Raw genomic sequence first — 228429 nt, 5'->3', positions numbered from 1 at the left:
CGACGGCAGCCAGCCAAAGACGATGTAGGCCAGGGACGATTGCAGCCCCATGTACAACGTCACTTGCCAGGCCAGGGGATCACGCAGCAAGCCGCGGACCCGATAAGCCACTTGGTGGGCTCCGTGTTTCTCGCCCACTTGCGGTAACCAGAACACCGCGGCCAGCAGCGCCGGGACCACCCAGAAGCCCAGGCCCAAGGCCCAGCTGTGGCCAAGCTGCTCGCTCAGCGGCACGGTCGCCCCGGCCGCCATCGCCGCGCCCAGGCACAAAGCCATGGTGTAGACACCGGTCATGGTGCCGGCCTGTTTGGCGAAGTCGCGCTTGACGATGCCCGGCAGCAGCACGCCGATCACACCGATACTCGCGCCGGCCAGGATGCTGCCGACAAACAGCCCGACCTGACCGAAGGCGCTGCGCAAGACAATCCCGCCCGCCAGCGTCAACAAGATCCCCAGCACCACGCGCTCGGCACCGAAGCGCCGCGCCAGCACCGGCGCCAGCGGCGCGAACAGGCCCAGGCAAAGCACAGGCAATGTGGTCAGCAAACCGGCCTGGGCAGCCGACAGGCCGAGGCTTCTTGACACTTCGCTGAGCAACGGCGCCATGCTCGACAACGCCGGACGCAAGTTCAGCGCCACCAGGATCAACCCGAGCAGCAACAGCCAGGGGCGGCGCACCAACGGAGGGTGCTGCTGGGCCTGCTCATCGTCGGCCTCGGCGTCGATCAACAGTTCTTCGAGTTCGGCGGCGCGTTTGGGCACCGTCGAAGTGGCAGGGTCAAGCAGATCGCGGGACATGGAAAACTCGGGTTCGGGGCTCAGGGTTTCAAGCACTCAGGGTTCATTGATCAATTGGCGGCACAGGGACTTGGCCCGTTGCGGATCCTGTTGCTCGACGGCTTCAAGGATTTCGACATGCAGGTCGAACACATGTTGATGGCGCGGGGTGATGTTGAGGCTCTGGCGCAGCTGTGCGCCGATGACGCTGGAGAAGTAGCGATAGAGTTCACTGAGCGCAGGGTTGTGCGCGGCATCCACCAGGAGGCGGTGGAACACCAGGTCGCAGGCGATGTAGTGCTCCAGGTCGCCGTGATAGTGCTCGCCGCTGTCTTGCAGTGCCCGGCGCAAGGCAAGCAGATCCTCATCGGTGCGCCGCAGCGCCGCCAGGCCAATGGCCTCTACCTCCAGGATATGCCGGGTTTCCCGGGCCTGTTCCAACGAACAGCGGGACAGCACCTTGAGCGTATCCAGCGGATCAACCACTGCCCGCACGTAACTGCCGTCGCCCTGGCGGATCTCGATCAGCCCGGAAAACGCCAGCACGCGCATGGCTTCGCGCACGGTGTTGCGGCTGATACCCAGTTCCGCCACCAACTCCGGCTCGGTGGGCAAGCGCTGGCCGACGGCCCACACACCATCGCTGATACGTCGGCGCAATTGCTCCAAGGCCTGATCGACTAGGGAGCGCTTTATTAATGGAGAAATATCTGACATGGAGTCCGCCCTTTCATCCAATCATAGGATGAATTTTCTGACATGTTAGTCAGCTTCATCCCAGAGAACAAGCGCCTAGGGTTTAAGGGCAGATAAAGAGCGAGATTTTCGATTGGTCAAAATTACCCTTTGAGGGTAATTTTAGAGACAAGGTAAATGACTTCTTATGGAAAAGAGCACGCCCCATTACGAGCTGGCAGAGGTCAAGGCCGAGGTTCGCAGGTTGGGAAGCAAGGCGTTCACGATGAGCGCGCGGGAAGGCGGACGGAGGATGACGTTAAGTCTTGCCCAGATGCTGCGGATCGTTCACCTGCTGGAGTACAGGATGCTGCACAAATCGATGACCACCTATGCCGATCACCGAATCTGGCAAGACGTCTATCACACAACATTTCAGGATCGGGAGATCTACATCAAAGTGACTTACCGCCCCGGCGGTGGGCATCCGGTGATCTCCTTCAAAGAGAAAAACCAATGAAAACACAGCAATGTGTCAGCTGTGGCACAGACAAGGCGATGCATCACTTCAAGAATCGCAGCTTCTCAGTCGACTACAAGCGGGTAGCCCGACCGGTGCACGACATCGCCGGGTGGGAGTGCCAGGTCTGTGGCGAAATAGAATTCGATCACGATACCGACAGCGCCGAGCGCTATTCCAAGGCAAGCGACCAGTTGCTCGAAGACTGTCTTCAAGCCATGGGCGCAGAGATCAAGCGCATCCGTCGCAAACTGCATCTCACCCAGAAAGAAGCCGTGAAGTTACTGTCCGGCGGTGGGCACAATGCCTTTTCCCGCTATGAGCGAGGCGAGATCCCCCCACCTCAACCGCTGTTCATGCTGATGCGCCTGCTGGATCGTCATCCGCACCTGATGGCCGAGATCCAGATCCTGGACGAAGGCACCGACCTGCGGCAGTTGTTGCTTGACCGCCACCCCGAGCGCGAAACCGTGCTCAGCTCCTGAGGCGAAGAAAACGCAGGCAAAAATAAACCCGGACAAGTCCGGGCTTATTTCACTGCCTAAGGCCGGATCAATGCAGGATCTGGCTCAGGAACAGCTTGGTGCGGTCATTCTGCGGGTTGTCGAAGAAGTCGTTCGGCGCGGCCTGTTCGACGATTTCACCCTTGTCCATGAAGATCACGCGGTTGGCCACGGTGCGGGCGAAACCCATTTCGTGGGTCACGCAGAGCATGGTCATGCCGTCTTCGGCCAGGCCGATCATGGTGTCCAGCACTTCTTTCACCATTTCCGGGTCGAGGGCCGAGGTCGGCTCGTCGAACAGCATGATTTTCGGTTTCATGCACAGGGCACGAGCGATGGCCACGCGCTGTTGCTGACCGCCGGAGAGCTGGCCCGGGTACTTGTTCGCCTGCTCTGGAATGCGCACGCGCTCCAGGTAATGCATGGCGATTTCCTCGGCCTTGCGCTTGGGCATCTTGCGTACCCACATCGGCGCCAGGGTGCAGTTCTGCAGGATGGTCAGGTGCGGGAACAGGTTGAAGTGCTGGAACACCATGCCGACTTCACGGCGGATCGCTTCGATCTGCTTGAGGTCGTTGGTCAGCTCCACGCCGTCGACCACGATGCGGCCCTGCTGGTGCTCTTCCAGGCGGTTGAGGCAGCGGATGGTGGTGGACTTGCCGGAGCCCGACGGGCCGCACAGCACGATACGCTCGCCCTGCTTGACGTTCAGGTTGATGTCTTTCAACACGTGGAACTGGCCGTACCACTTGTTGACGCCCTGCATCTGAATAATGCCTTCAGGGCTCACAGGCTGTTTGATCGCTTCACTCATAAACTACGCTCCTAACGCTTGTGGCCAGTGTCCAGCTTGCGTTCCAAATGCATGGAATAGCGGGACATACCAAAACAGAAAATCCAGAACACCAGGGCGGCGAACACATAGCCTTCAGTGGCCATGCCCAGCCATTTCGGGTCGGCGGCAGCTTGTTTCACGCTGTTGAGCAGGTCGAACAGGCCGATGATGATCACCAGGCTCGTGTCCTTGAACAACGCAATAAAGGTGTTGACGATACCCGGGATCACCAGCTTCAGGGCTTGCGGCAGAATCACCAGGCCCATGCTGCGCCAGTAACCCAGGCCCATCGCCGCGGCCGCTTCGTACTGGCCCTTGGGAATGGCTTGCAGGCCACCACGCACCACTTCGGCAATGTAGGCCGACTGGAACAGGATCACCCCGATCAACGCCCGCAGCAGCTTGTCGAAGTTCATGCCTTCAGGCAGGAACAGCGGCAGCATCACCGAGGACATGAACAGCACCGTGATCAATGGCACGCCGCGCCAGAACTCGATGAAGGTCACGCAGACCACGCGAATCGCCGGCATGTTCGAACGACGGCCCAACGCCAGGACGATGCCTAGCGGCAGTGCACCGACGATACCGACGGTAGCGATCACCAGGGTCAGCATCAGGCCGCCCCATTGGCTGGTCGCCACGGCGTCCAGGCCGAACACGCCGCCGTGCAGCAGGCACCAGGCGATGATCGGATACAGCACCAGGAAACTCAGGCCGTAGATCGCCTTGCGCGGGAAGCGCGAGATGAACAACGGCGCCACACCGATCACTGCCAGCCATACGGTCAGGTCGACGCGCCAGCGCAGATCCGTCGGGTAATAGCCGTACATGAACTGACCGAAACGCTGCTGGATGAACACCCAGCAGGCGCCTTCCTTGGTGCAGTCGGCGCGGGTGGTACCGACCCAGTTGGCATCGAGGATCGCCCAGTGCAACAGCGGTGGAACGATCAGGTAGATCAGGTAGAACGCAAACAGGGTCAGCAGCGTGTTGATCCAGCTGGAGAACATGTTGGCGCGCATCCACGCCACCACGCCGATGCTGCTGCCCGGCGGGGGCATGTCTGGTTTGAAAGTATGAGTCGTCATGCGCGTTTCCTCACCGCTCGATCAGCGCAATGCGCTTGTTGTACCAGTTCATCAGCAACGAAATGCTGATACTGATCGCCAGGTACACACTCATGGTGATCGCAATCACCTCGATGGCCTGGCCCGTCTGGTTCAACACTGTGCCGGCAAACAGCGAAACCATTTCCGGGTAGCCGATACCGGCCGCCAGGGAGGAGTTTTTCGCCAGGTTCAGGTATTGGCTGGTCAACGGTGGAATGATCACGCGCAGGGCCTGCGGGATGATCACTTTGCGCAGGGTCGGACCGTTGCGCAGCCCCAGGGAACGGGCGGCTTCGGTCTGACCGTGGCTGACCGACTTGATGCCCGAGCGTACGATCTCGGCGATGAAGGCCGCGGTGTACACGGTCAAGGCCAGGGTCAAGGCCAGCAGTTCCGGGATCAGCACCCAGCCACCGACGAAGTTGAAGCCCTTGAGCTCCGGCATTTCCCAATGCACCGGCGCACCAAAAAGCAGCGCGCTCAACGCCGGGATCACCAGGAACAGCGCCAGGCCGACCCAGAATTTATGAAACGGCTCGCCAGTCGCTTCGAAACGCTTGTTGGCCCAACGCGCCATCAGCACGATGGCGACGATCGCCAGCACAACACTGATCACGAACGGCCAGAACCCTTCGGCCATCAGCGCGGCAGGCATGTTCAGGCCCCGACTGCTGACAAAGAAGGTGTCGCCGAAGTTATGGGCGGCCCGCGGTCCTGGCATGCTCAGGAATACCGCGAAGTACCAGAACAGGATTTGCAGCAGTGGCGGGATATTACGGAAAACCTCGACATAAACGGTTGCCAGCTTGGAAATGATCCAATTCTGCGACAGCCGTGCCACACCGATGATGAACCCCAGGATAGTTGCCAGGATCACGCCAATGAACGTGACCAGCAGCGTGTTGAGCAACCCGATGACAAAGACCCGGGCATAGCTGTCCGCTTCGGTGTAGTCGATCAGGTGTTGGGCGATGCCGAAACCGGCACTGCGTTCCAGGAAGCCGAAACCGGAGGTGATGCCTCGGTGCTGAAGATTGGTTTGTGTGTTATCGAACAGAAACCAGCCCAGCGCGATAACCGCCACGACAGTGACGATTTGAAATACCCACGCACGCACTCGTGGATCGCTGAGGCTGAGCCTCTGCTTAGGTGCGCCGATTGAATTTTGCATGAAGTGCCCCGCAAAGAATGGAACAGAACATCACCCGGTGGTTGGCCCACCGGGTGATAGAACCATCAGCGCACTGGTGGTGCGTATTGAATGCCGCCGGCGTTCCACAGAGCGTTCAGGCCGCGGTCGATTTCCAGCGGAGTGCCCTTGCCGAGGTTGCGCTCGAACATTTCACCGTAGTTGCCGACCTGCTTGACGATCTGCACAACCCAGTCTTTCGGCAGTTTCAGGTCTTTGCCGTATTCACCATCAGCGCCCAGCATACGAGCGACATCAGGGTTCTTGGTGGACTTGGCTTCGGCCTCGACGTTCTTCGAGGTCACACCAGCTTCTTCAGCGTTGAGCAAGGCGTAGCCAGTCCAACGGACAATGGCCAGCCACTCGTCGTCGCCGTTACGCACGACTGGGCCCAGGGGCTCCTTGGAAATGGTTTCCGGCAGAACCACGTAGTCCTTTGGCGAAGCCAGCTTGCTGCGCTGGGCGAACAGCTGGGATTTGTCCGAGGTCAGCACGTCGCAACGACCGGATTCCAGCGACTTGGCGCTTTCATCGGAGGTGTCGAAAGTGATCGGGGTGTACTTCAGGCCGTTGGCGCGGAAGTAGTCGGAAACGTTCAGCTCGGTGGTGGTACCGGCCTGGATGCAGATGGTTGCACCGTCCAGTTCCTTGGCGCTTTTGACGCCCAGCTTGTTGTTGGCCAGGAAGCCGATGCCGTCGTAGTAGGTGATGAAGCCTGGGAATTTCAAGCCCATGCCCGCGTCACGGGAGCTGGTCATGGTGGAGTTGCGCGAGAGCATGTCGATTTCGCCCGATTGCAGCGCGGTGAAGCGCTCCTTGGCGTTCAACTGGCTGAACTTGACCTTGGTCGCATCGCCAAATACAGCAGCGGCCACGGCACGGCAGAAATCAGCGTCGATACCGACGATCTTGCCGGTCGAATCAGGCACCGAGAAACCCGGCAGGCCATCACTCACACCACATTGCACAAAACCTTTTTTCTGCACGGCATCCAGAGTTGCACCCGCCTGAGCGAACCCGCTGACACCAAGGACTGCTGCTGCAGTCATGACGGCCAGGGTGGATTTCAGTAACTTCATTCAAACCTCCAGTTTTGCTCTTGTTGTGTCGGAGCTCGAGTCCTGTCGCACCCTTTTGGGGCATTGCCGACCCTTGTTGGCTTTTTTTAGGGTCAACCGACGTCTGGACCTTCGCTATGAGTCTAATAATGAGGATGTCCGTAAACAGTGGTCATGCCCATCTCTCACCAATCGGCCGAACGGGCTGTAGCCCTTCACGTTCGCGAAGCCCGTAGCGGCTACTGGCGAACATTCATCACCGGATTTCTGATATCCCATGCGTCGCGGTGAACTGATAGTGTTACCGCACAGCGTAAGAATCATCACTCGGGTACACCCATAGCAAAGCCCGTACCAGACCGCTGCGCTTAGCCCTTGTAAAACACGTCAAGACAAAAACTTTCAACTTTGCGACATCTAATTAACTGAGACACCGGACACGCACTGTAATCACGCACTGATTGGGCGCGCCCGCACAGATTTGGAGCACAACCATGACCGACCCCCTGATTCTCGAGCCCAGCGGCACTGCCGACGCGTGCGTTATCTGGCTTCACGGCCTGGGCGCCGATCGTTTTGATTTCCTGCCAGTCGCTGAAATGTTGCAACAAAGTTTGCTCACCACACGTTTCGTTCTACCCCAGGCACCGACCCAACCAGTAACGATTAACGGCGGCTACGCCATGCCCAGTTGGTACGACATCCGGGCCTTGAGCCCGGCGCGGGCCATTGACGAACAGCAGCTCGAAGCCTCGGCACAACGGGTCATCGACCTGATCGAAACCCAGCGAGCCAGCGGAATAGACGCCTCGCGGATTTTCCTGGCGGGTTTCTCCCAGGGCGGCGCGGTGGTCTATCACACGGCATTCGTGAAATGGCAGGGCCCGCTGGGCGGCGTGGTCGCGCTGTCTACTTATGCACCGACTTTCAGCGATGAGTTGCAATTGTCGGCCAGCCAGCAACGTATTCCAGTCCTGGCGCTGCACGGGCAATACGACGAAGTGGTACTCAACCCCATGGGTCGGACCGCAAAAGAGTATTTGAAGCAGCATGGTGTCACCGTGACATGGCAAGAATACCCAATGGGCCACGAAGTGTTACCCGAGGAGATTCGCGACATCGGCACCTGGCTGGCCGAGCGGTTGCGCTAAGAGGCTGATCGCCACGCCGGTCCTTTGACGATCACACTACGCCGCGCCCGTTTCTTGCATTACACTGGCCGGCGTACATTCCTTAACCAATCGATGAGATGACCGTGCTCAAAGCACTCAAGAAGATGTTCGGTAAAAGCGAGGCCGAGCAACTCGCGCCTGGCTCCACTGCGCCGACCCACGGCCCGAGCCGTACCGATGCGCAACAACCGCGCCGGGCGGCACCTGTTGCACAGGCAACAAAAGAACCCGTCGCCCAGCCTGTTACGGCCCCCGAGCCCGAGAAACCACGCAACGAAACCCCCAGGCCACGGCGCGAACGCGCACCGAAACCGCCGGTCGTCGCCTGGAAGCTCGAGGACTTCGTCGTAGAACCCCAGGAAGGCAAGACCCGCTTCCACGATTTCAAGCTCGCCCCGGAACTGATGCATGCCATCCAGGACCTGGGTTTCCCGTATTGCACGCCGATCCAGGCGCAAGTGCTCGGTTACACCCTCGCCGGCAAAGACGCCATCGGTCGCGCCCAGACCGGCACCGGCAAGACCGCCGCATTCCTGATTTCCATCATCACCCAGCTGCTCCAGACCCCACCGCCCAAGGAACGCTACATGGGCGAACCGCGGGCGCTGATCATCGCGCCGACCCGCGAGCTGGTGGTGCAGATCGCCAAGGACGCCGCCGACCTGACCAAGTACACCGGCCTGAACGTCATGACGTTCGTGGGTGGCATGGATTTCGACAAGCAGCTCAAGCACCTCGAAGCCCGTCACTGCGACATCCTGGTCGCCACGCCGGGCCGCCTGCTGGACTTCAACCAGCGCGGCGACGTGCACCTGGACATGGTCGAAGTGATGGTGCTGGACGAAGCCGACCGCATGCTCGACATGGGCTTCATCCCGCAAGTGCGCCAGATCATTCGCCAGACTCCACCGAAAAGCGAACGCCAGACCCTGCTGTTCTCCGCCACCTTCACCGAGGACGTGATGAACCTGGCCAAGCAGTGGACCACCGACCCTGCCATCGTCGAGATCGAAGCCGAGAACGTCGCCAGCGAAAACGTCGAGCAACATATCTACGCAGTCGCCGGGGCCGACAAGTACAAGCTGCTCTACAACCTGGTCAACGACAACGGTTGGGAGCGGGTGATGGTGTTCGCCAACCGCAAGGACGAAGTGCGCCGCATCGAGGAACGCCTGGTGCGCGATGGCGTCAACGCGGCCCAGCTCTCGGGCGACGTGCCGCAACACAAGCGCATCAAGACCCTCGAAGGTTTCCGTGAAGGCAAGATTCGCGTGCTGGTGGCCACCGACGTGGCCGGTCGTGGTATCCACATCGACGGCATCAGCCACGTGATCAATTTCACCCTGCCGGAAGTGCCGGACGACTACGTGCATCGCATCGGCCGTACCGGTCGTGCCGGGGCCGCGGGGGTTTCGATCAGCTTCGCCGGTGAGGATGACTCCTACCAGTTGCCGTCGATTGAGGCGTTGCTGGGGAAAAAGATTAATTGCGAAACTCCGCCGACGCATCTGTTGCGACCGGTCGAGCGCAAGCGCCCTTAGCATCGAGACGGACGCAGAGCGTCCATGAGGCATTCCCACGCAGAGCGTGGGAATGATCAGCGCAGCCAAGACAGGCTGCGCTTTTTTTTGCCTGGGGATATTGCTCGATTGAACTAAAAGTCCATAATGGACAAATTAGTTTACGCAAGCATCCGGAGCCCCCATGTCCAGCACGCCCCATGTGATGACCCAAGCCCAGGCCCGAGAACTGCTCGGGCAAATCGACGTGCCGCACATCCTGCGCAAGCTGTTCCGTGATCTCGCCGCTGGACAAGCGGTGCAGCCACCCCAGCAACTGGTGGTGTTTCCACAGGGCGCCGGGGACTTCATCAACTATCTGGGTGTGCTGGCTGAAGACCAGGTCTACGGGGTCAAGACCTCGCCCTACATCGTTCGCGAGCAAGGTCCGCTGGTGACCGCCTGGACCTTGTTGATGTCGATGCAGACCGGCCAGCCGCTGCTACTGTGCGATGCCGCCGAGTTGACCACCGCTCGCACCGCTGCCACCACGGCTGTTGCCGTCGATGCCCTCGCCCCGCACACCGCCCGGCGCCTGGCGGTCATCGGTAGCGGTGCGGTGGCGCGGGCACACGTGCAATACGTCAAGGGCCTGCGGGACTGGCAAGCTATCAGCCTATATTCGCCAGGCCTGAAGACCAAGTCGGCACAAGAACTTGCCTCCATCACCGACCTGGACCCGCGCCTGCACATCGCCGACAGCCTTGAAGCGGCGCTGCACGACGCTGATGTGGTGATGCTCTGCACCTCGTCCGCCAAAGCGGTACTCGACCCGCAGGCCCTGGGCAAACCGGCGCTGATCACCTCCATCAGCACCAACGCCCCACGCGCCCATGAAGTCCCCCCTCAAAGCCTCAACGACATGGACGTGTTCTGCGACTATCGTCAGACCACCCCAGGCTCGGCCGGTGAAATGCTGATCGCCGGCGAAGAGCATGGCTGGGAGGCGTCGAGCATCGTCGGCGATTTGCCCGAATTACTCAGCGAACACGTGGCGCGTCCCGACTACCAACGCCACGTGTTCTTCCGCTCCATTGGTCTGGGCCTGGAAGATGTTGCGCTGGCGAATGCCCTGTATCGACTTCACAACTGACACCCCCCATTCCCTTGTGGGAGCGAGCTTGCTCGCGATGGCGGTGGGTCAGTCACCTTCAATATCGACTGTCAGGCCGCCTTCGCGAGCAAGCTCGCTCCCACAGGGGTCTTCGAGTTCCCGGGCACATTCTTCGCAGGAGAATTCATGAAACAAGCAGATTTCATCATCATCGGCGGCGGCATTGCCGGTGCATCCACCGGTTACTGGCTCGCCCCCCACGGCCGTGTGATTGTGCTCGAACGCGAATCCCATCCGGCCTACCACTCCACCGGACGCTCGGCGGCGCTGTATACCGCCGCCTACGGCACCCCTCAGGTGCGGGCGCTGACCCAGGCCAGCCGGGATTTTTTCGACGCCCCGCCGACCGGTTTCTGCGAACACCCCTTGCTGACCCCACGGGGCGAAATGACCGTGGACTTCACCGGTGACCCGGCCGAGTTGAACAACCAATACCTCAGCGCCAAGGCCACGGTGCCGCAGATGCAACTGCTCAGCGCCGACGAGGCCTGTGTGCGGCTGCCGATCCTGCGACGGGAGAAAGTCCACGGAGCGATCTACGACCCCACGGCCTGCGACATCGACACCGATGCACTGCACCAAGGCTACCTGCGCGGTATTCGTCGCAATGGCGGTGAAGTGCACACCGACAGCGAAGTCCAGCAATTGAGCCGCGATGATCAGGGGCTGTGGCAGGTGAAGACCGCCAACCAGACGTTCACCGCACCGATCCTGATCAATGCTGCCGGCGCATGGGCCGATCACATTGCCGAAATGGCCGGCGCCCGGAAGCTGGGGTTGCAGCCCAAGCGGCGCGCAGCGTTCATTTTTGCCGGGCCCGAGGGCGTGGACATCCATGACTGGCCGATGCTGGTGAGCCTGGACGAATCCTTCTATATGAAACCTGACGCCGGCATGTTCCTCGGCTCGCCAGCCAACGCCGACCCGGTGGAACCCCATGACGTGCAGCCGGAAGAGCTGGACATCGCCATGGGCATCTACCAGATCGAAGAAGCCACTACCCTGACCATCCGCCGCCCGACCCGCACCTGGGCCGGCTTGCGCAGTTTCGTGCCCGACGGTGACCTGCTGTCCGGTTTCGATCCGCAGCTGCCCGGGCTGTATTGGGTCGCAGCCCAGGGTGGCTACGGCATCCAGACCTCACCGGCCATGGGCCAGGCCAGCGCGGCGCTGGTGCGTGGCGAACCGCTGCCCGAGGCCCTGGCCCGTTTCGGCCTGAACAGCGCCATGCTGTCACCCGAACGCCTGGGCTGAGCCACCTTGAGGTGACGCATCGCCACGATTGCGGCACACTCCCCCGCGCCCCTGTTCCACGGGGCGCTGACGCTGCCTGGAGCCCTGTCATGACTGCCTCGCCACCCGATCCGGCGCTGGAAAACTTCCGCACCATCGCCGACGCCATCGCCACGCTGTTCTACCCCCACGCCGAAGTGGTGCTGCACGACCTGCGCACCCAGAAAGTCGATTACATCGCCAATAACCTGTCCAAGCGCGAAATTGGCGATGACTCGTCCCTGGAAGACATGCTCAGCGAGGACGTCAGCGAACGTAATATCGGGCCCTACGAAAAGCTGAACTGGGACGGACAGAAGATTCGCAGCCTCAGCAGCGTACTGCGCGACGCCGACGGTCATCCGCTGGCGGTGCTGTGCATCAACCTGAATATTTCGCTGTTCGAGAATGCCAAGGCCGCGCTGGATCTGTTCCTGTCGCCGAGCAAGTTGATCCCCCAGCCCGACTCACTGTTTCGCGATGACTGGCAGGAACGGATCAACACCTTCCTGCATGCCTGGATGCGCGAGCGTCAGTTGAGCCTGAACCTGCTGACCCGCGACCACAAACGCGAGCTGGTGCTGGCGCTGCATGCCGAAGGCGCATTCAAGGGCAAGAGCGCGTCCAACTACGTGGCCAATGTGCTGAATATGGGGCGGGCGACGGTGTACAAGCATTTGAAGGAGCTGAAGGGCTGAAATCTGCTTTGCCAGGTCTGCCGCCTTCGCGAGCAAGCTCGCTCCCACACTGGATCTTTGTACCCAGGTCCCCTGTGGGAGCGAGCTTGCTCGCGATGGCGGTCAATCAGTCGCCATAGATATCCGACTTGAAATACTTGCCCTGGATCTTCTGATACTCCCCATTGGCCCGAATCCCATCGATGGCCTTGTTCAAATCCGCCACCAGTTGGGTATTGCCCTTGCGCACCGCGATACCGGCGCCTTCGCCGACGTATTTGGGGTCCTTGAGCTCGGGGCCGACAAAGGCGTAGCCCTTGCCACGAGGCATCGACAGGAAGTCTTCCAGCGGGATGGTGTCGGCGAAAATCGCGTCGAGCCGACCGGACGCCAGGTCCATGTAGATTTCTTCGTTGTTGCTATAGCGCTTGACGATCACACCCTTGGGTTCGAGGACTTCAGTGGCGTAGCGGTCAGTGGTGGTGGCCCGCTGCACACCGACGGTCTTGCCCTTGAGGCTGGCGTACTGGTCATCGACCACCGCCCCTTCCTTCATGACCAGGCGCGATGAGGTGAAGTAGTACTTGTGGGTGAAATCCACCGATTTCTTGCGCTCTTCGGTAATGGTCATGGACGACAACGCCAGATCGATCTTCTTCACCTTGAGCGCCGGAATCAGCCCGTCGAACTCACCCTCGATCCACTCGCACTTGACCTGCATCTGCGCGCACAGGGCATTGCCGATGTCGTAGTCGAACCCCTCGATCTTCCCTTCCGAGGTCTTGGAAGCAAACGGCGGATATGCCGCCTCGATGCCGATGCGCAAGGTTTTCTCAGCGGCGAACAGGCTGCTGGAGGCCAACAGGCTCAAGGCCAGGCCGGTGATGAGGGGGAGTTTTTTCATGATCGATCTCTCGCGGGTTGTTGTTGGTTTGGCAGAGAAAGGTGGGGCGATGACTTTATATGTACTTATAAATCCATATTGGACTTTAATGTACATATCGTCAATTGGGGGAACAGGGGAAAGTGATGGGAGGCTGCTGGCCCCTTCGCGAGCAGGCTCGCTCCCACAAGGGACCTTGTGTACAACGAAGATCCACTGTGGGAGCGAGCTTGCTCGCGATGGCGACTTATGGCTTGCGAAAAAACAACAGGTTGCTTACTGTTTCCAGCGATCCGCCGCCGCATGGTCACTGTCCCGCCCTTCAACCCAGCGCGGGCCGTCGACAGTGTTTTCCTTTTTCCAGAACGGCGCTCGGGTCTTGAGGTAGTCCATGACAAAGGCGCAGGCGTCGAACGCCGCCTGGCGATGGGCACTGGCGGCACCGACGAAGACGATCGGCTCGCCCGGTTCCAGGGCACCGATCCGGTGCAGCACCTCCAGCTTGAGCAACGGCCAGCGCTGCTCGGCCTCGGTGGCGATCTTGCCCAAGGCTTTTTCTGTCATGCCTGGGTAATGCTCCAAGAACATCCCGGACACATCGAGGCCGTCATTGAAGTCACGCACGTAGCCGACAAAACTCACCACCGCCCCCACGCCGACATTGGCCGCGTGCATCGCGTTGACTTCGCCCCCTGCGTCGAACGGTTCGACCTGCACACGAATCGCCATGGTTCAGCCTCCGGTCACGGTGGGGAAAAACGCCACTTCGTCGCCGTCCGCCAGCGGTTCGTCGAGCTGGCACAGGTCTTCATTGCGCGCGCACATCAGGTTTTGTTCCTTCAGCACCTCGGCCCCGTCACGCAGGGCAAGCAGCACGCGCACATCGTCGACCGTGGCGAAATCGCCTTCCACCTTTACCGAATCCACGCCAAGCGCTTCACGGTAACGGGCAAAGAACTTCACGTTGATTTTCATGACGCATCCGCCTGGAAATGGCCGCTCTTGCCGCCGAGTTTTTCCAACACCCGCACGCCTTCGATGGTCATGCCACGGTCGACGGCCTTGCACATGTCGTAGATGGTCAGTGCGGCGACGCTGGCGGCGGTGAGCGCCTCCATTTCCACGCCGGTCTGCCCCGACAGTTTGCAACGGGCGACGATGCGCACCCGGTCCTCGCCTTCGGCATTGAGCTCGACCTTGACGCTGGTGAGCAGCAGCGGGTGGCAGAGCGGAATCAGGTCACTGGTTTTCTTGGCCGCCTGGATGCCAGCAATGCGTGCGACGGCGAACACATCGCCCTTGGGGTGACCGCCGCTGACGATCATCTGCAGCGTGTCGGGCAACATGCGCACAAAGGCCTCGGCCGTGGCTTCACGGAACGTCACGGCCTTGTCGGTCACGTCGACCATGTTGGCGCGACCTTGGGAATCGAGATGAGTCAGCACAGGGTTACTCCTGATCGGGAGTGTCGATTGTAAACCCGTGGGTCAAATTCCGGCAGGCTTGATTGTCGCACCTGCAATTTGCAAAACACCGGAGATCCCTTGTGGGAGCGAGCTTGCTCGCGATGAGGGTGTGTCAGGCACCTATTTTTATCTGACACACCCTCATCGCGAGCAAGCTCGCTCCCACAGGGGTTATATGTCAGGCAGAAAAAAAAACCGGGCGACCATAGGGTCGCCCGGTTTGGCTGGGGTTACAGGTGGGATTCGGCGTATTCGGCCAGGATCGAGCGCGGTACGCCCTGCAGGGTGATGTGGACCCCGTTGGGGAAGTCCTTGAAGCGTTCGGTCAGGTAGGTCAGCCCGGAGCTGGTCGCGGACAGGTAAGGGGTGTCGATCTGCGCCAGGTTACCCAGGCACACCACTTTGGAACCGGCACCGGCACGGGTGATGATGGTTTTCATCTGGTGCGGGGTCAGGTTCTGGCATTCGTCGATCAGGATCAGGCTCTGCTGGAAGCTGCGCCCCCTAATGTAGTTGAGGGATTTGAACTGCAACGGCACTTTGCTGAGGATGTAGTCGACGCTGCCATGGGTGCTTTCGTCATCCATGTGCAAGGCTTCGAGGTTGTCGGTTATCGCCCCCAGCCACGGCTCCATTTTCTCCGCTTCGGTACCGGGCAGGAAGCCGATTTCCTGGTCCAGGCCCTGCACGCTGCGGGTGGCGATGATGCGCCGGTAGCGCTTGCTGACCATGGTCTGCTCGATGGCAGCGGCCAGGGCCAGAATGGTCTTGCCGGAACCGGCGGCGCCGGACAGGTTGACCAGGTGGATATCCGGATCAAGCAAAGCGAACAGCGCCAGGCTCTGATAGATGTCACGGGGCTTGAGGCCCCAGGCCTCCTGATGCAGCAAAGGTTCCTGGTGCAGGTCGAGGATCAGCAGCTTGTCGACATGGATTTCCTTGATCCAGCCGACGAAGCCTTGTTCGTCGATGATGAACTCGTTGATGTGCACGGCCGGCAGGTTGTCGATCAACTGCACCTGGTGCCAGGTGCGGCCGTGGTCCTGGCGGGTCTCGACCTTGCTCACACGGTCCCAGAAGGAGCCGGTCATGTTGTGGTAGCCATTGGGCAACAGCGAGACGTCGTCGACCAGTTGGTCGGTGCTGTAGTCCTCCGCCGCGATCCCGCAGGCGCGGGCCTTGAGGCGCATGTTGATGTCTTTGGTCACCAGCACCACGGCCTGGTCCTTGGTGCGCGCGTGCAGGTCGATCAACTGGTTGATGATGATGTTGTCGTTCAGGTGTTCAGGCAGCACCAGGTTGGGTTCGGTGCGCTTGCTCATCAGGATCGAAAGCAGGCCCTTGGGGCCACTTTTGCCGCGCTGGATCGGCACGCCGAGCTCAACGTCCTCCGGAGAGGCGTCACCCAGGGTCTTGTCGATCAGGCGGATCGCCTGCCGGCATTCGGCCGCAACGCTGTGGTGTCCGCTCTTGAGCTTGTCCAGCTCCTCAAGCACGGTCATCGGGATGGCAACGTGGTGTTCTTCGAAGTTCAGCAGGGCGTTTGGATCGTGGATCAATACGTTGGTATCGAGTACATAGAGGATTGGCTGGTTGGAGGAAAGGCTGCGTCCGTGGTCATCCATACTCGGTCACCTATGTGGGGGCCATTCGACGCAATACCGTGACAGTGCTGCGCCTCGAGGTAGCCACCGAATTCACCCGCGACGATTCAGGTGAACTGCACACAATCTGGGTCTTGGAAGACGCCACCTGTGTTGCAGGTTTCGGCGGTCTGTCTTCTTGATACTCCAAAAACCATGACAGGAAAAAGCACTTTGACGCTTTTTTGAAGTTTATTTTTCAGAGTGACGAATAACCCTTGGCGTACCGCCATTGCGCCGTTAAAGTCGGAAGTCCGGTTGTCATGAATGTGCGCCGGTTTTTTCTCGTCCCCCAATGTTTCCGGGCCTTTTCAGGTTTCAGCGAAACGCTTCCTGGCAGTCCGCCCAACCGATCCCGCTTTGCGCCGTCTGCGTCATCAACCAGGGCATCGCCGTTTTCACCCCATCCTGCTTGGCATTGAAATTGATCACCCCGTGGCGCCACAGCAGCATCAGGGTCAGTACACGCTGGGCGCTTTGCTCAGGCTTGAGTCGATTGTTGCTGTCCTGGGGATCGATGTCCCACAGCGCCACTTGCAAGCCCTGCTGCTGGAAGAACGCTTGCGCATCGCCGCGACGCTGGCCTTGGGGCGGACGGAACAGCGGCACGAAATTTTCGGGCAGCTTGCCCTTGACCAGCTCGACACTGCGCCGGACCGAGTCTTGCCAGTCCTGCCAATAACTGTGGGAGCGGAACTCCCAGCCCTGCACGCCCACGCATTGTCTCGAATACAACGCCTGGAGATTGTTGACCGAGCCCTCTTGCAACCGCGCCTGGATATCCTTGCCCAGCACGAAGAAGGTGCCATTGATGTTCGCCTTGCGCAGGTATTCGGCCAACCACGGGGTGTTGTCCGGCACAACGTTGGCGGCGCTGTCGAAGGTCAGCAGGAACAGGCGGTCGTTCATGCCTTCGCCGTTGCGTTCGTAATCGCCGAAACGTTCGATTTCGCTGCTGGTTTGCGGAAAAAGCGCGGCTTTACGCAGCAGTTCGTCGCGGTATTGGGTATGAAAGATCTGGCTCGGCGCGGCCCACTTGATGTAGTAGGAATTGTCATCCAGATGGAATCTGCGTGCCTCTTCGCGCAGGGTCGCCATGTCCTCGACCAGGTAACAGAAGGAAGCGTCCTGATCGCAACTGCGTTGGGCAAAGTTGTAGTTGGCCAACAACCGCTGCCACAGCCGGGCGCGAAGCGCGTCGATAGCAACCATATTGACCGAACGCAGCCCCAGGTACTGCTTGAGCGCAATTTCGTCCATGGCATCGACGTCCAGCAGGACCCGGGCGAACATCAGGATCTCGGCCCGCGAGGCCACGTCGAACAGCGTCGGGCTGGTGAGTTGTTCCGGCCAGGTGCTGCGGTCCAGGGTCGCGACGTCGTTGAGCGCGGGCGCGGCAATTGCACCCAGGCTCAACAGCCAGGCCGATAACAGAAGAGCGATACGCAAAAGGGATGTCTCCATAACGAAACCCGCGCGGCATCATAGCCGATCCTGGCGCAATACCCTTGTGATCAGAGGACTTGGGGAGCAGACCTGTGGGAGCAAAGCTTGCTCGCGATGCAGGCGACAAGGTCCATCTGCAAGATTGCGTCATCGTTCATCGCGAGCAAGCTTTGCTCCCACAGACTTTGCTCCCACAGCTCCCTCACCACAAATGCCCGTCAATACTCGCCCATCCATCACCTATCACCCCAATAGCTGGAGTCCACCCGGACAACCCCCTAGAATCGCCGCACCCTCAAGGAGACGATTTCATGCTGATGGTGATTTCCCCCGCCAAGACCCTCGATTACGAAACACCGCCGGCCACCGCGCGTTTTACCCAGCCGCAGTACCTGGATCATTCCCAGGAACTGATCGAGCAACTGCGCGAACTCTCCCCGGCACAGATCAGCGAGCTGATGCATGTCTCCGACAAGATCGGCGGCCTCAATGCCGCGCGATTTGGCAGTTGGACACCGGCGTTCACCCCAACCAATGCCAAGCAGGCGCTGCTGGCCTTCAAGGGCGACGTGTACACGGGCCTCGATGCGCAGAGCTTTGGCGACGCCGACTTCGACTACGCCCAGCAACATCTGCGCATGCTTTCTGGCCTCTATGGCCTGCTGCGGCCACTGGACCTGATGCAACCCTATCGCCTGGAAATGGGCACTAAGCTGGCCAATGCCCGGGGCAAGGACCTTTATGCTTTCTGGGGCACGCGCATCAGCGAATGGTTGAACGAAGCCCTCGCCGACCAGGGCGACGACGTACTGCTGAACCTGGCTTCCAATGAATACTTCTCGGCGGTCAAGCGCAGCGCACTGAAAGCGCGCGTCATCGATACCGAATTCCGCGACCTAAAAAATGGCCAGTACAAAATCATCAGCTTCTACGCCAAGAAAGCCCGGGGCCTGATGAGTCGTTTCGTGATTCAGGAAAGGATCAACGACCCTGCGGCACTCAGCCAATTCGATGTACAGGGCTACCGCTTCAACGCCCAACAGTCGAGCCGGGACAAACTGGTTTTCCTGCGCGATCACGCCCCTGAATAAGGCATAACCTTATACCGCCCCCTGATCGGGGGCTTCGATCATCTGCCTACTTGTCATCTTAGTTCCTCGCCCACCTCGCCATTTTCATGGCGCCAATAAATCACCCCACCCCTGCGCTAACTTTTCTTTCACTCGACACTCGTCAGTTTTTTGCGTAGTGGCACCGATTTTTTTCATCGGTAGTGGCACAAAACTATCTACCCCTTCTAACTCCCCATTAATAAAGGGCGAAACGGTAAGTGCCATCATATTGAGGCCAGTGCCATCTTCGATAATATTTCGAAAAATTTCGAAAATCGCGATGAGCGGATCGGAACTATGTGAAATTGCATGGCTCATACCATCCGTAACGATTCTCGGCGAGCGTGTACGAGATAACTTACAAAGGACGACGAACGGATTAACCAAGTTGTCACGACAACTTAGTCAAACGGTCGTCTAATTGGATCCACCCTTAAAGGATGGGAGATAAAGCACCATTACTATCCCCTACAAGGCCAAGGCTGCGCCCCTATAACGTGCTCACCCGAGCACACAACCTTTTGATTTTGTGGGCTTTTTGCCAGGGATCGAAAGTGAAGGACCTTTGCACGAGCGTTCCCGATAACGAGGACTGGCTGCATAACAGGGCAGGTCATAACAACTAGGCCACATTGCGCACAACTTGAGTGCATTTATTTAGACACTCGGAACTTAGTATGCCTGCACACGGCATTGTGGCGCCTGCATTCCACACTTCCGAGTGCACTATGACCGCTGAACACTATTAACTCCGGCCATTTAATGGCGTGAAAAACAGAGGGAAATGCGATGCGCATTAGCATATTTGGTTTGGGTTACGTCGGTGCAGTATGTGCCGGTTGCCTGTCTGCACGGGGCCATGATGTAGTTGGCGTAGATGTCGCCAAAGACAAAATCGACATGATCAACGCTGGCAAATCGCCAATCGTTGAACCGGGTCTTGGCGAGCTATTGGCGCAAGGCATTCAAACAGGCCGACTGCGTGGTACCACCAACTTCGCCGAAGCCATTCGCGATACTGACCTGTCGATGATTTGTGTCGGTACACCGAGCAAAAAGAACGGCGACCTGGAACTGAACTACATCGAAGCCGTGTGCCGCGAGATCGGTTTTGTCCTGCGTGACAAGACCACCCGCCACACCATCGTGGTTCGTAGCACCGTATTGCCGGGCACTGTGGCAAACGTCGTTATCCCGATCCTGGAAGACTGCTCCGGCAAGAAAGCCGGCGTCGATTTCGGTGTCGCAGTCAACCCTGAATTCCTGCGCGAAAGCACCGCGATCAAAGACTACGACCAGCCGCCGATGACCGTTATCGGTGAGTTCGACAAAGCCTCTGGCGACGTTCTGCAATCGCTGTACGAAGAGCTCGACGCGCCGATCATCCGCAAGGACATCGCCGTTGCCGAGATGATCAAGTACACCTGCAACGTGTGGCACGCCACCAAGGTGACCTTCGCCAACGAGATCGGCAACATCGCCAAGGCTGTCGGCGTCGATGGTCGTGAAGTGATGGATGTGGTCTGCCAGGACAAGACCCTGAACCTGTCCCAGTACTACATGCGTCCAGGCTTCGCCTTCGGCGGCTCCTGCCTGCCCAAGGACGTTCGCGCCCTGACCTACCGCGCCGGTTCCCTGGACGTGGAAGCGCCGCTGCTCAACTCGCTGATGCGCAGCAACGAATCCCAGGTGCAGAACGCCTTCGACATCGTTTCCAGCCACGACAAGCGCAAAGTCGCCCTGCTGGGCCTGAGCTTCAAGGCCGGTACCGACGACCTGCGTGAAAGCCCACTGGTAGAACTGGCGGAGATGCTGATCGGCAAGGGTTTCGACCTGAAGATCTACGACAGCAACGTCGAATACGCCCGCGTCCACGGTGCGAACAAGGATTACATCGAGTCGAAGATCCCTCACGTCTCGTCCTTGCTCAACTCCGACTTCGACTCGGTGATCGACAGCTCCGACATCATCATCCTGGGTAACCGCGATGAGAAGTTCCGCGCGCTGACCGAGAACGTACCGGAAGGCAAGCAGGTCATCGACCTGGTCGGCTTCATGTCCAAGGCCACCAACCCGAGTGGCCGGACCGAAGGCATCTGCTGGTAAGTCTGTTTGCCGGCCGGGGCATGCCCCGGCCGGCCTTTCGCCTGCCTTAACCCATCGGGCCGCCCACAAGGCCCGCCCGAGATAGAGACGGATGCAGATTATGCACAGGCTAAAGCACGGCCTGCTTCAGGCCGCCGGTTGGCTGTTTTACTTGAGTTTATTGATGGGCATCGCCATGGCGCTGCCCACGTCCACGTTCGACTCCGAATCCAAGGACTTCATCTTCCTGATCGGCGCCGTGGGCATCTGGCGTTACTCCATGGGAGCAACGCATTTCGTGCGCGGCATGATCTTCCTGTACATCGTCTACCCGCACCTGCGCCGCAAGGTACGCAAGCTGGGCAAGGCGGCGGATCCGTCCCATGTGTACCTGATGGTCACCAGCTTCCGGATCGATGCGCTGACCACCGCCCAGGTGTATGGCTCGGTGATTCGCGAGGCCATCGAATGCGGGCTGCCCACCACCGTGGTCTGCTCCATCGTGGAAATGTCCGACGAACTGCTGGTCAAGAGCCTCTGGGCCCGCATGAACCCACCAGCGCGGGTCAAGCTGGACTTCGTGCGTATCCCTGGCACCGGCAAGCGCGACGGCCTGGCCTACGGTTTCCGCGCCATCTCCCGCCACTTGCCGGACGACCGCGCCGTAGTAGCGGTGATCGACGGCGACACCGTGCTCGCCGAAGGCGTCGTGCGCAAGACCGTGCCGTGGTTCCAACTGTTCGGCAACGTCGGCGGCCTGACCACCAACGAGTTCTGCGAAGTGCGCGGCGGCTACATCATGAGCGAATGGCACAAGCTGCGTTTCGCCCAGCGTCACATCAACATGTGCTCCATGGCCTTGTCCAAGCGCGTGCTGACCATGACCGGCCGCATGTCGGTGTTCCGCGCCACCGTGGTCACCAACCCGGACTTCATCGCCGACGTGGAAAGCGACTCGCTGCAACACTGGCGCCTGGGCCGCTTCAAGTTCCTGACCGGCGATGACAAGTCGAGCTGGTTCAGCCTGATGCGCCTGGGTTACGACACCTTCTACGTGCCCGATGCGGCGATCAACACCGTTGAACACCCGCCGGAGAAGAGCTTCATCAAGGCCAGCCGAAAACTGATGTTCCGCTGGTACGGCAACAACCTGCGGCAGAACTCCCGGGCACTGGGCCTGGGTCTGCGCCGTCTGGGCCTGTTCACCTCGGTGGTGCTGTTCGACCAGCGTGTGTCGATGTGGACCTCGCTGCTGGGCCTGACCGTGGCACTGATCGCCAGCTTCAAGTACGGCACCGCGTTCATCCTGGTGTACCTGCTGTGGATCGGCATCACGCGGTTGATCCTGACACTGTTGCTGTCGTGCTCCGGACACCGGATCGGCCCTGCCTACCCGGCGATTCTCTATTACAACCAGATCGTCGGTGCCCTGGTGAAGATCTACGTGTTCTTCCGCCTCGATCAACAGTCCTGGACCCGCCAGCCCACCCACCTGACCCGTGATCTCGCCAGCTTTCAACGTTGGTTCAACACTTGGTCGTCTCGGACCATGACCTTCTCCGCCGGCAGCATTTTTGTCGCCGTGCTGCTGACGATGGTCTGACCGGACTTGAATGAATTAACTAGGAAATCGCCCCTATGAACACCGCCGTGAATGTCAACGTAGTGCATGAATCCGAAGCCCAGCGCCAACACGCCAGGGTCAAAATCCCGGCCAAGCTGCGCTTCTTCGGTCCTGACCGTACGCCGATGGAAGTCAAGGTCCTGGACCTGTCCGCCGGCGGCCTGAGCTTCAACGCCGGCCAGATGCCTCTCAAGACCGGGGAGTCCTACAAAGGTCGCCTGCAGTTCGTCATCGACAACCTTGGCCTGGCCATGGACGTGGAATTGCAGATCCGTTCCTACGACCGCCAGACCGGCCGCACCGGTTGCCAGTTCCAGAACCTGGAGCCTCGGGACATCTCGACACTGCGTCACATCATTACCTCGCACCTGGCCGGCGACATCGTCGGTGTCGGCGATGTGCTGGCGACCCTGCAGCGCGATAACTTCACCAAGGCTCGCAAGCAGAAAGACGAAAACGGTGGCATGAGTGCCTTGGGTCGCCTGCGCGCCGTGACCTTCAGCCTGGGCGTCTTTGTCGTTGGCCTCGCGGCGTTCGGTTTCATCTTCAAGTCTGTGTACGGCATGTACTTCGTCAGCCATGCCCAGGCCGGTCTGGTGAATGTACCGGGCATGGCCATCACCATGCCGCGCGACGGCACCGTGCAGAGCCTGGTCAAGGCCGACGGCGCGGCCGCCAAGGGCGCCCCGCTGGCGACCTTCAGCACCAGCATGCTCGACGTGCTCAAGGGTCACCTGGACGACAACCAGTTGCAGCCGGCCAAGGTCGAGGAACTGTTCGGCAAGCAAATGACCGGCACCCTGACGTCGCCGTGCGACTGCATCGTGTCCCAGCAACTGGTCGCCAACGGCCAGTACGCAAGCAAGGGTGACGTGATCTTCCAACTGGTCCCACGGGGCACCGAGGCCAACGTCGAAGCGCGCTTCTCCTATCGCCAGTTCGGCGACGTGCGCCCAGGTACGCCAGTCAACTTCCAGGTCGCCGGCGAAGACACCACCCGTACCGGCAAGATCGTCAGCAGCACCAGCCTGAAAAGTGCCGACCTGTCCTCCGATATCCGTGTGCTGATCCAACCTGACGAACCCCTGGACAGCTCGCTGGCCGGCCGTCCGGTAGAAGTCACCAGCGACCGTGGCCCGAACCTGAACTGGCTGATCGACAAAGCCATGGCCGTCGGTATTTAAGTCGAGGATATGCCCGTGACCATTATAAAAATCCTGAACACCCCACAGACCCTGTGGGAGCGAGCTTGCTCGCGAAAGGATCAACGCGGTCAGGATGCTATGCCGCAAACTCGTTCCCACATGGGAACTCTGTGTGCCCTGGCACTGGCCGTCAGCCTGGCCGGTTGTGCCGGCCTGCCCGATCAACGCCTGGCCAATGAAGCCCTCAAGCGCGGCGACACGGCGCTGGCGCAGCAGAACTACCAGCAGCTGGCCGACCTGGGCTACAGCGAGGCCCAGGTGGGCCTGGCTGACATCCAGGTGGATAGCCACGACCCCGAGCAGATGAAAAAAGCCGAGGCGACTTACCGCGCCGCCGCCGATATCTCGCCACGGGCCCAGGCTCGCCTGGGTCGCCTGCTGGTGGCCAAGCCCGGTTCTACCGAAGCGGAAAAACACGAAGCCGAAGGCCTGTTGAAGAAAGCTTTCGCCAACGGAGAAGGCAACACCCTGATCCCGCTGGCGATGCTGTACCTGCAATATCCCCACAGCTTCCCGAACGTCAACGCCCAACAGCAGATCAGCCAATGGCGCAGCGCCGGTTATCCGGAAGCGGGCCTGGCGCAGATTCTGCTCTACCGCACCCAGGGCACCTACGACCAGCACCTGGACGAAGTCGAGAAGGTCTGCAAGGCCGCGCTGGCGACCACGGACATCTGCTACGTCGAACTGGCCACGGTCTATCAGAAACGCGGCCAGCCGGAACAGCAGGCCGCACTGCTCAAGCAGATGCAGGACGGTCACGCCCGTGGCGTCGTATCCGCCCAGCGCGTGGACAGCGTCGCCCGTGTCCTGGCCGACGCCAGCCTGGGCAAGACCGATGAAAAGACCGCCCAGTCGTTGCTCGAAGGCATCGCCCCTGGCTACCCCGCTGCCTGGGTCAGCCTGGCGCAACTGCTCTACGACTTCCCGGAACTGGGTGACGTCGACAAGATGATGCAGTACCTGGAAAACGGCCGCGCCGCCGACCAGCCGCGCGCCGAGCTGTTGCTGGGCAAGCTTTACTACGAAGGCAAGTGGGTCCCGGCCGATGCCAAGGTCGCCGAGGCACATTTCCAGAAAGCCGTGGGCCGCGAAGTGGCCGCCGACTACTACCTCGGCCAGATCTATCGCCGCGGTTACCTGGGCCAGGTGTACTCGCAAAAAGCCCTGGACCACCTGCTCAAGGCCGCCCGCAACGGCCAGAACAGCGCCGACTTTGCCATTGCCCAGCTGTTCTCCCAGGGCAAGGGCACCAAGCCCAACCCGGTCAACGCCTATGTGTTCAGCCAGTTGGCCAAGGTGCAGAACACCCCGCAAGCCACCGAGCTTGCCCAAACCCTCGAAGCACAATTACCGCCGGAACAACTTGCACAAGCCCAACGCCTGCTACAACAAGAGCAGGCCATTCGCGGCGCTATGAGCCCCGATACGCTTGAACTGCAAGCCCTAAAAGAAGATGACGGCGAGGAACCTCTATGAAGCTTTTGAAGCTCAACCCTTTTGTGCAGGCTGGTATTGGCCTGTCGTTTGCCCTGCTGTGGTCCTGTCCGACCCTGGCGGCACTGACCGATAGCAAGAATTTCGGCCTGGAAGTGAAGATCACCGGGCAGTCCGAAGATGACCGTGACCTCGGCACCCAGAGCGGTGGCGACGTCAACGGTGTCGGCCTGGACCTGCGTCCATGGGTCTACGGTGAAAGCGAAAGCGGCGCCTGGAGCGCCTACGCCATGGCCCAGGCCGTGACCTCCAGCGACATCATCGAGACCGACACCCTGCAACAGTCCGATGGCAGCACCCAGCAAACCGACAGCGGTGACCGCGAAGCCAAGAAAAGCTACCTGGCCATGCGCGAGTTCTGGATTGGCTACCGCGGCCTGACCCCCTACCCGGGCGAGCAGTTGAAGTTCGGTCGCCAGCGCCTGCGCAACGACGACGGCCAATGGCGCGACACCAACATCGAAGCCTTGAACTGGACCTTCGATACCACCTTGCTGCGGGCCAACCTCGGCGTGGCCGAACGGTTCAGCGAGTACCGTACCGACCTCAAGGAATTGTCCCCCAAGGACAAGGACCGCCTGCACGTCTATGGCGACGTGGGCTACCAGTGGATGCCAGGCCAGTGGGCCGGTATCCGCGCCCACCACTCCCATGACAATGGCAGCCTCGATTACCCGACCCCGGGCGAAGCCACCGACACCCTGGACAAGACCCAGAACGGCGACATCTCCTGGCTCGGCCTGGAAGCCAACAGCGACGCCTACAACTGGCGCAACACCAACACCGTCAACTACTGGGCCAGCCTCACCGGCATGAGCGGCGAGCGCGACACCGTCAACCCGCTCAACGCCGACGGCACGCGCCCGACAGAAGCCAAGCACAGCGATGACGTGGACGGCTGGGCCACTGACCTGGGTATCCGCCTGCGTCTGGACCCGCAATGGCAAGTCGGTGCGGCCTATGCCCGCGCCAGCGATGAGTACCAACAGAACGGCCTGCAAAGCAACCGCTCGAACTTCACCGGCACCCGCTCGCGCGTGCACCGTTTCGGCGAAGCGTTCCGTGGCGAAATGGCCAACACCCAGAGCGCCAGCCTGTTCGGTTCCTGGCAACTGCGTGACGAATACGACGCCAGCCTTGTGTATCACAAGTTCTGGCGCGTGGACGGCAACAAGCCAGTGGGCAGCAACGGCATCAACGCCGTGGAAAACAACACCGACGACGTGACCGGCGCGATTCTGTCCACCTCGTCCCTGCCGCTGAATGACGGCGAAAAGGACCTGGGCCAGGAAGTCGATCTGGTCGTCACCAAGTACTTCAAGCAAGGCCTGCTACCGGCCGCGCTGAGTCAATCCATTGATGAGCCCTCGGCGCTGGTGCGCTTTCGTGGCGGCGTGTTCAAGCCAGGCGACGCCTACGGCAAAGAGGTCGATTCGTACATGCATCGCGCCTTTGTCGACGTGATCTGGCGCTTCTGATGCGAATGGCCATGGGAGTGCCCGAAATGAACCGCTACCTCAGGAACAGCCAGGCGATGAAAGGTTCGATCAGCCTGTTGGTCGCAGCGATGCTGCTGGCCGGCTCGCCGGCGTTCGCCAACGTTGAACCGGTGGTCAAGCCGGGCAACGTGGTCAAAGGTCTGCAACAAGCCAAGACCTACACCGTCAGCAGCGCGCCGATCGCACCACTGGAGCTGGCCACGCCGACCCTGCCCGACCTCAAAGGCTATACGGCCGAAGCGGTCGCGGCCAAGATCGTGCGCAGCAAGCCCGGCAAGATCAGCGTGCGGCGGATGATGCAGGAAAACGCCTTGAAGGACTTCATCGGCGGTGACAACAAGATGGCCGAGTGGGTCGTGCGTCAGCACGGCATCCCACAGGCCATCTTCGTCGACGATGGCTACATGAACCTCAAGGACCTGGCCAAGAAGTTGCCCAAGTACATCATCGAAACTTCGCCAGGTGTCTACCTGGCGAAGATTCCGATCGTGGTCGGCCAGAAAGGCATCCTGGAAATCGACAAACAGACCCAGGAACTGCGCCTGTCCCAGGAAGGCGGCGCGTTCCTGGTCAACGATGGCCATATGTTCATCCGCGACACCAAGGTCACCGGCTGGCGTGAAAAGGAAAACGGCCCTGCGACCTTCCGTTCACCCAAGGAATTCCGTCCGTTCCTGCTGGCCTGGGGAGGCACCGAGACCTACATCGTCAACACCAAGATGGCCAGTTTCGGCTACTCCAACAGTAAGTCGTACGGGGTGAGTATTTCCCAGTACACGCCGAACATGGCCAAGGTCCTCAAGCGCCCGGAACCGACCGGCTGGATCATCGGTTCCGAGTTCTCGGACATGTGGTACGGCTTCTACTGCTATGAAACCCGCGACTTCGTGGTCAAGGGCAATACCTACAAAGACAACATTGTCTACGGCATCGACCCCCACGACCGTTCCCATCGGCTGATCATTGCCGACAACACCGTCTACGGGACCAAGAAGAAGCACGGGATCATTATTTCCCGTGAAGTCAACGACAGCTTCATTTTCAACAACCGCAGCTATGACAACAAACTCTCGGGCCTGGTGATCGACCGTAACAGCGTGAACAACCTGATCGCCTACAACGAGATCTACAAGAACCACACCGACGGCATCACGCTCTATGAGAGTGCTGACAACCTGCTGTGGGGCAACAAAGTGATCAGCAACCGCCGCCACGGCATCCGGATTCGTAACAGCGTGAACATCCGCCTCTACGAAAACGTGTCCATGGCCAACGGCCTGACCGGCCTCTACGGCCACATCAAAGACCTGTCCGACACCGACCGTGACATCAAGCTCGACCCGTTCGACGCCGAAGTCTCGCTGATCGTGGTCGGCGGCGAACTGGCTGCCAACGGCAGCGGCCCGCTGTCCATCGACTCGCCGTTGAGCGTCGAGCTGTACCGCGTGTCCATGCTCGCACCGACCAAATCCAGCGGCATCAGCTTCTCGGGAATCCTCGGCGAGCGCCAGGATGAAATTCTCGACCTGCTGGTGCGCCAGCAGAAAGCCGTGCTGATCGACCCCGTCGAACGCCAGACCGAAATGCGGGACTGAGGATGACCTTTATGAACCCAAAGATGATCAAACTCCTGGGCCTGTCCGCCCTGACTGCCGGCATTCTCGCCGCTGCAAGCGGCGCCCGCGCCGATGAAACCAAGGCCCCGAGCTTCACGGCCGAGCCATGCTGCAACCTGTGCCCTGAAGCCCACGACGCGAAGAACTACACCACGCGCTACCAGCAGAACTTCACCACGCTGGTGCAGGCCCAGGGCGACTGGTTGTTCCGGACCCAGGAAGACCTGCGGACCGAATTCAACACCACCCCGGCCGGCTACAAGCGCCTGCAGCAGTTGCACGATGCGTTCAAGGCAAAAGGCGTCGAACTGGTGCTCGTCTACCAGCCAACCCGGGGCCTGGTGAACCGCAACAAGCTCAACCCACAGGAAAAGGCCGCTTTCGACTACGAGAAAGCCCTGACCAACTACAAATCCATGCTCGGCCGTTTCGCCCAGATGGGTTACGTGGTGCCAGACCTGTCGCCGCTGACCAACGAAAGCCTGCCCGAAACCCTGCCGGCCCACGATTTCTATTTCCGTGGCGACCAGCACTGGACGCCATACGGCGCCCAGCGCACGGCCAAGATCGTCGCCGAGAAGGTCAAGCAGATCCCGGCCTTCGCCGACATTCCCAAGCGTGAGTTCGAGACCAAGAAGTCCGGTCGCATGGGCAAGACCGGTACCCTGCACAACATGGCCGGGCAGCTGTGCGGCACCAGCTATGCGATCCAGTACATGGACCAGTTCACCACCGAGCCTAAGGGCGAGGCTGGCGACGGCGACCTGTTCAGCGATTCCGGCAACCCGCAGATCACCCTCGTGGGCACCAGTCACAGTGGCAAGAACTACAACTTCGCCGGCTTCCTGGAAGAGGCCATCGGCGCCGACATCCTCAACGTAGCCTTCCCCGGCGGCGGTTTCGAGGGCGCGATGATCCAGTACCTGGGCAGCGAAGAGTTCCAGAAGAATCCGCCGAAAATCCTCATCTGGGAATTCTCGCCGCTGTATCGCCTGGACCAGGAAACCATCTATCGCCAGATGATGGCGCTGCTGGACAACAACGGTTGCGAAGGCAAGCCGGCATTGATGAGCAGCAAGACCGCGCTCAAGCCGGGCAAGAACGAATTGATGGTCAATAGCAAGAACATGGATCTGCGTAACGGCAGCCACCAGGTCGACATCCGCTTCGCCGACACCTCGGTGAAAACCTTGCAAGCCACCCTCTGGTACATGAATGGGCGCCACGAGGATATCAAGATCGAAAAACCGGATACCTCCGAAACCGACGGACGTTTCGCCTTCCAGCTGCGCACCGACGAGGACTGGGCTTCGCAAAACCTTCTGGCTGTCGAAGTCCAGGGCCCCGAAGCCGGTAAAGAGCCGCAGCAGATCGAAGCGAAAATCTGTAAACGCAACGCATCTCCGCAAGCCGAACAAACGGCTCAAATCGGACAATGAGGTCTCGTCTCATGACCAGTACCACGCGCACCCGAACGTTGAAAACGCTGCTGGCGCCCTCCCTGCTGACCCTGGCGATGTTCGCCGGGGCCACGCAGGCGGCGGCCCCGCTGCGCCCGCCACAGGGTTACTTCGCCCCGATCGAAAAGGTCAAGGCCGGCGAAGCGGCCCAAGGCTGCGACGCCACACCAACGCCCTACACCGGCTCCCTGCAATTTCGCAGCAAGTACGAGGGCTCCGACAAGGCCCGTGCGACCCTGAACGTGCAATCGGAAAAAGCCTTCCGCGACAGCACCGCCGACATCACCAAGATCGAGCGTGGCGTCAGCAAGCAAGTGATGCAATTCATGCGTGACGGCCGTCCCGAACAATTGGAATGCACCCTCAACTGGCTGACCGCGTGGGCCCAAGCCGATGCGCTGATGTCCAAGGACTTCAACCACACCGGTAAGTCCATGCGCAAATGGGCACTGGGTAGCATGGCTTCGGCCTATGTGCGCCTGAAGTTTTCCGAGTCCCGCCCACTGGCCAATCACCCGGAGCAGGCGCAACTGATCGAAGGCTGGTTCAGCCGAATGGCCGATCAGGTGGTCAGCGACTGGGACAACCTGCCGCTGGACAAGACCAACAACCACTCCTACTGGGCCGCCTGGTCGGTGATGGCCACCTCCGTGGCAACCAACCGCCGCGACCTGTTCGATTGGGCCGTCAAGGAATACAAGGTCGGCGTCAACCAGGTCGATGCCGACGGTTTCCTGCCCAACGAACTCAAGCGCAAGCAACGCGCCCTGTCCTACCACAACTATGCCCTGCCGCCACTGGCGATGATCGCCAGTTTCGCCCAGGTCAATGGTGTGGACCTGCGCCAGGAAAACAACGGCGCCCTCAAGCGCTTGGGTGACCGGGTGCTGGCCGGGGTCGAAGACCCGGACATCTTCGAAGAGAAGAACGGCGACAAGCAGGACATGAAGGACCTGAAGGTCGACTCGAAATTCGCCTGGCTCGAACCGTTCTGCAGCCTCTACACCTGCAGCGAGGATGTGCTGGAGCGCAAGCATGAGATGCAACCGTTCAAGACCTTCCGCCTCGGCGGTGACTTGACCCGGGTGTACGACCCTTCGCGGGAGAAAGGCGAAAAAGGAAGCTGATTCACCGCTGATCGTTCCCACGCTCTGCGTGGGAATGCAGCCCGGGACGCTCTGCGTCCCACAAAGCCGAACGCGGAGCGTCCGTAGAGGCATTCCCACGCAGAGCGTGGGAACGATCATCACCCCTCTTTTTCATTGGGGGGGTTTGGGGGGGCTCTGGCCCTTGACTGTTGATTCAACATGGAGAGATCGGGATGGTATTTTCATCCAATGTGTTCCTGTTTCTGTTCTTGCCGATCTTTCTCGGCTTGTACTACTTGAGCGGGCAACGCTATCGCAACCTGCTGCTGCTGATCGCCAGCTACGTGTTCTATGCCTGGTGGCGGGTGGACTTCCTGGCGCTGTTCGCCGGCGTCACCCTGTGGAACTACTGGATCGGCCTGAAAGTCGGCGCCGCCGGTGTGCGCACCAAACCGGCCCAGCGTTGGCTGTTGCTCGGCGTGGCGGTGGACTTGTGCATCCTGGGTTACTTCAAGTACGCCAACTTCGGCGTGGACAGCCTCAACGCGATCATGACCAGCTTCGGTCTCGAACCGTTCATCCTGACCCACGTGCTGTTGCCGATCGGGATCTCGTTCTACATCTTCGAGTCCATCAGCTACATCATCGACGTCTATCGCGGTGACACCCCGGCGACCCGCAACCTGATCGACTTCGCGGCGTTCGTGGCGATTTTCCCGCACCTGATCGCCGGCCCCGTGTTGCGTTTCCGCGACCTGGCCGACCAGTTCAACAACCGTACCCACACGCTGGACAAGTTCTCCGAAGGCTGCACGCGCTTCATGCAGGGCTTCATCAAGAAAGTGTTCATCGCCGACACCCTGGCGGTGGTGGCCGACCATTGCTTCGCCTTGCAGAACCCGACCACGGGCGATGCCTGGCTCGGCGCCCTGGCCTATACCGCGCAGCTGTACTTCGACTTCTCCGGCTACAGCGACATGGCCATCGGCCTGGGCCTGATGATGGGTTTCCGTTTCATGGAAAACTTCAAGCAGCCCTACATCAGCCAGTCGATCACCGAGTTCTGGCGTCGCTGGCACATCAGCCTGTCCACCTGGCTGCGCGACTACCTCTACATCACCCTGGGCGGTAACCGCAAAGGCACGCTGATGACCTATCGCAACCTGTTCCTGACCATGCTGCTCGGTGGTCTGTGGCACGGCGCGAACTTCACCTACATCATCTGGGGTGCCTGGCACGGCATGTGGCTGGCCATCGAAAAAGCCGTGGGCATCAACACCACACCACGCAGCATCAACCCGATCCGCTGGGCGCTGACCTTCCTGCTGGTGGTGATGGGCTGGGTGATTTTCCGCTCCGAGAACCTGCACGTGGCCGGTCGCATGTACAGCGCCATGTTCAGCTTCGGCGACTGGTCGCTGTCGGAACTGACCCGCGCCAACCTCACCGGCCTGCAGATCGCCACGCTGGTGGTGGCCTATATCACCCTCGCCTTCTTCGGCCTGCGGGACTTCTACACCAACCGTCCGCCGGTCAAGACCAAGCCTGAGGTCAATACCGAGGCCAACGGCCCGGCCACCGCACAACCGGGAATGATCAAGGCCGTACCGGGTGACAACCCATCGACGATCCATGAACCAGGCTACACCGTGGGTGTCGAAGCCCAAGTGCAACCGGCCTACTGGACCGTGGACTGGTCACGCTACGTGATGCGCGCCCTGGTGCTGCTGCTGTTCATCGCCTCGATTCTCAAACTCTCGGCGCAAAGCTTCTCGCCGTTCCTTTACTTCCAGTTCTGAGGGATCTGAACATGACCCGCTCATTACGCATCTTTTACATCGCACTGTTCATGCTGATCCTGACAGCATTGGGCCTGTGGTCGATGCGCAGTTTCTTCGGCTTCAGCACCAACCCGGACGCCACCGTGCTCAACGGGCGCTGGGCCAAGGCCGTGGAAACGCACTACGACGACGAGTTCCCGATCAAGCGCCTGGGCACCAACATCTGGGCTGCGCTGGACTACAAGCTGTTCAACGAAGGCCGCAAAGGCGTGGTCCTGGGCCGCGACCAGTGGCTGTACAGCGACGAAGAGTTCAACCCGATCGTCAACGAAGAGCTGAACCTGCAAGGCAACTACGCGCTGGTCGAAGGCGTGCGCCAGAAGCTCAAGGAACAAGGCGTGACCCTGGTCATGGCGATCGTGCCGGCCAAGGCGCGGCTGTACCCCGAGCACCTGGGTGACGTGAAGCCATCGAGCATTCACGCCAACCTCTACCAGGATTTCCACGCTCGCGTGGCGGCCGACAAGATCCTCGCGCCGGACCTGCTCGGCCCGCTGCAACAGGCCAAGCAAGGCGGCCAGCAAGTGTTCCTGCGCACCGACACCCACTGGACTCCGGAAGGTGCCCAGGTCGCTGCCGAGAACCTGGCCAAGGCCATTGCCGAACGCGCACCGCTCAACGGTGAGCCACAACGCTTCGTCACGGAACCTGCGGAGAAAATCACCCACAAGGGTGACCTGCGCCAGTTCCTGCCCCTGGACCCGCTGTTCGAAAACCTGATGCCAGCCCAGGAGCCGCTGGTCAAGCGCAACACCCGCGAAGCCGACGACCAGCCGGCTGGCGACGACGCGCTGTTCGCCGACGCCCAGGTGCCCGTGGCCCTGATCGGCACCAGCTACAGCGCCAACCCCAACTGGAACTTCGTCGGTGCACTCAAGCAAGCCCTGCACAGCGACGTCGTCAACTACGCCGAAGACGGCCATGGCCCGATTCTGCCGATGCTCAGCTACCTCAAGAGCGACGCCTTCAAGAACAGCCCGCCACAGGTGCTGATCTGGGAGTTCCCTGAACGCTATCTGCCCGTGAACAACGAAATCGGCGACGCCGACCCACAGTGGGTCGCAGAGCTCAAGCAAGCCGGCGCGCGCCAACAGAACGTAGCCGCCAACACCCCATCCGAGACGCCCGACCGGGCGCAAAACTGAAAGAGAGGTCCACCATGACTTTCAACACTACTCCTCGCCGTCTCGCTGCTCGCTCCTTCAAGGCCGTTGCCCTGGTCGCCAGCATGAGCGCCCTCTCACTGTCCGCCTTTGCCGGTGACGCGGCCCTGTACGGCCCGACCGCACCAAAAGGCTCGAGCTTCGTGCGGGTGTACAACGCCGCCAACGCCGAAGTCAGCGCAACCGTCGGCAGCACCAACATCAGCGACGTAGCTCCCTTGGCCAGCAGCGACTTCAGCTTCATGCCCGGTGGCGACTACAGCGCCAAGGTCGGCAGCCAGACCGTGCCGGTGAAACTGGCTTCCGATCACTATTACACCCTGGTCAACAACGCCAGCGGCCAGCCGCAACTGATCGAAGAGCCGCCGTTCAAGAACAAGCAGAAGTCCCTGGTCCGCGTACAGAACCTGAGCGACAAGGCACTGACCCTCAAGACCGCCGACGGCAAGACCGAAGTGGTGCCGAACGTGGCCGCCAAGGGCCGTGGCGAGCGTGAAATCAACCCGGTGAAAGTGTCCCTGGCGCTGTTCGAAGGCGACAAGAAAGTCGGCGACCTCAAGCCCGTGGCCCTGGAGCGCGGTGAAGCAGCCGTGCTGTACGTCACCGGTTCAGGCAGCAGCCTGTCGCCAGTTTGGGTCAAACGCCCAGTGTCGACCCGCTGATGAATTCACCTGATTGACGTTGTACCCCTGTGGGAGCGGGCTTGCTCGCGAATACGGTCTCACATTCAACATTGATGTTGGTTGAAGCACCACTTTCGCGAGCAAGCCCGCTCCCACCCTGAATCGGGGTGTCAGTCGGGTACGGAACAAGAACAAGAGAGTGAAACGACAGAACGCAGTAGCTCTAACAACCATTTCGCTTCAAGGAGTAACAAACATGATTCCGGTGATCTTGTCAGGTGGTAGTGGCTCACGTCTTTGGCCGCTTTCGCGCAAGCAATTCCCTAAACAGTTCCTGGCCCTGACCGGTGAACACACCCTGTTCCAGCAGACCCTCGAGCGCCTGGTGTTCGAAGGCATGGACACGCCAATCGTGGTCTGCAACAAAGACCACCGCTTCATCGTCAACGAACAGTTGACCAACCGTAAGCTCGAAGCCCAGCGCATCCTGATGGAACCGTTCGGGCGCAACACCGCACCGGCCGTGGCGTTGACCGCGATGATGCTGGTCAACGAAGGCCGCGACGAGCTGATGCTGGTGCTGCCTGCCGACCACGTGCTGGAAGACCAGAAAGCCCTGCAACGCGCCCTGGCCCTGGCCACCGTGGCCGCCGAGCGTGGCGAAATGGTGCTGTTCGGCGTACCGGCCACCAAGCCGGAAACCGGCTACGGCTACATCAAATCGACCAACGACGCGCTGCTGCCTGAAGGCGTGAGCCGCGTTTCGCACTTCGTCGAGAAACCCGACGTCAAGCGCGCCACAGAGTTCGTCGAGGCCGGCGGTTACTTCTGGAACAGCGGCATGTTCCTGTTCCGCGCCAGCCGTTTCCTCGAAGAGCTGAAAAAGCACGATCCGGACATCTACGACACCTGCCTGCTGACCCTGGAGCGCAGTGAGCAGACGGCCGACACCATCACGTTCGACGAAGCCACCTTCGCCTGCTGCCCGGACAACTCCATCGACTACGCCGTGATGGAAAAAACCCAGCGCGCCTGCGTGGTGCCACTGTCGGCGGGTTGGAGCGATGTCGGCTGCTGGTCGTCGCTGTGGGAAGTCAATCCCAAGGATGCCAACGGCAACGTCACCAAAGGCGACGTGGTCGTCCAGGACAGCCGCAACTGCATGATCCACGGCAACGGCAAGCTGGTGTCGGTAATCGGCCTGGACAACATCGTGGTGGTCGAAACCAAGGACGCCATGATGATCGCCCACAAGGACAAGGTCCAAGGCGTCAAGCAGATGGTCAACACCCTCAACGCACAGGGCCGCAGCGAGACCCAGAACCACTGCGAGGTCTATCGTCCGTGGGGTTCCTATGACTCGGTGGACATGGGCGGTCGTTTCCAGGTCAAGCACATCTCGGTCAAGCCGGGCGCGTGCCTGTCGCTGCAGATGCACCACCACCGCGCCGAACACTGGATCGTGGTCAGCGGCACCGCCGAAGTGACCTGCGACGAGAACGTGTTCCTGCTCTGCGAAAACCAGTCGACCTACATCCCGATCGCGTCGGTCCACCGCCTGCGCAACCCGGGCAAGATCCCACTGGAAATCATCGAAGTGCAGTCCGGCAGCTACCTGGGCGAAGACGACATCGAGCGTTTCGAAGACATCTACGGTCGCTCCACCCCGATCGAACGCGGCGTGTCGGTGAAGACCATCGCGCAGTAACGATCAGCAGAACAAGAAGCCCCCATCCAACCCACTGCGTCCCCTATCCGCAGCGGGCTGGTGGGGGCTTTTTATTGATTGACCACTCTCTTGGCATCAAACTTTTCGGCAATCCTGGCAGAGCGCGGATTGACAGCGTCCGTTCTGATTTTTCTGATATCCGCTCCCTTCGAAATCGCCTTGATTGCGCGCACCGTCAAGAATGTACCCACTCCCTTCAGAATCGGCAGTCGCGCCACTGAGGTGGCCTCTGCCAGCGCCTCTTTTTTCAACGTTCCGTCACCCTGGGTTTCAGGATGGACGACCACTTGCACAACATCCACTTCCGTTTTTCCCTCGGAAGTAAACATGTTCAGTTCAGCCAGACCATAAATGTGCCGCTCCTCGGGCGATTTCAACTTGTCGGATTTTTTCATGACTGCGAAAAAGCGCCGCTCAACGACGAAGTCAGGGTGTCTGTGCAAAGCGTCCGGATCGTTCGGCTCGTCCACAAATACGTCATTGGCACTGCGCAACATATAACCGGAAATGCTTGCCCCCAGACCGAAGTTTGAAGGCTGCCCAACGACCTTCGAACGCGCTGTTTCGCTGGAGAGGGTTTTATAGCGTTGCTTGTAGCGTTGAAGATTCTGTCTGACCTCATCTCCTCCCACCAGATAGTCATTGAATGCACCGACCTCCACTACTTTGAAGTCGTTCACTTCACTGTACTTTCCCGTGGCTTGCTTAAACACGCTAACCCGGCTCGTAAGCGCTGCCCCTGCGAGCTTGAGTCGATTCTTCACGCCCATTTCAATTTCGTACTTTCCAGTCTTGTTAAGCCCGTCGGCGTCCCGAAAAGTCAGCGGGTTATTGCTCACCATCGCGTAGAGGTTCAGCCCATCGATATCTCCCGCGGGGTCTGGATTGAGCCAGCGCTGCAAGCCAGGCATGTAGTAGCGATAGCCGTAGTAATAGAACCCCGTCGCATCCCTTTCCTTCCCCGAATAACGAACCGTCTTGTAACTGGCCTCGACCCCGTCAGCCCCCGCCAGGTACGCGGTCTCGCCGAAGGGATAGAAGTGCTCCCGGCTGATGATTCGCCCGTCCTGGCCAAGCTCCAGGCTGGTCGAACCCAAATGGTCGGTAAAACTGTATCGATAGAGGTCATTGGCCCCCGCAGGTGGTGGGCTTTCCCAGTGCAATATCCGGACGCTGTTGAGCCCACCCTGGGCGGTGATGACCTGGAGTGACTCTCCGGTGCTGCTGTCGGCACGCAGCTCCAGGCCCGGCAAATAACGCACCTCGGCGGCCAAGCTACGGGCGCCGGTTTGCAGCGTTCGCAGCTTGCGCACACGTTGCCCACCGCCGTCGTAGGCATACACTTCACTGTCGTCAAGCCCCGAGTCGCGTTCAATGGACGTGACCGAACTCAACTGGTTGCGCGAGTCCCAGACCAGGAACCGTCCCGCGTACAGTTCCAAGCAGTTGCCCCGCGCATCGAACGCCGCAGCGATTTCGTCCTCCGTGGGCGGAACACCATTGCGGTACGGAAGGCAGCGATTGCTATAGCGAGCCGCTTGGGTTTCCCGACCATGGTTTTGTGCCCCGACGTGAACCAGCGTCAACAGATTGCCGCCTTCGTCGTAGCGGTAGGTCTGCTGGTAATTGCTGACCGCCGCCGGGCCGTTCTGCCTCAGCGAGTCGGGCCCCTGGTTTGCAGAGCCCGCCTCCCAACCGGTAGCTTTGATCAGTTGATAGAGACTGTCGTAGACAAAGCGGCTGATCGGGTCGATGCGCTGGTTGGCAAAGTAGCGGACCGCCAGGGCTGCGTCCTCGATGCTCAACACGTTGCCCATCGGGTCATAAACGTAGCGCAAGTGTTGCTGTACCTGGCCGGAACGCAGGGCTTGGCGCTCCGCCAGGCGCCCGTCCTCAGGGCTGTAGATAAGGGTGGTTTTCACGCCGTTGCCGGCTATTTCTCCCTCGATCTGTCCAAGGGCATCGTAGCGAATATCACTCACCAGCGTCTGCCAATCGCCCTGCCCCGCCAATAGCAGTTGGCTGCCGGACAGCCGGCCATCGAGCGTAAGGCGTTGGCGTTGGCGATTTCCCCGGGCGTCGACTCGCTCCAGCACGTCTCTCAGCGGGCCGACGCGCCACGTCGAAACGGCACCGCTTCCAGGTTCAAGGAGTTGTTCGCGATCGGGTTCCGGCTCCGGCCAATCGGGCAAAGCCGCATCGAGGATGTAACGGCGGTCCTGCATGAGGTTTTCCCCGCTCAAGGCAAACGACGCCAGTAACAACGTACCCGTCGTGTCGTCGTGACGGATCAGTTGGCCATACTGATTTTGGTTCTGATCGCCCTGGCCCGGATATCCGTAGGTCATGCGCTCGGTACACCGACGCGGCATTCCACCACCTTGCTCGAACACCGCCACGGGGCGAAGCGATTCGTCATAGAGCACATCGCGCAGTGTCCCTCGACTGTCCCAGCCCAGCAGTCCTTCCTCGGCGAGCCCCGGCAGATCGGTCTGCCGGCCGGCATCGACGCTGTCCGTGCGCAGCGTGACGCCGGACAACGAATAAATCGCCGAAAGGTTGCTGGGGGCCAATTCGTCACGGTCCTGCATGGCCCACAACCGCGGATCCCACTGTTTCACCGCGCGGCCGGCGAGGTCAAAGAGGCTGCGGTTGATACGCCGCTGCGCCGGGCCGTTCTCCAGGCTGCGGCAGTATTCGACCGAACGAACCGGCCTGCTTCGCGAGTCGACGGCTATCAACGTCGGCGTTCGATAATCCATGCCCATCTGTAGGAATCCCGTGTAGTGCCAGGGTATCGCGGCCCATCTAACCAACGGGTCTGCAAGGCTGCCAACTGTCAGATATGACAGTGACGACCGACGGTGCAGGATCGGTGAATATCCATCGCCCGCTCCCTTCGGTAGGATGTGGCAACGGGAACGGAGGCTTCCACCATGCTTATCGGCGTCTTGCTGGTCATCACCTGGCTCATCCTGCTGTTGCGCTACCCGGCCAGGGCCTTGCCGGTTTCCCTGGCGGCGTTCATCGGGCTGGGACTGGTCGCTGCGTGGGTGCTCTGGCAGGAAAACCGCGAGACCCGGCAATTGGAGCGCCTGGAAATGCGCATCACCTATTCCCCCGGGCAATGCCCCGCCGACCGACCGCTGTCGCTGAACCTGAAAAACACCAATGACGTGCCACTGATCGAACTGCGCTGGCGGGTCGCGGCCTATGCGCCTGGCGACACCATCAACCTGGCCGACACCCCCTACGACGCACCGCGCTACCGAGGCCCCGGCCAATTGCAGGCCGGCGCTGACTGGCAAGACTGCCTGCCGCTGCCGCCCCTGCGTCCGGGTTATCGCCCGCAGACCCTGGAGTTTCGCGCCGAGCGATTGCACGGTAGTTTTTCCAACTGATTGCTCTCCCCCCACTTTTTGCACAAGGAATGCGCCATGCCTGTTGCGCTGATTACCGGATGTTCCAGCGGCATTGGCCGCGCCCTCGCCGACGCCTTCAAGACTGCGGGTTATCAGGTCTGGGCCACGGCGCGCAAGGTTGAAGACGTAGCGACACTCAGCGCTGCCGGGTTCACCGCCGTGCAACTGGACGTCAACGACGGCCAGGCCCTGGAACAACTCAACGAACGGATCAACCAGCAGCACGGCGGCCTGGATGTGCTGGTCAACAATGCTGGCTACGGCGCCATGGGCCCGTTGCTGGACGGTGGCGTGCCGGCCATGCAGCGTCAGTTCGAAACCAACGTGTTCGCCATCGTCGGGGTCACCCGGGCGCTGTTCCCGGTGTTGCGCCGGGCCAAGGGGCTGGTGGTGAACATCGGCAGCGTTTCCGGGGTACTGGTCACGCCGTTTGCCGGGGCTTACTGCGCCTCGAAGGCGGCGGTGCATGCCTTGAGCGATGCCTTGCGCATGGAGCTGGCGCCGTTCGGCATCCGCGTGATGGAGGTCCAACCCGGCGCCATCGCCTCCAGCTTCGCCAAGAATGCCGGCCATGAAGCCGAACAACTGATCAGCGAACAATCGCCCTGGTGGCCTCTGCGCGACGGCATCCGCGCCCGGGCCAAGGCCTCCCAGGACAACCCGACCCCGGCCCCCGAATTCGCCGCCGCGCTGCTCAAGGCGGTTCAACAACCCAAGCCACCCCGCTTGCTGCGTCTGGGCAATGGCAGCCGGGCATTGCCATTGATGGCCGGCTTGCTGCCCAAGGGGTTGCTGGAAAAAGGGTTGATGAAGCGGTTTGGGTTGGGTGGGTCGCTTTGATAAATAGCGGCCACCCCGAAAACTGTGGGAGCGAGCCTGCTCGCGAAGACACCGGCACAGTCAACATCTTTGCAAACTGACCCACCGCTTTCGCGAGCAAGCTCGCTCCCACAAGGGGTCAGCGCTTGTCGTGGGGTTCTACCACCACCGTGCAAGTCATCCCCGCCGCCAGCAGCACCCCGTCGGGCACTTCGTCCAGATGAATGCGCACCGGCACCCGCTGGGCCAGGCGAACCCAGTTGAAGGTCGGGTTCACGTCGGCGATCAGTTCGCGGCTTTCGGGGTTGTCCCGGTCGTAGATGCCGCGGGAGATGCTTTCCACATGCCCCTTGAGCATCTCACCGCTCATCAACTGCAACTGCGCTGAATCGCCGACCCGCACCTTGGGCAATTTGGTCTCTTCGAAGAAGCCGTAGACCCAGAACGAATTCATGTCCACCACGGCCATCTTCGCCTCGCCGATGCGGGCGTAGTCGCCACGGTGCACGTTGAGGTTGGTGACGTAGCCATCCACCGCCGCGCGGACTTCGGTGCGCGACAGGTTCAGCTCCGCGGCTTCCAATTGCGCCTGGGCCTGCTGATAATCGGCCAGGGCCGAGTCGGCGATGTTGCTGGCGTCGTCGCGGTTTTCCCGGGAGATCACCAGGCTATCCAGGTCGGCACGCCGATGGGCGTTGACCTTGCGCATCTCCCAAGTGGCCTTGCGTGACGCCACCAGGGAGCGAGCCTGCTTCACGGCGATGCGGTAATGCTCAGGATCGATGCGCATCAATAGGTCGCCCTTTTTCACCGATTGGTTGTCGCGCACCGGCACTTCGACCACCTCGCCGCTGACATCGGCGGCCACATTGATGATATCGGCCCGCACCCGGCCATCGCGAGTCCAGGGCTCGTTCATGTAATGGACCCACAACGTACGGCCGATCCACAGCGCCAGGGCCAGAACCAACAGCGTCGCCAGCAGGCTGAAAAACTTTCTCATCGCATCGATCTCAACGGTAGACCGTCAGCGCCAGCGCGCCGAACAGACAGGTAAACAGACTCAGGCGCAGCAACGCCGGGTGCCAGAAGAAGCGGTACAGGTCCAGCCCCGACAGGAAGCGGTCCAAGGCCCAGGCCAGGCCGGCAGCGATGAAAAACATCAAGGTCATGGTGGGCATGTACACGCCATGGAAGGCGATCTCACGGGGCATGTTCAAGTTCCTGGGGAAGCGGTGTGGCGTGCGGCATGGCATAGCCGGCCAAGGGCGATTGCGGGTCGAGCAACGAGGTGCGGATGAAATGCAGATAGCTTTTCACCCGGCGCAGGGCCGAGGTGTCGAAATGCGGGGCGAAGGGTTCGTCGGTGGCCTGCACGCGGCCGATGGCGTGGTCCACCGCCACCAGGGCACGCTCCAGATTGCTCTGGCTCGGTTGGCGGAACAGCCGCACCAGCGCCCGCCCCATCACCCGAATCGCCTGGCGCCACGGCTGGCTTTCGGCATACGCCGGATGCACTGGCAGGATCGCCTGTTCCTTGCGCAGCTCGATAATCGCGTGGCCGACCTCCAGCACCACGAACATCCAGCGCAGCAAGTCCCGTTGCACCCGAGGCTGCCCCGCTGCCAGCCCGTAGGCCTGGTGCAGCAAGTCGCGGGTACCACTTTCGAAGCTCGATGCCAGGCCCTTGAGCTTGCCACTGATAGCAAACACCACTTGCTCGCGCAAATCCTGTTCGAGCCGGCGCCACAACCAGCGACTGTTGGGCGGCAGAATGATTGCCCCGGCCGCGGCACACACCAGCATGCCGAGGATCATCGCGATGTAATCGTTGATGAAGGCGTAGGGGTTGTAGACCGTCAGGTTGTCCGGCACCGAACCGGTGCTGAAAAAGATCAGCAGCCCCAGCCCGACCCCGGCGTATTTCGGCCGCGAGCTGAGGAACGAACCGAGCATGATCACCGGCGCCAGCATCACGCAGAGCAAAGGGAAGCCGTCGATCAACGGGAAGATGAAGAACATCTCGACAAAGCCGATCAACGCCCCGAACAACGTGCCGCAGGCCATCTGGAAAGCCATGCGCTTGGGGTTCGGCGTCGCGGCCGACAAGCCCACGGTGGCGGCGGCGATCATCGTCATGGTCGCGCCGCTCGGCCAGGCCGTGGCGACCCAGTAACTCCCCAGCACCAACAGGATGAAGGCGGCGCGAACACCCGATGCCGTAGCGGCCAGCCAGTTGGTCTGCGGCACGAACGGTTCGTCCCAGCGCTCACGTTCGTGGCTATGATCGGCCAGGGAGGCGTGGGTCAAGGCATAGCCGTGCAAGTCGTCGACGAATCGATAAAGCAGCTCGTAGGCAGTATGGAAATCCAGTTGCTGCCCATCACTGGGCGCCGTTTCCTGGAACAACGCCCGCAGCCGCCGCACCTGGGCCGGCAGCTCGGCCTTGTACTCGGCCAGCGCCGCCGCCAGACGGGCCGCATCGGCATCGGTCAGGGCGCGGCCACTGAAACCGTCGAGCAGCTCGGCCAACGTTTGCAAGCCCGGCTTGATGGCATTGACCACGTGATCCGCCGCACTGCTGCGCAAGCGCTCCAGCAATTGGTGCAAAGCGTTAAAGCGGGTGGTGATACCCATGAATTCGCTGTTCAAGCGACTGAGCCGGCCGTTGCGTCGACGCATGTGCGGGTCTTCGAAAACGGTCACGCTGCGCAGGCTTTCCAGGCCCACCGCCTCGGCAATGAAGCCCACGTTGCGCGCTTCGAATGCCTCCCGCTTGCTGCGCCCACGCAGGCCATCGGTAACAAACAGGGCAAATACCCCAAAGCGCTGGTACAAGGCATTGCGCATGGCGGCACTGGCGGTTTGCGGCAGGATCGCGGCACTGACCAGGGTGGCGCAGAGAATCCCCAGGGAAATCTCCAGCACCCGCCAGACCGCCGCCATGAACGCGCCTTCCGGATGGGCAAGGGCCGGCAGGCCGATCATCGCCGCGGTGTAGCCGGCCAGCACAAAACCATAGGCCCGGAAGTTGCGATAACGCGCCGCCCCTGCCGAACAGAGACCAACCCAGACCGCCAGGCACGCGAGGAACGGCTCGGTGTTCTGGGCAAACAAGGCGATCAGCGCCACCATCACCACCGAGCCGGCCAGGGTGCCGAGGAAGCGGTAGAAACTCTTGGCGAACACCTGCCCGCTCTGGGGCTGCATGACGATGAACACGGTGATCATGGCCGTGCGCGGTTGCGGCAACTCCAGGCGCATCGCCAACCACAAGGTCAGGAACGCGGCAAACAGGACCTTGAAGATATAGACCCAGGTCACCCCGTCGCTGCGGGCCCAGTCGAAGAAACCCCGGCGCCATTCGAGGCGGTACAGCCAGCGTGCGGGGGCTAGTAAAGACGTCACAGGGGAAATATGGCTCACCGTACGTGGCCCAAGTCAGGACTGTCGTTGCCGGCCTCAAGCCCGCCCCCCAACGCCGTCACCAGGTCGGCATGGGCACTCAGGCGCGCCGCCTGCACTTGCTGTTGCACCTGTTGCTGCTTGAACAACAGGCTTTGGGCGTTGAGCACGTTGAGGTAATCGGTAAGCCCACGCTGGAACGCCACCATTGCGATGTCGTAGGTGCGCTGGGCTGCGGCCACCGATTCGGCGGCGAAGGCCTGCTGCTTGTCCATGGATTGGCGGCGGATCAACTGATCGGAAATGCCCTTGAGGGCGTTCACCAGTGTCTGGTTGTAGTGCGCCACGGCGATGTCATAACCCGCCGCCGCCTCGCCCAATTGCGAACGCAAGCGCCCGCCGTCGAAGATCGGCAACGTGATCGCCGGCCCGACGTTGTAGGTGAGCTTCTTGCCCGTCAAGAACTCCAGCGCCCCACCACCGGTGGCCATGTAGCCAAGGCTACCCACCAGGTCGACGTTTGGATAAAACCCGGCCCGGGCCACATCGATGCCCCGGGCCTGGGCCGCCACTTGCCAACGCCCGGCAACCACATCCGGACGTTGGCCGAGCAGTTCGGCGGGCAAGGCCGACGGCAGCTTCAACGGCGCGTCGAGGGCCAGGGTCGGGCGTTGCAGTTGCGTGCCCTCTCCCGGCCCCTTGCCGGCCAGGGCCGCCAACTGATTGCGGCTCAAGGCGATGGCTTCGTCCAGGGCGTCGAGTTGGCGGTGGGTCTCGGGCAGTGGTGCCTGGGCCTGGCTGACTTCGAAATGGGTGCCGATGCCGCCGTCCAGGCGCTTGTGCGCCAGGTCGAGAATCTGCTCTTGTTGGTGGAGGGTCGCGGCGACGATATCGCGCTGGGCGTAGTGCAGCGAAAACTGGATGTAGGCGCGCACGATGTTGCTCTGCAGTTCCAGTTGCGCCTGGCGCGCCTCAGCGACACTGGCATGGGCCAGGTCAACCGCCCGTTCGCTGGCATTGCGCTCGCGGCCCCACAGATCCAGGGCGTAGCTCAAGCCCAGGGCGGCATTGTTGTCCCAGGTCGTGGTGTCGGCCAGTTCGCCCGGGCCATAGAACTGATCGGTGGGCCAGTTATGGCGCTTGAGGGTCGCCTCGCCATTGATCTGCAGCGACTCGGCGGCTTCGGCAACACCGGCCATGGCCTTGGCCTGGCGCACCCGCGCGGCGGCCATGGCCAGGCTCGGGCTGTCCTGCATGGCCAGATCGACCCAGCGATCCAACTGCTGATCGCCATAGGCTTGCCACCATCGGCGGGTGGGCCAGTGGGCGTCGCGAGCCGCCTCGCGGATGGCGGTATCGGTCGCCAATTGATCGGCCGGCATTACCTGGCTTTGCGGCCCTATCCCGCCTGTCCCGATGCAACCGCTGATGGTTAATGTCAGAACCCAAACACTGAGAGTCTTCAGCTCTCTGCTGATGCAACGCGGCACTTGCGCAAAATTCCTGAGATGGAGCATGACGACGAGGATGGCTGCCTGTTAACGCAAAACTTGTGAGAGCGAGCCTTTGTGGGAGCCGAGCTTGCTCGCGATGGGGACGACACGGTTTAACAGCAGGACCGCGTCATCGTTCATCGCGAGCAAGCTCGGCTCCCACAAGGGCTCCCACAGGAATCAGTGACCCAGGATTGACGGTAATTCTAGGCATCGCCCTACCCGGCGATAAGCCGATCTTTCTGTGAATCTTTGTTACCGTTAACGCGATAATCCATTAGTCGGGTCCCGCTGCTCTGTAACTTCGTGTCACAATTTGCCACCTCCCAAGAGAGCCCTCCATGGACACCTTGCAAAACATGCGCGCGTTCAGTTGTGTTGCCGAAGCTGGCAGTTTCACCGCCGCCGCCGCGCAACTGGACACCACCACGGCCAACATCTCGCGCGCAGTTTCCAACCTGGAAGCCCATCTGCAAACCCGCCTGCTCAACCGCACCACTCGCCGCATTGCCCTGACCGAGGCGGGTAAACGCTACTTGTTGCGTTGCGAGCAGATCCTGGCTTATGTCGAAGAAGCCGAAGCCGAGGCCAGCGACGCCCATGCGCGACCGGCCGGGCAGTTGAAGGTCCACACGATGACCGGTATCGGCCAGCATTTCGTGATCGACGCCATCGCCCGTTACCGCAAGACCCATCCGGATGTGACCTTCGACCTGACCCTGGCCAACCGCGTGCCGGACATCCTCGACGAGGGCTACGACGTCTCAATCGTGCTCGCCAGCGAGTTGCCGGATTCGGGCTTCGTCTCCCAGCGCCTGGGGATCACCTACAGCATCGTCTGCGCATCACCCGCCTACGTGAAAGCCAGCGGCTGCCCGCAAAAACCCGGCGACCTGCTCAACCACGCCTGCCTGCGCCTGGTCAGCCCGGTCATTCCGCTGGAAAAATGGGTGTTCGACGGCCCGGAAGGCCAGGAGATGGTCACCATCAACAGCTCACCGTTCCTGGTGAATTCGGCCGATGCGATGAAAACCGCGATCACCAGCGGCATGGGCGTGGGGGTATTGCCGGTGTACGCGGCCATCGAAGGCTTGCGCAACGGCACGTTGGTGCGGGTCATGCCCAACTACCGCTCCCAGGAACTGAACCTCTACGCCATCTATCCGTCGCGCCAATACCTGGATGCGAAGATCAAGACCTGGGTCGAGTACCTGCGAGGCTCGTTGCCGGAAATCCTCGCGGCGCACCAGTCTGAGCTGGCGGCTTACGAATTGAGTGGAAGCCTGGCAGGCGCACGGGTCGCGAACTGAAGTCGCCCCCGTGCGTGAAGGATGATGTCAGCGCTTGCCCATCGAACGACGCGTGCCGGGAGGCGCGGCACCCGGGGTCTTGGTATGGCCATTCTTCGCGCCGTTCTTGTACCACGGCTGCTGGCCGGCGCCCTTGGCCGCAGCCAGTTCACCGGGTTTGAACGGGAATTTGAAGGCTGGGATCGCCGCCTTGGCGTCCTCGGCGCTGGAAACATCGCTGTCGGACAAGTCGGCCTGTTCGCCGCCGGGGAGTTCATCCGCAGGCGAAAGTGTCGGGGAAGTCATGTAAGGCTCCGGGTCATGCATGCAAGTCGGGCCCGAAGGGCGAGCCGCGAAAGGCGGCAGTATACCTGCCCGATATCACAGCGCGCAGGGCAGTTTCATCTGGCACAACCATTCATCCGACAGCAAGCCAGGACAAAACTGACAAGCCTGTCAGTTAGCCGTCACCTTCCTGACCGGCTCGTAACGCTATATAAGAAAGCTCAAACTCCTGTGTCCCGAACCGGCCCTTCATATCCATGCACACCCAGAAGAAAACCGTCCTGCTCGTCGTGCTGTTGGTCGCCCTGGCGGCCCTCGTCCTCTGGTTTGTGCTCAAGCCCGTGACCGCCAAGCCCAGCGCTCCCGCCGCCGTTCCGGTGCGGGTCGTCAGCGTGGTGCAAAAGGATGTGCCGCGCTTTGCCAGCGGCATCGGTACGGTACTGTCGCTGCACAGCGTGGTGATCCGGCCGCAGATCGACGGCATCCTCACCCGGCTGCTGGTCAAGGAAGGGCAACTGGTCAAGAAAGGTGACCTGCTGGCGACCATCGACGATCGTTCGATCCGCGCCAGCCTCGACCAGGCCCGGGCCCAGCTCGGCGAGAGCCAGGCGCAGCTGGCGGTGGCCCAGGTCAATCTCAAGCGCTACAAATTGCTGAGCGTCGATGACGGCGTCTCGAAGCAGACCTACGACCAGCAACAGGCGCTGGTCAACCAGCTCAAGGCCACCGCCCAGGGTAACCAGGCGGCCATCGACTCGGCGCAGGTGCAACTGTCCTACACCCAGATCCGCTCCCCGGTGAGCGGTCGCGTCGGCATTCGCAATGTAGATGAAGGCAACTTCCTGCGCACCAGCGACACCGAAGGCCTGTTCACGGTGACCCAGATCGACCCGATCGCCGTGGAGTTCTCCCTGCCCCAGCAAATGCTGCCCACCTTGCAACGCTTGATCGCGGCGCCCGAGCAAGCCTTGGTCAAGGCCTATATCGGTGCCGACGGCGCCACCGGGGAACTGCTCGGCGAGGGGCGCCTGAGCCTCATCGACAACCAGATCAACGCCAACACCGGAACCCTGCGGGCCAAGGCTGAATTCAACAACGCCGCGCAACGGCTGTGGCCCGGGCAACTGGTGACGCTGAAGATCCAGACCGCCCTCGACAAGGACGCCCTGGTGGTGCCTCCCACCGTCGTCCAGCGTGGGCTGGAGCAACACTTCGTGTACCGGATCAAGGGCGACAAGGTCGAGAGCGTGCCGGTGGTCATGGTTTACCAGGACAGCGACATGCACATCATCAAGGGGGTGAACGCTGGCGATCAACTGGTGAGCGACGGTCAGTCACGACTCAAGCCAGGCAGCCACATCCAGGTGCTCAGTGATCCGCCCGCCCTGGCCAAGACCACGGAGCCGCAACCGTGAAGGGCCGCGGCTCGGTTTCGGCGTGGTGCATCGACCACCCCATCGCCACGGTGCTGCTTACGTTTGCCCTGGTACTGCTGGGCGTGATCGCGTTTCCTCGCCTGCCCGTCGCGCCGTTGCCAGAGGCCGAATTCCCAACCATCCAGGTTAACGCGCAGTTGCCTGGGGCCAGTCCCGAAACCATGGCCTCGTCAGTGGCGACGCCGCTGGAAGTGCAATTCAGTGCCATTCCCGGCATCACCCAGATGACCTCCAGCAGTGCCCTGGGCTCGACCAACCTGATCCTGCAATTCAGCCTCGATAAAAGCATCGACACCGCCGCCCAGGAAGTGCAGGCGGCGATCAACACCGCCGCCGGCAAACTGCCCAACGACATGCCGAACCTGCCGACCTGGCGCAAGGTCAATCCCGCCGACAGCCCGGTGTTGATCCTCAGCATCAGCTCCTCCCTGATGCCCGGCACCGAGCTGAGCGACTACGTCGAAACCCTGCTCTCGCGTCAGATCAGCCAGATCGACGGCGTAGGACAAATCTATATCTCCGGCCAACAGCGTCCGGCGATCCGGGTCCAGGCCTCGGCCGACCGGCTCGCCGCCATCGGCCTGACCCTGGCGGACATCCGCCTGGCGCTCCAGCAGGCCAGCCTCAACCTGGCCAAGGGCGCCCTGTACGGCGCTTCGAGCATTTCCACCCTGTCCACCAACGACCAACTGTTCCAGCCTGAGGAGTACGGTGAGTTGATCGTGTCCTACAAGGACGGCGCACCGGTTCACCTCAAGGACATCGCCAAGGTCGTCAACGGCTCGGAAAACGCCTACGTCCAGGCCTGGTCCGACAGCGAACCAGGGGTCAACCTGGTGATCTTCCGGCAACCGGGAGCGAACATCGTCGAGACCGTCGACCGCATCCAGGCGGCCCTGCCCACCCTGCAAGCCATGTTGCCCGCCGCCGTGCAGGTCAAGGTCCTGATCGACCGCACCCAGACCATCCGCGCCTCGTTGCATGAGGTGGAGATCACCTTGCTGATCGCGGTGCTGCTGGTGGTCGCGGTGATGGCGCTGTTCCTGCGTCAGCTCTCGGCGACCCTGATTGTCTCGGCGGTGCTGGGGGTGTCGCTGACCGCCAGTTTCGCCCTGATGTACGTGATGGGGTTCAGCCTGAACAACCTGACCCTGGTGGCGATCGTCATCTCGGTGGGGTTCGTGGTGGACGATGCGATTGTGGTGGTGGAGAACATCCACCGGCACCTGGAGGCCGGTGACGGCATGCGCGAAGCGGCGATCAAGGGGGCTGGTGAGATCGGCTTCACCGTGGTCTCCATCAGCTTCTCGCTGGTGGCGGCGTTCATCCCACTGCTGTTCATGGGCGGCGTGGTCGGGCGCCTGTTCAAGGAGTTTGCCCTGACCGCCACCTCGACCATCCTGATTTCGGTGGTGGTGTCGCTCACCTTGGCGCCGACCCTGGCCGCGCTGTTCATGCGCGCCCCGGTACATCATGCCCACAGCAAGATGGGATTCGGCGAGCGTCTGCTGGGCTGGTACGAGCACGGCCTGCGTCGGGCCCTGGCCCATCAAAAACTGATGATCGGCGTGTTCGGCCTGACCCTGGCGCTGGCGGTGGTGGGCTACGTGTTCATTCCCAAGGGGTTCTTCCCGGTACAGGACACCGGCCTGGTACTGGGCACCAGCGAAGCCGCCGCCGATGTGTCGTTCCCGGACATGGTCGCCAAGCACAAGGCCCTGGCCAACATCGTCGCCGCCGACCCGGCGGTGCAGACCTTCTCCCACTCCGTCGGCGTCTCGGGCAACAACCAGACCATCGCCAACGGCCGCTTCTGGATCGCCCTCAAGCCCCGGGGCGAGCGTGACGTGTCGGCCAGCGGCTTCATCGACCGGATTCGCCCGCAATTGCTGAAAATCCCCGGCGTGGTGCTGTACCTCAGGGCCGGGCAGGACATCAACCTCAGCTCCGGCCCCAGTCGCGCCCAATATCAATACGTGCTCAAGAGCAACGACGGGCCGAGCCTCAACGCCTGGACGCAAAAACTCACCGACAAGCTGCGTGGCAACCCGGCGTTCCGTGACATCTCCAACGACCTGCAACTGGGTGGCAGCATCACCCACATCAACATCGACCGCAGCGCGGCGGCGCGCTTCGGCCTCACCGCCACCGATGTCGACCAGGCCCTGTACGACGCCTTCGGCCAACGGCAGATCAATGAATTCCAGACCGAGACCAACCAGTACAACGTGATCCTGGAGCTCGACACCCAGCAACGCGGCAAGGCAGAAAGCCTGGCGTATTTCTACCTGCGTTCGCCCCTGAGTGGGGAAATGGTACCGCTCTCGGCCCTGGCCCGCTTCGATGCGCCGAGCAACGGCCCGCTGTCGATTGCCCACGATGGCATGTTCCCGGCCGCCAACCTGTCATTCAACCTGGCGCCCGGCGTGGCCCTGGGGGACGCGGTGCGCCTGCTCGACCAGGCGAAGAACGAGATCGGCATGCCCGCCGCCATTACCGGCAACTTCCAGGGCGCGGCCCAGGCCTTCCAGAGCTCCCTGGCCAGCCAGCCATGGCTGATTCTCGCCGCGCTGGTGGCTGTGTACATCATCCTCGGCGTGCTCTACGAGAGTTTCGTGCACCCGTTGACGATCATCTCTACCCTGCCCTCGGCCGGCCTCGGTGCGCTGATCATGCTCTGGCTGCTGGGCCAGGACTTTTCGATCATGGCGCTGATCGGGCTGGTGCTGCTGATCGGGATCGTCAAGAAGAACGGCATCCTGATGATCGACTTCGCCCTCGACGCCCAGCGCAACAAAGGCATGGTGCCCCAGGAGGCGATTTTCCAGGCGTGCCTGACACGCTTCCGGCCGATCATGATGACCACCCTGGCCGCCCTGCTCGGCGCCTTGCCGCTGATGCTCGGCTATGGTCCCGGCGCGGAGCTGCGCCAACCCCTGGGCATCGCGGTGGTGGGCGGCCTGCTGGTGAGCCAGGCGCTGACGCTGTTCACCACACCGGTCATATACTTGTGGCTGGAGCGACTGTTCCATCGACCCGCCCATCAGCCAGGGTCGGCGCCGACGGCGGCGCTGGCGAGCACAGACCACTGAGGCAGGGCCATGCGCGTTCTGATTATCGAAGACGAAGAAAAAACCGCGGACTATCTGCACCGCGGCCTGACCGAACAGGGTTACACCGTGGACGTGGCGCCGGACGGCATCGAGGGGCTGCACCTGGCCCTGGAAACCGACTACGCGGTGATCGTGCTCGACGTAATGCTACCGGGCCTGGACGGCTTCGGCGTACTGCGAGCCCTGCGCGCCCGCAAGCAGACACCGGTGATCATGCTTACCGCCCGGGAACGGGTCGAGGACCGCATCAAGGGCTTGCGCGACGGCGCCGATGACTACCTGGGCAAGCCCTTCTCCTTTCTCGAACTGGTGGCCCGCCTGCAAGCCCTGACTCGTCGCAGCGGCGGCCATGAACCGGTGCAGGTGAGCATCGCCGACCTGTGGATCGACCTGATCAGCCGCAAGGCCACACGGGCCGGCCAGCGCCTGGACCTGACGGCCAAGGAGTTCTCCCTGCTCAGTGTCCTGGCCCGCCGCCAGGGCGAAATCCTCTCGAAAACCGCCATTGCCGAAATGGTCTGGGACATCAACTTCGACAGTGACGCCAACGTGGTGGAAGTGGCGATCAAACGCTTGCGAGCCAAGCTCGATGGGCCGTTCGAACAGAAGTTGCTGCACACCATTCGCGGCATGGGTTATGTGCTGGAGAGTCGCAGCGATGACCGTCCCTGACAGCATCGCCCTGCGCTTGAGCGGCATGTTCACGCTGGTGGCGGCACTGGTGTTCCTGTTGATCGGGGGCGCTTTATACCAGCAGGTCGCCAAGGGCCTGGGCCTATTGCCCGAAGCCGAGCTCGATGCCCGCTACAGTGTCCTGGAGTCCACCGTTGGCCGCTACGGCACGCCTGAACACTGGGTGAAGATCAACAACAAGCTGCGATTGCTCGGAGAAGAAGACAAGCGCATCCATTTCTGGATCGTCAGCGACGATCCGCGCTTTGAATACGGCAATCCCGATGCGCAGATCCGTGCCTTTGCCCAAGGCGCCCTGGGTAAGCGCGACCTGACCTTGCCCCAACGACACTACCCGATGAAAGTGCTGGTGAGCCAATTCCCGGCCAAGGACCAGCGTCCACCGCTGCGCTTCATGATCGGCATCGACACCGAGACCTTCTACCAGACCCAGCATCGCCTGCTGGTGGCACTGGTGAGCCTGGCGATTGTCGGTGTGTTCCTGGCTTCGTTGCTGGGCTACTGGGTCGCACGCATCGGCCTCAAGCCGCTGATAAAGCTGTCCGATGAAGCCCGGCGCCTGGCCCCGCCCCGCCTGTCCGGGCGCTTGCAGCTATCGCCCTTGCCGCCGGAGCTGAGTCAGTTCGTCAGTTCCTTCAACGCCACCCTCGACCGGGTCGAACAGGCTTACTCGCGGCTGGAATCGTTCAACGCCGACGTCGCCCATGAATTACGCTCGCCCCTGACCAACCTGATCGGCCAGACCCAGGTAGCACTGACCCGTGGGCGCTCGGCCGAACACTACTTCGAAGTATTGCAATCGAATCTCGAAGAGTTGGAGCGGCTGCGCTCGATCATCAACGACATGCTGTTCCTGGCCAGCGCCGACCAAGGCAGCAAGGCCACCAAACTGACCAGCACCTCCCTGGCCAGCGAAGTGGCCACCACCCTCGACTACCTGGACTTCATTCTCGAAGACGCCCAGGTCCAGGTCCGGGTCAGCGGCGATGCCCAGGCCAACATCGAGATCGCCCACCTGCGGCGGGCGCTGATCAACCTGCTGAGCAATGCCGTACAGCACACCGCCCCCGGGCAAGTGATCGACGTGCACATCGAAGCCCTTGGCGACCAGATCACCCTCGCGGTCACCAACCCCGGCGAACCGATTGCCAGCGAGCACCTGCCGCGCCTGTTCGAACGCTTCTATCGCGTCGATGCCTCGCGCAGCAACAGTGGCGCCAACCATGGGCTGGGTCTGGCCATCGTCAAGGCCATCGCACTGATGCATGGCGGGGACGTATTCGTGCGCAGTGACCAGGGCGCCAACACATTCGGGATCCGCTTGCCAGCCTGAGGCCTCCACAAGGTTCGATCTTTTCCAGCATTGAATGCTGGGCGAAAGCCAACTCGATCAGAATCGTCAGATCGCAGCCTTCAGCAGCTCCTACCCATTTATTGCGCAAACACTGATTGCCCGCCCTCACCGATCCAAGCACAATCAGCAAAAGGCCAGCATCTGGTTCATTGCCGGTTTGCAATCCTTTGGGACGGATCCCAGCCACATCACAATGCAGACATCGGACCCATGAGCGCGCGCAGTGCGACACCCGGCAACACCCCGCCTTCGATACGTTCAGAACGGGTACTCGTACTGGCCAGTTCGCTGGTTGTCATTGCCATCCTGAGCATCGTGACTTTCCTGCTGATTCGCGAACATGCCGCCGCACAACAGGCAGCAACACGTGCGGCGAACAATATCGTGCAACTGATTGACGCCGACGTGCTGCGTAACGTGGAGCTCTACGATCTGTCGCTGCAAGGTTTGGTCTCGGCCGCCAAACGCGAAGACCTGAAAGACGTTTCGCCGGCGATTCGCCATCTGGCGCTATTCGACCGCGCCACCGCCGCCCCCTACAAAGGCGACATCCTGCTGCTGGACAAACGCGGCGATGTGATCGCTGACTCCGCCTCGATCACGCCACGTATAGGCAACTATGCCGATCGGGAGTATTTCCAGTCCCATATCCAAGATCCGAACCCGGGCATGATGATCAGCCGCCCGTTCCACTCCAGAAGTCATGGGCATGAATGGCGCATCAGTTTCAGCTATCGATTGAGCGATGAACGGGGTGAGTTCATGGGCGTGGCCGAGGCTGCGATGCGCCTTAGCTACTTCAACCAATTGTTCAAGAGCCTGAACATTGGTCATGGCGGCACGGTCAACCTGGTCAGCCGCGACGGTATCCTGCTGGCACAAGAGCCCCCCTTGGCCGAAGACCTGACAGGCAAGGACTTCAGTCACCGACCGAATTTCATGCGAATCCTGCGCGAAGGCAATGGGAGCTTCACCAGCATTTCCGGCCAGGATCAGAAGCCGCGCCTGTACACTTTTTCCCAGGTGGGCAACCTGCCATTGATCGTCGTGGTGGCGCTCTCCTCTCAAGAGGTGTTCGCGTCATGGCAACGCACGGCATTGCTGGTCAGTGGCGCCACTGGCGCACTCTGCATCGGTTTGCTCTGGCTCACCTGGCTGCTGCGCCGCGAATTGCGACGCCGCTACAGAGCTGAACGGGAATTGGCTCAACTGGCATCCGTCGACTCCCTTACAGGACTGGCCAACCGACGAACACTGGACGAGACGTTGCAACAGGAATGGCTGCGTGCCCAACGTTCGGGGCAACCGTTGTCTGTGCTGATGATCGATGCCGATCACTTCAAGGCATTCAACGACCGTCATGGCCATCAACGGGGTGATGAGGCCTTGCGAACCTTGGCGCAGTTGATCAGCAAGCATGTCCGTCGCCCTGCCGACCTGGCAGCGCGCTACGGTGGTGAAGAGTTCTCGGTTGTGCTGCCCGAGACCACCACCGCTGGCGCGTTCACCATGGCCCAGAACATTCGCGAAGCAGTTGAACAGTTGCTGCCTGTGGCCGAGGGGGAAGCGCCGATGACGGTCAGTATCGGCATCGCCACTTGGGTAAACGGGCCGTATGGCGAGCTCCAACAACTGTTGTTCGCGGCGGACAAGGCGCTGTACCAGGCCAAGTCCAGTGGGCGAAATCGTGTGGTTTGCGCGATGTGACGCTTTCCCTGTGGCTGTTCACTTAGTGTGTATATCCGTTGCTGCGGTAACGGCCACTGGCGGTTCCGCTCTTGCAGCGGCTCACTTTTGAGAAGCCCGGAAGCCGGCCCAGTCAAAAGTAAGCAAAACGCTCATGCCCCACCACTTGGTGCCTCGCTTAGGCTCGGCATGCCTGAACGAAGGCATTGCTCCGTGGGCCGCCGCGAAGGGCCATCCATGGCCCAGCGCGGCTAACCCGGCATCCATGCCGGGTTGCCCACTGCGCAATACCTGCGTTCAGCCAGCGTGGTTAACGGGGCGCCCGAGATCAACGTCCACCGCGAGGCGGCCTAACAGCCGACCTGGTTCTTGATGGGGAGCGCGTTTCCCCTGTGGGAGCGAGCCTGCTCGCGATGGCGGTGGTTCAGTCACATGGATGCTGGGCTTGCCGGCCTCATCGCGAGCAAGCTTTGCTCCCACAGATCTGACAGGTGTACGACCAGGAGAGCCAGGTCGGCTGTTAGGCCGCCTCGTGGTGGACGTTGATCTCGGGCGCCCCGTTAACCACACGGACCCACGGAGCAATGCCTTCGTTCGGGCACACCGAGCCTAGGCGAGGTGCCGAGTGGTGGGGCAAAGCGCTTTTGGTTACTTTTGGCTGGTCCGGCTCCCGGCTCTTCCAAAAGTGACCCGCCGTAAGGGCGGAACCATAAGCCGCCGTTACCGAAATAACGGATATAAACACCAAGAAAGCGCCCATAAAAAAAGGCCACCCAAAGGCAGCCTTCAAAAACTAGAGAGGTTTTTTTGCCTACACGGCCGCAACAGGGCGCATGTAGGAGATTGGTGCGGTGCTGGCGTCTTCGAACGTCACGACTTCCCAAGCATCTTTCTGCTCAATCAACTTGCGCAGCAGCTGGTTGTTCAGTGCATGGCCGGACTTGAAGCCCTTGAACTCACCAATCAGGCTATTGCCCAGCAGGTAGAGGTCGCCGATTGCATCGAGAATCTTGTGTTTGACGAATTCGTCTTCATAGCGAAGGCCGTCTTCGTTCAATACACCATCGGAATCGACCACGATCGCGTTTTCAACACTGCCGCCGAGTGCGAGGTTGTGCTTGCGCAGGTACTCGATGTCACTCATGAAACCAAAGGTACGGGCGCGGCTGACTTCTTTTACGAACGAAGTGCTGGAAAAATCCACGCTTGCACTCTGGGTGCGGTCACGGAAAACCGGGTGATCGAAATCGATCTCGAAGCTCACCTTGAAACCTTCGAAAGGGACGAAAGTGGCGCGCTTGTCGCCGTCTTCCACTGTCACTTCCCGCAGGATGCGGATGAACTTCTTGGCGGCATCCTGCTCTTCCAGGCCTGCCGATTGAATCAGGAATACGAAGGGTCCGGCACTGCCATCCATGATCGGGACTTCGGACGCGGAGAGCTCGACGTAGGCGTTATCGATGCCCAGGCCAGCCATGGCCGAGAGCAAATGCTCCACCGTATCCACTTTGGTGTCACCGTTGACCAGAGTGGTCGACATAGTGGTTTCACCAACGTTTTCCGCGCGAGCAGGAATCTGCACCACAGGGTCGAGGTCGGCACGACAAAACACAATGCCGGTATCGATAGGCGCGGGCTTGAGGGTCAGGTAGACCTTCTCGCCGGAGTGCAAGCCGACACCTGTGGCACGGATAATATTCTTCAGGGTGCGTTGTTTAATCATGGCATGGGCCGCTTCAGCGCAAATTGCGAACTGGTATCAACAAAGGCTGGCGATGATAGCAGACCAGACCTTTGCTGAACACCAATCACCCGTATCCCCCTGATACATTTCATCAATCGGCCTGACGACGCAGGAAAGCCGGGATGTCCAGGTAATCCAGATCGTCTTGCGGATTCATCTTCGCGGCAGTCGCTGTACCGGCCTGGGCCTGGTTGCGCATGACGGTCGGACGGTCCAGGTCACGGTAGTTCACCGCAGGCGCTTCCTGACGCGAAGCCACTTGTTGTTGCGGTTGCGAAGCCATGGAGGTGTGAACGGTGTTGTCGATGACCTTCACAGGCTTCTCGATTTTCGCGCCCAGACCGGTGGCAACCACGGTAACGTGCAACTCGTCGCGCATGTCCGGATCGATAACGGTACCGACCTTGACCATCGCGTGCTCGGAAGCGAAGGCTTCGATGATGCTACCCACGTCGGAGTACTCACCCAGGGACAGGTCAGGACCGGCGGTGATGTTCACCAGGATGCCGCGTGCACCTTGCAGGTTCACGTCTTCGAGCAACGGGTTGCGGATGGCCGCTTCGGTGGCCTCGCGTGCACGGTTCGGACCGCTGGCGCAGCCAGTGCCCATCATCGCCATGCCCATTTCGCTCATGACAGTCCGTACGTCGGCAAAGTCGACGTTGATCATGCCTGGACGCTTGATGATGTCGGAGATACCGCGAACGGCACCGGCCAGCACGTCGTCAGCCTTGGCGAAAGCCGACAGCAGGCTTGCGTCTTTACCCAGGATGGTCAGCAGCTTCTCGTTGGGAATGGTGATCAACGAGTCGACGCTTTCAGACAGCAGACGGATACCTTCGTCGGCGATCTGCATACGCTTGCGGCCTTCGAAAGGGAACGGACGAGTCACCACCGCAACGGTGAGGATCCCCATTTCCTTGGCCACTTCGGCGATGATCGGCGCCGCACCAGTACCGGTGCCGCCGCCCATGCCCGTGGTGATGAACACCATGTTGGTGCCTTGCAGGACTTCTGCGATGCGCTCACGGTCTTCAAGAGCGGCCTGACGACCGACTTCCGGGTTGGCGCCGGCGCCCAGGCCTTTGGTCACGCCAGTGCCCAATTGCAGGATGGTCCGCGCGCCGATGGATTTCAGCGCTTGGGCATCAGTGTTGGCGCAGATGAATTCAACGCCTTCAATGTTGCTCTTGACCATGTGGTTGACAGCGTTGCCGCCGCCACCGCCGACACCGATTACTTTGATAACCGGGCTAGCGGGGATGTTGTCTACGAGTTCGAACATTTTCCCTCTCCTTTCATTCTCTAGTTTTTTCGCCTACTGCGTTTGCTGCGTCTTCCAGCGCCAAGCCTGAAACCTGCCGCGTGAAGCTTTGAAACTGTTTAAAAGTTGCCTTTGACCCAAGCCTGGAGCCGCTCGAACAGCGGAGCCTTCGGCTCGTCGCTGCTGTAGCTGTCGCGGCTGCCGATGCCTGAGAACGAAATCCCGTCGGACTGCTTCTGCAGGCCGTACATCAACAGGCCCACGCCGGTGGAATAGATCGGGTTGCGGACCACGTCATCCAGGCCCTTGACGCCATGGGGCACGCCCAGGCGCACCGGCATGTGGAAAATCTCTTCGGCCAGCTCGACCGCGCCTTCCATCTTCGACGTACCGCCGGTCAGCACGATGCCGGCCGGGATCAGGTCTTCGTAGCCACTGCGACGCAGTTCGGCCTGGATCAGCGTGAACAGCTCGTCGTAACGCGGCTCGACCACCTCGGCCAAGGCCTGGCGCGACAGCTCGCGCGGTGGACGGTCGCCAACGCTTGGCACCTTGATGGTTTCGCCAGCACCGGCCAGCTTCGCCAGGGCACAGGCGTAACGGATCTTGATTTCCTCGGCGTACTGGGTCGGGGTGCGCAACGCCATGGCGATGTCGTTGGTCACCTGGTCACCGGCAATCGGGATCACCGCCGTGTGGCGAATGGCGCCTTCGGTGAAGATCGCGATGTCGGTGGTGCCGCCGCCGATGTCCACCAGGCACACGCCCAGCTCTTTCTCGTCGTCGGTCAGCACCGAGTAGGCCGAGGCCAGTTGCTCGAGGATGATGTCGTCGATTTCCAGGCCGCAGCGGCGCACGCATTTCTCGATGTTCTGCGCAGCATTCACCGCACAGGTCACCACGTGGACCTTGGCTTCCAGGCGCACGCCGGACATGCCCAGGGGCTCACGCACGCCTTCCTGGTTATCGATCACGTAATCCTGCGGCAGGGTGTGCAGCACACGCTGGTCGGCCGGGATCGCCACGGCCTGGGCCGCGTCGAGCACGCGCTCAAGGTCGGCGGAGCTGACTTCGCGATCACGAATGGCCACGATACCGTGGGAGTTCAGGCTGCGGATGTGATTGCCCGCCACGCCGACGAACGCCGAGTGGATCCGGCAACCGGCCATCAGCTGCGCCTCTTCGATGGCGCGCTGGATCGATTGCACGGTGGACTCGATGTTCACCACCACGCCTTTTTTCAAGCCACGGGACGGGTGTGTACCGATCCCGACGATGACCAGCGTGCCGTCGTCCGCGACTTCGCCTACCAGCGCCACCACCTTGGAAGTGCCGATATCGAGACCGACGATCATTTTCCCGCTTTGCACGTTTGCCATGGGTCCTGCCTCTTCTTAATTCTTCGCGACGGCGGGTACGGCCGTCGTGGGCGCTACAGGTTCCCGCCAGCCAACAGCCAGGCCGTTGGCGTAGCGCAGATCGATGCGCGCAATGTTCGTAATCTGTTCTTTAAGCGTCTTGTCATAGATGGCGATGAAGCGGCGCATCTTTTCCACCAGGTTGCCGCGACCGAGCAACAGCTCGATGCCCGGCCCCGAGCTACCCGCGCCAGTGGTCAGGAACCAACTGCCGCGCTCACGCAATTCCAGGCGCGCGATGGAGAAGCCCAATGGCCGCAACATCTGGCTCAACACCTGGTATTGCTGCATCACTTGCTGCTGGGCCCGCTGTGGGCCGAACAGTTGTGGCAAATGTTCATAGTTGGCCAGTTCCCGCGGCGTAAACGCCTGGCCCTGGTTGTTCAACAACGACTCGTCGCCCCAACGGGCCACCGGCAATTGCTCTTCCAGGCGGATCGACACCTGGTCAGGCCACACCCGGCGGACTTCGGCGTGGGCGATCCAAGGCATCTGCTCCAGTTCCTTGCGCATGCCCGCCAGGTCGATGGTGAAGAAACTCGACGCGACGAACGGAGCGATCCGCTGCTGCACGGCCTGCTGGCTGATGTAGCTCAGGTCGCCCTGGACGTTGATCCGGGCGATCGGCCGGTCGGCATAAGGCAGCAACCGTTGCGCGCCTTCATACGTACCGAACCCCAACGCCACCAGCAGCACCGGCCAGAACAGGCTCTTGAGAAAGCCAAAATTGGCTTTCGGCAAGCGCGCCGACATCGGCTCTTTGGCCACCATTCGGCTGGCACCCCGCGGCACCGGCTTGCGACCGGGTGCGGATGGCTGATGACGAAGCGATGCGCCTTGCATGGCTTAACCTCTTGGCTCTTGATGGCCGACACTGGCGGCCAGGATCGACACCACCAGTTGCTGGAAATCCAGACCGGCGGCGCGCGCCGCCATTGGCACCAGGCTGTGGTCGGTCATGCCAGGCGCGGTGTTGACTTCCAGGAACCAGAACTGCCCATCGGCGTCCTGCATCACGTCTGCCCTGCCCCAACCGGCGATACCCAGCGCCTCACAGGCCTTGGCCGTGAGGTCCATCAGTTCTTTTTCCTTGGCGGCGTCCAGCCCGCAGGGAATGCGGTACTGGGTATCGTTGGCGACGTACTTGGCGTCGTAGTCATAGAACGTGTGGGGCGTGCCCAGCGCAATCGGAGGCAATACCTGGTCACGCAGGGTGGCGATGGTGAACTCGGGACCGGTGATCCATTGTTCGACCAACACTTGCGAATCGTAGGAACTGGCGTCTTTCCATGCCGCGGTCAACTCAGGCAGCGAATTCACTTTCGCCATGCCGATACTTGAACCTTCATGGGCCGGTTTGACGATCAAAGGGAAGCCCAGTTCCGTGGCCGCCGAAATACAATCGGCCTCGGATGCCAGCACGGCGTGACGCGGCGTCGGAATGCCGAGACTGTGCCAGACCTGCTTGGTGCGCAGCTTGTCCATCGCCAGGGCGGAAGCCAGGATGCCGCTGCCGGTGTAGGGAATGCCCAGGCATTCGAGCAGACCTTGCATGCTGCCGTCTTCACCACCGCGACCATGAAGGATGATGAATGCGCGGTCGATCTTTTCGCTCAGCAGGCGCTGCAGGAAGTCGTCGCCCACGTCGATGCCGAATGCGTCGACACCGGCGCTTTGCAGGGCTTGCAGCACGGCATTGCCGGACTTGAGGGACACCTCGCGCTCGGCGCTCTTGCCGCCGAACAGCACGGCAACGCGGCCGAAGGCTTTCGGATCAAGGGTCGAGACCAGGTTGGCGTAGGCAGCAGTCATTTCAGTTTCCCCTCGCTGGAAGCCACGATTGCCCCGGCGAATAACGGACTGTTCAACAGTTTCGGAGCCAGGCCCCCAATGTCACCGGCACCCTGGCACAGCAGGATGTCGCCGGCGCGCAGCAGCGGCTTGACCAGCGGCGCGAGGTCCACGCCGCGTTCGATGTAGATCGGATCCAACTGGCCGCGCTGGCGAATGCTGTGGCACAGCTGGCGGCTGTCGGCCCCCGGGATCGGCTCTTCACCGGCCGGGTAGACTTCCATCAACAGCAACACGTTGGCGTCGGCCAGCACCTGGACGAAATCGTCATACAGGTCGCGGGTGCGGCTGTAGCGGTGTGGCTGGTAGACCATCACCAGGCGGCGTTCCGGCCAGCCACCGCGCACGGCCTTGATTACCGCCGCGACTTCGGTCGGGTGGTGGCCGTAGTCGTCCACCAGCATCACGTTGCCGCCGTCCACCGGCAGTTCGCCGTAGACCTGGAAACGTCGGCCCACGCCCTGGAACCCGGACAGGCCCTGGACGATGGCTTCATCACTGACGCCTTCGTCGGTGGCGATGCAAATGGTGGCCAAGGCGTTGAGCACGTTGTGGTTGCCGGGCATGTTCACCGACACATCCAATGGCTCGCGATCAGGGCGCAGCACGGTGAAGAACGTCTGCATGCCTTGCTGGCGCACGTTGATGGCGCGCACGTCGGCTTCTTCGCCGAAACCGTAGGTCATGGTCGGACGCTTGATCAGCGGCAGGATTTCGCGCACCACTGGGTCGTCCAGGCACACCACCGCCAAACCGTAGAACGGCAGGTTGTGCAGGAACTCGACGAAGGTTTTCTTCAGTTTGTTGAAGTCGCCGTCGTAGGTCGCCATGTGGTCGGCGTCGATGTTGGTGACCACGGCCACCAGCGGTTGCAGGTGCAGGAAACTCGCATCGCTCTCGTCGGCTTCGGCGATCAGGTAGCGGCTGGTGCCCAGTTGGGCATTGGTGCCCGCGGCGTTCAGGCGACCGCCGATCACGAAAGTCGGGTCCAGGCCACCGGCCGCGAACACCGAGGCGATCAGGCTGGTGGTGGTGGTCTTGCCGTGGGTACCGGCGACGGCGATGCCGTGGCGATAGCGCATCAGCTCGGCCAGCATCTCGGCCCGTGGTACCACGGGGATACGGCGCTCCAGGGCGGTGGCGACTTCCGGGTTGGAGGTGTTCACGGCACTGGAAACCACCAGCACGTCGGCATTGGCGGCGTTCTCGGCACGGTGGCCGATAAAGATCTGCGCGCCGAAGGATTCCAGGCGCTCGGTGACCGGGGAGGCCTTCAGGTCGGAACCCGAGACCTGGTAACCCAGGTTCAGCAGCACCTCGGCGATCCCGCACATGCCCACGCCGCCGATACCGACGAAGTGGATGCGGCGGATACGGCGCATTTCCGGTTGCGGCATGGCTTTGCGATTCTCAACCATGGGCCACCTCCAGGCAGGTATCGACCACTTGGGTCGTGGCATCGGGTTTGGCCAGGCGGCGGGCGGCGCGGGCCATGTCTTCAAGTCGTTGCGGCTGCATCAAAACCTCTGTCAGGCGGGCGGCAAGATCCGCGGCGCCAGTCGTTCTTTGCGGCATCAGGAAGGCAGCGCCTTCACGGGCCAAATAATCGGCATTACGGGTCTGGTGATCGTCGATGGCGTGGGGCAAAGGCACCAGCATCGAAGGCAGACCGGCGGCAGCCAGTTCACTGATGGTCAGCGCGCCTGCGCGGCAGACCACCAGGTCGGCCCAGCCATAGGCCTGGGCCATGTCTTTGATGAAAGGCTGCACTTGCGCCTCGACGCCAGCGGCGCGGTAGCGCTCGGCGGTCACTTCATCGTGGTTTTTGCCGGCCTGGTGAAACACTTCCGGGCGCAGTTCGGGGGCGATCTGCGACAGGGCTTCGGGCAGCAATTTGTTCAACGGTTCGGCCCCCAGGCTTCCGCCCAGGACCAGCAAACGCGCCTTGCGTCCAGCCAGGGCCGGGCGCGGTGTATCGAAAAACAGCTCGGTACGCACCGGATTACCGGTGGTGCGGCGGCTGCCCGACAGGGTAAAGGTGTCGGGAAAGGCTTCACAGACCCGGGCGGCCAACGGCACCAGTAACCGATTGGCGGTACCGGCCACGGCGTTCTGCTCGTGAACGATCACCGGCACACCGGCCAATTTCGCCGCAACACCGCCGGGACCGGTCACATAACCGCCAAACCCCACCACGCACACCGGGCGCAACCGACGGATGATCGCCCGCGCCTGCCAGACCGACTTGAGCAGCATCAGCGGCGCCTTGAGCAACGACAACTTGCCCTTGCCCCGCAGGCCGCTGGCGTCGATCCGGTGCAGCTCAAGACCAGCAGCTGGCACCAGTTCGTTCTCGATGCCCCGTGGCGTGCCCAGCCAGTGCACGGTGTAGCCGCGCGCCTGGAACTCCCGGGCACAGGCCAGCGCCGGGAACACGTGCCCGCCGGTACCGCCCGCCATGATCAGCACGTTAGCGCCCATGAGTCGGCTCCTCGGCGAAGTCGCTCTCCTGGAATTCCATCTCTTCGCTGCCCAGGTGGGTTCGACTCTCCCATTCGATGCGCAGCAACAGGCCGAGACAGGCACAGCAGATCACCAAGGAGCTGCCGCCATAACTGAGGAACGGCAGCGTCAGGCCCTTGGTCGGCAACAGGCCGACGTTCACGCCGATGTTGATCAGGAACTGGCCGATCCACAGGAACGACAAGCCATACGCCACGTAGGCGGCAAAAAACTGCTTGGCCTTCTCGGCCCACAAGCCGATGTACATGCCGCGCACGCAGACGAATACGAACAAGGCCACGGTGCACAAGGACCCCACCACGCCCAGCTCTTCGGCCAATACCGAGAACACGAAGTCGGTGTGGGCTTCCGGCAGGTAGAACTGCTTCTGCACGCTGTTGCCCAGGCCTACGCCCAGCCATTCGCCGCGACCGAAGGCGATCAGCGCCTGGGTCAATTGATAGCCGGAACCGAACTGGTCGGCCCACGGGTCGGTGAAAGTGATCAAACGTGCCATCCGATAAGGCTGCGCCTGGACCAACACGGTCACGGCCGCCACTGCCAATGCCACCATCAGGATGAAACGGAACAGCCCGACGCCACCCAGGAACAGCATCGCCGCCGCCGCGCCCATCATCACCACCGTGGCGCCGAAGTCCGGCTCCATCAGCAGCAGGCCCGCCATCGGCAGCAGCACGATGAACGGCTTGAAAAAGCCCATCCAGCTCTCGCGCACTTCTTTCTGGCGACGCACCAGGTAACCGGCGAGAAAAATCACCACGAAGACCTTGGCGATTTCCGAAGGCTGCACGTTGAAGAAACTGAAGCCGATCCAGCGCATGGAGCCGTTGACCTCGCGGCCAATGCCCGGCACCAGCACCATCACCAACAGGCCGAAGGCACCGAGCAGCATCATCCAGCCCAGGCGCTGCCAGGTGGCGATCGGTACCATCATGGTGACGATGCACGCGCCCAGGCCGATCACCAGGTAAACCAAGTGGCGGATCATGTGGTAAAGCGTGTTGCCCGACTGCACGGCGGCCACTTCCGACGACGCGGAGGTGATCATCACCAGGCCAAGGCCCAGCAAGGCCAGGCAACCGGCAAGCATCGGGAAATCCAGGTCGATGCCGCGCCCGGTGATCAGCGGCGACGGGTACGGCTTGATGATGTTCATCAGGCTCATGCCAAGTCCTCCGCGGCCCGGGCGAACAACTGCCCACGCTCTTCATAGTTCTTGAACATGTCGAAACTGGCGCAGGCCGGTGACAACAGCACCGCATCGCCCGGTTGCGCAAGGGCGCGGCACTGTTGCACCGCCTCGTCCAGCGAACCGACCCGAACCAGCGGCACGGCATCGCCGAGGGCCTGGGCGATCAATTCGCGATCGCGGCCCATCAGCACTACGGCACGGCAGTTGGCCGCCACCGGGTCACGCAGGTCCTTGAAGTCGGCGCCCTTGCCGTCGCCGCCGGCGATCAGCACGAGCTTGCCTTCAATGTCCGCGCCCAACCCTTCGATGGCCGCCAGTGCGGCACCGACATTGGTGGCCTTGGAGTCGTTGTACCAGGCCACGCCGTCCAGGTCGCGCACCCACTGGCAGCGGTGCTCAAGGCCGGCGAAGGTGCGCAGGGCCGAGAGCATGGCGTCGAACGGCAGGCCGACCGCATGCCCCAGGGCCAACGCGGCCAGGGCATTGGCCTGGTTGTGGGCGCCACGAATCTTCAGTTCGCGCACCGGCATCAGGTTCTGGAATTCGAAGGCCAGGTATTTCTCGCCATTCTCTTCGCGCAACCCGAAGCCTTTGAAGTCCGGCACGCCCAGGCCGAAGGACCAGCACGGCATGCCCTCGCCCAACAACGGACGAGTCAGGGCGTCCTGGCGGTTGAACACCACTTGCCGGGCACCACGGAAGATCCGGTGCTTGGCCAGGTGATAAGCCGGCAGGCCGCTGTAGCGGTCCATGTGGTCTTCGCTGACGTTGAGCACGGTCGCCACTTCGGCGCCCAGGTGGTCGGTGGTTTCCAGCTGGAAGCTCGACAGCTCCATCACGTACAACTCGACGTCGTCACTGAGCAGGTCCAGTGCCGGGGTACCAAGGTTGCCGCCCACGGCGACGCGCTTGCCGGCCGCCGCGGCCATCTCGCCCACAAGGGTGGTGACGGTGCTCTTGGCATTGGAACCGCTGATGGCGATGATCGGCGCCTTGGCGTTACGCGCGAACAGCTCGATGTCGCCGGACAATTTCACGCCACGGGCAGCGGCCGCCTGCAGGGCCGGAGTCGCCAGGGCCAGGCCGGGGCTCACGTAGAGCTCATCGGCGCGGCACAGGAATTCGACGTCCAGCTCGCCACAACGCACGTCCACCTGCGGATAGTCACGGCGCAGCGTGGCCAGCTCAGGTGGATTTTCCCGCGTATCAGCCACGGCAAACGACACGCCCCGGTTCGCCAGGAAGCGAACCAGGGACATGCCGCTCTTGCCGAGACCGACAACGATGCGGAAGTGGTCAGAAGCGATCAGGGACACTCGTTCTACCTCAGCTTCAGGGTGGCAAGGCCGATCAGCACCAGAATCACGGTGATGATCCAGAAACGGACGATCACGCGCGGCTCGGGCCAGCCCTTGAGTTCAAAGTGGTGGTGGATCGGCGCCATGCGGAATACGCGGCGGCCGGTCAATTTAAAGGAGGCAACCTGAATGACGACTGACAGGGTCTCCATCACGAACACACCGCCCATGATGAACAGGACGATTTCCTGGCGAACGATGACGGCGATGGTGCCCAGGGCCGCGCCCAGCGCCAACGCGCCGACGTCGCCCATGAAGACTTGCGCCGGGTAGGTGTTGAACCACAGGAACCCCAGGCCGGCACCGATCAGCGCTCCGCAGAACACGATCAGCTCGCCCGCCCCTGGCACATAGGGGATCAACAGGTATTCGGCGAATTTCACGTTACCCGACAGGTAGCAAAAGATCCCCAGGGCGCCGCCGACCATGACCGTGGGCATGATCGCCAGGCCATCGAGGCCGTCGGTGAGGTTGACCGCGTTGCTCGAACCGACGATCACCAGGTAGGTCAGCACGATGAAACCTGCACCCAGCGGGATGCTGTAGTCCTTGAGCATCGGCAGGATCAGGGTGGTCTCCACCGGCGAGGCGGCGGTCATATAAAGGAAGATCGCCGCGCCGAGGCCGAACACCGACTGCCAGAAATACTTCCAGCGACTTGGCAGCCCACGGGAGTTCTTCTCGATGACCTTGCGGTAATCGTCGACCCAGCCGATGGCGCCAAAGAGCAAGGTCACCAGCAGCACGACCCAGACATACCGGTTCGCCAGGTCGGCCCAGAGCAAGGTGCTGATGCCGATGGACGACAGGATCAGCGCGCCGCCCATGGTCGGGGTGCCGGATTTGGACAGGTGTGATTGCGGGCCGTCGTTACGTACCGACTGGCCGATTTGCAGATTCTGCAGGGTGCGGATCATCCACGGGCCCAGGAACAGCGACAACGACAGCGCGGTCAGCACACCCAGGATCCCGCGCAGGGTCAGGTACTGGAAGACCGCGAAGCCTTTGTGGAACTGTTGCAGGTACTCCGCTAGCAGCAGCAGCATTAATGTTTCTCCGTGGAGGCACCGCACAGCGCCGCGACGATGTTTTCCATCGCTGCGCTGCGTGAGCCCTTGATCAATAAGGTGGTGTTCGGATCCTGCTCGGCGCCCAGGGCCTGGATCAGTTCGGCCTGAGTGGTGAAATGCCGTGCGTGCTCGCCAAACGCGGCGACCGCATGGGCCATCATCGGACCGACCGCATAAAGCGCGTCGACCTTGCCGCGCGCATAGGCACCGACATCGTGATGCCCCTGTTGCGCCCACTCGCCCAGCTCACCGATATCCCCCAGCACCAATACGGTACGGCCGGAGAAACCGGCGAGGATATCCACGGCCGCGCACATGGACGACGGATTGGCGTTATAGGTGTCGTCGATCACGCGCATACCGTTGCTGGCCAGTTGCGCAACACTGCGCCCCTTGACCGGCTGCACGGCGTTCAACCCGGCGACGATGCCCGGCAGCGACACGCCCAGCGCATGGGCAGCCGCTGCCGCGGCCAGGGCGTTGGCAACGTTATGGGTGCCAAGCAGGTTCAACTGCACCCGCTCGGCGCCATCCGGGCTGTGCAGGTTGAAGGCCGGGCAACCGCGAGCATCGCGGTCCAGGTCGCTGGCGTAGAAATTCGCGGCGAGGTTGCTCAGGGCAAAGGTCAGCACCTTGCGCTCGCCCGCCCGGGTCTTCCAGATTTCGAAGGCCTTGTCGTCGAGATTCAGCACCGCGACACCATCGGCATCCAGCCCCTCGATGATCTCGCCCTTGGCCTCGACGATTTTTTCCGGGCCGCCGAACTCACCGACGTGAGCAGTCCCGGCATTGTTGAGCACCGCCACATGAGGCTTGGTCATGCCCACGGTGTAGGCAATCTCGCCGAGCCGCGAAGCGCCCAGTTCGATGACCGCGGCGCTGTGTTCCGGCGCCAGCTCCAGCAGGGTCAGCGGCACCCCAAGGTCATTGTTCAGGTTGCCGCGAGTCGCCAGCACCGGACCACGGGTGCGCAGAACGCTGGCCAGCATTTCCTTGACCGTGGTCTTGCCGCTGGAGCCGGTGATGGCTGCGACCGGGTTGCCATATGCCGCGCGGTTCAGCGCACCGAGCTGGCCCAGGGCCTGGCGGGTGTCGTTGACGAGCAATTGCGGCAGCGTGCTGTTGGTCACTTCGCGCTCGACCAGGGCCGCGACCGCACCTTTGGCGGCGACCTCGTTCAAGTAATCGTGACCATCGAAGCGCGGCCCAGCCAGGGCGACGAACAATTGCCCCGGCGCGATCGCCCGACTGTCGATGCTGACGCCGTCGAACGTGGCGTCCGCGGCGATGAGGCGCGCATTCAGGGCGCTGGTCAGTTCGCTGAGCTTCAGGGCCTTAAGCATGGGCCACCTCCCACGCGGTCAGGGCATGATCGGCTTCCACCAGGTCGGAGAAAGCATGGCGTTCGCCGTTGATTTCCTGATAGTCCTCATGACCCTTGCCGGCCAGGACGATGACATCGTCCGCCGAGGCACTGGCGATCAACTGGGCAATAGCCTGGCCGCGACCAGCCACGAAGGTGACGTTATCCACAGCCATAAAACCGGCGCGGATGTCGTCGAAAATCCGCTGCGGGTCTTCGGTACGAGGGTTGTCGTCGGTGACCAGCACGCCGTCTGCCAGCCGCTCCACCACCTCGGCCATCAGCGGACGCTTGCCGCGATCACGATCGCCACCGCAGCCGAACAGGCACAGCAACTTGCCCTTGGCGTGAGGACGCAGGGCCGTGAGAACTTTTTCCAACGCGTCGGGGGTATGGGCGTAATCGACCACCACCAGTGGTTGAGTCCCACCGCCCAAACGCTGCATGCGACCGGCCGGGCCCTCGAGCTTCGGCAAGACCTTGAGAATTTCGTCCAGCGCGTAGTCCAGGCCGAGCAAGGCACCGATGGCCGCCAATACGTTGCTCAGGTTGAAACGGCCGAGCAAGGTGCTGCGCAAATGGTGCTCGCCCTGGGGCGTGACCAAGGTGGCGCGCACGCCTTCGTCATTGAATTGCGCCTGGCGTACATAAAGATAGGCGCCGGCATCTTCCAGGCTGTAGGTGATCAACCGCGACTCGCGCTTTTCGGCAGCCAGTTGCCGACCGAATTCGTCATCGAGGTTGATGACCCGGCACTTCAGGTCATTCCAGGCAAACAGCTTGGCCTTGGCTTCACCGTAGGCCTGCATGGTGCCGTGATAATCCAGGTGATCCCGGGACAGGTTGGTCAACACCGCGACATCGAACGCCAGCGCGGTCACACGGCCCTGGTCCAAACCATGGGAAGAGACTTCCATCGCAACGGCCTTGGCACCAGCCTTTTTCAGGTCCGCCAGGGTCGCTTGCACGGCAATCGGGTTCGGCGTGGTGTGCAGTCCGCTTTCCAGCGCGCCATGGAAGCCGTTGCCCAGGGTCCCGACAATGCCGCAATGCTGGCCGAGCAGGTCGAGGGCCTGGGCCACCAGTTGGGTCACGCTGGTCTTGCCGTTGGTGCCGGTCACGCCCACCAGGTTCAGGTGACGGCTCGGGTCGCCATAGAATCGCCCGGCGATGTCCGACAGCTGCGCCGCCAGGCCCTTGACCGGAATCAGCGGAACGTCGGTGATCGGCAGCACTGTCGCGCCTTGCACTTCATAAGCCACGGCAGCCGCGCCACGCTTCAGGGCATCGGCAATATGGTCGCGACCATCGAAACGGGCACCCGGCACCGCCAGGAACAAATCCCCGGCGCGGACATTGCGGCTGTCCAGGGCCAGCTCACGAATCAGCAGATCGTGACCGGCGTGGGCAAAAATCTTGTTCAGGCTCAGGGACATCAGCCACGCCCTCCTTCGGCTTTCAAGGGAACGACCGGTGCGGTATTGGCCTGCTGGGTCGGCGGCAGGTTATCCGGGGTAATGTTCATCAGGCGCAGGGTGCCGGACATCACTTTGCTGAACACTGGCGCCGAAACCAGGCCACCGAAGTAGCCTGCCTTGCTCGGTTCATCGATGACCACGACGATGGCATAGCGCGGGTCGCTCATCGGGCCGAAGCCGGCAAACAGCGAACGGTAGGAGTTCTCGGCGTAGCCTTTGGTGCCCACGGAGGTCTTACGGGCCGTACCCGATTTGCCTGCCACGTGATAGGCCGGCACCTGGGCGCGATAGACACCGCGCGGCGCCTCGATCACCTGTTGCAGCATGCCCTGCATGGTCTTGGCGACGTTCTCCGGGATCACTTGGGTGGTCTGCGGCGCCTTGTCGGTCTTGATCAGGGTCAGCGGGGCGATACGGCCATTGTTGGCCAGCGCAGAGAACGCGTGGACCAGTTGGATCGCCGTCACGGAAACACCATAGCCATAGGACAACGTGGCGGTTTCAGCCTTGCGCCAGTCACGGTAGTTCGGCAGGTTGCCGACACGCTCGCCCGGGAAGCCCAGGCCGGTGTCCTGGCCGAGGCCGATTTTCTGGGCCAGGCGATAAATCGTCTCACCGCCGATATCGAAGGCGATCTTGCTCATGCCCACGTTACTGGAGTTGATCAGGATGCCGGTCAGGTCGAGCACCGGGCCTTCGGTCTTGGACACGTCGCGGATGGTGTACTTGCCGATCTGCAGGGTGCCCGGGTACACCTCGACGGTGTCGCTCGGTTTCCAGCGCCCGGTTTCCAGGGCGGCGGCCATGGACACGGCTTTCATGGTCGAACCGGGCTCGAACACGTCGATCATCGCGCGGTTGCGCATCATCGCCGGTTGCAGGTTGCGACGGTTGTTCGGGTTGTAGGTCGGCTGGTTGACCATCGCCAGGATCTCGCCGGTCTTCACGTCCATGATCACCAGGCTGCCGGCCTTGGCACCGTTCTCGACGATGGCATTGCGCAGCTCACGGTTGGCCAGGTATTGCAGGCGCAGATCAATGGACAACGCCAAGGGCTTGCCGGCCTTGGCGTTTTTGGTGACTTGGACATCCTTGATCAGCCTGCCGCGCCGGTCCTTGATGACCTGGCGCTTACCGGCGACCCCGGCGAGCCATTCGTCATAGGCCAGTTCGACACCTTCGCGCCCTCGGTCATCGATGTCGGTAAACCCGACCATGTGGGCCGTGACTTCACCAGCCGGGTAGAAACGCCGGAACTCTTCAATGCCGTAGACACCGGGTACTTTCAGGTCGAGCACGCTCTGGCCCTGCTCGGGCGTCAGGCCGCGCACCAGATAAATGAATTCCTTGTTGGCCTGGGCTTCGAGGCGCTCGGCCAGGGCCTTGGGATCCTGCCCGAGGGCCGCGGCCAGTGCCGGCCATTTTTCCTTGGCCAGCTGCATCTCCTTGGCGTTGGCCCACAAGGTGGTCACCGGGGTGCTCACGGCCAGGGGTTCGCCATTGCGGTCGGTGATCAAGCCTCGGTGAGCCGGGATCGGAATATGCCGGACACTGCGCGCATCGCCCTGACCCTTGAGGAAATCACGGTCGACGACCTGCAGGTCGATGATGCGCCACGAAATCGCCGCCACCATGATCCCGAGCAAACCCAGGACCAGACGAAACCGCCACGGGAACAGCGCCCCTTCGAGTTTCATCATGGCGCCACCATCTGCACTTCGGCGGCGCCGGGAATGCGCATTTTCAGCTGCTCGGTGGCCAATACTTCGATACGGCTATGGGCGGTCCAGGTGCTCTGCTCCAGGATCAACCGGCCCCATTCGGCCTGCGCCTTGTCGCGCACGCTCAGCTCGTTGTAAAGGGAATTGAGAAGCTGCCGGTTCCAGTGCGCGCTATAGGACACGCCGATGGCCGACACGAGCACGCCGATAAACAGCAGCAGCATGAAAAAGCTGCCGCCGGGCAGTGGCTTGGCGAAGAGCTTGCTCACCGCAACTTCTCCGCGACACGCATGACGGCGCTACGGGCACGTGGGTTGGCCTTGAGTTCAGCCTCGGAGGCGAACTGCGCCTTGCCATGGATTTTGATTTTTGGCACGAAGGCTTCGAAACGCACCGGCAGGTTGCGCGGCAGGTTATCGGCTTCGCCCTTGGTGAGTTTGCGCATGAACAGCTTGACGATGCGGTCTTCCAGGGAATGGAAGCTGATCACCACCAGCCGACCGCCAATCTCCAGCGCTTCAAGCGCCGCTTCGAGACCGACTTCCAGATCGCCCAGCTCGTTATTGACGTGGATGCGCAAGCCCTGGAACGCACGGGTCGCCGGGTTCTTGCCCTTTTCCCAAGCCGGATTGGCAACTTTCAGCACCTCGGCCAGGTCGCCGGTGCGCTCAAATGGCTTGATGTCGCGCCGCTCGACCACGGCACGGGCCATACGGCCGGAGAAACGCTCTTCACCGTATTCCTTGAAGACGCGAGCGATTTCTTCCACCGGAGCAGTGTTGACGAATTCGGCGGCGCTGATGCCACGGGACGGGTCCATGCGCATGTCCAGCGGGCCGTCATTGAGGAAACTGAAGCCGCGCTCCGGGTCGTCCAACTGCGGCGAAGACACGCCCAGGTCGAGCAGCACGCCACTGACCTTGCCGGCCAGGCCACGCTCGGCGACTTCCGAAGCCAGCTCGGCAAAGCTGCGTTGCACAATGACAAAGCGGCCGTCTTCGGCCGCCAGCGCTTGCCCGGTGGCAATCGCTTGAGGATCCTTGTCGAACCCCAGCAACCGACCACCCGGACCGAGCTTGCTGAGAATCAACCGGCTGTGTCCGCCACGCCCGAACGTACCGTCCAGATAGCAGCCATCAGGACGTACGGCGAGAGCCTCGACGGCTTCGTCAAGCAGTACGGTGATGTGGTTAAAGCCGCTATCAATAGTCACAGGATCAAATCACGCAGTTCATCAGGCATGGCGCCCGGTTGTTGAATAGCAGCGAGGTCAGCGGCAGAAACCGCATTCCAGGCATCTTCGTCCCACAGCTGGAACTTGTTCAGTTGGCCCACCAGCATCGCGCGCTTGTCCAGCTTGGCGTACTCGCGCAGGCGCGGTGGAACCAGGAAACGACCGCTGCCATCGAGTTCGAGGTCGACGGCATTACCGATCAGCAAGCGTTGCAGACGGCGATTTTCTTCACGCAACGAAGGCAGTGCGCGCAATTTGGTTTCGATGATTTCCCACTCATCAAGAGGGTAAACACACAAACATGGGTCAACGGCGTCGATCGTGACGATTAACTGCCCCGAACTTCGCGAAACGAGCTCGTCACGATACCGGCTCGGCATGGCGAGACGGCCTTTTGCATCGAGACTGATAGCGTTAGCTCCGCGAAACACGTCTGCGTTTCTCCACTTTTTGGCGTTTTACCTTCAAAAAAACCCACTTCATGCCACTTTCCGCCACTTGCGCACACTATAGGAATGCGCCCACCGCACCGTCAAGGCGCGGATTGAAGGAAAAGCCTTATAGATCGGAGATTTAGGAGCGTTTCAGGAGGGGTAACAAGAATCTGACGTAGGAATTTTCGCCTCAACCCGAATGAGCACAGGAAGCTGCGCGCACAAGTTAAAGTGATTTATTAAGAGTAAGATTTTTTTGGTATTAGGAACTGCGTCTGCCAGTGATTCCGGCAGGGAGGGAAAAAGGTGGAGAGTCGATCTGTAAGCCGGGTTCTGTCTTGAACAGTCATTCGTCTACGATGGCCATCACTGGACATCTTTAGCAACCTACCCGGTCCCAGCGCGGGCCACGCCTTGGGACCCTATTTGGTCTTGCTCCAAGTGGGGTTTACCTAGCCACGAACTGTTGCCAGACGTGCGGTGCGCTCTTACCGCACCTTTTCACCCTTACCGGCGCCGAAGCGCTTAGGCGGTTATTTTCTGTGGCACTTTCCGTAGGCTCACGCCTCCCAGGCATTACCTGGCACTTCGCCCTATGGAGCCCGGACTTTCCTCCCCCCCCTAATTCTCATAGAGGGCAGCGACTGTCCGATCGACTCTCCGCCGCGAAGGTTAACGGTAGAGCGCTTGAAGAACAAGCGCTAAAAGCCTTGGGCCAGCCCTGCGTCCCGCTTTCACTGATCCTTCTGTTTTTCCAGTGCGACCTGGTACAGCACATTCTTGCGCTCGCCAGTGATCTGCGCCGCAAGGGCCGCAGCACGCTTGAGCGGCATTTCTTCGAGTAGCAGGTTCAGGATGCGCATCGCTTCGCTGCTGACAGCGTCTTCACTTTCCGGGGCTGTCCACCCGGCCACCAGCACGACACACTCGCCGCGCTGCTGGTTGCTGTCGCTTTCGACAAACGCCCGCAGCTCTGCCAACGGCAACCCCTTGAGGGTTTCGAAGGTCTTGGTCAACTCACGAGCCAGCAACGCCGGGCGCTCGGCGCCGAACACCAGCTCCATGTCTTGCAGGCATTCCAGAATGCGGTGCGGCGCCTCATAGAAGATCAGCGTGCGTGGTTCTTCCTTTATAGCCTCCAGGCGCGCCCGTCGCCCCACCGCCTTGGCCGGCAGGAAACCCTCGAAGATGAAACGGTCCGACGGCAGACCCGCCGCCGACAGCGCTGCGATCAATGCACAAGCCCCTGGCACCGGCACCACGCTGATGCCCGCCGCCCGGGCCTGGCGCACCAGATGATAGCCAGGGTCGGAAATCAGTGGCGTACCGGCATCGGAAATCAGCGCGACGTTATCGCCCGCCAGCAGCCGGGTAATGAAACGACTGCCTTCATCCCGTTCATTGTGTTCATGACAGGCCGCCAACGGCGTGGAAATGCCGAAATGCTGCAGCAGGCGCTGGGAGTGACGCGTGTCTTCGGCTGCGATCAAAGCAACTTCCTGCAGGATTTTCAGCGCCCGGGCACTGATATCGTCCAGGTTGCCGATGGGCGTCGCCACCACATAAAGCGAGCCGGCAGCGGAATTCAAAGCACCTGGAGCAGTCAAGACACATACCTCATGATCGGTAAAAACCGCCATTGTAGCGTGTAGCGGCGGTCTCGGCTGTTCGTCCTTGAGCGACGACAGTGCAGGACGCTCTGACGGCCTTTTGTGTTGCCCCGCACTCTTTGAAATACCTAAATTGATCGATTCACACCACTAACATCGCGCCCCGGCCAGTGCTTGGGTACAATTCGACGCTAATTTGATCTCGTATCAGGAACACTTACATGATCGCTTGCCTGCGGCTGCTCTCCGCCCTCTGCCTCGCTGCCCTCCTGGCGGCTTGCGCCAGCTCGCCCTCGTCCAGCCTTGGCGAACTTCCACGCACCCCGGATGCCAGTATCGAGCAGTTGCTCGAACAGGCCACTCAAAGCAAAAATCCGGAAAAAGCCGCCCTGCTGCGCCTGAGCGCTGCCGACCTGGCCTACCGTCAGGGCAATGCCGGCCAGTCCGCACAGATCCTGCAACAAGTGCCGATGGAACAACTCAAGCCCGGCCAGCAGATTTTCGCCAGCACGCTGTCGGCTGAACTGGCGATGACCCGCAACCAGCCCAAGGCGGCACTGACCGCCCTGAGCCACCCAAGCCTGCAACACCTGAGCGAAATGCCGGTGGAGCAACAGGTTCGCACCGGTACCGTCCGCGCCCGCGCCCTGGAGGCCGATGGCCAGACCCTGGCCGCCGCCAAGGAGCGCATTTTCATCGCGCCCCTGTTGGAAAACGACGCTGCGGCAAAAAACCACGAAGCCATCTGGTCGTTGATCGCCTCGCTGCCCACCGACCAGTTGCAGCCAAGCTCCAACGACGACCTTGGCGGCTGGCTGAGCCTGGCCCAGGCCGTCAAGACCGCCGGCACCCTGGAACAACAGCAGGCGGCCATCGACCACTGGCGCGAACAGAACCCGAAGCACCCTGCCGCCCTGCAACTGCCGACACCCCTGGTCAAGCTCAAGGAGCTGGCGAGCCAGCCGCTGAGCAAGATCGCCCTGCTGCTGCCACAGAATGGCCAGTTGGCTGCGGTTGCCAAGGCCTTGCGTGAGGGCTTCATGGCCGCGCACTACCAGGCCCAGCAGGCCGGTCAGAAGCCGCCAAGCATCCAGTTCTATGACAGCTCCAGCCTGACCTCCATGGACGAGTTCTATCGCAAGGCCCAGGCCGACGGCGTGCAACTGGTAGTCGGACCGCTGGAAAAACCCCTGGTCAAGCAGATCAGCACCCGCCCGCAACTGCCGATCACCACCCTGGCGCTGAACTACAGCGAAGGCGAACAAGGGCCACCGCAACTGTTCCAGTTCGGCCTGGCCCCCGAGGATGAAGCCCGCGAAGTCTCCCGGCGCGCCCGCGCCGATGGCCTGCATCGCGCCGCCGCCATGGTACCGAAGGGTGAATGGGGTGATCGCGTCCTGAAAGCCTTCAGCCAGGACTGGCAGGCCAATGGCGGCACCATCATCGCAATCGAACGGGTCGACCAGCCGGTGCAACTGGCCCAGCAGATCGCCGACATGTTCCAACTGCGCCAGAGCGAAGGTCGCGCCAAGAGCCTGCAAAGCACCGTCGGCACCACGGTCGCGGCCCAGCCGTCCCGTCGCCAGGACATCGAGTTCATCTTCCTGGCCTCGACGCCGCAACAGGCCCAGCAGATCAAGCCGACCCTGAACTTCCAGTACGCGGGTGATGTGCCGGTCTACGCGACGTCTTCAGTGTTCAGCGCCAGCGGCGACCAGAACCAGTACAACGACATGAGCGGTATCCGCTTCTGCGAAACCCCTTGGCTGCTCGACGCCAATGACCCGCTGCGCAAGCAGGTCACCGCACAGTGGCCACAGGCGGGTAGCAGCCTGGGCCGGTTGTACGCGATGGGTGTAGACGCCTATCGCCTGGCACCACGCCTGGGCCAGCTCAAGACGTTGCCGGACAGCCGCATCGAAGGCCTGTCGGGCAGCCTGGCAGTGTCTCCAACCCAGCGCGTACAGCGTCAACTGCCTTGGGCCGAGTTCGTCAATGGCCAGGTGCAGCGCCTGCCGGATACCCAGCGCTGATGCCCGACCGATCACGCCAGCAAAGCGGACGGGATGCCGAGGGCCAAGCCCTCGCGCATCTCCAGCAACAAGGCCTGCGGCTGGTGGCGCAGAACTGGTTGTGCAAACGCGGCGAGCTTGATCTGGTCATGCTTGACGGCGATACAGTAGTATTCGTCGAAGTCCGCTACAGAAAAAATACTCAATGGGGTGGCGCGCTCGACAGCATTGACGAGCGCAAGCGCCAGAAGCTGGTTTTCGCCGCGCAGTATTTTCTGCAACGCGAGCCTCGCTGGGCCGATCATCCCTGCCGCTTCGACGTGGTTGCCATCGACAGCAACGCCGCCCAGTTGAACTGGCTGCAGAACGCCTTCGACAGTTGAGCGCCCATGCCGAGCCGGACACCTTCACCTAACTTTTTTGCTCTTTGCTTTGCGCGCCGCACATGTTTGTGCCGATAAGCCGCGCTACTTAAGGTCACACAGATGGACATGCAATCGCGAATTCGCCAGCTTTTTCAGGCCAGTATCGACACCAAGCAACAGGCGATGGACGTACTTGCACCGCACATCGAGCAAGCCAGCCAAGTGATGGTCAACGCCCTGCTCAACGAGGGCAAGATGCTTTCGTGCGGCAATGGCGGCTCGGCCGGCGACGCCCAGCACTTCTCTTCGGAACTGCTCAACCGCTTCGAACGCGAGCGCCCGAGCCTGCCGGCGATCGCCCTGACCACAGACAGCTCGACGATCACCTCGATCGCCAACGACTACAGCTACAACGAAGTATTCTCCAAACAGATCCGCGCCCTGGGCCAACCCGGCGATGTGCTGCTGGCGATTTCCACCAGCGGTAACTCGGCCAATATTATTCAAGCGATCCAGGCCGCACATGATCGCGAAATGATTGTCGTAGCATTGACCGGTCGTGACGGCGGCGGCATGGCGTCCCTGCTATTGCCAGAAGACGTCGAGATCCGCGTACCGGCCAATGTCACCGCACGTATCCAGGAAGTCCACCTGCTGGCGATCCACTGTCTTTGCGACTTGATCGACAGCCAACTGTTCGGGAGTGAAGAATGACCCCTAATCGCCTAGGCCTTCTGGCCCTGACCCTGTGCCTCGGCATCAGCGGCTGCACATCGGTGGTTAACGCCAGCCGGGAAAAGCCGATTGAAGACGATCGCGGCACCCGCACCTTCGGCAGCAAGATCGACGACTCCCTGATTGAAACCAAGGTCGGCGTGAACATTGCCAAGGCCGACCCGGACCTGGACAACAACTCGCACATCGTCGTCACCAGCTTCAACGGCGTCGTACTGCTGGCCGGCCAGACCCCACGCGCCGACCTCAAGGCCAAGGCCGAACAGGAAGCCAGCGCCGTGCAACGGGTCAAGACCGTGCATAACGAACTGCAGGTCCTGCAACCCTCCTCGCTGCTGGCGCGCCAGAACGACGCCTGGCTGACCACCAAGATCAAGACCCAGATGCTCACCGACGCCAGCATTCCCGGCTCGCGTATCAAGGTTGTGACTGAGAATGGCATTGTCTATTTGCTGGGGTTGTTGACCAAGAAAGAGGCTGCGCAGGCGACCAATCTGGTGCAGGGTGTGTCCGGGGTGCAGAAAATCGTCAAGTTGTTTGAGTACATTGACTGATATAAATGCAGGTACAAGAACGGCGCTTTTTCCTGGAAAGGAAGGCGCCGTTTTTTTATCGCTTCGTTTTGGTTGGTTGGTTGGTTGGTTGGTGTGTATATCCGTTACCGCAGAAACGGATATACACACCAACCATGACACAAAAAAAATGCCCACATCTCACGATACGGGCATTTTCTTAACCAGGTCACCAAGCTTTCAAACAGCCTGTATCTGGCACATATCTACCTACTTCACCACTTTCAGACTCGGCCGCCCGCTAGGACGCGGCGGCTCGTCATCCGGTGGCGGCAGGTCATCATCCGGCTCGAACTCTTCTTCGCCATCAAGCGGCGCTTCCAGCTCAAACACCATGCCCTGGCCATTCTCCCGAGCATAAATCCCCAGGATCGCAGCAATAGGCACGTACAAAGTGTGCGGCACGCCACCGAAGCGCCCTTCGAAGCTGACGGCGTCGTTATCCATATGCAAGTGACGCACAGCGGCTGGCGACACGTTCAAGACAATTTGCCCGTCATTGGCAAAACCCTGCGGCACCTGCACCGACGGAAACTCGGCGTTGACCAGCATGTGCGGGGTGCAATCGTTGTCCACAATCCACTCGTAGAGCGCGCGGACCAGATAAGGTCGACTGGAGTTCATAGCGGCTCCCTAAGCCTTAGCGCATGTCACGTTCGACGCCAGACAGACTCGCCTGGAAAGCCTCACGCGCGAATTGGCGCTCCATATAATCAAGCAGCGGCTTGGCAGGCCGCGGCAGTTCGATACCCAGAATCGGCAAACGCCAGAGTATGGGCAATAGGCAGCAATCCACCAGACTTTGTTCCTCACTGAGGAAAAACGGCTTATCGACGAATAGCGGCGATACGCCAGTCAGGCTTTCACGCAATTCCTTGCGTGCCACGACCCGCGCCGGCTCCTTGGTCCGAGAATCCAGGATCAGATCCACCAACCCGCACCAGTCACGCTGGATGCGATGGATCAGCAAACGGCTGTTGGCCCGCGCGACAGGGTACACCGGCAGTAAAGGTGGATGCGGATAACGCTCATCCAGATATTCCATCACCACGGTCGACTCCCACAACGCCAGGTCACGATCGACCAGTGTGGGCAGGCTGCCATAAGGGTTCACCTCGATCAGCTTCGGCGGCTGACGGCCCGCTTCGACGTAAATGATCTCGGCGCTGACACCCTTCTCTGCCAGTACGATGCGTACCCGGTGGGAATAGTGGTCGGCGGGGTCGGAGTAACAGGCCAACCGATTGGTCACGCCCATGGCGATCCTCCTCGCTTGTTGAAATTATCGAAAAACGGAAAAACGAGCGCGCCCAGAGGGCATCTCCCGTAACACCTGGCTGGCCAGGCTCGTTACATTAGAGACGCCCTTGGGCGCGCACGATTAACAGCAACGGCTTACAGCTTTATCAATGCACGTCTTTCCAGTATTCACGCTTGAGCAGGTAAGCGAATACGAAGAAGAACGCCAGGTACAGCAATACATAGGTACCGATGCGCTGATGCTCCAGCTTCACCGGGTTGGCCGAGTAGGCCAGGAAGGTCACAAGGTTCTTGACCTTCTCGTCGAACTGCTCCGGAGTCAGGCTGCCGGTGTTCGGCAATACAGTCAGCTGGTCGCAGGCTTCATGAGTCAAAGCGGTGCCGGTCAGCGGATCGAATTGCTTTTTACCGCCCTCAACGATCTGAACCTGTTTGCAGCCTACCACCTGGCGCCCTTGGAGGCCGACCAGTACGTTAGGCATGCCGACGTTCGGGAAGACCTTGTTGTTCACGCCCCATGGACGCGCAGGATCTTCGTAGAACGAACGCAGGTAACCGTAGAGCCAGTCAGTACCACGCACACGCGCCACCAGGGTCAGGTCTGGCGGCGCGGCGCCGAACCAGATCTTGGCGTCCGCAGGTTGCATGCCAATGGTCATGTGATCGCCCAGTTTGGCACCGGTGAACACCAGTTTCTCGAGCATCATTTCATGAGGAATGCCCAGGTCATCGGCAACACGCTCGTAGCGCTGGAACTTGGCACTGTGGCAACCCATGCAGTAGTTGGCGAACGTACGTGCGCCGTCCTGCATGGCAGCTTTGTCGGAAACGTCGATGTCGACTTTTTCCAGCTCTGGACCACCGTGTTCAGCCGCGAAGGACAGTACAGGCATAGCAGCAAGAATCAGTACAGCAAATAGCTTTTTCATCAGCCAGTCACCCTTTCCGGAACCGGTTTGGTCTTCTCGAGCCTGGTGTAGAAAGGCATCAGAATGAAGTAGGCGAAGTACAGGAAGGTGCAGACCTGCGATAGCAACGTACGCTCCGGTGTCGGGGCCAATACGCCCAGCACGCCCAGGATCACGAACGAGATGCAGAACACCACGAGCCAGATCTTGCTCAGCCAGCCTTTGTAGCGCATCGACTTGACGGGGCTGCGGTCCAGCCAAGGCAGGACAAACAGCACTGCGATGGCCGCACCCATGGCGATAACGCCCATCAGCTTGTCCGGGATCGCCCGCAAAATCGCGTAGAACGGCGTGAAGTACCAGACCGGGGCAATGTGCTCAGGGGTCTTGAAGGCGTTCGCCTGCTCGAAGTTCGGCTTCTCGAGGAAGTAACCACCCATTTCCGGGAAGAAGAACACGATGGAGCAGAAGATGAACAGGAAGACCACCACGCCGACGATATCTTTCACGGTGTAGTACGGGTGGAAGGCGATGCCATCCAGCGGTACGCCGTTCTCGTCCTTGTGCTTCTTGATGTCCACGCCATCCGGGTTGTTCGAGCCAACTTCGTGCAAGGCCAGGATGTGCAACACCACCAGGCCGAGGATCACGATCGGCAGCGCGACCACGTGCAGGGCGAAGAAGCGGTTCAGGGTAATGCCCGAGATCAGGTAGTCACCACGAATCCACTGGGTCAGGTCGTCACCGATGACCGGGATCGCACCGAACAGCGAGATGATCACCTGGGCACCCCAGTAGGACATCTGGCCCCACGGCAGCAGGTAGCCCATGAAGGCCTCGGCCATCAGCGCCAGGTAGATCAGCATGCCGAAGACCCACACCAGCTCACGAGGCTTCTGGTACGAACCGTAGAGCAGGCCACGGAACATGTGCAGGTAGACCACGATGAAGAACGCCGAAGCGCCGGTAGAGTGCAGCAGACGCAGGATCGAGCCGTACTCGACGTCGCGCATGATGTATTCGACGGAAGCAAACGCTTCTTCCGCCGACGGGGTGTAGCTCATGGTCAGCCAGACACCGGTAACGATCTGGTTGACCAGAACGAGCAGTGCCAGGGAGCCAAAGAAGTAGAAAAAGTTGAAGTTCTTCGGAGCGTAATACTTGCTGAGATGGTCTTCCCACATTTTGGTCGCGGGAAAGCGCGCATCAACCCAATCCATGAATTTGCTCATCACGCTTTCTCCGTATCGACGCCGATGACAATGATGTCGTCGGTCTCATAGGAATGCGGGGGAACTGGCAGGTTCAGAGGTGCAGGCTGCGACTTGTAGACGCGACCAGCCAGGTCGTAGTGGGAGCCGTGGCAAGGGCAGAAATAACCACCGACCCAGTCCTTGCCCAGATCGGCAGGAGCCACTTCAGGACGGAACGTTGGCGAGCAACCCAGGTGCGTACAGATCCCGATCAGCAGCAAAACCTCTGGCTTGATCGAACGCGTTTCAGGATTGACGTACTCCGGTTGGACCGAGTTCTTGGAGGAAGGGTCGGACAACTGACCCTCGATCTTCTTCAGATTCCCCAGGATTTCCTCTGTACGGCGGACGATGAACACCGGCTGGCCGCGCCACTCAGCAATCATCTGCTGGCCTGGCTCGATCTTGCTGACATTCACTTTCACCGGTGCACCTGCGGCTTTCGCCTTGGCACTGGGAAACCATGACCCCACGAACGGGACCGCAGCCCCCACCGCTCCTGCAGCACCCACCACGGATGTGGCTGCTACCAGGAAGCGACGCCGGCCTGCATTCACGCCGTCATTGCTCATTCAGTCCTCTCCCATCAGCTTTGTGGCCTGTTAGATCAGGCGTCTACTAAGTAAAAATCTGAACTTATAAAAATTTTGCCGAATGGTAATGAAAAGCCCCAATTCTGACAAGGTAATTACCAAGCGGCCAAACCGCCAAGCCTTGTAGTATAGGGGCTCTACGAATGTGGCAAGTTGTCACAGAGCAATTCTTTTGCCCATAAAAAAACGCCCAGCTCCGTGAGGAACTGGGCGCCTTTTGAAAGCGGAAGCGAAATTAACGCTTCGAGTACTGCGGACGCTTACGCGCTTTACGCAGACCGACTTTCTTACGTTCAACTTCGCGAGCATCGCGAGTTACGAAGCCGGCTTTGCGCAGAGCACCACGCAGAGTCTCGTCGTAATCCATCAGGGCGCGAGTGATGCCGTGGCGGATTGCGCCAGCCTGACCACTTACACCACCACCGATAACAGTGACGTAGATGTCGAATTTTTCGACGGTCTCGGTCAGTTCCAGCGGCTGACGAACTACCATGCGGGCAGTTTCGCGGCCGAAGAAGTTATCCAGGGAGCGGTTGTTGATGGAGATGTTACCAGTGCCCGGACGCAGGAAAACGCGTGCGGTTGCAGTCTTGCGACGGCCAGTGCCGTAATTTTGAGTCGCCGACATAATGAACTATTCCGTTAAAACTTCAGTTCTTGGGGCTGCTGAGCAGTATGAGGGTGAGCAGCGCCCGCATAAACCTTCAGCTTACGATACATGTCGCGACCCAGTGGGTTTTTAGGCAGCATGCCTTTAACCGCGGTCTCGATCACGCGCTCAGGGGCTTTGGCGATCAGCTTTTCAAAGTTGATCGACTTGATGCCGCCAGGAAAACCGGAGTGGGAGTAGTACATTTTGTCAGTGGTTTTAGCGCCAGTAACACGTACTTGCTCAGCGTTGATCACGACGATGTAGTCACCGGTGTCAACGTGAGGGGTGTACTCAGGCTTGTGCTTGCCACGCAGACGGCTCGCGATTTCGGTGGCCAGACGACCCAGGGTCTGACCAGCAGCGTCGACGACAAACCAGTCGCGCTTTACTGTTTCCGGTTTAGCAGTAAAAGTTTTCATTCTTTATAGCCTCAGGGGCCGCCCTGTAAATTAGACGGCGGATCTTACTGAATAGTGCGTACTTTGACAAGTCAAAGGCAGCCGGATACAGACGCTTTCGGGGGCTCGGGTCGGCGCGTCCGTTCAACGGCAAGATTCTTCGGCGGCGGCGCATCACTTCCACTGCAGAAAGAGGTGCGCAATTATGCAGATTGCGAAAAATATTTCAACCTGCTTTTATGATTGTTTTGCCCAAGGAGTTCCCGATGGACTATCGCCCGCTAGGCCGTACCGACCTGAACGTGAGTGCCCTGTGCCTCGGAACCATGACCTGGGGTGAGCAGAACAGCGAGGCCGAGGCCTTCGCCCAGATCGAACGCGCCAAGGCTGCCGGCATCAATTTCATCGACACCGCCGAGATGTACCCGGTGCCACCCAAGGCCGAAACCTACGCCACCACCGAGCGCTACATCGGCAATTACTTCAAGAGTCGCGGCGATCGTGCCGACTGGATCCTGGCGAGCAAGATCGCCGGCCCCGGCAACACCATCGACTACATTCGCGACAAGAACCTCAAGCACAACCGCCGCCACATCGTCGAAGCCGTGGACGCCAGCCTCAAGCGCCTGCAGACCGACTGGATCGATCTCTACCAGCTGCATTGGCCGGAGCGCAGCACCAACTTCTTTGGTCAACTGGGCTACCAGCACAATGCCGACGAAACGTTCACCCCGCTGGAGGAAACCCTCGAAGCCCTGGACGAACAGGTTCGCGCCGGCAAGATCCGCCATATCGGCCTGTCCAACGAAACGCCGTGGGGCACCATGAAGTTCCTTGCCCTGGCCGAGGCCCGTGGCTGGCCGCGGGCGGTGTCGATCCAGAACCCGTACAACCTGCTCAACCGCAGCTTCGAGATCGGCCTGTCGGAAATCGCCATTCGCGAGCAATGCGGCTTGCTGGCTTATTCGCCGCTGGCGTTCGGCTTTCTGTCGGGCAAATACGAAAACGGCGCACGGCCAGCCAAGGGCCGCCTGACGCTGTACAGCCGCTTCATGCGTTACTTCAACCCGCAATCGGAAGCGGCGTGCAGCCGTTATGTGGCCCTGGCCCGCGAACATGGCCTGGACCCGGCGCAGATGGCCCTGGCGTTCGTCACCCGGCAGCCGTTCGTGACCAGCAACATCATTGGCGCCACTACGCTGGAGCAACTGGACAGCAATATCGCCAGCTTCGACCTGAAACTGTCGGATGAAGTGCTGGCGGGGATCGAGGCGATTCACAAGGATCAGCCGAACCCGGCGCCTTGATCCGTAGGCCTCATCGCGAGCAAGCTCGCTCCCACAGGGGTTCGATGTTGATCACAAAATAGCGATCAGACACGACTCCCCTGTGGGAGCGAGCTTGCTCGCGATAGCGGACCCAAGCTCACCACTGCATCAAAGCGACCGCGCAATGATCTCCTTCATGATCTCATTGGTCCCGGCATAGATCCGCTGCACCCGCGCATCCGCCCACGCCCGGGCAATCGGGTATTCCCACATGAAGCCGTAGCCGCCATGCAACTGCACGCACTCGTCGAGCACCTTGCATTGCAGGTCGGTGCCCCAATACTTGGCCATCGCCGCCGTCGGCACGTCCAGCTTGCCTTGCAGGTGCAATTCCAGGCAACGGTCGACGAAGACCCGGCCGATCTGGATTTCGGTGGCCATTTCCGCGAGCTTGAAACGGGTGTTCTGGAAGTCTGCGATGGATTTGCCGAACGCCTTGCGCTCGCGGGTGTAGTCCAGGGTCCATTGCAGCGCCGCTTCGGCCGAAGCCAGGCCGCCGATGGCGACGGTCAGGCGCTCCTGGGGCAGCTCCTGCATCAAGTAGGCGAAGCCCATGCCGGCCTGCCCGAGCAGGTTCTCCTTCGGCACGCGGACATCCTGGAAGAACAGTTCCGACGTGTCCTGGGCCTTCATGCCGACTTTTTCCAGGCGCTTGCCCTTTTCAAAGCCCGGCGTACCCGCCTCCACCAGGAACAGGCTGGTGCCCTTGGCGCCGGCCTTCGGATCGGTCTTGGCGACCACGATCACCAGGTCTGCCAGGAAGCCGTTGGTGATGAAGGTCTTCGAGCCATTGATGACATATTCATCGCCGTCCAGCACCGCCGTGGTCTTCACCCCTTGCAGGTCGGAACCGGCGCCCGGCTCGGTCATGGCGATGGCCGTGACCATTTCGCCAGACACCAGCTTCGGCAGGTACTTGTGTTTCAACGCTTCGCTGCCGTAATGCAGGATGTACGGTGCGACGATGTCGGAATGCAGCGAGAAGCCAATCCCTGTCAGCCCCAGGCGGCCGATCTCCTCGATCACCACCGTGCTGTAGAGAAAATCTGCGTCCAGCCCCCCATAGGCTTCCGGGAGGTGCGAGCACAACATGCCCGCCTCCCCTGCCTTGTTCCAGAGCTGGCGATCGACATGCCCCTGTTTTTCCCACTGGCTGTGGTACGGCACGGCTTCTTTTTCAAGGAAGGTTCGTACGCTGTCGCGAAACAACTCGTGCTCGGGACTGAACAGTGTTCTTGGGATCATGGCGCACCTTTGGTTATTGTTGGGCGTGGTTATCCGACAGAGCCTAAGCCTGCAGGGTACGACAGGACACTGGACACATCCGACAAAAAATAAGACGATCCAGCCGTCTGTTGACCACTTTCCCCTATAAAAATAAAGATGAATTATGTCTATGCACGCCTCCACGCCCTTGCGGCGCGTCAGCATCCTGGCAATCGACCGGGTCTTCGCCTCCACCCTCATGCAAGCCAAGGATTTTTTCCACCTGGCCAGCCTGCGCTATGGCAAACAACTGGGCCACGGCCTGACGCCGGCGTTTGAAACCCGGCTGGTCAGCCCCGATGGCAAACCGGTGAACAGCTTCAGCGATGTGATCATGCCGGTGGACGGCGGCCTGGAAAACACCGATGTCATCATCCTGCCGGCCTTCTGGGACGATTTCGCCACCCTCTGCCAACGTTATCCCCAGGTCCTGCCTTGGCTGCGCGAACAACACGCGCGCGGTGCGGTACTCTGCGGCGAAGCCACCGGGGTGTTCTGGCTGGCGGAGGCCGGGCTGCTCGACGGCAAGGAAGCCACCACCTACTGGCGTTTCTTCAATGCCTTCAAGGAGCGCTTCCCCCAGGTATACCTGAACCAGGACAAGCACCTGACCGACGCCGACAACCTGTTCTGCGCCGGCGGCACGACCTCAGCCTGCGACCTCTACATTTACCTCATCGAACGCTTCTGTGGCGCCAACGTCGCCCAGGCCGTGGCGCGGGACATCCTGTATGAGGTGCAACGCAGCTATTCGCCTGGGCGGATCGGCTTCGGCGGGCAGAAACTGCACCAGGACGTGATCATCCTGCAGATCCAGCAATGGCTCGAAGAGCACTTCGCCGATAAATTCCGCTTCGAGGACGTTGCCCGGGAACATGGCATGAGCATCCGCAACTTCATGCGCCGCTTCCAGACCGCCACTGGCGACAAACCGCTGCATTACCTGCAACGGCTGCGGATCGAAACCGCCAAGGGCCTGCTCTCCGGCAGCCGCAAGAGCATCAAGACCATCAGCTATGAAGTCGGCTACGACGACGCGAGCTTTTTCGCCCGGCTGTTCCGGCAACATACCGACCTGTCGCCGAACCAGTATCGGCAGCAGTTCCAGCAGGCGGCGTAGCCCGAGGGCTTGGCAACGATCCACTGTGGGAGCGAGCTTGCTCGCGATGGCGGTGGTTCAGCAGCACTGATGTTGACTGACACGACGCCATCGCGAGCAGGCTCGCTCCCACAGGCTCAGATGGGGAATATGCACATACCAAAAAGGCCCGCAATCGCAGGCCCTTTTTTGTGCTCCGAATCCCCTACGGCTTATGCGCCCGCGCCAGGAATTCGTGGGACTGCATCTCCAGCAAGCGACTCAAGGTCCGCTGGAATTCGAAGGTCAGGCGACCGCCGGTGTAGAGGTCCTTGAGTTCGACTTCGGCCGAAATGATCAGCTTCACGTTACGGTCGTAGAACTCGTCGACCATGTTGATGAAGCGACGGGCGATGTCGTCGGTGGTGACGCTCATCTGCTCGACGTTGCTCAGCAGCACGGCGTGGAAGATCTTGCCCAGTTCGATGTAGTCGTTCTGGCTGCGAGGGCCGTCGCACAGTTCGCGAAAGTCGAACCAGGCCACGTCATCGCACGTACGCACAGCGCGGATTTCGCGATTTTCGATGACCAATACATCATTTTCCACAGCCTGGGTGCATTCCGGCGTCAGGGCGCGGAAGCTCTTGCGCAGGCTCTCCTGGGCAGCGGCATCCAACGGGAAGTGGAACAGCTCCGCTTGTTCGAGGTGACGCAGGCGGTAGTCGACGCCGCTGTCGACGTTGACGATTTCAGTGTGTTCCTTGATCAGCGCGATGGCCGGCAGGAAACGCGCCCGCTGCAGGCCGTCCTTGTACAGGCCGTCCGGCACGATGTTCGAGGTGGCGACCAGGGTCACGCCGTTCTTGAACAGCTCTTCCATCAAGGTGCCGAGGATCATGGCGTCGGTGATGTCGGAAACGAAGAACTCATCGAAGCAGATCACCCGGGTCTCGTCGGAAAAACGCTTGGCGATGATGGTCAGCGGGTTCTTCTCGCCGCCCAGGGTCTTCATTTCCTCGTGCACGCGCTTCATGAAGCGGTGGAAGTGCGTCCGTGTCTTCTCCTTGAACGGCAACGCTTCGAAGAAGGTGTCCACCAGGTAGGTCTTGCCACGGCCCACGCCGCCCCAGAAATACAGGCCCTTGACCGGTGTCTGGTCTTTTTTGCCGAACAGTTTGCCCAACAGGCCGGGCTTGTTGTTCGCCGCCGCGACCAGGTCGTCGTACAGGCGTTGCAAATGCCGCACCGCCGTTTCCTGGGCTGCGTCGTGGAAGAACTCCGGGCGTTTCAGATCAGCTTGATATCGTTCTAGGGGCGTCATATTCGTTAGCAAGGCAACAAAAACGGGCCGTCACTGTAGCGACGGCCCAGAGGAATGGCAATCGGCCCTTATTCGGGCCGATGGTCGGGTGACGTGCCCGGATCAGTCCTGGGCAGGCGTCAGGGCAACGCGCAACGCATCGATGGCTGCATCCCGGGCGGCGCTGTTGGCGAAGGCCGGGCTGTTCGCCACGCACTCGCCTTCGAGCCAGACGCTGAAACTCAGGTCGTCGCTGCGTAAGTCCAAGGGCTGGCCGGACTGCAATTGCTTGGTCACCTGCCCTGCGGTCTTGCCGTCGGCAAAATTGTTCGACAGCAACAGTTGCTCGCCGTCGGCGGCCAGTAGACGGAAGCGGAAACTGCCGTCGTCTTCGCGGAAGCTGACGAAGCGTGCTGCCTTGGCGGCTTTTTTCTTGGTGCTGGCGGCCACCTGGACCTGGCTGACAAACGAACGCAGGCCAACGGCCTCGCGCAGTTCGTTGAGGAACGGCGTCGCCACGGCCCGGGCTTTTTTCGCGCCCAGTTGCAGGATGTCTTCAAGGTCCGATGGACGCTCGATGAACTGGTGATAACGCTCGCGCGCTTCACCCAGCTCGCTGTCGAGCAGTTGGAACAGGCGGTTCTTGGCTTCGCCCCAACCCAGGCCTTGCAGCAGTTCGCTGTGGAACTCGGCGGACTGTTCGGCAGTGGCGAAGGCCTGGAACAGGGTGAACAGGTGCGAATTGTCCGGATCCTTGGCTTCGCCCGGGGCACGCGAGTCGGTAACGATCCGCGAGATCGCGTCCTTCATGTCCTTGGCGCTGCTGAACAACGGGATGGTGTTGTCATAGCTCTTGGACATCTTGCGGCCATCGAGGCCCGGCAACGTGGCGACGCTTTCCTCGATCAGCGCCTCGGGCATGGTGAAGAACTCCTTGCCCTGGCCGAACAGATGATTGAAGCGCTGACCGATGTCGCGGGCCATTTCCACGTGCTGGATCTGGTCGCGACCGACCGGCACCTTGTGGGCGTTGAACATCAGGATATCGGCGGCCATCAAAACCGGGTAGCTGTACAGCCCCATGGTGATGCCGGCGTCCGGGTCTTCACCGGCCTCGACGTTCTTGTCCACCGACGCCTTGTAGGCGTGGGCACGGTTGAGCAGGCCCTTGGCGGCGACGCAGGTCAGCAGCCAGGTCAGCTCCGGGATCTCGGGAATATCGGACTGGCGATAGAACGTCACGCGGTCCACATCCAGGCCGCCGGCCAGCCACGTGGCGGCGATTTCCAGGCGCGAACGCTGGATACGCAGCGGGTCATCGCACTTGATCAGGGCGTGGTAGTCGGCCAGGAAGTAGAACGAATCGGCGTTGCTGTCGCGGCTGGCGAGGATCGCCGGACGGATGGCGCCGGCATAGTTGCCCAGGTGCGGGGTGCCGGTGGTGGTGATGCCGGTCAGGATACGGGTACGCGTCGTCATGGGTTATCGCTTGTCAGACTGCTGTCAATTCGAGAGGCGCGGCAGGATCAGATCCTTGAGATCGGTCAGCTTGCCATGAAAAAAGTGTCCGCATTCTGCCACTTTCAGCAGCTCATGGGGACGTTGGAGCGTGTCGGACCATTCGTAAACCAGTTGCGGATCGACCACTTCGTCGGTTTCCGGCTGGATCACCGTCAACTCGCCGCTCATCGGCAAGGGCGACTGCTCGTCCAGGCGCATTACCGCCGGGGCCACCATGAACAGGTGCTTGACCGGTTGACCCTGGGCTTCCAGGCGCCCGCCCAGGCTGGCGGCGACAAAGCCGCCAAAGGAAAAACCGAACAGGGTCAGGGGCAATTGCGGGTATTTTTCCCGCAGCCATTGGGCGACCGCCTGGGCGTCATCCACTTCGCCAGTGCCCATGTCGTGACTGCCGGCACTGGCCCCCACGCCACGATAATTGAAACGCAACGTAACCAGGCCAGCATCGCGGGCAGTGCGTTGCAGGGTCGAGACCACTTTGTTGAGCATGGTCCCGCCCTGCACCGGGTTCGGGTGGCAGATCAGCGCCAGGCCACGGGGGGCCTCGTTGTCCAGGTACAAGGCTTCCAGTTGGCCCACCGGGCCATCGATGACTACAGGGGTTTCGCGCATAAGCAAGGGAAAGAACTCCGTGACCTCGAATTGGGTCGACTCGTCTAGCTAAAGTCTGTGCCTGGCATGATTGCGATGTTCTTCGCGGTATACAGCGCAGGTCCGAGCCGTTAACGTAAAGCAAAGCCGTTTATAGAGGAAGGACTCGTGGAACACTCGCTCTTAGTTTGGTTGTTGCCGACTCTTGCCCTGGTTGCCGGTGTCGCCATTGGATTCCTGCTTGCCCGACTGCTGCCCAACGCGGTGCCCAACAGCACGCAACGTCAGCTGGACGACATCCAGGAACGTTTCGACAGTTATCAGAATGAAGTGGTCACTCACTTCAACAGCACCGCTTCTCTGGTGAAAAAACTCACCCAGAGCTACCAGGACGTCCAGGATCATTTGTCCGAGGGTGCCAATCGCCTGGCCCTGGACGAGCAGACTCGCCAGCGCCTGCTGGCCGCCCTGCAAGCCGATGCGGCACAGACTCCACGGGAACGCCTGACCCCACCGAAAGGGATCCAGGAACCGCCGCGGGACTACGCCCCCAAGGCCCCGAATTCACCCGGCATGCTCGATGAGCATTACGGTTTGAAGAAGTAATCGCCAAGCCACAACCAAAAGCCCGCCCGATCACATGATCGGGCGGGCTTTTTTATTGCCTCAGGAAAATCCCCCCTGTGGGAGCGAGCCTGCTCGCGATGAGGCCAGCACATCCAACATTACCGTCTCAGGCAGACCGCTATCGCGAGCAGGCTCGCTCCCACATTTAAAGCGGGCTTAAGCCAACACCTCACCCGCCACCTGATCGATAGCCCCTTTGGTGATGTCGACGATCAGGTCCGCATCCTCGCGAGTCAGGATCAGTGGCGGGGCGAAGCCCAGGATGTCGCCGTGGGGCATGGCACGGGCGATCATGCCGCGTTCCAGGCAGGCGGCCGAGACCTTCGGGCCGACTTTCAGTGCTGGGTCGAATGCCGTGCGCTGTTCACGGTCGGCCATGAACTCCACCGCCGCCAGCATGCCGTCACCACGCACCTCTCCCACCAACGGATGACCTTCAAGGGTTTCACGCAGGCGACGATTCAGGTAGCCACCCACGTCCTCGGCGTTGGCCGTGAGGTTTTCCCGTTCAAGAATGTCGAGGTTCGCCAGTGCCGCCGCCGCGCAAATCGGGTGCCCGGAATAGGTCCAGCCATGGCCCATGGCCCCTTCGGCCTGGGAGGCTTTTTCAATCACGCTCCAGACCTTTTCCCCGATGATCACCGCTGACAGGGGCGCATAGGCACTGGTCAGGCCTTTGGCGGTGGTGATCAGGTCCGGCTTCATGCCGTAGCGCTGGCAGCCCATCTTCGAACCCAGGCGGCCGAACGCGCAGACCACTTCATCGGCAATCAGCAGCACGTCGTATTTTTTCAGCACGGCCTGGATCGCATCCCAATAACCGGCAGGGGGAACGATGATGCCCCCGGTGCCCATCAACGGTTCGCCAATGAACGCCGCCACGGTATCCGGGCCTTCGGCGAGGATCATTTTTTCCAGCTCATCGGCGCAATACCGGACGAAGGCCGCTTCATCCATGCCCGTCGGGGCCTTGCGATACCAGTGTGGGCACACGGTGTGCTTGACCCCTTCGACCGGCAGGTCGAAATGCTGGTGGAAGGTCGCAAGCCCAGTGAGGCTGCCGGTCATGATGCCCGAGCCATGGTAGCCACGGTCCCGTGAAATGATTTTCTTCTTCAGAGGCCGGCCCAGTACGTTGTTGTAGTAGCGCACCAGCTTGACCTGGGTTTCGTTGGCATCGGAGCCGGACAAACCGTAGTAGACCTTCTTCATCCCTTCCGGCGCCCAGTCCATGATGCGACTGGACAGCTCGATGATCGCTTCGCTCGAATGGCCGACGTAGGTGTGGTAGTAGGCCAGTTCCTTGGCCTGTTTATAGATGGCGTCGGCTACCTCGGTGCGGCCGTAACCGATGTTCACGCAGTAGAGGCCGGCAAAGGCATCGATGAACTCACGGCCTTCATGGTCGCGAATGCGAATGCCTGACGCACTCTTGATGATCCGGCCCTTGAGCGCGCCGCTGGCGTGGTCGTGGGCGTGGGTCGAGGGGTGCATGAAATGCGCACGGTCTTGTTCGAACAGCGTGTTGAGTTCTTGGCTCATGCGGGCTCTCCTGGGAACTGGCCTTGATGGTGCAGGCAAAAATATTTGGTTTCGACAAAGGGCTCGAAGCCCTCGCTGCCACCCTCGCGACCGAGGCCCGAGGCTTTCATGCCACCGAAGGGAATCGGGTGGCCGGTGAACTTGACGCCGTTGACCGCGACCATGGCGTGGTCGAGACGGCGGATCAGCGGATAAATGAGGTCCAGGCGATTGGAACAAATATAGGCCGCCAACCCATACTCGGTGTCGTTGGCCATTTCGATGGCTTCGTCCAGGGTGTCGAACGGCATCACCCCGGCAATGGGCGCGAAGTTTTCTTCACGGTAGATGCGCATCTGCGGCGTGACGTCGGCCAGCACCGTGGGTTGATAAAACAACCCGCCCAAGGCATGGGCCTCACCGCCCACCAGGCGTTGAGCGCCAAGGGCCAGGGCATCGGCGATGCGGTCAGCGGTCGCATCGAATGCCGCCTGATGCATCAACGGCCCGACCTCCACGTCCTGCTCCTGTTGATCGACCATTGCCGGCCCGACGCGCAAGGCGCGCACCGCAGCGGCGAAACGACTGAGGAACGCCTGGTACACCGAGCGCTGCACCATGATCCGGTTAGCCGCACAGCAGTCCTGCCCCGAGGTCTGGAATTTCGCCTCCACGGCGACTTTTACCGCCAAGGCCAGGTCGGCATCGGCGCAGACAATGAACGGCGCGTTGCCGCCCAGTTCCAGTGCGACTTTCTTCACGTCATGGGCTGCCGTCTGCAACACCAGCTTGCCCACCCGGGTCGAACCGGTGAAGCTCACTGAGCGTACGCGACGATCCTTGACCAGGGTTTCCATGGCCATTTGCGGCTCGCCCAATACCACGTTGAAGACCCCGGCGGGAAAACCGGCTTCCTCGGCCAATTGCGCCAGCGCCAAGGCCGAGTAAGGCGTTTCGTGGGCCGGCTTGATCACCACGGTGCAACCGGCGGCCAGGGCAGCGGCGGCCTTGCGGGTGATCATCGCCGACGGGAAATTCCACGGTGTGAGCAGCGCGCAGACGCCCACCGGTTCCTTGATCGTACCCAGGTGCGCATTCGGGATATGGCTGGGGATGTTCTGACCGTACAGGCGCCGGGCTTGCTCGGCGAACCACGGGATGAAGCTGGCAGCGTAGGCGATTTCGCCACGGGACTCGGCCAATGGCTTGCCCTGCTCCAGGCTGAGAATGTGGGCGAGGTCTTCGCTGTGTTCGACGATCAATGCCGCCCAGCGCCGCAGCAACGCGCCCCGGGTCTCCAGGCTCTGCTCACGCCACGCCGGGAATGCACGATGCGCCGCGTCCACCGCCGCGACGATCTGCGGCTGATCCAGCATCGGCACATGGCCGATGACTGTGCGGGTGGCAGGGTTGTGGACGGCCACACTGTGACCGCTGTCGCTGTGGACCCAATGGCCGTCGATGTAGCAAAGCGCTTTGAACAGCAGCGGATGTTGGTAAGGCATGACGTTCACTCCAGAGCGTGTGCGTGAATCCATGCTAGGGCAGCGGCGCTGGGGGAATTGGGGGTTTACCGTGGGTCAAACCCTGGTTTTTTTCTGAATCGAGGGCGGTAAACCGGGTTTTCTGCGGTGCTCAGGACGGCTCGGCCAGCTCCGCCGGCAAGGCACCGGCGGTCTTGATGGTCTTGGTGACGATGTAGGTGAAGTAGCGTTCGATGCCAAGGTCTTCGAGCAGCAGTTGGTCGACGAAACGCTGGTAGGCATCGACGTCCGGCGCCTGGATCATCGCTAGGTAATCCACGCCGCCGCCCGTGGCGTAACAGAACGCCACTTCTGGCGCGGCGATCATGCGTTGCTCGAAACGGCGCATGTCCTGGGCGGTGTGCCGGGCCAGGGTGATTTCCACCAGCACCTGCTGACGCTTGAACACCGCGCCCCAATCGATCTGCGCCCGGTAGCCGATGATCAGGCCTGCTGCTTCGAGCTTGCGCACCCGTTCCCAGGCCGGCGTCACCGACAGGTTGATGGCCTCGGCCAGGCTCGACTTGGTAATCCGCCCGTCCTCGGCGAGGATTTGCAGGATCTTGAGATCGTAGCGATCGAGCTTGTGCATGGGCCGGGCTCCGGGTGGTTACATAAAACTTCCAGACATACATCAATTGTGGCGAGGGGATTTATCCCCTCGCCACAGGTTCTGTGTTCCATCTGACCTAAGCCAACACATCCGCAATCACCGCCAAGGTATCGCCACACTGCACCAACCCGGGAAAGTGCCGGGCCGCCAGCAGGCCGCTGCGGGCGGCGCGGTATTCGACCGGGGCGACGCCGCTGCGGGTGGCGTCGTAGATGCGCGCTACCACCTCACCCCGGGTCACGTGTTCCCCCAGGTCGCGGCACATTTCCAGCAGGCCGTCGTGTTCGCTGGCGATGAAACAACTGGCGTCCGGCATGTCGAGCACCAGCGATGGCTGCAACTCGATCGTGCCCCGCAGGATGCCGGCGTGGATCAACAGGTTGCGTACCCCACGCTCGGCAATCGCCACGCTACGGGCGGTCGACGAACCGCCGCCGCCCAACTCGGTGGTGACGAACACCTTGCCTTGGGACTCGGCCGCCGTGTCGTACATCGCCCCGGCGTCCAGCTCCAGCATGCGCATGCAATACGGCGCGTTGAACGCCAGCATCCCGGCCTCGCAGCGCGCTTGCTGCTGTTTGTCCGGCAACACGTGGCAGGCGGCAAACGGCAGGAAATCCAGGGTCCGGCCGCCGGAATGAATGTCCAGGACAATGTCGGCCAAGGGCAGCAGGGTGCGATTGAAATAGTCGGCGATTTTCTCGGTAACGGTGCCGTCCGGCCTGCCGGGAAAACTGCGGTTCAGGTTGCCCTTGTCGATGGGCGAAGTCCGGCGTCCGGCGTGGAAGGCCGGGGTGTTCATGAACGGCACGATGATCACCCTCCCGCTCACCTCTTCAGCCGTCAGTTGCTGCGCCAGTTTGCTCAGGGCCACCGGACCTTCGTATTCATCGCCGTGGTTGCCACCGCTGAGCAGCGCCGTCGGGCCGCTGCCGCGCTGGATGACCGTGATGGGAATCATCACCGCGCCCCAGGCCGAATCGTCCCGCGAATACGGCAGCTTGAGAAAGCCGTGCTGCACGCCCTCGCGGGTGAAGTCGACCGTGGCGCTGATGGGATTATTAGGCAGATCGGGCATGGCTCAATCCTTCACGAACAATTGACGAGGCACGTTGCACAGCGTCTCGACGCCGGTCTCGGTGATCAGGATGCTTTCGGTGATTTCCAGGCCCCAATCGTCCATCCACAGCCCCGGCATGAAGTGGAAGGTCATGCCCGGCTGCAACACGCTGTTGTCGCCGGGGCGCAGGCTCATGGTGCGCTCGCCCCAATCCGGCGGATAACTGATCCCGATGGGGTAGCCGCAACGGCTGTCCTTGTGAATGCCGAATTTCTCCAGCACCTTGAAAAACGCCACGGCGATGTCGCCAGTGGTGTTGCCCGGCTTGGCTGCGTCCAGGCCGGCGGCGATGCCCTCGACCACGGCTTTTTCGCCGTCGAGGAAATGTTGCGGCGGCTTGCCCAGGTATATGGTGCGCGACAACGGGCAGTGGTAACGCTTGTAGCAACCGGCGATTTCAAAGAAGGTGCCGGCGCCCTTTTCGAAGGGTGAATCGTCCCAGGTCAGGTGCGGCGCACTGGCGTCGGCCCCGGTGGGCAACAGCGGCACGATGGCCGGGTAGTCGCCGCCATGGCCGTCGGCACCGAGGATGCCGCTGCTGTAAATCTCGGCCACCAGTTCGTTCTTGCGCATGCCCGGTTCGATGCGTTCCAGGATCCGGCTGTGCATGTTCTCGACGATGCGCGCGGCGATGCGCATGTAGGCGATTTCCTGGGGCGACTTGACCGCTCGCTGCCAGTTCACCAGGCCCACCGCGTCAACCAGTTTTGCCTGGGGCAAATGCTTTTGCAGCGACAGGTACGCGGCGGCGCTGAAGTAATAGTTGTCCATCTCCACGCCGATGGTCAGCGCGCCCCAGCCACGGGCGATGATCACCTCGCGGGACAGGTAGTCCATGGGGTGGCGCTCGCGGGACTGCACGTAGATGTCCGGGTAGCCGACGATGTTGTCGGCCTGCATGAACACCGTGCGCTTGGCACCGTTGGCATCCTGGCCACGACCGAACCACACGGGTTCGCCCTCCAGTGCCAGCAGCACGCACTGGTGCACATAGAACGACCAACCGTCATAGCCGGTGAGCCAGGCCATGTTCGACGGGTCGGTGACCAACAGCAGCTCCAGGCCCTGGGCCTGCATGGCGGCGCGAACCTTCGCCAGGCGTTGGGTGTATTCCTCCCGTTTAAACGGAAGATTGACGACGATCTCAGACATCCATCTGCCCTCTGTTCAAATGACGCACGAATAAAAAATGCTTTAGCGACCGAACGCGAATCCCTTGCCCGCCGCCCGCGCCCGCTCGAACGCCAGGTTGGCGATGGCGGTGTCCTGGGCACCGGTGCCGGTGAGGTCGCACAGGGTGACTTGCGCCTCGCGGGTGCGACCGACCCGTTGCCCCGACAACACCTGGCCCAGTTCCAGCAAGGCCAACTCATCGCGAACGGTGCCGGCCAGCAAGGCGTGGTGCAGCTCGCCAAGCACGCGGGTCTGGCTCAGACGATCGGCGACATAGCAGTCGACGGCCGCCAGGGCTTGCGGGGAAATTTCGTTCTTGTGTTCGGCGTCCGAGCCCATCGCCGTGATGTGCAGGCCAGGATGCAAATGGCGGGCTTGGATCAACGGCTCGCGACTGGGTGTGCAGGTGATGGCGATGTCCACGCCTTCCAGGGCATCGTCAATGGAGGCGCATGGCGAGACGGCAAGCCCGGTGTCACGCGCCAGCTCCTGACTGAACGCCTTGGCCTTTTGCGCATCGCGCGCCCAGACCCGCACATCGTCGATGGGCCGCACCAGGCGCAACGCCTGAAGCTGCAACGCCGCCTGCTCACCGGCTCCGATCAGCGCGACGCTGCGGCTCTCCTCGCGAGACAGGCAACGCGCCGCCACCGCACCCGCCGCAGCGGTGCGCACAGCGGTGAGGTACCCGTTGTCCAGCAGCAGGGCCTCCAGCAGGCCGGTGCGTGCCGAGAGCAGCATCATCATGCCGTTGAGGCTGGGCAGGCCGAGCTTGGGGTTATCGAAGAAGCCCGGGCTGACCTTGATGGCGAAGCGATCCAGGCCCGGCAGGTAAGCGGTCTTCACATCCACTTCACCGTTGTGCTCGGGAATGTCCAAGCGCAGGATCGGCGGCATCGCCACGGCGGCGGTGGCCAGCAGCACGAAAGCCTGTTCGATGGCGTCGATGCTGGCCAGATCGAGGGCCACGCAACTGCGCAGGTCGGCTTCGCTCAATAGGGTGACTTCACTCATGACAGGCTCCGTTAGGGGTTATCAGGCGTTGGCGCCAGCGATCACGCGGGCATGGTGTTCGGTGTCGACGTTGCGCCCGCTGACCACCAGGACAATGGGGCCGCGCGGCTCGATCAGGCCGTCGAGCAGCGCCGCGATGCCCACCACGGCAGCGCCTTCGAGCACCAGGCGTTCGTGGTGATAGGCGTGGCGGATGGCATTGGCGATAGAGGCTTCCGAGAGCAGATGTACGTCATCGCTCAGTTGCCGGGTCATGGCGAAGGTGTAGCGGTTGTCCAGGCCGATGCCGCCACCAAGGGAGTCGGCCAGCGTCGGCAGTTCCTCGATGTCCACGGGCTGCCCGGCGGCGAGGCTGGCGTGCATCGCGGCACCTCGGGCCATGCTGATGCCGTGGACTTGAATCGCTGGGTTGGCACTTTTGAGGGCCAGGGCAACTCCGGCGAACAGGCCGCCACCGGACAACGGCACCAGGACCTGGGCCACCTCCGGTTGCTGCTCGAGGATCTCCAGGCCGAGGGTGCCCTGCCCGGCGATGATCGCAGGGTGATCGAAGGGCGGCAAAAAGGTCGCGCCCTGCTCCCGGGCGATGCGCTCGGCCTCGCGCTGGGCATCGTCCTGGGACTGGCCGACGATGCACACCTCGGCGCCCAGGTCGCGGATCGCCTGCACCTTGTTGGCCGGCACCAGGTTCGACAGGCAGACCATCGCCTTGACGCCCTGCTGTGACGCGGCATGGGCCAGCGCTCGACCATGATTACCCGTCGACGCGGTGACCACGCCTCGGGCCTTTTGCTCGGAACTAAGTTGCGCGACGGCATTGCTCGCCCCGCGCAGCTTGAAGCTGCCGGTGATTTGCAGCGCCTCAAGCTTGAGGTACACCTCAACACCCATCAACCGCGACAAACTCGGGGAATGCTCCATGGGCGTACGCCTGACCTGCGACTCGATGCGCTGGCGAGCGAGGTAAATGTCCTGAAGCTGCAACCCTGTCATGACTGCGTCCCGAGCGGATGTGTTGGGCGCAGTCTAAGAGGGCTGGATTGTGGTGATGAATGTACTAGGGCAATTTAGATCGATTACTTGAACCCCCATCCCAAGCCCCTCACAAATCCCCTGTGGGAACTGCAGTGTGGGGCATCAGAAATCATGAATCTGCGGGTACTGGTTGAAGATCTGCCGCATGCCGATCAGCGCATGGCGCATTTCTTCGTCACTGCATTCGGCACCGACGCAGACCCGCACCGCGCGGGGCCTGGGGGTGCCGCGGACGGTGAACGGATCGGGCGAGGTCACGGCGATGTGCTTGTGCCGCAGCGCCCGCACCAGGCTGTCCACTTCCCAATGGGACGGGATACCGACCCAGGCACTCAAGGCATGCGGGTGCTGGCCCAGTAGATGTTCGCCCATGTACTCGGTGACCATCGCCTGGCGCCCGGCCAGCAGTTGACGTTGCAATTGCACCAGCGACTCGGCGCGTCCATCGCGAATCCAGCGGGTGGCGATCTCCGAGACCATGGGCGTGGCCATCCAACTGTTGACCCGCAGGATGCTCTCGGTGCGCAGGGCCAGGCGCTTGGGCACCACCAGATAACCGGTGCGCAGGCCCGTGAGCACCGACTTGGTCATGCTCGTGCAGTAGAAAGACAGCTCCGGCAGGTAATGGCTGATGGGCGGCGCCCGGCGGTCGTCCAGCAGCGGGCCGTACACATCGTCTTCAATAATGTGCACACCGAAGCGCCGGGCAATCTCGGCGATTTCCCGGCGGCGGGCGTCGGGCATCAGGCTGGTGGTGGGGTTGTTCAGGTTCGGCGTGCACACCAGCGCCGTGATGCGCTCGTTGCTGCACATGTCTTCGAAATGTTCGGGGTCGATGCCATAGCGGTCCATCTCCAGGCCCTTGAGGGTGAAGCCCAGCACCTGGGAATTGCCGATCACGCCGTGGTCGGTCAAGCCTTCGCAGAGCACCACGTCATCAGGGCCCGCCAGCGAAGCGAGAGCCAGGAAAATCCCGTGGGCCGCGCCGTTGGTGATCAGCACATCGTTACGGTCGACTTTCAGCCCTTGCCGGCCGATCCACTGCGCCGCCGCTTCGCGATGGGATTCAAAACCGGCGATGGGGCGAAACGCATGAATCCACGGCTGATCCTCTTCAGTGCTCAGCGCCGCGCAGGTATCACGCCAGGCCTGGTCATGCTCGCGGGTGTGGAGGATGCGGGTGATGGAAAAATCCACCAGCGCTCGCTCGGGACTGTCGAGAATGTACGTCGCCACCCGGTCGCTCATGCGCCGCGAGACGAAACTGCCACGCCCGACCTCACAGCGCACCAGTCCCTGGCGCTCCAACTCCTTATAGGCGTTGGTGACGGTCTGCACGCTGATACCCATGGCGTCAGCTACCTGCCGTTGCGGCGGCAGGCGCTGGTCATTGGCCAGGGTGCCCTGTTCGATATCGTCGGCAATGGCCTGCACCAGAATCTTGTATTTGGATTCACCGCTGCGGGCGAGGTCCAAGGCTGACTTCCACTTATCCATGACAGCTGCAACCGGCGTGTGTAGGGGTGCGCACAGCATTGCGCGACCATCGCGGCAAAGCAATTGTCCTAGTGCAATACAATCGATGCCGGGGCTTTTGTATGCTCGGTCCAAGGTCGTCACCCAGGCGGGCTCATCGCCCTGACAAAAAGCCGGATCGACCTGTACCGGCGCCGTTCCCGATTCCAGGCCACGCCAGGATCCGCCGCTGTACGCTTTGCTCTTGTAACACTGCCTCCTACCACAGAGCCGTCAAACGACGGATCCACAAGAAACAGGAGATTTTATTGATGAGCAATTTTCTTCCCAGCACCGGTGCGCCCTTGCGTCGGCTCTTGTTGACCTGTGCCGTACTGGGCCTGGCCGGCAGCGTTCAAGCGGCCACCCTGGATACGATCAAAAGCAACAGCAGCATCCGGATCGGCTATGCCAACGAAACCCCGTTTGCCTTCACCGAAACCGACGGCAACGTTACCGGTGAGTCGCCGGAGATCGCCAAGATCATCTTCGCCAAGATGGGCATCAAGCAGGTCAATGGCGTGCTCACCGAATGGGGCTCATTGATTCCAGGCCTGCGGGCCGGCCGTTTCGATGTCATCGCCGCCGGCATGTACATCACCCCGGCGCGCTGCAAGCAAGTGTTGTTCACCGATCCGCAGTACCAGTTGCCCGATGCCTTGCTCGTGGCCAAGGGCAATCCGAAAAAACTCCACAGCTATGAAGACATCGCCAAGCAACCGGATGTGAAACTGGCAATCATGGCCGGCACGGTGAACCTGGCTTATGCCCGCGACTCCGGGGTCAAGGACGACCAGATCCTCCAGGTGCCCGACACCACCGCACAATTACAAGCCGTGCGCGCCGGACGCGCGGACGCTGCCGTCGGCACCCAACTGACCATGAAAGGCCTGGCCAGCAAGGGTGGCGACAAGGTGGAAGCGATGACCGAATTCAAGGACGACCCGTCCCACATCGGCTACGGCGCCCTGGCCTTCCGCCCCGAAGACAAAGACTTGCGCGATGCGGTCAATGCCGAGCTGAAAAAGTGGCTGGGCTCCGAAGAGCATCTCAAGACGGTCGCGCCATTCGGGTTCGACAAATCCAACGTGACCAGCAAGACCGCGGCCGAGCTCTGCGCTCAGTAGTCGCCAAAAACTGGCGTGCCGAAACGGGCATGACGCACGGTGCGTGATGCCTGTTCCCTGCTTCACCGGACATTGGGTTGAACCATGGGCGAATTACTTCCGTTATTGATACAGGGGGCCTGGGTCACGCTCCAGGTGACCTTCTTCGGCTCGCTGCTGGCCATCGTCGCGGCGGTGCTGGCAGCCCTCGGGCGACTCTCGCCGTGGCGAGCGTTGCGCTGGTTTTCCATCACCTACATCGAAGTGTTCCGTGGCACCTCGCTGCTGGTGCAATTGTTCTGGCTGTTCTTCGTGCTGCCGCTGCCACCCTTCAACGTTGAGCTGAGCCCTTACGCCGTGGCGATTGTCGGCCTGGGCCTGCACATCGGCGCCTACGGTGCGGAAGTGATGCGCGGCGCCATCAGTTCGGTTGCCAAGGGCCAATACGAAGCCTGCACGGCGTTGAACTTCAGCGGTTTTACGCGCTTCAAGCGGATCATCCTGCCGCAGGCGTTGCTGGCGGCGATTCCACCGGGCACCAACCTGTTGATCGAGCTGCTGAAGAACACCTCGCTGGTGTCGCTGATCACCTTGTCGGACCTGAGTTTCCGGGCGCGGCAGTTGGATCAGGCGACCTTCCAGACCCTGGAGATCTTCAGCCTGGCCCTGGTGATGTATTTCATCCTCGCCCAGGCCATCAACTTCGGCATGCGCCACATCGAACGACGACTGAGCCGGGGCCGGATGCGTGGAGGTCTGTCATGACGCTGTTCGACTGGTCCTATGCCGCACAAATCCTGCCGGACCTGCTGCGCGCCTCCCTCAACACCGTGGGCATTACCCTGATCGGTTTCCTGATCGCGATTGTCCTGGGATTGTTCCTGGCGATTGGCCGGCGCAGTCGCAAATTCTGGCTATCGTGGCCGGCCACCGCGGTGATCGAGTTCATCCGCAGCACACCGCTGCTGATCCAGGTGTATTTCCTCTACTACGTGCTGCCCAACTACGGCTTGAGCCTGACGGCCATGCAGGTTGGCATCCTCGGCATCGGCTTGCACTACGCCTGCTACATCGCCGAGGTCTATCGCAGTGGTCTGGATGCGGTGCCGCGGGCGCAGTGGGAAGCGGTGACGGCACTGAACATCGCGCCGTACGACGCCTACCGCAACATCATCCTGCCCCAGGCGCTGCGTCCGATCGTGCCGCCGCTGGGCAATTACCTGGTGGCAATGCTCAAGGACACGCCGGTGCTGTCGGCGATCACCGTGGTGGAAATCATGCAGCAGGCCAAGAACATCGGTTCCGAGAATTTCCGCTACCTGGAACCGATCACCATGGTCGGCCTGTTCTTCCTCGCCCTGAGCCTTGCCCTGGCTTATCTGGTACGGCGCCTTGAAACGCGCATGGAGCTACGCTAATGACTTTACCTCTGTCCACGCCCACCGACTTGTCCCGGCGCAGCACGCTGGCGTCGCAGCAGGAGGCCCCGGCCATGCAAGATCCAACAACGTCCCGGCCGATCGTGAGTTTCCAGGACGTGACCAAAAGCTATGGCAGCTTCACCGTGCTCGACCATCTGAACCTGGATGTCGCCCCCGGTGAAAAGGTCGCGATCATCGGCCCCAGCGGCTCGGGCAAGTCCACGCTGCTGCGGGTGTTGATGACCCTGGAAGGTATCGACCAAGGCCAGATCCGCGTCGAGGATGACTCCCTGACCCACATGCCCAACCGCAACGGCGTGCTGGTGCCGGCCAACGACCGACACATCCGCCGGGTGCGCGGCAAGATCGGCATGGTGTTCCAGAGTTTCAACCTGTTTCCCCACATGACCGCGCTGCAGAACGTGATCGAGGCGCCGGTGCAGGTGCTGGGCATGAACCCGAAAGAAGCCCGGGAGCGCGCCGCCGACTTGTTGGAGCTGGTAGGGCTGGGCAATAAGCTCGACCATTACCCGTCGCAGTTGTCCGGCGGCCAGCAACAGCGGGTGGCGATCGCCCGGGCGCTGGCGATGCGGCCCAAGGTGATGCTGTTTGACGAAGTGACCTCGGCGCTCGACCCGGAGCTGTGCGGCGAAGTGCTGAATGTGATCCGCAAACTGGGGGCCGAACACAACCTGACGATGCTGATGGTGACCCACCAGATGGGCTTCGCCCGGGAGTTCGCCGACCGGGTGTGTTTCTTCTACAAAGGGCAGATCCACGAACAGGGCACCCCGGCGCAGATCTTCGAGAACCCGCAGCAGGAGCGTACGTGTGCGTTCTTGAGTGCGGTAAAAGAGGCGAATTGATCCCCTTGTGAACACCTTTGGGCGAGGAGACTTGTGGGAGCAAGGCTTGCCCGCGATGAAAGCGATGCGGTCTTTCAGAAAATCGAGGCGCCTGTTTCGCGAGCAAGCTTTGCTCCCACAAATCCCCTCGCCACAAGTGGCGGCATCAGGCGGATAGAAACTGACAACCATAAAAAAACGGGGGCCCTGTTTCCAGAGCCCCCGTTTCATTTGCCGCCCAGCCGTTATGGGTATTGCTGGTAAGTCTGGCCCTGCTGTGCCGGTGCCTGGTACTGCTGGCCGGGAATGGCCTTGAGGTTGACCTCGACACGACGGTTTTGCGCACGGCCATTGACGTCGGCGTTGCTGGCCACCGGGTTGTCCGGGCCGGCGCCACGGGCCGACAGGTTGGCACCGCTCACGCCCTGGGACGTCAGGTAGGTCGCCACGCTCTGCGCACGACGCTGGGACAGGTCCATGTTGTGCTGGCGGCTGCCGGTGCTGTCGGTGTAGCCGACGATTTCAATCTGGTTCTGGTTGAACTCCTTGAGGGAGTTGGCCAGGTTGTTCAGCGGCTGGTAGAAGCTGGACGCGATGTTCGCCGAGTCGGTGGCGAAGGTGATGTTGCCCGGCATGATCAGCTTGATCTGGTCGCCCTGGCGCTGCACTTCAACGCCGGTATTGGCCATGCTCGCACGCAGCTTCTTTTCCTGCTGGTCGGCGTAGTAGCCGTAACCGGCCGCGGAAGCCCCCACCACCGCTGCACCGATCAACGCCCCCTTGCCCCGGTTATCGTGACCGATGGCCGCACCGGCCAACGCCCCCGCCAGTGCACCGAGGCCGCCATACTTGGCGGTTTTGCTCATGCCCGAAGATTCGGTAGAGGCCTGGCCCTGGTTGTCGTAGGGGTTAGGCGACGCACAGCCGGACAACAGGGCCACAGCAGTTGCGACAACGATCAAGCGACGCGAGGTGAACATGAAGATGCTCCTGGGTTTTCAGTCTGAATGCCAAAGTGTAGGCAATCGACTCTGGCAGGCGTTGGAACGCGGCAATCGTTAAAAATTCCGTCGCGCTGCGTTGTGCTTCGCCCGGCTGACCGATAAGAAACCGGCGTCCGGGCGAACGCCCCTCACCCCTGCGCCAGACAGCGGCTTACACCCCGGACAATCATCTCCACTTCCCGCCCATCGATCGTCAACGGCGGCAGCAGGCGGATGGTCTGGCCCCGAGTGATATTGATCAGCAGGCCGTGGTCCCGGGCGGCGCGCAGGGCCAGGTCGCGAACCGGCTGCTTGAGTTCGATGCCGATCATCAACCCCTGGCCGCGAATCGCCAGGACATTCGGGTTGTCCGCCAACTCGGTGCGCAGCCGGCTCAGCAACTGTTCGCCCTGATGCCTGGCGTTGTCCACCAGCGCTTGTTGCTCAATGATCTCCAGCACCGTGCAGCCGACCCGACAGGCCAGTGGATTACCGCCAAAGGTGCTGCCATGGCTGCCAGGGGTAAACAGTTCAGCCGCCTTGCCCCTTGCCAGGCAGGCCCCAATGGGCACGCCGTTGCCCAAGCCTTTGGCGAGGGTCATGACGTCCGGCACGATGCCCTCGTGCTGGAACGCGAACCATTGGCCAGTGCGACCGATGCCGGTCTGGATCTCGTCGAGCATCAACAACCAGGCGCGCCGGGTGCACAGTTCCCGCAGGGCCTTGAGATAACCCGGCGGGGCGAGTTGCACACCACTTTCGCCCTGGATCGGTTCCACCAGTACTGCGACGATGCGCTCGGCATGAGCCTGCTGGATCGCTTCCAACGCCGCCAGATCGCCGAACGGCACCTTGATGAAATCCCCCGGCAAGCGGTTGTATCCCAGCCGCACGGACGGACCGTCACTGGCGGACATCGTGCCCAATGTGCGCCCGTGGAACGCATTATCCATGACCACCACCAATGGCTGCTCAATGCCTTTATGCCAACCATGGAGGCGCGCCAGTTTCAGTGCGGTTTCGTTGGCCTCGGCGCCTGAGTTGTTGAAAAACGCCCGCTCCAGCCCCGACAGCTGAGTGAGCTTTTGCGCCAGGCGCTGTTGCCAATCGATGCTGTACAGGTTCGACGTGTGCAACAGCAGGCCGGCCTGCTCGCTGATGGCGGCCACCAACCGCGGGTGGGAGTGGCCGACATTGGTCACTGCCACGCCCGCCACCGCATCAAGGTATTCGCGGCCGTCCTGGTCCCACAGGCGCGTACCCAAACCATGGGTGAAACTCAGCGCCAGGGGTTGGTAAGTGGTCATCAGGCAGGCAGCGGTCATGGCATCAAGCTCCATTTGGTTGGTTTTTTCCAGTATGGTTAGCCACCAAGGCTGGATAAACTCCGCTTTACTTCAATCATTTAAAAGCTGAGCTTGATAATGGACTTGTTCCAGGCGATGACCGTTTACGTGAAGGTGGTAGAAACCGGAAGCCTGACGGCGGCGGCCCAGGTATGCGAAATGTCCACCACCATGGTGGGCAATCATCTTCGTGCACTGGAGCAACGTCTCGGCGTGCGCCTGATCAACCGTACGACGCGGCGCCAGCGCCTGACCGAGTTCGGCTCGGCCTACTACCAACGCTGCCTGGAAGTGCTCGGGCTGGTGGCCGATTCCGAGCGCCTGGCCGAGCAGACCCAGGGCGAGCCCACCGGCACCTTGCGCATCACCGCGCCACTGACCTTCGGCTCCGAGCGCCTCGCACCGGCGCTGGCCGAATTCAGCCAGCGCTTCGCTCAAGTCAAGCTCGACGTGGTGCTGACCAATCAGCGGTTGGACCTGCTCGAACATGGATTCGACGTCGCCATCCGCCTCGGCCATCCCGACCCGAAACTGATTGCCCGGCCATTGATGGACTACACCCTGACCATCTGCGCCTCCCCTGCCTACCTGGCTCGGCGCGGCACACCGGAAAAACCCACGGACCTGCAGCAGCACGACTGCCTGTCGTTCGCCTATTCGGCAGCAGACGAATGGCGCTTCGCCCAGGATCACTGGCCGATCAACGGGCCGGAGGGCGAGATCAAGGTCCCGGTGAACGGGCCGATGCTGATCAACAGTTCCTCGGGCCTGCATCGCGCCGCCCTGGCCGGGATGGGCGTGGTCATGCTGCCCGATGCGCTGGTGGCACAGGACCTGAAGGATGGACACCTGGTGACGTTGTTGCAGGGCTACCAATTGCCCCATCGCCCAATGAGCCTCATGTACGCGCAGGATCGCTACCGTTTGCCGAAGCTGCGCAGTTTTGTCGAGTTCGCGCTGGAGAAATGGGGCAAACCCCCAACACCAGCCGAATGATGTTGTGGCGAGGGGATTTATCCCCTCGCCACAAAAGCGTGCCCTGGCTTGGCTGTACGTCGCTACCCCGCTAGTGACCCCGCCCCCCATCAGCTACTCTTCCTCCTTGGACGAGCATTTTGATATCAAGGCTGATTGAGGGAACGACGATGGGAGATGCCTCGAACATCGATATGCTGCGGTTCGACCTGTCCGATCTGGACGAAGGCGTACTGCACACCATCCTGGAACTGGTCAGCGATGGCATCTGGGACTGGAATGCCAACACCGGCTTCGTCTACCGCAACCCCGGCTGGTACACGATGCTTGGCTACCAGCCTCATTCACTGGACAACACCGTGCTGACCTGGGAGAGCGTGATCCACCCGGATGACTATCCACGGGTCATGGCGTTGTTCGACGACTACCTGGAACACCGATCCCACGTCTACCAAGCCGAATACCGCTGCCGCACCCACGACGGTTCCTACATCTGGATCGAGGATCGCGGCTACGTGATCGCCCGTAACCCGGACGGCACGGTGGCGCGCATGATCGGCGCCCATCGCAGTATCGATGACAAGAAACGCCTGTTCGAACAACTGGAACGGCGCAACAAATCCCTGGAAGCCGTCATCGAAGAACGCACCCGCGAACTGTCCCGGGTCAACCATCAGTTGCAGATCCAGCTCGACGAAAACCGCAAGCTTGCCGAAACCGACGCCCTGACCCGGGTCGCCAACCGTTATCGCCTGGACCAGGCGCTGCCGCTGGCCTGTGAGCGCGCGCAGCGTTTTCGCGAGCCGTTATCGCTGATCGCCATGGACGTGGATGATTTCAAGGACATCAACGATCGCTACGGCCACGCCTTTGGCGACGCAGCGTTGATACAAGTGGTGCAGAGCGTCAAGCGCTGCGAGCGCGGCGGCGACTTGCTGGTTCGCTGGGGCGGTGACGAATTCATCATGATCTTGCCCAACACCACCCTGGCCGACGCCCGCCTGCTGGCTGAGAGCATTCGCCGGGGTCTGTCCGACCTGCTGCCGGTGGGCGACTTCCAGATCACCATGAGTTTTGGCGTGGTGCAGCGACTCGAGGATGAACAGCACGCCGTGTTGCTGCACCGGGCGGACCAGGCGCTGTATCGCTCCAAGATGTCGGGCAAGAATGTGATTTGTGAATGAACCGAGCCCAGGCCCGAAGGCAAAAAAGAATGCAGACATGAGGCGCTGCCAACGGTCATAGGCTGTATCCCTAGCAATCAGGCTTTCACCCTTGCCGACTCGACCGCCCTCCCTCTCACGCCTTTACCTGGGCTGCGCCGGCTGGTCGCTGCCCCGGGAGCACTGGCCGGCCTTTGCTGTCGACGGGACTCATTTGCAACGCTATAGCAGCCGATTCCCGGCCGTGGAAATCAACAGCTCGTTCTACCGCCCTCACCGTCCCGCCACGTATGCAAAGTGGGCAGCCAGCGTGGCCCGGGATTTTCGTTTCTCGGTCAAAGTGCCCAAACAGATTACCCATAAACGGCGACTGATCGACTGCGGAGGGCTTGTGGATGAATTCCTCGGGCAATGCTCGCAACTGGGAGAACAGCTTGGTTGCCTGTTGATTCAGTTGCCACCGTCGCTGGCCTTCGATGCCGCAGTGGCCGGGGGGTTCTTCAAGGCCTTGCGGGACCGTTATCAGGGTTACGCAGTGCTTGAGCCGCGACACCCGAGCTGGCTCATGCCCGAGGTCGCAGCGATGCTGCAAGACGAATGCATCGGCCGTGTCGCCGCCGATCCGTCCCCCTTGCCCGGCGGCGATCAACCCGCAGGCTGGCCCGGCATTCGCTACTACCGCTTGCACGGCTCACCACGAATTTACTACTCAGCTTACGAAGACGCCCGGCTGGAGCACCTCGCCCGAACGTTGAAAGCCGACCCCGACACGCCGACATGGTGCATCTTCGACAACACCGCCAGTGGCGCCGCGACGCCGGATGCGTTGCGGCTGATGGATTTGCTGCGCGACTGAAATAGACACCGGTGACCGGTCCGACCGTGACAACACCGCCCGCGTCCAATAGATTAGGCGACCGGAAAAAAGCTCAATGCCTTTCTCGCCTCATCCCGCTAACAGAAGTAGTGAAATTTCAATGTCCGATTCCAACACCGCTGAATCCTTAGTCACCCTGTCGTCCAAAGCGGAATACGAAAACTCCATCAATCTTTCACAGCATCTGCCCCAGGCCAAAACCATCAGCGAAATGGTCCTCGATGCGTTCCAGTCGAATCGCGAAAGCGACCAGATCCGCGAACTGCGCAACGCCATCCGCCAGGCTCACGATGCGTTCGACGACGACAAGGCCTATGAACTCATGGGCCAGCTCAAACAACTCAAGGACGCCGAAGCCGCCGATTTCGCAGCCCTGGAAGACCTGAGCAGCCGCTTCCCGATCAGCCGTATCCTCTCCAGCTACAAGGACGACCCGTCGTTCCAGGAACTGGTCTACGGCCTGGCCCTGAAAGTACTGAACCAGACCCACCAGGCCATCAGCAACCCGAGCGGCAGCAAGGGCAAGGCCTCGCGGGCCAAGAAGGAAGCCGAAGTGTTTGTTATCAGCAAGGATGGCATCAGCGTCACCCTGCCCCTGCGCACACCACGCTCCAAGCCGAACGTCGACCGCGAGGCCTTCGAGTTCCTGGGCTTCAATTTCGTAGGCGAAGGCGACGAAGCCGAGCTGGAAAGCGAAACCTTCCTGGACAATGACGGCACCGAACAACAGGCCACCCGCAAAAGCATCGTCACCGCCCTGCAACAGCAGAAAGCGTTCGATGGCTACAGCATCGCCCAGCAATAAGCCCATGTGGGAGCGAGCTTGCTCGCGATCGATAGTCCCCACGCTCCGCGTGGGAATGACTCCTCGGACGCTCCGCGTTCGGCTCTTGGGGGACGCAGAGCGTCCCAGGCTGCATTCCCACGCGGAGCGTAGGAGCGATCCTCCAGGCAGTGGCCATGAAAAAGCCCCGCGCTTCTCTCGAAGGCGGGGCTGTTTTCATGGATATGAGCTGATCAAACAGCGCCAAGCCGCTCGACCATATCTGGAAACTTCTCGACCAGCTTGATCAACAAAGCCGCCTGGGCGTTAGGCTTGGACTTCTCCTGCTCCCAGTTCCTGAGCGTACCTGGACTGGTCCTGATGCTCTTGGCGAAAACGGCTTGAGACATGTGGAGCTTGTCGCGCAACGCCACGATTTCTTGGGCAGACACCTCGGGAACCGGTTTGTCTTCGATCGATATCTGGCGAAGGGTAATCTTGCCCTCCCGGTGGGCGGCCATCTCCTCGACGCCTTGCATCATCTCGGCAAACAGATCGCGCTTTTTCATAAGGTACCTCGTACTTTCAACTCAGCTTCTATGGCGCGTTTGAGCGTCTTCTCTTGCTCGGAGGTCAGGTTTTCCAACTCGTCCTTGTCATAAATCGCGAACATCCAGAACTGACGATCGTTCATGAGCCAATAGTAAATAACGCGCAACCCGCCTCGCTTCCCTTTACCACGACGTTCATCGAACCAGCGCAGCTTACGAAAGCCGCCGGTACGTGGCATGACGTCACCAACCTCTGGATGCTGCAGCATATAGGACTGAAGCAGGCGATACTCATCATCAGTCAGGTAATGGCCAACCGTGTCGGTGAATGTAGTCGTTTCAAAAAATAGGGTACGCATGGCAGAAACTATAGGCAAATTGCGCATAGTTCAACAAACCATAATCTATTGCGACGAATGACAGCCAATCCACACCTCACCTCAACAAAAAGCCCCGCGCTTCTCTCGAAGGCGGGGCTTTTTTTGTGGCGTCTGAAGCTTAAGGCGCGTAGGTCAGCAGCAGCTCACTCGGCACCTTGAAGTCCAGGGACATCATGACGCTCAGGGCGGTGATGGTGAAGATCGAGAACACGAACAGCTTGCGTGCCCAGACCGTGTCATCCACCGCCTTGTAGCCGGTCCAGGCCATGTACAGCCAGTACATGCCCATGGCGGCGGCGACGGCGAGGTAGCTCATGCCGGCGTAGCCACTGAAGGTCAGCATCAAGGTCGCCACGAGGAAGGCCAGGATGTACAGCAGGATGTGCTTCTTGGCCACCCGGATACCGCGCTTGACCGGTAGCACCGGAATCGAGGCCGCCAGGTAGTCGTTGAAGCGGAAGATCGCGATGGCGTAGGAATGCGGCATCTGCCAGAGGCTGAACATCACCAGCAGCGTCAGCGCAGCCATGTCGAAGCTGTTGCTGACCGCCACATAGCCGATCACCGGCGGCATCGCCCCCGACAGGCTGCCCACCAGCGTGCCGTGGACCGACTTGCGCTTGAGGTACAGGCTGTAGAGGCCGACGTAGATGACAAAACCGATCACCGCGAACAACGCAGCCAACGGGTTGGCCACCGAGTACAACAGCGCCACGCCGGCCACGCCCAGCACCGTGGCGAACGCCAGGGCCAGTTGCACCGGAATCAGGCCCTGGACCAGCGCCCGATTCTTGGTGCGTTCCATCTTGATATCGATGTCACGGTCGATGCAGTTGTTGAACACACAACCGGACGCCACCACCAGGGAAGTGCCGATCATCGCCGCCAGGAAGATGGCCAGATCGACATGCCCTTTCGAGGCCAGGAAAAACCCGCCTGCCACAGAAAGCACGTTACCGAAAATGATCCCCGGCTTGGTGATTTGGATAAAGTGCTTCAGGGACATCCGGACTTTCCTCAGTGCGCCATCATGTTGGTGTGGATGCTGAACATGATCCACAACGACAGGCCAACCAGCAGGACAATCACGATCGCGGCAAAGACAAACGCGACCACGTTGTTACGTTGGGCGGCGGAGCGGTCCAGGTGCAGGAAGTACACCAGGTGCACCAGTACCTGGACCACGGCGAAGATCAGTACGATCCACAGGGTCAGGCTCTTGGGCAGCGATGGGTACATCACCAGGCCGAACGGAATGACGGTCAGGATCACCGACAGAATGAAACCGATGGCGTAGGACTTGACGCTGCCGTGGCCGGCGTCGTGGCCATCATGGGAATGTGCGTTAGCCATTTACAGGGTCCCCATCAGATAAACAACGGTGAATACGCAGATCCACACCACGTCCAGGAAGTGCCAGAACAGGCTCAGGCAGCTCAGGCGCGTCTTGTTGGTGGCGGTCAGGCCGTTTTTCTGGACCTGGTACATCATGATCGCCATCCAGATCAGGCCGCTGGTCACGTGCAGACCGTGGGTGCCGACCAGGGTGAAAAACCCGGACAGGAAGCCGCTGCGGTTAGGGCCGTAGCCCTCGGAGATCAACATGTGGAACTCGTTGATCTCCATGCCGATGAAGCCGGCACCGAACAGGAAGGTCATGGCCAGCCAGCCCAGTACCTGGGTTTTCTTGCCCTTGAACAACGCCAGCATGGCGAAGCCGTAGGTGATCGAGCTGAACAGCAGCAGCGCGGTTTCGCCCAGTACGTACGGCAGTTCGAAGATGTCGTGGCCCGATGGGCCACCGGCGACGTTGTTAACCAGCACCGCGTACGCTGCGAAGATCGACGCAAACAGAATGCAGTCGGTCATCAGGTAGAGCCAGAAACCGAATACGGTCATCTCGCCCGAGTCGTGGTGATGGTCATCGTGCCCATGGTCATGACCATGGGCGTGTCCAACAGTGGTCACTAAGTTCGACATGGTTTAAGCCTGTTCCAACGAGGTTTCAACACGGGTGGCGGTGGCAGGGACTTTCCCGGCCGCTACCAGACGTTTGTGCTGCTCGGCTTCGATGCGCTCGATGACATCCACCGGCACCATGTAGCCCTGATCGTCACGGGCAGCATGGATAGCGAAATACACCACGGTGCCGACCAGGCTGGCGATGGCCAGCCACCAGATGTGCCAGATCATCGCGAAACCGAACACGGTCAGCAGCGCGCCCATGACCACACCGGTAGCGGTGTTGTTGGGCATGTGGATCGGCTCGTACTTGGCCGGGACCGGGTACGCGGTGCCGTTTTCCTTGGCTTCGGTGAACGGGTCGATGACGTCTGCTTTTGGCAGCACGGCGAAGTTGTAGAACGGCGGTGGCGAAGAGGTCGACCATTCCAGGGTATGGGCATTCCACGGGTCACCGTGGTCGCACATGTTCTCTGGCTTGTTGCGATCGCGCACGCTGACATACAACTGGATCAGTTGGCAGGCGATACCAACAGCGATCATCACCGCACCGAACATGGCGACGTACAGGTACGGCACCCACTCAGGGTTGGTGGTGGTGTTCAGGCGACGGGTCATGCCCATGAAGCCCAGTACATAGAGCGGCATGAACGCGACGAAGAAGCCGGTGATCCAGAACCAGAACGCTGCCTTGCCCCAGCCTTCGTGCAGCTTGAAGCCGAACGCTTTCGGGAAGTAGAAGGCGAAGCCGGCGATGTAGCCAAACACGGCGCCACCGATGATCACGTTGTGGAAGTGCGCGATCACGAACAGGCTGTTGTGCAGCACGAAGTCAGCACCCGGGATGGCCAGCAATACGCCGGTCATGCCGCCGATGGCGAAGGTCACCATGAAGCCCAGGGTCCACATCACGTGGCTGGTGAAACGCAGGCGGCCCTGATAGATGGTGAACAGCCAGTTGAATAGCTTCACCCCCGTCGGGATCGAAATCAGCATCGTCGCCAGGCCGAAGAAGGCGTTGACGCTGGCGCCCGAACCCATGGTGAAGAAGTGGTGCAGCCAGACCATGAAGCCCAGTACCGAGATCGCGCCGCTGGCGTAGATCATCGAGTGGTGGCCGAACAGTTTCTTGCCGGAGAAGGTCGAGATGACTTCGGAGAAAATCCCGAACGCCGGGAGGATCAGGATGTACACCTCAGGGTGACCCCAGGCCCAGAACAGGTTGACGTACATCATCGGATTGCCACCAAGTTCATTGGTGAAAATGTGGAAATCCATGTAGCGGTCAAGCGTCAGCAGAGCCAGGGTAGCGGTCAGGATCGGGAAGGAAGCGACGATCAGGACGTTGGCCCAGGTGCAGGTCCAGGTGAAGATCGGCATGTCCATCAGCTTCATGCCCGGGGTACGCATTTTGACCACGGTGGCCAGGAAGTTGACCCCCGTCAGCGTTGTACCCAACCCGGATAGCTGTAGCGCCCAGATGTAGTAATCCATCCCCACGCCCGGACTGTATTGCAGGCCCGACAGCGGTGGATAGGCAACCCAACCGGTCTTGGCGAATTCGCCAACGCCCAGGGACAGGTTGATCAGCACTACGCCGGAAACCAGCAACCAGAAGCTCAGGGAGTTCAGGAACGGGAAGGCGACGTCACGGGCGCCGATCTGCAGCGGCACTGCAAGGTTCATCAGGCCGGTGAAGAATGGCATCGCCATGAAGATGATCATGATCACACCGTGGGCGGTGAAGATCTGGTCATAGTGTTCAGGCGGCAGGTAGCCAGGCGAACCCTCGGTGGCCATGGCCAGCTGGGTACGCATCATGATGGCGTCGGCAAAACCACGCAGCAGCATGACCATGGCGACGACGATATACATCACGCCGATTTTCTTGTGGTCGACCGATGTCAGCCACTCGGTCCACAGGTAGGTCCACTTCTTGAAGTAAGTGATCCCCGCGAACAGCGCCAGACCGCCGAGTGCGATGATGGCGAGGGTCACCATGACAATCGGCTCGTGGAACGGGATCGCTTCCCAACTTAATTTACCAAACATCGTTTACTCCTCTGCCCCGGCAGCTGAATGCGAACTCATGTCCATCCCTTCCATGTTGTGGGCCACTTCCTTCTCGTTCTTCTCGTGGTGCATCGGCTTGCCCGGATTCATCCCTTCATACTTGTCGATGATGGTCTGGAACAGGTTCGGCGTAACCGACGAGTAGAGTTCGACTGGATTGTTCTGGCTCGGCTTGGAAAGGGCTTCGTATTCAGCTTTTTCAAGCTGTTTAGGTGCCTTCTTCACATCGTTGACCCAAGCGTCGAAATCTTCCTGGGTCGTGGCGATTGCTTTGAACTTCATACCGGTAAAGCCCGCGCCGCTGTAGTTGGCGGAGATACCGTCGAGTTCGGCGTTCTGGTTGGCGATCAGGTGCAGCTTGGTCTGCATGCCCGCCATCGCATAGATCTGGCCGCCCAGGCCCGGGATGAAGAACGAGTTCATCACGGTGTCGGAAGTGACCTTGAAATTGATCGGCGTGTGGGCCGGGAACACGATCTTGTTGACCGTGGCAATGCCTTGTTCCGGATAGATGAACAACCACTTCCAGTCCATGGAGACCACTTCAATGGTGATCGGCTTGACGTCGGAATCCAGCGGACGATACGGGTCCAGGGCGTGGGTCGACTTGTAGGTGACGTAACCCAGGGCAATGATGATCAGAACCGGAATGGTCCACACCGCCACTTCGATCTTGGTCGAATGCGACCACTTCGGCGTGTAGGTGGCATTGGTATTGGTTGCGCGGTACTTCCAGGCGAACAGGAAGGTCATGACGATGACCGGCACAACGACCAGCAACATCAGCAGCGTAGCGGTGATGATCAGGTTTCGTTCATCCAGGCCGACCTGGCCCTTGGGATCGAGCAAGGTCATGTTGCAGCCTCCCAGCAGCAACGTGCCGAGCAGCGGCAACAAGCCTAGTAATCGGGGGTACCTGTTTTTACTCATCTCACGACCTCTAAAGCAGCTTGCGCAATGCAGTTGGGTTTTGATCGCCAACACTTCACCCTGCCAAGGGTTGGCATTTTCTTGGATTGAATAAGGGCTGCCCGTCGAACGTCAGCGGCTGTTCGACACATCCTGGGCCAGCAGTGAGTTCTTATTCGTTGGTCAAAGGCCTAGTTCAAGCCCAATTCCATTTGGTGCGGGTAGTTTGGAGGCACCGACACCTGGGGTCGCATGGGGCGCTGGCGCCCTTCGACCACTCTCGTGCTCAAGCTTGAGCCGGGTCGGAAAATCGGTGCGGGCGATTGTAGTGAGCTGAGGCGCTGTAGACCATGTCTCATCTCGAAATAATTTTTATCCGATCCGGCAACAATCTTTCGCAGATATTGCAACAAGCCAGTATGTTATCGAAATTAATTCTCAACAAGAACCCCAAAAAACGTAGGGCTACTATGCCCGATTTAGACAGCTCGACAGGATCACGAAGAGCTTTTTTGCCCGGCAAGCGCCCAGTTTTCGGGGGCTCTGGCGCCCGACGCTTCGCTGTTAAAAATGCCTGCTGCAGGTGATGCGCGTTTTGCGAAACCGGACGGCTTTTTGTTACAGGAAGGTGCGCTTAATTGCCCTCGAAAAGGCTGAGCGGCTCAAGATATGTGACAACATGTCGCACATTGTCGCAGGCTATTCTTGCCTCGGATCAAGGACGGTCCGGCTCAAGAGTGAAACGCAAAACGCCCCGGCTCTCCAGAAGAGAAACCGGGGCGTTTCATGAAGACGCTTCAGCGAATCTGTTTACGGTTACGTGACACCAGCAACGGCACCAGCACTACCGTCAACACGAAGGCCACCAGTGCCCATTGCGCCAGGGACAGACCCAGGATCGGTGGGTAGGGGGTGGAGCAAAAGCCATCGACCTGGAACCCCAGCGGAAAGATCTTCGCCAGCGGCAGGTCATCGACAATCGGTTGCAACACGTCGATGCCGCAACTGACCGCCGGGAAGAACTGGGTGTACACGTGATGCCCTGCCACCCCGGCACCGGCCAGGGCGCTGAGCACCACCAGGCCTTCGAAGATCGTCAGGCTGCGGCGGGTGCGCATGGCGGCACCGATGAAGGCGAAGATCGCGATCAGCAACAGCGCATAGCGTTGCAAGATACACAGCGGGCACGGCGCCTCGCCGAGGGCCACCTGCATGTACAGCGCACCGCCGATCAGCGCCAGGCAGATCAGCCCCAGCAGCACCAGATAGCGCCGCTCACGGCCTAACCGCATCATTTCCTCACTCATTGCGTTTCCCTTTGTCTGCATTGATCGACGCGCGGCACGGCGACGCTCGGGCGCGCGGTCGGATGCCCGAAGTCTACACGCAGACCATGACAGTGAACGAGCAGCGGGCGTCGACATTGAAGGGGAATAGACCTTGAGAAGGTTAAGTACGGATTAATTCTGGTCAGTTGGACCCAGGATGGACCTGCCGCCGCCATCACGAGCAGGCTCGCTCCCACAAGGGATTTGTGGCGGACGCGGATTTTGTCACCCGCACAGATCCAGGGTGGGAGCGAGCTTGCTCGCGATAGCGGTGGGTCAGCTTGCATTGATGTTGAATGTACTTACGCAATCGCGAGCAAGCCCGCTCCCACAGTTTTTTTGTGGTGTTCACAGGAATCGTGTCCACCGCAGATCCCTTGTGGGAGCGAGCCTGCTCGCGATGAAGGCAACCCGGTCTCCCGGTTTAGCGCGGCCTTATTCCAGTGCCGCCGCCGGGCCGAAGAATTCGTAACGGCTCTGCTGCTCCGGCACGCCCAAGGCCTTGAGGTGGCGCTTGACGGCGCCCATGAAGCCCTTCGGCCCGAGGAAATAGGCGTCCACGTCACGTTGCTGCGGCAGCCATTGCGCCAGTTGTTCCTGGCTCAACAGCCCCACCTTGTCGGCCGCCGGGCTCAAGCCGTCGTCTTCGTCGTAGCAATAGAAGCGCTTGAGCTGCGGATGCCGCTTGGCCAGCTCGTCGATCCAGTCGCGGAAGGCATGGGCACGGCCGTTGCGCGCGCAATGAATGAAATGCACCGGCCGCTCGGTTTGCAGCGCCGCCTGCAACATGGCCAGGGTCGGGGTGATGCCGACACCGCCACTGATCAGCACCAGCGGTTTGTCGCTGGCAGTCAGGTAGAAATCCCCGGACGGTGGGAACAACTGGATGCGGCTGCCGACGTCGAAATGATGATGCAGGTGGTTGGACACCCGCCCGCCCGGCTCGCGCTTGACGCTGATACGGTATTGACCGTTGTCCGCCAGGGCTGACAGTGAATAGTTGCGGCGTACTTCCTCGCCATCGAGCATGAGCTTCATGCCGATGTACTGGCCTGGCTCGGCCAGCAGGATCGGGCCCTTGTCCGCCGGTTCAAAGTAAAACGAAGTGATCTCCGAGCTTTCCTGCACCTTGGCAGTCAGGATGAACTCACGCTCGCCACGCCAGCCGCCCGGCGCCTCGGCCTTCTTGTCGTACATGCCGGCTTCGGCGCCGATCAGGATATCGGCCAACTGGTTGTAGGCTGCGCCCCATGCCGCAATCACTTCGGGCGTGGCGATCTCTGCGCCCAGCACTTCGGCAATTGCTCGCAGCAGGCACGAACCGACAATCGGGTAATGTTCCGGCAGGATCTGCAGGGCAACGTGTTTGTTGACGATCTTCGCCACCAGATCGCCCAATTGATCGAGCTGGTCAATGTGCCGCGCATACATCAACACACCATTGGCCAAGGCCCGCGGTTGATCGCCACTGGCCTGGTGAGCCTGGTTGAACAATGGGCGCACCTGCGGGTATTCGGACAGCATCATGCGATAGAAGTGAGTGATCAGCGCCTCACCACCACTTTCAAGCAACGGAACGGTGGAGCGAATGATGGCGCGTTCTTCTCGACTGAGCATAGGGTGACTCCTGGCGTATGACCGATAACAGTTAGGTAAGTCTTATCAGTTTCCATGCCATAAATTTTTTCATTAAATATCAGATAGTTAAAAACAATGTAGTCATATCGACACGGCCCACCTTATAGTCGTTAAGACTACATGGAGTCATTATGACCGCAACCGCCCTGCTGACCTCCCTGCTACCACTGGTGGCCGATCTGTCCCGCGAACTGCCTGAAGGCGAACGTTATCGTCGCCTGCTCGGCACCTTGCGAACCCTGCTGCCCTGCGATGCGGCGGCGTTGTTGCGCCTGGACGGCGACTGCCTGGTGCCGCTCGCCGTGGATGGCCTGAGCACCGATACACTGGGCCGGCGATTCCGGGTCAGCGAACACCCGCGCTTCGAAGCGCTGCTGGCCAGCCCACAGCCCACCCGCTTCGCCGCCGACAGCGGCCTGCCCGATCCGTACGACGGATTGGTCGAGGGGCTCGCCGAACATCTGGAGGTTCATGACTGCATGGGCTGCCCGCTGTTCGTCGACGAACGGCCCTGGGGCCTGCTGACCCTGGATTCGCTGGATCCTGAGCGCTTCGAGCCCATCGACCTGAGTGCCCTGCAAGCCTTCGCCAGCCTCGCCGCCGCCACGGTCAGCGCCGCCGAGCGCATCGAGCGCCTGGCCCTGAAGGCCGAGGACGAGCACCGCCGCGCAGAGGTCTATCGCCAGGCCAGCGGCCAGCAACCTCGCGACATGGTCGGCCAGAGCAAGGCCCACAAGCGCCTGGTGGAAGAGATCGCGCTGGTGGGCAGCAGCGACCTGACGGTATTGATCACCGGCGAAACCGGCGTGGGCAAGGAACTGGTCGCCCAGGCCATCCATGCCGCGTCGAAACGTGCCGAGCAGCCACTCATCAGCCTCAATTGCGCCGCCCTGCCCGATACGCTGGTGGAAAGCGAACTCTTCGGCCATGTACGAGGCGCCTTCACCGGGGCCACGAACGACCGGCGCGGCAAGTTCGAACTGGCCGACGGCGGCACCTTGTTCCTCGACGAAGTGGGCGAGTTGTCCCTGACTGTCCAGGCCAAGTTGTTGCGGGTACTGCAAAGCGGCCAACTGCAACGCCTGGGCTCGGACATGGAACACCGGGTCGATGTGCGCCTGATCGCGGCCACCAATCGCGACCTGGCCGAAGAAGTGCGCAACGGCCGGTATCGGGCCGACTTCTACCATCGCTTGAGCGTGTATCCGCTGCAGGTGCCGGCGCTGCGCGATCGCGGGCGGGACGTGCTGCTGCTCAGCGGTTTTTTCCTGGAGCACAACCGTTCGCGCATGGGCCTGGGCAGCCTGCGCCTGACCAGCGATGCCCAGGCCGCACTGCTGGCCTACGACTGGCCGGGCAATGTGCGCGAACTGGAACACCTGATCGGCCGCAGCGCCTTGAAGGCCTTGGGCCGGTGCGCGACACGCCCGAAAATCCTCAGCCTCAGCGCCCAGGACCTGGATTTGCCCCAGGCGCCTGTGGACAACCCCACACCTTCGTCCATCAGCCCGGCACCGACCGCGCAGGGCGTAACCGGAGACTTGCGCGAAGCGGTGGACGAGTTCCAGCGCACGCTGATCGCTGCCTGCCTGGAGCGTCACCAGCACAACTGGGCCGGCGCCGCCCGGGAGCTGGGGCTGGACCGGGCGAACCTGGGGCGGATGGCCCGGCGGTTGGGGCTGAAATAGAAACCTGTGGATTGGCACACTCAAAGGAAATTTGAGCAAGTGAATTGGGTTGCCGACGGCTTTCGCCCTAAAGCCTGTCCCCAACGAGTCGATAACCCAATATCAAAAGCTGTTTTGGCGATCCTCGAGTTCGCCCCACCTTTTTCCACAGAAGGTTTTTATGTCTTCCAACAAAGCCCGCGCAGATTCACTTTCGCTTCTGCTGTTTACCTTGCGCAGCGGCAAGCTGATGGCAATCAACCTGCTCAAGGTCAGTGAAATCATTCCCTGCCCACCATTGACCAAGCTGCCGGAGTCGCATCCGCACGTCAAAGGCATCGCCACCCTGCGCGGGACATCGTTGTCGGTGATCGACCTGAGCCGCGCCATTGGCGAGCGACCGCTGGAAGACCCGGATGGCGGCTGCCTGATCGTCACTGACGTCAGCCGTTCCAAACAGGGTTTGCATGTGCAGGCGGTGAGCAAGATCGTGCATTGCCTGACCACCGACATCAAACCGCCACCCTACGGCTCCGGCGGTGTGCGTTCGTACATCACCGGCGTGACCTCGGTGGACGGCACGCTGGTGCAGGTGCTGGACATCGAAAAGGTCATCCACGGCATCGCCCCGGCACAGATCGAAACCGCGCCGACCGAACTGAGCATGGAAGACGCCGAAGTGCTGGGCAACGCACGGATCCTGGTGGTCGATGACAGCCAGGTCGCGCTGCAGCAATCGGTGCACACCCTGCGCAACCTGGGCCTGCAATGCCACACCGCGCGCAGCGCCAAGGAAGCCATCGAGTGCCTGCTGGACCTGCAAGGCACGGCCGAACAGATCAACCTGATCGTCTCCGACATCGAGATGTCGGAGATGGACGGCTATGCCCTCACCCGGACGCTGCGCGAAACCCCAGACTTCGCCCACCTCTACGTGCTGCTGCACACCTCGCTGGACAGCGCCATGAACAGCGAAAAAGCCCGGCTGTCGGGTGCCAACGGCGTGCTCACCAAGTTCTCCTCACCGGAACTGACCAAGTGCCTGATCACAGCGGCCAAGGCCGTTGCCGAGCAGGGTCACTGAATCATATCGGTTGCTCGCTTCTGCGTTCCGGCGCGGGAGCGATCACCGTCCGACAACCTCAGGCATACTCTTGTCCTGGCTTCCCGGAACAAGGCTCCCTGATGAAAATCCGCATATTGACTCTCCTTGGCCTCACCGTCCTGGCCTCCCAGGCCCATGCCTCCAGCCCGGACGCCTGGGCCGCCCACGACAAAGCCGTGCTGGCCAGTTGCATCAAGGCCAGCGGCTTGAAGAGCGCCGAGCCGGTGGGTAACGCCGCTCAATTCGACGACCGAGTCGGCTACACCGCGCTGTTACTGCAAGGCCAATATCCGCAGAAACACATGAAAGGGGCGATCGGCACCGAGTTGTGCCTCTACAGCAAAAAAACCAAAACCGCCTATGTGACCGAGTGGGACTCGATCCGCCAGGCCGCTACCGACCGGTGAGTGGCGCATAACTTGCTTCGCACGGTCCATCACGGCGTTTTTCTGTCGCCGTCCCCCAGCTTTCTGCGACCGGGCGCTCAATGAACACAACGTTTTCCTGTGTAGGGTGCGGCAAATGCTGCACCGATCACCACGTCCCCCTGACCCTCGACGAGGCCCGGATGTGGGCGGACGACGGCGGCCAGGTGATTGTCCTGGTGGAAGCCTTCCTGCCCAACGGCCTCGGCCTGCCGGCAGGGCAACGCGAGCATGCCGAGCGCCGCTCGGCGGTGGTCCACAGCGGCAGCATCGAGGCCCTTGTGGCGATCACCTTTGCCGCCTACAACGTCGGCCGTTGTCGGAATCTTGACGATGAAAACCTGTGCCGCATCTATGAGCGCCGCCCCTTGGTGTGCCGCATCTATCCGATGGAAATCAACCCGCACATCCCGCTCAATATCGCCGTCAAGGAATGCCCTCCAGAGTCGTGGGAAACCGGGCCACAACTGATACTCGGCGGTGAACTGGTCGATCAGGAACTGGTCCGGTTGATCGAGCGTTCACGCCAGGCCGACCGTGAAGAGATCGCCATCAAGGACCGCATCTGCGCCGCCCTGGGCATCCGCACCACCGCGCTCAAGGGTGACGGGTTCACCGCGTATCTGCCGCAGATGAGCGCATTCGTGGCCGCCCTCGATCAGGCACGCCTGCAACCTGCGCAACAGCACACCAGTGAATGGCTGTTCCATCTGTCTGGCGATGATGTGGCCAGCCAGGTATTGGCCAGCGGCGCGCGGGTGGTCACTGAAGCGCCGATCAATTACGCCTTTATTTCGCTGCGGGCGGCATAAACCTAGCGACTCGCTCCCACATTCTACCTGGGGTGAGCCCCAATGCCTTGTCCACTGCAGGCCCCTGTGGGAGCGAGCTTGCTCGCGATGGCGGACTGTCAGCCGACATCCATGTTGAGTGGTCTACGGCTATCGCGAGCAAGCTCGCTCCCACAGGGGTTGGCTACATTCCCAATCAGCTCCCTCTCGCCTAACCCTCGCCAGGAATGTTAGCGTGCTTGGTATCTTCTCCCCGACGAGCCTTGCACGATGAAAAAAACCGTACTTGCCTTCAGCCGTATCACGCCCCAGGTGGTCGAGCGCCTGCAACAGGACTTCGACGTGATTGTGCCGAGCCCGTCCAAGGGCGATATCAACGCACAGTTCAACGAAGCCCTGCCCCACGCCCACGGGCTGATCGGGGTCGGTCGCAAACTCGGGCGCGAGCAACTGCAAGGCGCCGCGAACCTGCAAGTGGTATCCAGCATATCGGTGGGCTACGACAACTATGACCTGGCCTATTTCAACGAGCGCGGGATCATGCTCACCAATACCCCCGACGTACTCACCGAAAGCACCGCCGACCTGGCCTTCGCCCTGCTGATGAGCAGCGCCCGGCGCGTGGCCGAACTGGACGCCTGGACCAAGGCAGGCCAATGGCAGGCGACAGTCGGCCCGCAACTGTTCGGCAGCGATGTACATGGCAAGACCCTGGGTATCGTCGGCATGGGCAACATCGGCGCAGCCATTGCCCGGCGTGGCCGGCTGGGGTTCAACATGCCGATCCTCTACAGCGGCAACAGCCGCAAGACCGAACTGGAAAACCAATTGGGCGCACAATTTCGCGAACTGGACCAGTTGCTGGCCGAAGCGGACTTCGTCTGCCTCGTCGTGCCATTGAGCGAGAAGACCCGCCATCTGATCGGCCAGCGTGAATTGGGCCTGATGAAACCGAGCGCCATCCTGGTCAACATTTCCCGGGGCCCGGTGGTGGATGAACCGGCGCTGATCGAAGCCCTGCAGAACAATCGCATCCGCGGCGCCGGGCTGGATGTCTACGAGAAAGAACCGCTGGCCGAATCGCCGCTGTTCCAGTTGAAAAACGCCGTCACCCTGCCCCACATCGGCTCGGCCACCCACGAAACCCGTGCCGCCATGGCCGATCTGGCTGTGGATAACCTGCGCAGTGCATTGCTGGGCGAGCGACCGCAGAACCTGGTCAACCCGCAAGTCTGGAAGTAACCGCTTAGGCCGGCCCGAGCGGGCCGGCCAACGCAGTCATTTCAACGCGCACCCAAGGCGGCCTTCATGGGCTGTGGCCGAGGCTTGCGAAACACCAGCACGTTCCCCAGCATCACCAACACCAGCCCCACCAACGCCGGCGCCGTCCACTGGTAGCCCTCGACAAACGCCGACACGTTCAACGCCACCACCGGGAACAACACGGTGCAATACGCCGCCCGCTCCGGCCCCATGCGCCCCACCAGCGTCAGATAGGCAGTAAAGCCGATCACCGAACCCGGGATCACCAGGTACAACAGTGAGCCGATGTAGCGCGTGTTCCATTCCATGTCGAACGGGATGCCTTTGAACGTGCACCACACCGCCAACATCGCCGCGCCATAGGCCATGCCCCAGGCGTTGGTGGTCAACGGCTTGAGGCCGGCCTTCTGTTGCAGGCTCGACAGCATGTTGCCTGCCGAGAAACACAAGGTGCCCAGCAACGCCAGCGCCAGGCCAAGCAAGGTTTGCGGGCTGGCGCTATGACCGGCCAGCTCCGGCCAGAACAGCAGCGCCAGCCCCAGCAGCCCCAGGGCGCCACCCAACAGCACGTTACGGGCAATCCGCTGACCGAAGAACACACGGGCATTGAGGGCATTCCAGAGCGTGGCGGTGGAAAACACCACGGCGACCAACCCACTGGGAATCCACTGGCTGGCGGTCAGGAAGCACATGAAGTTGATGCAGAACAGACACAGGCCCTGGGCAACGCAAATCAAATGGCCACGCCGATTCATCACCTGCAAGCGCCGGCTGAGCAAGAGCATCGCAAACAGGATCAGGGCCGCAAGGCCGAAGCGATAGACAATCGACACCGGGATGGCGACGACGCCCAACTGCAGTTTCAGGGCAATCCAGGTGGTGCCCCAGATGAGCACGGTAAGCAGGTACAACGAGAGGTTCATGGTGACGGCTCCTGACAATGACGTTCAGTGTCCCGCTGCCATTGACCCGGCGCTTGCGTAAACTTGCGGTTTTGTCAGCTGACAGGCTGGCACGGACCGGCCGACGGAGTAGGATGCAAGCGTTGGAGAACCGATCATGTCCACACTGCAAACCCTGCAAGTCTTTCAAGCCCTCAACAGCTCACCCAATGCTCGCCTGGAGCACAGCGCCGAGCTCGGGGACGGCTTGGCGGCCGCTTTGTGGAGCAATCACCACGATGCCCGGGACTACGAGGCGCCAACGCACCATACGCTATCGTGCTACATCGCTGGCGGCACCGGTACGTTTCGCCGCGAGCGACCCGACACCACGGGGGCACCGGACAAACTCTGCATCCTGCCGGCCGGGCATGAATCAGCCTGGGTCATCAACGGCGATATTCGCCTCGCCCACCTGTATTTCAGTGCGGAACAATTTGCCCTTGGCTGCGTCACGCTGCTGGACCGCGAGCCCCGGCAGGTGCAACTGCACGAGGAGACCTTCCTCGACGACCCGCGACAGGCACAGCGTTTTCGCCAGTTGATCGCGCTGAACTGGGACGAACCCGGTGAACGCCTGCTGACCACCAGCCTGGCCCATGACTTGCTCAATCACCTGCTGCTCAGCCAGGTGGGCCAGCGCCAGGGACTTCGCCTCAAAGGCGGCCTGGCCGCTCATCAACGGCGGTTGCTGGTGGATTACGTCGACAGCCACTTGGCCAATGCCATCAGCCTCGGCCAATTGGCGGCGCTGTGTGCGTTGTCCGAATACCACTTCGCGCGGATGTTCCGCGAAAGCTTCGGGCTGCCTCCTCATCAATATGTGCTGGCCAGACGCTTGACCTGCGCGCGGCATTTGCTGCGCACCACCTCACAACCGCTGGGCGACGTGGCGCTGGCCTGCGGATTTGCCAGCGCCAGCCACTTCACCAATCGATTCCGTCAGGCCCTGGGTGCGACGCCTGGGGAGTATCGGCAGGCGTTCTTGCGCTAGCGCCGGCTATCGCCATCGCGAGCAGGCTCGCTCCCACAGGAGAATGTGATCAATGCAGGAGCGCAAAGCGATAAAAACAAAACGGGCCTGCGATTGCAGGCCCGTTTTTCAGTCGCAAGTGAAATGAACGAGGTTTCAGCCGTGAAGCGCGGCCCGTTCGTTTTCCAGGAATTCCTCTTCCAGCATCGCATCGGCCAAGGCTACGGATTCGCTCGGTTCCTCAATGACGGCGCGCTTGCCGCGCAGTTTGCCGAACAAATGCTCCAGGGCATTTTCAAGTTTGGTGGCCGCGCCTTCGATCGCCAGTTCCAGCGATTCGGCCTTGTGCGTCACGGAAATCGGCTGATGGCCCTTTGGCCGTGCTTCAAGCTGGCAACGCAGATCATGGGGACCAGGCTTATCGCCGTTCTCGTCCCGCAGATGAACCTCAACCCGTGTCAGGTCCTCTTCATAACGTTCGAGCGTGCTTTCGATGGTAGTACGTACCCACTCCTCCAGTCGGATGCTGCTTTGAATATGGTTATCGCTGTTGACTTGGATTTGCATAGTTCATCCCTTATTTCAGCTAGCTCGCCGGGGGCCGTCGACGTTGATGCAACGGCCCCTTGAATACAGAGTCGGGCTGGCGGATGAACAATTCAACCCCTAAAAAAAGATAAATATTCATATGCAAATAAAGCCAGACAACGGCCAAAAGCGCTGTTAATGTCGGGAGTTACCCCTGCCCTGCCTGCCCACCATAAATCGCCTCCCCTCCTGCACCGTCAGCGAACATCCGCGCGTTATTGCCCCGAAACGGGCAGCGGCCACAGCCGCATTCCAGAGCGTTTGGCGCCCAGGCGCCGTGATCATTGTCCGACAGTTTTTCCGGCATGCCACTTGCTAACTCCCTGTAGGAGCTGCCGCAGGCTGCGATCTTTTGATCTTGAGGCCTGCCTGGCCCCAGGAATCTCGAGATGAACACGATCATGGAATGGCCGGTGGTCCGGTGTTGCGAACTAATCCCGATCATGGCCGGTCAACAACTGCACGTTCAATCAGGCGGTGACGCATCATGGACAACCCTTTTCAGATCATTACCGACGCCTTTGCGCCGCATTATCAAATCAACCTGAGCATTCAGGGCCTGGACGGCAGCATCATGCTGACCCTGTCCAAGAGCGGGCGCATCGTTGCCAAACGCATGATCAGCGCCCAGCAGCGCAACGACCCGGAGCGGCTCAAGCGGCTGGTGCAAAGCATTCAGTTCGGTATCGCCATCGAGCAGGGCCACAGCGCCGTGGCCATCCTCGAAGCCATGACCGGCGGTGACAGCATCAAGCTGCCACCACCGCACGCACAGGGGCCGGCGCCCTCTGCCGCCGGGATCTAGATTTCTCCTTTCTCCACCTCGGCATGCTCGCTGGAACCCGCGCCGACCTTGCGGTGCGGGTGCTCGATCTTCACCGAGGGGAACTGCGACGAAGCGTAGCGCACCACCAGGATCGAAAACGCCAGCAGCAGGATGCCACCACACAGGTAGATGATCCCCAGGTCTGGCGGGCTGTGGTGGGAAACGTTGGAAATCAGCAGCCGCGTCAGCGCCGTGATCGCCACGTAGATCAGAAACCGCACCGGCATGTGGTTGGTCTTGAAGTAGATCCCGACCATCGCCCCCAATTCCAGATAGATGAACAGCAGCAGGATGTCATCGATCTTGATGTGTCCTGCTTCGATCATCTGCAAGAATTCCATTACCGCCGCCCACGCGGTCACCGCACCGATGGCGAACAGGGCCAGGTAATGGAAGGTCTCGACGAACAGGTTTCCCAGGGACTCGGCCAGTTGATGGACGTTCTGGCGCAAGGTCTCGGCCCAGTTGATTTTCACGATGTAGTTTCCTTAGGTCGGCTCGACCGGATGATGCGGGTTGGACGTGACGGTTGTTCTGCATGCAGAAAAAAGGCCAGCGACTGAAGGTGAGATGGCGATAGGCTGGTATCCGGCACTTTTGCGATCGTCATGCGGCCTTGTCGCGAGCAAGCTTTGCTCCCACACAAGCTTTTACTCCCACAAGCTTTGCTCTCACATGCAGAAACCGGTCTACATTAAAAAGCCACTATCCAAAGCAACAGGATTCGCTTATTCTTTTGCCTGTATATAAATACAGTAGTCACAAAGACAACCAATGTGAAGGCATGTGAGGTGGTGAATGGCCGTCGAAGTGGTATACCGCAGCAGCCGAGATCTGGAGCGCTTGTTCATGGATAAAGCCGAAGCTGACCGTCATGACAAAATGCTGGAACTCGCCGAATTGCTGGCAGAGGTGTTGCAAAAAGCCGTTCCATCGCTGAGCGAGCAACAAGTCGAGGAAGCCGGGATCTACATGGCGAAGAATCGTGATGTGTTCGCCAAGGCGTTCAAGAGCCAGCCGGACGCCTTGTCCGAACTGCTCAATCCGTCGGACGAATAACTAAAAAAGATCGCAGCCTTCGGCAGCTCCCACATGGAACAACCGTGCAGGAGCTGCCGAAGGCTGCGATCTTTTTCAGTAATAACGGCGTGGATCTGAATCGATCAGGCTCGCCAGCTTGGTCAGGGCGAAACGCAGTTCGTCCTGGCTGGTAGGGGACATCAACACCAGCCGTACACAGCGGGTTGTCCCTGAGCGCTCAGCCTGGAATTGGGTGCCGCTGAGGACCAATACGCCGTTGGCCCGGGCGAGCATGGTGAACTCGTCGCTGGTCCATGGCTCCGGCAGCGTCAACCAGACGTGATAGGAATATGGCTGGGTCTTGAGCTCGAAATTGGCAAAGATTTCCCTGGCGATCGCCTGTCGCCCCGCCGCCTCGTTGCGCTGGATGCGAATCAGTTTCTTGTCCAGGCCCTCGGTAATCACATTGCTGGCCAACTGCGCGGTCAATGGCGACGGCATCCAGACGCTGCTGCGCACCATCGAGGTCAGGCGAGACAGCAGTTTCGGCGGGCTGTAGATATAACCTACACGAAGCGCCGGCATGACCGATTTCGACAGACTGGTCAGGTACACCGAACGGTCCGGCGCAAAGGCCGACAGTGGCTTGATCGATGGGTCGGTGGCCAGGAAGCCATAGATATCATCGTCCAGGATGATGAAGTCGAACTCCTCGGCAAGCGCGGCGATCTGGGCCCGACGCTTCTGCGACATGATCGCCGCCGTCGGGTTCTGGCAGGTCGCCACGCAGACCAGCATCGCCGGCTTCTCTCGCAGGCACAGTTCACGCAACGCTTCGGGAATGATGCCCTCGTCATCCATCGGCACGCCACGCAGGCGCCGCTCAAGACCGTGGGCCAGGGAGATGATGCCCGGGTAGCAAAGCGCTTCGCAGAGCACCAGGTCACCGGCGTTGGTCAGGGCGCTCATCGCCACCATCAAGCCATGCTGGGCTCCTGCGGTAATCACCACTTGCTGCCATTGCGCGTCGGGCAATGAATGACGCAACCATTGCGCCCCCGCCTCGCGATGCGCCGGGTGACCGCCATCCGGCGCGTAATCCAGTGCGCGAGCGAAATCGGTGCTCTTGGCCATGCCCACCAGCGCGCCACGCAACCAGTACTCCAGGGTTTCGCTGTAGGGCTTGATGATCGAAAGATCGAGCAGTTCGGATTGCCCCAGGTTCAGCGGCGCGGAGGCGCTGTTGCTGGCCGGCAGCTCCAGCTGTTTCTGGTTGAGCACGTAGGTGCCACGCCCCACTTCCCCCTGCACCAAGCGACGCCGATGAGCTTCGCTATAGGCCCGACTGATGGTGCCCGGCGTGACATTCAAGGTGGTGGCCAGCTCCCGCAAGGTCGGCAGGCGATCGCCCTCGTTCAACACGCCGTTGTTGATATCGCGCGCCAACGCATCGGCAATCGACAAATACATCGGCTGACTGAACTCGCTTAGCTGGGGAACCCACATGAATGATCACTGCCCATCGTAGAAATGATGAATATCCGAGCATATCACATGGAGGTTAGGCAACTAATAATTCGACACAATCGACACATTGAGTCGATTGATACGATTATTGAATCGTTTCTCAATGTCATGTGAAGAAATTTTTACTAGAAATAAAATCATTTAAAATCAAATATTTAGTTCTTTAAATCCGCAAAAATAGCCCGTCACAACAGAAAAATATCTCGTAACAATCCCGCCCCCTATTGAATCAACTCAATTCATTCAAATACACTGATCTCGAATCGAAGCAATCGACTCAATCATTCACTGCGCGCTCCTGTCGCGCCAAGTCGAGACATCATGGACACATTCAGAAAGGATCTATCTCTGTCGGCGATCATCGCGGGCTTCATCGCCGTGATCATTTCCTACGCCGGCCCGCTCATCATCGTGTTCCAGGCAGCCAAGGAAGCGCACCTGCCCAACGACGTGGTGTCTTCATGGATCTGGGCCATCTCCATTGGCAGCGGGATTACCGGCCTGTTCCTGAGCTGGCGCCTGCGTGTTCCGGTCATCACCGCATGGTCGACACCGGGTGCAGCGTTGCTGGTGTCGATGCTGCCCACCGTGACCCTGCCCCAGGCCATCGGTGCTTATGTGGTGGCGTCGGTGATCATCGCGCTGGTCGGCCTGTCCGGTGCGTTCGACAAGCTGATGAGCCGCTTGCCCAAGGCCATTGCCGCCGCCATGCTCGCCGGGATCCTGTTCCGCTTCGGCGCCGAGCTGTTCACGTCGATCAAACTGCAGCCGGCTCTGGTCTTGGCGATGATCGCGGCATACCTGATCTTCAAGCGCTTTTCGCCACGCTACGCGATCCTGTCGGTGCTGATCGTCGGTTGCGCGGTGGCCGCCTCGTTCGGTGAACTCAATAGCACCTCGATCACCATCGCCGTGGCCCAGCCGATCTTCATCGCCCCTGAATGGAACTGGCACGCAATCATCAACATCGGCCTGCCACTGGCGCTGGTGACCTTGACCGGCCAGTACGTGCCAGGCATGGCGGTGTTGCGCACCTCGGGCTACAACACGCCGGCACGCTCGATCATCTCGGTCACCGCGATTGGCTCGATCCTGATGGCCCCGTTCGGTTCCCACGGTTTGAACCTGGCGGCCATTACCGCAGCGATCTGCACCGGCCGCGAAGCCCACGAAGACCGCGACAAACGCTACATGGCCGGGATTGCCTGCGGGGTGTTCTACATTCTGATGGGGACCTTCGGCGCCACCCTGGCCTCGGTGTTCTCCGCACTGCCGAAAGAATTGATCGCCGCCCTCGCCGGCCTCGCCTTGTTTGGCGCAATCAGCGCCGGGCTGACCGGCGCCATGGCTGACGAGAAACAACGCGAAGCGGCACTGATCACTTTCCTGGTGACGGCTTCGGGCATGAGTTACCTCGGCCTGGCCGCCGCATTCTGGGGCTTGATCTTCGGCCTCGTGGCGCACTTCGTGCTGACCTACACCCGCGAACGCAAAGCCGCCGTTATCGCCGAGGGCAGCCGACCATGACCGCTCGTTACGACTTCATTGTGGTGGGTGGCGGCATCGCCGGCGTGTCTGCCGCTTATGAATTGGCAGCCCATGGCAGCGTCTGCCTGCTCGAACAGGAACAGCAACTGGCCTATCACACCACGGGGCGCTCAGCCGCGATCTCGATGGAAAGCTACGGCAACCAACAGATCCGCTCACTGACCTGCGCGTCCCGGCGCTTTTTCGAAAACCCGCCCGAGGGCCTGGCCGAGCATCCGCTCTGGTCGCCCCGGGGCGCGCTGATCGTGGCCCAGGCAGCACGGGTGGACAAACTCAAAGCGCGTTTCAGCGCCGTCCTGGGGCAAGTGCCCACGGCCGAGCTGCTCGACGACAAGCAAGTGCAGGAGCTCGTGCCCTACCTCGCCGAAGGCGCCTGGAGCGCCGGGATCTACGAGCCCAGCGCCTTCGATTTGGATGTGCACGGTATTCACGGCGCCTACCTCGGTGGGCTGCGTGCCCGCGGTGGTGTGATCAAGCGCGAGACCGAAGTGCTGCGTGGCGAATATCGCGACGGGCACTGGCGCTTGCACACCCAGGACGGCCAGCAATTGCAAGCAGCCATCGCGGTCAACGCCGCCGGTGCCTGGGCCGATGAATTGGCCGAGCGCTGCGGCGTGCCCAAGGTCGGTGTCCGACCGTTGCGGCGTACCGTGCTGGCGGTCGATCCACAGTGCGACGTGCACCACACGCCCTACCTGGGCACGGTCGACGAGGACATTTTCATCAAGCCTGAAGCCGGGCGGCTGATCGTCTCCCCCTGCGATGAAAGCCCTTCGTTGCCCTGCGACGCGCTGCCGGAAGAGCTTGACCTGGCCATCACCATGGATCGCCTGCAAAACACCACGCGCCTGCGCCCACGCTCGATCATCAATAAGTGGGCAGGCCTGCGAACCTTCGTCGCCGACCGCTCGCCGGTGCTCGGCCAGGATCCGCAGCAAGAGAGTTTTATCTGGCTCGCCGCCCTCGGTGGCTACGGCATCCAGGCCGCGCCCGCCATTGCACGCCTGTGCAGCCATGCGGCGCTGGGCATCGCCATGCCGGACGACCTGGCGGCGCTGCAACTCAACTACCAGCATTTTTCCCCGGCCCGTTGCCGCGACGAGGAATTTTCCAGCCTGGCCGTCAAGCAGGTTGCCGATTTGCACTAACCCCCACCCACTTAACAAGGAACGTCACTATGCAAACCACCGCTCAAATCCAGCCCGCCGCCAAACCTTTCCTGGGCGAAGAGAACGTCATTTTCACCGATAAGGCACCACTGCCGCTGGGTACCTATTCCCAGGGCATCAAGGTCAGCCACGGGCAGACCATCTACCTGTCGGCACAGACCCCGGTCTCGGCGCTGAACAACGAAGTGCTGGCCAAGGATTTCGAAGGCCAACTGCGCCAGACCCTCGACAACCTGGTGCAAATGGCCGAAGCGGCAGGTGGCACTCTGGCGAACGTGGTCAAGGTCACGGCGTTCATCACTGACTTGAGTGAGTTCCCGACCCTCAACCGCGTCATGGAAGAGTACTTCACCAAGCCCTACCCGGCCCGCACCACCGCCGGCGCCAGTGCACTGGCACGCAACACCCTGGTTGCCATCGACGCCATCATGGTGATCTGAAACACCTTCTGTCAGCGGAGTGCCCGTCGGTCCGGTGAGCTGGACCGACGTTGGCAAGGAAAGCACCAGCACAGCGTACTTTCAGAGGGTGACCATGAAAAATTCGTACAGAGAGTATGTATTGCAGTGCCTGGTTTGCGATCGAAGCTACCAGCCCCATGAGGTCAGCTATTACTGCCCTCATTGCAAAGTCGATGGTGCCCTGGACGCGCTTTACGATTACCCGACACTCAAGCGCGAATGGTCCCGGGACAGCCTGGCCCATGACCACGCCCGTGGCATGTGGCGCTATGACCGCTTGATGCCGTTGAGCTCGACGCAATTCATTCCACCGTTACTGGTGGGCAACACGCCGCTGTACTCACGCCCGGAATTGCTCGGCAAAGGCGCCCGGATCAAAGTCTTCGTAAAAGACGAATCGCGGCAACCGACCGGGTCGTTGAAGGATCGCGCCAGCGCCCTGGCGGTGGCCCACGCCATGCAATCCGGTGCACGCACCGTGGCAGTGGCCAGCACCGGTAATGCCGCTTCGGCATTGGCCGGGATGAGCGCCAGCCTGGGCTTGCACAATGTCATTTACCTGCCCAAGAGCGCGCCCCGCGAAAAACTCGCGCAGATGCAGGGCTACGGCGCCGAGATCGTGCTGGTCGACGGGCAATATGACGAAGCTTTCGAGCAATGCCTCAACGCCTGCGAAGAACATGGCTGGTACAACCGCACCACCGGGATCAACTCGTACATGAGCGAAGGCAAGAAAACCGTCGCCTTCGAGATGTGCGAACAACTCAACTGGCAGGTGCCGGACCTGGTGTTCGTGCCCGTCGGCAACGGCTGCATCCTGGGCTCGGTCTACAAGGGCTTTTTCGACTTGCTGCAATTGGGCTGGATCGAACGCATCCCACGCCTGATCGGCGTGCAGGCCGAGCACAGCAACTTCATGTACCGCGCCTGGCGCGACGACCGCTCGATGCAGAAAACCGAGCGCCGTCCCCCCACCAGCCTGGCCAGCAGCATCAATGTGGCGCTGCCGCGTGATCGCCTCAAGGCCATGCGTGCGGTCACCGCCAGCGGCGGCGAGTTCATCTGTGTCAGCGACCCGAGCATTGTCGCCGCCGCCTCGAGATTGGCCGCCAGCACCGGCGTGTTTCCGGAAGCCGGCGCCGCCAGTGCCTTCGCCGGTCTGCTCAAGTATGCCGAAACACACCCCGACACACCGCAAACCGCCGTGATCCTGATCACCGGCAGCGGTTTGAAAGACACTTCCATTTTTCTATCCGACTCGACCAAAAGCCAGCCACGGGTGTTGCCGCATCACGTGACCGCGCCACTGGCCGAGGCGCTTATCTAGGGAATCACACCATGAGCCTGCAAAATTTCGACCCCACCATTGCCCGCCTGATCGACCGCGAGCGCAACCGCCAGGAAACCCACCTGGAGCTGATCGCTTCGGAAAACTATGTCAGCGAGGAAGTGCTCCAGGCCCAGGGTTCCGTGCTCACCAACAAATACGCCGAAGGCTATCCGGGCAAGCGTTACTACGGCGGCTGCAAGGTCGTCGATGAAATCGAGAACCTGGCCATCGAACGCGCTCGCAAGTTGTTCAACTGCGAATACGTCAACGTGCAACCGCACTCCGGCTCCCAGGCCAACCAGGCGGTTTTCCTGGCAGTACTTGAACCCGGCGACACCATCCTGGGCATGTCCCTGGCCCATGGCGGCCACCTGACCCACGGCGCCTCGGTGAATTTTTCCGGCAAGATCTACCGGGCATTTTCCTATGGCCTGGACACGGAAACCGAAACCCTCGACTACGAAGAAATGGAAGCCCTGGCCAGGGAACACCGGCCGAAGATGATCATCGCCGGGGCCTCGGCCTATTCGCGGACCATCGACTTCCAGCGCTTTCGCAAGATCTGCGATGAAATCAGCGCCTACCTGATGGTGGACATGGCGCACTACGCCGGGTTGATCGCTGCCGGCGTGTACCCGTCGCCGGTTGGCATCGCCGACTTCATCACCTCCACCACCCACAAGACCTTGCGCGGCCCGCGCGGCGGTCTGATCCTGGCCAAGGCGCAATATGGCGCCCTGCTCGACAAGACGATTTTCCCGGTGTACCAGGGCGGCCCGCTGATGCACGTCATCGCCGCCAAGGCCGTGGCGTTCAACGAAGCCTTGGGCGATGGGTTCAAGCATTACCAGCAGCGGGTGATCGACAACGCCCGCGTCATGGCCGACGTCCTGACCCGACGCGGCTTGCGGGTGGTGTCCGGCGGTACTGATTGCCATATGTTCCTGCTCGATCTGCGCTCGATGAACATCACCGGCAAAGACGCCGAGGCGCTGCTGGAAAGCGCCCATATCACCTTGAACAAAAACGCGATTCCCAACGATCCGCAGAAACCGGCCATCACCAGCGGCATTCGCATCGGCACGCCGGCACTGACCACCCGCGGTTTTGGCGAAGCCGAATGTGCCGAAGTGGCGAACTTGATCGCCGACCTGCTGGAACAGCCGGACAACGCAGCACGCCTGGACAACACCCGGCGCCGAGTGATGCATCTTTGCGAATGCTTTCCGGTGTATCTGTTGAGGTAATTGCAGCTGTGGGAGCAAAGCTTGCTCGCGATGAACGATGACTCGATTAGCCTGAACAGTCGCGGCGCCTGCATCGCGGGCAGGCCTTGCTCCCACAGATAGGCTGCTTCACTACTACCCATTACTTCCTTTTGATTTTCAGCGGTACAACAAACGCTCCGCCAGCTCATCGGCTACCCGGGCCGGTGAGCGCTTCTCCGCCTGGGCGTGGGCGAAGACTTCCGTGAGCCGGGCACCGATTTTCGACAAGTGCGCGGTGATCGTCGACAGTTCTTCGCCACGATGTTTCAGCGCGACGTAGATCAGGCCACCGGAGTTGATCACATAGTCCGGCGCATAGAGAATTCCACGTCTTTCCAACTGGTCGGCCACTTGCAGGTTGCTCAACTGATTATGGGCCGAGCCGGCAACGGCCGAGCAGCGCAGTTGTGCCACGCTTTGGCTGTTGAGCACCCCACCCAACCCGCAAGGAGCAAGGATGTCGCAGGGCGTGCTGAGCAACGCGTCGTTGGCGATCGGATGGGCGCCCAGTTGCTCCATCGCCAATTGCACCTTGCCAGGGTCGATGTCGCTGACCAGCAATTCGGCACCAGCCGCGTGCAGTTGTTCGGCCAAGGCATAACCGACGTTGCCCAGGCCCTGGATCGCCACCCGCAGGCTTTCGAGGTTATCGCTGCCCAGGCGGGCCATGGCGGTGGCACGGATACCGGCAAAGACCCCCATTGCCGCGTGGGGCGCGGGATCTCCCGAGGCCGTGGTGCTGGTGACATGGCGAGTCTGCTGGGCGATGCAATCCATGTCGGCCACCGACGTGCCGCTGTCGATGGCCGTGATATAGCGACCGTCCAACTGCTCGATACAACGACCAAAGGCTTCGAACAACGCAGCCCGACTCTCGACATGGGCCGGGCGCATGATCACCGCCACCCCGCCGCCCACGGGCAAGCCGGCCAGTGCCGCCTTGTAGCTCATGCCTTGGGCCAGGCGCACGGCATCGGCCACGGCACTTTCGTCGTCGGGGTAGGCAAGATAACGACAGCCCCCCAGGGCGGGCCCCGGACGGCTGCAATGAATGGCAATCACCGCCTTCAACCCGGTTGCCGGGTCTACGCTTAGGTGCAGCGATTCAAGGCGGGAGCTTTGCATGAGAGCAAACATCGAAAGGCTCCCGAATCACTTTTGTTTGTTTCGCCAGTATAGGCGTGCAGTCGAAATTTGCTGGAGCACGCAGGAATAAGTCGCCGGGGTGGTCAGTCCTTTTCGGCATAACCTGTTACAGCCTCTGTCCGAGACTGGACGAAAATCCACGGCAGGGCTAAAACGGGAGCATAGCCCGGAGAGTTTGATGAAACCGCGCCAAGCCTTTTTTGATTGTCTGCACCGCTCGCCACCAGCGCTGTTCGAAGCGGCGCTGTGGATCGCTGCCGAACATGATCGCGAGGTCGACGTACCGGCCTTGCTGAAGGATTTCAAGGAGCTGCAACAACGGGTCAGCCAGGGCTTGCCGATGCTGCCTGTCAGCGAACTGGGCCAGCCCTTGCTGCGGCGGCTCAATGACTTGGGTTTCGCCCAGGACGACTTCACGCCTTTGCGACCGCGAGCGGCGTTACTGGACAAAGTCCTGGCGCGCAAACGCGGGCAGCCCCTGGCCCTCGGCCTGATCGCCCTGGAACTGGCCCGAGGCCTGGAAATTCCGATGGTCGGTGTCAATTTCCCCGGGCATTTCCTGTTGAAGGTGCCCGGCGCCGATCACCTGCTCGATCCGTGCGGTGGCCGCCGGTTGTACCCCAATGACTGCCGGGAACTGCTACAGCGCCAATACGGCGCGAACATGCAGCTCAAGGCTGAACACCTGGTCAACGCCGAGCCGATGCAGATGCTGCAGCGCCTGTCGCGCAACCTGCGTCAACTGCATCTGGCGAACGACGATTACATCGCGGCCCTGATCGACGCCGAACGGGTGCTGGAGCTGGGCAACGCCAGCGCCGCCGACTACCTGGCCCGCGCCAGCCTGTATCAGCGACTCGATTGCCCCAACGCCGAACGCTTCGACCTGGAGCATGCCCTGATGCTCAGCGACGATCCGATCCAGCGAATCCGACTGACGGAGCGGCTGGGGCATTTGCCACCGAATTCGGTTGTGCATTGAGCGGTTGCAGGTGGTTAAATCGCTATCGCGAGCAAGCTCGCTCCCACAGTTGATCGCATTGAACTCAGGTTTTGTGCTTGTCACAGTCCAATGTGGGAGCGAGCTTGCTCGCGATAGCGGTGCAACGGCCTACATCAATGTCAGGCCGGGGTATCCGGCTGATTCGCCGGGTGCGCCTGTTGGAACGCCACATGCCCAGCCGCCAACGCCGCAACACGACGGATCCGCGGATACGCCAGCAACGAAACATTGAACCGCTCGGCCGCGTACAACTGCGGGATCAGGTATACATCCGCCAGCCCCGGCGCTGCACCGAAGCAATAGCCGTCGTCGCCAATCAACTGCTCCACCGCCGCCAAGCCCTGGCTGATCCAGTGGCCGATCCACTCCGTCACCTGCGTTTCATCGTGGCCCCACTGCCGCAGTTTGTTGAGCACGCTGACGTTGTGCAGGGGGTGAATGTCGCAACCGATCAGCGCGGCGACGCCTCGTTCGTGGGCGCGCATCGCCAGGTCGGCGCTGAGCAGCGGCACCTGTGGATAACGCTCCTCCAGGTATTCGATGATGGCCGGCGATTGCACCAGCAGCGCGCCCTCATCGGTGCGCAGCGCCGGCACCCGGCCCTGGGGGTTGATCGCCAGATAGGCCGGCTGGCGATGCTCGCCCCCAGGCGCAGCGATCAGGTTGACCGGCAGGGCCTGGTAATCCAGGCCCTTGAGCGCCAGTGCAATGCGCACCCGATAGGACGAGGTGGAGCGATAGTAGGTATAGAGTTCCATGCCCTGCCCCTCAACACGCCGGCAGGATCTTGCCCCGGCACTCGCCGAAGCCGATGGACGCGAAACCCTCGCGGCGGCAACGGGCCCGCAAGATGATTTCGTCACCGTCCTCAAGGAATCGGCGCACTTCGCCAGACGCCAGTTCGATCGGTTTTTTACCGCCTTCGGTGATTTCCAGCAGACTGCCGAATTGATGGTTTTCAGGGCCCGACAGGGTGCCCGAGCCAAACAGGTCGCCGGCCTGCAACTGGCAACCGTTGACGCTGTGGTGCGCAACCATTTGCGCCACGGTCCAGTACATGTACTGGGTGTTGCTCAGGGTCAGGCGCTGGGCCGGCAGGTTTTGCTCGCCCATGGCCTCGGTGAGCAACAGGACTTCCAGCTCGATGTCGAAGGCACCGCCGGCCTGGTCACGCTTGTCCAGCAGATACGGCAGCGGTTGCGGATCGCCTTGCGGGCGTGCCGGTTGCGGGCGACGGAACGGTTCCAGGGCTTCAGCCGTCACCACCCATGGCGAAATACTGGTCAGGAAACTCTTCGACAGGAACGGCCCCAGCGGCTGGTATTCCCACGCCTGGATATCCCGGGCCGACCAGTCGTTGAGCAGGCAGAACCCGCCAATGTGTTCGGCGGCATCGCCGATGGGGATCGGTTCGCCCAGGGCATTGCCCTTGCCGATCCAGATGCCCAGTTCCAGCTCATAGTCCAGCCGCGCACACGGGCCGAAGGTCGGCTCGCTCTGGCCGGCCGGCAGGGTCTGGCCCTTGGGGCGGCGCACGTCGGTGCCGGACGGGCGAATGGTCGAGGCGCGACCGTGGTAACCGATGGGGACGTATTTGTAGTTGGGCAGCAACGGATTGTCGGGGCGGAACAGCTTGCCGACATTCTGCGCGTGCTCGATACCGACGTAGAAGTCGGTGTAGTCGTTGATCCTGGCCGGCAGGTGCATCTGGCAGTCGGCCGCGAGGAGCAGCAGTTTCGCGCCCTGGGCTTCGACCTTGCCACGCAGGGGGCTGTCCTCGCGCAGCAGTTCCAGCAGTCGTTCACGCAGGGCAACCCGGGCGCCTCGGCCCAGGTCGAAAAATGCATTCAACTGGCCGTCGGCCATGGCTTCGACAGCCTGGCGTGCCGCGCCGTCAAACAAGCCCGCGTGCAGCGCCGCCTGCAGATCGAAAATGCGCTCGCCAATCGCCACGCCGCTGCGCAGGGCACCGCCATCGACACTGAAGATACCCAATGGCAGGTTCTGCAACGGGAAGTCCGCATGGCCGTTGGCACAGGCGACCCAGCTACGGGCAGGGGAAAGTTGAGTCATGGGTTATCTCCGGGTCGGGTCGAACGTGACAGGCAGTGAGGCCCAACATGCATCGTAGTCGGTTTGCAGTTGCGGGCAGCCCAGGGCGAAACGACTTGGACGCAGCACCTGGCTGGTCTCGAACATGAACGCCATGGTGTTGTCGATTTTCGCCGGCTGTAGATCGGCGTTGATCGCCTTGGTACAGGTCTCGCCATCCGGGCCATGGGCACTCATGCAGCTGTGCAAGGACGCGCCGCCCGGTAGGAAACCTTCGGCCTTGGCATCGTAGGCGCCCTGGATCAGGCCCATGAATTCGTTCATCAGGTTGCGGTGGAACCACGGTGGACGGAAGGTGTTCTCTGCCACCATCCAGCGTGGCGGGAAAATCACGAAATCGAGGTTGGCCAGGCCGTGGACGCTGGTGGGCGAGGTCAACACGGTGAAAATAGACGGGTCCGGGTGATCGAAGCTGACCGTGCCAATGGTGTTGAAGCGGCGCAGATCATATTTATACGGCACGTTGTTGCCGTGCCAGGCCACCACGTCGAGGGGCGAATGATCCAGCTCGCACCCCCACAACTCACCGAGGAATTTCTGCACCAGCGGGGTCGGTTGCGCGAGGTTCTCGTAATGGGCGACCGGAGTCAGGAAATCCCGCGGATTCGCCAGGCCATTGCTGCCGATGGGCCCGAGGTCCGGCAGGCGTAGCGGCGCGCCATGGTTTTCGGCGAGGTAACCACGGGCCTGCGGATCGAGCAGTTCAATGCGAAATTTCAGCCCCCGGGGCAGCACGACGATTTCCAGTGGTGCCAGTTCCAGCACGCCCAACTCGGTGGCGATCCGCAGCCGTCCCAGTTGCGGCACGATCAGCCATTCACCGTCGGCATTGAAAAATACCCGCTCCATGGAGCGGTTGGCCCGGTACTGATAAAGGCTGATGCCGGCCGGCTTGTCCGCACCGGCATTGGCCGCCATGCACACCAGCCCGTCGATGAAATCGGTGGGCTCGGCGGGGATCTCCAGCGGGTTCCAACGCAGGCGATTGGGTGTGACGTCGCCCAATGGGCCGCCCGCCAATTGCCGTTCGAGCTTGGTGAAGGCCGGATGATTGGCCGACGGCCGGATGCGATACATCCAGGTACGCCGCGCTTCGCTGCGAGCCATGGTGAACGCCGTGCCGGAGAACAACTCGGCATAGAGACCGTACGGGGCTTTCTGTGGCGAGTTCTGGCCGACGGGCAGTGCGCCGGGCAATGCTTCGCTGGCAAATTCGTTGCCCAAGCCTGATTGGTAAGCCAGGTCCGACGCTGGGGAATCGAGGTTCATGGAGCCTCCAGGAATGCGGCCCGTCACTCAACGGAGTGGTTGAGGCGCACCGGGTTATTTTTATCGTAATTCGATTACGCATAACGTAATTTGCTCGACAGCGACCGTCAAGCTATAAAGACGCCCATTCGCCTCTGGACCCTGCGCCTCCATGGAAACCCCGCTCAGCAACGGTAAACAGAAAGTCCGCTCGGCCGAAGTCGGCACCGACATCCTCAAGGCCCTGGCCGAACTGTCGCCCTCCACGTCGCTGTCGCGGCTGGCCGAACACGTGCAAATGCCGGCGAGCAAGGTTCATCGGTATCTGCAGGCCTTGATCGCCAGCGGGTTTGCCGAGCAGAACGCCGCTACCAACCACTATGGCCTGGGCCGCGAGGCCCTGCGCGTAGGCCTGGCAGCGCTCAACGGTATGGACGTGCTGCAAGTGGCCGCCCTGCCCCTGGCCGAACTGCGCGACGACTTGAACGAAACCTGCTTCCTGGCGGTGTGGGGCAACCATGGCGCGACCGTGGTACGGATCGAACCCGCCGTGCGGGCCGTGACCGTGGTGACGCAACTGGGTTCGGTATTGCCACTGCTCAGTTCGTCCACGGGGCTGGTGTTCAGCGCTTATCTGCCGGAGCGCGAGACCATCGGTTTGCGCGAGCAGGAAGTACAAGGCACCGAGCACCACGCCCTCGCCGACGATCGCGTTTATGCCGCGTTGTGCGAACAGATTCGCAGTCGCGGCCTGCACCATGTGCATGGCTTGCTGATGCCGGGCGTGGATGCCTTGTCCGCTCCGGTATTCAATGCCGTCGGCGAGGTGAAAGCGGTGATGACGATCGTGGGACCGACCTCGCTGTTCCACGCCGACGAAGACGGCCCGGCGGCGCAACGCCTGTTGGCGGCGACCCGGGCCGTGAGTTGGCGGATGGGGTATGAAGCGAGTCCGGGATCAGCCCAGCAAATCCGGGACAATCCTGATCACTAAATCATTCAGGTGAGAGGTGATCAGTTGCGGATGGAGATAACGCTCTTCGCCGCTGAAGGGAACGGTATAAATCCCCTGGTGACGGCCCTTGGAGTGATAGGGAATCACATCATTCCTGAAGTGGCCCAATAGATACTCAATCAGTTGCTCGGACGACGACACCATGCGCTTGCCGGGGCCGTGCGCAATAAAACTGGTCACGTACACGCCATCCGGATCGACGTTGGGCACGTGGACTTTCAATGCCCCGTGCACATCCTCGACGGACAAGGGCCTGAGGGGACGCGGGGATAAATCCATTGCAGGCTTGTCCGTCAAACTTGCAACAATGTCCGTGACGATTGTCTCAAACGCTATCAAGTCCAGCGTCCTGACCCGGTCCTCGGAGTCTTTCAGAGTGGGAAGAAAACAACGGAGTATTCATAAGGCATCCTTGTCATTTCATCGCCTCGAACTTCCTGTCCGGGCCGTTATTGATTGTGCGGCTGATACAACAGCGCGGCATCTCGATTCAACTGAAGACGCAACTTAGGCTTGAACTTCAGTCTCGCCGTTATACACAGGCCAGCGCGTGACTGTAAAAAAGGCAAGTGTAAGCGCGCGTGAAGTGTCGAATCATTGCATCTAACCCATCACGCCCATGACCTTGGCTTTTGCCACTGCCTGCGTACGCCGCTGCACGCCCAACTTGCTGTGGATTCGCCGCGCATGGGTTTTCACCGTGTGCAACGAAATGAACAGCCGTTCGGCAATCTGTTGGTTTGAATGACCTTGCGCAATCAGCTCCAGGACCTCCAGTTCGCGATGACTGAGCAAGGTGTCCTCGGCGCTGGCGGGCGGCTCGACCTGCTCTGCCGATTGTGCCCAACGTACCAGCTCCGGCTGACGCAAGCGCAGCTCGCACAAGGCTTGCTGGGCCCGCCAGCAAGTGACTCGCTTGAGCCCTTCTTGCAGGAGTATCCGGGCCTGGGAGCGATCGCCGGACAACCAGACAACCTCCGTCAACACCAGCTGCAGTTCGGTTTCCAGGCTGTGCATTTCACTCTGCTGTGCCCGGGCGATCATGGCTTGCAGGCGCGCCTGCGGCTCCTGTGCCCGCTGCAGGTAAACCTCGGCCAGCACCAGCAGGTATTCAAGTCGTGCAATCAATTCCAGGGTCGCGGGAGGCGCATGCTTGGCCTGCGGCCCGTGAAAATGGCGCAAGACGCGGGTCAAGGCTTCATGGGCCAGTTCCGCCCGCCCCTGTTGCAGCCAGAACTGGCAGCTGGTTTGCAGCAACACACCACGGTAAACGGTGTCGGGGATGTGCCGCTGCTGCATGATCCGCTCGGCATCGCGCAGTTGCATGAAGGCCTCGCCATAGTCGCCCTGGTTGGCAGCCAGGCTGGCCTTGCCGAGAAAGCCATAGAGCACTTGTTTGTCCAGGCTGTGCAGGCCCGTTTCCAGGCCCGTTTGAAACTGCTCGGCGGCGCGCTCTTCAAACCCCATGCGCAATGCCAGGCGCCCGCGCCGCAGGGCGATACGCCCCAACAGCGGGGAAAAGTCCTGGCCTGGTTTATCCAGCAGCGCCTGGACGGCGGCCAGCAGATGATCGGCCCGGTGAGGCGCGCCACGTTGTTCCAGGACTTGGGCGTGGTCCAGTTCCAGCAATCCTTCGAATACCAGTGAACCTTGCGCACGCGCCAGGCACAGCGCCTGGCGGTTGATCCGATGCGCAGAAGCCAGTTCGCCTTCAAGCAGCGCCTGCTGCGTGAGCCCACCCAGGCACAGCACCCGTTGAGCCCAGGCCTCGGGGTCCAGGCAGGCCTGGGCTTGGAGGAAGTGCTCGCGCGCCTGTTCGCCATCGCCCGAGAGGTGCAGCAACCAGCCTTGCAAGACCTGCCACCTGGCCAGCAGCTGTCGCTGCCGGCAGGCCGAAGGCTGCGGCATGAACCTGGCCAGTTGCTCAATGCACGTCGACGCCTGGTCGAAGCGTCCGGCGAACAACAGCGCAGCAGTGACCAACCCCACCGATTGCGGCGTACAGAGGGTCAGCGCTTCGCCTTGTTGATCGTGCAGGCCCAGCAACAGCACCACGTTGCGACGCTGCAAGACGTGCTCGAAGCTCAAATGCTGCAAGAAACTGACGGCAGTCTCGAACTCCTCGGCCAACATGGCTTGCTCGAACGCCATTTGCCAATCCTGCTCGGCAGCAAACCACTGGCAGGCCCGTCGATGCCAGGAACGCCCCTGCGGCCAGGGTTCTTCACGTACCAGCCGAGCCAGGGCCGGAAAAATCTGCAACCAGTCCGACGTCTGCTCCCATGGCTCGATGAAACATCCCAGGTCCAGTAGCAAGGGCAAGCATTGCGCGCCCACGGTGTCGCCGAACAGATGCTCGCACAGCCGGGCATTGAAGCGCGGCAGATGCGCCAGCACACGCCAGGCCTGCGCCAGATCCGGGGTCAGCGTGCTGAACAGTTCATACTCCAGGTAGTCGACCAAGGTCCCCGGCCGTCCCGGCGTTGCATGACTGCGCGCCCATTCGCAACGCTCCAACAGCGTGATGCGCACCCCGGCACACCAGCCGCCACTGCGCTGGATCACCTCGTGGGCAGTCCGGGCAGCCTGGGGATCGGGCAGATGACGCAGCAATGGCAGGACATCGTCAGGGGTGAAGAACAATGCCTGTGCATCGAACTCGTGCAACTCGTCATCGAGCAACAGTCGCGGCCAGTTGCAGTGGGGACGGCGGCGGCTATTCAGCCACAGGTGCAACGCCGGACTGCTGGTGTTCAACAGACGGTCGAGCAACTGGTCCAGTTCGGGATTCGGCACTCGGCAGTAGTCATCCAGGAACAACCACGTGGGTGTCTGCAAACGCGCCAGGTGGGCCAGCAGTCCCGCTTCATCGAGCATCGGCAGCCCGAGGGCCTGGGCCAGGCGCTCGCACATTTGCACCGTGCTCAACGCCGCACCCCCCAGTGGCAACCAATGCAGCCGACACCCGGTGGGAGCCTGCAGGAAGCACTCGGCGAACAATGCACTCTTGCCACTGCCCGCTGGCGCGCAAAGCAGTTTTACTCGCGCTTCGGACGTCAGCAGCGGCTCGCTCAGGGACCGCCGCGGCACGTGCGTCGAGGACAGGCGAGGCAACAATCCTGGACGGTCCGGACACGGGGTCATGGCGGTCATGTGTGCAGATCCTGTTTATTGTTATCTCACCACCCTAGTCCTGTGTCGCCGAGCTTTGGAGAAGTATTCAGCGCGCTGATTGGCGCCCATAAAAAAACGACCGGCAGGGGCGCTGCCGGTCGATCACGATCATCAAGTCAGGCACAACCTTGTGGGCAAAGGATTCACTGTGGGAGCAAGGCTTGCCCGCGATGAACGATAACGCGGGCAAGCTTTCGAACAGCGGTGCGGCCATCGCGGGCAAGCCTTGCTCCGACAGATAAATCCCTTTGCCACAGTTATCTTTCCAACAGTCAGACCTTACCGAACCCCGGTCGAACGCAGCGCTGCCGGCGTGTAGTCGGCGGCCCTGGCCTCGAAGCCGTACTCGTAGCTGTGCTTCTCTTCGTTCTTCATGCCCAGGGCGATGTAGCGGCCGGCGATGATGTCGTAGAGCGCCTCGAGGGTGTAGCCCGGGTTCTGATGGTCATAGTAGAACTGGGCATGACCTTCGGCCACCCGCCACAGTTGGCCGCGACCGTCGTAGTGATCCACCAGCGCCGCCTGCCAGCTGTCCTCGTCGAAGTACATGTGGCGCTTGGCATAGATGTGCCGCTCGCTAGGCTTGACCATGCCGACCACTTCCCAGACCCGGTGCAATTCATAGCGAGTCAGGTCCTGGTTGATGTGGCCGGCCTTGATCACATCGTCGTACTTGAGGCTTGGCGAATCGAGCTTGTAGCTGTTGTACGGGATGTACATTTCCTTTTTGCCGACCAGCTTCCAGTCGTAGCGGTCCGGCGCACCGGAAAACAGGTCGAAGTTGTCGGAGGTGCGCAACCCGTCGGCGGCGGTGCCCGGGCCGTCGTAAGCCACTTGCGGGGCACGACGCACCCGGCGCTGGCCGGCGTTGTAGATCCAGGCCAGGCGCGGTTCCTTCACTTGGTCGAGGGTCTCATGCACCAACAGTACGTTGCCGGCCAGGCGCGCCGGCGCAGTCACCTCCTGCTTGAAATAGGTCAATACGTTGCTGGCCTTCTCCGGGTCGGCATCCTTGATCAGGAACGGCACGGCAATTTCTTCTTCAAAGCGGATCGGCGTGAAGCTGCCATTGGTCTGCGGCGTAGCCTGGGTGATGATGCGCCGCAAGTTGCCGCCGTGGTAACGGGTGACGTGGTTCCAGAGCACTTCCACGCCGCTCTTGGGAAGCGGGAAGGCGTAGTAGCGGTTGCCAGTGAAATTGGCCAGGCCATTGCCGTCGTTGATGGCGTTCACGTTGAGGGCGCTGCGCTTGGCCGACTCGTAGATTTCCGGCGGCAGGCCCACGCTGCGGTGGGTCGGATAGACCGGGATCTTGTAGGTTTCCGGGTAGCGCTTGAACATCGCGACCTGGCCTTCGGACAGCTTGTCCTTGTACTTGTCCACGGTCGCGGCGGTGATGGTGAACAGCGGTTTTTCATTGGCGAACGGATCGGCCAAAAAACCCTTGCTGTCCACGGCACCGGCGTTTTTCGGGATACCGCCGGTCCAGGCCGGAATCGAGCCATCGGCATTGCCGGCTTTTTCCGCGCCCAACGGCGTAAGGCTGGTACCCAGTTTATTCGCTTCATCCGGCGAGACCGCCGCCATCACGTTCGCGGCCAGCAGGCTCAGGGCCAGGGCACCGCATTGCAGGATCATCTTGCGCATTGGGTTTTCCTTGTCAGCCAGATCAGAAGTTCACGCCGAAGCTCAACGCGAGGAAGTCGCGGTCTTCGAGAACGTTGTAATCGCCGCCAAAAAAGTCGGTGTAGCTCAGGCTGGCGGTGTAGGTGTTGCGGTAGTCGGCATCGACACCGACGCTGATAGCCTTGGCGCCTTCGTTGAATAAACCGTTAGGGCCATAACCGGCCACGTCATGGGACCAGGACACATTGGGCTTGAAGTTCACACCACCGATCACGTTGGAGTAATCGAGAATCGCCCGGGCGCGATAGCCCCAGGAAGTCGAAGTGACAAAACCATCGGTGTCACCTCGGAAGCCATATTGGCCATAGACCGAATCTCGGCCGTAACGCAGCTTGTCCTTGGACTCCAGGCCCCCGACATGCACCACCGCCGCCTCGCCGACCAGGGTCAGGCGATCGGCACCCAGTACCTGATCGACAAAATGCGTCAGGGTGCTCTGGACCTGAGTGATTTCCTTGCGCCGGTAGCCGGTGTTGTCCGCACCCGGCGTGGTCGCGATGGGCGACGCCGCGCCACCGGCAATCGGGTTGACCAGGGCCAGGGTCAGGTCGTTGGTATTGACCTGCACCGGTGCGTTGGGGCGGTAGCTGATTTCCCCGGTCCAGGCGGTGCCGGTGGGCAGCGTGGTGGAGAAACTGGCGCCGTACAGGCGGATGTCTTCGGGGTATTCAAGGTAATACTGACCGCGTCCCAGCATGACGCTTTGCGCCAGGCCGCTGCCGCTGCCTGGGGCCAGAACGTTGGCAATCGAGATCATTCCCGGCAAGGCTGCCAGCGTAGAGGAACCTGCGGTGATGGTGCCAACAGTAGGCGTGCGGCTGTGGTAATTCATGAAGTAGAGGCCGTACTCGGTATCATCGCCGAGCCAGCGCAACGCGGTACCCCACTGGCCGGAGTCACGGGCATCGCGGTCGCCACTACGGGGAATGACCACGCCTTCGCTGGACACCTGGATGCCCTGGCCGAATGCCTCGGTCAATGGCACGAACGGCGCAATCGCCGGGCTGCCCACGGTGTAGCCACTGGTGCAACCATCGGCAACCACGTCATTGCCGAAGAAGGTGCCGCAGTTATCCACAACCGTCTGGTCCCACTCCAACTGGTAGAAACCTTCGACGGTGAGCTTGTCGGTCAGGCCCTGGGAGGCGAACAGCATGTTCACCGGGATCAGGCCTTCCTTGATCTCCGCACCGGGACGACGGAACGCGGACACATCCACCGGGTTGATGCTGTTGATCGAGTTGCCGATGAAGGTACTTTCCCCCCAACTGACCACCTGCTTGCCGGCGCGCACGGTGCCCGGCAAATCGGCGATGGAATAGTTGTGATAGACAAAAGCATCGAGAATCTGCGCCCCTGAGGACTTGGCGCCTTCCTTGCGATTGCTGTCGCTGATGTCCTTGAACTCGCGGTTCTCGTCCTTTAGCTCGAAGTCATACCAGTACTTGCCGCGCACGAACACGCCGGTATCGCCGTACTTGAGTTCGAGGTCGTGCAGGCCTTTGAAGATTTTGGAAAAGGTCTCGCCTTTCTTGAAATTCAGCCGCCCATCATCACCGGTGGAGGATTGGCCGCGACCGCCGTTGACCGTGCCAACCAGGTCCTTGTCGGCATCGCGCATGCCCCAGCTTGCGCCCACGGACAACGACGAATCGAACTGACCCTCGATCTCGCCAATGTTGAATGAAACGGCCTGCGCCTGGGCACAGCAACCCAAGGCCACCGCGACGGCCAGCGCCTGCGGCTTGAAGATGGCGCGCATTGTTATTGTTGTCATGCGTCTTCCCCGGTGAGTGACAGAGGCTTCACCCTACTGCCGCGCGCCATGGGCGATAAGCGCACCAAGGAGGTATTCGCGCTGTACCTAAAAAGGATTACAGCCCATGCGGGACGGGCCTTTGCGCCGTGCATGGATGGACTGGATGATGGGTCATCAGCGCCGCGCATACTCATGCCCAGTATTCGACTGTTACGCGCCCTGCAACGGTGCATGTCCGGATCCGGGCTGTTTCCCGCAAGGCTCGATGCCTATGCTGGCCGGGCTTTCAGGGTAACGGGCCTGCAAGCACAGCCTCATGGCATCCCTCATGCCTGGCACACCGTCTTCGGATGGATTGGCGTCTCGGTCCATCATCCCGTGTTTACCGACGTTGGTTTGTAGCTCCTTTGCAACGTCACGCTTAGGCCGCTGCTTTTTGCAGCGGCCTTTTTTATGTGGTTTATTTTCCCCGGATGAGTTTTTCAGGCGGTTGTTTAGTTATCCAAGAATCGCTTCTACCTTCTTACTTCTATGAACAATCAATTCCTAGACATCCAAATGCCTGCTCCTACAACAAAGCAGGAAACTCACTACAAGCCCATGAAAAATCCACTGGTAGGCTGAAAGTCAGTCGCAGCATTCTGCTTCGATTTTAACTTAGTGAAGTTTCCACGATGCCAATCAACTACAACAGCTATCGATCAAAAAAAGGCTACAACAGCCGAATTCGTTTCCTGGTTTTCCATTACACCGCAGCTAACTTCTCATCCTCCGTCAACGCGCTGACCGGCGCCTCCGTCAGTGCCCACTACTTGATTCCGGACATCACCGACCCAAGCTATTTGAACGCGGGTTTCAACGACCAACAGATTTTCAACCTGGTGGACGAAAACCAGCGCGCCTGGCACGCAGGAGTGAGCAGTTGGGGTGGCCGAACCAATCTGAATGACACTTCGATTGGCATTGAAATCGTCAATCGCGCCACCGATAACCAAGGGCAGTTCAGCTTCCCGCCGTATCAATCCCGGCAGATCGAGGCGATCGAAGTCGTGGCGCTGGACATCCTCAAGCGTTATCCCGACATCAGCCCCGTCAATGTGGTGGGGCATTCGGACATTGCCGCTGGCAGGAAAAGCGACCCGGGCCCGATGTTTCCCTGGCAGGCGTTGTACGCCAAAGGCATCGGCGCCTGGTTTGATGAGCCCACGCAGAAGGCGTACAGGGAGGTGTATCAAGGCAACGGATTGCCGACTCGTGAACAACAACTTGGACTGTTCAAGAAGTATGGCTATGACACGTCGGCCGCCACGACGGACACAGGTTTCCAGCGCCTGGTGCGCGCCTTCCAGTTGCACTTCCGTCCGGCCAGATATGACGGGGTGATGGATATTGAGACCGCCGCGAACCTGGCGGCCTTGGTGAAAAAGTATTGCCCATGAGCACGGTTGTCGCGGCTGACGGCAACCGGCCCGGGCAATGAAACCTAAATGGCGTGGCGTTGCAGATTCGCCATCATTTCCTTCAGCGCTTCCAGGTTGTCGTTCGGGTGTACGGCATTTTCGAAGTCGCAGATCTGCTGCCAATGGGCGGCGACGTCTTCGGGTGAAAAACCTTTGCGCGGATCGAAGCCCGCCCCCAGGCTGCGCTCCCAGCGCACCTTGCCCATCCAGCCGCCGCCCACTTCGAACAGGCCGGAGGTTTCCTGGCAGGTCTCACTGGCCAGGTACACCACCAGCGGGCTGACGAGTTCGGGCTTGAGTTGTTCGAATACCTGCGGCGGGATCAGGCCTTCGGTCATGCGCGTGCCGCCGGTGGGGGCGATGGCATTGACCAGGATGTTGTTCTTGCGGCCTTCGATGGCCAGGGTCCGCGTCAGGCCATAAAGGCCGAGCTTGGCCATGCCGTAGTTGGATTGGCCAAAGTTGCCGTAGATGCCGGAGGTGGAAGCGGTGAAGATCACCCGCCCGTAGTTTTGCTCACGCAGGTGCGGCCACGCGGCGCGGGTCACCTTGTAGGCACCCTCGACGTGGACGCGGTAGACCAGGTCCCAATCGGCGTCGTCCATTTTGTGGAACGTTTTGTCCCGCAGGATCCCGGCGTTGTTGACCACCACATCGACGCGACCGAACGCGTCCAGGGCATTTTGTACCAGTTTGTCGCCATCGGTCACCGAGTCGTGGTTGGCCTCGGCGATGCCACCCGCCTTGCGGATTTCGGCGACCACCCGGTCTGCTGCCGAGGCGTTGGCCCCTTCCCCTTGAGCCGAGCCGCCAAGGTCGTTGACCAGCACTTTCGCGCCTTGTCTGGCGAACAGCAGCGCATGGGCGCGGCCCAGGCCCCCGCCGGCTCCCGTGACGATCACGACTTTATCTTCGAAGCGCACAGACTCACTCATGGCAGAACTCCAGCAGGCGGACAGGACAATGGGCACGAGTGTCCGGCACAAGTTGGCCGGTCACAATCAACACGGTTGCAAGTGAATGGTGGCCGATAAGGTGAGGGGATGATGCAGGCCCAGGCCACGGCGGCACATTCGATTTCCGGCGCCGCTATCGCGAGCAAGCTCGCTCCCACAGGGTGTCGTCATGAACAGGCCATTTGTCTGCGCGGCGCGACGATGGCTTCGCGAAACGCCAGGTAATGCTGGAGTACCTGCACCGGCGCCTCGGTGTGTGGGTAATGACCGATGTCGGGCAACAACACCGTGTCCGGGTTCGGGATCAGTGCCTCGTAGCGCGCCACCATGTGTTCACCGGAAATCGGGTCGACCGCGCCGTCAATCACCCGCAACGGCACGTCGCCGCGCCGCATCGCCTGCACCCAACGATCACGCTGCACGCGGCGTTCGGGAATATAGGCGATGAGCTTGTGCATGATCCGCGGGCCACGATGGGCTTCTATCAGGCTCCAGAAATCATCCAGTTCGCTTTCAGTGGGGCCGGTCCTGGGACCGAAAATACGCCGAAAGCTACTGACCAGGCTTTCCCGGGAGAACGCCCGCCCCAGCAGCCAGCCCAGGGGGCTGAGCAAGAGTTTCTGGGCCCAGACCGGACGATGGGTTTCCGGGAACAGGCCGCCATTGAGAAAGACACAACTGGCGAGGCGGATGCGCGCTTCGTAGTGCCGCGCCAGCAGCTCCTGGGCCACGCTGTCACCGTAATCGTGGGCCAGCACATGCAGCGCGCCCCTCACATTCAGGTGCGCCAGCAAGGCCTGTTGCAGATCGGCTTGCTCCAGCAGGCTGTAGACGTGATCCGTCGGTTTGGCGGAGTCGCCGAAACCGAGCATGTCACACGCGATCACCCGGTAGCGTTGCGCCAACGGTTGCCATAGGTAATGCCAATCCCAACTGGCGGTGGGAAAACCGTGGATCAGCAGCAGCGGCTCGCCCTGCCCGGCCACCCAGTAACGGATGGCATGACCACGGAACATGAAGATCTGGCTGCGCTGGCGCCAGATACGCAGGGGAATCTGGGCCAGGGCCATCAACTTCTATACCCGGCATCTTGTTGATCGAGCTTGCGCAATAACGCCGGCCAGGCCAACGCGCCGCCCATGCCCTGGGCGCTTTTGGTCACCCCGGCGATCATCGCCCGGGCGCCAGCCAGGATCTGCGGTTCGATGGCAATCAGCTCGGCCCCGCCGCTCTGCGCCAGGACCTGGATGTCACAGGCCCGTTGAAAGGTGAACATCATCAGGAAAGTATCGGCGATGGTCCCGCCGCAGGTCAGCAAGCCATGGTTGTGCAGCATCAGGAAGTTGCTCTCGCCCAGGTCCGCCTGCAGGCGAGCCTTTTCTTCGTGATTCAAGGCCACCCCTTCGTAGGCGTGATAGGCCAGGCTCGACAGCACGAACAGCGATTGCTGGCTGATCGGCAGCATCCCCTGCTTCTGGGCCGATACCGCCACCCCGGCTGCCGTGTGGGTGTGCAACACACAGGCCACATCATGGCGCACCTCATGCACCGCGCTGTGGATGGTGTAGCCGGCCGGGTTGATCTCGTAGGGGCTGTCCATCAACTTGTTGCCGGCCTGATCGACCTTGACCAGGCTCGAGGCGGTGATTTCATGGAACATCATCCCGAACGGGTTGATCAGGAAATCCTCGGTACCGGGAACCTTTGCGGAAATATGGGTGAAGATCAGGTCATCCCAACCATGCAGCGCGACAAGCCGATAACAGGCGGCAAGGTCCACCCGGGTTTGCCATTCGGCCGCACTGACCTGATCCTTGATGCTGAGTGTCGTTTGGATGGGCGCTACGCTCACGGCTCTGACCTCTGGTTTCTTATATGTCTCGATCGAAACGTCGTACGCAAGAAAATCAGTCTAGTCAGCTCTTTCAGAGGCGGTAGTTGCGTTGGCAGCCAGCTTACTGGCCGAACGAGTCAGCGCATCCGCTTCAAGGGCGCAACGTATCGATCAACTCAGCGAGCCATGGCTCGGCGTCGGTTTCCGGCGTGACGCTTTCGCTGGCATCCAGACGCAGCATCGGCAGCACCTCGCGTACGCCCAATTCGACGAACAGCTCGCACATCTGCTCGCCACCGGCGCAGAAGGTATCCCCATAGCTGGCGTCGCCCAGGCCGATCACCGCGCCAGGCAAACCGCGAAAGAATCCGGGCAACTGGTCGCGGATGACCGAATACAACGGCATCAGATTGTCCGGCAACTCCCCCATACCGGTGGTGGAAGTCACTGCCAGCACGGCCTCTGGTGCGAATGCCTGCACATCCGCCAGGGTCGCACGCGGGTCGTGCCAGGCTTCGAAACCTGCCTCGCGAAGCAGTTTGGCGGCGTGCCGGGCGACTTCTTCGGCGGTGCCATACACCGAGCCGGAAAGAATGGCGACTTTCATCAATCTGATCCTGAACCTGAAAAAAGAGCCGGAATAGTAACAGTTGCACCTGTCCGGCTGCGAATGGCTCTCAACGGCCCCAATGGCCAGTGGACAGCCTATCGATTTCTTTTAGAATGCTGATCCTACAAGGATGTTCAAAGGGTTCTCCCCATGATCAACGCTCAACTGATGCAACTGGTCATCAATGCTTCGAACGACGGGATTGTCATCGCCGAAAAAGAAGGTGAAGACAATATCCTGATCTACGTGAACCCGGCCTTCGAACGATTGACCGGTTATCACCGCGACGAAATCCTTTATCAGGATTGCCGATTCCTGCAATCGGGTGATCGGGACCAGCCTTCGCTGGAGCTCATTCGCAAAGCCTTGAAAGAGGGTGGTGCCTGTCGTGAGGTGCTGCGCAATTACCGCAAGGACGGCACGCCGTTCTGGAATGAGTTGTCACTGTCCACGGTAAAAAACCAGGCTGACGGGCATACCTATTTCGTGGGTGTGCAAAAAGACGTCACGACCCAGGTCAAGGCTCAACAACGCGTCGCCCAACTGGAAAAGGAGCTGGCCGACGCACGGGAGACCATTGCCCGACTCGAAGCGACGAACGGTTCAAACAAACCCACGAATTAATGGTCAGTCACTACAATCACCAGTGAACACGTAAATTATCATTTCGAGCAGATCATGCAGCGCGATGCCCTCCTGACGCAGGATGAACTGGATTTCATCCGGACCATGCAACACAACCCGCAGCTGAACGAGCGGGATGTCACGTCGAGCTTGCTGGTAAACGGTGGGTCGCAGATCCGTGACTTGCTGACACGTCTGGCGGCAAATGAGCAGGTTACGCTGCAAGCCAGTTTCGAAAACCAGCAAATGACCTTTCCGCTGCATCTGGTGGAAGACGAATTCCATGCGATGCACCTGCGCCTGGGTGTGCCGAGCATCTACGAAGACGGACCGAAGATACGCCCATGGCGCCTGGCGCTCGAAGAGCCGGTGGCGCTGGAAAATATCAAGGGTCAGCCGGGACCGCTGTGGGTCCACGAAGTCTCCTGCAAAGGCGTATTGGTAGAGAACCGCAGTCGGACCAAACCGCCGAAGCAGTTTGCCTTGTGGTTCAGCCCATCAGGCTACGAGAGAATTTCGTTGCGAGGCAGCTTCGAACGGGAAACCGATCGCGGTCTGTTTGCCTACCACCTGAACCAGAATGACCAGGACGAGACGGAGCGCCTGCGCCAGTACATCCTGCAGCAACATCGCCTGACCCATCCAACCATGCATCTCTAGTGTCCTGTTTCGCAAATACGTTTCTTTTTGACAATGTGATACAGGACACTCCATTCAGGTATCCAGATTGCCCGCAATGAATTGACGCAGGCGCTGGCGCATCACTGTCCCCTCACTCCCCAGACAACCGATCGAGGACCCGACAAGGCTCTCCTGTGCCAGATCGGATGCTTCACCGGCCAGCATCAACGGGCAATCCAGGCTCATTGCCAACTTCCCCAAGCGTTTAGGTAGATCGGCCGCTGGCGCATGATTGGAAACCAGCACCAATGCCACCGGCTGGATCTTCTGGCACACCAGGGTCAGTTCCTCGAACGGCAGGCCGATCGACAACAGCCTGACGCCGACTTCCGCCTTGGACAGGAACAGCCCTGTAACCAGCAACTCCAGTTCATGGCAATGATCGGCAATCGCGCAGACCAGAACACGCGGCGACGCACCTTCGCGCTTGAGCAAGAGCCGCTGGATGATGCGCGAACGCAGGAAACCATCAAGAAACACCCATTCGCTGGCTTGCCCGAACGTCTGCTGGCGTTGCAATAGCTGTCGCCAAAGCGGCATCAGGATGTCCTGGAAGACGATTGGCACGGTATAGGTGGAAAAGACCTGCCCGTAGACGCGATCCAGCTCCACATCGTCAAAGTTGCTAACCGCGTCCGCCACCTGTTGTTGCCAGCGGGCATGATCGGCCCTGACCAGATCGGAGGAGATCAGCGTGGAGACCGGTTGCACCGACTCGGTCTTCGCCAGGATCTTTCCCACTTTGCTGACGGCCACCCCGCGCTCTATCCAAGCCAGGATGCTGCGCACTTTTTCAATATCGCCCAACGAGTACAGGCGATGCCCGCTTTCGGTGCGGGTAGGTTGGATCAAACCGTAGCGCCGCTCCCAGGCGCGCAGGGTCACGGGGTTCACGCCGGTCATGCGCGCGACTTCGCGAATGGGAAACAGGTCTTCCCGCTTCAAGGCACCTGATGCCTGGAAAACGAAGCCATCCTCTGTGATCACACTCATTTTGGCAGGCAATTCCGACTGGCAAATTGGATCCTAGTTTACCCCTCCCAGGACATGTCATGACAAGGATAAACGTACTCGATGTGCGGTTTTGTTGTTTTATGCGCAATCGGGAATAATCCTTGCCTGTTTTTTGGCGACCAGACGCTACCCACCACCCCGGGGCGTCCCTCGCGAACCTCCTACCCGGAGTGCCGCGCCTGTCTTACGGAGATACATGATGTCTACCTCACCCGTCACCTTGATGGTTGCCCGCCGCGTCGCCAATGGACGCTATCAGGACCTGATCGCCTGGTTGCGCGAAGGCGAACAACTGGCAACCGACTTTCCCGGCTACCTGGGTTCCGGCGTGCTCGCCCCACCGCCCGAGGACGATGAATTCCAGATCATCTTCCGTTTTGCCGACGAGCAGACGCTGCACGCCTGGGAACACTCGGCCTCGCGCACGGCCTGGCTGGGACGGGGCAGCGATCTGTTCGCCCATCCCTCCGAACACCGGGTGCGTGGCATCGATGGCTGGTTCGGTGCGGTCGGCCAGCGTCCTCCACGCTGGAAACAGGCCGTGGCCATCTGGCTGGCGTTCTTTCCCGTCTCGCTGTTGTTCAATTTCCTGTTGGGGCCGCTGCTGGGCGAACTGGGCCTGTTGAGCCGCGTACTCATCAGCACGCTCATGCTGACACCGCTGATGGTCTACCTGTTTATCCCGATGTCGACCCATCTGCTGGCGAACTGGCTCAACAGTGCACCGCAGCGGACGTTGCCGACTACGCAGAATCATTGAAGCCGCCAGCCCAGACTCATGGGCGACAAAAAACCTGTGGGAGCGAGCTTGCTCGCGATGAGGCCGGTATATCCACACCAGGTGTTGGCCGTCAGTCCGCTATCGCGAGCAAGCTCGCTCCCACAGGGGAACTCTGGATTCACCTTTGGACATAGGAGGCGCCCCGCGTCGCTGTTATAGTTTTGCTCTTGCCGTGAACCGAGCCGTCCTATGTCCAGCGCCACCGCTCCGATCCTGATCACTGGCGCAGCCCAGCGCGTCGGCCTGCATTGCGCCCGGCGATTGCTGGAAGACGGGCAACCGGTGATCGCGACCTACCGAACCGAACGCCCCGGTGTGCAAACGTTGCGGGACCTGGGCGCGGTCGTGCTGTTTGCCGACTTCTCCAGCGAAGCGGGGATCCTGACCTTTATCGAACAACTCAAGCAGCACACCGACCGGCTGCGGGCCATTGTGCACAATGCCTCGGCCTGGCTGGCCGAAGACCCGGGCAGCGAAACGGCGGCCTTCAACGCCATGTTCGGCGTGCACATGCTTGCGCCTTACCTGATCAACCTGCACTGCGCCGAGCTGCTGCAGCGTTCAGCCCCAGCGGATATCGTGCACATCAGCGATGACGTGACCCGCAAGGGCAGCGCCCGGCATATCGCCTATTGCGCCACCAAGGCCGGCCTGGAAAGCCTGACCCTGTCGTTCGCGGCGAAGTTCGCCCCGGCGATCAAGGTCAACGGCATCGCCCCGGCCCTGCTACTGTTCAACCCCGAAGACGACGCGGCTTACCGCGCCAAGGCCCTGGCCAAGTCCGCGCTGGGCATCGAACCCGGCAGCGAAGTGATCTACCAGAGCCTGCGTTATCTGCTGGACAACCCTTATGTCACCGGCACGACCCTGACCGTCAACGGCGGGCGGCACGTCAAATAGCCTTGTTTCGAGGATGCACCATGACGCTATCCCTGCCCCAGAACTACCGCGAGATCCTTATAGGCCTGGGGGAAAACCCCGAGCGCGAAGGTCTGCTCGATACCCCGGTCCGTGCCGCCAAGGCCATGCAGTACCTCTGCCATGGGTATGAACAAAGCGTCGAGCAGATCGTCAACGGCGCGCTGTTCGCCTCTGACAGCGATGAAATGGTGATCGTCGCCGACATCGAACTCTATTCACTCTGCGAACATCACCTGTTGCCCTTCATCGGCAAGGCCCATGTGGCTTATATTCCTACGGGCAAGGTCCTGGGGCTGTCGAAAATCGCCCGGCTGGTGGACATGTTCGCCCGCCGCCTGCAAATCCAGGAGAACCTGACCCGGCAAATCGCCGACGCGGTGCAGCAGGTCACCCAGGCCGCCGGCGTGGCGGTGGTGATCGAGGCCCAGCACATGTGCATGATGATGCGCGGTGTCGAAAAACAGAACTCGACCATGAACACCTCGGTGATGCTCGGCGCCTTTCGCGATTCCAGCACCACGCGCCAGGAGTTCCTGCAATTGATTCGACGGAGCAATTAAATGCCACAACTTCAGCCAGCCATGGCACGCATCAAGGTCAAGGACCTGCGTCTGCGTACCTTCATTGGCATCAACGAGGATGAAATCCTCAACAAGCAGGATGTGTTGATCAACCTGACCATCCTCTATGCCGCCCAAGAGGCGGTGCGCGACAACGACATCGACCACGCGCTGAACTACCGCACCATCACCAAGGCGATCATCGCCCACGTGGAAGGCAACCGTTTCGCCCTGCTCGAACGCCTCACCCAGGAATTGCTCGACCTGGTCATGGCCAACGAATCGGTGCTGTATGCCGAAGTCGAAGTCGACAAACCCCACGCCTTGCGATTTGCCGAGTCGGTGTCGATTACCCTTGCGGCAAGCCGCTGAGCGGCACGTTTTCAGCGGCGAGCTTGAAGCGGTAAGCTTGAGGCCACCGCAATCCATCTTGCAGCTTGAAGCCCAGCGCTTGCAGCTGCCCGTCAGGGAACACCATGAACGACCAACAACGCCTCGAACTCGAAGCCGCCGCTTTCCGTCGGCTGGTTGCCCACCTGGACAGCCGCAAGGATGTGCAGAACATCGACCTGATGAACCTCGCCGGCTTCTGCCGCAACTGCCTGTCCAAGTGGTACAAGGCCGCCGCCGATGAACGCCAGGTCGAGGTCAGCCTCGACGACGCCCGCGAAGTGGTCTACGGAATGCCGTACGCCGAGTGGAAAGCCCAATACCAGAAAGAAGCCAGCGCCGAACAACAGGCGGCGTTCGCCAAAGGAAAACCCGATGCCTGATCTCAATACCCTGCGTGCCCGCCTCAAGAGCGGCGAACATGCCTTCGCCGACACCCTGGCCTTTATCGCCGCCGGTTACGACTACCAGCCCCAGGCCTTCGACAACGGTGGCGTGCACAACGCCGCCGGGCAGAACGAAGGTTCGTGCAAGACCCTGGGCCTGGCGCTGCTCGAAGGCTTGAGCGATGAAGAAGCGCTCCTGGCGTTCGGCGAACATTACCGTTCGGTGCTGGCCACGCCCGAAGGCAGCGATCACGGCAATATCCGCGCGCTGATGGCCCATGGGCTGGCCGGTGTGACGTTCGAGGCACAGCCGCTGCAGCGGCGCTGATCCACAGATTCTTGCAGCCCTCTTCTGTGGCGAGGGCATTCATCTGTGGGAGCATGGCTTGCCCGCGATGGGCGCGCCGAGGTTTAACAGCAGCTGAACCGCGTTATCGTTCATCGCGGGCAAGCCATGCTCCCACAGGTCTTCCTCCCGCAAATAAATCCTCCCGCTCCACATCCCGACTTTTAAGATTGACCCGGCAACTTTATTTCGTTTGCCGGGCCCCTCTGCTCGCGGCTTAGATAATGGAAATTTCTCCACCGTCCGAGCCGTCATCCATGAGCAGCGAAACCATCAGCCAATCGATCTCCATCGTGCATCCCGTCAGCCTCAGCCACGGCAAGAATGCCGAGGTCTGGGATACCAACGGCAAACGCTACATCGATTTCGTCGGCGGCATCGGTGTATTGAACCTCGGCCATTGCCATCCGCGCATCGTCGAGGCGATCCGTGAACAGGCCACCCGGCTGACCCATTACGCATTCAACGCCGCGCCCCATGCGCCGTACATTGAATTGATGGAACGCCTGACGGCGTTTATCCCGGTGGATTATCCGGTCAGCGGCATGCTCACCAACAGCGGCGCCGAAGCGGCGGAGAACGCCTTGAAGATCGTACGCGGCGCCACGGGCCGTACCGCCGTGATTGCGTTTGATGGCGCCTTTCACGGCCGCACCCTGGCGACCCTCAACCTCAACGGCAAGGTCGCGCCTTACAAGCAGAAAGTCGGCGTTCTGCCCGGGCCGGTGTACCACCTGCCGTACCCCAGCAAGGACAACGGCGTCACCGGCGAAGAAGCCTTGAAGGCCATGGAGCGGCTGTTCAGCGTCGAGATCGACGTGAATGACGTGGCCTGTTTCATTGTCGAGCCGGTGCAGGGCGAAGCCGGCTTCCTGGCGATGGACGTGCCCTTCGCCCAAACCCTGCGGCAGTTCTGCGACGATAAGGGCATTGTGCTGATCGCCGATGAAATCCAATCGGGCTTCGGCCGCACCGGCCAGCGCTTTGCCTTCTCGCGATTGGGCATCGAACCGGACCTGATCCTGCTCGGTAAAAGCATTGCCGGCGGCGTGCCCTTGGGCGCGGTGGTGGGACGCAAGGCGCTGCTGGACAACTTGCCCAAGGGTGGCCTGGGCGGCACCTACTCGGGCAACCCCATCGCCTGCGCCGCCGCCCTGGCGACCCTGGATGAAATGACCGACGCCAACCTGCACACCTGGGGCTCGCAACAGGAGGAGGCGATCGTCAGCCGCTACCAATCCTGGCGCAGCCGTGGGCTGACACCCTACCTCGGCCGCCTGACCGGCGTCGGCACGATGCGCGGCATCGAGCTGACCCACGCCGACGGCACCCCGGCTTCCGCACAACTGACACAACTGCTGGCCCTGGCGCGGGAATCGGGGTTGCTGCTGATGCCCAGTGGTAAATCGCGGCACATCATCCGGCTGCTGGCGCCGTTGACGACCGAGGCGGCCGTGTTGGAGGAGGGCCTGGATATCCTGGAGGCGTGCTTGGCGAAGCTGGCCTGAACACGGTCCTCCTGACCGCACAGAACCCTGTGGGAGCGAGCTTGCTCGCGATAGCGTCAGGTCAGCCAACATCGATGTTGACTGATACACCGCCATCGCGAGCAAGCTCGCTCCCACAGGGGTTCAGCAGCAGGTATCCACCCATGAAAAAACCGGCCGAAGCCGGTTTTTTTGTACCCGCCGAATCAGAACGAAGCGTTCTGCAAGCCATCCAGGTAGCGCTCGGTGTCCAGGGCTGCCATGCAACCGGCACCGGCCGAGGTGATCGCCTGGCGGTAGACGTGGTCGGCCACGTCGCCGGCCGCGAAGATACCTTCGACGCTGGTGGCGGTGGCGTTGCCGTCGCGGCCGCCCTTGACCACCAGGTAGCCGTCCTTGAGTTCCAGCTGGCCTTCGAACAGCGAGGTGTTCGGGGTGTGGCCGATGGCGATGAACACGCCGTCAACCTTGATCTCGTCGAAGCTGCCGTCGTTGTTCTTCAGGCGGGCACCGGTCACGCCCATGTTGTCGCCCAGCACTTCGTCCAGGGTCGCGTTGAGCTTGAGGATGATCTTGCCTTCGGCGACGCGGGCATTGAGCTTGTCGATCAGGATCTTCTCGGCGCGGAAAGTCTCGCGACGGTGGATCAGGGTGACCGTGCTGGCGATGTTGGCCAGGTACAATGCTTCCTCGACCGCGGTGTTGCCGCCACCGACCACTGCCACAGGCTTGTTGCGGTAGAAGAAACCGTCGCAGGTGGCGCAGGCGGAAACACCTTTGCCCATGAAGGCTTCTTCCGACGGCAGGCCCAGGTAACGAGCGCTGGCACCGGTGGCGATGATCAGGGCATCGCAGGTGTAGGTCGCGCTGTCGCCGGTCAGGGTGTACGGCTTGGCGGCGAAGTCCACGGCATTGATGTGGTCGAAAACGATCTCGGTCTCGAAGCGCTCGGCGTGCTCCTTCATGCGTTCCATCAAGGCCGGGCCAGTCAGGCCGTGGACATCGCCCGGCCAGTTGTCGACTTCGGTGGTGGTGGTCAATTGACCGCCGGCCTGCATGCCGGTGATCAGCAGTGGCTTGAGGTTGGCACGGGCCGCATAAACCGCAGCGCTGTAACCGGCAGGGCCGGAACCGAGAATAATCACTCGCGAATGACGCACTTCAGACATGACCTGCTCCTGTTGACCGGACCTTGCGGGCCGGAACGCCGGGTGAGCGGCGTGAATAAAAAAGGACCGTTGACGCACTTGGGGAAGGCTTGGGTTCGACGGTCCTGGAAAAGAATGGGTGCAGCGTATCGAGGGAGCGAAGATTAAGGAAATACGGTTTAACAATCCAGCTCATAGGTGAGCTCTATCCCCAGCGGTCCCTTCAATAGGTGCCTTCGCCTCAAGAAACGTTGTTACACGCCATGTCGCCGCTTTCCCGGGCGGGGCAAAGCCGGTAAGGTCGGCGCGTTCACCTTCGCTCGGAGCCACCTATGCCCGCCCCCGTCCTGTCCGGCCCGCAATATTTGCGAGAGGGCCTCAAGCTGGTCTTGAGCCCGGGCCTGCGCTTGTTCGTACTCTTGCCCCTGGCGATCAACCTGGTGCTGTTCGTCGGATTGATTTACCTGGCCGGCCATCAGTTCAGCCTGTGGGTCGATACGCTGATGCCGTCGCTGCCGGACTGGCTCAGTTTCCTCAGCTATGTGCTCTGGCCGCTGTTCGTGGTGCTCGTCGTGCTGATGGTGTTTTTCACCTTCACCATGCTCGCCAACGTCATCGCCGCACCGTTCAACGGCTTTCTTGCGGAAAAAGTCGAAGTGGTCATCCGTGGCACCGACGACTTCCCGGCCTTCAGTTGGGCCGAGTTGATCGCCATGATCCCGCGAACCCTCGGCCGGGAAGCGCGCAAGCTCGGCTATTTCCTGCCCCGCGCCCTGGGCTTGTTCGTGCTGTCGTTCATCCCCGTGGTCAATCTGGTGGCGGCACCGCTGTGGCTGCTGTTCGGCGTGTGGATGATGGCGATCCAGTACATCGACTACCCGGCGGACAACCACAAGCTGGGCTGGAACGAGATGCTCGCCTGGCTGCGGGAAAAACGCTGGCAGAGCCTGGGCTTTGGCGCCAGCGTGTACCTGGTGCTGCTGATCCCGGTGGTCAACATCCTGATGATGCCGGCAGCGGTGGCCGGCGCGACGTTGTTCTGGGTCCGTGAGCAAGGCGCCGAGACCGCGTTGGCCCGCCAGGGCTGAGCCGGTCACAAATCCATCATCTTGTCGTCACAATGACGAAATGGCCCCGGTCGACACTGGGGTCATGACCACACCTCTGCACATTACCCTGATCACCGAAACCTTCCCGCCGGAAATCAATGGCGTGGCCAATACCCTGGGCCGCCTGTACGACGGCCTGCGCGCCCGCGGGCATCAGGTCGAGCTGATACGGCCGCGCCAGGTCGATGACCAACGCCAGGCCAGTGACGGGCAATTGCTACTGTGCCGGGGCTGGCCGTTGCCGGGCTATCCAGGTTTGCAGTGGGGCCAGGCGTCGATGCACAAACTGCTCAGGCGCTGGAAACGCCATCGTCCAGACGTGCTGTACATCGCCACCGAAGGGCCGCTGGGTTTGTCGGCACTGCGCGCGGCACGACGCTTGGGCATCTCGGTGGTCAGCGGCTTCCACACCAATTTCCAGCAATACACCCAGCAATACGGCCTCGGGCTGTTGAGTCGCGTGCTCACCCATTACCTGCGCTGGTTTCACAACCGCTCCAGCCTGACCCTGGTGCCCAGCCTCAGCCAGCGCCTGGAACTGGAGCGACGCCATTTCGAGCGCGTGGCGCTGCTCTCGCGCGGCGTGGACAGCCAACTGTTTCATCCGGTCAAGCGCTCGACGAGCCTGCGTGAGGCGTGGGGCCTGGGCGACGATGACATCGCCGTGATCCACGTCGGACGCCTGGCTCCGGAGAAAAACCTCGGGCTGCTCAAGCGCAGTTTCGCCACGCTGTGCAGCGCTTTCCCGGGGCGACGGATGAAATTGGTGGTGATCGGCGACGGCCCGCAGCGCTCCGCCCTGGAGCAGGAACTGCCCGAAGCGATCTTTTGTGGCTCGCAACGCGGCGAGGCGCTGGCCAGTCATTATGCGTCCGGGGATGTGTTTGTCTTTCCGAGCCTGACCGAAACCTTCGGCAATGTGGTGCTGGAGGCGCTGGCGTCCGGGCTGGGCGTGGTGGCCTACGATCAGGCTGCGGCGGCCCAACACATTCGCCACGGCTACAACGGCGTGCTGGCAATGCCGGGGGATGAGGAGGCGTTCTGCGATGCCGCCCGTTGGCTGCTGGAAGAGCGCGAGACTTTGCGTTGCGTGCGGCTCAATGCGCGCCAGCATGCCAGTCGCCAGGGTTGGGCATCGGTGATCGAGCAGTTCGAGGCGCAGTTGCGGGGGGTTTGCCAGGTCGAATCGTCGCTGCCCCAGGCAGTGTCGCAGCGCTGAAAAGCATCGCGGGCAAGCCTTGCTCCCACAGAGTTGTCAGTCGTTCACGCACAATGTGTTCGCTGAAGATCAATGTGGGAGCAAGGCTTGCCCGCGATGAGGCCCAACAAGGCGCCGCTTAAACCAGGGTCATCAACGCCTCGCGACTGAACGGCAAGATATCCTGCTCCCGCCCTTCGCGCACTTTCTGCGCCCAGTCCGGATCCACCAGCAGCGCACGCCCCACCGCCACCAGGTCGAACTCGTCGTTGTTCAGGCGCTCCATCAGTTTTTCCAGGCTGGCCGGTTGCGCGACTTTGTCGGTGTTGACCATGAACTGCAGGAACTCGCCGTCCAGGCCGACGCTGCCAACGGTGATGGTGGGCTTGCCGGTGAGCTTGCGGGTCCAGCCGGCCAGGTTCAGCTCGGAGCCTTCAAACTCCGGCTCCCAGAAGCGCCGTGTCGAGCAGTGGAAAATATCCACGCCGGCGTCAGACAATGGCTTGAGGAATTCGCCCAGGGTTTCAGGGGTCTGCACCAGACGCGCGGTGTAGTCCTGCTGTTTCCATTGGGAGAAGCGGAAAATGATCGGGAAACCCTCGCCCACCGCCGCGCGCACGGCACGGATCAATTCGATCGCAAAGCGCGAACGGTTGGCCAGGCTGCCGCCGTAACCGTCGGTGCGCTGGTTGCTGCCTTCCCAGAAGAACTGGTCCACCAGATAGCCGTGGGCACCGTGGATTTCCACCCCGTCCATGCCGATGCCTTGAGCGTCTTTTGCCGCCTGGGCGAACGCGGCGATTACCTCGTCAATGTCCGCCTGGGTCATACCGTGGACCACCACCTGGCCGTCCTTGAGCTTTTCGGTCGGGCCATAGCCCGGCACGCTGGCGTCCGGCTCGGTGCCGATGCGTCGCACACTGCCCACATGCCACAGCTGTGGAACGATCTTGCCGCCTTCGGCGTGTACCGCATCAACCACTTTCTTCCAGCCGGCCAACGCGGCGTCGCCATAGAAATGCGGCACGTTCGGGTAGCCGTTGGAAGCCTTGTGCCCCACCGTCGTGCCCTCGGTGATGATCAGGCCGACCCCGGCCGCCGCGCGGCGACGGTAATACTCGATGACCTTGGCGTTCGGAACGCCGCCCGGCGAAAACGAACGGGTCATTGGCGCCATCACCACCCGGGTCGGCAACTCGAGCGCGCCGAGGTGGAAAGGTTTGAACAGGGCTTTTGCAGGCATGAGGCACTCCACGGGACAAGGTCGCAGGTCGATATGACGACGATAATATGTGGAGTCCGAGGCGCTCGGTAGCACTATTGATTGGAGTGATTAAGGATCAAAAGGGCGCCGAGTAGGAGCTGTGTAGGAGCTGTGTAGGAGCTGTCGAGTGCAACGAGGCTGCGATCTTTCCCCAAACACTTGAGTCTCAAGCGAAAGATCAAAAGATCAAAAGATCGCAGCCTTCGGCAGTTCCTACATCTGCAATTTCTTGAGGATCAAGCCAGCGCTTTTTCGATCGCCTGGATCACGGCAGGATCATCCGGCGCCGTGCGCGGTGAGAAACGTACCAGCACGCGACCGTCCTTGCCGACCAGGAACTTCTCGAAGTTCCAGGTAATGTCTCCGGGAAACTCGGCGCCCTCGCCCGCCAACAGGCGATAGAGCTGATGACGACCGGGGCCGTTCACGTCCAGCTTGCTGGACAGCGGGAACGTCACGCCGTAGTTGAGGCTGCAAAAGTCCTGGATTTCCTGCTCGGTTCCCGGTTCCTGCCCGGCGAACTGATTGCAGGGCAAGCCCAGCACGCTGAACCCCTTGGCCTTGTATTGCTGATAGAGATTTTCCAGCGCCGCGTATTGAGGCGTCAGGCCACATTTGGAGGCGACGTTGACCACCAGCACGACTTGCCCCTTGAACGGCGCCAGAGCAAGCTCCTGACCATCCAGGGCTTTGAGTTTAAGGTCGTGGAAAGCACTCATGACGAACTCCAGGTTTGCGGATCTTTTCGAAACAGCCGTGGTTGATGCTAACAGCAACCGACTAAAAAGGCGCCGTATGGCGCCTTTCCAGTTCACTGGTCATTTGAGCGTAGCGCACAAATCAGTGGTGATGGCCGCCTTCGCCATGGACGTGACCATGGGCGATTTCTTCCTGGCTGGCGTCACGGATGTCGACGATCTTGACTTTGAAGTTCAAGCGCTGGCCAGCCAGCGGGTGGTTGCCGTCAACGGTGACGTCGTCGCCTTCCAGGTCGCGAATGGTGACGATCTGCATCTGGCCATCGGGGGCGGAAGCGTGGAACTGCATGCCCACTTCCAGCTCATCGACGCCTTCGAACATGCTGCGGCTCAGGGTGCTGACCAGTTCGGCGGAGTATTCGCCATAGGCGTCTTCCGGCTCGACGGTAACGTTCAGGTCGTCACCGACCGTTTTGCCTTCCAGGGCTTTTTCCAAGCCCTGGATGATGTTGCCTGCGCCATGCAGGTAGACCAGCGGAGCGCCGCCGGCAGAGCTGTCGATGACCTCACCAGCGTCGTTGGTCAGGGTATAGTCGATGGAGACAGCCTTATTGGCGGCGATCAGCATGGGGCGAGACCTTTTGCATAAGAATGAAGAACAGACAAGTCTAAACAAGGATTTGCCCGAAAGCGAACGGAACCCGGACAAACGGACTTGCCCGAACAGACCGACGGTCACCGGTTTCCATCAGGACGAGGACGGGCACTGGGTGGCCGAGCTGTCTTGTGGCCATACTCAGCATCTGCGTCACCAGCCACCGTGGCAGTCCCGGGCCTGGGTGCAGGACCCCGGGCAACGTATTGAAAAAATAGGCCAGCCCTTTAATTGCGGCTGGTGCGCTCAAGGCCCGGTTAGCGATAACCTTGACGACTGAATTGTGGGTAGACGGCCAGTCATAGGCCGCGCCATTCCCCCTTAGAGAATTCGCATGCAAACTTTTTTTATCGCGCCCACCGATTTTGGTGTGGGCCTGACCTCCATCAGCCTCGGGCTGGTGCGTACCCTTGAACGGGCCGGACTGAAAGTCGGCTTTTTCAAACCCATTGCCCAACCTCACCCCGGCGACACCGGGCCGGAACGCTCCACCGAGCTGGTGGCCCGCACCCACGGCCTCAAGCCGCCGCAGCCCCTGGGCCTGGCGCACGTCGAGCGCATGCTCGGCGACGGCCAGCTCGATGAGCTGCTGGAAGAAATCATTACCCTTTATCAGCAGGCGGCCATCGGCAAGGACGTGCTGGTCGTCGAAGGCATGGTCCCGACCCGCAACGCCAGCTACGCCGCCCGGGTCAACCTGCACCTGGCCAAGAGCCTGGACGCCGAGGTCATCCTGGTGTCGGCGCCGGAAAACGAAGTGCTGACCGAACTGTCTGGCCGGGTAGAATTGCAGGCACAGTTGTTTGGCGGGCCGAAGGACCCGAAAGTTCTCGGAGTGATCCTGAACAAGGTCCGCACCGACGAAAGCATGGAGGCGTTTTCCGCACGGCTCAAGGAGCACTCGCCCTTGCTGCGCAGCGGCGATTTCCGCCTGCTCGGCTGCATCCCGTTTCGCCCCGAGCTCAACGCTCCGCGCACCCGCGACGTGGCCGACCTGATGGGCGCGCAGGTGCTCAATGCCGGCGACTACGAAACCCGGCGCATGAGCAACATCATCATTTGCGCCCGTACCATGCGCAACACCGTGGAACTGCTCAAGCCCGGCGTGCTGGTGGTGACCCCCGGCGATCGCGACGACATCATCCTGGCCGTGAGCCTGGCGGCGCTCAATGGCGTGCCGCTGGCCGGCCTGCTGCTGACCAGCGACACCCTGCCCGACCCGCGCATCATGGACTTGTGTCGCGGCGCCTTGCAGGCGGGGTTGCCGGTGCTGTCGGTGAGCACCGGCTCCTACGACACCGCCAACCTGCTCAACGGCTTGAACAAGGAAATCCCCATCGATGACCGCGAACGTGCGGAGATCATCACCGATTTCGTCGCCAGCCACCTGGATGCCAAGTGGCTGCACCAGCGCTGCGGCACGCCACGGGAAATGCGCCTGTCGCCAGCGGTATTCCGCTATCAGTTGATCCAGCGCGCCCAGGCCGCCAACAAACGCATCGTGCTGCCCGAGGGCAGCGAACCGTTGACCGTCCAGGCCGCCGCCATTTGCCAGGCCCGGGGCATTGCCCGCTGCGTGTTGCTGGCAAAACCGGCCGACGTCGAAGCGGTGGCCCGCGCCCAAGGCATCGAACTGCCGCCGGGCCTGGAGATTCTCGACCCGGATTCGATTCGCGAACGCTACGTCGAACCGATGGTGAGGTTGCGCAAGAGCAAGAGCCTGAACGCACCGATGGCCGAGCAGCAACTGGAAGACACCGTGGTCATCGGCACCATGATGCTGGCCCTGGATGAAGTGGACGGGCTGGTATCCGGCGTCATCCACTCCACCGCCAACACCATCCGTCCGGCCCTGCAACTGATCAAGACCGCGCCAGGATGCTCACTGGTGTCCTCGGTGTTTTTCATGCTGTTCCCCGAAGAAGTGCTGGTCTACGGCGACTGCGTGATGAACCCTCACCCCAGCGCTGCGGAGCTGGCGGAAATCGCCCTGCAAAGTGCCGACTCGGCCGCCGCGTTCGGCATCACACCGCGGGTGGCGATGCTCAGCTACTCCAGCGGTGAGTCGGCCAGTGGCGAAGAAGTGGAAAAAGTTCGCGAAGCCACCCTGCTGGCCCACGAGGCCCAGCACGGTCTGTTGATCGATGGTCCGCTGCAATACGACGCCGCCGCCAACGAAACCGTGGCACGGCAATTGGCGCCCAACAGTCAGGTGGCCGGCCGGGCGACGGTGTTCATCTTCCCGGACCTCAACACCGGCAACACCACTCACAAGGCCGTGCAGCGCAGCGCCGATTGCGTCAGCCTCGGGCCGATGCTGCAAGGCTTGCGCAAACCGGTGAATGACTTGCCGCGCGGCGCCCAGGTCGACGACATCGTGTACACCATCGCCCTGACCGCGATCCAAGCCGCCAACCGACCTTTGGACATTTAAATGCTGGACTTCTTGCCTGCCCCCTTGCGCGGCGTCATTGCCTCGCTGCTATTGGCGCTGAACACCATCGCCTGCTGCACGCCGCTGTTCATCGTGGCGATTTTCAAATTGCTGCTGCCCTTCCCCGCTGCCCAGCGCTTCACCGACTGGTTGATGGGCCACATCCACGAAGCCTGGATCAGCAACAACAAGGCCTGGATGAACCTGCTGCGTCGTACCCGCTGGCACCTCAGCGGCCTGGAGGGCCTGGACTACCAGCATTCGTACCTGATCACCAGCAACCACCAGAGCTGGGTCGACATCATGGTTTTGCAGTACGTGCTGAACCGACGCATCCGGCCGTTGAAGTTCTTTCTCAAGCAGGAACTGATCTGGGTGCCGGTGATCGGCCTGGCCTGGTGGGCGCTGGGGTTCCCGTTCATGAAGCGCTACTCCAAGGCTTACCTGGAAAAGCATCCGGAAAAGAAAGGCAAGGACCTGGAAACCACCCGCAAGACCTGCGCGAAGTTTCGCGACAACCCCGTGGGCATTTTCAATTTCGTCGAAGGCACGCGCTTCACCGACGGCAAGCACGCCCAGCAGCAGTCACCGTTTCGCTACCTGCTCAAGCCCAAGGCCGGCGGCATCGCGTTTGTACTGGATGCCATGGGTGAACAGCTGGAGTCGATCATCAACGTGACCATTCATTATCCAGGCGGTCGTCCGGGGTATTGGGATTTGCTCTGCGGCAACGTTGGAGAGGTGGTGGTGCATTTCCAGGAACTGAAGATCCCACCGCAGTTCATCGGCAAGAACTACGATCAGGATGGCGTGTATCGCCTGGAGTTCCAGGGCTGGATCAACCAGTTGTGGCAGGACAAGGATGCGTTGCTTGCGCAGATGCATCGGGAGTATCCCGCCAAGTCTTGAGGTGGCTGCACTGGCCTCATCGCGAGCAAGCTCGCTCCCACATTTGCTCCACCGCTGACCATTGTGGGAGCGAGCTTGCTCGCGATAGCGTCCTTCCAGACAACAGAAAGCCCGCAGATGATCACTCATCTGCGGGCTTTTAGTTACAGCGACTTGCCTTAGATCGCCCCACGCTTGCGCAGCAGATCGAGCACCTGCTTGACGCTCTCTTCCAGGGTCAGCGACTGGGTGTCGATCACCAGGTCGGCATCCAGCGGCACGTCATACGGGAAGGATTCGCCCGGGATGTTGTCGCCAGCGGCGGCATACAGCCCTTGCGGATCACGCTGGGCACACACCGTTGGCGAGGCCTGGACGTAGACGGTCAGCAGACGCTCCTTGCCGATCAGCGCCTTGGCCTGTTCGCGGCCTTCGGCATCCGGGGCGACAAAAGCGGCGAGGGTCAGCAGGCCGGCTTCGTTGAACTGACGGGCGACATGAGCCGCACGGCGCCAGTTCTCGGTACGTCCGGAGCGATCCTGCGGCAAGCCCTTGTTCAGGTCATGACGCAGGTTCTGGCCATCGAGGACAAAGACCGCACGGCCCGAGTCGAACAGCTTGCGCTCGACCGCATAGGCCAGCGTGCTTTTGCCAGCGCCCGACAGGCCACTGAACAGGACCGTGGCTGGCTGCTGGCCGAAACGCTGGGCGCGTTCCTCCACCGACACATGGGCCAGCTTGCCGTGGTGCGTGCTGCTGCCGTGAGCCAGCGGCTGGGCGACGATCATGCCGGCACCGACCGTGCCATTGGTCAGGCGATCGATGATGATGAACGCGCCGGTGGTGCGGTTGCTCTCGTAACCGTCCAGGGCGATCGGCGCATCCAGGGCGATCTTCACCTTGCCGATTTCGTTGAGCTGCAACGCGCTGGCCGGACCTTCTTCCAGGGTGTTCACATCCACCTTGTTGACGATGCTGGCAATCGAGCCCGGCACGTAGCTGGTGGCGCGCTTGATGTCGTATTTCTTGCCCGGCAGCATCGGCTCTTCGGCCATCCACACCAGCATCGCTTCGAAGCTGTCGGTGACCGGCGGCACGTTGTCGGCATGCACCAGCAGGTCGCCACGGGAGATGTCGATTTCGTCTTCCATGGTCAGCGTTACCGCCTGGCCAGGACCTGCGTGTTCCAACTCGCCTTCGAAGGTGACGATGGATTTCACGCGACTGCTCTTGCCCGAGGGCAGCACCACCACTTCGTCGCCCTTGTGCACGATGCCGCTGGCGAGGGTGCCGGCGAAACCGCGGAAGTTCAGGTTCGGACGGTTGACGTACTGCACTGGGAAACGCAGGTCGGTGAAGTTACGGTCGCCCGCCACTTCCACCGTCTCGAGGATTTCCATCAGCGACTGGCCGGTGTACCACGGCGAACGCTCGGACTTGTTCACCACGTTGTCGCCCTTGAGGGCGGACATCGGCACGAAGTGCATGCTGGTGGGCTTCATCTTCAAGCCTTCGGCGAACTTCAGGTAGTCGGCCTTGATCGACTCGAACACGCCCTGGTCGAAGTCCTTGAGGTCCATCTTGTTGATGGCCACGACGATGTGCTTGATACCCAGCAACGAGGCGATGAAGCTGTGGCGACGGGTCTGGGTCTGCACGCCGTAGCGCGCGTCCACCAGGATGATCGCCAGGTCACAGGTGGAGGCACCGGTGGCCATGTTGCGGGTGTACTGCTCATGGCCTGGGGTATCGGCGATGATGAATTTACGCTTGGCGGTGGAGAAATAGCGGTAGGCGACATCGATGGTGATGCCTTGCTCGCGCTCGGCCTGCAGGCCGTCGACCAGCAACGCCAGGTCGATATCGTCACCGGTGGTGCCGACTTTCTTCGAATCGCGGGTGATGGCTTCCAGGTGATCTTCGTAGATCATCTTGGAGTCGTGCAGCAGGCGCCCGATCAGGGTGCTCTTGCCGTCGTCGACGTTACCGCAGGTCAAAAAGCGCAGCAGCTCTTTGCGCTCGTGCTGGCCCAGGTAGGCGAGGATGTCCTCGCTGATCAAATCAGATTGATGCGACATGACAGCCCCTTAGAAATAACCTTGACGTTTTTTATCTTCCATCGAGCCTGCGCCATCGTGGTCGATGACCCGGCCCTGGCGCTCGGAAGTTCGCGTCAGGAGCATTTCCTGGATGATGTCCGTCAGGCTTTCAGCCTCGGACTCCACCGCGCCCGTCAACGGGTAGCAGCCAAGGGTACGGAAACGCACTTTCTTCTTGACGATACGGGCTTTGTCTTCGTCGGACAGGTGCTCGAGGATGCGCTCGTCGTCGATCATGATCAGCGTGCCGTTCTTCTCGATCACTTCACGCTCGGCGGCAAAATACAGCGGCACGATCGGGATGCCTTCGAGGTAGATGTACTGCCAGATGTCCAGCTCGGTCCAGTTCGACAGCGGGAATACCCGGATCGACTCGCCTTTGTTGACCTTGCCGTTGTAGACGTTCCACAACTCCGGGCGCTGGTTCTTCGGGTCCCAGCGATGCTTGCTGTCACGGAACGAGTACACGCGCTCCTTGGCGCGGGATTTCTCTTCATCGCGACGGGCACCGCCAAACGCGGCGTCGAAACCATATTTGTCCAAGGCCTGCTTGAGGCCTTCGGTCTTCATGATGTCGGTGTGCTTGGCACTGCCGTGGGTGAATGGGTTGATGCCCTGCGCCACGCCGTCCGGGTTCACATGGGTGATCAGGTCCAGGCCCAGTTCCTCGACCATGCGATCGCGGAACTTGTACATTTCCTGGAATTTCCAGCGGGTGTCGACGTGCATCACCGGAAACGGCAGCTTGCCGGGGAAGAACGCCTTGCGTGCCAGGTGCAGCATCACGGCGGAGTCTTTACCGATGGAGTACAGCATCACCGGGTTATCGAACTCGGCGGCCACCTCGCGGATGATGTGGATGCTTTCCGCCTCCAGCTGTTTCAGATGCGTCAGTTTGTCGACCATGGCTACTCACGAAAACTTTCTTATGAACGGCCAGCGGGCCGTGTTCGAGCGGGGAATCCTAGCACAGCGACCTCTTCTAATCAGGGCGCCAACTAGATCGAAACAGCATATGGATATGCCTGCCGGTTCGGGCCCCGCACACGCTTTTCTGTGGGAGCGAGCTTGCTCGCGATGACGGTGTGTCAGCCATATTAATGTCGGCTGATCCGCCGCTATCGCGAGCAAGCTCGCTCCCACAGGGGTTATAAACAGTCAGATGGGATTCGGGCAATCGATGAAGATGTGCTCCAGGGCAAAGCGTCGCGCCAGATAATCACCCAGCGCCTGGACGCCATAGCGCTCGGTGGCATGATGCCCGGCGGCGATGAAGCTGATGCCGTTTTCCCGCGCGCTGTGGAACGTCTGCTCCGACGCCTCGCCGCTGAGGTACAGGTCAACCCCGGCCAGCACCGCCTGATCGATATAGCCCTGGCCACCGCCCGTGCACCAGCCAACCCGGCGGATCATCTGCTCGCCTTCGATCAACAACGGCTCACGCCCCATGACTTCCTGGACCTTGCGCGCGAAATCCCGGGCCGTCATCGGTTCGGACAGGGAGCCGACCAGGCCGACGATCTTGGGGTTGTCCGGATCCAGCGGTCCCTCGACGGTGATGTCCAATTGGCGGGCCAACTGCACGTTATTGCCCACCTCCGGGTGCAGGTCCAAAGGCAAGTGGTAGGCCAACAGGCTGATATCATGCTTGAGCAACGTCTTGAGACGACGCTGTTTCATGCCGGTGATACAAGGGTTCTCGCCCTTCCAGAAATAACCGTGATGCACCAGCACCAGGTCGGCCTCGGCCTCGACGGCAGCGTCAAGCAAAGCCTGGCTGGCGGTGACGCCACTGACGATGCGCATCACCTGGGGCGCGCCTTCGACCTGCAGGCCGTTGGGGCAATAATCGGCAATCCGGCTGCTGGCCAGGTAACGGTCCGCTTCTTCGACCAGGGTGTTCAGGGCTACGGCCATGAAAAGACTCCTAAATATCCCGTTCAGAGGCACGCGCGGCCTCGTATAATGCGCGACATTATGGGCGGTCTCATACCGCCTGCAACCTTTGTAGGACGTGCTTAATGCTCAAGGCGCTGCGTTTTTCCGGCTGGCCGCTGTTGGCCGGCGTGCTTGTCGCTCTACTGATTATCCAGCGCTACCCGGAATGGGTGGGCCTGCCGAGCCTCGACGTCAACTTGCAGCAGGCGCCGCAAACCAAGGCGGTGCAACAGGGGCCGGTGTCCTATGCCGACGCCGTGACCACCGCGGCGCCAGCCGTGGTGAACCTGTACACCACCAAGGTCATCAACAAACCCAGCCATCCATTGTTCGAAGACCCGCAATTCCGGCGCTTCTTCGGCGACAACTCGCCCAAGCAGAAGCGCATGGAGTCGAGCCTGGGGTCGGGCGTGATCATGAGCCCGGAAGGTTATATTTTGACCAACAACCACGTCACCAGTGGTGCCGACCAGATCGTGGTGGCCCTCAAGGACGGCCGCGAAACCCTGGCCCGAGTGATCGGCAGCGACCCGGAAACCGACCTTGCGGTGCTGAAGATCGACCTCAAGAACCTGCCGGCCATCACCATCGGCCGCTCCGACAGCATCCGCATCGGCGACGTGGCCCTGGCCATCGGCAACCCGTTCGGCGTCGGCCAGACCGTGACCATGGGCATTATCAGCGCCACCGGGCGCAATCAGTTGGGCCTGAACAACTACGAGGATTTCATCCAGACCGACGCTGCGATCAACCCCGGCAACTCCGGCGGCGCGCTGGTGGATGCCAACGGCAACCTGACTGGGATCAACACGGCGATCTTCTCCAAGTCCGGCGGCAGCCAGGGTATCGGTTTCGCCATTCCGGTGAAGCTGGCGATGGAGGTGATGAAGTCCATCATCGAACACGGCCAGGTGATTCGCGGCTGGCTGGGCATTGAAGTCCAGCCGCTGACCCAGGAACTGGCGGAGTCCTTCGGCTTGTCCGGGCGGCCCGGCATCGTGGTGGCGGGGATTTTCCGCGACGGCCCGGCGCAGAAGGCCGGCCTGCAACTGGGCGATGTGATCCTGAGCATCGATGGCGAACCGGCCGGCGATGGCCGCCGCTCGATGAACCAGGTGGCGCGGATCAAGCCCACTGACAAGGTGACGATCCAGGTCATGCGCAACGGCAAGGAGCTCAAGCTCACCGCTGAAATCGGCCTGCGCCCACCGCCGGCACCAGTGGCGCTCAAGGAAGAGCAGTAAGCCGCGTCATAGCCGACTAGCGCGAATCGATCGTTCCCACGCTCCTGCGTGGGAATGTCGCCTGGGACGCTCTGCGTTCCACTGCTGGAAGTGACGCAGAGCGTCACGGTATGCATTCCCACGCAGAGCGTGGGGACGGTCATCTCATCCTGATTCACCTGAAAATACAGATAGCATAAATTCTCATTAGTAGTGTTATATTGTTTCAATACTAAAAATTGGAACAACATAACATGTCATCCCTGAAACGGATTTCCGTTGCCAGTCTCGCCCTGGGCTTGCTCGCCGATCCCGCCTACGCCGAAGAAGTCCAGCCTCTGGAACTGGACGCCGTCAACGTGACGTCCGACTACGAATCCCCCACCGGCCCCGTCACGGGCTATCGCGCCACCCGCTCTGCCAGCGCCACCAAAACCGACACGGCCCTGCGCGACATCCCGCAATCGATCAGCGTGATTCCCGCCAGCGTGCTCAAGGACCTGGGCAGCACCAACGTCGAACGAGCATTGGAATACGCCGGCGGTGTATCGAAGCAGAACAACTTCGGTGGCCTGACGCTCTACGAATACAGCGTGCGCGGCTTCACGACATCGGAATTCTACAAGGATGGTTTCAGCGCCAACCGTGGCTATCCGAGCACGCCGGACGCGGCGAACATCGAACGCATCGAAGTGCTCAAGGGCCCAGCCGCCAGCCTGTATGGCCGTGGCGATCCCGGCGGTACGGTGAACATTGTCACCAAGAAACCCCAGCCCGAAGCCTTCACCACCTTGCAAACCAGCGCCGGCAGCTGGGATCGCTACCGCACCGCGCTGGACGTCAACAGGCCACTGGACACCGAAGGCAACCTGTTGTCGCGGGTCAACCTGGCGGTCGAGGACAACCACAGCTTTCGCGATCACGTCGACAGCCAGCGCGTCTTCGTCGCGCCTTCCATCAGCTGGCAATTGAACCCCGACACCCGGTTGCTGGTGGAAAGCGAAATCGTGCGCCACAGCTCGACGTTCGACCGTGGCATCGTCGCCCCGAACAATCGCTGGAGCGGCGTTTCCCGCTCGACCTTTTTGGGCGAACCCAACGATGGCGACATCGACAATCACAACAACATGCTCCAGGCCGCCCTCGAACATCAGCTCAACGACACCTGGCAACTGCGCCTGGCCAGCCATTACAAGCAGGGTGAACTCTGGGGCTTCGCCTCCGAAGCGCGCCCGCTGAACGCCGATGGCCACACGGTGAACCGCCGCTATCGCGAGCGCGACAACAATTGGCACGACAGCATCACCCAACTGGAATTGCGCGGCCTGTTCGACCTCGGCCCCTGGCAACACGAACTGCTGATCGGCAGCGAATATGAGGATTACCGCAAGAACGAGCGCGTGACCACCATCGGTGGCAGCACCTACCCCATAGACATCTATCAGCCGATCTACGGCCAGCCGAAACCCAATGGTACTCGGACCGGCACCGACTTCTTCGAACATGTGCAAAGCCGCGCGCTGAACCTGCAAGACCAGATCGTCTTCACCGACAAACTGCGGGGCATGCTCGGCGTGCGCTATGAGCATTTCGAGCAGAGCATCGACGATCACACCCGCGATCGCACCAACCGCCAACGCCACGATGCCCTGACGCAGCGGGCCGGCCTGCTGTATCAACTGACGCCCGAGGTTGGCCTGTTCGCCAACGCCTCCACCTCGTTCAAACCCAACAATGGCCTGGATGCCGGCGGTAAATCCTTCGACCCCGAGGAAGGCGTCGGCTATGAAGTGGGGATCAAGAGCGAATTGTTCGACGATCGCCTGAGCACCACCCTGGCGGCGTTCCATATAGAGAAGGAAAACGTCCTGAGCCCGGTCGCCGGGACCGACTTCAGCCGCGCCATGGGCAAGGCCCGCAGCCAGGGCATCGACCTGCAAGTCACCGGGCAGGTGACCGACGCCGTGCGGGTGATTGGCGCCTTCGCCTACATCGATGCCGAAGTGACCAAGGGTGACGAGCAAATCCCCACGGGCAGCCGGATCCTTGGCGTCGCCAAACACAGCGGCAGCCTGCTGGGCGTCTACGAATTCCAGGACGGGCACCTGCGCGGTTCGGATGTTGGCGCGGCGTTCACGTACGTCGGCGATCGCTCGGGCGAAGCGGGCAAGGACTTCGAACTGCCGGCCTACCACACCGTGGATCTGCTGGCCCATTACAAGGCCAGCGATGACGTCACCGTGGGGCTGAACCTGAACAACGTCTTCGATGAAAAGTACTACGAGCGCGCCTACAGCAACTACTGGGTCACCCCCGGCGAGCCGCGCAACTTCACCGTCAGTCTCACCCTCGCTCTGTAAAAGGAACATCCGCATGAAATACCCCAAGACCTTCGCCCTGCTCGGCCTGCTCCTGGCCACACAGGCCTCGGCCCATGGCCTGTGGACCGAACAGCGTCGCGGCAACATCGAAGTGATCTACGGCCACGGCGCCGAAGACAATGCCTTCAAGGCGCAGAAAATCAGCGGTGCCTGGGCCTATGATCAGGTCGGCAGGATGATCCCCGTCACCGTCGAGCGCCTGCCGGACCACGCCCGCCTGCAACCGCTCAAGCCACCGGCGGTGCTGGCCGTGGCGCTGGACAACGGCATGTGGTCCCAGACGGCGGACAAGAAGTGGATCAACGAAGGCCGCAGCAAAGTGCCCGGGGCGATCGAGTCGACCCACACGTTCAAGTACAGCCTGGCGATCTATGAGCCGGGGGCGAAACTGCCGACGCTTGCACCGATCAAGTTCGTGATCCTGCCGGAAGTCGACCCGCTGACCGTAGGGCCAGGCCAGTCATTGCCGGTACGGGTGCTGCTGGACGGCAAACCGGCAGCGGGTGTGAAACTGGTGGGTGACTACCGCAGCGCGCCGAACACCGTATCGACTGAAACCGACGCAGAAGGCCGGGCCAAGGTGCTGGTGCGCAACGAAGGCTTGAATGTGATCGCGGCGCAGATGGAAATTGCACTCAAGGACAACAAGGACGTGGCCACCCGTGGCGTGTTCACCTCGTTGACCTTCCTGGGTGAACCGCATCACGAGTAACGCCACAGGGGGATAGGCGGTGAACACATTTTTTGTGAACACCCGCAGCCTATTGTGGGAGCGAGCCTGCTCCGGGCGGCGATCCGACGATAAGGCCAATACAAGCGCCGCAAAGCTCAAGCCGGAGTCAAGCACTCCGGCCCATTGAGCTTCGGATCATTGACCATGTTGGCCAGCACTCGCTCGCGCAGTACCGTCGGCTCACTTGCCAGCAGCCCTTGCAAGGCATGCAGCGGTGTCTCGGGGTCGAGCCACAGGCGCTGGCCTTCTTCGTCCAGGATCAACGGCCGGCGCTGACCCGCCGCCGGTTGGGTGATGACCGCCGTGCTCAGCCACACCTGTTCCTGCACCGGATACGCTTCCCAGATCGCGGCGAAAAACAGCGACGAACCCTCCCCCGGCGTCAACCAGTACGGACGCTTGCGCGTGCCGCCGCGCCACTCATAGAAACCATTGGCCGGCAGCAGGCAACGGCGCAGGCGCAAGGCCTCTCGGAACATCGGCTGCTCGGCCACGGTTTCGGCCCGGGCATGGGCCGGGGTGCGGGACAGGTCGGTCAGCCACGGCGGCGTCAGCCCCCAGCGTGCCCGGGCCAGTTCGCGCTGGCCCTCGGCGCCGGCCCGCAGGATCAACACCGAATCGTTGGGCGAAATATTCCATTGAGCCTTCTGATCGGTGGGAAAACCGGGCAGGGCTGCAAAGGTGGGGTTCCAGCGAAACAGGGCATAACGTCCACACATGGGGCAACACGACTCTTGATCGAACAAACGGCCGCCAGCCTAACAGACCAGCGTGCCGGGATAGCTGTCCGGTTCATCGCCGGGCAACGGCAGTGCGGCATTGTACGCGGCGATCAACTCCCGGGCGTATTGCGCCTGGTCATCCTCCACCGCCAGTCCCAGCAAGCCCTGCATCGGCAACTCCCCCGCACCGCCCAGCAAATCGCGCCCCACCAGATGCGCCGTGATGCCTTCGCTGGCAAGCATGCCTTGCAGCAACTCGCCTTCCATCAGGCTTTCCAGCTCGTAGATTCGCCGCATCGGTGTTGCCCCCCGTCAGTCGTCTTCTCTGAAGACCTCGAGATGCCATTCCTCACCATGGACCTGCAACACAAAGGTGATTGGCCGGCAACACACCTGACAATCCTCGATGTAGGTCTGGTCGCCGCCGGACAAGTCCAGGGATGTCTCAACGTCCTCCCCACAATAGGGACATTCATAATGAGCGCTTTCCAGCATCGCGGTCTCCCAGGTGACTTGTGCGTATAATCGCCGGTCTATTTGCAGGGCTATTTTTGTCTGGCTTATCTTCCTGACCGTGCCCTGTCGTTTTTTCGTTAGAACCTTTTACTTACCCTAGCCGTTTCCAACAAGAGAGCATGATGGGCGAATTCGATGCCATCCGACCTTACGACGACAGCGAAGTCCCAGCGGTGCTGGCACGACTGCTTGGCGACAAGGCGTTTCTAGATATCCTCACCCACTTCCGCTTCCCACGCCTGGCCGGCGCCTTCGGCTGGATGCTCAAACCTCTTATAGCGCAAAGATTGCGTCGTGAGTTCGCCGGTGTGACGTCGGTCGCCACGCTGCAGGACAAGGTGGAGTTCTACGTCGACCACACCATCGAGCGCGCCACCGATGGCGTGACCTATACCGGGGTGGAGCAATTCAAGTCTGGCAGTGCGTACCTGTTCATCGCCAACCACCGCGATATCGTGATGGACCCGGCCTTCGTCAACTACGCCGTCTACCACGCCGGCCTGCCGACCCCGCGCATCGCCATTGGCGACAACCTGCTGCAAAAGCCCTTTGTCAGCGACCTGATGCGCCTGAACAAGAGCTTCATCGTGCACCGCTCCATCACCGGGCGGCGGGAAAAAATGGCGGCGTACCAGTTGTTGTCGGCGTACATCAACCATTCGATCCGCAACGACTGCGCCTCGATCTGGATCGCCCAGGCCGAAGGACGAGCCAAGGACGGTGACGACCGGACCGAATCGGCGATCCTCAAGATGTTCCACATGAGCCGCAAGGACGAGCCGTTCGGCGAGGTGATCCAGTCACTGAACCTTACGCCGGTGTCGATCAGCTACGAATACGACCCGTGCGACCAGGCCAAGGCCCGCGAGTTGTACATCCGCGCCACCACCGGCACTTACACCAAGGCCCCGGGCGAGGACGACGTGAGCATCGCCAAGGGCATCACCGGCTACAAGGGCCGGGTCCACGTGAACTTCGCCGCGCCCATCACCGAGCTGTTCGAGGACACCAAGCAATTGGCCCAGGAGATGGACCGGCAGATTCTCGGCGGCTACCGCCTGTTCCCGGTGCATTACCTGGCTTACGCCCAATGGGCCGACGCCGATCCGCAGTTGCAGGTGCCTAAGGCGGCCGAGGTGTTCGGTGCCGAAGAGCTGGCCAAGGCCGAGCAGGAATGGCAGCGCCGGCTGGACGCTTGCCCGCCGGAACACCGACCGTTCCTGGTGCTGCAATACGCAACGCCGGTGCGAAATCAGTATCGGGTCAAGGCGGGGTTGGCGCTTTAAAGCCACGACGAGAGAGCTTGCTCACGCTGGGTTTGTGCAGGAGCTGCCGAAGGCTGCGATCTTTTGATCTTTCGCTTGAGATTCAAGTGTCTGGGGAGAGATCGCAGCCTCGTTGCACTCGACAGCTCCTACACAGCTCCTACGGGCGCTGCCCAGCGGGAGCAAACGCCCTTTCCACGGCTGCGTCAGAACTGCGTACTGATCCACGACACCAGCAACGCCAGCGCCAGGCAGCCAAAGCCAAACCGGTAGAAAAACCGGTTCATCCGCTGAGTGGCCAGATCCAGCAGCGCTTCAAATCGTTCGTTGCTATCGCGATTGCGCGCTTCAAGGCAGGCCCGCGCCCGTTGTTCACGGCGGCGCGTCGCATGCAGCACCCAGCCGCCCGGGCAGGCAAACAGCAACGCGAGCAGGTTGATCAGTTTGGCGGGGTGGGCGGCGAACAACGAAAGCAGATGCGACGACATCACGAACCTCAAGCGAAAAAACGGACAGGGTACGTCCGTGGCCTACAAACAGGGCGCGGATTCTACCGAAAGCCTGACGCCCTGCGCCGCTTTTTCCGACCAGTAACGATCCCGCCGCAACGCTGGGTTCTTCTGTGGCGAGGGAGCACGCCCTGGGTTAATTTCACCCGTCACGGTTTCGTCATCTGATTAGGCCACTCTGTCGCCCTTCAAACCTGCACGGAACCCGTCATGCTGCACGCCGAAAACCAGGACCGCCTCTATCTCATCAGTCCAAGCGACGAACAGCAGAACCTCGTCGACAGCCTGTCCTTCAACGTGCAGGACCGACATTGGCTGGTGTATTGCGCCCTGGGCGGCCATCAACATGCCGATCTTCCGGAGACAGACCTGCTGACCGGGATCAGTGTGCTGGAACTGTACTCAGAGGCTGCATGACGGTTTCACTCTGTGGGAGCAAGGCTTGCCCGCGATGAGGGCAGCACCTTCGACAATGCTGATCGCTATCGCGGGCAAGCCTTGCTCCCACAGGTCTTGCTTTCAAAAGTCTCATCGCCCCCTGGGCCATTGCAGCCCAGGGGTCATGCCGCCGAAACCTTACTCAGCCAGTACCTGGCCAATGGTCGGGTCCTTGAACAGCCGGGTCAGGGCATCGCTCAAGACGTCGCTGACCAGCTTGGTGTTGGTGTCCTGGTTAGGTGCCATGCCGAAGCGCTGGTCCAGGGACGCACCGTAACGGCCGCTGTAGCGACGGTTGGCGTTCTGCACGTCGGAGCGGAAGGTCGCGCCGATGGTCGCTTCGGTCACGTACATGCCTTCCTTGGGCGACTGGTACTTGAGCTCGGCCAGGGTCACCGTCAGTTGTGGTGCATTCAAGGCATTGGCGGTCGGCGTGAAGCCCAGCAAACGCACGGCGGCTTCAGCCTGGGCCTGCAGCTTGGGCAGGATCTGCGCGCCCTGCACCGTGATCACACTGGTTTCCGGATACAGCCCGCCACGGGTGCCGAGCGTCGGCGACGGACGACCGTCCACCACCCGCACCACCACCGGCTGGCCACGACCCACAGGCGCCAGCTGGGCATTGAGCTTGGGCTCCGGGTTAAGTTGTTGCGGGCTGTGGGCGCAGCCGACGAGGGTCAGACTGGTCACAGCGATCAAACCGAACAACAGGCGTTGCAACATGCTCTTCTCTCCAGAATCGGGCACAAACAGGCCGGCAGTATAGCGGTGCGCCATCGCCGTGAACTAGCGTCGCACGATGAATACTGAAATGTCTGACACGGGCCATGGTTGCCGGTTCCTGTCACCCCATTGTCACGGTCCTTACACCGGCATGTCATAGCCCACTGTCAGGCTTATCCCAAGCTCCCTGACCCGGTATCCGATCATGCGCTTCCTTATTTCCCTGTTCACCCCTCGTCCTCATCACCGCAGCTTCGCCTTGCTCGATCGCGACGGCCGTTGCCAGGCGTTCAAACAGTGCAGCCTGCAACCCATGGGCGAAGGCTGGGTGGAAATCGAAGAGATCCGTCTCAACTGGCTGCACCAGCCACTGCCCGCCAGCGCCCGCGTGCAAGCGCTTCCTGCTCGCGCACGTAACCGGCAGCTGTTGACCATCTGACCGGACGGCTAATAAAAGTCATTAAACACGACCATTTCCCTGCGTTTCTTCGATACAATCTCCCCCCGATTATAAGGACGTCTCCTGATCGGGCCTCGCAACACCGCTGATGCGCTGGTATTGGCACCCCGCAACGCCCACAGAGAGCCGCCCACACAGATCGAGTGAAGCTGGCGTGCTTGCTGTTCCTCCAGGCAAATCACCACTTTTCGCGAATCTGCAGAGCTGTCATTACGCTCGGTCACTGAGCTGTCTGCCCGTTTTGCCTGTCATGTATTACATGGGGGCAACCAAACCGGGCGCAGTGCCAGGCTGGGACAGCCCTTTTTTGAGGTTCACGTCTTCAAAAGAGCGTGAAAAAACGGGTTTTCACAACTTCACGAGAGTGTGGCGAGCAAATGAAGAGTTTTGCGTCTGAACAAGCACCATTAGCGTCTGAAACAGCCCAACGACACAGGACCGGATATCGCTCAAGAACCGGCGCCTGAAGCCTGTCCGCTACGGATTTGGTTGCACGAACGGATGTCTCGGCCATAAGTCGAATTGCCTGCCCGGCGCTTAAATGAGTTCATGTGACTCTTGAGGCCAGGCTGCATGCATCCGCAGTAGGTGCGAAAAATTGCGAAGATTCGGACATGGCGATCCTGGCCATGGATAACTGGGGCGCAACTGACCTGCCCCGCCACTCTTGGCCGCTATGCCGACAATTTGGTGCTGCAGATTTTGGAGACGCGTTAAATGGCGCATAACGAAGCAGTCGATGTAGTTCTGGTAGGGGCCGGCATCATGAGTGCCACCCTGGCCGTACTGCTCAAGGAGCTCGACCCCGCGATCTCGCTGGAAGTCGTCGAGCTGATGGATTCCGGTGCCGCGGAGAGTTCCAACCCGTGGAACAACGCCGGTACCGGCCACGCCGGGCTGTGTGAGCTCAACTACACGCCCCAGGCAGCCGACGGCAATGTCGACATCAAGAAGGCCGTGCACATCAACACCCAGTTCGAGGTGTCGAAGCAGTTCTGGACGTACCTGACCAGAAAAGGCACGTTCGGCTCCTCCAAGTCCTTCATCGCCCCGGTGCCACACCTGAGCTTCGTGCAAGGCGAGAAAGGCGTGTCGTTCCTGAAGAAGCGCTTCGAGCTGATGCACCAGCATCACGCCTTCGCCGACATGGAATACACCGAGGACAAGGCCCGGATGGCCGAGTGGATGCCGCTGATGATGCCTGGTCGGCCGGCCGATGAGGTTATCGCCGCCACCCGTGTCATGAACGGTACCGACGTCAACTTCGGCGCCCTGACCAACCAGTTGCTCAAGCACCTGACCAGCGCCCCGGACACCCAGGTCAAATACTGCAAGCGCGTCACCGGCCTCAAGCGTAACGGCAGTGGCTGGACCGTGAGCATCAAGGACGTCAATTCCGGCAGCAGCCGCGATGTCGACGCCAAGTTCGTGTTCCTGGGTGCCGGCGGTGCGGCGTTGCCGTTGCTGCAAGCCTCGGGCATCGAGGAAAGCAAGGGCTTCGGCGGCTTCCCGGTCAGTGGCCAGTGGCTGCGTTGCGACAACCCGGAAGTGGTCAAGCACCACCAGGCCAAGGTCTACAGCCAGGCCGCCGTGGGCTCGCCGCCGATGTCGGTGCCGCACCTGGACACCCGTGTGGTCGATGGCAAGAAATCCCTGCTGTTCGGGCCATACGCCGGTTTCACCACCAAGTTCCTCAAGCACGGCTCGATCATGGACCTGCCGCTGTCGGTACGTGCCGGCAACATCGGCCCGATGCTGGCCGTGGCCCGGGACAACATGGACCTGACCAAGTACCTGATCAGCGAAGTGATGCAGTCCATGGAACAGCGCCTGGAATCCCTGCGTCGCTTCTACCCCGAGGCAAAGGCCGAGGACTGGCGCCTGGAAGTGGCCGGCCAGCGGGTGCAGATCATCAAGAAAGACCCGAAGAAAGGTGGCGTCCTGCAGTTCGGTACCGAACTGGTGGCGGCCAAGGACGGCAGCCTCGCCGCCCTGCTCGGCGCATCGCCGGGTGCTTCGGTGACCGTGTCGATCATGCTGGAACTGATCGAGCGTTGCTTCCCGGACAAAGCCAAGGGCGAGTGGGCTACCAAGCTCGCAGAGATCTTCCCGGCCCGGGAAAAAGTGCTGGAAACCGACGCGGCGCTGTATCGCAAGATCAATGCGCAGAACAACATCGCGCTGGAGCTGGTTGAAGAAAGCAGCGAGACTCAAAGCTACGCTTGATTTGATCGCATAAAAAAACGCCCCGTTCTCCATGAGAGCGGGGCGTTTTTTATGGGTGACGCTTTCGTGGCGAGGGAGCTTGCTCCCGCTGGCCTGCGAAGCAGGCCCAGGATCAATCAGCCACGCGCCTTCTCGATCAAATCGATGTAATCCTCGGCATTACGCTGGTCGCGCACCAGCGCGACGAAATCGTTGCCGTGTTCATCCTTGCCATTGAGGTCATGACCGGCCGCGACGAAGAACGTCAGGAAACGCTCGAAATCGTCGACCCGCAGGCCGCGGTAGGCCTTGATCAGTTTGTGCAGCGACGGCGACGTGGCATCGACCGGTTCGAAATTGAGGAACAGCTTGATCTGTTCATCGCCAATCTCGTCGCCAATCACTTGTTTCTTGTCTTTACGCATTGCCGGCTCCAGCTCGCACAGTTCACGGGGCGGGCAGTTTACCCCCGGCAGGCCTCGGGGCTCAACGCGGGCGTTCGGCACCGGTGTGCAGGTCGGCCCAGATATGGCCGTTGGCGTAAGTGAGAAACTGCACATAGACCGTGTTGTTGCGCAGCAGATCGATGACCACCCGGTACTGGGCCTGTGGATAAGACAGCGTCAGGGTCTTGCTTGCCTCGTCGAAGACCGGTTTCTTCAGGCTTTTGCTTTCGCCGTCGAAGTTAAGGATCACCTGGCTGAGGGTCGCCCCCTTGTTCATCGGCTTGCCCTTGAGGCGGACCAGCAGCGGCGAAGTGACTGGAATCGGTTGCTGATTGGACTGACGCTGGTTACCCAGCACCACCGAATACTCGGTGACTTGCAGCAACTGCTGCTGTTCAGGCTGCTCCTGGCGCACCACCAGGTCATCAGGCGGCAGGAACTGACTGTGCATCGGCGCAGCCTCGGCCGCCAAGGGCAGGCTGGAGATCAACAGCAAAGTGGCGCAGCGGATCAATACACGCATGACAAGCTCCGGGGTCTTGGCCGGGCACTCTAGCATGAGCCCAAGCGGTAAAAATAACGATCCAGATCAATACATCCGCGCAACGAGCACGGCATACTCAAAGAGCCATCAGCCCCGGTCTAGCGACGCATGATCGTTCCCACGCTCCTGCGTGGGAATGATCTGTATAGGGCCAGTGCCAGCCCCACCTTCAAGGAGTATTCATGTCTTTCTCCGCCCCACCGTTGTTTGCCGCCTGGCGTCAGGCCTGGCGCGCCGGTTACACCCTTGAACGCCTGCGTGGCGACCTGGTGGCCGGGCTGACCGTCGGCATCATCGCCATCCCACTGGCCATGGCCCTGGCGATTGCCGTTGGCGTGCCGCCGCAACATGGCTTGTACACGGTGTTGGTGGCCGCGCCCTTGATCGCCCTCACTGGCGGCTCGCGCTTCAACGTCAGCGGGCCGACGGCGGCGTTCGTGGTGATCCTGCTGCCCATCACTCAACAATACGGCCTCGGCGGCTTGTTGTTGTGCACCATGCTCGCCGGCCTGATCCTCATCACCTTGGGATTGATGCGCGCCGGACGGCTGATCCAATACATCCCCTACCCGGTGATCCTTGGCTTTACCGCCGGGATCGGCGTGGTCATCGCCACCTTGCAACTCAAGGATCTGCTGGGGCTGACCACCATCGGGCAAGCCAAGCACTACATCGAACAGTTGGGCGAACTGATCATGGCACTGCCCAGTGCCCGGCTCGGCGATGGCATCATCGGCGTCACGTGCCTGGCGGTGTTGATTGCCTGGCCACGCTGGGTACCGCGGGTTCCCGGGCATTTGGTTGCCTTGCTGGTCGGGGCGCTATTGGGACTGGCGCTGGAGCGCGGCGGTTGGCCGGTGGCGACATTGGGTGAGCGTTTCAGCTACGTGGTCGATGGCATCAGCCACCCCGGTATCCCGCCGTTTTTACCAAGCTTCGAGTGGCCATGGAACCTGCCTGATGGCCAGGGGCATCCCTTGACGCTTTCCTATGACCTGATCCGCCAATTGCTGGGCCCGGCCTTCGCCATTGCCATGCTTGGCGCCATCGAGTCGCTGTTGTGCGCCGTGGTGGCGGATGGCATGACCGGCAGCAAGCACGACCCCAACGCAGAACTGATCGGCCAAGGCCTGGGCAATCTCGTGGCGCCGCTGTTTGGCGGTATCACCGCCACGGCGGCCATTGCCCGCAGCGCGACCAATGTGCGCAGCGGCGCCTCTTCACCGCTGGCCGCGATCATTCACAGCCTTGTGGTGCTGCTGGCGATGGTGCTGCTGGCGCCCTTGTTCAGCTACCTGCCAATGGCTGCCCTGGCGGCGCTACTGGTGATAGTGGCCTGGAACATGAGCGAAGCCGGACACGTGCTGCATACCTTGCGCATCGCACCGCGCAGCGACGTACTGGTGCTGCTGACCTGCCTTAGCCTGACCGTCCTGTTCGACATGGTCATGGCCGTCGCCGTCGGCCTGCTGCTGGCCGCCGGGCTGTTCATCAAGCGCATGAGCGAACTGACCGACAGCGCCGAACTGCCGCGCCACTTCCACCAGGCGCTGCTGGACATGCCCGAGCATGTGCGCTGCTACGCAATTCGTGGGCCGCTGTTCTTCGGCGCGGCAGAAAAAGCCCTGGACGTGCTGCGCAAGTTCGATCCGGGGGTGCGCGTGGTGGTGGTGGAAATGAGCGCCGTGCCCATGCTGGACATGACTGCGCTGGCTGCGTTTGAAAACGTCCTGAAGGATTACCGCAAACAGGGCATCGGCCTGATCCTGGTCGCGACGGCGCCAAGGGTGCGCCTGAAGCTGCGCCGTGCCGGTATTCATCGCGAGCAGCGGCAATTGGCGTATGTGCAGACCCTGGAGCAGGCGCGGGTCAAGAGCGAGCAATGGCTGGCTGCTGGTAGCACCGCTCGTTCCAGCCTTGCCTGAACCGTGGCGAGGGGGCTGGCTGGCGCCAGGGGCGAATGCCAAAAACTGTGGGAGCGAGCTTGCTCGCGATGACGGCGGTACGTCCGACACCCAGGTAATCCGACACTCCGCTATCGCGAGCAAGCTGGTTCCCACCCTCGGGAACCAGCTCCTCGCTACGGAGTACTAGTCGAACTGGGCGCGCATCCAGGCGTGGTATTGCGCCACGCCGGGCTCGCCTTCACGGGGCGCCCAGTGGGCCAGTTCGCCCTCGCCTACGGGCCGGTAGGGGCCGGCCTTGCATTCGAACATCAGGCTGTCGGCTTCCAGCACCACCAAACCGTGATACACGCCGGCCGGCAGGTCGACGCCGAGGCAATCGCCACCGGCCTGCAGGATGCGCTTGTCCACCACCGCACCGGTTTCATCGAAAATCAACACCCCCAGCCGGCCCTTGAGCACCAGCAAGGTTTCCGCCTTGTCGGCGCTCAGGTGGCGGTGCGGCGGGATGTAGGTCGAAGGCTGCAAGCCCACCGCCATGCGGTGGCACGGCTCATCCATCTCATGGAAGTTATGGTGCTGCCGTCCGCGAGGACTGGCCGCAGCTTTTTCGGCCAATTCATCGAACAGTGCATGATCCAGAAAGCTTGGCCGGGTCATCGATTACATTCCTTTAACGGCGAAAATGCCATTGGCGTTGCGCCAGTAACCTTTGTAGTCCATGCCATAGCCGAAGATGTAGCGGTCGATGCACGGCAGGCCGACGAAATCGGCTTTCAAGTCAGGACGCGCCTTGCGGTCATGGTCCTTGTCGATCAGCACGGCGGTGTGCACGGCGCGGGCACCGGCGTGTTTGCAGAAGTCGATGATCGCGCCCAAGGTGTGACCTTCGTCGAGGATGTCGTCGATGATCAGCACGTCGCGGTCGATGAACGAGACTTCCGGCTTGGCTTTCCAGAACAGGTCGCCGCCGCTGGTTTCGTTGCGATAACGCGTCGCGTGCAAGTAGGACGCTTCCAGGGGGAAGTTCAGGTAGGTCAGCAGTTTGCCGGAGAAAATCAGCCCGCCGTTCATGACACAGAACACCACCGGGTTGGCATCAGCCAGTTGGTCGTTGATTTGCGCACCGACACGGGCGATGGCCGCTTCGACTTCGGCTTCGGTGTACAGGCAGTCAGCCTCTCGCATGATTTGACGGATATGCTCGAGATCAGCGGACATGGCGCTCTCCAAGGGTGGCAGGGTTCGGAAAAACCGGCAAAGGTACGCATCCCGCCCGGCCAGATCAAGCGTTTGTGGACTAACGTTCTGTATTGTCTATAGGACAACACCCTCGGATAGATTAATCTAGGCCGGTTTTTTTGCCCGCCGCCGGAGCCTTCCCCATGCCCATCCTCGAGATCCGCCATCCGCTGATCAGACACAAACTCGGCCTGATGCGCCGCGCTGACATTAGCACGAAGAACTTCCGTGAACTCGCCCAGGAAGTCGGTGCCCTGCTCACTTACGAGGCCACCAAGGACCTGCCGCTGGAGTCCTATGAAATCGACGGTTGGGCCGGCACGGTCCAGGTCGAGAAAATCGCCGGAAAGAAGATCACCGTGGTGCCGATCCTGCGCGCCGGCATCGGCATGCTCGAGGGCGTGCTGAGCCTGATCCCGGGGGCCAAGGTCAGCGCCGTGGGCGTGGCTCGCAACGAGCAGACCCTGCAGGCGCACACCTACCTGGAAAAACTGGTGCCGGAAATCGACGAGCGCCTGGCGATGATCATTGACCCGATGCTCGCCACCGGCAGCTCCATGGTCGCCACCATCGACCTGTTGAAAAAGGCCGGCTGCCGGGACATCCGCGCCATGGTGCTGGTCGCCGCTCCCGAAGGCATCAAGGCCGTGCAGGATGCCCACCCGGACGTGACCATCTACACCGCGTCCATCGATCAGAAACTCAACGAACACGGCTACATCATCCCGGGCCTGGGCGATGCCGGCGACAAGATCTTCGGCACCAAGCAGAAGGACGCTTGAGCATGCAGGATGAGTTCAACGATCCGCTCTGGCGCCAGGTGCTGTCCGGCGCGCAGATGCTGTTCGTCGCCTTCGGCGCGCTGGTATTGATGCCGCTGATCACCGGGCTGGACCCTAACGTGGCGCTGTTCACGGCCGGCCTGGGAACGATCCTGTTCCAAATCGTCACCGGGCGCCAGGTGCCGGTGTTCCTGGCTTCGAGCTTTGCCTTCATTACCCCGATCATCCTCGCCAAGGGCCAGTTCGGCCTGGCCGCGACCATGGGCGGCGTGATGGCGGCAGGTTTCGTCTACACCTTTCTTGGCCTGGCGGTGAAGATCAAGGGCACCGGGTTCATCGACCGGCTGCTGCCGCCGGTGGTGATTGGCCCGGTGATCATCTCCATCGGCCTGGCCATGGCACCGATTGCCGCCAACATGGCGATGGGCAAGGCCGGCGACGGTACCGAGCTGATTCATTATCAAACCGCGATGCTGATTTCGATGCCAGCCCTGCTTACCACCCTGATCGTGGCGGTGTTCGGCAAAGGCATCTTCCGCCTGGTGCCGATCATTTCCGGGGTGTTGGTGGGCTTTGCCATGGCGTTTTTCTTCGGCGTCGTGGACACCGCGAAAATCGCCGCCGCGCCGTGGTTCGCCCTGCCGAACTTCACCGCACCGGAGTTCAATTGGCAGGCGATCCTGTTCATCGTACCGGTAGCGCTGGCACCGGCCATCGAGCACATCGGCGGCGTGATAGCCGTGGGCAGCGTGACCGGTCGCGACTACCTGAAAAAACCCGGCCTGCACCGCACACTGCTCGGTGACGGCATTGCCACCACCGCCGCCGGCCTGTTCGGCGGCCCGCCCAACACCACCTACGCCGAGGTGACTGGCGCGGTGATGCTGACCAAGAACTACAACCCGAAGATCATGACCTGGGCGGCGATCTTTGCCATCAGCCTGGCATTCATCGGCAAGTTCGGCGCGCTGCTGCAAAGCATCCCGGTGCCGGTGATGGGCGGGATCCTGTGCCTGTTGTTCGGTTCGATTGCGGCGGTGGGCATGAACACTTTGATCCGCCACAAGATCGACCTGGGCGAGGCGCGCAATCTGGTGATCGTTTCGGTCACGCTGGTGTTCGGCATCGGCGGTGTACTGGTGGGCACCGGCACTGGGCCGGACGACTTCGGCCTCAAAGGCATCGCGCTGTGCGCGGTGGTGGCGATCGCGTTGAACCTGCTGCTGCCGGGCAATGACAGCTGGAAGCAGAAGCAGGCGGATGAGCCGCTGCTGTAGATTCACCGCCTGCACTATTGTCATCGCGGGCAAGCCTTGCTCCCACAGGTTTTGAGTGGACCATGCTTGAATGGTCAAGACAAAATCTGTGGGAGCAAGGCTTGCCCGCGATGCTTTTCGAGGTTTACAGAGCTATCGGCGCCCGTTCGCAGAGGGTACTCAACGCCTGCGCCCACTGCGCCTCATCATTGAGGCAAGGCACCAACACCAACTCTTCTCCCCCCGCCTCGCGGAACTGCTCGCGGCCGCGATCGCCGATTTCCTCCAGGGTTTCAATGCAGTCGGCCACGAACGCCGGGCACATCACCAACACTTTCTTCACGCCGCTTTTAGCCAATTCCTCCAAGCGCGCCTCGGTGTAGGGTTCGATCCACTTGGCCCGTCCCAATCGCGACTGGAACGACACCGACCACTGACCATCCTTGAGCCCCATGCGCTGGGCGAACAGCTCGGCAGTGCGAATGCATTGCGCGCGGTAACAGGTCGCCATGACTTCCGGCGGCGCGTTCTTGCAGCAGTCGGCATCCTTGAAGCAATGAAACCCCGTAGGGTCGAGCTTGGTCAGGTGTCGCTCCGGCAAGCCGTGGAAACTCAACAACAGATGATCGTGTTCCTGTATCAGGTACGGCTTGGCGCTGGCCACCAGGGCGTCGACGTATTCGGGCTGATCGTAGAACGGTTGGAGAATCGAGAACTGCACATCGAGTTTCTTTTTCCGCACGACCCGCTTGGCCTCCTCGATCACCGTGGTCACGGTGCTGTCGGCGAACTGCGGGTACAACGGCGCCAACGTGATCTTCTTATGACCCTGGCTCGCCAGCCGCACCAATGCCGATTCAATGGACGGCTCGCCATAACGCATTGCCAGCTCTACCGGGCCCCGGGTCCACTGCGCGGTCATGGCCTGTTGCAGCCGGCGGCTGAGCACCACCAGCGGCGAACCCTCCTCCCACCAGATCGAGGCGTAGGCATGGGCCGACTGCTCGGGACGCTTGATCAGGATCAGCGACACCAGCAAGCGCCGCACCGGCCATGGCAGGTCGATGACATACGGATCCATCAGGAATTGATTGAGGTAGCGGCGCACATCGGCCACCGAAGTGGAGGCAGGCGAACCCAGATTCACCAGAAGCAACGCGTGATCGGTCATGCAACGTCCTATTTCAAAGGCGGCTGGACAAGTCTTCCAGGGCCGCAGGCAAATCAGTGAACCGGAATGTGAAACCCGCCGCCTGCAATCGGGCCGGCGTGGCGCGCTGGCCGCCGAGCAACAGCAATGACAACTCCCCCAACGCGACTTTCAACACAAGTTCCGGCATCGGCACCACGGCTGGCCGATGCAATACATGCCCCAGGGCCTTGGCAAAATCGCGGTTGCGCACCGGGTTCGGAGCGCACGCATTATAAGGACCGCGGGCATCAAAGCGGTGCAGAAGAAAATCAATCAGGGCGATTTGATCGTCAATATGAATCCACGGCATCCACTGCCGACCATTGCCGATACGCCCGCCCAGCGCCAGTTTGAACGGCAGCAGCAGCCGCGACAAAAAGCCGCCCTCGGCAGACATGACCAGGCCGGTACGAACCAGCACCACGCGTATGCCCAACGCCTCGGCTCGTTGCGCGGTTTCTTCCCAGGCGATACACAACTGGCTGGCGAAATCTTCGCTCACCGGCCCCGATTCCTCGGTCAACTCACGCTCGCCACCGTCGCCATACCAGCCCACCGCGGAACCGGAAATCAATACCTGCGGTTTCTGCTCGCATCGCTCCAGCCACGCCAGCAAAACTTCCGTCAACGTGATGCGACTGCTCCACAACAACATCTTGCGTTTGTGGCTCCAGGGCCGGTCGGCAATCGGCGCTCCCGCGAGGTTGACCACCGCGTCCACCGGCTCGACAATTTCATCGAGCCGGGCAACGCCTCGCACATCTGCCCCACAGATTTTCGCCACTTCTTCGGGTCGGCGACTCCATACCGTCAAGCGATGTCCCTGCCCCAACCAGAGGCGGCAGAGCTGACGTCCGATCAAACCAGTACCGCCGGTCAGCAATATGTGCATGAGATGTTCCTCGCATCGCGTTTTACCCGGCCCATTAGTCTATTTTTATAAGCAGGGATTTTTCGTATTGGACAGGGTCTGTGTTTAACAATAGGACAAGCTGTCCAAACGCGAACGGTAAAACTTATACCAAAAACCCGAATTGTACAGGTTTAAACGACGGCGTAGCCTGTACAGAAAGGTAAACGAGGCCCTCATGACTGTACCTATCGCAATCATCGGCACCGGCATCGCCGGACTTTCAGCCGCCCAGGCCCTGACGGAGGCCGGGCATATCGTTCAACTCTTCGATAAAAGCCACGGCAGCGGCGGACGCATGTCGAGCAAACGCAGCGATGCCGGCGCATTGGACATGGGCGCGCAATACTTCACCGCCCGCGATCGCCGTTTTGTCACGGAGGTCCAGCGCTGGCAAACAAACGGCTGGGCGGCGGAATGGAACCCGCAACTCTACAACTTCCAGAACGGACAACTGAGCCCATCGCCGGATGAACAGACCCGCTGGGTCGGCACGCCGCGCATGAGCGCTATCACCCGCGCCCTGCTCGACAAGTTGCAGGTGCAGTTTTCCTGCCGGATCACCGAGGTGTACCGCGGCCAGGAACACTGGCATTTGCAGGACGCCGAAGGTTTCACCCACGGCCCCTTTGGCCAGGTGGTGATCGCCACGCCCGCGCCCCAGGCCACCGCATTGCTGGCGGCCGTACCGAAGCTGGCCGCAGTGGCCGCCGGGGTGAAGATGGACCCGACCTGGGCCGTGGCGCTGGCCTTCGAAACACCGCTGGATACACCCATGGAAGGCTGCTTCCTACAGGACAGTCCCCTGGACTGGCTGGCGCGCAACCGCAGCAAGCCGGGGCGCGACAACACGCTCGACACCTGGATACTGCACGCCACCAGCGACTGGAGCCGGCAACACATCGACCTGTCCAAGGAAGCCGTGATCGAACACCTGCACGGCGCCTTCGCCGAACTGCTGCACAGCGCGATGCCCGCACCGAGCTTCAGCGTGGCCCATCGCTGGCTCTACGCCCGCCCTGCCGGCAACCACGAATGGGGCGCGCTGGCCGATGCCGACCTGGGCCTGTACGTGTGCGGCGACTGGTGCCTGTCCGGCCGGGTCGAAGGCGCATGGCTCAGCGGCCAGGAGGCTGCACGCCGCCTGCATGCAAGCCTGCAGTAAAGCGCGTCACCCATCGCTATCCGCTGCTGTCGAAAGAGACAGCAGCCTGCCTGCGACACAGATTGAGGTCGCCTCGCCACACAATCCGGTTGACTTGTGCCCGTTCGGACCTATGATGAAAATATTGTACAGAAATACAAAACTGTACAAGATTTAGCAATCAGAGGTCGCCTATGCCCAGCACAGCCATCGCCAAACCCAGAATCGCCATCAGCGCCTGCCTGATGGGTGCTGAAGTTCGCTTTAATGGCGGGCACAAGCAATCGCAGTTGTGCAGCCGCACCCTCGTCGACTATTTCGATTTCGTGCCGGTGTGCCCCGAAGTCGCCATCGGCCTGGGTATCCCCCGGGAGCCGATTCGCCTGGTGGGCGACCCCGAACATCCCGAGGCGCTCGGCACCGTGAATCGCGACCTCAACGTGACCCGGCCACTGGCCGACTACGGGCAGCAAATGGCCGGGGAACTGGATGACATCTGCGGCTACATCTTCATGCAGAAATCGCCGTCCTGCGGACTGGAGCGGGTCAAGGTCTACGACCACAACGGCGTGACCCAGGATGGCGGCGGGCGCGGCATCTATGCCCAGGCCTTCTGCGAACGCCACCCCGACCTGCCGGTGGAGGAAGACGGTCGTCTCAACGACCCGGTACTGCGCGAGAACTTCCTGACCCGGGTGTTTGCCTATGCCGCCTGGCAACCCTTGCGCCGCCAGGACCTGACCCGTCGCGACCTGATCGAATTTCACTCGCGCTACAAATACCTGCTGATGGCCCACAACCCGGTGCAATACAAGGCCCTGGGCAATTTGCTGGGCAACATGGGCAAGGCCGACCCCAATGAGTTGGGCCCACGCTACTTCAGCGCATTGATGGCCGCCTTGAAGAAATGCGCCACCCGCCGCACCCACACCAACGTGCTGCAACACCTGAGCGGTTACCTCAAGCGCGCCATCGACGCCGAGGACAAGCAGGAAGTACAGCATCTGATCGGGCAATACCGCCTCGGCATCGTGCCCTTGGTGGTGCCACTGACGTTGCTCAAGCATCACTTGCGCCAGCATCCCGATCCTTACCTGGCGCAGCAGGTCTACCTGCAACCGCACCCGGAAAACCTCAGCTTGCGAAACGCTATTTGATGAAGAGCGAAACCGACTCCAGCGCCAGCGAAGACCTGGGGGCCGACTTTGCCAAGGCCTTGGCACAAGGCTGGCTGCCCATACGCGAGGTCGCCCGGCAAACCGGTGTCAACGCCGTCACGCTGCGAGCCTGGGAACGCCGTTACGGCCTGATCGTGCCGCACCGCACGCCCAAGGGGCACCGGCTGTTCAATGCCGACCATGTGCAACGGATCCTGAGCATTCTCACCTGGATCGACCGTGGCGTTGCGGTGAGCAAGATCAAGCCTTTGCTGGACACACCGCAGCCACCGACCGAACCCACACAGGTGCCGGAGAATGACTGGCAGCGTCAGCGCCACACCCTGGTGCTGGCGGTGACGCAACTGGCCGAGCGCCAGATCGATGACCTGGTCAACCAGGCGATGGCGCTGTACCCGCCCTGGACCGTGTGCGACCAGTTGCTCTTGCCGTTGCTGGCCGAGCTGCACCAGCGCTGGCAAGGCCAGTTCGGTGCGCAGCTGGAACGGGTCTTCCTCTACTCGTGGCTGCGCAGCAAGTTCGGCAGCCGGATCTACCACAACAACCGTCAGTTGCGCGGCGCGCCACTGTTACTGGTCAATCATTCGGACTCGCCCCAGGAGCCGCACCTGTGGCTCACCGCCTGGCTGGCCAGCAGCGCCGACTGCCCGGTGGAAGTGTTCGACAGCCCGCTACCGGCCGGCGAACTGGCCCTGGCGGTCGAGCGCCTCAAGGCCCGCGGCGTCCTGCTGTATTCCAGTCACGCCCTCAACCTGTCCCAACTGCCCAGGCTGCTGGGTGGAATCGATTGCCCGATCGTCATTGCCGGCCCGGCCGCGTCGATCCACCACGCCAGGTTATCCACAGGCGTGTCGATGATTGACGTGTCCTGGGCCGAAGACCCGTTATCGGCTCACCGCGAACTGAGTCGCCGAGAACTCCTTTAAATGGAAGACAGCATGCAACTGATCTGGCTGCGCAGCGACTTGCGCCTGCACGACAATACCGCCCTCGCGGCTGCGGCAGCCCAAGGCCCCTGCGTGGCGGTGTACCTGACCAGCCCCGAACAATGGCGTGCCCATGACGACGCACCGTGCAAGATCGATTTCTGGCTGCGCAACCTCGGCGCGTTGAGTGCGACCCTGGCCGAATTGAACATCCCACTGCTGATCCGCGCCGCTGCGCATTGGCACCAGGCCCCGCAGGTACTACTCAAGCTGTGTCGCGAACTGAACGTCGGCGCCGTGCATGTCAACGAAGAGTACGGCCTGAATGAAACGCGACGCGACGCCGAAGTCGCCCGCGTGTTGAATGACCAGGGCGTTGAATTTCACAGCCACCTCGATCAATTGCTGTTCAAGCCCGGTAGCGTGCTGACCAAGACCGGCAATTACCTCCAAGTGTTCAGTCAGTTCCGCAAGGTCTGCTACAGCCGTCTGCACTTTTCATTGCCGAGCCTGGTCGCCACGCCGGCCCGGCAGGCCCTCACCGGCATTGCCCGCGACCCGGTGCCGACGCAAGTCGATGGGTTCGCCCCGCCCAGCGAAGCGCTACGCGCCCTCTGGCCCGCCGGGGAAACCGAAGCCCGTCGGCGCCTGGACACCTTTGTCGACCAGCACATCGACGATTACCAAGGCGAACGGGATTATCCCGCCAGACCCGGCACCAGCCAGCTCTCGGCCTATCTGGTGGCCGGCGTGGTGTCGCCACGTCAGTGCCTGCACGCCGCGCTGCAAGCCAACCAAGGTGAATTCGAGAGCGGAAGTGCCGGTGCTGTGACCTGGATCAATGAATTGCTCTGGCGCGAGTTTTATAAACACATTCTCGTGGGCTATCCACGCGTGTCGCGCCATCGTGCGTTTCGCCCGGAAACCGAGGCGCTGGCATGGCGCAAGGCCCCCGCAGAATTGGAAGCCTGGAAGCAAGCACGCACCGGCCTGCCGATTATCGATGCAGCCATGCGTCAATTGCTGGAGACCGGTTGGATGCACAACCGCTTGCGGATGGTCGTAGCCATGTTCCTGACCAAGAACCTGTTGATCGATTGGCGCGAAGGCGAGCGCTTTTTCATGCAGCACCTGATCGACGGCGACCTGGCCGCCAACAATGGCGGCTGGCAGTGGAGCGCCTCCACCGGCACCGATTCCGCGCCCTGGTTCCGTATCTTCAACCCGTTGAGCCAGTCGGAAAAATTCGACCGCGAGGGCCTGTTCATCAAACGCTGGCTACCTGAACTGAACGATCTGGACAAGCAACAGGTCCATAGCCCAAATACCCAGGGCGGCTTGTTTGGCGCCGTGGATTATCCGGCACCGATTGTCGACTTGAGGCAATCCAGGGCGCGTGCGCTGGCAGCGTTCAGAAACCTGCCAGCACGACAGGACGCGACCGTTGAGGGGATGGGCGATTAGCGAACAAGAAATTGCCAGCCAGCGGGATGCATTGTTTATCCGATAACATATAGTCTTACTAGTCGTACGGACTCTACTGAAAAGCTACGTATCAGTGCGCTGTCCAATCGAAAGGAGTAGGGAATGGGTCTAAGACTGCCACGGCGCTATTGGCTCACCGGGGCTGGCAACGGAATCGGCGCTTCGTTGGCTGAGGCGATACTGGAGACAGGTGCATACCTGGCCGTCAGTTCGCGCTCGACCCGATCATGCGAAACCCTTTCGGTACGTTATCCAGGACAAGTGCTAAGCGTGCCCGGCAATTTGACCGACAGCCAGGCCGTGCGCGAGATCGGCGAACAGATCGCCCGTCAATGGGGCGCCCTGGATCAGGTGATCGTCAATGCCGGGACGGCTGAGTACGTTGACGGGCAGCCGGCTGATCACACATTGATCGAGCATATCGTGCGCAGCAATCTGCTGGCTGCCAGTTTCTGCCTCGAAGTGGCCATGCCCTTGTTGCGCGCCGGGACCGAACCTCATCTGGTGGGCATTGCCAGCCCGGCGACTTACCTGCCGCCTTCGCAAATAGAAACGGGTGGCAGCGGGATGCGTCATCTGTTCGAATCGGCTCGGGCAGACTTGGCGTGCGCGGGTGTCGATGTGACGTTGGTACACCCTGGCTACGACGGCCCATTGCTGGGGCCCGACGATTGCTTCCAAACCCCGATTCACTGGTCGGCGGACGAAACAGCGCGGCATGTGCTGGATCAGTTGGTCGAGCGCCCGCGAGAAGTTGCGCTTCCCATTGCCTCCATGACCGCACTCTGGCCTTTGCCTTCGTCGACCGAAACCCTGCCAACCGATATCGGCTCATCCCAGGCGAAAAACGGCTATCCGATCAAGGGACAACCCTGAGCCGCCGATTGCCTTACACTGCGGACCATGAAAACCATCCCCGTCCATGAAATCCCGGCACCGGCCGTCACGTGTTCGACGTGCGCGGCGTGCTGCTGCCAGTTGGAAGTGATGTTGATCACCGACACTGGGGTTCCGGAGCGTTTTATCGACACGGACGATTGGGGTGGAGAGGTGATGCTGCGGCTGGATGACGGTTGGTGCGCGGCCCTGGATCGCGACAGCATGATGTGCACCATCTACGAAAAGCGTCCGCTGATCTGCCGGGAGTTCGAGATGGGCGCACCGGAGTGCCTGGAAGAACGCCAAGGGATTGCGACGGCGTATCGATAAAGGCGTGGTCTGATCTATTGTGGGAGCGAGCTTGCTCGCGATAGCGGTGAGTCAGACAACTTTATCTTGGCTGGTCTATCGCTATCGCGAGCAAGCTCGCTCCCACTGTTCTCAAACTGTTTTGTTACAGCGGCATCGTATAGTGCAGCGAGTAGCTTTCTACACCGTCGTTAGTCGACTTGATACCGGCGTTGGAGTAATGAGTGGCGCGAATGCCCACTTCATGCCCACCGTTGAAGCGCAGGCCGAAGCCGATACGATCTTCAAATTGGAAAGCCGTACCGAGCTTGTTGTCTTCCACTTCGGTATTGGCGAACAACGCCACACCGACACCCGCCTCGATGTAAGGCTTCACGTTCTGGCCGGAAAACTCATACACAAACACAGGCGAAAACGACAGGCTGTGATTGCTGGATGTCTCGTCCCCTTCCCAATAGGTGTAGGCGCCGCTCCAGTAGCCAGTCAGGCGACCGACATCACTTTGCAGCCAACTCTTGTCCCAGTCGAACTGCATGCCCAGGCGATAGGTCATGGTCGAATCGCTGGTCTGGCCAACCCCAAATTCCACACCCGCTGCTTGTGCAGTGTAAGTGTGCCCCAACAATGCGGCCGCAAGCGCGGAAAAGCAGAATAAGCGCTTCATTAGAAACATCCTTTTCGAACAGACTTAGTTAGTTTTGTTACAAACAGACAAAGCTATAGAAATCCGCATCCAAACAGAAGTTCAGCCCGTTTCACACGGTTTTCACATTCTTTTTACAGATCGAAGCTTCGCACAACGCCGGACGAATGCCATAGCGTTGGTAGGATTTTTCTTAAATGTATCGGGTCTGCACTCGTCCAGAAATACGTTTCGCCGGCTGGCCCCTCAGCCAACAGCTCTCGCTCAGCCAAAAGGCGCTGAAGTTGCCGGGCCACGGCGGCACCGGTGTCGATCAGGCTGATGTGCTCCGGAATCATCCGCGCGAGCAATGGCTTGAGGAAGGGATAGTGCGTGCACCCCAGGATCAGCGTATCGCAGCCGGCTGCCAGCAAGGGGTCGACGTAATGTTGCAGCAACTGATACAAGGCCGGACTGTGCAAATCACCCGTTTCGATCAGTTCAACCAGGCCCGGGCACGGTTGCGTGATGACTCGCACATCGGTGGCGAAACGGTCGAGCAAAGCGGCGAACTTGGCGCTCTGCAAGGTGCCGGTGGTGGCGAGCACGCCGACGATACCGCTACGGGTCGCGGCAGCCGCCGGCTTGACCGCCGGCTCCATCCCGACGATGGGCCAATGGGGAAAATCACGGCGTAGATCGGCAACGGCAGCAACCGTTGCGGTGTTGCAGGCTACAACCAGCGCCTTGGCGCCCTGGCCCAGGAGAAAGTCGGCAATGATCGAGCAGCGTTGTCGGATGTATTCCGGGGTCTTCTCGCCGTAAGGAATATGCCCACAGTCGGCGACATACAACAGCGATTCATTGGGCAGCAGCTGGCGAATTTCCCCCAGCACCGACAACCCGCCGACACCCGAGTCAAGCACACCAATCGGCGCTTCACTCATGCTGGCCACCGCAGACGCTGCAACCCGGGTCACGCTTGACCCGCAGTTCACGGAAACGCGTGCCCAGGGCGTCGATCAACAGCAAGCGCCCCACCAGCGGCTCACCGAAACCGGCCAGCAACTTCAAGGCTTCAAGGGCTTGAAGGCTGCCCACCAATCCTACCAGCGGTCCGATCACACCGGCCTCGCTGCAGGTCAGCTCGGCTTCGCTGCCGTGGCCATAAAGGCAGTGGTAGCAAGGGCTTTCGGGGCGGCGTGGGTCGAACACCGACAACTGCCCTTCCAGGCGAATCGCCGCGCCGCTGACCAGCGGTTTACCCGCTGCGACACAGGCCGCGTTCACCGCTTCGCGGGTCGAAAAATTGTCGGAGCAATCGAGTACCACATCCACTGCCGCGACGGCCGCGGCCAGACTGTCTTCGTCCATGGCCGCCCGGTGAGGCACCAGCCGAACCTCGGGGTTGATCGCCCCAAGGCGTCGCATCGCCGAATCGACTTTGCTCAGGCCGACGCTGTCGGTGTCATGGATGATCTGGCGTTGCAGGTTGGTCAGGTCGACGGTGTCGAAATCCGCCAAGTGCATCTCACCCACGCCAGCGGCGGCCAGGTACAACGCCACCGGGGCGCCGAGACCGCCAAGGCCGATGATCAGCACGCGGCTTTGCTTGAGACGCAATTGGCCGTCGATGTCGACGTGCTGCAACAGAATCTGCCGACTGTAGCGCAACAGCTCCTGATCGTTCAGCACGGCAGGCACCCCAGGCTGATGCGCTCATGACCACCCAGGTCCTTGCGGCTGTGGACTTCGACAAAACCTTGAGTGCGCAGCAAATCGCGCACCGCCTCGGCCTGATCGTAACCGTGCTCGAGCATCAGCCAGCCGCCCGGATCGAGGTGAGCCGGTGCCTGGGCAACGATCTGGCGCAAATCATCGAGCCCGTCCGGCCCGGCAACCAGGGCACTGGCCGGCTCGAAGCGCACGTCGCCCTCGATCAGGTGCGGATCGCTGGCCGCAATGTACGGCGGGTTGCTGATGATCAACTCGAAACGCGTGTCTTCCAGCGCACTGAACCAGTGGCTGCTCAACACCGTGACGTTGTGCAGGTCCAGGCGCTGGCGATTGCGCTCGGCCAGGGCCACAGCCTCCAGCACCCGGTCGACCGCCGTAACTTTCCAGGCCGGGCGCTCGCTGGCCAGTGCCAGGGCAATCGCGCCGCTGCCGGTGCCCAGATCCAGGACCCGGGCCGGTGTAGCCGGCAGCAAGGCCAGCGCGGTTTCCACCAAAAGCTCGGTGTCAGGACGCGGGATCAGGGTATGGGGCGCGACTTCCAGATCGAGTTTCCAGAAGCCCTGTTGTCCGAGTATGTACGCCACCGGCTCGCCAGAGCGCCGCCGCCGCAGGTATTCGGAGAACAGCAACGCCGCCTCGCTGGGCACGATCCGCTCGGGCCAGGTGTGCAGGAAGCTGCGGGACTTGCCCAAGGCTGCGGCCAGCAACAACTCGGCGTCCAGCCGTGCCGTGGGCGAATCCGGCAACTCGGCCGCGCGTAACAGACTGGCGATGATGGTCATTTTTTCACCTGTGCTTACTCGCCAATCGCAGCCAACTGGTCGGCCTGGTATTCGGCCAGTAACGGCTCGATCACCGCATCGACACCACCGGCAAGGATCTCGTCCAGGGAATACAGGGTCAGGTTGACGCGATGGTCGGTGACCCGGCCCTGGGCGAAGTTGTAGGTACGGATCCGCTCGGAACGATCGCCCGAGCCCACCAGCAATTTGCGTTCGCTGGCGATGGCATTGGCGGCGGCGCTGGTCTGCTGGTCGTTGAGCTTGGCCGACAACCAGGCCATGGCCCGCGCGCGGTTCTTGTGCTGGGAACGTTCTTCCTGGCACTCGACCACGATGCCCGAGGGCAAGTGCGTGATGCGGATCGCCGAGTCGGTCTTGTTGACGTGCTGGCCGCCCGCGCCGGAGGAACGATAAGTGTCGACCCGCAGATCTGCCGGGTTGATCTCGATGGCTTCCTGCTCGTCCGGCTCGGGCAATACCGCCACGGTGCAAGCCGAGGTGTGGATCCGCCCTTGGGACTCGGTGGCCGGCACGCGTTGCACGCGATGGGCGCCGGATTCGAATTTCAGCTTGCCGTAGACGTTGTCGCCTTCGACCCGGGCGATGACTTCTTTATAGCCACCGTGTTCGCCTTCGTTCTCCGAGAGGATCTCCACCCGCCAACCGCGACGTTCGGCGTAACGCGAATACATGCGAAACAGGTCGCCGGAAAAAATCGCCGCCTCATCGCCGCCGGTACCGGCACGGATCTCAAGGAACACATTGCGCCCGTCATTCGGGTCCTTGGGCAACAGCATGCGTTGCAGACTGCTTTCCAGTTCAACCAGTTGATCCTTGGCTTCGCGGACTTCCTCCACGGCCATTTCGCGCATATCCGGGTCGCTGTCCTTGAGCAGTGCCTGGGCACCTTCAAGGTCACCCTGCACTTTGAGCAACTGTTTATAGGTGGCGACAATCGGCTCGACTTCCGCGTATTCCTTGGAATAGGTGCGGAATTTGTTCTGGTCGGAAATGACTTCGCCATCGCCCAGCAAGGCGGTCAGTTCTTCGAAACGGTCCTGGAGGATGTCCAGTTTGTTGAGCAGTGACGCTTTCATTGCGGTTTTTTATCCGAAAAGCTATCCGGTGAGCCCTCACCGAGGGCGAAGAGTTCCTGGGCCATGGCCAGCGCATCGAGGCGGCCTTCGGCAGTCAACTTCTTGAGCTGGACACTGGGGGCGTGGAGCAATTTGTTGGTCAGGCCGCGGGCCAGTTGTACCAGCACCTCTTCGGCATTGCCGCCGTTGGCCAGCAGGCGCTGGGCTTTTTGCAGTTCCTCGTCGCGCAGGCGTTCGCTCTGCTGACGATAGGCCTTGAGCACATCCACCGCCGCCAGCTCGCGCAGGCGCACCATGAAGTCGTCGGCACCGACGCTAATCATCTCTTCGGCCGCCTGGGCCGCGCCCTGCCGGCTCTTGAGATTCTCGGCGACCACCTCATGCAGGTCGTCGACGCTGTAGAGATACACGTCATCCAGCTCGCCGACTTCTGGCTCGATGTCCCGGGGAACAGCAATGTCCACCATGAAAATCGGCTTGTGCTTGCGCAGCTTCAGGGCACTTTCCACGGCGCCCTTGCCAAGGATCGGCAACTGGCTGGCGGTAGAACTGATGACGATGTCGCTGTGTACCAGTTCCGCGGGAATGTCCGACAGCAACACCGCATGGGCACCGAACTGCTCGGCCAGGGTACTGGCCCGCTCCAGGGTCCGGTTGGCGACGACTATGCGCTTGACCCCCAGGTCATGGAGATGGCGGGCGACCAGGGTGATGGTCTCCCCAGCGCCGATCAGCAGCGCCTGGCTGCGTTGCAAATCACTGAAAATCTGTTTCGCCAGGCTGACAGCGGCAAACGCCACGGACACCGGGTTTTCGCCGATGGCCGTGTCGGTGCGCACCTGCTTGGCGGCGTTGAACGTCGCCTGGAACAGGCGCCCCAGCAGCGGGCCGACGGTGCCGGCCTCGCGGGCCACGGCGTAGGCCGACTTCATCTGGCCGAGAATCTGCGGTTCGCCCAACACCAGCGAGTCGAGCCCCGAGGCGACACGCATCATGTGACGAACGGCCGCATCATCTTCATGCACATAGGCACTGGCGCGCAGTTCTTCAAGGCTCAGCTTGTGATAGTCGGCCAGCCAGCGCAGGACTGAATCGGCCGAAACGTGATCCTGTTCTATATAAAGCTCGCTGCGATTGCAGGTGGAGAGGATCGCAGCTTCGCGGCTGTCGGTGAGTCGGCAGAGCTGCTGCAAGGCCTCAACCAGCTGCTCAGGCGTAAAGGCCACGCGCTCGCGGACGTCTACTGACGCAGTCTTGTGGTTAATACCGAGTGCAAGGAAGGCCATTCAAGGTCGCTGATAGTGACGTGAAGCCGGCAATTGTCCTACTTCGTCAGATTCAGAACAACCACTCGATCTCTATCGCCCTGCCCGGGGTTGTAAATCGACGGGGCGGTTATGTTTGACCGAAGGCTTGTGTCATGATGATCTGACCGCAGGTTAGTCGTCCTCTTCCTATATGAATAGATCTTCCGCGTTGCTCCTCGCTCTTGCCTTGCTCAGCGGCTGCCAGTCCATGGCCCCCGTTTCGACGGACGGTACGCCGCCGGTCGAAGACAGCGTGCAGGTACCTGAAAAACCCAAGGTCTACGGCTCGTTCAGCGAAGAAACCATCTTCAGCCTGTTGAGCGCCGAACTGGCGGGCCAGCGCAATCGCTTCGACATTGCGCTGGACAACTACGTGACCCAGGCCATCAATACCCAGGACCCGGGGATCTCCGAGCGGGCATTTCGCATTGCCGAATACCTGGGCGCCGACCAGCCCGCGCTGGATACCGCGCTGATCTGGGCCAAGAATGCCCCGGACGACCTCGAAGCGCAGCGCGCCGCTGCCGTGCAACTGGCCCGGGCCGGACGCTACGACGACTCCATGATGTATATGGAGAAGGTCCTGCTGGGCAAGGGCGACACCCACTTCGACTTCCTGGCCCTGTCCGCTGCCGATACCGACCAGGAAACCCGCAACGGCCTGATGAAAAGCTTCGATCGCCTGTTGCAGCGCCACCCGAACAACGGCCAGCTGATTTTCGGCAAGGCCTTGCTGCTGCAACAGGATGGTGACACCCAGGGCGCCCTCACCCTTCTGGAAGACAACCCGCCGGAAGCTGGCGAAGTAGCGCCGATCCTGCTGCGCGCACGCCTGCTGCAAGGCTTGAACCGCGGCGACGAAGCGCTGCCGCTGCTGGAAAAAAGCATCAAGAAGTACCCGGACGACAAACGCCTGCGCCTCACCTACGCCCGCATGCTGGTGGAAAACAACCGCATGGACGACGCCAAGGTGGAGTTCTCCAGCCTGGTCCAGCAATACCCGGAAGACGACGAGTTGCGTTATTCCCTGGCGCTGGTCTGCCTGGAAGCCAAGGCCTGGGAAGAGGCCAAGGGTTACCTGGAAGACCTGATCGCCCGGGAAAGCCACGTCGACTCGGCCCATCTGAACCTGGGTCGCATCGCCGAGGAGCGCAATGACCCCGAGAGCGCACTGATCGAGTACGCCCAGGTCGGCCCGGGCAACGACTATCTGCCGGCGCAGTTGCGCCAGGCCGATATCCTGATCGGCAATGGCAAGACCGCCGATGCCCAGAGCCGCCTCGCCGTACAACGCGACTCCCAACCGGACTACGGCATCCAGCTGTACCTGATCGAAGCCGAAACCCTGGCGGCCAACAATCAGGGCGACAAGGCCTGGAACGTGCTGCAACAAGCCTTGAAGCAGTACCCGGATGACCTGAACCTGCTTTACACCCGCGCCATGCTGGCGGAGAAACGCAATGACCTGGCCCAGATGGAAAAAGACCTGCGCCTGATCATCCAGCGTGACCCGGACAACGCCATGGCCCTCAACGCCCTGGGCTATACGTTGTCGGATCGCACCACCCGTTACGACGAAGCCAAGCTGCTGATCGAACAGGCCCACCAGATCAATCCGGAAGACCCGGCGGTGCTCGACAGCCTTGGCTGGGTGAATTTCCGCCTGGGCAATCTCGATGAAGCCGAACGCCTGTTACGCCAGGCCCTGGAGCGCTTTCCCGACCAGGAAGTCGCCGCTCACCTGGGCGAGGTCCTGTGGGCCAACGGCAAACAACGCGAAGCCCGGCAGATCTGGAGCCGATTCCTCAAGGATCAGCCTGACAGCCCTATCTTGCGCAGCACCATCAAACGCCTGACCGGATCCGAGACTCTTTAAGATTATGTTTTTGCGCCATCTCATCGTTTTCAGCTTCATTGCCCTGCTCGCCGGTTGCGCGGGCTTCGGCGCCCGTGAATCCGTCCAGGGCCAGGGCAACCAGGCCCAATGGCGCGAGCACAAGCAACAACTGAGCGGCCTCGACGGCTGGCAGATCGACGGCAAGATCGGTATCCGCGCCCCGAAAGACTCGGGCAGTGGCACGCTGTTCTGGCTGCAACGCCAGGACTACTACGATATTCGCCTGTCAGGCCCATTGGGGCGCGGTGCGGCCCGCCTGACCGGCCGACCGGGCCAGGTATCGCTGGAAGTTGCCAATCAGGGACGCTACGAGGCGCCCACGCCCGAAGCGCTGCTGGAAGAACAACTGGGCTGGAAGCTGCCGGTTTCCCACCTGACCTGGTGGGTTCGCGGGCTGCCGGCACCAGACAGTAAAAGCCGCCTGACCCTCGACGCCGACAGCCGCCTGTCCAACCTGGAACAGGATGACTGGCAGATCGAATACCTCAGCTATGCCCAGCAGAACGGCTACTGGCTGCCCGAACGCATCAAACTGCATGGCAGCAACCTCGACGTCACGCTGGTGATCAAGCAATGGCAGCCGCGCAAACTGGGGCAATGACATGAGCGCCGCACGCCTGACCCTGCCCTCCCCGGCCAAGCTCAACCTGATGCTGCACATCCTCGGTCGTCGCCCGGACGGCTACCACGAGCTGCAGACGATTTTTCAGTTCCTGGACTACGGCGACGAAATCACCTTTGCCGTACGCGACGACGGCGTGATTCGCCTGCACACCGAATTCGAAGGCGTTCCCCACGACAGCAACCTGATCGTCAAGGCCGCGAAAAAACTCCAGGCACAATCCGGCTGTCCGCTGGGCATCGATATCTGGATCGAAAAGATCCTGCCCATGGGTGGCGGCATCGGTGGCGGCAGCTCGAATGCGGCCACCACGCTGCTGGGTCTCAACCACTTGTGGCAACTGGGCTGGGACGCGGATCGCCTGGCCGCCCTGGGCCTGACACTGGGCGCCGACGTGCCGGTTTTCGTGCGTGGCCACGCCGCTTTCGCCGAGGGCGTAGGGGAAAAACTCACCCCGGTGGACCCCGAAGAACCCTGGTACTTGGTGCTGGTGCCGCAAGTCTCTGTAAGTACAGCAGAAATTTTTTCAGATCCACTGTTGACACGTAACTCTCCTCCCATTAAAGTGCGCCCCGTTCCCAAGGGAAACAGTCGAAATGACTGCTTACCGGTGGTAGCAAGGCGTTATCCAGATGTTCGTAACGCTTTGAATTTGTTAGGTAAATTTACCGAAGCAAAACTCACCGGAACTGGAAGTTGTGTGTTTGGGGGCTTCCCAAGCAAAGCTGAAGCTGATAAAGTCTCGGCCCTTCTGACAGAGACCCTTACAGGGTTTGTAGCAAAAGGAAGCAACGTTTCGATGTTGCATCGCAAGCTGCAAGACCTGCTCTAAAGGAATCGAGTGCTGGGCACTCGCAGCAACAGATACAGGGGCGTCGCCAAGCGGTAAGGCAGCAGGTTTTGATCCTGCCATGCGTTGGTTCGAATCCAGCCGCCCCTGCCATTTTCCTATACTCATCCAGGTATACCCTCAGCCTTCAGGTACTGCGCGTGTCCAAGATGATGGTCTTTACGGGGAACGCCAACCCCGATCTGGCTCGGCGTGTCGTACGTCAGCTGCATATCCCTCTCGGTGACATTTCTGTCGGTAAGTTTTCCGACGGTGAAATCACTGCGGAGATCAATGAAAACGTTCGCGGTAAAGACGTCTTCATTATTCAGCCGACTTGCGCTCCGACCAACGATAACCTGATGGAACTCGTCGTGATGGCTGATGCCTTCCGTCGCTCCTCGGCTACTCGTATCACTGCTGTTATTCCTTACTTTGGTTATGCCCGTCAGGATCGCCGTCCGCGTTCCGCGCGTGTGGCAATCAGCGCGAAAGTCGTGGCTGATATGCTGACCGTAGTCGGCATCGACCGTGTTCTCACGGTTGATCTGCATGCTGACCAGATTCAGGGTTTCTTCGATATTCCCGTGGATAACATCTACGGCTCCCCGGTCCTGGTGGATGATATTGAAGATCAGCGCTTCGAAAACCTTATGATCGTGTCCCCGGACATTGGCGGCGTCGTGCGTGCACGGGCGGTTGCCAAATCCCTGGGCGTGGATCTGGGTATCATCGACAAACGCCGTGAGAAAGCCAATCACTCCGAAGTGATGCATATCATCGGCGACGTCGAAGGGCGTACCTGTATTCTGGTCGATGACATGGTCGATACCGCCGGCACCCTGTGCCACGCGGCCAAGGCCCTGAAAGAGCATGGCGCTGCCAAGGTCTTTGCCTACTGCACACACCCTGTGCTGTCGGGTCGAGCGATCGAGAACATTGAAAATTCCGTGCTGGACGAGCTGGTGGTCACCAATACCATTCCGCTGTCCGCTGCAGCACAAGCCTGTGTGCGTATCCGCCAACTGGATATCGCACCGGTTGTTGCCGAAGCGGTTCGCCGCATCAGCAACGAAGAATCGATCAGTGCGATGTTCCGCTAAGGGCCCTGCCCTTTCCAGGACATCTCGTTGACGAAAAGCGCCCCGCCCCGGCATTACCTGTCGGGGCGGGGCTTTTTTGCCCATATCGCCTTAAGCGCTGGTCGCAAGCGCTGGGGTGAATGTGGTTACTTTGGAGATACAACATGAACGAATTTACTCTGAATGCTGAAGTGCGTTCCGACCTGGGGAAAGGTGCGAGCCGCCGCCTGCGTCGTCTCGCAAGCCTGGTTCCAGCTGTAGTCTACGGTGGCGAGAAAGCCCCTGAGTCCATCAGCATGCTGGCCAAAGAAGTTGCCAAACTGCTCGAAAACGAAGCGGCCTACAGCCACATCATCGAGCTGAACATTGGCGGCACCAAGCAGAACGTCGTGATCAAGGCCCTGCAGCGTCACCCGGCCAAAGGCCACGTGATGCACGCCGACTTCGTACGCGTAGTAGCTGGCCAGAAACTGACCGCTATCGTGCCTGTACACTTCGTTGGCGAAGCTGCTCCGATCAAGAAAGGCGGCGAAATTTCGCACGTTGTTTCGGAAATCGAAGTGACCTGCCTGCCGAAAGACCTGCCTGAATTCATCGAAGTCGACCTGGCTGACGCCGAAGTCGGCACGATCATTCACCTGTCCGACCTCAAGGCTCCTAAAGGCGTTGAGTTTGTTGCTCTGGCACACGGCGATGACAAGGCAGTTGCCAACGTCCACGCTCCACGTGTTGCTCCAGAAGCCACTGAAGAAGGCGCTGCAGAGTAATTTCACTCTGTCGCCGGAGTGACCGGAAACATCGCGGACTGGAACGTAGCGAGACAGCGGGCGAGAACGCGAAGTTTACTTAACGGTAAATCCGCCATTATCGTCCACTGTCGCAACACCGCCTGATTGCGACATCGTTATCCACACTCCAGGAAGGGCCCCTATCGTGACTGCCATTAAACTGATCGTTGGCCTGGGAAATCCAGGCGCTGAATACGAACAGACCCGGCATAACGCAGGGGCCCTTTTTGTTGAGCGCATCGCGCAGGCACAAGGCGTCAGCCTGGCAGCCGATCGCAAGTATTTCGGCCTGACCGGTCGCTTCTCGCACCAGGGTCAGGATGTTCGTCTGTTGATTCCCACCACCTACATGAACCGCAGCGGCCAGGCCGTGGCGGCATTGGCCGGTTTCTTTCGCATCAAGCCTGAAGAAATCCTGGTGGCCCACGACGAACTCGACCTGCCTCCGGGCGTTGCCAAGCTCAAGCAAGGCGGCGGCCATGGCGGTCACAACGGGTTGCGCGACATCATCGCGCAACTGGGTAATCAGAATACCTTTCACCGCCTGCGGCTCGGCATCGGCCACCCGGGCGTTGCCAGTATGGTTTCAAACTTTGTCCTGGGTCGTGCGCCTCGCGCCGAACAGGAAAAACTCGATGCCAGCATCGACTTTGCCCTCGGCGTGCTGCCGGATATCCTCGCCGGTGAATGGAACCGCGCGATGAAAAACCTGCACAGCCAGAAGGCCTGACACTTATCCGAGGGGAAACACCATGGGATTCAATTGCGGCATCGTCGGCCTGCCTAACGTCGGCAAGTCCACCCTGTTCAACGCCCTGACCAAATCCGGTATCGCGGCTGAGAACTTCCCCTTCTGCACCATCGAGCCGAACACCGGCATCGTTCCGATGCCCGATCCACGCCTGGAAGCCCTGGCGGCCATCGTGATCCCGGAGCGCGTGCTGCCGACCACCATGGAGTTCGTGGACATCGCCGGCCTGGTGGCTGGGGCCTCGAAAGGTGAAGGCCTGGGCAACAAGTTCCTGGCCAACATCCGCGAAACCGATGCCATCGCCCACGTGGTCCGCTGCTTCGAAGACGAGAACGTGATTCACGTCTCCAACAGCGTCGACCCGAAACGCGATATCGAAATCATCGACCTGGAACTGATCTTCGCCGACCTCGACAGCTGCGAGAAGCAACTGCAGAAAGTCGCTCGCAATGCCAAGGGTGGCGACAAAGACGCCGTCGCCCAGAAAGCCCTGCTCGAGCAGTTGATCGCCCACTTCACCTTGGGCAAGCCGGCACGCAGCCTGATCAAGAACATGGGTGCCGATGAGAAGCAGATCGTTCGTGGCTTCCACCTGCTGACCACCAAGCCAGTCATGTACATTGCCAACGTTGCCGAAGACGGCTTTGAGAACAACCCGCTGCTGGACGTGGTAAAAGCTATCGCCGAAGAAGAAGGCGCGATCGTGGTACCGGTCTGCAACAAGATCGAAGCGGAAATCGCCGAGCTTGAAGACGGCGAAGAGAAAGACATGTTCCTGGAGGCCCTGGGCCTGGAAGAGCCTGGCCTGAATCGCGTGATCCGCGCGGGTTATGAAATGCTCAACCTGCAGACGTACTTCACCGCTGGCGTAAAAGAAGTCCGCGCCTGGACCGTTCGCGTCGGGGCTACCGCGCCACAAGCCGCGGCCGTGATCCATACCGACTTCGAAAAAGGCTTCATCCGCGCCGAAGTCATCGCCTATGACGATTTCATCCAGTACAAGGGTGAAGCCGGTGCCAAGGAAGCCGGTAAATGGCGTCTGGAAGGCAAGGAATACATCGTCAAGGACGGTGATGTGATGCACTTCCGCTTTAACGTCTAAGTTGTCGCTGGTGTTGCGGGTGATGGTGTGTATATCCGTTATTTAGGTAACGGCTGCTTAGGATTCCGCCCTGACGGCGGCTCACTTTTGAGAAGCCCGGAAGCCGGCCCAGTCAAAAGTGACCCGCTGTAAGAGCGGAACCGCCAGTAGTCCTTACCGCAGAAACGGATATACACACCACCCCAAACCGTTTCTATCGCACTCAAGAGATCAACAGCAACCCAAAAAATCATCGGCCCTTCGAAATCACACCACCCATATACTGATTCAAATCGCGAAAATCCTTAACACTCCAAGGATACGGCGATAGCTTCACACCATTCTCTCGCAAGGTCCTCGGAATCAAATCCCCATTGGGTCGCAGTATTATCGACGACACAATCACACCCGGATAATCACTGAGTCGTTTCTTGAAAGCGGCAGTTGTAAGGTCAGGCGTAGGAGGATTGCTTTTATGAGCCAACGGCCCTGTCCCCTTGATATCTGCGCCGTGACACATGGCACATCTCTGTAAATAGAGATTTTTCCCATTGGCACTATCCGCAAAGGATAGTGATGTTTGAATGAGCGATAAAAACCCTAGCGAAGCGATGACTAATATTTTCATTATGCTTTCGGCACATGCCAATTTTTATGGGCGCAACGCCCTGCGGGAACAAACTCATTCCCACAGGTTTTAGATGCCGGGATTGTTGTCTGTTCGCACAATCTGACTAGAACAGGTAGCCCATGTAGATCGCCGCCCCACCACCAGCCTGCAAGCCAGCGTTCATCCCGGCCATGACCACCGCGCCCTTGGCCGAACGCGCCAGTTGCCGGTTGACTGTGGTCGAAGCAATGAGCGAGGTTGCCGGGTTGGAACTCAGGACCACCGACAACGCCAGCAACTTGGGATCGAGCCCGAACAGCAGCGCTGTGGCCGAACCGCCGATCCCCAGGCCCACGCCCACTTCGGTATACATGCAAGGGCCGGTGATGTCGTCACTGGTCAGGTCGCGATCGACCAGGGCGTCACTGACAAACACTCTGCCAACGCTGTAAAAAGACTCCGCCGCACCCGCAGCCGACACACCCTTGCCCTTGATCTGAATATTGATCTTGCCAAAGCGCGGCAATCGCGCGCCAACACCGACACCTACGCCGACGCCGCCATAGCGGTAACTGACGTCCTCGCCCTGGGGCGAACGCAGGATAATCGAACCGCCACTGCCAGCCACCATGACCACGGTCAGGCCACCACCGCTAGCGGTCTGGTACTGCCAGCGACTCTCATTAACCGGGAGTGGGATGTTATAGCTCATACGTTCAAAGTCCTTTAAGTGAATGAACCGCACCGCGACCGCGCTGGTCGGATGGTTTTCAGCAACCCGACCAGGGTGAAGAACAGCCCCATGGCACCCAACATCACTGGTGTCCCCCACAGTGCACCTCGATCCACGACAAGGGGGTTGGCGGCCGGCTGCTCGGGCAAATAATAAACTCGCACCGGCTGCCCCGGCTCATAGCCGAAGATGAAGCCACCCTGGGGGTAGGAAATTTTTTCACCTTTGCCAGTGGTGAACGCGATTTCGGGGTGAGAACCACCGGCGTTCAGCCGACTAACGATGCCATCGGCGGTCTGTGCCCGGGCGAGGAAGTCGCGACGGTCGAGGGTGAGATTGACGGCAATGCCCAGCAAGCCAATGCCGATCAGCGCAAAAAGCAGGCCCAGCAGTATCGTCCCGATGCGTGACGGGGTGTCGTTAGCCATAGCTTGTCCCGGTATTCATCCATGAAAGAAGGCGGCGAGGATAACAAAAAGCCTGCTATGCCGTAATGCTGTTCATTCGAGGTTTGTGACCGCCGTGGCAAGGGAACTTGCTCCCTCGCCACGGACGCCCATTAGCCTCTTTTGACTTTGAAGCGTCCCAACACCCGCTGCATCAGCGAGGCTCGCTCTGAAAGGTCCTTGGCCGCCACTGCGCACTCTTGCGAGTTCGACTGGTTTTTCTGCGTCACTTCGTCGATCTGCTCAAGCCCGATACTGGCCTGCTGCAAACCTGAAGCCTGCTCGCTGGAGGCCTGGTAGATCAGCGAAACCAGGCTCGACACCGCGCCGGTTCCGCTGACGATGTTCTTCAGCGATTCGGCGGTCCGGCCGGCGATGACCATGCCGCGCTGAGTCTTGCTCGAGGAATCGGCGATCAGCGCGGCGGTCTGCTGGGCGGCCTCGGCACTGCGGGCGGCCAGGCTGCGTACTTCATCGGCCACCACGGCAAAACCGCGCCCAAGCTCACCGGCCCGGGCAGCTTCGATCGCCGCGTTCAGGGCCAGCAGGTTGGTTTGTGCGGCAATGTTGTCGATGGTGGTGATGATCGCAGTGATGTCCTTGCCCGAGTTGTCGATTTCGGCCATGGCGGCAATCAGTTCGCTCATCAATTTGTCGCTTTCCCCGGCATCGGCCCGCGAGGCCTGGGATTGCTCATCGGCTTTCTTGGCGTTGGCGGCGTTGTCCCGGGTCTGGGCGGCCATCTGCGTCATCACCGCGCTGATTTCGGTGATGGACGAGGCGGAATTGGAGGCCCCGTCGGAGAGTGACTGACTCAAGTCGGTAACCTGCGCCGAGCTGCCGGTGATCTGGGTGGCGCTGATCTGAACCTCGGAAATCAGCTGGTTCAGGTTGCTGACCATCTTCTCCAATGACTTGCCAAGGGTGTCATGGGGCGAAGACAAGCGGACCTCCAGGTCCAGGTCACCTTCGGAAATACGCTCGGCCACCCGCACCTGCCGTTGCAGGCTTTCAGACATGTCGTTGAGGGCCGCAGACAACTGCCCGACTTCGTCTTCGGATTTCTGCACCAGGCGACGAGAGAAATCTCCCAGGCTGATGGTGGCGGCCAAGGCGGCGGCTTCGCGAATCGGCCCAACGATTTTTGCCGCGGCATACCACAGGGCAGCCAGGGCCAACAACGAAATGACCAACCCTACCGACACTTGCCAGATGCTGTTGTTGAGGCTGCGTGCCTGCAGCTCCTGCTCCAGGGCGATGGCCTGGCTCATGACCACAGCCTTGGGCAGGCGAATCAACACCGCCCAGGGCTTGCCCGTGCGACCGAGCGCAATGGGCATCAGCACTTCAATGTTCTGTGTTTGCGCATTGAGCAGGCCATCACCCCGACCGGCCTGGATATCGCGGAGCACTTTTTCCCAGGAGTCAGGCAACAAGGCCTTGATCGGCTGGCCAATCAGGTCGGTCCGCTGGCTGTCCGCGACCACCAAGCCCTGGTTACTCAGGATCGAAACCGTGCCTTTGCCGCCGTAGAGATCAGCAGACATCTGCTCGCTGAGTTTCTGGATAAACGCGATATCGAAGTCAGCCCCGACCACACCGTAGAACTTGCCGTTGGACACGATGGGCACCGACAAGGTGGTCAGCCAGACGTTTTTCCCCTGGACCACATAAGGAATGGGGTCGAGCACGCTTTCCTTCAGGGTGTCGCGCGGGCCGCTGTACCAACCGCCCTTGGGCACACCGTTGGGATGACGGTCCGGGGAGTCATACTCGACCAATGGTTGCACCGCGACATGGCCGTCGGCGCTGCGCGTCCAGTAAGGCGTGAAGCGTCCGGTCAGCGGGTTATTGCCATCCTCTGCATTGCGGAACGCCGGATCCTGCCCGTCCAACGCATTCGGTTCCCAGCAGGAATAGGTGCCGTTGAAGTCCGGGTTATCCTTGAGGACGCTGAGCAGTACGCTGTTGATCTGTTCACGCCCCAATGCCAGGGGGCTTTGCGAGGCCTTGCTGGCGGCAAAGGCATTGGCCATGGTGCGGGCCGCATCCAGCGCATTCTGCAACTTGGCCTGGATGGCGTTGGCCCGGGATTCGGCCAGGTTCTGAATTTCCCGGATGGTTGATTTCTCAACCAGTGCGCTGACCTCGGTCGAGACATATTGCTCATTGGCCCGGGCGCTGAAGAGCCCGTAGACAATCAGGCTGATGGATGAAACAAACAGGCATACGCCTGCCGTGACACAAATGCGTGCCTGCAATGACTTGAACTTCATATCATTCCCCGCCTGATTCTATTTATGGCCAACGTCAAAAGACGGCAGCATCTAACGTGTGCACGACACGGCATGACAATCGATCACGGCTGCTACGCCGCCCCCCAAGACAAACACCTTGGAAGAACTTGGCGATACAGCTCTTTATAAGAATTTCAATATGGCAGGTGGGGGGCACAACCCCTGTCCGCCCGCAGCGCAGAAGAGGTCATCAAACCAAGAACCGAAGGCCTTATGTCCGGGACAATAAGGGCGATAGGTGGAAAGAATGTGAAAGCCTGCTTTTCCAGTCACCACAGGGGTCACCCTTGAATAATGCTGCAGATTCCCTTCTAACCATTAACCACAACAGCAAATTAACACGACCAACCCTTATACAAATACCCACTTAAGGCTTATACAAACCAGTACTTTGGTCGCAACAGCAACGTACTTATCAAGTACAAGATTCAAGTTGAGACTCTCTCGTTGCACGGCACTGGCCGCCACCCCGCAATGGCGACCTCGGGCAAGATATGAGCACCAGGCTACACTCCATGCGCGTCCTGCAAGGCACAACGCTCAAGCGCCTTCTTCCGCATGGATAGGGAGATTCTCATGCACAGTCTCGCAGACTACGGATATACGAAGAGACCAGCCCCCGCCCCCGCCATTCGTGCAGTGCTGCCAGCCACTGGCGACATTGAACGGCACCCTCCTGGCTGAGTATTCCCTCGGCTACCTCAAGTCCGGGAGCGGTTGATTCGCTCCGGGACCTGTTCGCGACCCAACACTTGAAAAGACTTCCCGATCAATTGCATCGGCGTAGCAGGCACAGGCGCGCCGGATTCGTGGGAGCGCAACCGTGCCCATGCACTGCGCGCGCTCTCACGTCCGAAAACAACCGCAAGGCGTCCACCCAATGTCGTGAAAAGGAGATCAACATGAACAACCTGAGCGATATAGCGCTGGCAACATCCACCAACCCCAGCACCTTCCTCACGGTCCCGCTCGGCGATCCGGTCCAGGCTGACAACGGCAACATTCCACCCAACACGCGGATGCTGCCCGGCCAGTGGGCGGCAGCGGACGGTAACGGCTATGTGTTGCTGCTGCAGCCTGACGGCAACCTGGTGCTGTACCAGGTCGTCACAGGTCCCGTGGCGGCCAACAGCTCGTTCACCGGTAGCGCGATCTGGGCCACTGGCACCAACAACGGTGCCTACTTCGATGTCCAGACCGATGGCAACCTGGTCCTGGGTACCAGCGACGGCAACGTGGCATGGTCGCCCTACACCAACGGCATCGACCCTCAGGAACTGCTCGTCCAGACCGACGGTAACCTCGTGCTGTACAACACCCTCAACCAAGCCTGCTGGGCCTCGAGCAGCAATCACTATCAGGTTTGGCCGCCGACTCGCTGGGTCAATGTGCAAAGCCACCTCGTCGCGCCCGAGAAAGGCGTGCCCTTTGTACTCACCGCCAGTTCCGACGGCGTGACGTTGAGCCCCTTCGTGGCCGGTTCGCCCAACCAGATCTGGCAAGTCACCGCCGATGGACGGCTGCTCAGTGGCCTGCTCGACGGGTTGGTGTTGGGTCAGGATGCCGGCAGCAGTACGCCAATCAACACCACACAGAGTGTACCCGTCCCGGTCGAGCAGACCTGGCTCTGGGGAACGGGGCTCGGCCCCACGGCCATCCAGAACAGCGCTTCGAATCAGTATCTGAGTGTCGATATCACGGGGGGCTCGGTACAGATGCAAGACACCGACACCTCGAGCCAATGGTACTTCATGCCGACCACGCCCCTGGACAGCATCATGGCCTTGCCGGCGTCCGACCCGGCCTTCCCGGCCTTTACGCCTGACCAACAGGCTGTCTATGACTGGATAAACAACAAACTGGCGGCCATGAACAATCAGCGCCATTTGATCCTGCGCGAGCAGTACACCAACGGCGCCAGCACTCTGGACAATTACCGGCAAGACATGCTCGGCCTGGACTACAGCGCGTTCCCACCGCAAGTCTGGCAACCCGTAGTGGAGCAGTTGAAGTTGGAGCTCAGCGCAGCGAGCGCCGTCAACAGCCTGTTCGCCTGCTACACCAGTTTCCACACCCTGTTATTCGTGGACCAAGGAGCGCTGCTCTCCGAACTGGGCCTGGATGCCGGCTTCGAGGACGGTGACTCGACCAATATCGGCGGCATCATCCTGGCGGTGCTCTCGGGCGTCATCTACACCGTGCTCTCGGCTGAAACGATGGAAGGCGACATCAATTATTTCGCCGTCGCGGCCAACGTTCTCCAGAGCGGCATCAATGTGGCGGTCGCGGCCCAGAGCTCGAATGTTTCTCCCAGCCTGTTCCAGGTGGCCTATGCCGACCTGTGGGGACAATTGAGCACTACCTTCGAAGGGTTGCTGGACACGTTCGACACCATGGAAACCGCCATCCTGACAGACTGGGCCAAGCTGAAAATCACCTATACGCTGATCGCCTCGACAGCGCCCGACGGATTGTTCTGGAACTCCGGTGAAACTGGAAATATGGTGAAAGCCGCCAAGCAGGGTTACGTGCTGTCGGTGATGCAGATGCTGCTGCCGGCCAAATACCAGATCTACCAATACCTGGACGTCAATAACAACCCCATCGACGGTGTGCCCGCCTATGCGCAGTACATCACACCCGCGATCGACGGGACCTACTTCAAATACTGGATCGCCGATTCGACGGACTGGTCAATCTATCCGGAAGAAATCGCGCTCACCCAGGTCTGGGACAATGGCGGCTCGAAGGACGACTTCTTTAACAGCAGGAACGGTTGGGCGTTCGCCTTGACACGGCCCTACACCTACAGCGGCAACGCCGCCAATTACCTGGTAATCGCGCTTACCAACCTGAGCCCGAACACGCTGGTGGCCACGGTGTTCAATCCGTCCCCCACCTCCGCCGGGCCGTCCCCACAAACCCTGTATCCCTACGAGACGGTATTGATCGAGGCCGAAGCTGCATATCCTGGTGGCGTAGCGATCACTCTCTCGATCTTCGACCCTTCCCGTGGCAACTACTTCGACGAGCCAATCGCCTCGTTCGATGCCTTTCAGGATTACTCTGGGTTCGCGGCCGGTAATGTGCGCACCGCCAACGCCACGACGGCGGGCGATTACCAACTGTCGACACCGCTGTGCAACACGGGCGGGTACAAGCAATACCCCGGCGCTATCCAGGCCAGTATCTACCGTCCTTGAGGGGTGAATCGCAGGCATGAGGAGCGGGAGTTCCGCTCGAAGAAAAAGCCGTGTTGATCGGCGGGCTTGCTCCGAAGGCGTTGGGTCGGTTTGCATTGATACAGGATGTGCCGACGCCTTCGCGAGCAAGCTCGCTCCCACAGGTTTTTGTGTCGTGTGCAGATGGCCGAGAACACCCACCAACCCATGTGGGAGCGGGCTTGCTCGCGAAGGCGTCGGCTCAGCTACATGGATCTTCTCGCCTCAAGCCTTTCGAGTCCTCGGCAAGAAAATCGCCAACACCCCGAACAGCGGCAGGAACGAGCACAACCAGTACACATACTCGATGCCACGGATGTCCGCCAGGTGCCCCAGCAGCGCGGCGCCAATCCCGCCGAAACCGAACATCAGCCCGAAGAACACACCGGCGATCATCCCGACATTGCCCGGTACCAGTTCCTGGGCATACACCACGATGGCCGAGAACGCCGAGGCCAGGATGAAGCCGATGACCACGCTGAGGATGCTGGTCCACAACAGGTCGACATGAGGCAGGATCAGGGTGAACGGTGCCACGCCGAGGATCGAGAACCAGATCACCGCCTTGCGCCCGATCCTGTCGCCAATCGGTCCACCGAAGAAGGTCCCCGCCGCCACCGCCCCGAGAAACAGGAACAGGTGCAACTGCGAAGAGGCCACCGACAGGTCGAACTTCTCGATCAGATAGAACGTGAAGTAGCTGGTGAAACTGGCCATGTAGAAATACTTGGAAAACACCAGCAGCCCCAGCACCACCAGCGCACTCAAGACCCGTCCCTTGGATAGGCCATGCGTGGCCGCCTGGCCTTGCTTGAGTTTGAACAGGTTCAGGTGGTTGGCGTACCAACGGCTGATGCGGTACAGCACGAACAGCGCAAACAGGGCGAACAACCCGAACCAGGCCACATTGCCTTGCCCATAGGGAATGATGATCGCCGCCGCCAGCAGCGGGCCGAAGGCTGAGCCGGCGTTACCGCCCACCTGGAAGGTCGATTGCGCCAGCCCGTAGCGGCCGCCCGAGGCCAATCGCGCCACCCGCGACGCTTCCGGATGAAAGGTCGACGAGCCAATCCCGATCAACGCCGCCGCCAACAGGATCAAGGCAAAACTGCCGACCATGGACATCATCACGATGCCGATCAGCGTGCACACCGTCCCAGCCGGCAGCAGCCAGGGCTTGGGGTGCCGGTCAGTGTGATAGCCGACCCAAGGCTGCAACAAAGAGGCGGTCAACTGGAACGTCAGCGTGATCAAGCCAACCTGCGTGAACGTCAGGCCATAGCTATCCTTGAGCATTGGATAAATCGAGGGCAGCACGGCCTGGATCAAGTCATTGATCAGGTGCGCCAGCGCCACGGCACCGATGATCCGCATGACCAACGGGCTGCTTTGCGCAGTGGCGGCAACGGCTGGGGTCTCGGCCTGGGTATTGCTGATAGCCATGGGAGTTTCCATACGACAGAGGGTGCACACGGGCAGGTGCGTCAATGTGCCATTTTTCGGTGCAGCAAGGCTATCCCCTTAGCTAGCTATCGACCTCGAAAAATTGCCGAAATCCAAGGTGATAGCCCTACGCCATGGTCTGAATCTTGCCTTGTTAATGGCCTACAACGCGGCTCCTTACAAAGGGGACCGAGAATGGGAAGTTTCGCTACAGAGCTGGCCTACCGAGCCGATTTGGACAAACTTTCGAGGCCTTTTAAAAGGGCACCTGTTTCAGCACTTGTGTAGAAAACGCACAAAAATAGTGCAAGGGTGTTCAGGGGAGTATGGGCATGCAGGCTTTTCTATCACCGGGAATCAGGTTGTTGGGGCATTTCGGCTTCGCCCGCAAATTCCAATTGCTGTTCCTGCTTTTTATCCTGCCGCTCATGGGCAGCCTGTGGCTCATCGGCCAGGACTATCGCGACAAACTCAGCCTGATTTCCGGGGAACGCGCCGGGGTGCGCCAATTGCTGGCCCTGGATAACCTGGACAACCTGCTCACCGCCCAGCGCAACCGCGCCGCCCGCTGGCGCGCCACCGAAACCAATCGGCAGCCGACACCCGCGACGCTGGCCGCCATGGCGGCGTATGACGCAGTGCAACCGGCCCTTACCCAGGCCGCCAGTGACCTGGGCAACGCCCTGCAAACCGAAGGGGCCGAGGCCGATACCCTCGCCCGCTATCAAGCCCTGCAAACCAGCCTCAACGGCCTGGATTCGAAGAGCCTGGGCAGCGTGGGCTGGTGGCCGGATGGCTACGACCGCTTCACCGCTGCCCTCAGCGCCCTGCAAGCCTTGCGCGAGCAGATGGTCATGGACAACCGCCTGACCCTCGCCTCCTGGCTGGAAACGTATTTGCTGACGCAGATTTCCACTCAGCAGACGCCGGACCTGATCGAACGGGTCGGTCGCCTGGCCAGCGTTGGACAAGCTTCCGTGGTATCAGGCCAGTTCACGTTGCAGAGTCGCCTGCAACTGCGGGACCTGCGCAGCCGTATCGGCGACGCCCGGGACCAGTTGGTCAAGACCGGAGCGCTGCTGGAAACCCGCCTGCCCAGCGATCTGCAAACCTGGGCCGGACAATACCAGGGCAGCCTCAAGCACTTGGATGCCGGCCTGAAAGTGTTGGATGACGGCGTGTTCGGCGGTTCCATCAATCTCAAGCCCGAAGACTTCGAGAAACACATGGACGCCCTCCTCGTCGACCTGGCGACCCTGCGGCAACAGTCACTGGTGGCACTGGATACGCGGCTGGACCACTACCACGGTTCGGCGATTCGCCAGTTCACCCTGGTAGCAACGGTACTGGGCTGCCTGCTGCTGGCGGCGCTGTATCTTTTTGTTTGCCTGCAAGCGTCGATCCGGCGCAGCGCCAGCGGCATCACCCTGCTGGCCGAAGCCCTGCGCGACGGAAATCTCAGCTTGCAAGTGCCAGTGCAAGGACGCGATGAACTGGCGGCCATCAGCACCGCCCTCAACGTCGCCGTGGTGCAGCTGCGCAACAGCCTGCTGGGGGTGGACCACGAAACGTTGCAGTTGAGCAACGCCGTACGCACCCTCAATACCCACTCCAGCGGCGCCCTGGGCGAAGTCGAAGCCCAGCAGATGCAGATCAGCCAGATCGCTGCCGCCGCAACACAACTGGCCGCCACCTCCCAGGGCGTGGCGAAGAGTTGTGAACAGGCCTCCGATAGCGCCCAGCAGACCCGCCGCATCGCCACCGACAGCAGCCGCGACAGCCAACGCACCACGGCCAGCATCCAGCAGCTCAACCAGCGCCTCAACGAAACCGCCGCCGCATTGGGGCGGGTCAGCGAACAGGGGCAACAGATCCAACTGGTGGTCGATACCATTCGTGGCGTGGCCGAGCAGACCAATCTTTTGGCCCTCAATGCCGCCATCGAAGCCGCTCGCGCCGGGGAACAGGGCCGTGGTTTCGCGGTGGTGGCCGACGAGGTGCGCAGCCTGTCGCAACGCACCCAATCCTCCACGCAACAGATTGCCGCCACCGTCGACAGCCTGCGCGCCACGGTCAACGAAGCCGTCAGCCTGATGGAAGCCGCCTGCGGCCAGGCCCAGACCGACGCCCAAGCAGTCACCGGCCTTGGCGAACGGCTGGGAGAAATAGCCAGCGCGGTGCAAAGCGTCACCGACACCCTGGCGCAAATCGCCACCGCCGTGGATGAGCAAGCCAGCACCGCCGACGAGGTCAGCGGCAATATCCAGCAGGTCGACCAGGCAGCGATGCGTTTGCTTGAAGGCGCAAGGGCCGTGAACCTGGCGGCGGATACCCTGAGCCAGGGAAGCCGGGCCCTGAGTGCCAACACAGGGAGATTTCAGCTCGGTTGATAGCGATTTGCAGCGAGGATTGTTAAGCGGTTGAAAGCGCAGAGAAATATTTCAGATTTACGCTTGACACATCTTCGTTACCGGCGAATAATGCGCGCCACTTGGCTACATAGCTCAGTTGGTTAGAGCATAGCATTCATAATGCTGGGGTCCGGGGTTCAAGTCCCTGTGTAGCCACCAAGTACTAAAAACGGCCTATCGAAAGATAGGCCGTTTTTTTATGCCTCGAGAAAAGTGCCTGTCCTCTCAGGATTTGGTTGCCCCCCTGTGGCGAGAGGCCTTGTTGATTTGCGCCACACGCCTCGCATCGCTACAGTCGATCTCCATACCCCTGGCCCACGGATGGAGCGACACGTGCTTATAGATCTGAAACCAAACCTTCATCGTCTTTCAGCCGTTTCGTTGCTGGCTGTCGCGCTAACGCTTAGCGCCTGCAAGGCCCCGCCCTCCTCCTCCGCCACACCGGCATTACCCGCGCCGCCGGAAATCACCTCAGGCTACCGCACCGATGTGCAGACCCGTTACGCCGACAAGCACATGGCGGCCGCGGCCAACCCGTTGGCGGCCGAGGCCGGGCGGGAGATGTTGCGACGTGGCGGCTCGGCCATCGACGCGGCGATTGCGATGCAAGCGGTACTGACGCTGGTGGAGCCGCAATCTTCAGGCATCGGCGGCGGCGCGTTCATTGTGCTGTGGGATGGCGAGGCCGTGCGCACCTACGACGGTCGCGAAACGGCACCGGCTGGCGCCACCGAAAGACTTTTCCTGCAAGCCGACGGCAAACCCATGCCGTTTACCGCCGCTCAGATCGGCGGCCGCTCCGTGGGTACGCCGGGGGTGCTGCGCGCCCTGGAACTGGCCCATCGCAAACACGGGCGCCTGAAATGGGCGACACTGTTCGAGCCGGCCATCGCGCTGGCAGAGCAGGGTTTTGCAATCTCGCCCAGGCTGCATTCGTTGATCGCGACCGATCCGTCCCTGCCGGGCTCGCCGGATATGGCCGCCTACTTCCTGAACGCCGATGGCAGCCCGAAAGCCGTCGGTACGACACTGAAGAATCCAGCCTTGGCCGGCGTGCTCAAGCGCATCGCCAAAGAAGGCCCGGATGCGTTGTACAAAGGGCCGGTGGCCGAGGAGATGGTCGCCAAGGTGCGAGGTCACGCCAATCCCGGCAGCCTTTCGCTCAATGACCTCCAGGGCTACGCCGCCCGAGAGCGCGCGCCGTTGTGCTCCGACTACAAGCGCTGGCAAGTGTGCGGCATGGCCCCCCCTTCTTCTGGCGGGATCGCCTTGGCGCAGATCCTCGGGACATTGCAGGCCCTGGAACAACGCGACAGCCACAATGCCCTCGCGCCGTTGAAACCACTCAAGACCGAAAAACCCGCCGGCCTCGAGCCCGCGCCCGAGGCGGCGCACTTGATCGCTGAAGCGGAACGCCTGGCCTACGCTGACCGCGCCCAGTACGTCGCCGACTCGGATTTTGTTCCCGTGCCGGTCAAAGGCCTGGTCGACCCGGGCTATCTGGCCAGCCGCGCAGGCCTGATCGGCGCACGCAGCATGGGCGTCGCCAAGCCCGGGACACCGCCGGGCATTCAAGTGGCCTATGCGCCGGACCGTTCGCCACTGCGCATTTCCACCTCGCAAGTGGTGGCGGTGGATGACCAGGGCGGTGCAGTGTCCATGACCACCACGGTGGAATCGGCGTTTGGCTCGCACTTGATGGTCCAGGGTTTCATGCTCAACAACCAGATGACTGACTTCTCGTTCATCCCTGAAGAAAACGGGCAAAAAGTCGCCAACCGCGTCGAACCCGGCAAACGCCCGCGCTCGTCCATGGCGCCGACGCTGATCTTCGATCGTCAAAGTGGTGAGCTGCTGGCCGCTGTTGGTTCACCGGGCGGCTCGCAAATTATCGAATACGTCGCCAAGTCAGTGATTGGCCTGCTCGACTGGAACCTGGACCCGCAAACCGCCATCAACTTCCCCAACTTCGGCAGCCGCAACGGCCCCACCGAACTGGAAAAGGGGCAGTTCAGCCCGACGCTGATCCAGGCGCTGAAAGACAAAGGCCATGCGGTAAGCGAGATCGACATGAACAGCGGCACCCAGGCGATCGTCCGGGTGCGTGATGCACAAGGGAAAACGTCGCTGGCCGGCGGCGCGGACCCGCGGCGCGAAGGTGCCGCGCTGGGGGATTGAGCGCTCGCCGATCAGGTTGAGTCAGCGTGCAAGGATGTTGAATGTGTGGCCGCCATCGCGAGCAAGCTCGCTCCCACAGGAGGTGGCGGCGAACACAATATCAAGGCTATTCAGGGAGAACTGTGGGAGCGAGCCTGCTCGCGATGACGGCGGCTCGCTCAGCAGTTTTCCTCAGGTCGATAGCTGGTTGGCAAACTGGCTCACCGCATCGACCACCTTCTTCGCCCCGTCCTGGATCTCGACGATCACCGTGCCCGCCTCGGCGGCCAGGGCCAGGCCGTGCTCGGCCTGGTGCTGACCGTCGGTCATCAGGGCCACGGCATTGCGGGCCATGTCCTGGTTCTGGCGGACCACGCCAACGATTTCATCGGTCGCCTGGCTGGTGCGCGATGCCAGTTGTCGCACTTCATCGGCCACCACCGCAAAACCGCGACCTTGCTCGCCGGCCCGGGCCGCTTCGATCGCGGCGTTGAGCGCCAGCAGGTTGGTTTGTTCGGCGATGCCGCTGATGGTCTTGACGATGGTACCAATCACCAGGGATTGCTCGTTCAACGCCTCGATGCCTTCACCAGCGGTTTGCATGTGCCGGGCCAGGTCGCGCATCACCTCCACGGCCTGGGTCACCACCGTCGTGCCGCGCTGGGCGGTGTTGTCGGTCTGCAGCGAGGTGCTGTAGGCGATGCTGGCCGCATCAGCGACGGCTTTTTCCTGGTTGACCTGGTCGGTGATATTGGTGGCGAACTTGACCACTTTGTACAGTCGATCGTTGGCATCGACCACCGGGTTGTAGGAGGCTTCCAGCCAGACCTCACGACCGTTGCTGTCGAGACGCTTGAAGCGGCCGGCCACGAATTCACCGCTGTTCAGGCGTTTCCAGAACTGCTGGTAGGCCGCACTGTTGTATTCCTCGGGTTCACAAAACGTGCGGTGATGCTTGCCCTTGATCTGCGCAAGGCTGTAACCCATGGCATTGAGGAAACGATCATTGGCCGTCAGCACGTGACCACCCAAATCGAATTCGATCACCGCCGTTGAACGCACCAACGCACCGATGAGGTTTTCATGCTCGCGAGAGGCCTCGATGGTGCGGGTCAGGTCATTGGAATACATCGAAAAATAGCGGATCCGCCCGTCTGCACCCCGTACAGGCTGGAGGATCGAACGCAGCCAGGCTTCCTGGCCATTGCCTCGCAGCAAGCGCACGGCACCGGAAAAGTGCTCGCCACGGGTCAGCGCCGACTTGAAACGAACCTGGAACTCATTGGATTTCAAATACGCAGGGACCAGTTCATCCACTGGCCGGCCGATCAAGTCCTGGCTCTTGTAGCGCATCTCGTCGAGGAAATTCTGATTGACCGATTGAATCCGTCCATCGGCATCCAGGGTGAGGCCAAGCATTTCGCGATCCAGGCTTTCCTTGACTTGCGCAAGGCTGGACAGTTCTTGGCGAAGAGCCAGCAGCTCCTGCTTCAGGCGGTTGTTGAACATGGGTAGCTCCGACAGCAGGAGAATTAAATGCTGTTCCCTAGCCATCGGCCCGGCGATTTTTTTCTAAAGAGCACCACGAGCCCCTGGTGAAAATATTCCAGGACGCCCTCGAACCCGATAA

General features: G+C 61.0%; 212 protein-coding genes, 2 tRNA genes, 1 other RNA gene and 3 pseudogenes (1 of these 218 cut by a window edge). 101 read left to right on the top strand and 117 right to left on the bottom strand.

What is annotated here, in order from left to right; all coding sequences use genetic code 11:
* Together AB4O09_RS06925 and AB4O09_RS06920 are read right to left on the bottom strand one after the other, a co-directional pair.
* Nucleotides 1-798 carry the 5' portion of a CynX/NimT family MFS transporter gene (locus AB4O09_RS06925; protein ID WP_060614290.1) on the bottom strand. The gene continues 507 nt to the left of window position 1, outside the view, so only the first 798 of its 1305 coding nucleotides appear in the window; its start codon is at nucleotides 796-798; the stop codon falls past the left edge of the window.
* 36 nt (nucleotides 799-834) lie between these two features.
* The gene (locus AB4O09_RS06920; protein WP_003205296.1) at nucleotides 835-1494 is read right to left on the bottom strand and encodes a FadR/GntR family transcriptional regulator; all 660 of its coding nucleotides are present in this window, start codon (nucleotides 1492-1494) and stop codon (nucleotides 835-837) included.
* A gap of 166 nt (nucleotides 1495-1660) precedes the next feature.
* Between AB4O09_RS06920 and AB4O09_RS06915 the strand changes: the two genes are divergently transcribed.
* Both AB4O09_RS06915 and AB4O09_RS06910 read left to right on the top strand, forming a co-directional pair.
* Complete coding sequence (locus AB4O09_RS06915) at nucleotides 1661-1972, top strand: type II toxin-antitoxin system MqsR family toxin (protein WP_003205297.1); 312 nt, start codon at nucleotides 1661-1663, stop codon at nucleotides 1970-1972.
* On the top strand, nucleotides 1969-2457 hold the full coding sequence (locus AB4O09_RS06910; protein WP_003205298.1) for a type II toxin-antitoxin system MqsA family antitoxin: 489 nt from the start codon (nucleotides 1969-1971) through the stop codon (nucleotides 2455-2457). The genes AB4O09_RS06915 and AB4O09_RS06910 overlap by 4 nt, the downstream gene beginning before the upstream one ends.
* Nucleotides 2458-2524: 67 nt before the next feature.
* Here the strand turns inward: AB4O09_RS06910 and AB4O09_RS06905 are convergent, their stop codons facing one another.
* The 4 genes from AB4O09_RS06905 to AB4O09_RS06890 form a co-directional block, all read right to left on the bottom strand.
* On the bottom strand, nucleotides 2525-3289 hold the full coding sequence (locus AB4O09_RS06905) for an amino acid ABC transporter ATP-binding protein (RefSeq protein WP_003205299.1): 765 nt from the start codon (nucleotides 3287-3289) through the stop codon (nucleotides 2525-2527).
* Between the two features lie 11 nt (nucleotides 3290-3300).
* Nucleotides 3301-4398, bottom strand: coding sequence for an amino acid ABC transporter permease (locus tag AB4O09_RS06900; RefSeq protein WP_003205300.1), 1098 nt, complete (start codon nucleotides 4396-4398; stop codon nucleotides 3301-3303).
* A 10-nt stretch (nucleotides 4399-4408) separates the two neighbouring features.
* A complete protein-coding gene (locus AB4O09_RS06895) occupies nucleotides 4409-5590 on the bottom strand; it encodes an amino acid ABC transporter permease (RefSeq protein WP_460108045.1) in 1182 nt (393 codons plus the stop codon).
* 65 nt (nucleotides 5591-5655) lie between these two features.
* The gene (locus tag AB4O09_RS06890; protein ID WP_003205302.1) at nucleotides 5656-6687 is read right to left on the bottom strand and encodes an amino acid ABC transporter substrate-binding protein; all 1032 of its coding nucleotides are present in this window, start codon (nucleotides 6685-6687) and stop codon (nucleotides 5656-5658) included.
* A gap of 473 nt (nucleotides 6688-7160) precedes the next feature.
* Between AB4O09_RS06890 and AB4O09_RS06885 the strand changes: the two genes are divergently transcribed.
* From AB4O09_RS06885 to AB4O09_RS06865, 5 genes are all read left to right on the top strand, one after another.
* The gene (locus tag AB4O09_RS06885) at nucleotides 7161-7817 is read left to right on the top strand and encodes an alpha/beta hydrolase (RefSeq protein WP_003205303.1); all 657 of its coding nucleotides are present in this window, start codon (nucleotides 7161-7163) and stop codon (nucleotides 7815-7817) included.
* Nucleotides 7818-7915: 98 nt separating this feature from the next.
* Nucleotides 7916-9379 (top strand): ATP-dependent RNA helicase RhlB, encoded by a 1464-nt coding sequence (gene rhlB / locus AB4O09_RS06880; RefSeq protein ID WP_003205304.1) that lies wholly within the window; start codon nucleotides 7916-7918, stop codon nucleotides 9377-9379.
* Between the two features lie 163 nt (nucleotides 9380-9542).
* Nucleotides 9543-10490: an ornithine cyclodeaminase family protein gene (locus tag AB4O09_RS06875; protein WP_003205305.1), complete on the top strand. Its 948-nt coding sequence runs from the start codon at nucleotides 9543-9545 to the stop codon at nucleotides 10488-10490.
* Nucleotides 10491-10637: 147 nt separating this feature from the next.
* Nucleotides 10638-11765, top strand: coding sequence for an NAD(P)/FAD-dependent oxidoreductase (locus tag AB4O09_RS06870; protein WP_013694161.1), 1128 nt, complete (start codon nucleotides 10638-10640; stop codon nucleotides 11763-11765).
* Between the two features lie 89 nt (nucleotides 11766-11854).
* Nucleotides 11855-12481: a helix-turn-helix transcriptional regulator gene (locus tag AB4O09_RS06865; RefSeq protein WP_003205307.1), complete on the top strand. Its 627-nt coding sequence runs from the start codon at nucleotides 11855-11857 to the stop codon at nucleotides 12479-12481.
* 106 nt (nucleotides 12482-12587) lie between these two features.
* On the opposite strand, the gene AB4O09_RS06860 is transcribed toward AB4O09_RS06865, so the two are convergent.
* The 6 genes from AB4O09_RS06860 to AB4O09_RS06835 all read right to left on the bottom strand — a co-directional run bounded on the left by AB4O09_RS06860 (nucleotide 12588) and on the right by AB4O09_RS06835 (nucleotide 17901).
* Complete coding sequence (locus AB4O09_RS06860; RefSeq protein ID WP_003205308.1) at nucleotides 12588-13364, bottom strand: ABC transporter substrate-binding protein; 777 nt, start codon at nucleotides 13362-13364, stop codon at nucleotides 12588-12590.
* A 255-nt stretch (nucleotides 13365-13619) separates the two neighbouring features.
* On the bottom strand, nucleotides 13620-14072 hold the full coding sequence (gene moaE / locus AB4O09_RS06855) for a molybdopterin synthase catalytic subunit MoaE (RefSeq protein ID WP_003205309.1): 453 nt from the start codon (nucleotides 14070-14072) through the stop codon (nucleotides 13620-13622).
* Nucleotides 14073-14075: 3 nt separating this feature from the next.
* Nucleotides 14076-14318 carry a MoaD/ThiS family protein gene (locus AB4O09_RS06850; protein ID WP_003205310.1) on the bottom strand — a complete coding sequence of 81 codons (243 nt, stop codon included), beginning with the start codon at nucleotides 14316-14318 and terminating at the stop codon, nucleotides 14076-14078.
* The gene (gene moaC / locus AB4O09_RS06845) at nucleotides 14315-14788 is read right to left on the bottom strand and encodes a cyclic pyranopterin monophosphate synthase MoaC (RefSeq protein WP_003205311.1); all 474 of its coding nucleotides are present in this window, start codon (nucleotides 14786-14788) and stop codon (nucleotides 14315-14317) included. The genes AB4O09_RS06850 and moaC overlap by 4 nt, the downstream gene beginning before the upstream one ends.
* 251 nt (nucleotides 14789-15039) lie before the next feature.
* Nucleotides 15040-16434, bottom strand: a complete 1395-nt coding sequence (locus AB4O09_RS06840) for a PhoH family protein (RefSeq protein ID WP_003205312.1) — start codon at nucleotides 16432-16434, stop codon at nucleotides 15040-15042.
* Between the two features lie 336 nt (nucleotides 16435-16770).
* Nucleotides 16771-17901 carry a polysaccharide deacetylase family protein gene (locus AB4O09_RS06835; RefSeq protein ID WP_003205313.1) on the bottom strand — a complete coding sequence of 377 codons (1131 nt, stop codon included), beginning with the start codon at nucleotides 17899-17901 and terminating at the stop codon, nucleotides 16771-16773.
* Between the two features lie 308 nt (nucleotides 17902-18209).
* Between AB4O09_RS06835 and yaaA the strand changes: the two genes are divergently transcribed.
* Nucleotides 18210-18989, top strand: coding sequence for a peroxide stress protein YaaA (gene yaaA / locus AB4O09_RS06830; RefSeq protein WP_003205314.1), 780 nt, complete (start codon nucleotides 18210-18212; stop codon nucleotides 18987-18989).
* 84 nt (nucleotides 18990-19073) lie between these two features.
* On the opposite strand, the gene AB4O09_RS06825 is transcribed toward yaaA, so the two are convergent.
* Complete coding sequence (locus AB4O09_RS06825) at nucleotides 19074-19328, bottom strand: hypothetical protein (protein ID WP_146002231.1); 255 nt, start codon at nucleotides 19326-19328, stop codon at nucleotides 19074-19076.
* 471 nt (nucleotides 19329-19799) lie between these two features.
* On the opposite strand from AB4O09_RS06825, the gene AB4O09_RS06820 reads away from it, so the two are divergent.
* The 12 genes from AB4O09_RS06820 to AB4O09_RS06765 all read left to right on the top strand — a co-directional run bounded on the left by AB4O09_RS06820 (nucleotide 19800) and on the right by AB4O09_RS06765 (nucleotide 36419).
* The gene (locus tag AB4O09_RS06820) at nucleotides 19800-21116 is read left to right on the top strand and encodes a nucleotide sugar dehydrogenase (protein WP_003205315.1); all 1317 of its coding nucleotides are present in this window, start codon (nucleotides 19800-19802) and stop codon (nucleotides 21114-21116) included.
* A gap of 100 nt (nucleotides 21117-21216) precedes the next feature.
* Nucleotides 21217-22698 (top strand): mannuronan synthase, encoded by a 1482-nt coding sequence (alg8, locus tag AB4O09_RS06815; RefSeq protein ID WP_003205316.1) that lies wholly within the window; start codon nucleotides 21217-21219, stop codon nucleotides 22696-22698.
* A 35-nt stretch (nucleotides 22699-22733) separates the two neighbouring features.
* Nucleotides 22734-23903 carry an alginate biosynthesis protein Alg44 gene (locus AB4O09_RS06810; protein WP_003205317.1) on the top strand — a complete coding sequence of 390 codons (1170 nt, stop codon included), beginning with the start codon at nucleotides 22734-22736 and terminating at the stop codon, nucleotides 23901-23903.
* 15 nt (nucleotides 23904-23918) lie between these two features.
* Nucleotides 23919-25403 (top strand): alginate biosynthesis TPR repeat lipoprotein AlgK, encoded by a 1485-nt coding sequence (algK, locus tag AB4O09_RS06805; protein WP_003205318.1) that lies wholly within the window; start codon nucleotides 23919-23921, stop codon nucleotides 25401-25403.
* A gap of 5 nt (nucleotides 25404-25408) precedes the next feature.
* Nucleotides 25409-26899 carry an alginate export family protein gene (locus AB4O09_RS06800; protein WP_027911418.1) on the top strand — a complete coding sequence of 497 codons (1491 nt, stop codon included), beginning with the start codon at nucleotides 25409-25411 and terminating at the stop codon, nucleotides 26897-26899.
* 26 nt (nucleotides 26900-26925) lie between these two features.
* Nucleotides 26926-28515: a mannuronan 5-epimerase AlgG gene (algG, locus tag AB4O09_RS06795; protein ID WP_003205320.1), complete on the top strand. Its 1590-nt coding sequence runs from the start codon at nucleotides 26926-26928 to the stop codon at nucleotides 28513-28515.
* Between the two features lie 11 nt (nucleotides 28516-28526).
* A complete protein-coding gene (locus AB4O09_RS06790) occupies nucleotides 28527-29975 on the top strand; it encodes an alginate O-acetyltransferase (protein ID WP_003205321.1) in 1449 nt (482 codons plus the stop codon).
* 11 nt (nucleotides 29976-29986) lie between these two features.
* Nucleotides 29987-31123, top strand: coding sequence for a mannuronate-specific alginate lyase (locus tag AB4O09_RS06785; RefSeq protein WP_003205322.1), 1137 nt, complete (start codon nucleotides 29987-29989; stop codon nucleotides 31121-31123).
* 194 nt (nucleotides 31124-31317) lie between these two features.
* A complete protein-coding gene (locus AB4O09_RS06780; protein WP_003205323.1) occupies nucleotides 31318-32883 on the top strand; it encodes an MBOAT family O-acyltransferase in 1566 nt (521 codons plus the stop codon).
* A gap of 11 nt (nucleotides 32884-32894) precedes the next feature.
* A complete protein-coding gene (locus tag AB4O09_RS06775; RefSeq protein WP_003205324.1) occupies nucleotides 32895-34070 on the top strand; it encodes an alginate O-acetyltransferase in 1176 nt (391 codons plus the stop codon).
* Between the two features lie 14 nt (nucleotides 34071-34084).
* The gene (locus AB4O09_RS06770; protein ID WP_003205325.1) at nucleotides 34085-34750 is read left to right on the top strand and encodes an alginate O-acetyltransferase AlgF; all 666 of its coding nucleotides are present in this window, start codon (nucleotides 34085-34087) and stop codon (nucleotides 34748-34750) included.
* A 217-nt stretch (nucleotides 34751-34967) separates the two neighbouring features.
* The gene (locus AB4O09_RS06765; protein ID WP_013694167.1) at nucleotides 34968-36419 is read left to right on the top strand and encodes a mannose-1-phosphate guanylyltransferase/mannose-6-phosphate isomerase; all 1452 of its coding nucleotides are present in this window, start codon (nucleotides 34968-34970) and stop codon (nucleotides 36417-36419) included.
* Nucleotides 36420-36490: 71 nt separating this feature from the next.
* Here the strand turns inward: AB4O09_RS06765 and AB4O09_RS06760 are convergent, their stop codons facing one another.
* The gene (locus tag AB4O09_RS06760) at nucleotides 36491-39208 is read right to left on the bottom strand and encodes an RHS repeat domain-containing protein (RefSeq protein ID WP_305441501.1); all 2718 of its coding nucleotides are present in this window, start codon (nucleotides 39206-39208) and stop codon (nucleotides 36491-36493) included.
* Nucleotides 39209-39376: 168 nt separating this feature from the next.
* Here AB4O09_RS06760 and AB4O09_RS06755 point away from each other — a divergent pair, with 168 nt between their 5' ends.
* Complete coding sequence (locus AB4O09_RS06755) at nucleotides 39377-39841, top strand: hypothetical protein (protein WP_003205328.1); 465 nt, start codon at nucleotides 39377-39379, stop codon at nucleotides 39839-39841.
* A gap of 36 nt (nucleotides 39842-39877) precedes the next feature.
* Nucleotides 39878-40702, top strand: a complete 825-nt coding sequence (locus tag AB4O09_RS06750) for an SDR family oxidoreductase (protein WP_003205329.1) — start codon at nucleotides 39878-39880, stop codon at nucleotides 40700-40702.
* Nucleotides 40703-40820: 118 nt separating this feature from the next.
* On the opposite strand, the gene AB4O09_RS06745 is transcribed toward AB4O09_RS06750, so the two are convergent.
* Genes AB4O09_RS06745 through AB4O09_RS06730 form a run of 4 tightly spaced genes read right to left on the bottom strand, consistent with a single transcriptional unit; the run spans nucleotide 40821 to nucleotide 45576 of the window.
* Complete coding sequence (locus AB4O09_RS06745) at nucleotides 40821-41684, bottom strand: efflux RND transporter periplasmic adaptor subunit (RefSeq protein WP_003205330.1); 864 nt, start codon at nucleotides 41682-41684, stop codon at nucleotides 40821-40823.
* 10 nt (nucleotides 41685-41694) lie between these two features.
* A complete protein-coding gene (locus AB4O09_RS06740; RefSeq protein WP_003205331.1) occupies nucleotides 41695-41895 on the bottom strand; it encodes a DUF1656 domain-containing protein in 201 nt (66 codons plus the stop codon).
* A complete protein-coding gene (locus tag AB4O09_RS06735) occupies nucleotides 41885-44089 on the bottom strand; it encodes an FUSC family protein (RefSeq protein WP_013694170.1) in 2205 nt (734 codons plus the stop codon). Before AB4O09_RS06735 ends, AB4O09_RS06740 begins: the two co-directional genes overlap by 11 nt.
* A gap of 14 nt (nucleotides 44090-44103) precedes the next feature.
* Entirely contained in the window at nucleotides 44104-45576 is a 1473-nt protein-coding gene (locus tag AB4O09_RS06730) for an efflux transporter outer membrane subunit (protein ID WP_460108040.1), read from the bottom strand.
* Between the two features lie 344 nt (nucleotides 45577-45920).
* Between AB4O09_RS06730 and AB4O09_RS06725 the strand changes: the two genes are divergently transcribed.
* Complete coding sequence (locus AB4O09_RS06725) at nucleotides 45921-46889, top strand: LysR family transcriptional regulator (protein ID WP_003205334.1); 969 nt, start codon at nucleotides 45921-45923, stop codon at nucleotides 46887-46889.
* Between the two features lie 27 nt (nucleotides 46890-46916).
* Here AB4O09_RS06725 and AB4O09_RS06720 read toward each other — a convergent pair whose 3' ends face one another.
* Nucleotides 46917-47174 carry a hypothetical protein gene (locus AB4O09_RS06720; RefSeq protein WP_003205335.1) on the bottom strand — a complete coding sequence of 86 codons (258 nt, stop codon included), beginning with the start codon at nucleotides 47172-47174 and terminating at the stop codon, nucleotides 46917-46919.
* A gap of 236 nt (nucleotides 47175-47410) precedes the next feature.
* Between AB4O09_RS06720 and AB4O09_RS06715 the strand changes: the two genes are divergently transcribed.
* From AB4O09_RS06715 to AB4O09_RS06695, 5 genes are all read left to right on the top strand, one after another.
* Nucleotides 47411-48568 carry an efflux RND transporter periplasmic adaptor subunit gene (locus AB4O09_RS06715; protein ID WP_028236663.1) on the top strand — a complete coding sequence of 386 codons (1158 nt, stop codon included), beginning with the start codon at nucleotides 47411-47413 and terminating at the stop codon, nucleotides 48566-48568.
* Nucleotides 48565-51681: a multidrug efflux RND transporter permease subunit gene (locus AB4O09_RS06710; protein ID WP_460108038.1), complete on the top strand. Its 3117-nt coding sequence runs from the start codon at nucleotides 48565-48567 to the stop codon at nucleotides 51679-51681. Before AB4O09_RS06715 ends, AB4O09_RS06710 begins: the two co-directional genes overlap by 4 nt.
* Nucleotides 51682-51690: 9 nt before the next feature.
* A complete protein-coding gene (locus tag AB4O09_RS06705) occupies nucleotides 51691-52374 on the top strand; it encodes a heavy metal response regulator transcription factor (RefSeq protein ID WP_027911423.1) in 684 nt (227 codons plus the stop codon).
* On the top strand, nucleotides 52361-53728 hold the full coding sequence (locus AB4O09_RS06700; RefSeq protein WP_460108035.1) for a heavy metal sensor histidine kinase: 1368 nt from the start codon (nucleotides 52361-52363) through the stop codon (nucleotides 53726-53728). Before AB4O09_RS06705 ends, AB4O09_RS06700 begins: the two co-directional genes overlap by 14 nt.
* Before the next feature lie 231 nt (nucleotides 53729-53959).
* Nucleotides 53960-55456, top strand: coding sequence for a sensor domain-containing diguanylate cyclase (locus AB4O09_RS06695; protein WP_003205340.1), 1497 nt, complete (start codon nucleotides 53960-53962; stop codon nucleotides 55454-55456).
* A gap of 790 nt (nucleotides 55457-56246) precedes the next feature.
* On the opposite strand, the gene lpxC is transcribed toward AB4O09_RS06695, so the two are convergent.
* The 18 genes from lpxC to rsmI all read right to left on the bottom strand — a co-directional run bounded on the left by lpxC (nucleotide 56247) and on the right by rsmI (nucleotide 75725).
* Nucleotides 56247-57158 carry a UDP-3-O-acyl-N-acetylglucosamine deacetylase gene (gene lpxC / locus AB4O09_RS06690; RefSeq protein WP_003178240.1) on the bottom strand — a complete coding sequence of 304 codons (912 nt, stop codon included), beginning with the start codon at nucleotides 57156-57158 and terminating at the stop codon, nucleotides 56247-56249.
* Nucleotides 57159-57270: 112 nt separating this feature from the next.
* Nucleotides 57271-58464 carry a cell division protein FtsZ gene (ftsZ, locus tag AB4O09_RS06685; protein ID WP_003205341.1) on the bottom strand — a complete coding sequence of 398 codons (1194 nt, stop codon included), beginning with the start codon at nucleotides 58462-58464 and terminating at the stop codon, nucleotides 57271-57273.
* A gap of 98 nt (nucleotides 58465-58562) precedes the next feature.
* Nucleotides 58563-59822: a cell division protein FtsA gene (gene ftsA, locus AB4O09_RS06680; RefSeq protein WP_003205342.1), complete on the bottom strand. Its 1260-nt coding sequence runs from the start codon at nucleotides 59820-59822 to the stop codon at nucleotides 58563-58565.
* 15 nt (nucleotides 59823-59837) lie between these two features.
* Nucleotides 59838-60704 (bottom strand): cell division protein FtsQ/DivIB, encoded by an 867-nt coding sequence (locus AB4O09_RS06675; protein ID WP_013694173.1) that lies wholly within the window; start codon nucleotides 60702-60704, stop codon nucleotides 59838-59840.
* 3 nt (nucleotides 60705-60707) lie between these two features.
* Nucleotides 60708-61673: a D-alanine--D-alanine ligase gene (locus tag AB4O09_RS06670; RefSeq protein WP_003205344.1), complete on the bottom strand. Its 966-nt coding sequence runs from the start codon at nucleotides 61671-61673 to the stop codon at nucleotides 60708-60710.
* A complete protein-coding gene (gene murC / locus AB4O09_RS06665) occupies nucleotides 61670-63130 on the bottom strand; it encodes a UDP-N-acetylmuramate--L-alanine ligase (protein ID WP_003205345.1) in 1461 nt (486 codons plus the stop codon). The genes AB4O09_RS06670 and murC overlap by 4 nt, the downstream gene beginning before the upstream one ends.
* A complete protein-coding gene (gene murG, locus AB4O09_RS06660) occupies nucleotides 63123-64193 on the bottom strand; it encodes an undecaprenyldiphospho-muramoylpentapeptide beta-N-acetylglucosaminyltransferase (protein WP_003205346.1) in 1071 nt (356 codons plus the stop codon). Before murG ends, murC begins: the two co-directional genes overlap by 8 nt.
* Nucleotides 64183-65400 carry a putative lipid II flippase FtsW gene (ftsW, locus tag AB4O09_RS06655; protein WP_003205347.1) on the bottom strand — a complete coding sequence of 406 codons (1218 nt, stop codon included), beginning with the start codon at nucleotides 65398-65400 and terminating at the stop codon, nucleotides 64183-64185. The genes murG and ftsW overlap by 11 nt, the downstream gene beginning before the upstream one ends.
* On the bottom strand, nucleotides 65397-66743 hold the full coding sequence (murD, locus tag AB4O09_RS06650; protein WP_212799089.1) for a UDP-N-acetylmuramoyl-L-alanine--D-glutamate ligase: 1347 nt from the start codon (nucleotides 66741-66743) through the stop codon (nucleotides 65397-65399). The genes ftsW and murD overlap by 4 nt, the downstream gene beginning before the upstream one ends.
* A 5-nt stretch (nucleotides 66744-66748) precedes the next feature.
* Nucleotides 66749-67831, bottom strand: a complete 1083-nt coding sequence (gene mraY / locus AB4O09_RS06645; RefSeq protein ID WP_003205349.1) for a phospho-N-acetylmuramoyl-pentapeptide-transferase — start codon at nucleotides 67829-67831, stop codon at nucleotides 66749-66751.
* Nucleotides 67831-69198: a UDP-N-acetylmuramoyl-tripeptide--D-alanyl-D-alanine ligase gene (locus AB4O09_RS06640; protein ID WP_043042279.1), complete on the bottom strand. Its 1368-nt coding sequence runs from the start codon at nucleotides 69196-69198 to the stop codon at nucleotides 67831-67833. Before AB4O09_RS06640 ends, mraY begins: the two co-directional genes overlap by 1 nt.
* On the bottom strand, nucleotides 69191-70654 hold the full coding sequence (locus tag AB4O09_RS06635; protein WP_003205351.1) for a UDP-N-acetylmuramoyl-L-alanyl-D-glutamate--2,6-diaminopimelate ligase: 1464 nt from the start codon (nucleotides 70652-70654) through the stop codon (nucleotides 69191-69193). Before AB4O09_RS06635 ends, AB4O09_RS06640 begins: the two co-directional genes overlap by 8 nt.
* Nucleotides 70654-72393 carry a peptidoglycan D,D-transpeptidase FtsI family protein gene (locus tag AB4O09_RS06630; RefSeq protein WP_162893922.1) on the bottom strand — a complete coding sequence of 580 codons (1740 nt, stop codon included), beginning with the start codon at nucleotides 72391-72393 and terminating at the stop codon, nucleotides 70654-70656. Before AB4O09_RS06630 ends, AB4O09_RS06635 begins: the two co-directional genes overlap by 1 nt.
* Nucleotides 72393-72686, bottom strand: a complete 294-nt coding sequence (gene ftsL, locus AB4O09_RS06625) for a cell division protein FtsL (protein ID WP_003205353.1) — start codon at nucleotides 72684-72686, stop codon at nucleotides 72393-72395. The genes AB4O09_RS06630 and ftsL overlap by 1 nt, the downstream gene beginning before the upstream one ends.
* Nucleotides 72683-73630, bottom strand: coding sequence for a 16S rRNA (cytosine(1402)-N(4))-methyltransferase RsmH (gene rsmH, locus AB4O09_RS06620; protein ID WP_003205354.1), 948 nt, complete (start codon nucleotides 73628-73630; stop codon nucleotides 72683-72685). The genes ftsL and rsmH overlap by 4 nt, the downstream gene beginning before the upstream one ends.
* Nucleotides 73627-74082, bottom strand: coding sequence for a division/cell wall cluster transcriptional repressor MraZ (mraZ, locus tag AB4O09_RS06615; RefSeq protein WP_003205355.1), 456 nt, complete (start codon nucleotides 74080-74082; stop codon nucleotides 73627-73629). The genes rsmH and mraZ overlap by 4 nt, the downstream gene beginning before the upstream one ends.
* Nucleotides 74083-74391: 309 nt before the next feature.
* Nucleotides 74392-74745, bottom strand: an RNA gene (gene rnpB, locus AB4O09_RS06610) — RNase P RNA component class A.
* A 74-nt stretch (nucleotides 74746-74819) separates the two neighbouring features.
* Nucleotides 74820-75725 (bottom strand): 16S rRNA (cytidine(1402)-2'-O)-methyltransferase, encoded by a 906-nt coding sequence (gene rsmI / locus AB4O09_RS06605; protein WP_080561008.1) that lies wholly within the window; start codon nucleotides 75723-75725, stop codon nucleotides 74820-74822.
* A 191-nt stretch (nucleotides 75726-75916) separates the two neighbouring features.
* Between rsmI and AB4O09_RS06600 the strand changes: the two genes are divergently transcribed.
* The 4 genes from AB4O09_RS06600 to AB4O09_RS06585 all read left to right on the top strand — a co-directional run bounded on the left by AB4O09_RS06600 (nucleotide 75917) and on the right by AB4O09_RS06585 (nucleotide 79361).
* A complete protein-coding gene (locus AB4O09_RS06600; protein WP_003205357.1) occupies nucleotides 75917-77728 on the top strand; it encodes a penicillin-binding protein activator in 1812 nt (603 codons plus the stop codon).
* Nucleotides 77728-78090 carry a YraN family protein gene (locus AB4O09_RS06595; protein WP_003205358.1) on the top strand — a complete coding sequence of 121 codons (363 nt, stop codon included), beginning with the start codon at nucleotides 77728-77730 and terminating at the stop codon, nucleotides 78088-78090. The genes AB4O09_RS06600 and AB4O09_RS06595 overlap by 1 nt, the downstream gene beginning before the upstream one ends.
* A 102-nt stretch (nucleotides 78091-78192) precedes the next feature.
* Nucleotides 78193-78786 carry a phosphoheptose isomerase gene (locus tag AB4O09_RS06590; RefSeq protein ID WP_007928463.1) on the top strand — a complete coding sequence of 198 codons (594 nt, stop codon included), beginning with the start codon at nucleotides 78193-78195 and terminating at the stop codon, nucleotides 78784-78786.
* Nucleotides 78783-79361: a BON domain-containing protein gene (locus tag AB4O09_RS06585; RefSeq protein WP_003178201.1), complete on the top strand. Its 579-nt coding sequence runs from the start codon at nucleotides 78783-78785 to the stop codon at nucleotides 79359-79361. Before AB4O09_RS06590 ends, AB4O09_RS06585 begins: the two co-directional genes overlap by 4 nt.
* Before the next feature lie 228 nt (nucleotides 79362-79589).
* On the opposite strand, the gene AB4O09_RS06580 is transcribed toward AB4O09_RS06585, so the two are convergent.
* From AB4O09_RS06580 to rplM, 7 genes are all read right to left on the bottom strand, one after another.
* On the bottom strand, nucleotides 79590-80003 hold the full coding sequence (locus AB4O09_RS06580; protein ID WP_003205360.1) for a ClpXP protease specificity-enhancing factor: 414 nt from the start codon (nucleotides 80001-80003) through the stop codon (nucleotides 79590-79592).
* 16 nt (nucleotides 80004-80019) lie between these two features.
* Nucleotides 80020-80637 carry a glutathione S-transferase N-terminal domain-containing protein gene (locus AB4O09_RS06575; RefSeq protein ID WP_003178195.1) on the bottom strand — a complete coding sequence of 206 codons (618 nt, stop codon included), beginning with the start codon at nucleotides 80635-80637 and terminating at the stop codon, nucleotides 80020-80022.
* Nucleotides 80638-80785: 148 nt separating this feature from the next.
* On the bottom strand, nucleotides 80786-81568 hold the full coding sequence (locus tag AB4O09_RS06570; protein ID WP_003205361.1) for a cytochrome c1: 783 nt from the start codon (nucleotides 81566-81568) through the stop codon (nucleotides 80786-80788).
* Nucleotides 81568-82779, bottom strand: a complete 1212-nt coding sequence (locus AB4O09_RS06565) for a cytochrome b (protein WP_003205362.1) — start codon at nucleotides 82777-82779, stop codon at nucleotides 81568-81570. The genes AB4O09_RS06570 and AB4O09_RS06565 overlap by 1 nt, the downstream gene beginning before the upstream one ends.
* Nucleotides 82779-83372, bottom strand: coding sequence for a ubiquinol-cytochrome c reductase iron-sulfur subunit (gene petA, locus AB4O09_RS06560; protein WP_003205363.1), 594 nt, complete (start codon nucleotides 83370-83372; stop codon nucleotides 82779-82781). Before petA ends, AB4O09_RS06565 begins: the two co-directional genes overlap by 1 nt.
* A gap of 256 nt (nucleotides 83373-83628) precedes the next feature.
* The gene (gene rpsI / locus AB4O09_RS06555; RefSeq protein WP_003205364.1) at nucleotides 83629-84021 is read right to left on the bottom strand and encodes a 30S ribosomal protein S9; all 393 of its coding nucleotides are present in this window, start codon (nucleotides 84019-84021) and stop codon (nucleotides 83629-83631) included.
* Between the two features lie 14 nt (nucleotides 84022-84035).
* Nucleotides 84036-84464: a 50S ribosomal protein L13 gene (gene rplM, locus AB4O09_RS06550; protein ID WP_003205365.1), complete on the bottom strand. Its 429-nt coding sequence runs from the start codon at nucleotides 84462-84464 to the stop codon at nucleotides 84036-84038.
* A gap of 245 nt (nucleotides 84465-84709) precedes the next feature.
* On the opposite strand from rplM, the gene AB4O09_RS06545 reads away from it, so the two are divergent.
* The gene (locus AB4O09_RS06545; protein WP_003205366.1) at nucleotides 84710-85750 is read left to right on the top strand and encodes an NADP(H)-dependent aldo-keto reductase; all 1041 of its coding nucleotides are present in this window, start codon (nucleotides 84710-84712) and stop codon (nucleotides 85748-85750) included.
* A 129-nt stretch (nucleotides 85751-85879) separates the two neighbouring features.
* Here the strand turns inward: AB4O09_RS06545 and AB4O09_RS06540 are convergent, their stop codons facing one another.
* A complete protein-coding gene (locus AB4O09_RS06540; protein ID WP_003205367.1) occupies nucleotides 85880-87016 on the bottom strand; it encodes an acyl-CoA dehydrogenase family protein in 1137 nt (378 codons plus the stop codon).
* A gap of 244 nt (nucleotides 87017-87260) precedes the next feature.
* On the opposite strand from AB4O09_RS06540, the gene AB4O09_RS06535 reads away from it, so the two are divergent.
* Complete coding sequence (locus AB4O09_RS06535; protein ID WP_172681420.1) at nucleotides 87261-88157, top strand: GlxA family transcriptional regulator; 897 nt, start codon at nucleotides 87261-87263, stop codon at nucleotides 88155-88157.
* Nucleotides 88158-88341: 184 nt separating this feature from the next.
* On the opposite strand, the gene zapE is transcribed toward AB4O09_RS06535, so the two are convergent.
* From zapE to AB4O09_RS06520, 3 genes are all read right to left on the bottom strand, one after another.
* Entirely contained in the window at nucleotides 88342-89436 is a 1095-nt protein-coding gene (zapE, locus tag AB4O09_RS06530; RefSeq protein WP_003205369.1) for a cell division protein ZapE, read from the bottom strand.
* 102 nt (nucleotides 89437-89538) lie between these two features.
* Entirely contained in the window at nucleotides 89539-90894 is a 1356-nt protein-coding gene (locus AB4O09_RS06525; RefSeq protein ID WP_028236657.1) for a tryptophan--tRNA ligase, read from the bottom strand.
* Nucleotides 90895-90918: 24 nt separating this feature from the next.
* Nucleotides 90919-91548 carry an alpha/beta hydrolase gene (locus AB4O09_RS06520; protein WP_003205371.1) on the bottom strand — a complete coding sequence of 210 codons (630 nt, stop codon included), beginning with the start codon at nucleotides 91546-91548 and terminating at the stop codon, nucleotides 90919-90921.
* A 147-nt stretch (nucleotides 91549-91695) separates the two neighbouring features.
* On the opposite strand from AB4O09_RS06520, the gene AB4O09_RS06515 reads away from it, so the two are divergent.
* Entirely contained in the window at nucleotides 91696-92133 is a 438-nt protein-coding gene (locus AB4O09_RS06515; RefSeq protein ID WP_003205372.1) for a Z-ring associated ZapG family protein, read from the top strand.
* A 177-nt stretch (nucleotides 92134-92310) separates the two neighbouring features.
* On the opposite strand, the gene AB4O09_RS06510 is transcribed toward AB4O09_RS06515, so the two are convergent.
* From AB4O09_RS06510 to ehuR, 8 genes are all read right to left on the bottom strand, one after another.
* Nucleotides 92311-93696 (bottom strand): aspartate aminotransferase family protein, encoded by a 1386-nt coding sequence (locus AB4O09_RS06510; RefSeq protein WP_053163282.1) that lies wholly within the window; start codon nucleotides 93694-93696, stop codon nucleotides 92311-92313.
* Entirely contained in the window at nucleotides 93693-95180 is a 1488-nt protein-coding gene (locus AB4O09_RS06505) for an NAD-dependent succinate-semialdehyde dehydrogenase (RefSeq protein WP_028236655.1), read from the bottom strand. The genes AB4O09_RS06510 and AB4O09_RS06505 overlap by 4 nt, the downstream gene beginning before the upstream one ends.
* Before the next feature lie 130 nt (nucleotides 95181-95310).
* Complete coding sequence (locus tag AB4O09_RS06500; protein WP_003205375.1) at nucleotides 95311-95790, bottom strand: Lrp/AsnC family transcriptional regulator; 480 nt, start codon at nucleotides 95788-95790, stop codon at nucleotides 95311-95313.
* A 97-nt stretch (nucleotides 95791-95887) separates the two neighbouring features.
* A complete protein-coding gene (doeB, locus tag AB4O09_RS06495) occupies nucleotides 95888-96889 on the bottom strand; it encodes a N(2)-acetyl-L-2,4-diaminobutanoate deacetylase DoeB (RefSeq protein WP_003205376.1) in 1002 nt (333 codons plus the stop codon).
* Between the two features lie 3 nt (nucleotides 96890-96892).
* Entirely contained in the window at nucleotides 96893-98083 is a 1191-nt protein-coding gene (gene doeA / locus AB4O09_RS06490) for an ectoine hydrolase DoeA (protein ID WP_053163286.1), read from the bottom strand.
* A 42-nt stretch (nucleotides 98084-98125) separates the two neighbouring features.
* A complete protein-coding gene (locus AB4O09_RS06485) occupies nucleotides 98126-99118 on the bottom strand; it encodes a cyclodeaminase (protein WP_043042277.1) in 993 nt (330 codons plus the stop codon).
* A gap of 21 nt (nucleotides 99119-99139) precedes the next feature.
* Nucleotides 99140-100111, bottom strand: coding sequence for a hydroxyectoine utilization dehydratase EutB (gene eutB, locus AB4O09_RS06480; RefSeq protein WP_003205379.1), 972 nt, complete (start codon nucleotides 100109-100111; stop codon nucleotides 99140-99142).
* Nucleotides 100112-100255: 144 nt separating this feature from the next.
* Nucleotides 100256-101650 (bottom strand): MocR-like ectoine utilization transcription factor EhuR, encoded by a 1395-nt coding sequence (gene ehuR / locus AB4O09_RS06475; protein WP_027911431.1) that lies wholly within the window; start codon nucleotides 101648-101650, stop codon nucleotides 100256-100258.
* Between the two features lie 290 nt (nucleotides 101651-101940).
* Between ehuR and ehuB the strand changes: the two genes are divergently transcribed.
* The 4 genes from ehuB (at nucleotide 101941) to ehuA (ending at nucleotide 105061) form a co-directional block, all read left to right on the top strand.
* On the top strand, nucleotides 101941-102795 hold the full coding sequence (ehuB, locus tag AB4O09_RS06470; RefSeq protein WP_003205381.1) for an ectoine/hydroxyectoine ABC transporter substrate-binding protein EhuB: 855 nt from the start codon (nucleotides 101941-101943) through the stop codon (nucleotides 102793-102795).
* Between the two features lie 84 nt (nucleotides 102796-102879).
* On the top strand, nucleotides 102880-103539 hold the full coding sequence (gene ehuC, locus AB4O09_RS06465) for an ectoine/hydroxyectoine ABC transporter permease subunit EhuC (protein WP_003205382.1): 660 nt from the start codon (nucleotides 102880-102882) through the stop codon (nucleotides 103537-103539).
* Complete coding sequence (gene ehuD, locus AB4O09_RS06460; protein WP_003205383.1) at nucleotides 103536-104192, top strand: ectoine/hydroxyectoine ABC transporter permease subunit EhuD; 657 nt, start codon at nucleotides 103536-103538, stop codon at nucleotides 104190-104192. The genes ehuC and ehuD overlap by 4 nt, the downstream gene beginning before the upstream one ends.
* Nucleotides 104193-104266: 74 nt before the next feature.
* Nucleotides 104267-105061 carry an ectoine/hydroxyectoine ABC transporter ATP-binding protein EhuA gene (gene ehuA, locus AB4O09_RS06455; protein ID WP_027911433.1) on the top strand — a complete coding sequence of 265 codons (795 nt, stop codon included), beginning with the start codon at nucleotides 104267-104269 and terminating at the stop codon, nucleotides 105059-105061.
* 224 nt (nucleotides 105062-105285) lie between these two features.
* Here the strand turns inward: ehuA and AB4O09_RS06450 are convergent, their stop codons facing one another.
* Nucleotides 105286-106020 carry an OmpA family protein gene (locus AB4O09_RS06450; RefSeq protein ID WP_003205385.1) on the bottom strand — a complete coding sequence of 245 codons (735 nt, stop codon included), beginning with the start codon at nucleotides 106018-106020 and terminating at the stop codon, nucleotides 105286-105288.
* Nucleotides 106021-106172: 152 nt separating this feature from the next.
* Nucleotides 106173-107348 carry an aspartate aminotransferase family protein gene (locus AB4O09_RS06445; protein WP_003205386.1) on the bottom strand — a complete coding sequence of 392 codons (1176 nt, stop codon included), beginning with the start codon at nucleotides 107346-107348 and terminating at the stop codon, nucleotides 106173-106175.
* 99 nt (nucleotides 107349-107447) lie between these two features.
* Between AB4O09_RS06445 and AB4O09_RS06440 the strand changes: the two genes are divergently transcribed.
* The 4 genes from AB4O09_RS06440 to AB4O09_RS06425 all read left to right on the top strand — a co-directional run bounded on the left by AB4O09_RS06440 (nucleotide 107448) and on the right by AB4O09_RS06425 (nucleotide 111189).
* Nucleotides 107448-108365, top strand: a complete 918-nt coding sequence (locus tag AB4O09_RS06440) for a LysR family transcriptional regulator (RefSeq protein WP_003205387.1) — start codon at nucleotides 107448-107450, stop codon at nucleotides 108363-108365.
* A 149-nt stretch (nucleotides 108366-108514) separates the two neighbouring features.
* Nucleotides 108515-109528 (top strand): sensor domain-containing diguanylate cyclase, encoded by a 1014-nt coding sequence (locus tag AB4O09_RS06435; protein WP_003205388.1) that lies wholly within the window; start codon nucleotides 108515-108517, stop codon nucleotides 109526-109528.
* Nucleotides 109529-109619: 91 nt separating this feature from the next.
* Nucleotides 109620-110363 carry a DUF72 domain-containing protein gene (locus AB4O09_RS06430; protein ID WP_460108032.1) on the top strand — a complete coding sequence of 248 codons (744 nt, stop codon included), beginning with the start codon at nucleotides 109620-109622 and terminating at the stop codon, nucleotides 110361-110363.
* Nucleotides 110364-110484: 121 nt separating this feature from the next.
* On the top strand, nucleotides 110485-111189 hold the full coding sequence (locus AB4O09_RS06425; RefSeq protein ID WP_003205390.1) for a hypothetical protein: 705 nt from the start codon (nucleotides 110485-110487) through the stop codon (nucleotides 111187-111189).
* A gap of 212 nt (nucleotides 111190-111401) precedes the next feature.
* Here the strand turns inward: AB4O09_RS06425 and AB4O09_RS06420 are convergent, their stop codons facing one another.
* The 9 genes from AB4O09_RS06420 to hmpA form a co-directional block, all read right to left on the bottom strand.
* Complete coding sequence (locus tag AB4O09_RS06420; protein ID WP_003205391.1) at nucleotides 111402-111716, bottom strand: helix-turn-helix domain-containing protein; 315 nt, start codon at nucleotides 111714-111716, stop codon at nucleotides 111402-111404.
* Nucleotides 111713-112057, bottom strand: a complete 345-nt coding sequence (locus tag AB4O09_RS06415; RefSeq protein ID WP_013694185.1) for a hypothetical protein — start codon at nucleotides 112055-112057, stop codon at nucleotides 111713-111715. The genes AB4O09_RS06420 and AB4O09_RS06415 overlap by 4 nt, the downstream gene beginning before the upstream one ends.
* Nucleotides 112058-112196: 139 nt before the next feature.
* Nucleotides 112197-113084, bottom strand: a complete 888-nt coding sequence (gene cyoE / locus AB4O09_RS06410; protein WP_003205393.1) for a heme o synthase — start codon at nucleotides 113082-113084, stop codon at nucleotides 112197-112199.
* A gap of 11 nt (nucleotides 113085-113095) precedes the next feature.
* Nucleotides 113096-113431 carry a cytochrome o ubiquinol oxidase subunit IV gene (gene cyoD / locus AB4O09_RS06405; RefSeq protein WP_003205394.1) on the bottom strand — a complete coding sequence of 112 codons (336 nt, stop codon included), beginning with the start codon at nucleotides 113429-113431 and terminating at the stop codon, nucleotides 113096-113098.
* Nucleotides 113432-114058, bottom strand: a complete 627-nt coding sequence (locus tag AB4O09_RS06400) for a cytochrome o ubiquinol oxidase subunit III (protein WP_003205395.1) — start codon at nucleotides 114056-114058, stop codon at nucleotides 113432-113434. It abuts the gene before it with no gap.
* A gap of 3 nt (nucleotides 114059-114061) precedes the next feature.
* Nucleotides 114062-116092: a cytochrome o ubiquinol oxidase subunit I gene (gene cyoB, locus AB4O09_RS06395; protein ID WP_003205396.1), complete on the bottom strand. Its 2031-nt coding sequence runs from the start codon at nucleotides 116090-116092 to the stop codon at nucleotides 114062-114064.
* Nucleotides 116093-116095: 3 nt separating this feature from the next.
* Nucleotides 116096-117043, bottom strand: coding sequence for a ubiquinol oxidase subunit II (gene cyoA / locus AB4O09_RS06390; protein WP_003205397.1), 948 nt, complete (start codon nucleotides 117041-117043; stop codon nucleotides 116096-116098).
* 776 nt (nucleotides 117044-117819) lie between these two features.
* Nucleotides 117820-118329 (bottom strand): disulfide bond formation protein B, encoded by a 510-nt coding sequence (locus tag AB4O09_RS06385; RefSeq protein ID WP_003205398.1) that lies wholly within the window; start codon nucleotides 118327-118329, stop codon nucleotides 117820-117822.
* Nucleotides 118330-118785: 456 nt separating this feature from the next.
* A complete protein-coding gene (gene hmpA / locus AB4O09_RS06380) occupies nucleotides 118786-119967 on the bottom strand; it encodes an NO-inducible flavohemoprotein (RefSeq protein WP_003205399.1) in 1182 nt (393 codons plus the stop codon).
* A 152-nt stretch (nucleotides 119968-120119) separates the two neighbouring features.
* Here hmpA and norR point away from each other — a divergent pair, with 152 nt between their 5' ends.
* The 5 genes from norR (at nucleotide 120120) to AB4O09_RS06355 (ending at nucleotide 125218) form a co-directional block, all read left to right on the top strand.
* Complete coding sequence (gene norR / locus AB4O09_RS06375; RefSeq protein WP_027911435.1) at nucleotides 120120-121676, top strand: nitric oxide reductase transcriptional regulator NorR; 1557 nt, start codon at nucleotides 120120-120122, stop codon at nucleotides 121674-121676.
* A gap of 160 nt (nucleotides 121677-121836) precedes the next feature.
* Complete coding sequence (locus AB4O09_RS06370; protein WP_003205401.1) at nucleotides 121837-122739, top strand: chemotaxis protein CheV; 903 nt, start codon at nucleotides 121837-121839, stop codon at nucleotides 122737-122739.
* 101 nt (nucleotides 122740-122840) lie between these two features.
* Complete coding sequence (locus AB4O09_RS06365; protein WP_027911436.1) at nucleotides 122841-123167, top strand: hypothetical protein; 327 nt, start codon at nucleotides 122841-122843, stop codon at nucleotides 123165-123167.
* 80 nt (nucleotides 123168-123247) lie between these two features.
* Nucleotides 123248-123997 carry a YkgJ family cysteine cluster protein gene (locus AB4O09_RS06360; RefSeq protein WP_013694187.1) on the top strand — a complete coding sequence of 250 codons (750 nt, stop codon included), beginning with the start codon at nucleotides 123248-123250 and terminating at the stop codon, nucleotides 123995-123997.
* A gap of 249 nt (nucleotides 123998-124246) precedes the next feature.
* Nucleotides 124247-125218, top strand: coding sequence for a 2-hydroxyacid dehydrogenase (locus tag AB4O09_RS06355; RefSeq protein WP_003205404.1), 972 nt, complete (start codon nucleotides 124247-124249; stop codon nucleotides 125216-125218).
* A 41-nt stretch (nucleotides 125219-125259) separates the two neighbouring features.
* On the opposite strand, the gene AB4O09_RS06350 is transcribed toward AB4O09_RS06355, so the two are convergent.
* Nucleotides 125260-126162 (bottom strand): DMT family transporter, encoded by a 903-nt coding sequence (locus AB4O09_RS06350; protein ID WP_003205405.1) that lies wholly within the window; start codon nucleotides 126160-126162, stop codon nucleotides 125260-125262.
* Nucleotides 126163-126298: 136 nt separating this feature from the next.
* Here AB4O09_RS06350 and AB4O09_RS06345 point away from each other — a divergent pair, with 136 nt between their 5' ends.
* A complete protein-coding gene (locus AB4O09_RS06345; RefSeq protein ID WP_027911439.1) occupies nucleotides 126299-127174 on the top strand; it encodes a helix-turn-helix domain-containing protein in 876 nt (291 codons plus the stop codon).
* A 135-nt stretch (nucleotides 127175-127309) separates the two neighbouring features.
* On the opposite strand, the gene AB4O09_RS06340 is transcribed toward AB4O09_RS06345, so the two are convergent.
* Nucleotides 127310-127720 carry an HPF/RaiA family ribosome-associated protein gene (locus AB4O09_RS06340; RefSeq protein ID WP_003205407.1) on the bottom strand — a complete coding sequence of 137 codons (411 nt, stop codon included), beginning with the start codon at nucleotides 127718-127720 and terminating at the stop codon, nucleotides 127310-127312.
* Between the two features lie 508 nt (nucleotides 127721-128228).
* Between AB4O09_RS06340 and AB4O09_RS06335 the strand changes: the two genes are divergently transcribed.
* Nucleotides 128229-128546, top strand: a complete 318-nt coding sequence (locus AB4O09_RS06335) for a DUF3509 domain-containing protein (RefSeq protein WP_003205408.1) — start codon at nucleotides 128229-128231, stop codon at nucleotides 128544-128546.
* Here the strand turns inward: AB4O09_RS06335 and AB4O09_RS06330 are convergent.
* Complete coding sequence (locus AB4O09_RS06330) at nucleotides 128543-129043, bottom strand: phosphate-starvation-inducible protein PsiE (protein WP_003205409.1); 501 nt, start codon at nucleotides 129041-129043, stop codon at nucleotides 128543-128545. The two genes, AB4O09_RS06335 and AB4O09_RS06330, sit on opposite strands and share 4 nt — an antisense overlap.
* A 322-nt stretch (nucleotides 129044-129365) precedes the next feature.
* Between AB4O09_RS06330 and AB4O09_RS06325 the strand changes: the two genes are divergently transcribed.
* Nucleotides 129366-129626 carry a YebG family protein gene (locus AB4O09_RS06325; RefSeq protein WP_003205410.1) on the top strand — a complete coding sequence of 87 codons (261 nt, stop codon included), beginning with the start codon at nucleotides 129366-129368 and terminating at the stop codon, nucleotides 129624-129626.
* Between the two features lie 75 nt (nucleotides 129627-129701).
* Here AB4O09_RS06325 and AB4O09_RS06320 read toward each other — a convergent pair whose 3' ends face one another.
* Nucleotides 129702-131093 (bottom strand): aminotransferase-like domain-containing protein, encoded by a 1392-nt coding sequence (locus AB4O09_RS06320; RefSeq protein ID WP_003205412.1) that lies wholly within the window; start codon nucleotides 131091-131093, stop codon nucleotides 129702-129704.
* A gap of 342 nt (nucleotides 131094-131435) precedes the next feature.
* On the opposite strand from AB4O09_RS06320, the gene AB4O09_RS06315 reads away from it, so the two are divergent.
* The 5 genes from AB4O09_RS06315 to glyA all read left to right on the top strand — a co-directional run bounded on the left by AB4O09_RS06315 (nucleotide 131436) and on the right by glyA (nucleotide 136869).
* Nucleotides 131436-132641, top strand: coding sequence for a benzoate/H(+) symporter BenE family transporter (locus AB4O09_RS06315; RefSeq protein ID WP_003205413.1), 1206 nt, complete (start codon nucleotides 131436-131438; stop codon nucleotides 132639-132641).
* A complete protein-coding gene (locus AB4O09_RS06310) occupies nucleotides 132638-133810 on the top strand; it encodes an NAD(P)/FAD-dependent oxidoreductase (RefSeq protein ID WP_212795349.1) in 1173 nt (390 codons plus the stop codon). The genes AB4O09_RS06315 and AB4O09_RS06310 overlap by 4 nt, the downstream gene beginning before the upstream one ends.
* A 29-nt stretch (nucleotides 133811-133839) precedes the next feature.
* Nucleotides 133840-134271, top strand: a complete 432-nt coding sequence (locus tag AB4O09_RS06305) for a Rid family detoxifying hydrolase (protein WP_003205417.1) — start codon at nucleotides 133840-133842, stop codon at nucleotides 134269-134271.
* A 94-nt stretch (nucleotides 134272-134365) separates the two neighbouring features.
* Nucleotides 134366-135619, top strand: coding sequence for a threonine synthase (thrC, locus tag AB4O09_RS06300; protein ID WP_003205418.1), 1254 nt, complete (start codon nucleotides 134366-134368; stop codon nucleotides 135617-135619).
* 11 nt (nucleotides 135620-135630) lie between these two features.
* Nucleotides 135631-136869: a serine hydroxymethyltransferase gene (gene glyA, locus AB4O09_RS06295; RefSeq protein WP_460108028.1), complete on the top strand. Its 1239-nt coding sequence runs from the start codon at nucleotides 135631-135633 to the stop codon at nucleotides 136867-136869.
* A gap of 138 nt (nucleotides 136870-137007) precedes the next feature.
* Here glyA and AB4O09_RS06290 read toward each other — a convergent pair whose 3' ends face one another.
* Nucleotides 137008-138027, bottom strand: a complete 1020-nt coding sequence (locus AB4O09_RS06290) for a Glu/Leu/Phe/Val dehydrogenase family protein (protein WP_003205422.1) — start codon at nucleotides 138025-138027, stop codon at nucleotides 137008-137010.
* A gap of 187 nt (nucleotides 138028-138214) precedes the next feature.
* Between AB4O09_RS06290 and AB4O09_RS06285 the strand changes: the two genes are divergently transcribed.
* Nucleotides 138215-139018: a SirB1 family protein gene (locus AB4O09_RS06285; RefSeq protein ID WP_003205424.1), complete on the top strand. Its 804-nt coding sequence runs from the start codon at nucleotides 138215-138217 to the stop codon at nucleotides 139016-139018.
* Between the two features lie 140 nt (nucleotides 139019-139158).
* Here the strand turns inward: AB4O09_RS06285 and maiA are convergent, their stop codons facing one another.
* Genes maiA through hmgA form a run of 3 tightly spaced genes read right to left on the bottom strand, consistent with a single transcriptional unit; the run spans nucleotide 139159 to nucleotide 142420 of the window.
* Nucleotides 139159-139797 carry a maleylacetoacetate isomerase gene (maiA, locus tag AB4O09_RS06280; RefSeq protein ID WP_038859414.1) on the bottom strand — a complete coding sequence of 213 codons (639 nt, stop codon included), beginning with the start codon at nucleotides 139795-139797 and terminating at the stop codon, nucleotides 139159-139161.
* Between the two features lie 10 nt (nucleotides 139798-139807).
* A complete protein-coding gene (fahA, locus tag AB4O09_RS06275; protein WP_123351189.1) occupies nucleotides 139808-141112 on the bottom strand; it encodes a fumarylacetoacetase in 1305 nt (434 codons plus the stop codon).
* 3 nt (nucleotides 141113-141115) lie between these two features.
* The gene (gene hmgA, locus AB4O09_RS06270) at nucleotides 141116-142420 is read right to left on the bottom strand and encodes a homogentisate 1,2-dioxygenase (RefSeq protein ID WP_013694190.1); all 1305 of its coding nucleotides are present in this window, start codon (nucleotides 142418-142420) and stop codon (nucleotides 141116-141118) included.
* Nucleotides 142421-142571: 151 nt separating this feature from the next.
* On the opposite strand from hmgA, the gene AB4O09_RS06265 reads away from it, so the two are divergent.
* Complete coding sequence (locus AB4O09_RS06265) at nucleotides 142572-143393, top strand: IclR family transcriptional regulator (protein ID WP_003205431.1); 822 nt, start codon at nucleotides 142572-142574, stop codon at nucleotides 143391-143393.
* Here AB4O09_RS06265 and AB4O09_RS06260 read toward each other — a convergent pair.
* From AB4O09_RS06260 to AB4O09_RS06240, 5 genes are all read right to left on the bottom strand, one after another.
* Entirely contained in the window at nucleotides 143358-143693 is a 336-nt protein-coding gene (locus tag AB4O09_RS06260; RefSeq protein WP_146002229.1) for a hypothetical protein, read from the bottom strand. The two genes, AB4O09_RS06265 and AB4O09_RS06260, sit on opposite strands and share 36 nt — an antisense overlap.
* Before the next feature lie 324 nt (nucleotides 143694-144017).
* Entirely contained in the window at nucleotides 144018-146567 is a 2550-nt protein-coding gene (locus AB4O09_RS06255) for a LuxR C-terminal-related transcriptional regulator (protein WP_460108026.1), read from the bottom strand.
* A gap of 67 nt (nucleotides 146568-146634) precedes the next feature.
* Nucleotides 146635-146802 carry a hypothetical protein gene (locus tag AB4O09_RS06250; RefSeq protein WP_155252599.1) on the bottom strand — a complete coding sequence of 56 codons (168 nt, stop codon included), beginning with the start codon at nucleotides 146800-146802 and terminating at the stop codon, nucleotides 146635-146637.
* A 65-nt stretch (nucleotides 146803-146867) separates the two neighbouring features.
* On the bottom strand, nucleotides 146868-148235 hold the full coding sequence (locus AB4O09_RS06245; RefSeq protein WP_460108023.1) for a DUF1329 domain-containing protein: 1368 nt from the start codon (nucleotides 148233-148235) through the stop codon (nucleotides 146868-146870).
* 22 nt (nucleotides 148236-148257) lie between these two features.
* Nucleotides 148258-150051, bottom strand: a complete 1794-nt coding sequence (locus tag AB4O09_RS06240; RefSeq protein WP_003205436.1) for a DUF1302 domain-containing protein — start codon at nucleotides 150049-150051, stop codon at nucleotides 148258-148260.
* A gap of 656 nt (nucleotides 150052-150707) precedes the next feature.
* On the opposite strand from AB4O09_RS06240, the gene AB4O09_RS06235 reads away from it, so the two are divergent.
* Nucleotides 150708-151472 (top strand): N-acetylmuramoyl-L-alanine amidase, encoded by a 765-nt coding sequence (locus AB4O09_RS06235; protein WP_003205438.1) that lies wholly within the window; start codon nucleotides 150708-150710, stop codon nucleotides 151470-151472.
* A gap of 44 nt (nucleotides 151473-151516) precedes the next feature.
* Here the strand turns inward: AB4O09_RS06235 and AB4O09_RS06230 are convergent, their stop codons facing one another.
* The 4 genes from AB4O09_RS06230 to AB4O09_RS06215 all read right to left on the bottom strand — a co-directional run bounded on the left by AB4O09_RS06230 (nucleotide 151517) and on the right by AB4O09_RS06215 (nucleotide 154890).
* Complete coding sequence (locus tag AB4O09_RS06230) at nucleotides 151517-152428, bottom strand: SDR family oxidoreductase (protein ID WP_003205439.1); 912 nt, start codon at nucleotides 152426-152428, stop codon at nucleotides 151517-151519.
* Nucleotides 152429-152616: 188 nt separating this feature from the next.
* Nucleotides 152617-153519 (bottom strand): alpha/beta fold hydrolase, encoded by a 903-nt coding sequence (locus AB4O09_RS06225; protein ID WP_003205441.1) that lies wholly within the window; start codon nucleotides 153517-153519, stop codon nucleotides 152617-152619.
* Nucleotides 153519-154301, bottom strand: coding sequence for a class II aldolase/adducin family protein (locus AB4O09_RS06220; RefSeq protein WP_003205442.1), 783 nt, complete (start codon nucleotides 154299-154301; stop codon nucleotides 153519-153521). The genes AB4O09_RS06225 and AB4O09_RS06220 overlap by 1 nt, the downstream gene beginning before the upstream one ends.
* Before the next feature lie 133 nt (nucleotides 154302-154434).
* Nucleotides 154435-154890 (bottom strand): flavodoxin, encoded by a 456-nt coding sequence (locus AB4O09_RS06215; protein WP_003205444.1) that lies wholly within the window; start codon nucleotides 154888-154890, stop codon nucleotides 154435-154437.
* 153 nt (nucleotides 154891-155043) lie between these two features.
* Between AB4O09_RS06215 and AB4O09_RS06210 the strand changes: the two genes are divergently transcribed.
* Complete coding sequence (locus AB4O09_RS06210; protein WP_003205446.1) at nucleotides 155044-155517, top strand: PAS domain-containing protein; 474 nt, start codon at nucleotides 155044-155046, stop codon at nucleotides 155515-155517.
* A 54-nt stretch (nucleotides 155518-155571) separates the two neighbouring features.
* Nucleotides 155572-156177, top strand: coding sequence for a hypothetical protein (locus tag AB4O09_RS06205; protein WP_003205447.1), 606 nt, complete (start codon nucleotides 155572-155574; stop codon nucleotides 156175-156177).
* Between the two features lie 54 nt (nucleotides 156178-156231).
* Here AB4O09_RS06205 and AB4O09_RS06200 read toward each other — a convergent pair whose 3' ends face one another.
* Nucleotides 156232-157191 (bottom strand): MerR family transcriptional regulator, encoded by a 960-nt coding sequence (locus tag AB4O09_RS06200; RefSeq protein ID WP_003205448.1) that lies wholly within the window; start codon nucleotides 157189-157191, stop codon nucleotides 156232-156234.
* A 220-nt stretch (nucleotides 157192-157411) separates the two neighbouring features.
* Here AB4O09_RS06200 and AB4O09_RS06195 point away from each other — a divergent pair, with 220 nt between their 5' ends.
* The 7 genes from AB4O09_RS06195 (at nucleotide 157412) to AB4O09_RS06165 (ending at nucleotide 162104) form a co-directional block, all read left to right on the top strand.
* Nucleotides 157412-157972 carry an antibiotic biosynthesis monooxygenase gene (locus AB4O09_RS06195; protein WP_003205450.1) on the top strand — a complete coding sequence of 187 codons (561 nt, stop codon included), beginning with the start codon at nucleotides 157412-157414 and terminating at the stop codon, nucleotides 157970-157972.
* Between the two features lie 210 nt (nucleotides 157973-158182).
* On the top strand, nucleotides 158183-158893 hold the full coding sequence (gene folM, locus AB4O09_RS06190; RefSeq protein WP_003205452.1) for a dihydromonapterin reductase: 711 nt from the start codon (nucleotides 158183-158185) through the stop codon (nucleotides 158891-158893).
* Nucleotides 158894-158913: 20 nt separating this feature from the next.
* The gene (folE, locus tag AB4O09_RS06185) at nucleotides 158914-159474 is read left to right on the top strand and encodes a GTP cyclohydrolase I FolE (RefSeq protein WP_003205453.1); all 561 of its coding nucleotides are present in this window, start codon (nucleotides 158914-158916) and stop codon (nucleotides 159472-159474) included.
* Nucleotides 159475-159846, top strand: a complete 372-nt coding sequence (gene folX, locus AB4O09_RS06180; protein WP_003178065.1) for a dihydroneopterin triphosphate 2'-epimerase — start codon at nucleotides 159475-159477, stop codon at nucleotides 159844-159846.
* A 104-nt stretch (nucleotides 159847-159950) separates the two neighbouring features.
* Entirely contained in the window at nucleotides 159951-160247 is a 297-nt protein-coding gene (locus tag AB4O09_RS06175) for a DUF1244 domain-containing protein (RefSeq protein ID WP_003205454.1), read from the top strand.
* Complete coding sequence (locus AB4O09_RS06170) at nucleotides 160240-160578, top strand: HopJ type III effector protein (protein ID WP_003205456.1); 339 nt, start codon at nucleotides 160240-160242, stop codon at nucleotides 160576-160578. The genes AB4O09_RS06175 and AB4O09_RS06170 overlap by 8 nt, the downstream gene beginning before the upstream one ends.
* A 275-nt stretch (nucleotides 160579-160853) precedes the next feature.
* Complete coding sequence (locus tag AB4O09_RS06165; protein ID WP_460108018.1) at nucleotides 160854-162104, top strand: 2-aminoadipate transaminase; 1251 nt, start codon at nucleotides 160854-160856, stop codon at nucleotides 162102-162104.
* A gap of 185 nt (nucleotides 162105-162289) precedes the next feature.
* Here AB4O09_RS06165 and trxB read toward each other — a convergent pair whose 3' ends face one another.
* Nucleotides 162290-163252, bottom strand: a complete 963-nt coding sequence (gene trxB / locus AB4O09_RS06160) for a thioredoxin-disulfide reductase (RefSeq protein WP_003205459.1) — start codon at nucleotides 163250-163252, stop codon at nucleotides 162290-162292.
* A gap of 311 nt (nucleotides 163253-163563) precedes the next feature.
* On the opposite strand from trxB, the gene cysZ reads away from it, so the two are divergent.
* Nucleotides 163564-164319 carry a sulfate transporter CysZ gene (gene cysZ, locus AB4O09_RS06155; RefSeq protein WP_003205460.1) on the top strand — a complete coding sequence of 252 codons (756 nt, stop codon included), beginning with the start codon at nucleotides 163564-163566 and terminating at the stop codon, nucleotides 164317-164319.
* A gap of 40 nt (nucleotides 164320-164359) precedes the next feature.
* Entirely contained in the window at nucleotides 164360-165559 is a 1200-nt protein-coding gene (locus AB4O09_RS06150) for a glycosyltransferase family 4 protein (RefSeq protein ID WP_003205462.1), read from the top strand.
* Between the two features lie 118 nt (nucleotides 165560-165677).
* Here the strand turns inward: AB4O09_RS06150 and AB4O09_RS06145 are convergent, their stop codons facing one another.
* The 3 genes from AB4O09_RS06145 to AB4O09_RS06135 form a co-directional block, all read right to left on the bottom strand.
* On the bottom strand, nucleotides 165678-166781 hold the full coding sequence (locus tag AB4O09_RS06145) for an NADH:flavin oxidoreductase (RefSeq protein WP_460052815.1): 1104 nt from the start codon (nucleotides 166779-166781) through the stop codon (nucleotides 165678-165680).
* Between the two features lie 257 nt (nucleotides 166782-167038).
* Entirely contained in the window at nucleotides 167039-167521 is a 483-nt protein-coding gene (locus AB4O09_RS06140) for a glutathione peroxidase (RefSeq protein ID WP_003205465.1), read from the bottom strand.
* A gap of 121 nt (nucleotides 167522-167642) precedes the next feature.
* Nucleotides 167643-168128, bottom strand: a complete 486-nt coding sequence (locus AB4O09_RS06135) for an FKBP-type peptidyl-prolyl cis-trans isomerase (protein WP_003205467.1) — start codon at nucleotides 168126-168128, stop codon at nucleotides 167643-167645.
* Here AB4O09_RS06135 and AB4O09_RS06130 point away from each other — a divergent pair.
* From AB4O09_RS06130 to AB4O09_RS06120, 3 genes are read left to right on the top strand one after another with little or no spacing between them, the layout of a single operon-like run.
* Complete coding sequence (locus AB4O09_RS06130; protein ID WP_460108016.1) at nucleotides 168097-168435, top strand: DUF3565 domain-containing protein; 339 nt, start codon at nucleotides 168097-168099, stop codon at nucleotides 168433-168435. The genes AB4O09_RS06135 and AB4O09_RS06130 overlap by 32 nt on opposite strands.
* 54 nt (nucleotides 168436-168489) lie before the next feature.
* Complete coding sequence (gene pta, locus AB4O09_RS06125; protein ID WP_027911447.1) at nucleotides 168490-170589, top strand: phosphate acetyltransferase; 2100 nt, start codon at nucleotides 168490-168492, stop codon at nucleotides 170587-170589.
* Nucleotides 170590-171498, top strand: a complete 909-nt coding sequence (locus tag AB4O09_RS06120; RefSeq protein WP_003205471.1) for an acyltransferase — start codon at nucleotides 170590-170592, stop codon at nucleotides 171496-171498.
* A gap of 158 nt (nucleotides 171499-171656) precedes the next feature.
* On the opposite strand, the gene cysN is transcribed toward AB4O09_RS06120, so the two are convergent.
* The 3 genes from cysN to AB4O09_RS06105 all read right to left on the bottom strand — a co-directional run bounded on the left by cysN (nucleotide 171657) and on the right by AB4O09_RS06105 (nucleotide 175493).
* Nucleotides 171657-173555, bottom strand: coding sequence for a sulfate adenylyltransferase subunit CysN (gene cysN, locus AB4O09_RS06115; RefSeq protein WP_069971395.1), 1899 nt, complete (start codon nucleotides 173553-173555; stop codon nucleotides 171657-171659).
* A 9-nt stretch (nucleotides 173556-173564) separates the two neighbouring features.
* Nucleotides 173565-174482 carry a sulfate adenylyltransferase subunit CysD gene (gene cysD / locus AB4O09_RS06110; protein ID WP_003178041.1) on the bottom strand — a complete coding sequence of 306 codons (918 nt, stop codon included), beginning with the start codon at nucleotides 174480-174482 and terminating at the stop codon, nucleotides 173565-173567.
* A 252-nt stretch (nucleotides 174483-174734) separates the two neighbouring features.
* On the bottom strand, nucleotides 174735-175493 hold the full coding sequence (locus AB4O09_RS06105; RefSeq protein ID WP_003205474.1) for a Nif3-like dinuclear metal center hexameric protein: 759 nt from the start codon (nucleotides 175491-175493) through the stop codon (nucleotides 174735-174737).
* 104 nt (nucleotides 175494-175597) lie between these two features.
* Between AB4O09_RS06105 and algW the strand changes: the two genes are divergently transcribed.
* The 3 genes from algW to AB4O09_RS06090 all read left to right on the top strand — a co-directional run bounded on the left by algW (nucleotide 175598) and on the right by AB4O09_RS06090 (nucleotide 179830).
* Nucleotides 175598-176758, top strand: a complete 1161-nt coding sequence (gene algW, locus AB4O09_RS06100; RefSeq protein ID WP_003205476.1) for a Do family serine endopeptidase AlgW — start codon at nucleotides 175598-175600, stop codon at nucleotides 176756-176758.
* 233 nt (nucleotides 176759-176991) lie between these two features.
* Complete coding sequence (locus AB4O09_RS06095; RefSeq protein ID WP_013694200.1) at nucleotides 176992-179097, top strand: TonB-dependent siderophore receptor; 2106 nt, start codon at nucleotides 176992-176994, stop codon at nucleotides 179095-179097.
* 13 nt (nucleotides 179098-179110) lie between these two features.
* On the top strand, nucleotides 179111-179830 hold the full coding sequence (locus AB4O09_RS06090) for a DUF4198 domain-containing protein (RefSeq protein WP_039013936.1): 720 nt from the start codon (nucleotides 179111-179113) through the stop codon (nucleotides 179828-179830).
* 116 nt (nucleotides 179831-179946) lie between these two features.
* On the opposite strand, the gene AB4O09_RS06085 is transcribed toward AB4O09_RS06090, so the two are convergent.
* The 3 genes from AB4O09_RS06085 to AB4O09_RS06075 are packed head-to-tail and all read right to left on the bottom strand — an operon-like array spanning nucleotide 179947 to nucleotide 181068.
* Nucleotides 179947-180570 carry an SOS response-associated peptidase gene (locus AB4O09_RS06085; protein WP_013694202.1) on the bottom strand — a complete coding sequence of 208 codons (624 nt, stop codon included), beginning with the start codon at nucleotides 180568-180570 and terminating at the stop codon, nucleotides 179947-179949.
* A gap of 39 nt (nucleotides 180571-180609) precedes the next feature.
* Entirely contained in the window at nucleotides 180610-180870 is a 261-nt protein-coding gene (locus AB4O09_RS06080; RefSeq protein WP_003205482.1) for a putative signal transducing protein, read from the bottom strand.
* A gap of 15 nt (nucleotides 180871-180885) precedes the next feature.
* Nucleotides 180886-181068, bottom strand: a complete 183-nt coding sequence (locus AB4O09_RS06075; RefSeq protein WP_003205483.1) for a CPXCG motif-containing cysteine-rich protein — start codon at nucleotides 181066-181068, stop codon at nucleotides 180886-180888.
* A gap of 140 nt (nucleotides 181069-181208) precedes the next feature.
* Between AB4O09_RS06075 and AB4O09_RS06070 the strand changes: the two genes are divergently transcribed.
* Nucleotides 181209-182375, top strand: coding sequence for a 1-acyl-sn-glycerol-3-phosphate acyltransferase (locus AB4O09_RS06070; protein WP_032833016.1), 1167 nt, complete (start codon nucleotides 181209-181211; stop codon nucleotides 182373-182375).
* Between the two features lie 185 nt (nucleotides 182376-182560).
* On the opposite strand, the gene AB4O09_RS06065 is transcribed toward AB4O09_RS06070, so the two are convergent.
* Nucleotides 182561-182842 carry a hypothetical protein gene (locus AB4O09_RS06065; RefSeq protein ID WP_003205486.1) on the bottom strand — a complete coding sequence of 94 codons (282 nt, stop codon included), beginning with the start codon at nucleotides 182840-182842 and terminating at the stop codon, nucleotides 182561-182563.
* A gap of 231 nt (nucleotides 182843-183073) precedes the next feature.
* Between AB4O09_RS06065 and AB4O09_RS06060 the strand changes: the two genes are divergently transcribed.
* The gene (locus tag AB4O09_RS06060; RefSeq protein WP_014340170.1) at nucleotides 183074-183280 is read left to right on the top strand and encodes a hypothetical protein; all 207 of its coding nucleotides are present in this window, start codon (nucleotides 183074-183076) and stop codon (nucleotides 183278-183280) included.
* Between the two features lie 159 nt (nucleotides 183281-183439).
* Here the strand turns inward: AB4O09_RS06060 and AB4O09_RS06055 are convergent, their stop codons facing one another.
* Nucleotides 183440-184024 carry a YajG family lipoprotein gene (locus tag AB4O09_RS06055; protein ID WP_003205489.1) on the bottom strand — a complete coding sequence of 195 codons (585 nt, stop codon included), beginning with the start codon at nucleotides 184022-184024 and terminating at the stop codon, nucleotides 183440-183442.
* Nucleotides 184025-184229: 205 nt separating this feature from the next.
* Here AB4O09_RS06055 and AB4O09_RS06050 point away from each other — a divergent pair, with 205 nt between their 5' ends.
* Nucleotides 184230-184463 (top strand): hypothetical protein, encoded by a 234-nt coding sequence (locus AB4O09_RS06050; protein ID WP_003205490.1) that lies wholly within the window; start codon nucleotides 184230-184232, stop codon nucleotides 184461-184463.
* A gap of 738 nt (nucleotides 184464-185201) precedes the next feature.
* The gene (gene mqo / locus AB4O09_RS06045; protein ID WP_003205492.1) at nucleotides 185202-186710 is read left to right on the top strand and encodes a malate dehydrogenase (quinone); all 1509 of its coding nucleotides are present in this window, start codon (nucleotides 185202-185204) and stop codon (nucleotides 186708-186710) included.
* Nucleotides 186711-186826: 116 nt separating this feature from the next.
* On the opposite strand, the gene AB4O09_RS06040 is transcribed toward mqo, so the two are convergent.
* Both AB4O09_RS06040 and AB4O09_RS06035 read right to left on the bottom strand, forming a co-directional pair.
* A complete protein-coding gene (locus AB4O09_RS06040) occupies nucleotides 186827-187114 on the bottom strand; it encodes a PA4642 family protein (protein WP_003205493.1) in 288 nt (95 codons plus the stop codon).
* Nucleotides 187115-187175: 61 nt separating this feature from the next.
* Nucleotides 187176-187658 (bottom strand): hypothetical protein, encoded by a 483-nt coding sequence (locus tag AB4O09_RS06035; protein ID WP_003205495.1) that lies wholly within the window; start codon nucleotides 187656-187658, stop codon nucleotides 187176-187178.
* A 203-nt stretch (nucleotides 187659-187861) separates the two neighbouring features.
* On the opposite strand from AB4O09_RS06035, the gene dauA reads away from it, so the two are divergent.
* Complete coding sequence (gene dauA / locus AB4O09_RS06030; RefSeq protein ID WP_003205497.1) at nucleotides 187862-189604, top strand: C4-dicarboxylic acid transporter DauA; 1743 nt, start codon at nucleotides 187862-187864, stop codon at nucleotides 189602-189604.
* A gap of 165 nt (nucleotides 189605-189769) precedes the next feature.
* On the opposite strand, the gene AB4O09_RS06025 is transcribed toward dauA, so the two are convergent.
* Together AB4O09_RS06025 and AB4O09_RS06020 are read right to left on the bottom strand one after the other, a co-directional pair.
* Complete coding sequence (locus AB4O09_RS06025; protein ID WP_003205499.1) at nucleotides 189770-190243, bottom strand: WbuC family cupin fold metalloprotein; 474 nt, start codon at nucleotides 190241-190243, stop codon at nucleotides 189770-189772.
* Between the two features lie 3 nt (nucleotides 190244-190246).
* Nucleotides 190247-190804 carry a hypoxanthine-guanine phosphoribosyltransferase gene (locus AB4O09_RS06020; protein WP_003205500.1) on the bottom strand — a complete coding sequence of 186 codons (558 nt, stop codon included), beginning with the start codon at nucleotides 190802-190804 and terminating at the stop codon, nucleotides 190247-190249.
* 164 nt (nucleotides 190805-190968) lie between these two features.
* Between AB4O09_RS06020 and upp the strand changes: the two genes are divergently transcribed.
* On the top strand, nucleotides 190969-191607 hold the full coding sequence (upp, locus tag AB4O09_RS06015; RefSeq protein WP_003185330.1) for a uracil phosphoribosyltransferase: 639 nt from the start codon (nucleotides 190969-190971) through the stop codon (nucleotides 191605-191607).
* A 2-nt stretch (nucleotides 191608-191609) separates the two neighbouring features.
* Entirely contained in the window at nucleotides 191610-192884 is a 1275-nt protein-coding gene (locus AB4O09_RS06010; protein ID WP_013694204.1) for a uracil-xanthine permease family protein, read from the top strand.
* A gap of 124 nt (nucleotides 192885-193008) precedes the next feature.
* Here the strand turns inward: AB4O09_RS06010 and hemH are convergent, their stop codons facing one another.
* Nucleotides 193009-194034 (bottom strand): ferrochelatase, encoded by a 1026-nt coding sequence (gene hemH / locus AB4O09_RS06005; protein ID WP_460108012.1) that lies wholly within the window; start codon nucleotides 194032-194034, stop codon nucleotides 193009-193011.
* A 13-nt stretch (nucleotides 194035-194047) separates the two neighbouring features.
* On the bottom strand, nucleotides 194048-194947 hold the full coding sequence (locus AB4O09_RS06000) for a TIGR01777 family oxidoreductase (protein WP_003205506.1): 900 nt from the start codon (nucleotides 194945-194947) through the stop codon (nucleotides 194048-194050).
* Nucleotides 194948-195143: 196 nt separating this feature from the next.
* Between AB4O09_RS06000 and AB4O09_RS05995 the strand changes: the two genes are divergently transcribed.
* From AB4O09_RS05995 to AB4O09_RS05970, 6 genes are all read left to right on the top strand, one after another.
* Nucleotides 195144-196130 (top strand): NAD(P)/FAD-dependent oxidoreductase, encoded by a 987-nt coding sequence (locus AB4O09_RS05995; protein WP_013694206.1) that lies wholly within the window; start codon nucleotides 195144-195146, stop codon nucleotides 196128-196130.
* Nucleotides 196131-196303: 173 nt separating this feature from the next.
* Nucleotides 196304-197266, top strand: coding sequence for a YbgA family protein (locus AB4O09_RS05990; protein WP_003205508.1), 963 nt, complete (start codon nucleotides 196304-196306; stop codon nucleotides 197264-197266).
* Entirely contained in the window at nucleotides 197266-198213 is a 948-nt protein-coding gene (locus AB4O09_RS05985) for a MerR family transcriptional regulator (RefSeq protein WP_460108009.1), read from the top strand. The genes AB4O09_RS05990 and AB4O09_RS05985 overlap by 1 nt, the downstream gene beginning before the upstream one ends.
* 12 nt (nucleotides 198214-198225) lie before the next feature.
* Nucleotides 198226-199677, top strand: coding sequence for a deoxyribodipyrimidine photo-lyase (phrB, locus tag AB4O09_RS05980; RefSeq protein WP_460108007.1), 1452 nt, complete (start codon nucleotides 198226-198228; stop codon nucleotides 199675-199677).
* Nucleotides 199678-199800: 123 nt separating this feature from the next.
* Nucleotides 199801-200574 carry an SDR family NAD(P)-dependent oxidoreductase gene (locus tag AB4O09_RS05975; RefSeq protein WP_003205512.1) on the top strand — a complete coding sequence of 258 codons (774 nt, stop codon included), beginning with the start codon at nucleotides 199801-199803 and terminating at the stop codon, nucleotides 200572-200574.
* A 27-nt stretch (nucleotides 200575-200601) separates the two neighbouring features.
* Entirely contained in the window at nucleotides 200602-200907 is a 306-nt protein-coding gene (locus AB4O09_RS05970) for a YkgJ family cysteine cluster protein (protein ID WP_003205513.1), read from the top strand.
* Between the two features lie 124 nt (nucleotides 200908-201031).
* On the opposite strand, the gene AB4O09_RS05965 is transcribed toward AB4O09_RS05970, so the two are convergent.
* From AB4O09_RS05965 to hemA, 6 genes are all read right to left on the bottom strand, one after another.
* Nucleotides 201032-201550, bottom strand: a complete 519-nt coding sequence (locus tag AB4O09_RS05965) for an acyloxyacyl hydrolase (protein ID WP_003205514.1) — start codon at nucleotides 201548-201550, stop codon at nucleotides 201032-201034.
* Nucleotides 201551-201663: 113 nt separating this feature from the next.
* Nucleotides 201664-202455, bottom strand: a complete 792-nt coding sequence (murI, locus tag AB4O09_RS05960) for a glutamate racemase (RefSeq protein WP_003205515.1) — start codon at nucleotides 202453-202455, stop codon at nucleotides 201664-201666.
* Nucleotides 202448-203203, bottom strand: coding sequence for a molybdopterin-synthase adenylyltransferase MoeB (locus AB4O09_RS05955; RefSeq protein ID WP_003205517.1), 756 nt, complete (start codon nucleotides 203201-203203; stop codon nucleotides 202448-202450). The genes murI and AB4O09_RS05955 overlap by 8 nt, the downstream gene beginning before the upstream one ends.
* Nucleotides 203197-204027, bottom strand: a complete 831-nt coding sequence (prmC, locus tag AB4O09_RS05950; protein WP_013694209.1) for a peptide chain release factor N(5)-glutamine methyltransferase — start codon at nucleotides 204025-204027, stop codon at nucleotides 203197-203199. The genes AB4O09_RS05955 and prmC overlap by 7 nt, the downstream gene beginning before the upstream one ends.
* Before the next feature lie 14 nt (nucleotides 204028-204041).
* Complete coding sequence (gene prfA / locus AB4O09_RS05945; protein WP_003205519.1) at nucleotides 204042-205124, bottom strand: peptide chain release factor 1; 1083 nt, start codon at nucleotides 205122-205124, stop codon at nucleotides 204042-204044.
* Nucleotides 205121-206410: a glutamyl-tRNA reductase gene (hemA, locus tag AB4O09_RS05940; protein WP_003205522.1), complete on the bottom strand. Its 1290-nt coding sequence runs from the start codon at nucleotides 206408-206410 to the stop codon at nucleotides 205121-205123. The genes prfA and hemA overlap by 4 nt, the downstream gene beginning before the upstream one ends.
* A 172-nt stretch (nucleotides 206411-206582) precedes the next feature.
* On the opposite strand from hemA, the gene AB4O09_RS05935 reads away from it, so the two are divergent.
* The 8 genes from AB4O09_RS05935 to ychF all read left to right on the top strand — a co-directional run bounded on the left by AB4O09_RS05935 (nucleotide 206583) and on the right by ychF (nucleotide 213502).
* Nucleotides 206583-208307 carry a tetratricopeptide repeat protein gene (locus AB4O09_RS05935; protein ID WP_003205523.1) on the top strand — a complete coding sequence of 575 codons (1725 nt, stop codon included), beginning with the start codon at nucleotides 206583-206585 and terminating at the stop codon, nucleotides 208305-208307.
* Between the two features lie 4 nt (nucleotides 208308-208311).
* On the top strand, nucleotides 208312-208929 hold the full coding sequence (gene lolB, locus AB4O09_RS05930) for a lipoprotein insertase outer membrane protein LolB (protein WP_003205525.1): 618 nt from the start codon (nucleotides 208312-208314) through the stop codon (nucleotides 208927-208929).
* Nucleotide 208930: 1 nt separating this feature from the next.
* Entirely contained in the window at nucleotides 208931-209782 is an 852-nt protein-coding gene (ispE, locus tag AB4O09_RS05925) for a 4-(cytidine 5'-diphospho)-2-C-methyl-D-erythritol kinase (RefSeq protein WP_003205527.1), read from the top strand.
* A 36-nt stretch (nucleotides 209783-209818) separates the two neighbouring features.
* Nucleotides 209819-209893: transfer RNA gene (locus tag AB4O09_RS05920), tRNA-Gln, on the top strand.
* A gap of 47 nt (nucleotides 209894-209940) precedes the next feature.
* Nucleotides 209941-210882: a ribose-phosphate pyrophosphokinase gene (locus AB4O09_RS05915; protein WP_003205529.1), complete on the top strand. Its 942-nt coding sequence runs from the start codon at nucleotides 209941-209943 to the stop codon at nucleotides 210880-210882.
* Between the two features lie 143 nt (nucleotides 210883-211025).
* On the top strand, nucleotides 211026-211628 hold the full coding sequence (locus tag AB4O09_RS05910) for a 50S ribosomal protein L25/general stress protein Ctc (RefSeq protein WP_003205531.1): 603 nt from the start codon (nucleotides 211026-211028) through the stop codon (nucleotides 211626-211628).
* A 166-nt stretch (nucleotides 211629-211794) separates the two neighbouring features.
* On the top strand, nucleotides 211795-212379 hold the full coding sequence (gene pth / locus AB4O09_RS05905; RefSeq protein ID WP_003205533.1) for an aminoacyl-tRNA hydrolase: 585 nt from the start codon (nucleotides 211795-211797) through the stop codon (nucleotides 212377-212379).
* 22 nt (nucleotides 212380-212401) lie between these two features.
* Nucleotides 212402-213502 carry a redox-regulated ATPase YchF gene (gene ychF / locus AB4O09_RS05900; protein WP_003205534.1) on the top strand — a complete coding sequence of 367 codons (1101 nt, stop codon included), beginning with the start codon at nucleotides 212402-212404 and terminating at the stop codon, nucleotides 213500-213502.
* A gap of 229 nt (nucleotides 213503-213731) precedes the next feature.
* On the opposite strand, the gene AB4O09_RS05895 is transcribed toward ychF, so the two are convergent.
* The 5 genes and pseudogenes from AB4O09_RS05895 to AB4O09_RS05875 all read right to left on the bottom strand — a co-directional run.
* Nucleotides 213732-214109, bottom strand: coding sequence for a c-type cytochrome (locus AB4O09_RS05895; RefSeq protein ID WP_003205536.1), 378 nt, complete (start codon nucleotides 214107-214109; stop codon nucleotides 213732-213734).
* 106 nt (nucleotides 214110-214215) lie between these two features.
* The gene (locus AB4O09_RS05890) at nucleotides 214216-214803 is read right to left on the bottom strand and encodes a hypothetical protein (protein ID WP_003205538.1); all 588 of its coding nucleotides are present in this window, start codon (nucleotides 214801-214803) and stop codon (nucleotides 214216-214218) included.
* Nucleotides 214804-214817: 14 nt separating this feature from the next.
* Nucleotides 214818-215252: a DUF3592 domain-containing protein gene (locus AB4O09_RS05885; RefSeq protein WP_003205539.1), complete on the bottom strand. Its 435-nt coding sequence runs from the start codon at nucleotides 215250-215252 to the stop codon at nucleotides 214818-214820.
* Between the two features lie 131 nt (nucleotides 215253-215383).
* Complete coding sequence (locus tag AB4O09_RS05880; protein ID WP_371916743.1) at nucleotides 215384-216172, bottom strand: methyl-accepting chemotaxis protein; 789 nt, start codon at nucleotides 216170-216172, stop codon at nucleotides 215384-215386.
* Nucleotides 216173-216283: 111 nt separating this feature from the next.
* Nucleotides 216284-217306, bottom strand: a pseudogene (locus tag AB4O09_RS05875) (methyl-accepting chemotaxis protein); the annotation flags it as partial.
* 1163 nt (nucleotides 217307-218469) lie between these two features.
* On the opposite strand from AB4O09_RS05875, the gene AB4O09_RS05870 reads away from it, so the two are divergent.
* On the top strand, nucleotides 218470-220770 hold the full coding sequence (locus AB4O09_RS05870) for a hypothetical protein (RefSeq protein ID WP_013694211.1): 2301 nt from the start codon (nucleotides 218470-218472) through the stop codon (nucleotides 220768-220770).
* Nucleotides 220771-221013: 243 nt separating this feature from the next.
* On the opposite strand, the gene AB4O09_RS05865 is transcribed toward AB4O09_RS05870, so the two are convergent.
* Entirely contained in the window at nucleotides 221014-222231 is a 1218-nt protein-coding gene (locus AB4O09_RS05865; protein ID WP_003205547.1) for an MFS transporter, read from the bottom strand.
* 332 nt (nucleotides 222232-222563) lie between these two features.
* On the opposite strand from AB4O09_RS05865, the gene AB4O09_RS05860 reads away from it, so the two are divergent.
* The 3 genes from AB4O09_RS05860 to ggt all read left to right on the top strand — a co-directional run bounded on the left by AB4O09_RS05860 (nucleotide 222564) and on the right by ggt (nucleotide 226820).
* Complete coding sequence (locus AB4O09_RS05860) at nucleotides 222564-224621, top strand: methyl-accepting chemotaxis protein (RefSeq protein WP_013694212.1); 2058 nt, start codon at nucleotides 222564-222566, stop codon at nucleotides 224619-224621.
* A gap of 103 nt (nucleotides 224622-224724) precedes the next feature.
* Nucleotides 224725-224801 (top strand) — tRNA-Met (locus AB4O09_RS05855).
* A 174-nt stretch (nucleotides 224802-224975) separates the two neighbouring features.
* On the top strand, nucleotides 224976-226820 hold the full coding sequence (gene ggt / locus AB4O09_RS05850) for a gamma-glutamyltransferase (RefSeq protein ID WP_013694213.1): 1845 nt from the start codon (nucleotides 224976-224978) through the stop codon (nucleotides 226818-226820).
* Nucleotides 226821-226991: 171 nt separating this feature from the next.
* Here the strand turns inward: ggt and AB4O09_RS05845 are convergent.
* Nucleotides 226992-227423: pseudogene (locus AB4O09_RS05845) on the bottom strand (methyl-accepting chemotaxis protein); the annotation flags it as partial.
* Nucleotides 227424-227531: 108 nt separating this feature from the next.
* Nucleotides 227532-228218: pseudogene (locus AB4O09_RS05840) on the bottom strand (PAS domain-containing protein); the annotation flags it as partial.
* Between the last annotated feature and the right edge of the window lie 211 nt (nucleotides 228219-228429).

This window comes from Pseudomonas sp. H1_F01 (assembly GCF_054681425.1).
This window is presented reverse-complemented; position numbering and strand designations above follow the sequence as displayed.

Coding starts and splice junctions, on each gene's coding strand:
- AB4O09_RS06920 (WP_003205296.1), bottom strand. CDS start 1,494: ATGTCAGATATTTCTCCATTAATAAAGCGCTCCCTAGTCGATCAGGCC.
- AB4O09_RS06915 (WP_003205297.1), top strand. CDS start 1,661: ATGGAAAAGAGCACGCCCCATTACGAGCTGGCAGAGGTCAAGGCCGAG.
- AB4O09_RS06910 (WP_003205298.1), top strand. CDS start 1,969: ATGAAAACACAGCAATGTGTCAGCTGTGGCACAGACAAGGCGATGCAT.
- AB4O09_RS06905 (WP_003205299.1), bottom strand. CDS start 3,289: ATGAGTGAAGCGATCAAACAGCCTGTGAGCCCTGAAGGCATTATTCAG.
- AB4O09_RS06900 (WP_003205300.1), bottom strand. CDS start 4,398: ATGACGACTCATACTTTCAAACCAGACATGCCCCCGCCGGGCAGCAGC.
- AB4O09_RS06895 (WP_460108045.1), bottom strand. CDS start 5,590: ATGCAAAATTCAATCGGCGCACCTAAGCAGAGGCTCAGCCTCAGCGAT.
- AB4O09_RS06890 (WP_003205302.1), bottom strand. CDS start 6,687: ATGAAGTTACTGAAATCCACCCTGGCCGTCATGACTGCAGCAGCAGTC.
- AB4O09_RS06885 (WP_003205303.1), top strand. CDS start 7,161: ATGACCGACCCCCTGATTCTCGAGCCCAGCGGCACTGCCGACGCGTGC.
- rhlB (WP_003205304.1), top strand. CDS start 7,916: ATGACCGTGCTCAAAGCACTCAAGAAGATGTTCGGTAAAAGCGAGGCC.
- AB4O09_RS06875 (WP_003205305.1), top strand. CDS start 9,543: ATGTCCAGCACGCCCCATGTGATGACCCAAGCCCAGGCCCGAGAACTG.
- AB4O09_RS06870 (WP_013694161.1), top strand. CDS start 10,638: ATGAAACAAGCAGATTTCATCATCATCGGCGGCGGCATTGCCGGTGCA.
- AB4O09_RS06865 (WP_003205307.1), top strand. CDS start 11,855: ATGACTGCCTCGCCACCCGATCCGGCGCTGGAAAACTTCCGCACCATC.
- AB4O09_RS06860 (WP_003205308.1), bottom strand. CDS start 13,364: ATGAAAAAACTCCCCCTCATCACCGGCCTGGCCTTGAGCCTGTTGGCC.
- moaE (WP_003205309.1), bottom strand. CDS start 14,072: ATGGCGATTCGTGTGCAGGTCGAACCGTTCGACGCAGGGGGCGAAGTC.
- AB4O09_RS06850 (WP_003205310.1), bottom strand. CDS start 14,318: ATGAAAATCAACGTGAAGTTCTTTGCCCGTTACCGTGAAGCGCTTGGC.
- AB4O09_RS06840 (WP_003205312.1), bottom strand. CDS start 16,434: ATGGATGACCACGGACGCAGCCTTTCCTCCAACCAGCCAATCCTCTAT.
- yaaA (WP_003205314.1), top strand. CDS start 18,210: ATGCTGATGGTGATTTCCCCCGCCAAGACCCTCGATTACGAAACACCG.
- AB4O09_RS06825 (WP_146002231.1), bottom strand. CDS start 19,328: ATGAGCCATGCAATTTCACATAGTTCCGATCCGCTCATCGCGATTTTC.
- AB4O09_RS06820 (WP_003205315.1), top strand. CDS start 19,800: ATGCGCATTAGCATATTTGGTTTGGGTTACGTCGGTGCAGTATGTGCC.
- alg8 (WP_003205316.1), top strand. CDS start 21,217: ATGCACAGGCTAAAGCACGGCCTGCTTCAGGCCGCCGGTTGGCTGTTT.
- AB4O09_RS06810 (WP_003205317.1), top strand. CDS start 22,734: ATGAACACCGCCGTGAATGTCAACGTAGTGCATGAATCCGAAGCCCAG.
- algG (WP_003205320.1), top strand. CDS start 26,926: ATGAACCGCTACCTCAGGAACAGCCAGGCGATGAAAGGTTCGATCAGC.
- AB4O09_RS06790 (WP_003205321.1), top strand. CDS start 28,527: ATGAACCCAAAGATGATCAAACTCCTGGGCCTGTCCGCCCTGACTGCC.
- AB4O09_RS06785 (WP_003205322.1), top strand. CDS start 29,987: ATGACCAGTACCACGCGCACCCGAACGTTGAAAACGCTGCTGGCGCCC.
- AB4O09_RS06780 (WP_003205323.1), top strand. CDS start 31,318: ATGGTATTTTCATCCAATGTGTTCCTGTTTCTGTTCTTGCCGATCTTT.
- AB4O09_RS06775 (WP_003205324.1), top strand. CDS start 32,895: ATGACCCGCTCATTACGCATCTTTTACATCGCACTGTTCATGCTGATC.
- AB4O09_RS06770 (WP_003205325.1), top strand. CDS start 34,085: ATGACTTTCAACACTACTCCTCGCCGTCTCGCTGCTCGCTCCTTCAAG.
- AB4O09_RS06765 (WP_013694167.1), top strand. CDS start 34,968: ATGATTCCGGTGATCTTGTCAGGTGGTAGTGGCTCACGTCTTTGGCCG.
- AB4O09_RS06760 (WP_305441501.1), bottom strand. CDS start 39,208: ATGGGCATGGATTATCGAACGCCGACGTTGATAGCCGTCGACTCGCGA.
- AB4O09_RS06755 (WP_003205328.1), top strand. CDS start 39,377: ATGCTTATCGGCGTCTTGCTGGTCATCACCTGGCTCATCCTGCTGTTG.
- AB4O09_RS06750 (WP_003205329.1), top strand. CDS start 39,878: ATGCCTGTTGCGCTGATTACCGGATGTTCCAGCGGCATTGGCCGCGCC.
- AB4O09_RS06745 (WP_003205330.1), bottom strand. CDS start 41,684: ATGAGAAAGTTTTTCAGCCTGCTGGCGACGCTGTTGGTTCTGGCCCTG.
- AB4O09_RS06740 (WP_003205331.1), bottom strand. CDS start 41,895: ATGCCCCGTGAGATCGCCTTCCATGGCGTGTACATGCCCACCATGACC.
- AB4O09_RS06725 (WP_003205334.1), top strand. CDS start 45,921: ATGGACACCTTGCAAAACATGCGCGCGTTCAGTTGTGTTGCCGAAGCT.
- AB4O09_RS06720 (WP_003205335.1), bottom strand. CDS start 47,174: ATGACTTCCCCGACACTTTCGCCTGCGGATGAACTCCCCGGCGGCGAA.
- AB4O09_RS06715 (WP_028236663.1), top strand. CDS start 47,411: ATGCACACCCAGAAGAAAACCGTCCTGCTCGTCGTGCTGTTGGTCGCC.
- AB4O09_RS06705 (WP_027911423.1), top strand. CDS start 51,691: ATGCGCGTTCTGATTATCGAAGACGAAGAAAAAACCGCGGACTATCTG.
- AB4O09_RS06700 (WP_460108035.1), top strand. CDS start 52,361: ATGACCGTCCCTGACAGCATCGCCCTGCGCTTGAGCGGCATGTTCACG.
- AB4O09_RS06695 (WP_003205340.1), top strand. CDS start 53,960: ATGAGCGCGCGCAGTGCGACACCCGGCAACACCCCGCCTTCGATACGT.
- lpxC (WP_003178240.1), bottom strand. CDS start 57,158: ATGATTAAACAACGCACCCTGAAGAATATTATCCGTGCCACAGGTGTC.
- ftsZ (WP_003205341.1), bottom strand. CDS start 58,464: ATGTTCGAACTCGTAGACAACATCCCCGCTAGCCCGGTTATCAAAGTA.
- ftsA (WP_003205342.1), bottom strand. CDS start 59,822: ATGGCAAACGTGCAAAGCGGGAAAATGATCGTCGGTCTCGATATCGGC.
- AB4O09_RS06675 (WP_013694173.1), bottom strand. CDS start 60,704: ATGCAAGGCGCATCGCTTCGTCATCAGCCATCCGCACCCGGTCGCAAG.
- AB4O09_RS06670 (WP_003205344.1), bottom strand. CDS start 61,673: ATGACTGCTGCCTACGCCAACCTGGTCTCGACCCTTGATCCGAAAGCC.
- murC (WP_003205345.1), bottom strand. CDS start 63,130: ATGGTTGAGAATCGCAAAGCCATGCCGCAACCGGAAATGCGCCGTATC.
- murG (WP_003205346.1), bottom strand. CDS start 64,193: ATGGGCGCTAACGTGCTGATCATGGCGGGCGGTACCGGCGGGCACGTG.
- ftsW (WP_003205347.1), bottom strand. CDS start 65,400: ATGAGCCTGATGAACATCATCAAGCCGTACCCGTCGCCGCTGATCACC.
- mraY (WP_003205349.1), bottom strand. CDS start 67,831: ATGCTGCTGCTGCTAGCGGAGTACCTGCAACAGTTCCACAAAGGCTTC.
- AB4O09_RS06640 (WP_043042279.1), bottom strand. CDS start 69,198: ATGCTTAAGGCCCTGAAGCTCAGCGAACTGACCAGCGCCCTGAATGCG.
- AB4O09_RS06635 (WP_003205351.1), bottom strand. CDS start 70,654: ATGTCCCTGAGCCTGAACAAGATTTTTGCCCACGCCGGTCACGATCTG.
- AB4O09_RS06630 (WP_162893922.1), bottom strand. CDS start 72,393: ATGAAACTCGAAGGGGCGCTGTTCCCGTGGCGGTTTCGTCTGGTCCTG.
- rsmI (WP_080561008.1), bottom strand. CDS start 75,725: ATGGCGGTTTTTACCGATCATGAGGTATGTGTCTTGACTGCTCCAGGT.
- AB4O09_RS06600 (WP_003205357.1), top strand. CDS start 75,917: ATGATCGCTTGCCTGCGGCTGCTCTCCGCCCTCTGCCTCGCTGCCCTC.
- AB4O09_RS06595 (WP_003205358.1), top strand. CDS start 77,728: ATGCCCGACCGATCACGCCAGCAAAGCGGACGGGATGCCGAGGGCCAA.
- AB4O09_RS06590 (WP_007928463.1), top strand. CDS start 78,193: ATGGACATGCAATCGCGAATTCGCCAGCTTTTTCAGGCCAGTATCGAC.
- AB4O09_RS06585 (WP_003178201.1), top strand. CDS start 78,783: ATGACCCCTAATCGCCTAGGCCTTCTGGCCCTGACCCTGTGCCTCGGC.
- AB4O09_RS06580 (WP_003205360.1), bottom strand. CDS start 80,003: ATGAACTCCAGTCGACCTTATCTGGTCCGCGCGCTCTACGAGTGGATT.
- AB4O09_RS06575 (WP_003178195.1), bottom strand. CDS start 80,637: ATGGGCGTGACCAATCGGTTGGCCTGTTACTCCGACCCCGCCGACCAC.
- AB4O09_RS06570 (WP_003205361.1), bottom strand. CDS start 81,568: ATGAAAAAGCTATTTGCTGTACTGATTCTTGCTGCTATGCCTGTACTG.
- AB4O09_RS06565 (WP_003205362.1), bottom strand. CDS start 82,779: ATGAGCAAATTCATGGATTGGGTTGATGCGCGCTTTCCCGCGACCAAA.
- petA (WP_003205363.1), bottom strand. CDS start 83,372: ATGAGCAATGACGGCGTGAATGCAGGCCGGCGTCGCTTCCTGGTAGCA.
- rpsI (WP_003205364.1), bottom strand. CDS start 84,021: ATGTCGGCGACTCAAAATTACGGCACTGGCCGTCGCAAGACTGCAACC.
- rplM (WP_003205365.1), bottom strand. CDS start 84,464: ATGAAAACTTTTACTGCTAAACCGGAAACAGTAAAGCGCGACTGGTTT.
- AB4O09_RS06545 (WP_003205366.1), top strand. CDS start 84,710: ATGGACTATCGCCCGCTAGGCCGTACCGACCTGAACGTGAGTGCCCTG.
- AB4O09_RS06540 (WP_003205367.1), bottom strand. CDS start 87,016: ATGATCCCAAGAACACTGTTCAGTCCCGAGCACGAGTTGTTTCGCGAC.
- zapE (WP_003205369.1), bottom strand. CDS start 89,436: ATGACGCCCCTAGAACGATATCAAGCTGATCTGAAACGCCCGGAGTTC.
- AB4O09_RS06525 (WP_028236657.1), bottom strand. CDS start 90,894: ATGACGACGCGTACCCGTATCCTGACCGGCATCACCACCACCGGCACC.
- AB4O09_RS06520 (WP_003205371.1), bottom strand. CDS start 91,548: ATGCGCGAAACCCCTGTAGTCATCGATGGCCCGGTGGGCCAACTGGAA.
- AB4O09_RS06510 (WP_053163282.1), bottom strand. CDS start 93,696: ATGAGCCAAGAACTCAACACGCTGTTCGAACAAGACCGTGCGCATTTC.
- AB4O09_RS06505 (WP_028236655.1), bottom strand. CDS start 95,180: ATGCCTTACCAACATCCGCTGCTGTTCAAAGCGCTTTGCTACATCGAC.
- AB4O09_RS06500 (WP_003205375.1), bottom strand. CDS start 95,790: ATGCACAAGCTCGATCGCTACGATCTCAAGATCCTGCAAATCCTCGCC.
- doeB (WP_003205376.1), bottom strand. CDS start 96,889: ATGCCCGATCTGCCTAATAATCCCATCAGCGCCACGGTCGACTTCACC.
- doeA (WP_053163286.1), bottom strand. CDS start 98,083: ATGTCTGAGATCGTCGTCAATCTTCCGTTTAAACGGGAGGAATACACC.
- AB4O09_RS06485 (WP_043042277.1), bottom strand. CDS start 99,118: ATGAGTGAAGTCACCCTATTGAGCGAAGCCGACCTGCGCAGTTGCGTG.
- eutB (WP_003205379.1), bottom strand. CDS start 100,111: ATGACAGGGTTGCAGCTTCAGGACATTTACCTCGCTCGCCAGCGCATC.
- ehuR (WP_027911431.1), bottom strand. CDS start 101,650: ATGGATAAGTGGAAGTCAGCCTTGGACCTCGCCCGCAGCGGTGAATCC.
- ehuB (WP_003205381.1), top strand. CDS start 101,941: ATGAGCAATTTTCTTCCCAGCACCGGTGCGCCCTTGCGTCGGCTCTTG.
- ehuC (WP_003205382.1), top strand. CDS start 102,880: ATGGGCGAATTACTTCCGTTATTGATACAGGGGGCCTGGGTCACGCTC.
- ehuD (WP_003205383.1), top strand. CDS start 103,536: ATGACGCTGTTCGACTGGTCCTATGCCGCACAAATCCTGCCGGACCTG.
- ehuA (WP_027911433.1), top strand. CDS start 104,267: ATGCAAGATCCAACAACGTCCCGGCCGATCGTGAGTTTCCAGGACGTG.
- AB4O09_RS06450 (WP_003205385.1), bottom strand. CDS start 106,020: ATGTTCACCTCGCGTCGCTTGATCGTTGTCGCAACTGCTGTGGCCCTG.
- AB4O09_RS06445 (WP_003205386.1), bottom strand. CDS start 107,348: ATGACCGCTGCCTGCCTGATGACCACTTACCAACCCCTGGCGCTGAGT.
- AB4O09_RS06440 (WP_003205387.1), top strand. CDS start 107,448: ATGGACTTGTTCCAGGCGATGACCGTTTACGTGAAGGTGGTAGAAACC.
- AB4O09_RS06435 (WP_003205388.1), top strand. CDS start 108,515: ATGGGAGATGCCTCGAACATCGATATGCTGCGGTTCGACCTGTCCGAT.
- AB4O09_RS06425 (WP_003205390.1), top strand. CDS start 110,485: ATGTCCGATTCCAACACCGCTGAATCCTTAGTCACCCTGTCGTCCAAA.
- AB4O09_RS06420 (WP_003205391.1), bottom strand. CDS start 111,716: ATGAAAAAGCGCGATCTGTTTGCCGAGATGATGCAAGGCGTCGAGGAG.
- AB4O09_RS06415 (WP_013694185.1), bottom strand. CDS start 112,057: ATGCGTACCCTATTTTTTGAAACGACTACATTCACCGACACGGTTGGC.
- cyoE (WP_003205393.1), bottom strand. CDS start 113,084: ATGTCCCTGAAGCACTTTATCCAAATCACCAAGCCGGGGATCATTTTC.
- cyoD (WP_003205394.1), bottom strand. CDS start 113,431: ATGGCTAACGCACATTCCCATGATGGCCACGACGCCGGCCACGGCAGC.
- AB4O09_RS06400 (WP_003205395.1), bottom strand. CDS start 114,058: ATGTCGAACTTAGTGACCACTGTTGGACACGCCCATGGTCATGACCAT.
- cyoB (WP_003205396.1), bottom strand. CDS start 116,092: ATGTTTGGTAAATTAAGTTGGGAAGCGATCCCGTTCCACGAGCCGATT.
- cyoA (WP_003205397.1), bottom strand. CDS start 117,043: ATGAGTAAAAACAGGTACCCCCGATTACTAGGCTTGTTGCCGCTGCTC.
- AB4O09_RS06385 (WP_003205398.1), bottom strand. CDS start 118,329: ATGAGTGAGGAAATGATGCGGTTAGGCCGTGAGCGGCGCTATCTGGTG.
- hmpA (WP_003205399.1), bottom strand. CDS start 119,967: ATGCTCAGTCGAGAAGAACGCGCCATCATTCGCTCCACCGTTCCGTTG.
- norR (WP_027911435.1), top strand. CDS start 120,120: ATGACCGCAACCGCCCTGCTGACCTCCCTGCTACCACTGGTGGCCGAT.
- AB4O09_RS06370 (WP_003205401.1), top strand. CDS start 121,837: ATGTCTTCCAACAAAGCCCGCGCAGATTCACTTTCGCTTCTGCTGTTT.
- AB4O09_RS06365 (WP_027911436.1), top strand. CDS start 122,841: ATGAAAATCCGCATATTGACTCTCCTTGGCCTCACCGTCCTGGCCTCC.
- AB4O09_RS06360 (WP_013694187.1), top strand. CDS start 123,248: ATGAACACAACGTTTTCCTGTGTAGGGTGCGGCAAATGCTGCACCGAT.
- AB4O09_RS06355 (WP_003205404.1), top strand. CDS start 124,247: ATGAAAAAAACCGTACTTGCCTTCAGCCGTATCACGCCCCAGGTGGTC.
- AB4O09_RS06350 (WP_003205405.1), bottom strand. CDS start 126,162: ATGAACCTCTCGTTGTACCTGCTTACCGTGCTCATCTGGGGCACCACC.
- AB4O09_RS06345 (WP_027911439.1), top strand. CDS start 126,299: ATGTCCACACTGCAAACCCTGCAAGTCTTTCAAGCCCTCAACAGCTCA.
- AB4O09_RS06340 (WP_003205407.1), bottom strand. CDS start 127,720: ATGCAAATCCAAGTCAACAGCGATAACCATATTCAAAGCAGCATCCGA.
- AB4O09_RS06335 (WP_003205408.1), top strand. CDS start 128,229: ATGGACAACCCTTTTCAGATCATTACCGACGCCTTTGCGCCGCATTAT.
- AB4O09_RS06325 (WP_003205410.1), top strand. CDS start 129,366: ATGGCCGTCGAAGTGGTATACCGCAGCAGCCGAGATCTGGAGCGCTTG.
- AB4O09_RS06320 (WP_003205412.1), bottom strand. CDS start 131,093: ATGTGGGTTCCCCAGCTAAGCGAGTTCAGTCAGCCGATGTATTTGTCG.
- AB4O09_RS06315 (WP_003205413.1), top strand. CDS start 131,436: ATGGACACATTCAGAAAGGATCTATCTCTGTCGGCGATCATCGCGGGC.
- AB4O09_RS06310 (WP_212795349.1), top strand. CDS start 132,638: ATGACCGCTCGTTACGACTTCATTGTGGTGGGTGGCGGCATCGCCGGC.
- AB4O09_RS06305 (WP_003205417.1), top strand. CDS start 133,840: ATGCAAACCACCGCTCAAATCCAGCCCGCCGCCAAACCTTTCCTGGGC.
- thrC (WP_003205418.1), top strand. CDS start 134,366: ATGAAAAATTCGTACAGAGAGTATGTATTGCAGTGCCTGGTTTGCGAT.
- glyA (WP_460108028.1), top strand. CDS start 135,631: ATGAGCCTGCAAAATTTCGACCCCACCATTGCCCGCCTGATCGACCGC.
- AB4O09_RS06290 (WP_003205422.1), bottom strand. CDS start 138,027: ATGTTTGCTCTCATGCAAAGCTCCCGCCTTGAATCGCTGCACCTAAGC.
- AB4O09_RS06285 (WP_003205424.1), top strand. CDS start 138,215: ATGAAACCGCGCCAAGCCTTTTTTGATTGTCTGCACCGCTCGCCACCA.
- maiA (WP_038859414.1), bottom strand. CDS start 139,797: ATGGAACTCTATACCTACTATCGCTCCACCTCGTCCTATCGGGTGCGC.
- fahA (WP_123351189.1), bottom strand. CDS start 141,112: ATGACTCAACTTTCCCCTGCCCGTAGCTGGGTCGCCTGTGCCAACGGC.
- hmgA (WP_013694190.1), bottom strand. CDS start 142,420: ATGAACCTCGATTCCCCAGCGTCGGACCTGGCTTACCAATCAGGCTTG.
- AB4O09_RS06265 (WP_003205431.1), top strand. CDS start 142,572: ATGGAAACCCCGCTCAGCAACGGTAAACAGAAAGTCCGCTCGGCCGAA.
- AB4O09_RS06260 (WP_146002229.1), bottom strand. CDS start 143,693: ATGGATTTATCCCCGCGTCCCCTCAGGCCCTTGTCCGTCGAGGATGTG.
- AB4O09_RS06255 (WP_460108026.1), bottom strand. CDS start 146,567: ATGACCGCCATGACCCCGTGTCCGGACCGTCCAGGATTGTTGCCTCGC.
- AB4O09_RS06250 (WP_155252599.1), bottom strand. CDS start 146,802: ATGGCCGCACCGCTGTTCGAAAGCTTGCCCGCGTTATCGTTCATCGCG.
- AB4O09_RS06245 (WP_460108023.1), bottom strand. CDS start 148,235: ATGCGCAAGATGATCCTGCAATGCGGTGCCCTGGCCCTGAGCCTGCTG.
- AB4O09_RS06240 (WP_003205436.1), bottom strand. CDS start 150,051: ATGACAACAATAACAATGCGCGCCATCTTCAAGCCGCAGGCGCTGGCC.
- AB4O09_RS06235 (WP_003205438.1), top strand. CDS start 150,708: ATGCCAATCAACTACAACAGCTATCGATCAAAAAAAGGCTACAACAGC.
- AB4O09_RS06230 (WP_003205439.1), bottom strand. CDS start 152,428: ATGAGTGAGTCTGTGCGCTTCGAAGATAAAGTCGTGATCGTCACGGGA.
- AB4O09_RS06225 (WP_003205441.1), bottom strand. CDS start 153,519: ATGGCCCTGGCCCAGATTCCCCTGCGTATCTGGCGCCAGCGCAGCCAG.
- AB4O09_RS06215 (WP_003205444.1), bottom strand. CDS start 154,890: ATGAAAGTCGCCATTCTTTCCGGCTCGGTGTATGGCACCGCCGAAGAA.
- AB4O09_RS06210 (WP_003205446.1), top strand. CDS start 155,044: ATGATCAACGCTCAACTGATGCAACTGGTCATCAATGCTTCGAACGAC.
- AB4O09_RS06205 (WP_003205447.1), top strand. CDS start 155,572: ATGCAGCGCGATGCCCTCCTGACGCAGGATGAACTGGATTTCATCCGG.
- AB4O09_RS06200 (WP_003205448.1), bottom strand. CDS start 157,191: ATGAGTGTGATCACAGAGGATGGCTTCGTTTTCCAGGCATCAGGTGCC.
- AB4O09_RS06195 (WP_003205450.1), top strand. CDS start 157,412: ATGTCTACCTCACCCGTCACCTTGATGGTTGCCCGCCGCGTCGCCAAT.
- folM (WP_003205452.1), top strand. CDS start 158,183: ATGTCCAGCGCCACCGCTCCGATCCTGATCACTGGCGCAGCCCAGCGC.
- folE (WP_003205453.1), top strand. CDS start 158,914: ATGACGCTATCCCTGCCCCAGAACTACCGCGAGATCCTTATAGGCCTG.
- folX (WP_003178065.1), top strand. CDS start 159,475: ATGCCACAACTTCAGCCAGCCATGGCACGCATCAAGGTCAAGGACCTG.
- AB4O09_RS06175 (WP_003205454.1), top strand. CDS start 159,951: ATGAACGACCAACAACGCCTCGAACTCGAAGCCGCCGCTTTCCGTCGG.
- AB4O09_RS06170 (WP_003205456.1), top strand. CDS start 160,240: ATGCCTGATCTCAATACCCTGCGTGCCCGCCTCAAGAGCGGCGAACAT.
- AB4O09_RS06165 (WP_460108018.1), top strand. CDS start 160,854: ATGAGCAGCGAAACCATCAGCCAATCGATCTCCATCGTGCATCCCGTC.
- trxB (WP_003205459.1), bottom strand. CDS start 163,252: ATGTCTGAAGTGCGTCATTCGCGAGTGATTATTCTCGGTTCCGGCCCT.
- cysZ (WP_003205460.1), top strand. CDS start 163,564: ATGCCCGCCCCCGTCCTGTCCGGCCCGCAATATTTGCGAGAGGGCCTC.
- AB4O09_RS06150 (WP_003205462.1), top strand. CDS start 164,360: ATGGCCCCGGTCGACACTGGGGTCATGACCACACCTCTGCACATTACC.
- AB4O09_RS06145 (WP_460052815.1), bottom strand. CDS start 166,781: ATGCCTGCAAAAGCCCTGTTCAAACCTTTCCACCTCGGCGCGCTCGAG.
- AB4O09_RS06140 (WP_003205465.1), bottom strand. CDS start 167,521: ATGAGTGCTTTCCACGACCTTAAACTCAAAGCCCTGGATGGTCAGGAG.
- AB4O09_RS06130 (WP_460108016.1), top strand. CDS start 168,097: ATGGAGACAGCCTTATTGGCGGCGATCAGCATGGGGCGAGACCTTTTG.
- AB4O09_RS06135 (WP_003205467.1), bottom strand. CDS start 168,128: ATGCTGATCGCCGCCAATAAGGCTGTCTCCATCGACTATACCCTGACC.
- pta (WP_027911447.1), top strand. CDS start 168,490: ATGCAAACTTTTTTTATCGCGCCCACCGATTTTGGTGTGGGCCTGACC.
- AB4O09_RS06120 (WP_003205471.1), top strand. CDS start 170,590: ATGCTGGACTTCTTGCCTGCCCCCTTGCGCGGCGTCATTGCCTCGCTG.
- cysN (WP_069971395.1), bottom strand. CDS start 173,555: ATGTCGCATCAATCTGATTTGATCAGCGAGGACATCCTCGCCTACCTG.
- cysD (WP_003178041.1), bottom strand. CDS start 174,482: ATGGTCGACAAACTGACGCATCTGAAACAGCTGGAGGCGGAAAGCATC.
- AB4O09_RS06105 (WP_003205474.1), bottom strand. CDS start 175,493: ATGGCCGTAGCCCTGAACACCCTGGTCGAAGAAGCGGACCGTTACCTG.
- algW (WP_003205476.1), top strand. CDS start 175,598: ATGCTCAAGGCGCTGCGTTTTTCCGGCTGGCCGCTGTTGGCCGGCGTG.
- AB4O09_RS06095 (WP_013694200.1), top strand. CDS start 176,992: ATGTCATCCCTGAAACGGATTTCCGTTGCCAGTCTCGCCCTGGGCTTG.
- AB4O09_RS06090 (WP_039013936.1), top strand. CDS start 179,111: ATGAAATACCCCAAGACCTTCGCCCTGCTCGGCCTGCTCCTGGCCACA.
- AB4O09_RS06085 (WP_013694202.1), bottom strand. CDS start 180,570: ATGTGTGGACGTTATGCCCTGTTTCGCTGGAACCCCACCTTTGCAGCC.
- AB4O09_RS06080 (WP_003205482.1), bottom strand. CDS start 180,870: ATGCGGCGAATCTACGAGCTGGAAAGCCTGATGGAAGGCGAGTTGCTG.
- AB4O09_RS06075 (WP_003205483.1), bottom strand. CDS start 181,068: ATGCTGGAAAGCGCTCATTATGAATGTCCCTATTGTGGGGAGGACGTT.
- AB4O09_RS06070 (WP_032833016.1), top strand. CDS start 181,209: ATGATGGGCGAATTCGATGCCATCCGACCTTACGACGACAGCGAAGTC.
- AB4O09_RS06065 (WP_003205486.1), bottom strand. CDS start 182,842: ATGTCGTCGCATCTGCTTTCGTTGTTCGCCGCCCACCCCGCCAAACTG.
- AB4O09_RS06060 (WP_014340170.1), top strand. CDS start 183,074: ATGCTGCACGCCGAAAACCAGGACCGCCTCTATCTCATCAGTCCAAGC.
- AB4O09_RS06055 (WP_003205489.1), bottom strand. CDS start 184,024: ATGTTGCAACGCCTGTTGTTCGGTTTGATCGCTGTGACCAGTCTGACC.
- AB4O09_RS06050 (WP_003205490.1), top strand. CDS start 184,230: ATGCGCTTCCTTATTTCCCTGTTCACCCCTCGTCCTCATCACCGCAGC.
- mqo (WP_003205492.1), top strand. CDS start 185,202: ATGGCGCATAACGAAGCAGTCGATGTAGTTCTGGTAGGGGCCGGCATC.
- AB4O09_RS06040 (WP_003205493.1), bottom strand. CDS start 187,114: ATGCGTAAAGACAAGAAACAAGTGATTGGCGACGAGATTGGCGATGAA.
- AB4O09_RS06035 (WP_003205495.1), bottom strand. CDS start 187,658: ATGCGTGTATTGATCCGCTGCGCCACTTTGCTGTTGATCTCCAGCCTG.
- dauA (WP_003205497.1), top strand. CDS start 187,862: ATGTCTTTCTCCGCCCCACCGTTGTTTGCCGCCTGGCGTCAGGCCTGG.
- AB4O09_RS06025 (WP_003205499.1), bottom strand. CDS start 190,243: ATGACCCGGCCAAGCTTTCTGGATCATGCACTGTTCGATGAATTGGCC.
- AB4O09_RS06020 (WP_003205500.1), bottom strand. CDS start 190,804: ATGTCCGCTGATCTCGAGCATATCCGTCAAATCATGCGAGAGGCTGAC.
- upp (WP_003185330.1), top strand. CDS start 190,969: ATGCCCATCCTCGAGATCCGCCATCCGCTGATCAGACACAAACTCGGC.
- AB4O09_RS06010 (WP_013694204.1), top strand. CDS start 191,610: ATGCAGGATGAGTTCAACGATCCGCTCTGGCGCCAGGTGCTGTCCGGC.
- hemH (WP_460108012.1), bottom strand. CDS start 194,034: ATGACCGATCACGCGTTGCTTCTGGTGAATCTGGGTTCGCCTGCCTCC.
- AB4O09_RS06000 (WP_003205506.1), bottom strand. CDS start 194,947: ATGCACATATTGCTGACCGGCGGTACTGGTTTGATCGGACGTCAGCTC.
- AB4O09_RS05995 (WP_013694206.1), top strand. CDS start 195,144: ATGACTGTACCTATCGCAATCATCGGCACCGGCATCGCCGGACTTTCA.
- AB4O09_RS05990 (WP_003205508.1), top strand. CDS start 196,304: ATGCCCAGCACAGCCATCGCCAAACCCAGAATCGCCATCAGCGCCTGC.
- AB4O09_RS05985 (WP_460108009.1), top strand. CDS start 197,266: ATGAAGAGCGAAACCGACTCCAGCGCCAGCGAAGACCTGGGGGCCGAC.
- phrB (WP_460108007.1), top strand. CDS start 198,226: ATGCAACTGATCTGGCTGCGCAGCGACTTGCGCCTGCACGACAATACC.
- AB4O09_RS05975 (WP_003205512.1), top strand. CDS start 199,801: ATGGGTCTAAGACTGCCACGGCGCTATTGGCTCACCGGGGCTGGCAAC.
- AB4O09_RS05970 (WP_003205513.1), top strand. CDS start 200,602: ATGAAAACCATCCCCGTCCATGAAATCCCGGCACCGGCCGTCACGTGT.
- AB4O09_RS05965 (WP_003205514.1), bottom strand. CDS start 201,550: ATGAAGCGCTTATTCTGCTTTTCCGCGCTTGCGGCCGCATTGTTGGGG.
- murI (WP_003205515.1), bottom strand. CDS start 202,455: ATGAGTGAAGCGCCGATTGGTGTGCTTGACTCGGGTGTCGGCGGGTTG.
- prmC (WP_013694209.1), bottom strand. CDS start 204,027: ATGACCATCATCGCCAGTCTGTTACGCGCGGCCGAGTTGCCGGATTCG.
- prfA (WP_003205519.1), bottom strand. CDS start 205,124: ATGAAAGCGTCACTGCTCAACAAACTGGACATCCTCCAGGACCGTTTC.
- hemA (WP_003205522.1), bottom strand. CDS start 206,410: ATGGCCTTCCTTGCACTCGGTATTAACCACAAGACTGCGTCAGTAGAC.
- AB4O09_RS05935 (WP_003205523.1), top strand. CDS start 206,583: ATGAATAGATCTTCCGCGTTGCTCCTCGCTCTTGCCTTGCTCAGCGGC.
- lolB (WP_003205525.1), top strand. CDS start 208,312: ATGTTTTTGCGCCATCTCATCGTTTTCAGCTTCATTGCCCTGCTCGCC.
- ispE (WP_003205527.1), top strand. CDS start 208,931: ATGAGCGCCGCACGCCTGACCCTGCCCTCCCCGGCCAAGCTCAACCTG.
- AB4O09_RS05910 (WP_003205531.1), top strand. CDS start 211,026: ATGAACGAATTTACTCTGAATGCTGAAGTGCGTTCCGACCTGGGGAAA.
- ychF (WP_003205534.1), top strand. CDS start 212,402: ATGGGATTCAATTGCGGCATCGTCGGCCTGCCTAACGTCGGCAAGTCC.
- AB4O09_RS05895 (WP_003205536.1), bottom strand. CDS start 214,109: ATGAAAATATTAGTCATCGCTTCGCTAGGGTTTTTATCGCTCATTCAA.
- AB4O09_RS05890 (WP_003205538.1), bottom strand. CDS start 214,803: ATGAGCTATAACATCCCACTCCCGGTTAATGAGAGTCGCTGGCAGTAC.
- AB4O09_RS05885 (WP_003205539.1), bottom strand. CDS start 215,252: ATGGCTAACGACACCCCGTCACGCATCGGGACGATACTGCTGGGCCTG.
- AB4O09_RS05880 (WP_371916743.1), bottom strand. CDS start 216,172: ATGGTCAGCAACCTGAACCAGCTGATTTCCGAGGTTCAGATCAGCGCC.
- AB4O09_RS05870 (WP_013694211.1), top strand. CDS start 218,470: ATGAACAACCTGAGCGATATAGCGCTGGCAACATCCACCAACCCCAGC.
- AB4O09_RS05865 (WP_003205547.1), bottom strand. CDS start 222,231: ATGGCTATCAGCAATACCCAGGCCGAGACCCCAGCCGTTGCCGCCACT.
- AB4O09_RS05860 (WP_013694212.1), top strand. CDS start 222,564: ATGCAGGCTTTTCTATCACCGGGAATCAGGTTGTTGGGGCATTTCGGC.